The 228624-nt window shown below is 60.1% G+C and carries 213 protein-coding genes, 2 tRNA genes and 7 pseudogenes (1 of these 222 only partly in view); 109 read left to right on the top strand and 113 right to left on the bottom strand.

The window, feature by feature from the left end; all coding sequences use genetic code 11:
• From JFT58_RS09615 to JFT58_RS09580, 8 genes are all read left to right on the top strand, one after another.
• Positions 1-493, top strand: partial view of an SPOR domain-containing protein gene (locus tag JFT58_RS09615; protein WP_003187899.1) — the 3' portion only. 209 nt of this gene lie to the left of the window's left edge; the window shows 493 of its 702 coding nt (coding positions 210-702); the start codon falls outside the window, past its left edge; it ends in the stop codon at positions 491-493.
• A 219-nt stretch (positions 494-712) separates the two neighbouring features.
• Positions 713-1243: an ATP-dependent protease subunit HslV gene (gene hslV, locus JFT58_RS09610; protein ID WP_003171209.1), complete on the top strand. Its 531-nt coding sequence runs from the start codon at positions 713-715 to the stop codon at positions 1241-1243.
• A gap of 37 nt (positions 1244-1280) precedes the next feature.
• A complete protein-coding gene (hslU, locus tag JFT58_RS09605; RefSeq protein WP_044270712.1) occupies positions 1281-2618 on the top strand; it encodes an ATP-dependent protease ATPase subunit HslU in 1338 nt (445 codons plus the stop codon).
• 150 nt (positions 2619-2768) lie between these two features.
• Positions 2769-3146 (top strand): gamma-butyrobetaine hydroxylase-like domain-containing protein, encoded by a 378-nt coding sequence (locus JFT58_RS09600; RefSeq protein ID WP_054896199.1) that lies wholly within the window; start codon positions 2769-2771, stop codon positions 3144-3146.
• 249 nt (positions 3147-3395) lie between these two features.
• A complete protein-coding gene (gene phaC / locus JFT58_RS09595) occupies positions 3396-5075 on the top strand; it encodes a class II poly(R)-hydroxyalkanoic acid synthase (RefSeq protein ID WP_054896198.1) in 1680 nt (559 codons plus the stop codon).
• A 165-nt stretch (positions 5076-5240) separates the two neighbouring features.
• A complete protein-coding gene (phaZ, locus tag JFT58_RS09590) occupies positions 5241-6086 on the top strand; it encodes a poly(3-hydroxyalkanoate) depolymerase (protein WP_019820034.1) in 846 nt (281 codons plus the stop codon).
• A gap of 90 nt (positions 6087-6176) precedes the next feature.
• Positions 6177-7859, top strand: a complete 1683-nt coding sequence (gene phaC / locus JFT58_RS09585) for a class II poly(R)-hydroxyalkanoic acid synthase (RefSeq protein ID WP_054896197.1) — start codon at positions 6177-6179, stop codon at positions 7857-7859.
• 28 nt (positions 7860-7887) lie between these two features.
• A complete protein-coding gene (locus JFT58_RS09580) occupies positions 7888-8508 on the top strand; it encodes a TetR/AcrR family transcriptional regulator (protein WP_054919462.1) in 621 nt (206 codons plus the stop codon).
• 186 nt (positions 8509-8694) lie between these two features.
• On the opposite strand, the gene JFT58_RS09575 is transcribed toward JFT58_RS09580, so the two are convergent.
• The 3 genes from JFT58_RS09575 to JFT58_RS09565 all read right to left on the bottom strand — a co-directional run bounded on the left by JFT58_RS09575 (position 8695) and on the right by JFT58_RS09565 (position 10445).
• Positions 8695-9630, bottom strand: coding sequence for a phasin family protein (locus tag JFT58_RS09575; RefSeq protein WP_054897527.1), 936 nt, complete (start codon positions 9628-9630; stop codon positions 8695-8697).
• A 12-nt stretch (positions 9631-9642) separates the two neighbouring features.
• Positions 9643-10065: a phasin family protein gene (locus JFT58_RS09570; protein WP_034125563.1), complete on the bottom strand. Its 423-nt coding sequence runs from the start codon at positions 10063-10065 to the stop codon at positions 9643-9645.
• Between the two features lie 104 nt (positions 10066-10169).
• Entirely contained in the window at positions 10170-10445 is a 276-nt protein-coding gene (locus JFT58_RS09565) for a polyhydroxyalkanoic acid system family protein (protein ID WP_034125562.1), read from the bottom strand.
• A 145-nt stretch (positions 10446-10590) separates the two neighbouring features.
• On the opposite strand from JFT58_RS09565, the gene ubiE reads away from it, so the two are divergent.
• The 12 genes and pseudogenes from ubiE to JFT58_RS09510 all read left to right on the top strand — a co-directional run bounded on the left by ubiE (position 10591) and on the right by JFT58_RS09510 (position 20752).
• Positions 10591-11361 carry a bifunctional demethylmenaquinone methyltransferase/2-methoxy-6-polyprenyl-1,4-benzoquinol methylase UbiE gene (gene ubiE / locus JFT58_RS09560; RefSeq protein WP_003171186.1) on the top strand — a complete coding sequence of 257 codons (771 nt, stop codon included), beginning with the start codon at positions 10591-10593 and terminating at the stop codon, positions 11359-11361.
• Positions 11361-11984, top strand: a complete 624-nt coding sequence (locus JFT58_RS09555) for a ubiquinone biosynthesis accessory factor UbiJ (RefSeq protein ID WP_054897528.1) — start codon at positions 11361-11363, stop codon at positions 11982-11984. The genes ubiE and JFT58_RS09555 overlap by 1 nt, the downstream gene beginning before the upstream one ends.
• The gene (gene ubiB / locus JFT58_RS09550) at positions 11981-13585 is read left to right on the top strand and encodes a ubiquinone biosynthesis regulatory protein kinase UbiB (protein ID WP_019820016.1); all 1605 of its coding nucleotides are present in this window, start codon (positions 11981-11983) and stop codon (positions 13583-13585) included. Before JFT58_RS09555 ends, ubiB begins: the two co-directional genes overlap by 4 nt.
• A gap of 41 nt (positions 13586-13626) precedes the next feature.
• Complete coding sequence (gene hisI, locus JFT58_RS09545) at positions 13627-14019, top strand: phosphoribosyl-AMP cyclohydrolase (protein WP_003187884.1); 393 nt, start codon at positions 13627-13629, stop codon at positions 14017-14019.
• A gap of 2 nt (positions 14020-14021) precedes the next feature.
• Positions 14022-14354, top strand: a complete 333-nt coding sequence (locus tag JFT58_RS09540; protein WP_003187881.1) for a phosphoribosyl-ATP diphosphatase — start codon at positions 14022-14024, stop codon at positions 14352-14354.
• A gap of 26 nt (positions 14355-14380) precedes the next feature.
• Positions 14381-14659: a twin-arginine translocase TatA/TatE family subunit gene (locus JFT58_RS09535; RefSeq protein WP_003187877.1), complete on the top strand. Its 279-nt coding sequence runs from the start codon at positions 14381-14383 to the stop codon at positions 14657-14659.
• Positions 14660-14669: 10 nt separating this feature from the next.
• Complete coding sequence (tatB, locus tag JFT58_RS09530; RefSeq protein WP_054897529.1) at positions 14670-15077, top strand: Sec-independent protein translocase protein TatB; 408 nt, start codon at positions 14670-14672, stop codon at positions 15075-15077.
• Positions 15074-15865, top strand: coding sequence for a twin-arginine translocase subunit TatC (gene tatC / locus JFT58_RS09525; protein ID WP_034125559.1), 792 nt, complete (start codon positions 15074-15076; stop codon positions 15863-15865). Before tatB ends, tatC begins: the two co-directional genes overlap by 4 nt.
• Positions 15862-16569: a 16S rRNA (uracil(1498)-N(3))-methyltransferase gene (locus JFT58_RS09520; protein WP_054897530.1), complete on the top strand. Its 708-nt coding sequence runs from the start codon at positions 15862-15864 to the stop codon at positions 16567-16569. The genes tatC and JFT58_RS09520 overlap by 4 nt, the downstream gene beginning before the upstream one ends.
• Positions 16570-16792: 223 nt before the next feature.
• Positions 16793-17851 (top strand): annotated as a pseudogene (locus tag JFT58_RS30740) (methyl-accepting chemotaxis protein); the annotation flags it as partial.
• Complete coding sequence (locus JFT58_RS30735) at positions 17837-18709, top strand: methyl-accepting chemotaxis protein (RefSeq protein ID WP_370694792.1); 873 nt, start codon at positions 17837-17839, stop codon at positions 18707-18709. The pseudogene JFT58_RS30740 and the gene JFT58_RS30735, both read left to right, overlap by 15 nt.
• A 135-nt stretch (positions 18710-18844) precedes the next feature.
• Positions 18845-20752 carry a methyl-accepting chemotaxis protein gene (locus tag JFT58_RS09510; RefSeq protein ID WP_054897531.1) on the top strand — a complete coding sequence of 636 codons (1908 nt, stop codon included), beginning with the start codon at positions 18845-18847 and terminating at the stop codon, positions 20750-20752.
• A 109-nt stretch (positions 20753-20861) separates the two neighbouring features.
• On the opposite strand, the gene JFT58_RS09505 is transcribed toward JFT58_RS09510, so the two are convergent.
• The 21 genes and pseudogenes from JFT58_RS09505 to hutC form a co-directional block, all read right to left on the bottom strand.
• Complete coding sequence (locus JFT58_RS09505; protein WP_034125863.1) at positions 20862-21596, bottom strand: amino acid ABC transporter ATP-binding protein; 735 nt, start codon at positions 21594-21596, stop codon at positions 20862-20864.
• On the bottom strand, positions 21589-22548 hold the full coding sequence (locus tag JFT58_RS09500) for an amino acid ABC transporter permease (protein WP_054897532.1): 960 nt from the start codon (positions 22546-22548) through the stop codon (positions 21589-21591). Before JFT58_RS09500 ends, JFT58_RS09505 begins: the two co-directional genes overlap by 8 nt.
• A 130-nt stretch (positions 22549-22678) precedes the next feature.
• Positions 22679-23476 (bottom strand): transporter substrate-binding domain-containing protein, encoded by a 798-nt coding sequence (locus JFT58_RS09495; RefSeq protein ID WP_032901820.1) that lies wholly within the window; start codon positions 23474-23476, stop codon positions 22679-22681.
• 219 nt (positions 23477-23695) lie between these two features.
• Complete coding sequence (locus JFT58_RS09490; protein WP_034125555.1) at positions 23696-24496, bottom strand: transporter substrate-binding domain-containing protein; 801 nt, start codon at positions 24494-24496, stop codon at positions 23696-23698.
• 179 nt (positions 24497-24675) lie between these two features.
• A pseudogene (gene mdoH, locus JFT58_RS09485) lies at positions 24676-27254 on the bottom strand (glucans biosynthesis glucosyltransferase MdoH); the annotation flags it as partial.
• On the bottom strand, positions 27247-28983 hold the full coding sequence (locus JFT58_RS09480; protein WP_034125862.1) for a glucan biosynthesis protein G: 1737 nt from the start codon (positions 28981-28983) through the stop codon (positions 27247-27249). The gene JFT58_RS09480 and the pseudogene mdoH, both read right to left, overlap by 8 nt.
• 267 nt (positions 28984-29250) lie before the next feature.
• Complete coding sequence (dtd, locus tag JFT58_RS09475) at positions 29251-29688, bottom strand: D-aminoacyl-tRNA deacylase (protein WP_034125553.1); 438 nt, start codon at positions 29686-29688, stop codon at positions 29251-29253.
• Positions 29685-30656, bottom strand: a complete 972-nt coding sequence (gene pip / locus JFT58_RS09470; RefSeq protein WP_034125552.1) for a prolyl aminopeptidase — start codon at positions 30654-30656, stop codon at positions 29685-29687. The genes dtd and pip overlap by 4 nt, the downstream gene beginning before the upstream one ends.
• Before the next feature lie 103 nt (positions 30657-30759).
• A pseudogene (locus JFT58_RS09465) lies at positions 30760-30879 on the bottom strand (alpha/beta hydrolase); the annotation flags it as partial.
• A gap of 138 nt (positions 30880-31017) precedes the next feature.
• Positions 31018-31818, bottom strand: a complete 801-nt coding sequence (gene hutG / locus JFT58_RS09460) for an N-formylglutamate deformylase (protein WP_198834372.1) — start codon at positions 31816-31818, stop codon at positions 31018-31020.
• Positions 31819-31830: 12 nt separating this feature from the next.
• Positions 31831-33036 (bottom strand): imidazolonepropionase, encoded by a 1206-nt coding sequence (gene hutI, locus JFT58_RS09455; RefSeq protein WP_054897535.1) that lies wholly within the window; start codon positions 33034-33036, stop codon positions 31831-31833.
• A gap of 15 nt (positions 33037-33051) precedes the next feature.
• Complete coding sequence (locus JFT58_RS09450) at positions 33052-34461, bottom strand: amino acid permease (RefSeq protein ID WP_034125549.1); 1410 nt, start codon at positions 34459-34461, stop codon at positions 33052-33054.
• 164 nt (positions 34462-34625) lie between these two features.
• Positions 34626-36164: a histidine ammonia-lyase gene (hutH, locus tag JFT58_RS09445; RefSeq protein WP_089042090.1), complete on the bottom strand. Its 1539-nt coding sequence runs from the start codon at positions 36162-36164 to the stop codon at positions 34626-34628.
• A 26-nt stretch (positions 36165-36190) separates the two neighbouring features.
• Positions 36191-37699 (bottom strand): histidine ammonia-lyase, encoded by a 1509-nt coding sequence (gene hutH, locus JFT58_RS09440; protein ID WP_054897558.1) that lies wholly within the window; start codon positions 37697-37699, stop codon positions 36191-36193.
• 148 nt (positions 37700-37847) lie between these two features.
• The gene (locus tag JFT58_RS09435; protein ID WP_054897536.1) at positions 37848-38672 is read right to left on the bottom strand and encodes a quaternary amine ABC transporter ATP-binding protein; all 825 of its coding nucleotides are present in this window, start codon (positions 38670-38672) and stop codon (positions 37848-37850) included.
• On the bottom strand, positions 38669-39520 hold the full coding sequence (locus tag JFT58_RS09430; protein ID WP_003187838.1) for an ABC transporter permease: 852 nt from the start codon (positions 39518-39520) through the stop codon (positions 38669-38671). Before JFT58_RS09430 ends, JFT58_RS09435 begins: the two co-directional genes overlap by 4 nt.
• Before the next feature lie 71 nt (positions 39521-39591).
• Positions 39592-40557, bottom strand: coding sequence for an ABC transporter substrate-binding protein (locus JFT58_RS09425; RefSeq protein ID WP_054897537.1), 966 nt, complete (start codon positions 40555-40557; stop codon positions 39592-39594).
• A 69-nt stretch (positions 40558-40626) separates the two neighbouring features.
• Positions 40627-42072 (bottom strand): purine-cytosine permease family protein, encoded by a 1446-nt coding sequence (locus JFT58_RS09420; protein WP_034125547.1) that lies wholly within the window; start codon positions 42070-42072, stop codon positions 40627-40629.
• A 177-nt stretch (positions 42073-42249) separates the two neighbouring features.
• Positions 42250-43920, bottom strand: coding sequence for a urocanate hydratase (gene hutU / locus JFT58_RS09415; RefSeq protein ID WP_054897538.1), 1671 nt, complete (start codon positions 43918-43920; stop codon positions 42250-42252).
• Positions 43921-44308: 388 nt separating this feature from the next.
• The gene (locus JFT58_RS09410) at positions 44309-44869 is read right to left on the bottom strand and encodes a HutD/Ves family protein (protein ID WP_054897539.1); all 561 of its coding nucleotides are present in this window, start codon (positions 44867-44869) and stop codon (positions 44309-44311) included.
• Entirely contained in the window at positions 44866-45576 is a 711-nt protein-coding gene (hutC, locus tag JFT58_RS09405; RefSeq protein ID WP_230182974.1) for a histidine utilization repressor, read from the bottom strand. Before hutC ends, JFT58_RS09410 begins: the two co-directional genes overlap by 4 nt.
• A 147-nt stretch (positions 45577-45723) precedes the next feature.
• On the opposite strand from hutC, the gene JFT58_RS09400 reads away from it, so the two are divergent.
• Positions 45724-47088 (top strand): formimidoylglutamate deiminase, encoded by a 1365-nt coding sequence (locus JFT58_RS09400; protein ID WP_054897540.1) that lies wholly within the window; start codon positions 45724-45726, stop codon positions 47086-47088.
• Positions 47089-47213: 125 nt separating this feature from the next.
• On the opposite strand, the gene JFT58_RS09395 is transcribed toward JFT58_RS09400, so the two are convergent.
• The 4 genes from JFT58_RS09395 to JFT58_RS09380 form a co-directional block, all read right to left on the bottom strand.
• Complete coding sequence (locus JFT58_RS09395) at positions 47214-47783, bottom strand: lipocalin family protein (RefSeq protein ID WP_034117302.1); 570 nt, start codon at positions 47781-47783, stop codon at positions 47214-47216.
• Between the two features lie 30 nt (positions 47784-47813).
• A complete protein-coding gene (locus tag JFT58_RS09390) occupies positions 47814-48068 on the bottom strand; it encodes a hypothetical protein (RefSeq protein ID WP_003187823.1) in 255 nt (84 codons plus the stop codon).
• A 176-nt stretch (positions 48069-48244) separates the two neighbouring features.
• Positions 48245-49255: a class 1 fructose-bisphosphatase gene (locus tag JFT58_RS09385; RefSeq protein WP_003187818.1), complete on the bottom strand. Its 1011-nt coding sequence runs from the start codon at positions 49253-49255 to the stop codon at positions 48245-48247.
• A gap of 229 nt (positions 49256-49484) precedes the next feature.
• The gene (locus JFT58_RS09380; RefSeq protein ID WP_034125542.1) at positions 49485-51935 is read right to left on the bottom strand and encodes a glycogen/starch/alpha-glucan phosphorylase; all 2451 of its coding nucleotides are present in this window, start codon (positions 51933-51935) and stop codon (positions 49485-49487) included.
• 237 nt (positions 51936-52172) lie between these two features.
• Here JFT58_RS09380 and JFT58_RS09375 point away from each other — a divergent pair, with 237 nt between their 5' ends.
• Positions 52173-52607: a YkgJ family cysteine cluster protein gene (locus tag JFT58_RS09375; RefSeq protein WP_054897541.1), complete on the top strand. Its 435-nt coding sequence runs from the start codon at positions 52173-52175 to the stop codon at positions 52605-52607.
• Positions 52608-52804: 197 nt separating this feature from the next.
• Here JFT58_RS09375 and typA read toward each other — a convergent pair whose 3' ends face one another.
• Together typA and thiI are read right to left on the bottom strand one after the other, a co-directional pair.
• Positions 52805-54625 (bottom strand): translational GTPase TypA, encoded by a 1821-nt coding sequence (typA, locus tag JFT58_RS09370; protein WP_014716526.1) that lies wholly within the window; start codon positions 54623-54625, stop codon positions 52805-52807.
• Between the two features lie 139 nt (positions 54626-54764).
• Positions 54765-56219, bottom strand: coding sequence for a tRNA uracil 4-sulfurtransferase ThiI (gene thiI / locus JFT58_RS09365; protein WP_054897542.1), 1455 nt, complete (start codon positions 56217-56219; stop codon positions 54765-54767).
• Between the two features lie 335 nt (positions 56220-56554).
• Here thiI and glnA point away from each other — a divergent pair, with 335 nt between their 5' ends.
• From glnA to ntrC, 4 genes are all read left to right on the top strand, one after another.
• A complete protein-coding gene (gene glnA / locus JFT58_RS09360; RefSeq protein WP_003187811.1) occupies positions 56555-57961 on the top strand; it encodes a type I glutamate--ammonia ligase in 1407 nt (468 codons plus the stop codon).
• 199 nt (positions 57962-58160) lie between these two features.
• The gene (locus JFT58_RS09355; RefSeq protein WP_054897543.1) at positions 58161-58697 is read left to right on the top strand and encodes a chorismate mutase; all 537 of its coding nucleotides are present in this window, start codon (positions 58161-58163) and stop codon (positions 58695-58697) included.
• A 362-nt stretch (positions 58698-59059) separates the two neighbouring features.
• Positions 59060-60145 (top strand): nitrogen regulation protein NR(II), encoded by a 1086-nt coding sequence (gene glnL / locus JFT58_RS09350; RefSeq protein ID WP_014716523.1) that lies wholly within the window; start codon positions 59060-59062, stop codon positions 60143-60145.
• On the top strand, positions 60142-61578 hold the full coding sequence (ntrC, locus tag JFT58_RS09345; protein ID WP_003187806.1) for a nitrogen regulation protein NR(I): 1437 nt from the start codon (positions 60142-60144) through the stop codon (positions 61576-61578). Before glnL ends, ntrC begins: the two co-directional genes overlap by 4 nt.
• Positions 61579-62023: 445 nt before the next feature.
• Here ntrC and JFT58_RS09340 read toward each other — a convergent pair whose 3' ends face one another.
• The gene (locus tag JFT58_RS09340) at positions 62024-62464 is read right to left on the bottom strand and encodes a hypothetical protein (protein ID WP_054897544.1); all 441 of its coding nucleotides are present in this window, start codon (positions 62462-62464) and stop codon (positions 62024-62026) included.
• On the opposite strand from JFT58_RS09340, the gene JFT58_RS09335 reads away from it, so the two are divergent.
• Positions 62463-62918, top strand: a complete 456-nt coding sequence (locus JFT58_RS09335) for a tRNA (cytidine(34)-2'-O)-methyltransferase (protein WP_054897545.1) — start codon at positions 62463-62465, stop codon at positions 62916-62918. The genes JFT58_RS09340 and JFT58_RS09335 overlap by 2 nt on opposite strands.
• A gap of 159 nt (positions 62919-63077) precedes the next feature.
• Here JFT58_RS09335 and secB read toward each other — a convergent pair whose 3' ends face one another.
• The 3 genes from secB to JFT58_RS09320 are packed head-to-tail and all read right to left on the bottom strand — an operon-like array spanning position 63078 to position 64268.
• Entirely contained in the window at positions 63078-63557 is a 480-nt protein-coding gene (gene secB / locus JFT58_RS09330) for a protein-export chaperone SecB (protein ID WP_054897546.1), read from the bottom strand.
• 41 nt (positions 63558-63598) lie between these two features.
• A complete protein-coding gene (gene grxC, locus JFT58_RS09325; protein ID WP_003171118.1) occupies positions 63599-63853 on the bottom strand; it encodes a glutaredoxin 3 in 255 nt (84 codons plus the stop codon).
• Between the two features lies 1 nt (position 63854).
• A complete protein-coding gene (locus JFT58_RS09320) occupies positions 63855-64268 on the bottom strand; it encodes a rhodanese-like domain-containing protein (protein WP_032901811.1) in 414 nt (137 codons plus the stop codon).
• 151 nt (positions 64269-64419) lie between these two features.
• Between JFT58_RS09320 and gpmI the strand changes: the two genes are divergently transcribed.
• The 4 genes from gpmI to JFT58_RS09300 all read left to right on the top strand — a co-directional run bounded on the left by gpmI (position 64420) and on the right by JFT58_RS09300 (position 69620).
• A complete protein-coding gene (gene gpmI, locus JFT58_RS09315; RefSeq protein ID WP_054897547.1) occupies positions 64420-65946 on the top strand; it encodes a 2,3-bisphosphoglycerate-independent phosphoglycerate mutase in 1527 nt (508 codons plus the stop codon).
• 258 nt (positions 65947-66204) lie between these two features.
• Positions 66205-67500 carry a murein hydrolase activator EnvC family protein gene (locus JFT58_RS09310; RefSeq protein ID WP_003187792.1) on the top strand — a complete coding sequence of 432 codons (1296 nt, stop codon included), beginning with the start codon at positions 66205-66207 and terminating at the stop codon, positions 67498-67500.
• 30 nt (positions 67501-67530) lie between these two features.
• Positions 67531-68844 (top strand): S41 family peptidase, encoded by a 1314-nt coding sequence (locus JFT58_RS09305; RefSeq protein ID WP_034125537.1) that lies wholly within the window; start codon positions 67531-67533, stop codon positions 68842-68844.
• A gap of 2 nt (positions 68845-68846) precedes the next feature.
• Positions 68847-69620: a divergent polysaccharide deacetylase family protein gene (locus tag JFT58_RS09300; protein WP_054897548.1), complete on the top strand. Its 774-nt coding sequence runs from the start codon at positions 68847-68849 to the stop codon at positions 69618-69620.
• 110 nt (positions 69621-69730) lie between these two features.
• On the opposite strand, the gene JFT58_RS09295 is transcribed toward JFT58_RS09300, so the two are convergent.
• The 7 genes and pseudogenes from JFT58_RS09295 to JFT58_RS09265 form a co-directional block, all read right to left on the bottom strand.
• Positions 69731-70486 carry a substrate-binding periplasmic protein gene (locus tag JFT58_RS09295; protein WP_054897549.1) on the bottom strand — a complete coding sequence of 252 codons (756 nt, stop codon included), beginning with the start codon at positions 70484-70486 and terminating at the stop codon, positions 69731-69733.
• A gap of 66 nt (positions 70487-70552) precedes the next feature.
• Positions 70553-71323 carry an imidazole glycerol phosphate synthase subunit HisF gene (gene hisF, locus JFT58_RS09290; RefSeq protein ID WP_003187786.1) on the bottom strand — a complete coding sequence of 257 codons (771 nt, stop codon included), beginning with the start codon at positions 71321-71323 and terminating at the stop codon, positions 70553-70555.
• 9 nt (positions 71324-71332) lie between these two features.
• Positions 71333-72070, bottom strand: a complete 738-nt coding sequence (hisA, locus tag JFT58_RS09285; RefSeq protein ID WP_054897550.1) for a 1-(5-phosphoribosyl)-5-[(5-phosphoribosylamino)methylideneamino]imidazole-4-carboxamide isomerase — start codon at positions 72068-72070, stop codon at positions 71333-71335.
• Positions 72071-72109: 39 nt separating this feature from the next.
• Positions 72110-72367 carry a DUF2164 domain-containing protein gene (locus tag JFT58_RS09280; RefSeq protein WP_032894032.1) on the bottom strand — a complete coding sequence of 86 codons (258 nt, stop codon included), beginning with the start codon at positions 72365-72367 and terminating at the stop codon, positions 72110-72112.
• Entirely contained in the window at positions 72368-73006 is a 639-nt protein-coding gene (hisH, locus tag JFT58_RS09275) for an imidazole glycerol phosphate synthase subunit HisH (protein WP_054897551.1), read from the bottom strand.
• Positions 73006-73602: an imidazoleglycerol-phosphate dehydratase HisB gene (gene hisB / locus JFT58_RS09270; RefSeq protein ID WP_003187781.1), complete on the bottom strand. Its 597-nt coding sequence runs from the start codon at positions 73600-73602 to the stop codon at positions 73006-73008. The genes hisH and hisB overlap by 1 nt, the downstream gene beginning before the upstream one ends.
• A 276-nt stretch (positions 73603-73878) precedes the next feature.
• Positions 73879-75540, bottom strand: a pseudogene (locus JFT58_RS09265) (OFA family MFS transporter).
• Positions 75541-75866: 326 nt separating this feature from the next.
• Between JFT58_RS09265 and JFT58_RS09260 the strand changes: the two are divergent.
• From JFT58_RS09260 to JFT58_RS09240, 5 genes are all read left to right on the top strand, one after another.
• Complete coding sequence (locus JFT58_RS09260) at positions 75867-78083, top strand: AsmA family protein (RefSeq protein WP_054897553.1); 2217 nt, start codon at positions 75867-75869, stop codon at positions 78081-78083.
• Entirely contained in the window at positions 78080-79147 is a 1068-nt protein-coding gene (gene mutY / locus JFT58_RS09255) for an A/G-specific adenine glycosylase (protein ID WP_198834371.1), read from the top strand. The genes JFT58_RS09260 and mutY overlap by 4 nt, the downstream gene beginning before the upstream one ends.
• Positions 79144-79416 carry an oxidative damage protection protein gene (locus tag JFT58_RS09250; protein WP_034125530.1) on the top strand — a complete coding sequence of 91 codons (273 nt, stop codon included), beginning with the start codon at positions 79144-79146 and terminating at the stop codon, positions 79414-79416. The genes mutY and JFT58_RS09250 overlap by 4 nt, the downstream gene beginning before the upstream one ends.
• Before the next feature lie 103 nt (positions 79417-79519).
• Positions 79520-79595: transfer RNA gene (locus JFT58_RS09245), tRNA-Phe, on the top strand.
• Between the two features lie 172 nt (positions 79596-79767).
• Positions 79768-80439, top strand: coding sequence for a hypothetical protein (locus tag JFT58_RS09240; RefSeq protein WP_198834370.1), 672 nt, complete (start codon positions 79768-79770; stop codon positions 80437-80439).
• Positions 80440-80475: 36 nt separating this feature from the next.
• Here JFT58_RS09240 and JFT58_RS09235 read toward each other — a convergent pair whose 3' ends face one another.
• Together JFT58_RS09235 and JFT58_RS09230 are read right to left on the bottom strand one after the other, a co-directional pair.
• The gene (locus tag JFT58_RS09235) at positions 80476-82083 is read right to left on the bottom strand and encodes an ArnT family glycosyltransferase (RefSeq protein WP_054897555.1); all 1608 of its coding nucleotides are present in this window, start codon (positions 82081-82083) and stop codon (positions 80476-80478) included.
• An 87-nt stretch (positions 82084-82170) separates the two neighbouring features.
• Positions 82171-83136: an arsenic resistance protein gene (locus tag JFT58_RS09230; RefSeq protein ID WP_054897556.1), complete on the bottom strand. Its 966-nt coding sequence runs from the start codon at positions 83134-83136 to the stop codon at positions 82171-82173.
• A gap of 158 nt (positions 83137-83294) precedes the next feature.
• Here JFT58_RS09230 and JFT58_RS09225 point away from each other — a divergent pair, with 158 nt between their 5' ends.
• Positions 83295-83708: a hypothetical protein gene (locus tag JFT58_RS09225; RefSeq protein WP_034125526.1), complete on the top strand. Its 414-nt coding sequence runs from the start codon at positions 83295-83297 to the stop codon at positions 83706-83708.
• 242 nt (positions 83709-83950) lie between these two features.
• On the opposite strand, the gene gabP is transcribed toward JFT58_RS09225, so the two are convergent.
• Entirely contained in the window at positions 83951-85342 is a 1392-nt protein-coding gene (gabP, locus tag JFT58_RS09220) for a GABA permease (RefSeq protein ID WP_054899112.1), read from the bottom strand.
• A 555-nt stretch (positions 85343-85897) separates the two neighbouring features.
• Here gabP and JFT58_RS09215 point away from each other — a divergent pair.
• The 5 genes from JFT58_RS09215 (at position 85898) to JFT58_RS09195 (ending at position 90103) form a co-directional block, all read left to right on the top strand.
• Positions 85898-86671 (top strand): ABC transporter ATP-binding protein, encoded by a 774-nt coding sequence (locus JFT58_RS09215; protein WP_010213906.1) that lies wholly within the window; start codon positions 85898-85900, stop codon positions 86669-86671.
• Between the two features lie 13 nt (positions 86672-86684).
• Entirely contained in the window at positions 86685-87437 is a 753-nt protein-coding gene (locus tag JFT58_RS09210; protein WP_014716503.1) for an ABC transporter substrate-binding protein, read from the top strand.
• A 74-nt stretch (positions 87438-87511) separates the two neighbouring features.
• Entirely contained in the window at positions 87512-88207 is a 696-nt protein-coding gene (locus JFT58_RS09205; protein WP_005783890.1) for an ABC transporter permease, read from the top strand.
• 38 nt (positions 88208-88245) lie between these two features.
• Positions 88246-88935 (top strand): ABC transporter permease, encoded by a 690-nt coding sequence (locus JFT58_RS09200; protein ID WP_198834376.1) that lies wholly within the window; start codon positions 88246-88248, stop codon positions 88933-88935.
• A complete protein-coding gene (locus JFT58_RS09195) occupies positions 88916-90103 on the top strand; it encodes a methyltransferase (RefSeq protein WP_054896621.1) in 1188 nt (395 codons plus the stop codon). Before JFT58_RS09200 ends, JFT58_RS09195 begins: the two co-directional genes overlap by 20 nt.
• Before the next feature lie 241 nt (positions 90104-90344).
• Here the strand turns inward: JFT58_RS09195 and bcsQ are convergent, their stop codons facing one another.
• Complete coding sequence (gene bcsQ / locus JFT58_RS09190; RefSeq protein ID WP_054896622.1) at positions 90345-91241, bottom strand: cellulose biosynthesis protein BcsQ; 897 nt, start codon at positions 91239-91241, stop codon at positions 90345-90347.
• Positions 91242-91570: 329 nt separating this feature from the next.
• Here bcsQ and JFT58_RS09185 point away from each other — a divergent pair.
• The 3 genes from JFT58_RS09185 (at position 91571) to JFT58_RS09175 (ending at position 93216) form a co-directional block, all read left to right on the top strand.
• A tRNA-Thr gene (locus JFT58_RS09185) sits at positions 91571-91646 on the top strand.
• 93 nt (positions 91647-91739) lie between these two features.
• Positions 91740-92306, top strand: coding sequence for a hypothetical protein (locus JFT58_RS09180; RefSeq protein WP_181124585.1), 567 nt, complete (start codon positions 91740-91742; stop codon positions 92304-92306).
• Between the two features lie 550 nt (positions 92307-92856).
• Positions 92857-93216 carry a hypothetical protein gene (locus JFT58_RS09175; RefSeq protein ID WP_060765827.1) on the top strand — a complete coding sequence of 120 codons (360 nt, stop codon included), beginning with the start codon at positions 92857-92859 and terminating at the stop codon, positions 93214-93216.
• A gap of 1013 nt (positions 93217-94229) precedes the next feature.
• On the opposite strand, the gene JFT58_RS09170 is transcribed toward JFT58_RS09175, so the two are convergent.
• From JFT58_RS09170 to JFT58_RS09055, 25 genes are all read right to left on the bottom strand, one after another.
• Positions 94230-95324 carry a glycosyltransferase gene (locus tag JFT58_RS09170; RefSeq protein ID WP_181124583.1) on the bottom strand — a complete coding sequence of 365 codons (1095 nt, stop codon included), beginning with the start codon at positions 95322-95324 and terminating at the stop codon, positions 94230-94232.
• A 484-nt stretch (positions 95325-95808) separates the two neighbouring features.
• Positions 95809-96780: a hypothetical protein gene (locus tag JFT58_RS09165; protein WP_060765825.1), complete on the bottom strand. Its 972-nt coding sequence runs from the start codon at positions 96778-96780 to the stop codon at positions 95809-95811.
• Entirely contained in the window at positions 96753-97457 is a 705-nt protein-coding gene (locus tag JFT58_RS09160; RefSeq protein WP_181124581.1) for a hypothetical protein, read from the bottom strand. The genes JFT58_RS09165 and JFT58_RS09160 overlap by 28 nt, the downstream gene beginning before the upstream one ends.
• A complete protein-coding gene (locus tag JFT58_RS09155) occupies positions 97454-98005 on the bottom strand; it encodes a baseplate complex protein (RefSeq protein WP_057976298.1) in 552 nt (183 codons plus the stop codon). Before JFT58_RS09155 ends, JFT58_RS09160 begins: the two co-directional genes overlap by 4 nt.
• A complete protein-coding gene (locus JFT58_RS09150; protein ID WP_181124579.1) occupies positions 98002-98925 on the bottom strand; it encodes a hypothetical protein in 924 nt (307 codons plus the stop codon). The genes JFT58_RS09155 and JFT58_RS09150 overlap by 4 nt, the downstream gene beginning before the upstream one ends.
• Positions 98922-99359, bottom strand: a complete 438-nt coding sequence (locus JFT58_RS09145) for a phage tail assembly chaperone (RefSeq protein WP_181124577.1) — start codon at positions 99357-99359, stop codon at positions 98922-98924. Before JFT58_RS09145 ends, JFT58_RS09150 begins: the two co-directional genes overlap by 4 nt.
• 9 nt (positions 99360-99368) lie before the next feature.
• Positions 99369-101582: a phage tail protein gene (locus JFT58_RS09140; RefSeq protein ID WP_181124575.1), complete on the bottom strand. Its 2214-nt coding sequence runs from the start codon at positions 101580-101582 to the stop codon at positions 99369-99371.
• Between the two features lie 9 nt (positions 101583-101591).
• Positions 101592-102116: a phage tail protein gene (locus JFT58_RS09135; RefSeq protein WP_181124573.1), complete on the bottom strand. Its 525-nt coding sequence runs from the start codon at positions 102114-102116 to the stop codon at positions 101592-101594.
• A complete protein-coding gene (locus JFT58_RS09130) occupies positions 102113-103285 on the bottom strand; it encodes a baseplate J/gp47 family protein (protein WP_181124570.1) in 1173 nt (390 codons plus the stop codon). The genes JFT58_RS09135 and JFT58_RS09130 overlap by 4 nt, the downstream gene beginning before the upstream one ends.
• Positions 103282-103599, bottom strand: a complete 318-nt coding sequence (locus JFT58_RS09125) for a DUF2590 family protein (RefSeq protein ID WP_057976310.1) — start codon at positions 103597-103599, stop codon at positions 103282-103284. Before JFT58_RS09125 ends, JFT58_RS09130 begins: the two co-directional genes overlap by 4 nt.
• Entirely contained in the window at positions 103596-105824 is a 2229-nt protein-coding gene (locus JFT58_RS09120; protein WP_181124568.1) for a phage tail tape measure protein, read from the bottom strand. Before JFT58_RS09120 ends, JFT58_RS09125 begins: the two co-directional genes overlap by 4 nt.
• A gap of 6 nt (positions 105825-105830) precedes the next feature.
• A complete protein-coding gene (locus tag JFT58_RS30730; protein WP_032872601.1) occupies positions 105831-105974 on the bottom strand; it encodes a DUF6890 family protein in 144 nt (47 codons plus the stop codon).
• Between the two features lie 20 nt (positions 105975-105994).
• On the bottom strand, positions 105995-106282 hold the full coding sequence (locus JFT58_RS09115; RefSeq protein ID WP_181124566.1) for a putative phage tail assembly chaperone: 288 nt from the start codon (positions 106280-106282) through the stop codon (positions 105995-105997).
• Positions 106283-106315: 33 nt separating this feature from the next.
• On the bottom strand, positions 106316-106768 hold the full coding sequence (locus JFT58_RS09110; protein WP_181124564.1) for a lysis protein: 453 nt from the start codon (positions 106766-106768) through the stop codon (positions 106316-106318).
• On the bottom strand, positions 106768-107301 hold the full coding sequence (locus tag JFT58_RS09105) for a lysozyme (RefSeq protein ID WP_181124562.1): 534 nt from the start codon (positions 107299-107301) through the stop codon (positions 106768-106770). Before JFT58_RS09105 ends, JFT58_RS09110 begins: the two co-directional genes overlap by 1 nt.
• Positions 107298-107504 carry a hypothetical protein gene (locus JFT58_RS09100; protein ID WP_057701077.1) on the bottom strand — a complete coding sequence of 69 codons (207 nt, stop codon included), beginning with the start codon at positions 107502-107504 and terminating at the stop codon, positions 107298-107300. The genes JFT58_RS09105 and JFT58_RS09100 overlap by 4 nt, the downstream gene beginning before the upstream one ends.
• A complete protein-coding gene (locus JFT58_RS09095; RefSeq protein WP_003235240.1) occupies positions 107501-107719 on the bottom strand; it encodes a TraR/DksA family transcriptional regulator in 219 nt (72 codons plus the stop codon). The genes JFT58_RS09100 and JFT58_RS09095 overlap by 4 nt, the downstream gene beginning before the upstream one ends.
• Complete coding sequence (locus JFT58_RS09090; protein WP_181124560.1) at positions 107719-108168, bottom strand: phage protein; 450 nt, start codon at positions 108166-108168, stop codon at positions 107719-107721. The genes JFT58_RS09095 and JFT58_RS09090 overlap by 1 nt, the downstream gene beginning before the upstream one ends.
• A gap of 5 nt (positions 108169-108173) precedes the next feature.
• Entirely contained in the window at positions 108174-109289 is a 1116-nt protein-coding gene (locus tag JFT58_RS09085) for a DUF2586 domain-containing protein (protein WP_181124558.1), read from the bottom strand.
• A gap of 11 nt (positions 109290-109300) precedes the next feature.
• A complete protein-coding gene (locus JFT58_RS09080) occupies positions 109301-109981 on the bottom strand; it encodes a virion morphogenesis protein (protein ID WP_181124556.1) in 681 nt (226 codons plus the stop codon).
• The gene (locus tag JFT58_RS09075) at positions 109971-110420 is read right to left on the bottom strand and encodes a phage tail protein (RefSeq protein WP_043047329.1); all 450 of its coding nucleotides are present in this window, start codon (positions 110418-110420) and stop codon (positions 109971-109973) included. The genes JFT58_RS09080 and JFT58_RS09075 overlap by 11 nt, the downstream gene beginning before the upstream one ends.
• Positions 110417-110887 (bottom strand): head completion/stabilization protein, encoded by a 471-nt coding sequence (locus JFT58_RS09070; RefSeq protein WP_096144520.1) that lies wholly within the window; start codon positions 110885-110887, stop codon positions 110417-110419. Before JFT58_RS09070 ends, JFT58_RS09075 begins: the two co-directional genes overlap by 4 nt.
• A gap of 97 nt (positions 110888-110984) precedes the next feature.
• Positions 110985-111713, bottom strand: coding sequence for a phage terminase small subunit (gpM, locus tag JFT58_RS09065; protein WP_181124553.1), 729 nt, complete (start codon positions 111711-111713; stop codon positions 110985-110987).
• The gene (locus tag JFT58_RS09060) at positions 111710-112732 is read right to left on the bottom strand and encodes a phage major capsid protein, P2 family (protein WP_032879148.1); all 1023 of its coding nucleotides are present in this window, start codon (positions 112730-112732) and stop codon (positions 111710-111712) included. The genes gpM and JFT58_RS09060 overlap by 4 nt, the downstream gene beginning before the upstream one ends.
• A 1-nt stretch (position 112733) precedes the next feature.
• The gene (locus JFT58_RS09055; protein ID WP_181124552.1) at positions 112734-113654 is read right to left on the bottom strand and encodes a GPO family capsid scaffolding protein; all 921 of its coding nucleotides are present in this window, start codon (positions 113652-113654) and stop codon (positions 112734-112736) included.
• Between the two features lie 161 nt (positions 113655-113815).
• Between JFT58_RS09055 and JFT58_RS09050 the strand changes: the two genes are divergently transcribed.
• The 3 genes from JFT58_RS09050 (at position 113816) to JFT58_RS09040 (ending at position 116980) form a co-directional block, all read left to right on the top strand.
• The gene (locus JFT58_RS09050) at positions 113816-115867 is read left to right on the top strand and encodes a terminase large subunit domain-containing protein (protein ID WP_181124549.1); all 2052 of its coding nucleotides are present in this window, start codon (positions 113816-113818) and stop codon (positions 115865-115867) included.
• The gene (locus JFT58_RS09045; RefSeq protein ID WP_233095394.1) at positions 115806-116648 is read left to right on the top strand and encodes a phage portal protein; all 843 of its coding nucleotides are present in this window, start codon (positions 115806-115808) and stop codon (positions 116646-116648) included. Before JFT58_RS09050 ends, JFT58_RS09045 begins: the two co-directional genes overlap by 62 nt.
• Before the next feature lie 74 nt (positions 116649-116722).
• A complete protein-coding gene (locus tag JFT58_RS09040) occupies positions 116723-116980 on the top strand; it encodes an ogr/Delta-like zinc finger family protein (RefSeq protein WP_043047335.1) in 258 nt (85 codons plus the stop codon).
• 38 nt (positions 116981-117018) lie between these two features.
• Here JFT58_RS09040 and JFT58_RS09035 read toward each other — a convergent pair whose 3' ends face one another.
• On the bottom strand, positions 117019-117204 hold the full coding sequence (locus tag JFT58_RS09035; protein ID WP_060765806.1) for a hypothetical protein: 186 nt from the start codon (positions 117202-117204) through the stop codon (positions 117019-117021).
• A 75-nt stretch (positions 117205-117279) separates the two neighbouring features.
• Positions 117280-117630: a helix-turn-helix domain-containing protein gene (locus JFT58_RS09030; protein WP_181124547.1), complete on the bottom strand. Its 351-nt coding sequence runs from the start codon at positions 117628-117630 to the stop codon at positions 117280-117282.
• Between the two features lie 84 nt (positions 117631-117714).
• On the opposite strand from JFT58_RS09030, the gene JFT58_RS09025 reads away from it, so the two are divergent.
• The 10 genes from JFT58_RS09025 to JFT58_RS08980 all read left to right on the top strand — a co-directional run bounded on the left by JFT58_RS09025 (position 117715) and on the right by JFT58_RS08980 (position 124143).
• A complete protein-coding gene (locus JFT58_RS09025) occupies positions 117715-117927 on the top strand; it encodes a hypothetical protein (protein WP_060765804.1) in 213 nt (70 codons plus the stop codon).
• Positions 117928-117956: 29 nt separating this feature from the next.
• Entirely contained in the window at positions 117957-118436 is a 480-nt protein-coding gene (locus tag JFT58_RS09020) for a YmfL family putative regulatory protein (RefSeq protein ID WP_274126280.1), read from the top strand.
• Positions 118433-118798 carry a hypothetical protein gene (locus tag JFT58_RS09015; RefSeq protein WP_060765802.1) on the top strand — a complete coding sequence of 122 codons (366 nt, stop codon included), beginning with the start codon at positions 118433-118435 and terminating at the stop codon, positions 118796-118798. Before JFT58_RS09020 ends, JFT58_RS09015 begins: the two co-directional genes overlap by 4 nt.
• Positions 118799-118872: 74 nt before the next feature.
• A complete protein-coding gene (locus JFT58_RS09010; protein ID WP_043047341.1) occupies positions 118873-119106 on the top strand; it encodes a hypothetical protein in 234 nt (77 codons plus the stop codon).
• Entirely contained in the window at positions 119106-121817 is a 2712-nt protein-coding gene (locus tag JFT58_RS09005) for a DUF927 domain-containing protein (protein WP_060765801.1), read from the top strand. The genes JFT58_RS09010 and JFT58_RS09005 overlap by 1 nt, the downstream gene beginning before the upstream one ends.
• Before the next feature lie 5 nt (positions 121818-121822).
• Positions 121823-122113, top strand: a complete 291-nt coding sequence (locus JFT58_RS09000; RefSeq protein ID WP_060765800.1) for a hypothetical protein — start codon at positions 121823-121825, stop codon at positions 122111-122113.
• A 95-nt stretch (positions 122114-122208) separates the two neighbouring features.
• Positions 122209-122451, top strand: coding sequence for a hypothetical protein (locus JFT58_RS08995; protein WP_060765799.1), 243 nt, complete (start codon positions 122209-122211; stop codon positions 122449-122451).
• 90 nt (positions 122452-122541) lie between these two features.
• The gene (locus tag JFT58_RS08990; protein ID WP_019360433.1) at positions 122542-122754 is read left to right on the top strand and encodes a hypothetical protein; all 213 of its coding nucleotides are present in this window, start codon (positions 122542-122544) and stop codon (positions 122752-122754) included.
• On the top strand, positions 122751-123899 hold the full coding sequence (locus JFT58_RS08985; RefSeq protein ID WP_060765798.1) for a site-specific integrase: 1149 nt from the start codon (positions 122751-122753) through the stop codon (positions 123897-123899). The genes JFT58_RS08990 and JFT58_RS08985 overlap by 4 nt, the downstream gene beginning before the upstream one ends.
• Positions 123900-123918: 19 nt before the next feature.
• The gene (locus JFT58_RS08980; protein WP_060765797.1) at positions 123919-124143 is read left to right on the top strand and encodes a hypothetical protein; all 225 of its coding nucleotides are present in this window, start codon (positions 123919-123921) and stop codon (positions 124141-124143) included.
• A gap of 826 nt (positions 124144-124969) precedes the next feature.
• On the opposite strand, the gene JFT58_RS08975 is transcribed toward JFT58_RS08980, so the two are convergent.
• The 3 genes from JFT58_RS08975 to JFT58_RS08965 form a co-directional block, all read right to left on the bottom strand.
• Entirely contained in the window at positions 124970-126772 is a 1803-nt protein-coding gene (locus JFT58_RS08975) for a B12-binding domain-containing radical SAM protein (protein ID WP_054896633.1), read from the bottom strand.
• Position 126773: 1 nt separating this feature from the next.
• Positions 126774-127712 carry an aromatic amino acid exporter YddG gene (gene yddG, locus JFT58_RS08970; protein ID WP_034125522.1) on the bottom strand — a complete coding sequence of 313 codons (939 nt, stop codon included), beginning with the start codon at positions 127710-127712 and terminating at the stop codon, positions 126774-126776.
• Positions 127713-127816: 104 nt separating this feature from the next.
• A complete protein-coding gene (locus tag JFT58_RS08965) occupies positions 127817-128593 on the bottom strand; it encodes a helix-turn-helix domain-containing protein (protein WP_054896634.1) in 777 nt (258 codons plus the stop codon).
• 303 nt (positions 128594-128896) lie between these two features.
• Between JFT58_RS08965 and JFT58_RS08960 the strand changes: the two genes are divergently transcribed.
• From JFT58_RS08960 to JFT58_RS08950, 3 genes are read left to right on the top strand one after another with little or no spacing between them, the layout of a single operon-like run.
• Positions 128897-130240: a CHASE2 domain-containing protein gene (locus JFT58_RS08960; RefSeq protein WP_054896635.1), complete on the top strand. Its 1344-nt coding sequence runs from the start codon at positions 128897-128899 to the stop codon at positions 130238-130240.
• A gap of 37 nt (positions 130241-130277) precedes the next feature.
• Positions 130278-130643 carry a hypothetical protein gene (locus JFT58_RS08955; RefSeq protein WP_014716500.1) on the top strand — a complete coding sequence of 122 codons (366 nt, stop codon included), beginning with the start codon at positions 130278-130280 and terminating at the stop codon, positions 130641-130643.
• Between the two features lie 13 nt (positions 130644-130656).
• Complete coding sequence (locus JFT58_RS08950; protein WP_054896636.1) at positions 130657-132234, top strand: M48 family metallopeptidase; 1578 nt, start codon at positions 130657-130659, stop codon at positions 132232-132234.
• 81 nt (positions 132235-132315) lie between these two features.
• On the opposite strand, the gene JFT58_RS08945 is transcribed toward JFT58_RS08950, so the two are convergent.
• Positions 132316-133602 carry an OprD family porin gene (locus tag JFT58_RS08945; protein WP_034125518.1) on the bottom strand — a complete coding sequence of 429 codons (1287 nt, stop codon included), beginning with the start codon at positions 133600-133602 and terminating at the stop codon, positions 132316-132318.
• Positions 133603-134009: 407 nt separating this feature from the next.
• Between JFT58_RS08945 and JFT58_RS08940 the strand changes: the two genes are divergently transcribed.
• Positions 134010-136085, top strand: a complete 2076-nt coding sequence (locus tag JFT58_RS08940; RefSeq protein ID WP_054896637.1) for a TonB-dependent receptor — start codon at positions 134010-134012, stop codon at positions 136083-136085.
• A gap of 184 nt (positions 136086-136269) precedes the next feature.
• Here JFT58_RS08940 and JFT58_RS08935 read toward each other — a convergent pair whose 3' ends face one another.
• The 3 genes from JFT58_RS08935 to JFT58_RS08925 form a co-directional block, all read right to left on the bottom strand.
• Positions 136270-136485, bottom strand: a complete 216-nt coding sequence (locus JFT58_RS08935) for a hypothetical protein (RefSeq protein ID WP_054896638.1) — start codon at positions 136483-136485, stop codon at positions 136270-136272.
• A 235-nt stretch (positions 136486-136720) separates the two neighbouring features.
• Positions 136721-137827: an agmatine deiminase gene (gene aguA / locus JFT58_RS08930; protein ID WP_054896639.1), complete on the bottom strand. Its 1107-nt coding sequence runs from the start codon at positions 137825-137827 to the stop codon at positions 136721-136723.
• A 121-nt stretch (positions 137828-137948) separates the two neighbouring features.
• Positions 137949-140858, bottom strand: a complete 2910-nt coding sequence (locus tag JFT58_RS08925) for an aminotransferase (protein WP_054896640.1) — start codon at positions 140856-140858, stop codon at positions 137949-137951.
• 153 nt (positions 140859-141011) lie between these two features.
• On the opposite strand from JFT58_RS08925, the gene rfbB reads away from it, so the two are divergent.
• The 7 genes from rfbB to JFT58_RS08890 are packed head-to-tail and all read left to right on the top strand — an operon-like array spanning position 141012 to position 148081.
• Positions 141012-142094 (top strand): dTDP-glucose 4,6-dehydratase, encoded by a 1083-nt coding sequence (gene rfbB / locus JFT58_RS08920; protein WP_054896641.1) that lies wholly within the window; start codon positions 141012-141014, stop codon positions 142092-142094.
• On the top strand, positions 142091-142966 hold the full coding sequence (gene rfbA, locus JFT58_RS08915; RefSeq protein ID WP_003187717.1) for a glucose-1-phosphate thymidylyltransferase RfbA: 876 nt from the start codon (positions 142091-142093) through the stop codon (positions 142964-142966). Before rfbB ends, rfbA begins: the two co-directional genes overlap by 4 nt.
• On the top strand, positions 142963-143508 hold the full coding sequence (gene rfbC, locus JFT58_RS08910) for a dTDP-4-dehydrorhamnose 3,5-epimerase (protein ID WP_047712353.1): 546 nt from the start codon (positions 142963-142965) through the stop codon (positions 143506-143508). Before rfbA ends, rfbC begins: the two co-directional genes overlap by 4 nt.
• Positions 143505-144374, top strand: coding sequence for a dTDP-4-dehydrorhamnose reductase (gene rfbD, locus JFT58_RS08905; RefSeq protein WP_054896642.1), 870 nt, complete (start codon positions 143505-143507; stop codon positions 144372-144374). Before rfbC ends, rfbD begins: the two co-directional genes overlap by 4 nt.
• 34 nt (positions 144375-144408) lie before the next feature.
• Complete coding sequence (locus JFT58_RS08900; protein WP_034125510.1) at positions 144409-146217, top strand: sensor histidine kinase; 1809 nt, start codon at positions 144409-144411, stop codon at positions 146215-146217.
• On the top strand, positions 146214-147599 hold the full coding sequence (locus JFT58_RS08895; protein ID WP_054896643.1) for a sigma-54-dependent transcriptional regulator: 1386 nt from the start codon (positions 146214-146216) through the stop codon (positions 147597-147599). The genes JFT58_RS08900 and JFT58_RS08895 overlap by 4 nt, the downstream gene beginning before the upstream one ends.
• A 26-nt stretch (positions 147600-147625) precedes the next feature.
• Positions 147626-148081 carry a thioesterase domain-containing protein gene (locus JFT58_RS08890; protein ID WP_034125508.1) on the top strand — a complete coding sequence of 152 codons (456 nt, stop codon included), beginning with the start codon at positions 147626-147628 and terminating at the stop codon, positions 148079-148081.
• 127 nt (positions 148082-148208) lie between these two features.
• Here the strand turns inward: JFT58_RS08890 and cysQ are convergent, their stop codons facing one another.
• The gene (cysQ, locus tag JFT58_RS08885; protein WP_034125507.1) at positions 148209-149045 is read right to left on the bottom strand and encodes a 3'(2'),5'-bisphosphate nucleotidase CysQ; all 837 of its coding nucleotides are present in this window, start codon (positions 149043-149045) and stop codon (positions 148209-148211) included.
• On the bottom strand, positions 149042-149608 hold the full coding sequence (gene nudE, locus JFT58_RS08880; RefSeq protein ID WP_014716485.1) for an ADP compounds hydrolase NudE: 567 nt from the start codon (positions 149606-149608) through the stop codon (positions 149042-149044). Before nudE ends, cysQ begins: the two co-directional genes overlap by 4 nt.
• An 87-nt stretch (positions 149609-149695) precedes the next feature.
• Here nudE and yrfG point away from each other — a divergent pair, with 87 nt between their 5' ends.
• On the top strand, positions 149696-150358 hold the full coding sequence (gene yrfG / locus JFT58_RS08875; protein WP_054896644.1) for a GMP/IMP nucleotidase: 663 nt from the start codon (positions 149696-149698) through the stop codon (positions 150356-150358).
• 46 nt (positions 150359-150404) lie between these two features.
• Here the strand turns inward: yrfG and lysM are convergent, their stop codons facing one another.
• A complete protein-coding gene (gene lysM / locus JFT58_RS08870) occupies positions 150405-150845 on the bottom strand; it encodes a peptidoglycan-binding protein LysM (protein ID WP_032894105.1) in 441 nt (146 codons plus the stop codon).
• A 242-nt stretch (positions 150846-151087) separates the two neighbouring features.
• Here lysM and fdhD point away from each other — a divergent pair, with 242 nt between their 5' ends.
• From fdhD to JFT58_RS08855, 3 genes are all read left to right on the top strand, one after another.
• Entirely contained in the window at positions 151088-151927 is an 840-nt protein-coding gene (fdhD, locus tag JFT58_RS08865; RefSeq protein WP_003187702.1) for a formate dehydrogenase accessory sulfurtransferase FdhD, read from the top strand.
• Positions 151924-154272, top strand: coding sequence for an FdhF/YdeP family oxidoreductase (locus JFT58_RS08860; RefSeq protein ID WP_014716483.1), 2349 nt, complete (start codon positions 151924-151926; stop codon positions 154270-154272). The genes fdhD and JFT58_RS08860 overlap by 4 nt, the downstream gene beginning before the upstream one ends.
• Positions 154273-154621: 349 nt before the next feature.
• Positions 154622-155104, top strand: a complete 483-nt coding sequence (locus JFT58_RS08855; protein ID WP_034125502.1) for a glycine zipper domain-containing protein — start codon at positions 154622-154624, stop codon at positions 155102-155104.
• Positions 155105-155250: 146 nt separating this feature from the next.
• On the opposite strand, the gene JFT58_RS08850 is transcribed toward JFT58_RS08855, so the two are convergent.
• The 3 genes from JFT58_RS08850 to JFT58_RS08840 form a co-directional block, all read right to left on the bottom strand.
• On the bottom strand, positions 155251-155682 hold the full coding sequence (locus JFT58_RS08850; RefSeq protein WP_054896645.1) for an acyl-CoA thioesterase: 432 nt from the start codon (positions 155680-155682) through the stop codon (positions 155251-155253).
• 12 nt (positions 155683-155694) lie between these two features.
• Entirely contained in the window at positions 155695-157632 is a 1938-nt protein-coding gene (locus JFT58_RS08845) for a RecQ family ATP-dependent DNA helicase (RefSeq protein WP_054896646.1), read from the bottom strand.
• Between the two features lie 224 nt (positions 157633-157856).
• A complete protein-coding gene (locus JFT58_RS08840) occupies positions 157857-159032 on the bottom strand; it encodes a tetratricopeptide repeat protein (protein WP_054896647.1) in 1176 nt (391 codons plus the stop codon).
• Positions 159033-159207: 175 nt separating this feature from the next.
• Between JFT58_RS08840 and JFT58_RS08835 the strand changes: the two genes are divergently transcribed.
• The 6 genes and pseudogenes from JFT58_RS08835 to JFT58_RS08815 all read left to right on the top strand — a co-directional run bounded on the left by JFT58_RS08835 (position 159208) and on the right by JFT58_RS08815 (position 162251).
• Positions 159208-159378 carry a YhfG family protein gene (locus JFT58_RS08835; RefSeq protein WP_087149535.1) on the top strand — a complete coding sequence of 57 codons (171 nt, stop codon included), beginning with the start codon at positions 159208-159210 and terminating at the stop codon, positions 159376-159378.
• Positions 159378-159569 (top strand): annotated as a pseudogene (locus JFT58_RS30220) (cell filamentation protein Fic); the annotation flags it as partial. The gene JFT58_RS08835 and the pseudogene JFT58_RS30220, both read left to right, overlap by 1 nt.
• Positions 159544-159792, top strand: a pseudogene (locus JFT58_RS30215) (hypothetical protein). The pseudogenes JFT58_RS30220 and JFT58_RS30215, both read left to right, overlap by 26 nt.
• Before the next feature lie 289 nt (positions 159793-160081).
• On the top strand, positions 160082-160558 hold the full coding sequence (locus JFT58_RS08825; RefSeq protein WP_054896649.1) for a hypothetical protein: 477 nt from the start codon (positions 160082-160084) through the stop codon (positions 160556-160558).
• A gap of 281 nt (positions 160559-160839) precedes the next feature.
• Positions 160840-161196, top strand: a complete 357-nt coding sequence (locus JFT58_RS08820; protein ID WP_034125858.1) for a DUF1493 family protein — start codon at positions 160840-160842, stop codon at positions 161194-161196.
• A gap of 191 nt (positions 161197-161387) precedes the next feature.
• Positions 161388-162251, top strand: coding sequence for a DMT family transporter (locus tag JFT58_RS08815; RefSeq protein WP_229999887.1), 864 nt, complete (start codon positions 161388-161390; stop codon positions 162249-162251).
• Between the two features lie 50 nt (positions 162252-162301).
• On the opposite strand, the gene JFT58_RS08810 is transcribed toward JFT58_RS08815, so the two are convergent.
• Together JFT58_RS08810 and hslO are read right to left on the bottom strand one after the other, a co-directional pair.
• Positions 162302-163843, bottom strand: coding sequence for a phosphoenolpyruvate carboxykinase (locus JFT58_RS08810; protein ID WP_005783824.1), 1542 nt, complete (start codon positions 163841-163843; stop codon positions 162302-162304).
• A 179-nt stretch (positions 163844-164022) separates the two neighbouring features.
• Complete coding sequence (hslO, locus tag JFT58_RS08805; RefSeq protein WP_054920269.1) at positions 164023-164925, bottom strand: Hsp33 family molecular chaperone HslO; 903 nt, start codon at positions 164923-164925, stop codon at positions 164023-164025.
• 124 nt (positions 164926-165049) lie between these two features.
• Here hslO and JFT58_RS08800 point away from each other — a divergent pair, with 124 nt between their 5' ends.
• Positions 165050-165853, top strand: a complete 804-nt coding sequence (locus tag JFT58_RS08800; protein WP_034125497.1) for a phosphatase PAP2 family protein — start codon at positions 165050-165052, stop codon at positions 165851-165853.
• Between the two features lie 136 nt (positions 165854-165989).
• Here JFT58_RS08800 and JFT58_RS08795 read toward each other — a convergent pair whose 3' ends face one another.
• Entirely contained in the window at positions 165990-166397 is a 408-nt protein-coding gene (locus tag JFT58_RS08795) for an RNA-binding S4 domain-containing protein (protein ID WP_003236026.1), read from the bottom strand.
• Between the two features lie 116 nt (positions 166398-166513).
• Here JFT58_RS08795 and rimA point away from each other — a divergent pair, with 116 nt between their 5' ends.
• From rimA to rimK, 3 genes are read left to right on the top strand one after another with little or no spacing between them, the layout of a single operon-like run.
• Positions 166514-167293 (top strand): S6 modification regulatory phosphodiesterase RimA, encoded by a 780-nt coding sequence (gene rimA / locus JFT58_RS08790; RefSeq protein WP_054896652.1) that lies wholly within the window; start codon positions 166514-166516, stop codon positions 167291-167293.
• A 13-nt stretch (positions 167294-167306) separates the two neighbouring features.
• Positions 167307-167789, top strand: coding sequence for a retropepsin-like aspartic endopeptidase RimB (rimB, locus tag JFT58_RS08785; RefSeq protein ID WP_003187676.1), 483 nt, complete (start codon positions 167307-167309; stop codon positions 167787-167789).
• Entirely contained in the window at positions 167786-168691 is a 906-nt protein-coding gene (rimK, locus tag JFT58_RS08780; protein WP_003187674.1) for a 30S ribosomal protein S6--L-glutamate ligase, read from the top strand. The genes rimB and rimK overlap by 4 nt, the downstream gene beginning before the upstream one ends.
• Before the next feature lie 140 nt (positions 168692-168831).
• Here rimK and JFT58_RS08775 read toward each other — a convergent pair whose 3' ends face one another.
• Both JFT58_RS08775 and ompR read right to left on the bottom strand, forming a co-directional pair.
• Positions 168832-170145, bottom strand: coding sequence for an ATP-binding protein (locus JFT58_RS08775; RefSeq protein WP_003187671.1), 1314 nt, complete (start codon positions 170143-170145; stop codon positions 168832-168834).
• 117 nt (positions 170146-170262) lie between these two features.
• Complete coding sequence (gene ompR, locus JFT58_RS08770) at positions 170263-171003, bottom strand: osmolarity response regulator transcription factor OmpR (protein ID WP_003187669.1); 741 nt, start codon at positions 171001-171003, stop codon at positions 170263-170265.
• 357 nt (positions 171004-171360) lie between these two features.
• Between ompR and JFT58_RS08765 the strand changes: the two genes are divergently transcribed.
• The 7 genes from JFT58_RS08765 to tauD all read left to right on the top strand — a co-directional run bounded on the left by JFT58_RS08765 (position 171361) and on the right by tauD (position 179569).
• A complete protein-coding gene (locus tag JFT58_RS08765; protein WP_054896653.1) occupies positions 171361-173685 on the top strand; it encodes a Tex family protein in 2325 nt (774 codons plus the stop codon).
• Positions 173685-174068, top strand: coding sequence for a PaaI family thioesterase (locus JFT58_RS08760; protein WP_052199927.1), 384 nt, complete (start codon positions 173685-173687; stop codon positions 174066-174068). The genes JFT58_RS08765 and JFT58_RS08760 overlap by 1 nt, the downstream gene beginning before the upstream one ends.
• Before the next feature lie 214 nt (positions 174069-174282).
• Positions 174283-175866 (top strand): glutamate--cysteine ligase, encoded by a 1584-nt coding sequence (gene gshA / locus JFT58_RS08755; protein WP_054896654.1) that lies wholly within the window; start codon positions 174283-174285, stop codon positions 175864-175866.
• Between the two features lie 244 nt (positions 175867-176110).
• Positions 176111-177088 carry a taurine ABC transporter substrate-binding protein gene (gene tauA / locus JFT58_RS08750; RefSeq protein WP_034125493.1) on the top strand — a complete coding sequence of 326 codons (978 nt, stop codon included), beginning with the start codon at positions 176111-176113 and terminating at the stop codon, positions 177086-177088.
• 17 nt (positions 177089-177105) lie between these two features.
• On the top strand, positions 177106-177885 hold the full coding sequence (gene tauB, locus JFT58_RS08745) for a taurine ABC transporter ATP-binding subunit (protein ID WP_054896655.1): 780 nt from the start codon (positions 177106-177108) through the stop codon (positions 177883-177885).
• Positions 177882-178718 carry a taurine ABC transporter permease TauC gene (tauC, locus tag JFT58_RS08740; protein ID WP_054896656.1) on the top strand — a complete coding sequence of 279 codons (837 nt, stop codon included), beginning with the start codon at positions 177882-177884 and terminating at the stop codon, positions 178716-178718. The genes tauB and tauC overlap by 4 nt, the downstream gene beginning before the upstream one ends.
• 14 nt (positions 178719-178732) lie before the next feature.
• Positions 178733-179569, top strand: coding sequence for a taurine dioxygenase (gene tauD, locus JFT58_RS08735; RefSeq protein WP_054896657.1), 837 nt, complete (start codon positions 178733-178735; stop codon positions 179567-179569).
• A 140-nt stretch (positions 179570-179709) separates the two neighbouring features.
• Here the strand turns inward: tauD and mgrA are convergent, their stop codons facing one another.
• From mgrA to epsC, 3 genes are all read right to left on the bottom strand, one after another.
• Positions 179710-180747: an L-glyceraldehyde 3-phosphate reductase gene (gene mgrA / locus JFT58_RS08730; protein WP_034125489.1), complete on the bottom strand. Its 1038-nt coding sequence runs from the start codon at positions 180745-180747 to the stop codon at positions 179710-179712.
• Between the two features lie 127 nt (positions 180748-180874).
• Positions 180875-182836, bottom strand: coding sequence for a choline transporter BetT (gene betT / locus JFT58_RS08725; RefSeq protein ID WP_167514232.1), 1962 nt, complete (start codon positions 182834-182836; stop codon positions 180875-180877).
• A gap of 399 nt (positions 182837-183235) precedes the next feature.
• Positions 183236-184162 (bottom strand): serine O-acetyltransferase EpsC, encoded by a 927-nt coding sequence (gene epsC, locus JFT58_RS08720; RefSeq protein WP_014716464.1) that lies wholly within the window; start codon positions 184160-184162, stop codon positions 183236-183238.
• A gap of 166 nt (positions 184163-184328) precedes the next feature.
• Here epsC and JFT58_RS08715 point away from each other — a divergent pair, with 166 nt between their 5' ends.
• From JFT58_RS08715 to JFT58_RS08665, 11 genes are all read left to right on the top strand, one after another.
• Entirely contained in the window at positions 184329-185324 is a 996-nt protein-coding gene (locus tag JFT58_RS08715) for a D-cysteine desulfhydrase (RefSeq protein ID WP_034125487.1), read from the top strand.
• A gap of 189 nt (positions 185325-185513) precedes the next feature.
• Positions 185514-186308, top strand: coding sequence for a cystine ABC transporter substrate-binding protein (tcyJ, locus tag JFT58_RS08710; protein ID WP_014716462.1), 795 nt, complete (start codon positions 185514-185516; stop codon positions 186306-186308).
• Positions 186308-186973 carry a cystine ABC transporter permease gene (gene tcyL, locus JFT58_RS08705; RefSeq protein ID WP_054896659.1) on the top strand — a complete coding sequence of 222 codons (666 nt, stop codon included), beginning with the start codon at positions 186308-186310 and terminating at the stop codon, positions 186971-186973. Before tcyJ ends, tcyL begins: the two co-directional genes overlap by 1 nt.
• A 3-nt stretch (positions 186974-186976) precedes the next feature.
• Positions 186977-187723, top strand: a complete 747-nt coding sequence (tcyN, locus tag JFT58_RS08700) for an L-cystine ABC transporter ATP-binding protein TcyN (protein ID WP_054896660.1) — start codon at positions 186977-186979, stop codon at positions 187721-187723.
• Between the two features lie 371 nt (positions 187724-188094).
• On the top strand, positions 188095-188883 hold the full coding sequence (locus JFT58_RS08695; protein WP_054896661.1) for a hypothetical protein: 789 nt from the start codon (positions 188095-188097) through the stop codon (positions 188881-188883).
• Between the two features lie 185 nt (positions 188884-189068).
• Positions 189069-190310 (top strand): SfnB family sulfur acquisition oxidoreductase, encoded by a 1242-nt coding sequence (locus JFT58_RS08690; protein WP_054896662.1) that lies wholly within the window; start codon positions 189069-189071, stop codon positions 190308-190310.
• A gap of 40 nt (positions 190311-190350) precedes the next feature.
• Positions 190351-191544 carry an SfnB family sulfur acquisition oxidoreductase gene (locus JFT58_RS08685; RefSeq protein ID WP_054896663.1) on the top strand — a complete coding sequence of 398 codons (1194 nt, stop codon included), beginning with the start codon at positions 190351-190353 and terminating at the stop codon, positions 191542-191544.
• Entirely contained in the window at positions 191544-192902 is a 1359-nt protein-coding gene (locus tag JFT58_RS08680) for an LLM class flavin-dependent oxidoreductase (protein ID WP_054896664.1), read from the top strand. The genes JFT58_RS08685 and JFT58_RS08680 overlap by 1 nt, the downstream gene beginning before the upstream one ends.
• A gap of 138 nt (positions 192903-193040) precedes the next feature.
• Positions 193041-193856, top strand: a complete 816-nt coding sequence (locus tag JFT58_RS08675; RefSeq protein ID WP_054896665.1) for a MetQ/NlpA family ABC transporter substrate-binding protein — start codon at positions 193041-193043, stop codon at positions 193854-193856.
• Entirely contained in the window at positions 193853-194968 is a 1116-nt protein-coding gene (locus JFT58_RS08670) for a methionine ABC transporter ATP-binding protein (protein WP_054896666.1), read from the top strand. Before JFT58_RS08675 ends, JFT58_RS08670 begins: the two co-directional genes overlap by 4 nt.
• Positions 194958-195602: a methionine ABC transporter permease gene (locus JFT58_RS08665; RefSeq protein WP_003187635.1), complete on the top strand. Its 645-nt coding sequence runs from the start codon at positions 194958-194960 to the stop codon at positions 195600-195602. The genes JFT58_RS08670 and JFT58_RS08665 overlap by 11 nt, the downstream gene beginning before the upstream one ends.
• A gap of 2 nt (positions 195603-195604) precedes the next feature.
• On the opposite strand, the gene JFT58_RS08660 is transcribed toward JFT58_RS08665, so the two are convergent.
• Entirely contained in the window at positions 195605-196708 is a 1104-nt protein-coding gene (locus JFT58_RS08660; protein ID WP_054896667.1) for a hypothetical protein, read from the bottom strand.
• Positions 196709-196884: 176 nt separating this feature from the next.
• Here JFT58_RS08660 and JFT58_RS08655 point away from each other — a divergent pair, with 176 nt between their 5' ends.
• Positions 196885-197511: a class I SAM-dependent methyltransferase gene (locus JFT58_RS08655; protein ID WP_054896668.1), complete on the top strand. Its 627-nt coding sequence runs from the start codon at positions 196885-196887 to the stop codon at positions 197509-197511.
• A 108-nt stretch (positions 197512-197619) separates the two neighbouring features.
• Here JFT58_RS08655 and JFT58_RS08650 read toward each other — a convergent pair whose 3' ends face one another.
• The 4 genes from JFT58_RS08650 to JFT58_RS08635 all read right to left on the bottom strand — a co-directional run bounded on the left by JFT58_RS08650 (position 197620) and on the right by JFT58_RS08635 (position 205239).
• A complete protein-coding gene (locus JFT58_RS08650; protein WP_054896669.1) occupies positions 197620-199809 on the bottom strand; it encodes a glycoside hydrolase in 2190 nt (729 codons plus the stop codon).
• Between the two features lie 218 nt (positions 199810-200027).
• Positions 200028-203093 (bottom strand): efflux RND transporter permease subunit, encoded by a 3066-nt coding sequence (locus JFT58_RS08645; RefSeq protein WP_032894148.1) that lies wholly within the window; start codon positions 203091-203093, stop codon positions 200028-200030.
• Complete coding sequence (locus JFT58_RS08640; RefSeq protein WP_060765832.1) at positions 203090-204160, bottom strand: efflux RND transporter periplasmic adaptor subunit; 1071 nt, start codon at positions 204158-204160, stop codon at positions 203090-203092. The genes JFT58_RS08645 and JFT58_RS08640 overlap by 4 nt, the downstream gene beginning before the upstream one ends.
• Positions 204157-205239: an efflux RND transporter periplasmic adaptor subunit gene (locus tag JFT58_RS08635; RefSeq protein WP_020302227.1), complete on the bottom strand. Its 1083-nt coding sequence runs from the start codon at positions 205237-205239 to the stop codon at positions 204157-204159. The genes JFT58_RS08640 and JFT58_RS08635 overlap by 4 nt, the downstream gene beginning before the upstream one ends.
• 121 nt (positions 205240-205360) lie before the next feature.
• On the opposite strand from JFT58_RS08635, the gene JFT58_RS08630 reads away from it, so the two are divergent.
• Complete coding sequence (locus JFT58_RS08630; protein ID WP_054896671.1) at positions 205361-206524, top strand: AAA family ATPase; 1164 nt, start codon at positions 205361-205363, stop codon at positions 206522-206524.
• A gap of 112 nt (positions 206525-206636) precedes the next feature.
• Here the strand turns inward: JFT58_RS08630 and JFT58_RS08625 are convergent, their stop codons facing one another.
• The 12 genes from JFT58_RS08625 to JFT58_RS08570 form a co-directional block, all read right to left on the bottom strand.
• Positions 206637-207485 (bottom strand): transporter substrate-binding domain-containing protein, encoded by an 849-nt coding sequence (locus JFT58_RS08625; RefSeq protein ID WP_054896672.1) that lies wholly within the window; start codon positions 207483-207485, stop codon positions 206637-206639.
• Positions 207482-208258 (bottom strand): amino acid ABC transporter ATP-binding protein, encoded by a 777-nt coding sequence (locus JFT58_RS08620; protein WP_034125472.1) that lies wholly within the window; start codon positions 208256-208258, stop codon positions 207482-207484. Before JFT58_RS08620 ends, JFT58_RS08625 begins: the two co-directional genes overlap by 4 nt.
• Entirely contained in the window at positions 208255-208914 is a 660-nt protein-coding gene (locus JFT58_RS08615; protein WP_034125471.1) for an amino acid ABC transporter permease, read from the bottom strand. The genes JFT58_RS08620 and JFT58_RS08615 overlap by 4 nt, the downstream gene beginning before the upstream one ends.
• Entirely contained in the window at positions 208895-209560 is a 666-nt protein-coding gene (locus JFT58_RS08610) for an amino acid ABC transporter permease (protein ID WP_003187615.1), read from the bottom strand. The genes JFT58_RS08615 and JFT58_RS08610 overlap by 20 nt, the downstream gene beginning before the upstream one ends.
• 363 nt (positions 209561-209923) lie before the next feature.
• On the bottom strand, positions 209924-210706 hold the full coding sequence (locus tag JFT58_RS08605; protein WP_034125470.1) for a MetQ/NlpA family ABC transporter substrate-binding protein: 783 nt from the start codon (positions 210704-210706) through the stop codon (positions 209924-209926).
• 106 nt (positions 210707-210812) lie between these two features.
• Positions 210813-211739, bottom strand: a complete 927-nt coding sequence (locus tag JFT58_RS08600; protein ID WP_198834369.1) for a sigma 54-interacting transcriptional regulator — start codon at positions 211737-211739, stop codon at positions 210813-210815.
• Positions 211740-211785: 46 nt separating this feature from the next.
• Positions 211786-212367, bottom strand: a complete 582-nt coding sequence (locus JFT58_RS08595) for an alpha/beta hydrolase (protein WP_034134614.1) — start codon at positions 212365-212367, stop codon at positions 211786-211788.
• Positions 212368-212558: 191 nt separating this feature from the next.
• Complete coding sequence (locus tag JFT58_RS08590; RefSeq protein WP_125919838.1) at positions 212559-215489, bottom strand: glycosyltransferase family 32 protein; 2931 nt, start codon at positions 215487-215489, stop codon at positions 212559-212561.
• Positions 215490-215675: 186 nt separating this feature from the next.
• Complete coding sequence (locus JFT58_RS08585; RefSeq protein WP_034125467.1) at positions 215676-216077, bottom strand: ExbD/TolR family protein; 402 nt, start codon at positions 216075-216077, stop codon at positions 215676-215678.
• 1 nt (position 216078) lies between these two features.
• Complete coding sequence (locus JFT58_RS08580) at positions 216079-216801, bottom strand: MotA/TolQ/ExbB proton channel family protein (RefSeq protein WP_087149534.1); 723 nt, start codon at positions 216799-216801, stop codon at positions 216079-216081.
• 25 nt (positions 216802-216826) lie between these two features.
• Positions 216827-217639, bottom strand: a complete 813-nt coding sequence (locus tag JFT58_RS08575; protein ID WP_054896675.1) for an energy transducer TonB — start codon at positions 217637-217639, stop codon at positions 216827-216829.
• 235 nt (positions 217640-217874) lie between these two features.
• Entirely contained in the window at positions 217875-218726 is an 852-nt protein-coding gene (locus tag JFT58_RS08570; protein WP_005783745.1) for a LysR family transcriptional regulator, read from the bottom strand.
• A 105-nt stretch (positions 218727-218831) separates the two neighbouring features.
• Between JFT58_RS08570 and JFT58_RS08565 the strand changes: the two genes are divergently transcribed.
• Complete coding sequence (locus JFT58_RS08565; RefSeq protein ID WP_054896676.1) at positions 218832-219293, top strand: nucleoside deaminase; 462 nt, start codon at positions 218832-218834, stop codon at positions 219291-219293.
• On the top strand, positions 219280-220467 hold the full coding sequence (locus JFT58_RS08560) for a CynX/NimT family MFS transporter (RefSeq protein ID WP_054896677.1): 1188 nt from the start codon (positions 219280-219282) through the stop codon (positions 220465-220467). Before JFT58_RS08565 ends, JFT58_RS08560 begins: the two co-directional genes overlap by 14 nt.
• Here JFT58_RS08560 and JFT58_RS08555 read toward each other — a convergent pair.
• Positions 220438-222753 (bottom strand): TonB-dependent receptor, encoded by a 2316-nt coding sequence (locus JFT58_RS08555; protein WP_054896678.1) that lies wholly within the window; start codon positions 222751-222753, stop codon positions 220438-220440. The two genes, JFT58_RS08560 and JFT58_RS08555, sit on opposite strands and share 30 nt — an antisense overlap.
• Positions 222754-222908: 155 nt before the next feature.
• Between JFT58_RS08555 and JFT58_RS08550 the strand changes: the two genes are divergently transcribed.
• From JFT58_RS08550 to JFT58_RS08540, 3 genes are all read left to right on the top strand, one after another.
• A complete protein-coding gene (locus JFT58_RS08550) occupies positions 222909-223853 on the top strand; it encodes a LysR family transcriptional regulator (protein WP_054896679.1) in 945 nt (314 codons plus the stop codon).
• Positions 223854-223961: 108 nt separating this feature from the next.
• The gene (locus JFT58_RS08545; protein ID WP_054896680.1) at positions 223962-224423 is read left to right on the top strand and encodes an HIT family protein; all 462 of its coding nucleotides are present in this window, start codon (positions 223962-223964) and stop codon (positions 224421-224423) included.
• Between the two features lie 242 nt (positions 224424-224665).
• Positions 224666-226273: an alkaline phosphatase family protein gene (locus JFT58_RS08540; protein WP_054896681.1), complete on the top strand. Its 1608-nt coding sequence runs from the start codon at positions 224666-224668 to the stop codon at positions 226271-226273.
• Positions 226274-226398: 125 nt separating this feature from the next.
• On the opposite strand, the gene JFT58_RS08535 is transcribed toward JFT58_RS08540, so the two are convergent.
• Entirely contained in the window at positions 226399-227304 is a 906-nt protein-coding gene (locus JFT58_RS08535) for a TauD/TfdA dioxygenase family protein (protein WP_054896682.1), read from the bottom strand.
• A 184-nt stretch (positions 227305-227488) separates the two neighbouring features.
• Between JFT58_RS08535 and JFT58_RS08530 the strand changes: the two genes are divergently transcribed.
• Entirely contained in the window at positions 227489-228409 is a 921-nt protein-coding gene (locus JFT58_RS08530; protein ID WP_054896683.1) for a LysR family transcriptional regulator, read from the top strand.
• A 103-nt stretch (positions 228410-228512) separates the two neighbouring features.
• On the opposite strand, the pseudogene JFT58_RS08525 reads toward JFT58_RS08530, so the two are convergent.
• Positions 228513-228624 (bottom strand): annotated as a pseudogene (locus JFT58_RS08525) (ABC transporter substrate-binding protein); the annotation flags it as partial.

Below are 228624 nucleotides of genomic sequence, written 5' to 3'. Positions count from 1 at the left end.
CAACAAGACCGCGCCGAGCCCGACCGCACCGGTAAAGCCCAAGTACGACTTCTACACGCTGCTGCCGGAATCGGAAGTGATCGTGCCGCCTGACGCCGTGCCGGAAAAAACCCTGCCGACGCCACAAGTGCCGACCACGCCGGTAACCCCAGCGGAAGCGGCAAAAATCGACACGGCGCGCGCCCAGGCCGCGCTGGCCGGTATCACGCCGCCGCCAGCACCGCCAGTGGCAGCCACCAAGGCTGCGCCGGTGACCAAGTTCTTCCTGCAAGCGGGCTCGTTCCCGAAACAGGCGGATGCGGACCGTGTACGCGCACAGATCATTCTGTTGGGCCAATCGGTATCGGTTGAGTCCGGCACGGTGAAGGACGCGACCTGGTATCGCGTATTGGTGGGGCCGTTCAGCAACCGCGAACAGCTGACCGTGGCGCAAAAGCAATTGGCCGGCGCCGGGTTTAGCAACCTGTTGTTACAACAACGCCAGAGCCGCTGACTCATACTCACTGATCGTTCCCACGCTCCGCGTGGGAACGTGTCCCTTGACGCTCTGCGTCACAGAGCAGGCGCAGAGCGTCAAGGCGGCATTACCACGCGGAGCGTGGGAACGATCACCACTCGTCTGCCCTGCCTTCCTACGGTTGAAATCCCCCTCGCCACCCCCATATGAGTTTCCATCAGGGCATTTTCGCCCCGCTGCGTGGAGACTCTCCCCTTGACCACCATCGTTTCAGTACGTCGCCACGGCAAAGTTGTCATGGGCGGCGACGGCCAGGTTTCCCTGGGCAACACCGTGATGAAAGGCAACGCCAAGAAAGTGCGCCGCCTGTACCACGGCCAGGTGCTTGCCGGCTTCGCAGGCGCAACCGCCGACGCCTTTACCCTGTTCGAGCGTTTCGAAGGCCAGCTTGAGAAACACCAGGGCCACCTGGTGCGCGCCGCTGTGGAACTTGCCAAAGAATGGCGCACCGACCGCTCCCTCAGCCGCCTGGAGGCCATGCTCGCGGTTGCGAACAAAGACGCTTCCCTGATCATCACCGGCAACGGCGACGTGGTTGAACCCGAGCATGGCCTGATCGCCATGGGTTCAGGTGGCGGCTACGCCCAGGCTGCGGCCAGCGCGCTGCTGAAGAAAACCGACCTGTCGGCCCGTGAAATCGTCGAGACCGCCCTGGGTATCGCTGGCGATATCTGCGTGTTCACCAACCACAATCAGACCATTGAGGAGCAGGACCTCGCCGAATAAGCCCTGGGCTTATTCAGGCTTGAGGCCGCCAAAAACTATGTCCATGACTCCCCGCGAAATCGTCCATGAACTCAACCGCCATATCATCGGCCAGGACGATGCCAAGCGCGCCGTTGCCATTGCGCTGCGTAACCGCTGGCGCCGGATGCAACTGCCGGAAGAACTGCGCGTTGAAGTAACGCCCAAGAACATCCTGATGATCGGCCCTACCGGCGTCGGCAAAACCGAGATCGCCCGTCGCCTGGCCAAATTGGCCAATGCACCGTTCATCAAGGTCGAAGCGACCAAATTCACCGAAGTCGGTTATGTGGGCCGCGATGTCGAGTCGATCATTCGCGACCTGGCTGACGCCGCCCTGAAGATGCTGCGCGAACAGGAAGTGACCAAGGTCAGCCATCGCGCGGAAGACGCCGCTGAAGAGCGCATCCTCGACGCCCTACTGCCACCGGCACGCATGGGTTTCAACGAAGACGCCGCACCTTCGTCGGATTCCAACACCCGTCAGCTGTTCCGCAAGCGCCTGCGTGAAGGCCAGTTGGATGACAAGGAAATCGAGATCGAAGTGGCCGAAGTGTCCGGCGTGGATATCTCTGCCCCGCCTGGCATGGAAGAAATGACCAGCCAGTTGCAAAACCTGTTCGCCAACATGGGCAAGGGCAAGAAGAAAAGCCGCAAGCTCAAGGTCAAGGATGCGCTCAAGCTGGTGCGCGACGAAGAAGCCGGGCGCCTGGTCAATGAGGAAGAACTCAAGGCCAAGGCCCTGGAAGCGGTCGAGCAACATGGCATTGTGTTTATCGATGAGATCGACAAGGTGGCCAAGCGTGGCAACTCCGGCGGCGTGGATGTCTCCCGCGAAGGCGTGCAGCGCGATCTGCTGCCGCTGATCGAAGGGTGCACGGTCAACACCAAGCTGGGCATGGTCAAGACTGACCACATCCTGTTTATCGCCTCCGGTGCCTTCCACCTGAGCAAGCCGAGCGACCTGGTGCCCGAGCTGCAAGGCCGCCTGCCGATTCGGGTGGAGCTCAAGGCACTGACGCCGGGCGACTTCGAGCGCATCCTCAGCGAACCGCATGCCTCGCTCACCGAGCAGTACCGCGAGCTGCTGAAAACCGAAGGGCTGGGTATCGAATTCCAGGCTGACGGTATCAAGCGTCTGGCGGAGATCGCCTGGCAGGTCAACGAGAAGACCGAGAACATCGGTGCCCGTCGCCTGCATACCTTGCTTGAGCGCCTGCTTGAGGAAGTGTCTTTCAGCGCCGGCGACATGGCCGGTGCGCAGAATGGCGAAGCGATCAAGATCGATGCTGACTACGTCAACAGCCACTTGGGCGAATTGGCGCAGAACGAAGACTTGTCTCGTTATATCCTGTAAGCCTTAACGCGAAACCGCTTCGCTTAAATGTGGGAGCGGGCTTGCTCGCGAAAGCGGTATATCAGTACCAGATATGCTGGCTGACACACCGCTTTCGCGAGCAAGCTCGCTCCCACAGGGTTGAAGCCGGTTCCTTCAGGATTATCTCCAATGGCCAAGTTTCCGACTGCTGTAAACCTGCATAAAACCTCCAATACACTCGGCCTGACCTACGGGCCAGACGAAACCTACCAGTTGCCCGCCGAATTCCTGCGGGTGCACTCCCCTTCCGCCGAGGTCCAGGGCCACGGCAAACCCATCCTGCAATTCGGCAAGCTCAACGTCCGGTTGATCAAGCTGGAACCCGCCGGCCAGTACGCACTGAAATTGACCTTCGACGACGGTCATGACAGCGGACTGTTCACCTGGGACTATCTCTATCAGCTGGCCGTACGTCAGGACGCTCTATGGGCCGACTACCTGGACGAGCTCAAAGCCGCTGGAAAAACCCGCGATCCGAGTGAGTCGGTCGTGCGGCTGATGCTCTAGCACAGGGATCTTGCTGTTTAGAGCGCATTTTCTAATTTCATCTGCTTGAATGCCCTGTCGCGTGGCCAACGATTGGCCCGCTTGCGAAAAAAAATAAACTCGGGTAACCAATGGAGCTGGCAAGTTCCCTGCATTTGACGATGCGGTATCAACGGTCACCCGAGTCGCAGTACCAGGCTGGTGTCGTGTATCGAAATTGGGTGCGCAGCAATCGCCGGTACTCGTCTTTCGGACAATGGAGCGTCGTAGATGAGTAACAAGAATAACGATGACTTGAAACGCCAGGCCTCGGAAAACACCCTGGGGTTGAACCCGATCATCGCGTTACGCAAAAAGGATTTATTGGCCTCGGCCAAGATGGTGCTGACCCAAGCCATCAAGCAACCGTTGCACAGCGTCAAGCACGTCGCCCACTTTGGCGTTGAATTGAAGAATGTGATGTTCGGCAAATCCGCGCTGGTGCCCGAGGGCGACGACCGTCGCTTCAACGACCCGGCCTGGAGCCAGAACCCGCTCTACAAACGTTATTTGCAGACTTACCTGGCGTGGCGCAAGGAGCTTCACGACTGGATCGACGACAGCAACCTGTCGGCACAAGACATCAGCCGCGGCCACTTCGTGATCAACCTGATGACCGAAGCCATGGCCCCCACCAACAGCGCGGCCAACCCGGCGGCGGTCAAACGCTTCTTTGAAACCGGCGGCAAAAGCCTGCTCGACGGCCTTTCCCACCTGGCCAAGGACATGGTGCACAACGGCGGTATGCCCAGCCAGGTCAACATGGGCGCCTTTGAAGTCGGCAAGACCCTGGGCACCAGCGAAGGCGCGGTGGTGTTTCGCAACGATGTACTGGAGCTGATCCAATACAAGCCCATCACCGAACAGGTACACGAACGCCCGCTGCTGGTGGTACCGCCGCAGATCAACAAATTCTATGTCTTCGACCTGTGCCCGGATAAGAGCCTGGCGCGTTTTTGCCTGCGCAATGGCCAGCAGACCTTTATCGTCAGTTGGCGCAACCCCACCAAGGCCCAACGCGAATGGGGCCTGTCGACTTATATCGAGGCGCTCAAGGAAGCAGTGGATGTGGTCACGGCGATTACGGGCAGCAAGGATGTGAATATGCTCGGTGCCTGCTCCGGCGGTATCACCTGCACCGCACTGTTGGGCCACTACGCGGCGCTGGGCGAGAAGAAGGTCAACGCCCTGACGCTGCTAGTGAGCGTGCTGGATACCACCCTGGACACCCAGGTGGCGCTGTTTGTGGATGAACAGACCCTGGAAGCGGCCAAGCGCCACTCCTATCAGGCCGGCGTGCTGGAAGGCCGCGACATGGCCAAGGTATTTGCCTGGATGCGCCCCAACGATCTGATCTGGAACTATTGGGTCAACAACTACCTGCTGGGCAACGAGCCGCCGGTGTTCGACATCCTGTTCTGGAACAACGACACCACACGCTTGCCGGCCGCGTTCCATGGCGACCTGATCGAACTGTTCAAGAACAACCCACTGGTACGCGCCAACGCCCTGGAAGTGTGCGGCACGCCCATCGACCTCAAGCAGGTCACCGCCGATATCTACTCCCTGGCCGGCACCAACGACCACATCACGCCGTGGCAGTCCTGCTACAAGTCAGCGCAGTTGTTCGGCGGCAAGGTCGAGTTTGTGCTGTCCAGCAGCGGGCATATCCAGAGCATCCTCAACCCGCCGGGCAACCCCAAGGCACGCTACCAGACCAGCGAGGGCCTGGCCGGCAGTGCGTTGGAATGGCAGGAGAATGCTACCAAGCACACCGATTCGTGGTGGCTGCACTGGCAGGTTTGGCAGGCGGAGCGGGCGGGAAAACTGAAAAAAGCCCCGACGACATTAGGCAATAAAACCTATGCAGCCGCTGAAGCGGCGCCGGGTACCTATGTACATGAACGCTAGGCATTCTTGTGATTGAAATGAGATCAGATGTGGGAGCTGGCTTGCCTGCGATAGCGATGGGCCTGCTCACTAATCGCGGCCTGAAAGAATGCCATCGCAGGCAAGCCAGCTCCCACACTGACCGAGTTCCTACAGACCAATAGCACCACTTCACAGGGCTTGAGCATGGCGCAACCGTTCATCTTCCGTACCATCGACCTGGATGGCCAGACCATCCGCACGGCGGTACGCCCGGGCAAGCCGCACTTGACCCCGCTGCTGATCTTCAACGGCATCGGCGCCAACCTTGAGCTGGTGTTTCCGTTCGTCCAGGCCCTGGACCCGGACCTGGAAGTGATCGCCTTCGACGTGCCCGGCGTGGGCGGCTCCTCGACGCCGAACCGACCCTATCGCTTCCCCGGTCTGGCCAAACTCACCGCGCGTATGCTCGATTACCTCGACTATGGCCAAGTGAACGCCGTGGGCGTGTCCTGGGGCGGAGCGCTGGCCCAGCAATTTGCGTATGACTACCCCGAGCGCTGCAAGAAATTGATCCTCGCGGCCACCGCGGCCGGGGCCTTCATGGTGCCGGGCAAACCGAAGGTCTTGTGGCTGATGGCAAGCCCCAGGCGTTATATCCAGCCGTCCCACGTGGTGCGCATTGCACCGATGATTTATGGCGGTTCGTTCCGCCGTGATTCCAAACTGGCCGCAGAGCATGCGAGCAAAGTGCGCTCGGCCGGCAAGCTGGGTTACTACTGGCAGTTGTTTGCCGGGCTGGGCTGGACCAGCATTCATTGGTTGCACAAGATCCGCCAGCCCACCCTGGTGCTGGCCGGGGACGATGACCCGCTGATCCCGCTGGTCAACATGCGCATGCTCGCCTGGCGCATCCCCAATGCACAGTTGCACATCATCGATGACGGCCACCTGTTCCTGATCACCCGGGCCGAAGCCGTGGCACCGATCATCATGAAGTTTCTGGAGGAGGAGCGCCTGCGCGCCGTGATACATCCGCGACCGGCGGTGTGAAGGAACACACCACCGCGCAACTTGCCAGGAACCGACTATGGTTCTGGATTGGCGTGCCTGCTTGATGTCTTGACGAAGGAGTGTTGGCTCATGCGAGAAAGACCCGTGACGAACCCGGCGCCCACCCCCGCTGCGTTCATCAACGCGCAAAATGCGATCACCGGCCTGCGCGGCCGGGACTTGCTGTCGACCCTGCGTACCGTCGCCGCGCACGGCCTGCGCAACCCGGTGCACACCGCCCGCCACGCCCTGGCCCTGGGCGGCCAGTTGGGCCGCGTGCTGCTGGGTGAGACCGTGCACGAACCCAACCCCAGGGACCATCGCTTCAGCGACCCCACCTGGAAGCTCAACCCGCTGTACCGGCGCAGCTTGCAAGCCTATCTGAGCTGGCAAAAACAGACACGGCTGTGGATCGACGACAGCACCCTCAGTGACGATGATCGCGCCCGCGCGCAGTTTGCCTTCGCCCTGCTCAACGATGCTGTCTCCCCTTCCAACACCCTGCTCAACCCGCTGGCGATCAAGGAGCTGCTCAACTCCGGCGGCAACAGCGTGGTGCGCGGCGTGAGCAACTTGTTCGAAGACCTGCTGCACAACAACGGTTTGCCGCGCCAGGTCAGCAAGCACGCCTTTGAAGTGGGCAAGACCGTGGCGACCACGCCCGGTTCGGTGGTGTTTCGCAACGAACTGCTGGAGCTGATCCAGTACAAGCCCATGAGCGAAAAACAATACGCCAAGCCGCTGCTGGTAGTGCCGCCGCAAATCAACAAGTACTACATCTTCGACCTGAGCCCGGCCAACAGCTTTGTGCAATACGCACTGAAAAACGGCCTGCAGACCTTTATGGTCAGCTGGCGCAACCCGGACGTGCGGCATCGCGAATGGGGCCTGTCCACCTACGTGGCGGCGCTGGAAGAAGCGCTCAACGTATGCCGGGCCATCACTGGCGCCCGCGAGGTCAACCTGATGGGCGCCTGCGCCGGCGGCCTGACCATCGCCGCGCTGCAAGGCCACCTGCAAGCCAAGCGCCAGTTGCGGCGCATCTCCAGCGCCAGTTACCTGGTAAGCCTGCTGGACAGCCAGATCGACAGCCCCGCAACATTGTTCGCTGATGAACAAACCCTGGAAGCCGCCAAGCGCCGCTCCTACCAGCAAGGCGTGCTGGATGGCCGCGACATGGCCAAGATATTTGCCTGGATGCGCCCCAACGACCTGATCTGGAATTACTGGATCAATAATTACCTGCTGGGCAAGGAACCGCCGGCGTTCGACATCCTGTACTGGAACAACGACAACACGCGTCTGCCCGCCGCCCTGCACGGCGACCTGCTGGACTTCTTCAAGCACAACCCCCTGAGCCATCCCGGTGGGCTGGAGGTATGCGGCACGCCCATCGACTTGCGCAAGGTCTCGGTGGACAGCTTCAGCGTGGCCGGCATCAATGACCACATCACGCCGTGGGACGCGGTGTACCGCTCCACGCAACTGCTGGGCGGCGAGCGACGCTTTGTGCTCTCCAACAGCGGGCATATCCAGAGCATCCTCAACCCACCGGGCAACCCCAAGGCCAACTACGTCGAGAACCTCAAGCTGAGCAGCGACCCGCGCGCCTGGTATTACGACGCCCAGCACGTCGAAGGCAGTTGGTGGCCACAATGGCTGGAGTGGGTACAAAAACGCTCCGGCGTACAACGCGAAACCCTCACCGCCCTGGGCAACCAGAATTACCCACCGATGGAAGCGGCGCCGGGTACTTACGTGCGTGTGCGCTGAGCTCAGCAATCAACTTTAAGAAGACTGGATGAAGACCCGCGACCGTATCCTTGAATGCGCCCTGCAGTTGTTCAACCACAAGGGCGAACCGAACGTATCGACCATGGAGGTGGCCAATGAAATGGGGATCAGCCCCGGCAACCTCTACTATCACTTCCATGGCAAGGAGCCGTTGGTGCTGGGGCTGTTCGAGCGTTTTCAGTGTGAGCTGGCGCCACTGCTGGACCCGCCTGCCGATGCGCAACTGGAAGCTGAGGACTACTGGCTGTTTTTGCACCTGATTGTCGAGCGCATGGCCCACTACCGGTTCCTGTTCCAGGACTTGTCGAACCTGGCGGGGCGCTTGCCCAAGCTGGCCAAGGGGATCCGTCACCTGCTCACGGCGCTCAAGCGCACCTTGGCGTCATTGCTTGCGCGGCTGAAGGCGGCAGGGCAACTGGTCAGCGATACCCAGGCGTTGGGGCAACTGGTGGAGCAGATCACCCTGACATTGCTGTTTTCGTTGGATTACCAACGGATTCTGGACCGTGAAGGTGAGGTACGGGTGGTGGTGTACCAGATCATGATGCTGGTGGCGCCGCATCTGCTGCCAACGGCGCGGCAGGCGACCGAGCGGTTCGCCTTGAAGTACCTGGATGACACCGATTAAACATGTAGGAGCGAGCTTGCTCGCGAAAAACGTCAACGATAACGAGTGCCTCCTGAATAAACACGGCGTCTTTGAGTTTTTCGCGAGCAAGCTCGCTCCTACAAAATGGGGAATGCGGCGTTTTTGAGGCTTGCATAAAAAACGCCCAATCTTCGCAGACCGGGCGTTTTATGTGTCCCGTAAAAATCAGGACTGACTGGATGGCGTCGGGGTAACCGGCGTTGCAGTCGGGGTAGCAGCCGCATGCGTCGGCGCGGACACCGAATTGGCGGTAGAAGCAGCCGGTGCTGGTGCCGTGGCTGGCTTGGCCGCCGCGGCAGGCTTTGCGGCTGCCGGTTTTTTCGCTACCGCAGGCTTTTTGGCCGCTGCAGGCTTGGCAGCGGGTTTCGCAGCGGCGGGCTTGGCAGCAGGTTTAGCGGCAGCGGTTTTAGCCGCAGGTTTGGCAGCCGGTTTAGCCGCAGGTTTCGCGGCGGCTTTAGCGGCCACTGGCTTAGCGGCAGGCTTGGTAGCCGGTTTGGCGGCAGCAGTTTTAGCCGCAGGCTTGGCAGCAGGTTTCGCCGCGGCTTTGGCCGGCGCTTTGACAGCGGGTTTGGCAGCTGGCTTGGCGGCGGCTTTAACCAGAGGCTTGGCGGCAGTTTTGGCGGTGGGTTTTGCAGCGGCGGTTTTAGCCGCAGGTTTGGCCGCCGGTTTTGCTGCAGGCTTGGCCGCGGCGGTCTTGGCGGGAGCCGCTTTGGCGCCGGTGAGTTTTTCGATTTGCTTGGTCAAGGTATCAACCTTGCTATGCAGCGCCTTCAACTCAGCCTTGCTCGGTACGCCCAGTCGCGAAATAGCACTGTTGAGGCGCTTGTCGAACGTTTCTTCCAACTTGCCCCAGGTATCCGAAATACTCGATTTGGCGGAACCCGCACTCGCCTTGGCAGCGTCGACTTTTTTACCGACCGTGCTCTTGGTCAACTTCTCGGCCTTCTCGCCGTCTTTGACCAAGGTCTCGAAGAGTTTGCTGCCGTCACTGTCGATCTTCGAGTACACGCCTAAACCAGCGAGCCAGATTTTGCGGGAATATTCTTCAACTTTCCCGACCCACGAGCTGCCTTCTTTCTGAGTAGTCTTTTTAACAGCCATCCCGATGTCTCCTTAGTGTTTACGCGCGACACGTTCGAGCAATGCCGTCAGCTCTTCGAGCTTAGCAGAGAGTGTCTCCACGTCATGTTTAGACGCAATGCCGATCCGATTCAAGGCACTGCCGACACGAGTATCAAAAGCTTTTTCAACTTTATCCAGTTGAACTTCGACCAGGCCTTTGACGCCGGAGACGTTACTCTTTACTTGGTCAATCTGACTGTTGGCGGCATCAAGTTGTTCAACTACAACTTTTTTACCTTTACTTTCAACACGTTGACCGCTTCTAACGAGTTCCTTGAAGTACTCGCCGCCTTCGCTGCCGACCTTGGCATAGGCGCCAAGACCCGCCAGCCAAATCTTGCGGGCGTAGCTTTTAACCTCACTCAGGGGGGTGGTCTGAACGTCGATTTTTTTCTTCAAAATAACTTTGGCCATGGTGCACCTCACACAGAATTGGGTGGCGGACGGCCCGCAAGAGTTGAGGGCTTGGGCACAAAGTAAGGTTTAAAATTAGAATCGGCACCCTAAGCACAGCCGTATCAAGCCAGGGCCTTATCCAGGGCCTTTTCGATTTCGGACTTGATCGTGCCACTCATGGCCGACATCAGCAGGCCAAGTTCCACATCAATGCGCAGCGAATCATCGGCCACCAATACCGTGCCTTTAACCCCGGAGCGCTTGAGCTTCAGGGTGTCGCCAGCCCACGAAGACTCCACCCCATATTTATCCTCGAGTTTGCGCGCCAATTGCTCCGCCTTGGCCCGCGCCTGTTCTTTTCCCAGGGTATGTTCACGCTCAACGGTAATACGGGCCATTGCAATGACTCCTCTTTATAACGACTCAGAACACCCGCCATGCGGCAAAAGGTCTCGATGAGCGTCTATCTTACCTGCAGCCTTGCCAAGACAAAGCAGGCCTTGGGGATTATCATGTCCCGCATTCTCTTTTGGTGACAGCGATATGACTGATCAGCGCAAAGGCAGCGATGCCGAACCCACCACTCACTTCGGCTTCAAGAACGTCCCGGAAAGCCAAAAGGCGGAAAAAGTCGCTGAGGTGTTCCACTCCGTGGCAGCCAAGTACGACCTGATGAACGACGTGCTCTCCGGCGGCATGCACCGCCTGTGGAAGCGCTTCACCATCGAGTTGTCGGGCGTACGCACCGGCAACCGGGTGCTGGACATCGCCGGTGGCACAGGCGACCTGGCGGCCAAGTTCTCCAAGCTGGTTGGCCCCACCGGCCAGGTGGTATTGGCCGATATCAACGGCTCGATGCTCAAGGTTGGCCGCGACCGACTGCTCGACAAAGGCGTGGCCGGCAATATCGAGTTCGTCCAGGCCGATGCCGAGAAGCTGCCGTTCCCCGACAACCATTTCGACTGCGTGACCATCGCGTTCGGCCTGCGTAACGTGACTCACAAGGAAGACGCGATCCGCTCGATGCTGCGCGTACTCAAGCCGGGTGGCCGCCTGCTGGTGCTGGAATTCTCCAAGCCGACCAACGCGCTGATGTCCAAGGTCTACGACACCTATTCGTTCGCCTTCATGCCACTGATGGGCAAGCTGATCACCAACGACGCCGAGAGCTACCGCTACCTGGCCGAGTCGATCCGCATGCACCCGGATCAGGAAACCCTGAAGTCGATGATGGTGGAGGCCGGTTTCGACCGCGTGACCTACCACAACATGACGTCCGGCATCGTCGCCCTGCACCGCGGCATCAAGCCCTGATGCTGCTGCAAGGTCTTCTCGCCAGCGTTGAGCACGGTCTCAACCGTGTACTGCGCCTGGACAGCACCGCCCTGGCGCGGCTCGCGCACCTGACCGGCAAAGTCATTGCCGTTGATTGCCGCAGCCCCGCCGTGCAGCTGTTTATCCTGCCCAGCGATGAAGGCCTGCTGCTCGCCACCCAATGGGCCGCTGAAGCCGACTGCACCTTGCGTGCGCCGGCCTCCAGCCTGTTGCACCTGGCGCTGAGCCGCAACAAGACTGCCATTCTCCACAGCCCCGAGGTGGAGCTGGAAGGCGACAGTGCGGTGCTGATGGACCTGGCCGCCGTACTGCAAGACCTGGAGCTGGACTGGGAATATGAACTGTCGCGCTGGATCGGCCCCATCGCCACCCAGTTGATCAGCGGGCACCTGCGCAGCCGCTCGCGCTGGTACCAGCAAGGGTTCGCCAGCCTCAACCAGAACCTTGCCGAATACCTGAGCGAAGAATCGCGCACCCTGGTCGGGCAACGGGAAGCGCAAGCGCGCTTTCGCGAGCTCGACAAGGCCAAAATCGACCTGGAACGCCTCGAGGCCCGCTTCGAGCGCTTGAGCCGTTCCCTTGATCCAAGCGATAACGCATGAAGTTGCTCGCCGTCCGCCGTTTGTTTCGTATCCAGCGCGTCGTAATCCGCTACCGTCTTGATGACCTGCTGTTTGCCCTGCCCTTGCCGTGGTTCCTGCTGGCGGTGCGTTATGTGCTGCCGTGGCGCTGGTTGCCCCGCAAGCCATCGCCGTTGAGCCGTGGCGCCAGCCTGCGCTTGGCGTTGCAGGATTTGGGGCCTATCTTCATCAAGTTCGGGCAGATCCTCTCCACCCGCCGCGACCTGTTGCCCGAAGACATCGCCGACGAGCTGATGCTGCTGCAGGACCGCGTGCCGCCGTTCGATTCGCAGCAGTCGATGGCGCTGATCGAAGAACAGCTGGGCCAGAAGATCAGCGAGGTGTTCAGCCGCTTCGACGTCGAGCCCCTGGCCTCGGCCTCGGTCGCGCAGGTTCACGCCGCGCAGCTCAAGACCGGCGAAGAAGTGGTGGTGAAAGTCATTCGCCCAGGCCTCAAGCCGATCATCGGCCAGGACCTGGCATGGCTGTTTATCCTCGCCCGCGCCGCCGAACGCTTCTCCGCCGATGCGCGCCTGCTGCACCCGGTGGACGTGGTCGCCGACTACGAAAAAACCATCTACGACGAACTCGACCTGCTGCGCGAAGCGGCCAATGCCAGCCAATTGCGACGCAACTTCGAAGGCTCGCAACTGCTGTATGTGCCGCAGGTGTATTGGGACTGGTGCCGGCCAAAAGTGCTGGTGATGGAGCGCATCTACGGCGTGCAGGTTACCGACCTCGCGACCCTGGCCGACCAGCGCACCGACATGAAGATGTTGGCAGAACGCGGTGTGGAGATTTTCTTCACCCAAGTGTTCCGCGACAGTTTCTTCCACGCCGACATGCACCCGGGCAACATCTTCGTCAGCACCGTCAACCCGTGGAGCCCGCAGTACATCGCCATCGACTGCGGTATCGTCGGCAGCCTCACCCCGGAAGACCAGGATTACCTGGCGCGCAACCTGTTTGCCTTCTTCAAGCGCGACTATCGCCGTGTGGCGCAGTTGCACATTGATTCGGGTTGGGTGCCAGCGGAAACCAAACTCAACGAATTCGAAGCGGCGATCCGCACCGTGTGCGAGCCGATCTTCGAAAAACCGTTAAAGGATATTTCGTTCGGCCAAGTGCTGATGCGCCTGTTCCAGACCGCGCGGCGCTTCAATATGGAAGTGCAGCCGCAACTGGTGCTGTTGCAGAAGACCCTGCTGAACATCGAAGGCCTGGGCCGCCAGCTCTACCCGGACCTCGACTTGTGGAACACTGCGCAACCCTTCCTGGAACGCTGGATGCGCGAGCGCATGAGCCCGAAAACCATGCTAGGCAACCTGCACAGCCAGTTCGAGCAACTGCCGCACCTGGCCAACATGACCCGCGACCTGCTGGAGCGCATGTCCCAGCCCCATGCCAAGGACCCTGAGCCACCGTGGCGCAAGCGCAAGGACGACTGGTTCCTGCGCCTGCTCGGCGCCGCGCACCTGGTGGGCGGCGTGATGCTGGCGATTGGTGGGCCATTGAACCAACTAGGCCACTGGCCAGCGGGCATCATGGTCGCCGTGGGCGTTTATCTGATCGTGCGTCGATAGCCCATCCGGTTATACACTGTCGCAAATTGCCGGAGCCGAACATGAAAGACTGGCTGGATGAGATCAAATGGGACAGTGACGGCCTGGTGCCGGCCATTGCCCAGGACTACAAGACCGGGCGCGTGCTGATGATGGCCTGGATGAACCGCGAGGCCCTGAGCCTCACCGCCGCCGAGCAGCGCGCCATCTACTGGTCACGTTCGCGTGGCAAACTGTGGCGCAAGGGCGAAGAATCCGGGCACGTGCAGACCCTGCACGAGCTGCGCCTGGACTGCGATGCCGACGTGGTAATCCTCAAGGTCGAGCAGATCGGCGGCATTGCCTGCCACACTGGCCGCCACAGTTGCTTCTATCGCGTGTTCGAGAATGGCGAATGGAAGGTTGTGGAGCCGGTGCTCAAAGACCCGCACGCCATCTACCCAGCAGGGCACTGAACATGAGCGATACCCTGAACCGTGTGGCCCAGGTGCTGGAAGACCGCAAAGGCGCGGATGCCGACAGCTCCTACGTCGCCAGCCTGTACCACAAGGGCCTGAACAAGATTCTGGAAAAACTCGGCGAAGAATCCGTCGAGACCATCATTGCGGCCAAGGACGCGCAAATCAGCGGTGATTACAGCGATGTAATCTATGAGACCGCAGACTTGTGGTTCCATAGCCTGGTGATGCTCGCCCAACTGGGGCAGCACCCACAGGCCGTGCTGGATGAACTGGACCGTCGCTTCGGCTTGTCCGGGCACGCCGAGAAGGCCTCGCGCCCGTCCGCTTGAATAACTGAGACTTGAGGATTTGAAGCATGGGCATTTTTGACTGGAAACACTGGATCGTCATTCTGGTGGTAGTGGTATTGGTGTTCGGCACCAAGAAGCTCAAGAACCTGGGCACCGATGTGGGCGAGTCGATCAAGGGCTTTCGCAAAGCCATGAACGATGATGAAAAGCCGGCCGAGCCAAGCGCCAATCCGGTGCCACCGGCCCAGCCTGTTCACCCGCAGGCCACCCAGCCGATCACCGAGCGCCGTACCTTCGACGTGCAGGCTGAAAAGGTCCAAGAGCCGACCCGCAAAGACTCGTGAGCACTGACTAATGTTTGGTATCAGCTTCTCTGAACTGCTGCTCGTCGGCCTGGTGGCCCTGCTGGTACTGGGGCCGGAACGCCTGCCCGGTGCCGCACGCACCGCCGGCTTGTGGATCGGGCGCCTCAAGCGCAGTTTCAACGCGATCAAACAGGAAGTTGAACGGGAAATCGGTGCCGACGAAATCCGTCGGCAATTGCACAACGAGCACATCCTCTCGTTGGAGCAGGAAGCCCGCAAGATTCTTTCCCCGGTGCAAGAGCCGGCCAAGCCGGTAACGCCGGTGGCCGAGCACAGCATCGCGCCAGCCCCTGTGGCCGACGCCACACCGGCAGCGCCCGCCCCACCGACGCCTGCGCCGACGCCCGTCGCGTCGCCCGCGCCCCATGACCCTACATTGCCGCCGCGAGCCCCATGAGCGCTGATAAACCGGAAAACGACCAGCACATGCCGCTGGTCTCGCACCTCACCGAGTTGCGAACCCGCCTGCTGCGTTGCGTGGCGGCGATCTTCATCATCTTTGCCGGGCTGTTCGCCTTTACCCAGCAGATCTACACCTTCGTCTCGACGCCCCTGCGCCAGTACCTGCCGGCCGGCGCGACGATGATCGCCACCGATGTGTCGTCGCCGTTCCTGACCCCCTTGAAGCTGACCATGATGGTCTCGCTGTTCCTGGCGATCCCGGTGATCCTGCATCAGATCTGGGGCTTTATCGCGCCGGGCCTGTACAAGCACGAGAAGCGCATCGCTGTGCCATTGTTGGTGTCGAGCATCCTGCTCTTCTACACCGGCATGGCCTTCGCCTACTTCCTGGTGTTCCCGCTGATCTTCAAGTTCTTCGCCGCCGCCACCCCGGCCGGCGTGGAGATGATGACCGATATCACCAGCTACCTCGATTTCGTGATGACGCTGTTCTTCGCCTTTGGCGTGGCATTCGAAATTCCGGTAGCGGTAGTGTTGCTGGTGTGGATCGGCGTGGTCGACGTCAAGTACCTGAAAAAGATCCGCCCGTACGTGATCATCGGCTGCTTCGTGGTCGGCATGATCCTCACGCCACCGGACATCTTCTCCCAGACCTTGCTGGCCGTGCCGATGTGGATGCTGTTCGAGGTGGGCATCCTGTTCAGCGGCCTGATCAGCAAGCGTGGCGAACACCCGGATGACGCGCCTGCCGACGACGACCAACCGCCAGCGACCCAGCCGTGAACCTGCTGCTGCTCGAAGAGGCCGACTTTATCGCGGCCGACCGCGTAGTGCTGCGTGATCGTCGCCTGGTGCATATGCAGGAGGTTCACCGCGCCGCCGTCGGTGACACCCTGCGTGTGGGCCGCATTGGCGGGCTGATGGGCAATGCCCAACTGCTGCGCCTGGAAGCCACTGAAGCCGAACTGCAAGTGAGCTTCGACCAACCGCCACCGAGCAAACTACCCCTGACCTTGCTGCTGGCCCTGCCCCGCCCGAAGATGCTGCGCCGGGTGCTGCAAACCGTGGCGGCCATGGGCGTGCCCAAGGTGGTACTGGTCAACAGCTACCGCGTGGAAAAAAGCTTCTGGCAAACCCCGTTCCTGGAGCCGGAAGCGGTGCGCGAGCAACTGATTCTCGGCCTGGAACAAGCGCGGGACACGGTGCTGCCCGAGATCATTATCGAGAAACGCTTCAAGCCGTTTGTGGAAGATCGTCTGCCGGCCATGGCGGCTGGCACCTTGGGCCTGATCGGCCATCCGGGCGATTACCCGGCCTGCCCCCGAGCCCTCGAGGAACCGGTGACCCTCGCGATCGGCCCGGAAGGCGGCTGGATTCCCTATGAAGTGGACCTGCTGGCCAAGGCTGGTTTACAGCCGGTGCAACTGGGTGCACGTATTTTACGCGTCGAAACCGCCGTAACGGCCCTGCTCGCCCGCCTGTTCTAACCCCCGACTGATCGTTCCCATGCTCTGCGTGGGAATGCCGCTCAGGACGCTCTGCGTCCACCCTTGTGACGCAGAGCGTCACGCCATTCATTCCCACGCAGAGCGTGGGAACGATCACCAGAGCGTGGGAATGATCGCCAGAGCGTGGGAACGATCAAGTATCCCCGTGCGTTGCCGATAGCCTTTGAATAAGTCCAAGCCTTGTTCCAGGGGAGTTCGCAGCATGTATCGTTGGTTAGCCGAGAAGTTGGGGAATGTAAGCGTCAACCGCAAGCTGAGCGTGGGCTTTGGCCTGGTGTTGCTCCTGACGCTGTTGATCACCTTTACCGGCTGGACCGGCCTGGGGGATGTGATCAGTCGCGGCGACAAGTTGGGCTTCATTTCCAGCCTCAATGGCCTGACCAAAGACCTGCGCCTGGCACGCCTGGACTTCGATATGCGCCGTGGCGAGCAAGGCACGGACAAGGTCGACGGTCTGCTCGCCCACCTCGACAGCGGCCTGAAGACCGCCGCCGAGCTGATCGAGCAACCTGACGACAAAGCCCTGGTCGAGCAACAGCAGGAAGCCTTGAACCAATACAAAAAGGCCTTCGCCGCCATGGTCCAGGCGGGCCTCAAACGTGAGGGCGCCCGCAGCAAGCTCGGAGACACCGCCGACAATGCCGTCGCCAAGATCAACGAAATCGAAAAAGCCCTGCTGCAAGGTGACAGCGTCGCCCAGTTCAACAGCGTGGTCGAGCAGAGCAAGCTGATCCAGCAATCGCGCTTCCAGGTACGCGGCTACACCTACAGCGGCAAGGTCGAAGCCGAGCAACCGGCCCTGGATGCCATCGACAACGCCCTGAAAAAAATCACCGAACTGCAAGGCCAGTTGCCTGCGCAATACCAGGCCAACCTGCAAGAAGCCGGGGCTTCACTGCAAGCCTACCGCGCCGCCGTCAGCCAGTATCGCGATTCCCAGGTCGCCAGCGCAGCAGCGCTGAAAACCATGATCGCCCAGGGCGACATCCTGCTGGGCCACAGTGAAAAACTCACCGTCTCCCAGACCGCCGTGCGTGACGCAGATGCCGCGCAGGCCAAATACCTGTTGCTGCTTGCCACCGTACTGGCGCTGATCGTCGGCGTCTTCGCGGCCTGGGCCATCACCCGCCAGATCGTCATCCCCCTGAACCAGACCCTCGAAGTCGCCGAGCGTGTGGCCTCCGGCGATCTGAGCCACAACCTGGAATCGGGCCGCCAGGACGAACTGGGCCAATTGCAGCGTGCCATGCAAAGCATGACCGTGGGCCTGCGCGAGTTGATCGGCGGGATCAGCGACGGGGTCACCCAGATCGCCAGCGCCGCTGAGCAGTTGTCAGCCGTGACCGAACAAACCAGCGCCGGGGTCAACAGCCAGAAGGTCGAGACCGACCAGGTGGCCACCGCCATGAACGAGATGGCGGCCACCGTGCAGGAAGTGGCGCGCAACGCCGAAGAGGCCTCGGAAGCCGCCGTGGCTGCCGACCAGCAAGCCCGTGAAGGCGATCAGGTGGTGGGTGAAGCCATCGCCCAGATCGAGCGCCTGGCCACCGAAGTGGGTAATTCCACGGTGGCCATGGGTGAACTCAAGCGCGAAAGCGACAAGATCGGCAGTGTGCTCGACGTGATCAAATCCGTGGCCCAGCAAACCAACCTGCTGGCCCTTAACGCCGCCATTGAGGCGGCGCGTGCCGGTGAGGCCGGGCGCGGCTTTGCCGTAGTGGCCGACGAGGTGCGCAGCCTGGCCCAGCGCACGCAGAAGTCCACTGAAGAGATCGAAGAGCTGATCGTCGGCCTGCAAAGTGGCACCCAGCAGGTGGCAACCATCATGGACAACAGCCGCGGGCTGACCGAGAGCAGTGTTGAGCTGACGCGCCGGGCCGGCCACGCGCTGGGCAATATCACCCGTACCGTCTCGACCATCCAGGCCATGAACTCACAGATCGCCACCGCCGCCGAGCAACAAAGCGCCGTGGCTGAAGAGATCAACCGCAGCGTGCTGAATGTGCGCGACATCTCCGAGCAAACCTCGTCGGCCAGCGAAGAAACTGCGTCCTCCAGTGCCGAACTGGCGCGCCTGGGGATCTACCTGCAGACCCTCGTCGGGCGCTTCCGAGTCTGAATTACCCTACACGGCGGCTTACCAAAGCCGCCGCAACTTGTGAAATCTCCTACACAGTTATCAGCCCTCCACGGTCCCGAATCGAATTAGCGTTTCATGTGTCGCGAAACGCTTTCTCTGATTCGGAGGTTCACCATGTTTCTTCGGCTGACCCGCGTGCTGGTCAATGCCAGCGTCCGCCTCAAGCTAGCCCTGGGTTTTGGCCAAGTGCTGATCCTCAGTTTCCTGATCGCAGCCACCGGCTGGCAAGCCTTGAGCGCCGTGCTTTACCGATCCGACAGCCTGACGGTCCTGGGCCATCTGGCTGTCGAAGCCGAGGCCATGCGCGCCGACCGCATCGTGTACCGCACGCTGATGGACAGCAACAGCCTGGACAAGATGAACCAAAGGATTGAACAGATCGACCAGTATCTGACCGGCCTTTCGAGCCGCTTGCGAGCCGCCACCGACCGACAATGGCTGGAAGAAGCGGCTCTGTTGGTGTCGGGCTCGAAAGCCGCGCTCGTACAGTTGCCACCGTTGCTGGCCGCGCGCGAGCAGATCCGTCCAGCGCTCAAGAAGTCCGCCCTGCAGGCCAGTGACACCCTCGCTCAACTGGCCAGTGACTTGCCCGATCAAAATGACGAGAAGGCCCTCGACGCCATCGAGAACCTGCGCCAGGCCATGGAGCAAGCCGAAGATCGAGCGCAGAGCCCCGCCTGGGCGGCCGTTACCTTAAAGGCCTACGCCAATGCGTTCGACCAGTCGCTTGATGAACTGCAGGCCGCGCTGGCTTCCGTCACCGCGCTCCCGGTGGACTCGACGCTGCTCAAGACCGATTTGGCCAACTACCGTGAACAACTGCTAAAGCTCGAGCAAGCCCAGCTCGATACCGAAACCGTGCAAAACAGCCTCGAACAGCAACTCAACGAGCTGCGGGACAAGAGCAATCTGCTGAGCCAGAGCCAGAACGCCAGGCGCAACAACGAGGCGGACCAAACCCGTGCGTTGCTGATCAGCGTGACAGTGGCCGCCCTGGCACTGGGCACGCTGGCCGCCTGGTGGATCGCCCGGCAGATTGCGGCGCCACTGCGAGAAATTCTCGGCGCCGCCCACCGTGTTGCCGAGGGCGACCTCAGCCATGACATGGCGGTCGACCGTCGCGACGAACTCGGCCAGTTGCAGCAAAGCATCGGGCAAATGACCCGCAGCCTGCGTAGCCTGATCAGCAGTATCGGTGACAGCGCCCGGCAGATCGCCGGAGCGGCCACGCAGTTATCCACCGTCACCGAGCAGACCCGCAGCGGGCTCAACGAGCAGAAAGATGAAACCGACCAGGTGGCGACGGCAATGAATGAAATGCTCGCCACTGCCCAGGAAGTGGCGCGCCACGCCGAACGCGCCTCGGTGGCGGCCCAAGAAGCCGACCATCAGGCCGGCGCCGGTGAGCAGGTGGTCACCCAGGCCGTGGAGCAGATTGGCAACCTGGCCAGTGAAATGGCGCTGTCAGGCCGTGCGATGCTCGCGCTGCAACAGGAGAGCCAGAAGATCGCCAGTGTGCTGGACGTGATCAAGTCTGTTTCTCAGCAGACCAACCTGCTGGCCCTGAACGCCGCCATTGAAGCGGCACGTGCGGGCACTGCCGGCCAAGGCTTTGCGGTGGTCGCCGACGAAGTGCGCAGCCTGGCCCAACGCACTCAGGAATCGGCCGAGGAGATCGAAGGGCTGATCCTCGGCCTGCACAATGGCACTCAGCAGGTGGCAGACATCATGGACAGCAGCCGCAACCTGACCGACAACAGCGTCGCCCTGACCCGCGACGCCGGCGACGCTCTGAGCGCCATTGCCCGCACGGTGTCGATCATCCAGGAAATGAACCCGCAGATCGCCGCCGCAGCGGAACAGCAAAGCGCTGTGGCCGAGGAGATCAACCGCAGTGTGTTGAAGGTGCGGGACGTGTCGGAACAAACCGCCGCCGCCAGCGAGGAAACGGCGGCCGCGAGTGTTCAGTTGACAAGATTGAGCCTGGACTTGCAGACGCTGGTCGACAAATTCAAGCTTTGACCTGTGGCGAGGGAGCTTGCTCCCGCTGGGCTGCACAGCGGCCCCAAAATCTTGGGAGCGCTTCGCACTCCAGCGCGAGCAAGCTCGCTCGCCACAGAGGCAAATATTTCTACAGGACTTGGCGCAGGAAGGCCTGGGCACGCGGGTCTTTTGGCGCATTGAAGAACTCGGCCGGGGCGGCGTCTTCCAGCAGTTTGCCGTGATCGAAAAACAACACCCGGTCTGCCACTTCCCGGGCAAAGCCCATCTCGTGGGTGACGCACACCATGGTCATGCCTTCCAGGGCCAGGGTCTTCATCACGTCGAGCACTTCACCGACCATTTCCGGGTCGAGGGCCGAGGTGGGCTCGTCAAACAGCATCACCTTGGGCTCCATGGCCAGGGCTCGGGCAATGGCGACTCGCTGCTGCTGGCCGCCAGACAGGCGCGATGGAAACTCGTGGGCCTTCTGCGCAATACCGACCTTTTCCAACAGCGCCAGGGCCTTGGCCTCGCGCTCTTGCTTGCCGCGCTTGCGCACGACCTTTTGCGCCAGGCACAGGTTTTCCAGCACGGTCATGTGGGGGAACAGGTTGAAGTGCTGGAACACCATGCCGACTTCACGGCGGTAGGCATTCACGTCGGTCTTAGGGTCGGCCAGTTGCAGGCCGTCGATGCTCACCGAACCCGAATCGAACGCCTCCAACCCATTCAGGCAGCGCAAGAAGGTGGACTTGCCGGACCCCGAAGGACCGATCACCACCAGCACCTCGCCCTTGGCCACTTGGGTGGTGACGTGATCCACCGCGCGCACCAGTTGCCCACGGGTATCGAAGACTTTTACCAGATCGCGTACTTCAATCACTTTGGGCAAGCCTCCGCTCAAGCCGGCTGGCCATCTTCGACAGCGGCAGGTTGATCAGCAGGTACAAGCCCGCCACACAAAACAGGATTTCAAACGGCGAGAAGGAGGTGGTGATCACTTCGCGGCCGCTCTTGAGCAACTCGGTAATCGCGATCACCGACACCAGGGACGTGTCCTTGACCAGGCTGATAAATTGCCCGGCCAGGGGCGGCAGCACACGCTTGAAGGCCTGCGGCAGTACCACGTGGCGCATCGACTGGCTGGCGCTCAAGCCCAGGGAACGCGCCGCTTCATCCTGGCCACGGGTGATGGACTGCACGCCGGCGCGCACGATTTCGGCCACGTAGGCACCCGTGAACAACGACAGCGCGGCAATCCCGGCAAACTCCCGGGACAGGTTGAGCACCGTGCCGATAAAGAAATAGAAAATGAAGATCTGCACCAGCAGCGGCGTGCCCCGCACCAGCTCGACATAGATTGTCGACAGATCGCGCAAGGTGGGATTTTTCGACAGCCTGCACAGCCCGGTCGCCAAGCCAATCGCCAAACCCAGGATGCCGGACACCACCGACAGCCACAGCGTGGTCCACAAGCCCCACATCAATGGTCCCAATGCCCATTGCCGGGTCACGCCGACCACATCGCCTTCAGCCACATCGTCGCCGCGCGCCACTTGCAGACTGTTATCGGCGACTGTGAGCTTTTGCTCGACTCCGGCGTCGTTGCGCAGGGTGACTTCGGCCGTATCGCCTTTGCGCACCAACTCGACCACGGTGGAAATATCCGCGGCGCGCTGGGAGGTCTCGGCTTGATAGGCGAAGTATTGGGGGACGCGGTTCCAGCGCCATTCGTAGGACATCAACGACGTGGCGTAGTACAAGGCACCCGCCAGGCCGACCAGCACCACCACCGTCAGCAGGTGCCAGGGCCATTGGGCTTTTTTATGTTTCATTTCACTTTCCGCATAGGTGTCGCCTGATAGGCCGCCATCGCGGGCAAGCCCGCTCCCACAGATTGATGTGTGAATACAGTCAAATGTGGGAGCTGGCTTGCCTGCGATGCAGGCAACTCGGTGTCAGGCCTTATTCCATGTCCTTGAGCCACTCGGAGCTCTTGAACCACTTGTCATGGATGCGATCGTAGGTGCCGTCGTTACGGATCTGGTGCAGGAAGTTGTTGATGAAGTTGATGCTGTCGTAATCGCCTTTCTTCAAACCGAACGCCAGGGGTTCAAAGGTGAAGGGTTCTTCCAGGAACACCAGCTTGCCGTTACCGACCTTCTTTTCGGCCACCACGTTGTACGGTGCGTCGTAGACGAACGCATCAGCCTTGCCGTTGACCACGTCGAGCACGCCTTCCTGCTCGTTGTCGTAGCCGTGGTACTTGGCCTTGGAGATCAGCTTCTTGGCAACCATCTCACCGGTGGTGCCGAGCTTGGAGGTCAGGCGGTATTTCTCGTCGTTCAGGTCTTTGTAGGACTTGATGGTGCCTTCCAATTCCTTGCGGATCAGCAACGTCTGGCCGACCACGATGAAGGGTTCGCTGAAATTCAGGCGCAGGTTGCGTTCCTGGGTCAGGGTCATGCCGCTGCCGATCATATCGAACTTGCCGGTCAGGAAGGCCGGGATGATGCCGTCGTAACCGGTGGACACCAGCTCCAGCTTGACGCCCATGGACTTGGCCATAGCCTTGAGGATGTCGACTTCGAAACCGATGATTTCACCGCGCTTGTCGGTCATTTCGAACGGCATGTAGGTGGGGTCCATGCCAACTTTCAACGTGCCGCGCTTGACCGCCTCATCAATGGCGCCGGCCTGGGCCGCAGTGGCAGCGACCAGCGCGGTGACGCCGAGCATCAGCATCGAAAGATACTTTTTCATCATCAAGACCCCTGAACGATTCTTATAAGGTTGGCGCACAAGAGGGCTGCGCCATTTCGGGGTGCGATCCTAACCCACTCGTTGTCCGCCACAAAGGTTTCACCGGTAAATGTTATCGGCGTGTGTCGGAAAACCCTGACAGCGACCCGGCCAAACACAGGCGCAGACGCTTCAGCGCGGCCTCTCGATCAGGGATTGATGTGTAAGCAGTTATGACGATCAGTCGATCTCGGCTATCCAGGCCGTATCCCTGAACCACTTGTCATGCAGGCGATCGTAGGTGCCGTCCTGGGCGATCTGGTTGAGAAAATGGTTGATCCAATTGAGGCTGTCGTAATCCCCTTTTTTCAGGCCGAACGCCAAGGGCTCAAAGGTGAAGGGTTGCTCAAGTGCCAACAATGTACTGTTCTGTGGCCGACTCATCGCGATCAGGTTGTAGGGCGCATCATGGATAAAAGCATCGGCCTTGCCTTCAACGACCTGCCGCACGCCTTCTTCCGGGTTGGGCACACTGCTGAGCCGCGCAGATACAAGAAAGCGCTGTGCTGCGGCTTCACCGGTGGTGCCTTGGGTGGTAACCACGCGGTAACTGGCGTCGTCCAGTTCTTCAATACTGGAGACCTTCCCCGCCATGCGTGGGTGCAGCAGCACCGTCTGGCCCACCACGACAAATGAATCACTGAAGTTGAGTTTGAGGTTGCGCTCTTGAGTGACCGTCATGCCGCTGCCAATCAGATCAAACTTGTTCGTCGTCAGCCCCGGCAACAGATCCGTGTAAGGCACTGCCACCAATTCAAGCTCTACGCCAAGTGCGCGGCTCATGGTATGGAGCAAGTCAATTTCAAAGCCGACGATGCGCCCCTGCTTATCGAGCATTTCGAAAGGGACGTTATTGGGGGTTGTACCGACCTTAAGCACGCCCCGGCGCACAGCGTTGTCCAGCGCGCCCGCGTAAAGCAAGCCTGCGTGCCCCCCCAGGAAAAAGCCCATCAGCAATGCCAAACAATACCTTTTGATCATGAATGCCCCCGTGGCGAGTCCAATTTGGGGGGCGATCCTAACCCAGCCGCGGGCACGGCAATACGCCTCGAGCAAAGGTCTTTTGTTTCGAAATAACAAGGAGTTAGCGATAAAAAGGAAGAAGCGAAAAACGCTGTAGGACCAACGTTTGAAACACCCCCGAAGTGAGCCTTCGGGGGTGCCTGAATCAAGCCGGTTGGGCCTGGGACGACTGTGGTTGCAGGGGCAGCAACGGCGCGTGCGGATCGGCCTTGATCGAGGCACGCCAAGCGCCTAGCCACTCGGCGTGGCCTTCGCTCCACACCTGCTCATGCAGGCGAGCCAGGGCCACCGGGTCGCTGAGCAAGGCCAGGCGTTCGCTGTTGTTGAGGCCGGCCGGGCCGACTTTCAACGCGTGGCGAACCCGTTCCATGCGCAGGTATTCGATGGGCTCGGCCTCACGGTGCCGCGAGGTCGCCAAGGCGCAGGCCAGGGCGTTCTGCTGCGGGTCTACCACCGAACGCACAAAGCCGTCGTTGAGGGCGTGCCAACGGTTTTCGTGGGTGTACTTCTCGGTCGAGAGCAAGGCTTGCGGCGGGTTGTATTCCTCAGGGATCAGGAACAGGCTCTCGTCGCGGGACTTGAGGCCCAGCTTGACCCGGCTGGAAATCACCGACACCGGGATCGACAGCATCAGCGAACCGACGATCGGCACCAACCACCACAGGAAGCTCGGGTTCAGCCACACCACCAGCAGGGCCCACAGGAAGCCCAGCAGGGTTTGCGGACCATGACGCTTGACCGCTTCGCTCCATGGCGTGGAGTCATCGTCACGTTGCGGCGAGTTCCAGGTTGCGGCCCAGCCTAGGAAGGCGGCGAGGACGAAACGGGTGTGGAAGATCATCCGCACCGGCGCCAGCAGCATGGAGAACAACATCTCCAGCAGCATCGACAGGGTCACCTTGAACTTGCCACCGAACTCTTTGGCGCCCTTGGCCCAGATCAAGATGATGCTGAGCAGTTTAGGCAGGAACAACAGCACGATGGTGGTGGAGAACAGCGCCACCGCCTTGTCCGGGTGCCATTGTGGCCACAGCGGGTACAACTGGCGCGGCGCCATGAAGTATTGCGGTTCCATCAGGGTGTTCACCGCCAGCAAGGCCGTGGACAACACCAGGAAGAAGAACCACAACGGCGCCGACAGGTAGGACATCACGCCGGTGAGGAACACCGCACGGTGCACCGGGTGCATGCCTTTGACCAGGAACAGGCGGAAGTTCATCAGGTTACCGTGGCACCAGCGACGGTCACGCTTGAGTTCGTCCAGCAGGTTCGGCGGCAGTTCTTCGTAGCTGCCCGGCAGGTCGTAGGCAATCCACACGCCCCAGCCGGCACGGCGCATCAGCGCGGCTTCAACGAAGTCGTGGGAGAGGATCGCACCGGCAAACGCGCCTTTACCGGGCAGCGGCGCCAGGGCGCAGTGCTCGATAAACGGCTTCATACGGATAATGGCGTTGTGGCCCCAGTAGTGGGATTCACCCAACTGCCAGAAGTGCAGGCCGGCGGTAAACAACGGGCCATAGACGCGAGTGGCGAACTGCTGCATACGCGCATACAGGGTGTCCATGCCCGACGCACGCGGCGCGGTCTGGATAATCCCGGCATCCGGCGTGGCTTCCATCAGGCGCACCAGGCTGGTCAGGCACTCGCCGCTCATCACAGAGTCAGCGTCAAGAACGACCATGTACTTGTAGTCACCGCCCCAACGACGGCAGAAGTCGTCGAGGTTGCCGCTCTTGCGCTTTACGCGACGGCGACGACGGCGATAGAAGATCTTGCCGAAACCACCCGCTTCGCGGCATACGTCGAGCCAGGCTTGCTGTTCGGCGATGCAGATGTCGGCGTCGTTACTGTCGCTGAGCACGAAGAAATCGAAGCGGTCCAGGTCACCGGTTGCGGCCACCGATTCGAACGTCGCACGCAAACCGGCGAATACACGCGGCACGTCTTCGTTACAGATCGGCATCACCAGGGCGGTGCGCGCATCCTTTGGAATCGGCTCGTCACCGGCACTTTTACCGGAGATACGGTATTTATCGTGACCGGTCAGCAGCTCCAGGAAGCCCATGAGCGCAGTCCAGAAACCGGCCGACACCCAGCAGAACAGAATCCCGAACATGATCAGGATGCTGGTTTGCAGCGCGTAAGGCAGTACCTGGGTAGCGGTTTGCAGCAGGGTCTGGTTGCGGATCTCGTCGAAGTCGACCAGCGACCAGCCTTGGTACGGCATGATGCCTTTCATGTACCAGCCGGCCACGATGGTCTGGCCCAGCATCAGCACCAACAGGATGTAACGACGGATCGAGCCCACGGTACGCCAGCGCGCAGCCGGCAGTACCCGCTCGTCTTTCGGTGGCTTGGGCGGGTTGGTGCGCCCGGTCATCCGGCGCCAACCGCGCACCAGGATGTTGGTGCGCCAAGGCTCGGGCACCACTTTGGTCCGACGGATCGGCGGCGTGGCCTTGAGGCACACACGACCGCTGGCATCGAGCGCCAGCATCTCGGCGTCTTGTAGCTCTTCGGCGCTGTTGAGGGTCAAGCGACGGCCAACCGACGCTTGGGCAGCGTCGGTCGGTGCGTCGAAGGTCTTGGACGACAGACGTTCGTGCAGCTCGCTGAAGGACTTGCAGCCCGCCAGCTCGGCGCGCTGCTCAGCCGTCATGGGTAGATGCGCCAGGTACTCGGACAGAGTCTCTGGCTTGACTTGAGAATTACTCATCGGCAGGCAACTGATAGCTCCAGGTTTCGGTCAGGACTTGCTCGGTCTTGATCGGCTCCGGCGTGGCTGGGGCAGCCTCAGGCTGTTTGGCTTCCTTGTCCTTGGCGTCTTTCTTGGCCTGTTTCTCATGCTGCTTGGCCAAGACTTTATCGGCCTTGAGCACATGGTTGGAAACCGACTCAGCCTCAGGCTGCACGATATCCTGCACCAGTGCCGCACGCATTTCGGTCGGCTTGCTTGCGTCCTTGATCTTCATACGCAGGGTCAGGCGCCAGCCTTTGGTGTGTTCGTTGTAGCGCACGCTGTTTTCAACCAGTTCAGCGTTATCACCCACACTCACCTGGCTACGCACCGGGGCGTCCGGCAGCAGTTTCTTCAGGGACGGGCCCTCGAAGTCCACCAGGTAGGCCACGCTGCCATCCGGCTGACGGATCAGGTTCGATTGCTTCACATCACCCGTGGAGCGCAGGGTCTGCTTGACCCAGGCACTGTCCGGCGAATGGAAGGCCGCGTCGTCCAGTGTCCAGTGCAGGCGGTAGGCCACGTCCAGCGGCTTGCCGACTTCCGGCAGTTCGGCCGGGCTCCAGAACGCCACGATGTTGTCGTTGGTTTCATCGGCGGTCGGGATCTCGACCAGGTCGACAGAGCCTTTGCCCCAGTCACCTTCAGGCTCGATCCAGGCGCTTGGGCGCTTGTCGTAGTTGTCGTCCAGGTCTTCGTAGTGGCTGAAGTTGCGGCCACGTTGCAGCAGGCCGAACCCACGCGGGTTCTCGACGCTGAAGTTGCTGACCGACAGGTGTTTAGGGTTGTTCAGCGGACGCCAGATCCACTCGCCATTGCCGGCGTGAATCGACAGGCCGCTGGAATCGTGGAGCTCGCGGCGGTAGTTGAGGACCTTGGACGGCTGGTTGGCGCCGAACAGGAACATCGAGGTCAACGGCGCAACGCCCAGCTTGCTGACCTTGTCACGCAGGAACATCTGGGATTTGACGTCCACTACGGTGTCGGTGCCAGGACGCAGGATCAGGCGATAAGCGCCAGTGGCGCGTGGCGAATCCAGCAGCGCGAAAATCACCAGGTGCTTGTCACCCGGCTTTGGACGCTCGATCCAGAACTCGGTGAAACGCGGGAATTCTTCGCCAGACGGCAACGCGGTGTCGATCGCCATGCCACGGGCAGACAAGCCGTACACCTGATCCTTGCCCACGACGCGGAAATAGCTGGCGCCGAGCATGGTCATGATTTCGTCTTGCTTGTCGGCCTTGTTGATCGGGAAAAGCACACGGAAACCGGCGTAACCCAGCTGTTCGGTGGCTTTAGGATCAAATTTCACGTCGCCGAAATCGAAACGCGTCGGGTCGTACTTGATTTCATGCACGCTGTCGGCGGTGACTTCGTTGATTTTCACCGGGGTGTCGAAATGCATCCCCTGGTGATAGAAGGACAGCTTGAACGGGGTGTTCTGATCGGCCCACTCGGCTTTTTCATTGCGGAAACGAATCTTCTGGTAGTCAGCGAATTTCATTTCGCGGAATTCGTTCGGCAAATTGCTGCGCGGAGCTTCGTATTTCTGCCCAGCCAGCTCTTTTGCCTTGGCCGACACATCATCCAGACTGAACGCCCACAGTTGACCCGCGCCGAACAGGCAAAACAGGGCAGAGCCCGTCACCAGTGCGTTTCGTAACCGTTTGGCAGACAATTTTGGTGCATTACAGGGACTAACAATCACGAGCAACCCTCGCCGAAAACAGATCAAAAAACCAACGGCCAGCTATCTATATGCCAGGTTGGCGAGCAATGTTCCGACTCCTCTGGGGCGAAATGATTCCCCATGCGGTTGTCGGACAAGGCTCTACCTAAGTCAAAAATGGACCAAACAACGCTGATCCCCGTAGCGCGCGATTATCTAGTAGCCCGCGAGACAACGCATCAGGGACAGTGAAGTATTTGTAGCGAAACCCTGCGTTTTTAGGCATTAACGTCGTTTTTCATACATTCATGTCTGTAAGAGGAAGGTCACAGGGCCATCATTGACCAAGTGCACCTGCATATCCGCGCCAAAACGCCCCGACGCCACCTTGCCATGCAATTGTTGCGCTTGTAACAACAAGTGCTCAAAAAGCGCCGCTCCCAGGGCCGGAGGAGCCGCTGTGGAGAAGCTGGGCCGTAGCCCGCTTTTGGTATCCGCCGCCAGGGTGAACTGCGACACCAGCAGCAAACCGCCGCCGATGTCCTTGAGGGACAGGTTCATCTTGCCCTCCTCGTCACTGAACACCCGATAGTTAAGCAGCTTGTGCAGCAGTTTGTCGGCGCTTTCGGGCGTATCTGAAGGCTCGACGGCCACCAGCACCAGCAAACCCTGGTCAATCGAGCCTATCACCTCCCCTGCGACCTCAACCCGGGCGCCACGCACCCGCTGCAACAAGCCCTTCATGCTTCTTCAGGCGGCAGGTCGAGCAGGCGCCGGGCCATTTCGCCGGTCGCACGCACCAGTGCGTCGGTGATGCCCGGCTCGGACGCCGCGTGCCCTGCTTCGCGGATCACCTGCAACTCGCTGTTGGGCCAGGCCTGATGCAGCTCCCAAGCGTTATCCAGCGTGCAGATCATATCGTAGCGGCCATGGATGATGACGCCAGGCAGATGGGCGATCTTGTGCATATCGCGAATCAGCTGGTTGGGTTCCAGGAAGGAGTTGTTGGTGAAGTAATGGCATTCGATACGTGCGATGGACAAGGCGCGCTGCGGCTCGGAAAACCGTTCCACATGCTGCGGGCTCGGGCACAGGCCCAACATACGGCCTTCCCAGCCCGACCAGGCTTTGGCCGCATGCATCTGGGCGATCTGGTCGTTGCCGGTCAGGCGCTTGTGGTAAGCGGCAATCATATCGTGGCGCTCTTCCACCGGGATGGGTGCCACATAGTCCTGCCAGTAGTCCGGGAACAGGCGGCTCGCGCCCTCCTGGTAGAACCAGCGAATATCCTGCGGGCGGGCGAGGAAGATGCCGCGCACGATCAGGCCATGCACGCGCTCGGGGTGGGTTTGCGCGTAGGCCAGGGCCAGGGTCGAACCCCAGGAACCGCCGAACAGCACCCATTTGTCGATGCCCAGGTGCTCGCGGATGCGCTCAAGGTCGGCGACCAGATCCCAGGTGGTGTTGTTCTCGAGACTGGCCCTTGGCGTAGAGCGGCCGCAGCCACGCTGGTCGAAGGTGACAATATGGTAGAGGTTCGGGTCGAAATAGCAGCGGCTCTGGGCGTCGCAACCGGAGCCGGGGCCTCCATGGATGAACACGACAGGCAAGCCTTCGGGGGAGCCACTTTCATCGACGTACAGGGTGTGGGTGTCATCGACAGCCAGATCGTGCCGGGCGTAGGGTTTGATCTGCGGGTACCAAGTCTGCATTGCGTGCTCCGTAGGGTGTCGGGTTCATCCCTGGGGGGACGTCTATTATTTTGCCGTCTGGCATCATAAACCCGAATTGTGCAATGAGCATGTCCTTGAGCACTTAGACCTGTGTCAGCAGTTCGCGCCTCAGGTAACCAAGCAGATAGTCATACAGCCGATCCACCTCCGGCACCTGGCCGCGTGCCCGCAAACAACCGTGGGCCAGCCCTTTGCCGGGATGGCGGTGTGTCAGTTGATAAAAGTGTTGCTGAACCACCGTTATCGCAGGCAAGCCAGCTCCCACATTTCGAGCGCATTCTCATGATAGAGCGCGGTCAAGCGGGCTTGCTCGCGAAAGCTATTGCAGCAGCACCAACAATTACCGGTAGTGCTTCTGCCCCCAAGCCAACAGCCCTTCCAGCAACTGCCTCAACACCACCTGCGTCGGCTCGGCCAAATCATGGCGATAACGGAACGGCTCGAACTCCTCCATATAGGTGCTCTGGCACAACTCCAGCTGCACCGCATGAATATCCTGCGCCGGGTTGCCGTAGTGACGGGTGATATGGCCGCCCTTGAAGCGCCCGTTCAGCACATGGGTATATTGCGGATGCTGAGCGCAGATGGCTTCCAACTGGCTTGCCAGCTGCGGGTCGCATGCAGCGCCGTTGAAGGTGCCCAGATTGAAGTCCGGCAATTTGCCGTCGAACAGGTGCGGGATCAACGAGCGGATCGAGTGCGCATCGAACAGCAACGCATAACCGAACTCGGCCTTGAGGCGTGCCAGTTCTTCTTGCAGTTGGCGGTGGTACGGCCCCCAGATTTTTTGCAGGTAGCTGGCCCGCTCTTCGTCGGAGGGCGTTTGCCCTTCACGGAACAACGGCACGCCATCGAACAGCGTCTCTGGGTACAGGCCGGTAGTAGCACCGGCATACAGCGGCGCGTTGTCGGAGTGCCGGTTGAGGTCGATGACAAACCGCGAGTACTCCGCCGCCAGGGTGCTGGCGCCCAGCTCTTCGGCAAAGTCATACAACAGCGGGATATGCCAATCGGTATCCGGCAGGCTTTGCGCCTCGGGGATCAACCCGGCCTCGACCGCAGGGGTGAGCCGCAGGCCGGCGTGGGGCATGCTGATCAGCAGCGGCACGCGGCCTTGTTTGAATGTCAGAACCTTATCCACAACTGCATCCTCTCAAACAGTGACGTCGACGCCGTGGCGCACGACGCGTTTATCCAGTTCGCCACCCAGCCAGTAGGCCAGGTCGGCGGGGCGATCGATCTGCCAGGCGACAAAATCCGCGACCTTGCCCACTTCCAGGGAACCATGGGTATCGCCCAGGCCCAACGCGGTGGCCGCGTGTTGCGTGGCGCCGGCCAGGGCTTCTTCCGGGGTCATGCGGAACAGGGTGCAGGCCATGTTCAGCATCAGCCGCACCGACAGCGCCGGTGAAGTGCCGGGGTTGAGGTCGCTGGCGATGGCGATCTTCACGCCGTGTTTGCGCAGGGCGTCCATGGGCGGCAACTGGGTTTCACGCAGGAAGTAGAACGCGCCCGGCAATAGCACGGCGACGGTACCGGCCGCAGCCATGGCGATGGCGTCTTCTTCAGTCATGAATTCCAGGTGGTCGGCCGACAACGCGTGGTAGCGCGCCGCCAGGCTTGAGCCATGCAACGACGAGAGTTGCTCGGCGTGCAGCTTCACCGGCAAGCCAAGTTGCTGGGCGACCTTGAATACCCGCTCAACCTGCTCGGGGGAAAATGCCAGGTATTCACAGAAGGCATCGACCGCATCCACCAACCCCTCGACGGCCAGGGCAGGCAGCATCTGGCTGCAGATGTGCTCGATGTAATCGTCGGCGCGGTCCTTGTACTCCGGCGGTAACGCGTGGGCGGCCAGGCACGTGGCGCGCACGCTGACCGGCAGCGCTTCACCCAGGCGCCGGACCACGCGCAACATCTTGCGTTCGTTGGCCAGGTCCAGGCCGTAGCCGGACTTGATTTCCACCGTGGTCACGCCGTCACGCAGCAAACTGCGCAGGCGCTTTTCAGCGCTCAAGAACAGCTCATCTTCGCTCGCCGCACGGGTTGCGCGCACAGTGCTGGCAATGCCGCCGCCCTTGGCCGCGATCTCGGCGTAGCTGACACCTTCGAGGCGCTGCTCGAATTCGCCGCTGCGATTGCCACCGAACACCGTATGGGTGTGGCAATCGATCAGCCCGGGGGTGACCCACGCGCCTTGCAGGTCATGCACCTGGGCGTAATCTGCGGTTGGCGCCTGGCTGCGGGGGCCGACCCACTCGATGAGCGAGCCGGCAGTCACCATGGCGGCATCCTCGATGATCGAGTATTTGCCGTTGGCCATGGTTGCGACGTGGCAGTGTTGCCAAAGCGTTTTCATCAACGCCTCCCTAAGTTATCGATGAGACAAAACCGGGTCGTAATCGACCTTGGCCGTTTGCCCGGCGGCAGGCTTGACCCACAGCCAGTAGGCGATGATCAGCAGCACGATCCACACGGCGCCTACCATCAACGCCGCCTGGGTATCCGGGAAGTAACCGAGTACACCAAACACAAACAGCATGAACACAATGGCCGCCGCCGGCGCATAAGGCCAGAACGGCACCGGGAATTTCAGTTCGGCGATCTGCGCCTTGGTCATCGAGCGGCGCATGGCGACCTGGGTAAACAGGATCATCAGCCATACCCACACGGTGGCGAAGGTGGCAATCGAGGCGATCAGCAGGAACACGTTTTCCGGGATCAGGTAGTTGAGTACCACACCGCCGAGCAAGGCGGCGCCCATGACCACCACGGTCATCCATGGCACGCCTTGTTTGGACAATTGCGCGAAGCCCTTGGGCGCCTGCCCTTGTTGAGCCAGGCCGTACATCATGCGCCCGGCGCCGAAAATGTCGCTGTTGATCGCCGACACCGCCGCCGAGATCACCACGATGTTGAGGATGGTCGCCGCCGAGCCAATCCCCAGGTTGCTGAAGATCTGCACGAACGGGCTGCCCTGGCTGCCGATCTGCGGCCACGGGTAGATGGCCATCAACACGAACAGGGTGAGCACGTAGAACAGCAGGATACGCAGCGGCACAGCGTTGATCGCCTTGGGGATCACCCGCTGTGGGTCCTTGGCTTCACCGGCGGTGATGCCGATGATTTCGATGCCACCAAAGGCAAACATCACCACCGCAAACGAGGCGATCAGCCCACCGATGCCGTTGGGCATGAAGCCGCCGTGGGCCCACAGATTGCTCAAGCCACTGGCCTGGGTTTCGCCTGCCGAGTGAATACCAAACAGCATGATGCCAAAACCGCCGAGGATCATCGCCACAATGGCACCGACCTTGAGCAACGACAGCCAGAACTCCATCTCGCCAAAGACTTTGACGTTGCACAGGTTCAGGCCGCCGATCAGGAATACGATGCCCAGCACCCAGACCCAACGGGCCACTTCGGGAAACCAGAAGCCCATGTAGATGCCGAACGCGGTGACGTCGGCGAGGCAGACGATGATCATTTCAAAGGCGTAGGTCCAGCCGAGGATAAACCCGGCCATGGGCCCCAGGTAGGTGCTGGCGTAGTGGCCGAAGGAGCCAGACACCGGGTTGTGCACGGCCATCTCACCGAGGGCGCGCATCACCATGAATACAGCAGCGCCGCCGATCAGGTAGGCCAGCAGCACGGCAGGACCGGCCATCTGGATGGCGGAGGCAGAGCCATAGAACAGCCCGGTGCCGATCGCGGAACCGAGGGCCATGAAGCGAATATGTCGGGCGTTGAGCCCGCGTTTCAAACCTTTTTCTGGCTGGTGCATTTCTCGTCCCTAATTATTCTTATGAGGAGAAGATCGTTCCCACGCTCGGCGTGGGAACTCCGACCTGGACGCTCCGCGTCCGCTTTTAGAGCGGTGACGCAGAGCGTCACAGGATGCATTCCCACGCGGAGCGTGGGAATGATCAGGCACAGACCGAGTCCCGGTCAGAGGCTTGGCAGCAACTTGGCCGGCACCAGCTCATTCAGGCAGCGGCTGGCGAGCAGTTCGCTGGCGGCGTTGATGTCCGGGGCGAAGAAGCGGTCCTTGTCATAGAACGCCACCTTGTCGCGCAGGATGCCACGGGCTTTTTCCAGCTTGGGCGAGGTCTTCAGGCCGTCGCGCAGGTCCAGGCCCTGGCACGCCGCGAGCCATTCCACCGCGAGGATGCCCCGGGTGTTCTCGGCCATTTCCCACAAACGCTTGCCCGCAGCCGGGGCCATGGACACGTGGTCTTCCTGGTTGGCCGAAGTCGGCAAGCTGTCGACGCTATGGGGATGGGCCAGCGCCTTGTTCTCGCTGGCGAGTGCGGCAGCGGTCACCTGGGCGATCATGAAGCCGGAGTTCACCCCGCCATTGCCCACCAGAAACGGCGGCAGTTGCGACATATGCTTGTCCATCATCAACGAGATCCGACGCTCGCTCAGGGAGCCGATTTCGGCAATGGCCAGCGCCATGTTGTCGGCGGCCATGGCCACGGGTTCAGCGTGGAAGTTGCCACCGGAAATCACATCGCCTTCGGCGGCAAAGACCAGCGGGTTATCCGACACTGCGTTGGCCTCTACCACCAGCACCTCGGCGGCCTGGCGCAATTGAGTCAGGCACGCGCCCATGACCTGTGGCTGGCAACGCAGGGAATACGGGTCTTGAACCTTGTCGCAGTTCTGGTGCGATTGGGACACCTGGCTGCTCTCACCGAGCAGGTCACGATAGGCCGCTGCCGAGTCGATCTGGCCACGCTGGCCACGCGCCGCATGAATACGCGCATCGAACGGCGAACGCGAACCCAGTACCGCTTCCACAGTGAGGCCGCCGCAAGCGAGGGCAGCGGCGAACAGGTCTTCGCCTTCGAACAGGCCACGCAGGGCATAGGCCGTGGACACCTGGGTGCCGTTGAGCAGCGCCAGGCCTTCTTTGGCGGCCAGGGTCAGCGGCGTGAGGCCGGCGATTTTCAGTGCCTCGGTGGCTTCCAGCCATTCGCCCTTGTAACGCGCCTTGCCTTCGCCAAGCAGTACCAGGGACATGTGCGCCAGCGGCGCCAGGTCACCGGAAGCACCCACTGACCCCTTGAGCGGAATGTGCGGGTACACCTCGGCGTTGATCAGCGCGATCAGCGCGTCGATCACCTGGCGACGAATCCCGGAGAAGCCACGGCTCAGGCTGTTGACCTTGAGCACCATGACCAGTCGCACCAGTGCATCGCTGATCGGCTCACCGACGCCGGCGGCGTGGGACAGCACCAGGGAACGCTGGAGGTTTTCCAGGTCTTCGCTGGCGATGCGGGTCGATGCCAACAGGCCAAAACCGGTGTTGATGCCGTAGGCGGTGCGGTTCTCGGCGAGAATCTGCTCCACGCAGGCAACGCTGGCTTCGATCTGGGCCGAGGCGCTGTCATCCAGGCTGAGGGTTACTGGCTGCTGGTAGATGGCACGCAGTTGGGCGAGGCTCAGTTGGCCTGGAATCAGGTTTAGCGCAGTCACATTCATACTCCTTGTGAATTGTTCTTAGGTGTTCAGTGCAAATTCGGTAAAGCAGTGTCTTTAAGCAATTGGGCAGCGGCGGCAATATCCGGCGCCAGCCAGCGGTCCTGTTCATACGCAGGGACCACTTCGCGCAGCAAACGCCAGGCGCGGTCGGTACCGGCGCCGAAGCGCTGGTCCTTGAGAAACTCGAAAGCCTGGGCCGCCAGCAGGTACTCGATGGCAAGAATCTGGGTGACGTTGGCCAGCACCTGGTGCAACTTGAGCGCGGCGTTGGTGCCCATGCTCAAGTGGTCTTCCTGCAGGCCCGAGGTGACGAAGTTGTCGAGCACCGCCGGTTGCGCCAGCTGACGGTTTTGCCCGCACAGGGACGCGGCGACGTACTGCACGATCATCATTCCGGAGTTGACGCCCGGGTTGCTCACCAGGAAGGCTGGCAGGCCGCTGACATGCGGGTTGACCAGGCGATCCAGGCGACGCTCGGCCACCGAACCGATCTCGGCCATGGCGATGGCGAGCATGTCGGCCGCCAACGCGACGGACTGCCCGTGAGGGTTGGCCTGGGACACCACGCGGTAATTATCCGGCGTGCCCAGCACCAGCGGGTTGTCGGTGGCGCTGTTGAGTTCGGTCTCGATCTGGCGCGTGGCGTGTTCTACCTGGTCGCGGGCCGCGCCGTGAATCTGCGGAATCGAGCGAATGCTCAAGGCGTCCTGGGTGCGAATACCTTTGCTGCTGGCAATCACCTCACTGCCGTCGAGCAGGGCACGCAGGTTGATACCTACGTGCTGCATGCCCGGGTGCGGCTTGAGGGCGATGATGGCTTCGTCAAAGGCGTCAATCTGGCCGCGCTGGGCTTCGAAGCTCATGGCACCGATCACGTCGGCCCACTGCAGCAAGTGATGCGCGTCGGCCAGGGCCAGGCAGCTCAGGCCGGTCATGCACGGCGTGCCATTGACCAGGCACAGGCCGTCTTTGGCGCCGAGCACCACCGGCTGCAAGCCTTCAGCCTGCAACGCGTGTTGCGCCGTGACGATCTGGCCGCGATAACTCACATTACCAACGCCCAGCAGGGCCACGCCGATATGGGCCATGTGGGTCAGATACCCCACCGAGCCTTGGGACGGTACTTGCGGGGTGATGCCGTGGTTGAGCAGCGCCAGCAGCGCGTGCACCACCTGCGGATGCAGGCCGGATTTGCCGTGGCTGTAGTTGATGATCGCCGCGCAGATGATCGCACGGGTCTGCTCGTCGCTGAGCACCGGGCCGACGCCGCAGGCGTGGCTCAACAGCGTATTGCGCGACAGTTGGCTCAGTTGCTCGGTCTTGAGCGAGACGTTGCACAGCGCGCCCAGGCCGGTGTTGACACCATAGGCACGCTCGCCGCTGGTGACGATGCGCTGCACGATGGCCTGGGCATTGTCGACACGCGCCCAGGCGTGGCCCGACAGTTCGAGCATGGCGCCGTGGCGGGCGACGGCGGTGACGTCCTGCCAGCGCATGGGGGTGTCGGCGATGATGATTTTGGTTGCCTGGGACATCTTCATACCTTCTTCAATTCTTAGGCAGCATTGATCGTTCCCACGCTCTGCGTGGGTACGCCGCCTGGGACGCTCTGCGTCCCCCCAAGTGACGCGGAGCGTCACGAAATGCGTTCCCACGCGGAGCGTGAGAACGTTCAAGCCCGGATCAGACCACCGCCGCCCGCCGCTGAACAAAGCGGTCCACATACTCATCCGCCGGCGAGTGCAGAATCTCTCGCGGCGTGCCGACCTGGATCAGCTTGCCGTCCTTGAGGATCGCAATGCGGTTGCCGATGCGCACGGCCTCGTCGAGATCGTGGGTGATAAACACGATGGTCTTGTGCAGGGTCTTTTGCAGCTCGAGCAATTGGTCCTGCATCTCGGCGCGGATCAACGGGTCGAGGGCGCTGAAGGCTTCGTCCATCAGGATGATGTCGGTGTCGGCCGCCAAGGCGCGGGCCAGGCCCACGCGCTGGCGCATGCCACCGGACAGCTGGTGCGGGTATTTGTTTTCGTAGCCTTTGAGGCCCACGGTTTCGATCCAGTGCAACGCACGTTCGGCGCAGACCTGCTTGGTTTCGCCACGCACTTTCAGGCCGTAGGCAACGTTGTCGAGCACGCTCTTGTGCGGCAGCAGGCCGAAGCTCTGGAACACCATGCTGATCTTGTGCCGACGGAATTGGCGCAGGGCTGCCATGTCCAGTTGCAGGATGTCTTCGCCATCCACCAGGATCGCGCCGCTGGTGGGGTCGATCAGGCGGTTGAAGTGGCGCACCAGGGTGGATTTGCCCGAACCCGACAAGCCCATGATCACAAAGATCTCACCGGTGCCGATGCTCAGGGACAGGTCATTGACGCCGACCACGCAACCGGTCTCGGCCAGTACCTGGTCTTTGGTCTTGCCCTGGCCGACCATGGCCAGCGCATCCTGGGCGCGTGCGCCGAAAATCTTGAAGACGTTTTTGACTTCGATTTTGCTGACAGTCGTCATTTGCTCGCCTCATGCCGTGGGCGGCCATAAGCCTGGGTAATGCGGTCGATGACCACTGCGAGAATCACGATCGCCAGCCCGGCTTCAAGGCCGCGGCCGACGTTGAGGGTCTGGATGCCGACGAGTACGTCTTCACCCAAGCCACGGGCACCGATCATCGAGGCGATCACCACCATCGACAGCGCCATCATGGTGGTCTGGTTGATCCCGGCCATGATGCTTGGCAGCGCCAGCGGCAATTGCACGCCGAACAGTTGCTGCCAGCGGTTGGCGCCGAAGGCGTTGATGGCTTCCATGACCTCGCCATCGACCTGGCGAATACCCAGGTCTGTCAGGCGAATCAGCGGCGGCGCGGCGTAGATCACCGTAGCGAAAATCGCCGGGACCTTGCCCAGGCCGAACAGCATCAGCACCGGGATCAGATACACGAAGCTGGGCATGGTTTGCATGATGTCCAGCAGCGGCATCAGCACCGAACGCAGGCGATTACTGCGCGCCGACAAGATACCCAGGGGGATGCCGATCAACACCGAAATCACCGTGGCCACCATCATCAATGCCAGGGTTTGCATCAGCTTGTCCCACAGGCCAACGGCGCCCACCAGGAACAGCAAACCGACGATCACCGCCGTGGTCACCACCTTGCGTGTGGCGTGCCAGGCGATGCCCCCGACGATGGCCAGCATCAGCCACCAGGGCGCTGCGCGCAGCAGGCCTTCCAGGTTGACGATGGCCCACAGCAGCGTATCGGAGATGTGCCGGAACACATCGCCGTAGTTGGTGACCAGTGCGTCCACCCAACCGTTGACCCAGTCGGCGATGGAAAAGGTAAAGCTCTCAGGAAACATATCGTGCTCTCGATCCAGTGGGTTGTGGCCAGCCGCCCGGCCACCCTTGAGGGTAGCCGTGCACACTTGACCTACAAGGCCGCGTCGATTTTCTTGGCTGCGTCTTCGCTCACCCAGGCGTGCCAGACTTCAGGATGTTCCTTGAGGAATATTTTCGCCAGTTTCGGCGACTCGATCCGCTCCTTGGCCATGCGGCCCAGGTTCTGGTTCAGCAGGTCGATGGGCAGGTTGACCTTTTCCAGCACGGCCACCAGTTCCGGGGCTTGCTCGTGGAAAGACTTGGAGAGGCCGACCTTGATGCTCACGGTTTTGTCCACGCCGGGCTTTTCTTCCAGCTTGACCAGATCGACCTGGCCCATCAGCGGTGTCGGTGACCAGTAGTAGAACAGGATCGGCTCGCCGCGCTTGTAGCTCGACAGTACCGCCGCATCCAGCGCCGGGCCGGTGCCCGGGCGGAAGTTGGTATAGGTGCTTTCCAGGCCGTAGCTCTTGAGCATTTCGCTGTTGTCCAGCTCGCAGGTCCAGCCGGCCGGGCAGTTGTAGAAACGGCCCTTGGACGGCTCTTCCTGGTCCTTGAACACCGAGGCGTACTTGGCCAGGTCGGCGATGTTTTTCAGGTCCGGCGCCTTGGCTTCCAGCTTGCGCTTGGCGTCGCCTTCGATCACATAGCGCGGCACGTACCAGCCTTCGACCGCGCCGACCACCGGAGCCCCGACGCCGACGACTTTGCCGGCCTTCTCGGCTTTGTTCCAGACCTCGCTGCGGCCTACCCACTCCTCGGCGAAAACTTGAATATCGTTGCTGCCCAGGGCGTTTTCCATGGTGATGGAATTGCCCGGCAAGCTGTCGGTTTTGCAGTCGTAGCCTTTTTCGAGCACGGTTTGCAGGATGTCGGTGAGCAACATGCCGCTTTCCCAATTCAGGCCGGCGAATTTCACCGGTTTACCCGACTCGCACCAACCGGCCGCCTGGGCGCCGGCACTTGCCAGCACGCCGGCCGCGAACAAAGTAGCCAGCAAGGTCTTATTCATAGTCATTGTTGTGACGCTCCCAATCTTGAAATGGATTACGGCAGTCAGTAGGCGTCCTGCCCTGTCCACGTCCCATCAGGCTTGTGCAGCCAGCTCGTTTGTTATGGGTGAAGCGCCCTGCTCTTTTGGCAGGATCAGGTGATCGGGTACCGTGCCGTGCCATTTTTTCGCACACACGTAATACAGGGCCGCCGGCAGTACCAGGCCGATGATCCAGGAGATATCCACATCACCCAGCGCGGCCACCAGGGGACCGGTGTAGAACTTGGTGGAGATGAACGGCAACTGCACCAGTACGCCGAACACATAGACGCTGATGCCCAGCAGGTTCCAGCGGCCGTAGCGACCGTTCGGGTCGGCCAGCGCCGGCACGTCATAACGCTCGCGGGTGATGCAGTAGTAATCCACCAGGTTGATCGCGCTCCAGGGCGTAAAGAACGCCAACAGGAACAGGATGAACGACTTGAATGCACCGAGGAACGAATGTTGGCCGAGCAACGCGATCAGCGTGGCCGTGCCGACGATCATCAACACGAACACCAGACGCTGCAGACGCGTGACCTCCAGACGCCCACGAAAGCCGCTGATGATAGTGGCGATGCACATGAAGCTGCCGTAGGAATTGAGCGTCGAGATGGTGACCTTGCCGAACGCGATGCTGAAATACAGCAACGCAGCGGTGGCCCCCGTGCCGCTCAAGCCAACGATGTACGCCACCTCGTGACCGGCAAACTGCCCGTTGGACATGGCCGCGGCAAACACGCCGAGGACCATCGCCACTTGGGCCCCGATGACTGAGCCTGCGCCAGCAGCGAGAAAGGTTTTAACCGATGACGTGTGGCTCGGCAGGTAACGCGAGTAATCCGCCACGTAAGGGCCGAACGCAATCTGCCAAGAGGCCGCCAGCGACACGGCCAGCAGGAAACTGCTCCAGCTGAAGTGGCGGATCTGCAGGAGCGCGCCAACGTCGGTCTGGCTCATCAGGCGGCTGAACAGGTACACAAAGGCAACCACGCCAATCAGGCTGGCAACCCGGCCGATGAAGTGGATCACTCGGTAACCCAGCACCGTGACCAGCACGATGACACTGGCGAAGATCAGGATGCCGACGCTGTCGCTGACCCCGAACAACTGGCCCAGCGCCTGGCCCGACAACACGGTACCGGTGGCGGTGAAACCCAAGTACATCAAGCACACCAGCACAATCGGAATGGCCGCCCCATACACGCCGAACTGCACCCGGCTGGAAATCATCTGCGGCAGGCCAAGCTTGGGCCCTTGCGCCGCATGCAGCGCCATGACGCCACCGCCGATCAATTGACCGATGAGCAAGCCGATCAACGACCAGAACACATCACCGCCCAGCACCACGGCCAACGCCCCGGTAACAATCGCAGTGATCTGCAGGTTGGCACCCATCCACAGGGTGAATTGACTGAATAGACGACCATGTCTTTCCGCTTCCGGGATGTAGTCGATCGAACGTTTCTCGATCAACGGGGTGGTGTCGTTTGCAGCCATGTTGTTCAACCTCTGATGGATTGTTTTGTATGCATCTTGCTCTTCTGTGGGCGCTGGCTTGCTGTGGCGAGGGAGCTTGCTCCCGTTCGACAGCGAAGCTGGAGCCGGCTTTTTGGGGCTGCTTCGCACCCCAGCGCAAGCAAGCTTGCTCGCCACACAAGCCCACCCCACATTGAGTTACTTGATCATCGGCAGGTTCAGGCCTTGTTCCTTGGCGCAGTCGACAGCGATCTGGTAACCCGCATCCGCATGACGCATCACCCCGGTCGCCGGGTCGTTGTGCAGCACGCGGGCAATCCGCTCGGCCGCTTCGTCAGTACCGTCGCAGACAATCACCATCCCCGAGTGCTGGGAGAAGCCCATGCCCACGCCGCCACCGTGGTGCAGCGAGACCCAGGTGGCGCCGCTCGCGGTGTTGAGCAAGGCGTTGAGCAGTGGCCAGTCGGACACAGCGTCGGAGCCGTCCTGCATGGCTTCGGTTTCGCGGTTCGGGCTGGCGACCGAGCCGGAGTCCAGGTGATCACGGCCGATCACGACCGGCGCGGACAGCTCGCCGCTGCGCACCATTTCGTTGAACGCCAGGCCCAACTTGGCACGCTGGCCCAGGCCGACCCAGCAGATACGTGCCGGCAGGCCCTGGAAGCTGATGCGCTCGCGGGCCATGTCCAGCCAGTTGTGCAGGTGGGCATCGTCCGGGATCAGTTCTTTGACTTTGGCGTCGGTCTTGTAGATGTCTTGCGGGTCGCCGGACAGCGCCGCCCAACGGAACGGGCCGATGCCACGGCAGAACAGTGGGCGGATGTAAGCCGGTACGAAACCTGGGAAGTCGAACGCGTTTTCCACGCCCTCTTCCTGGGCCATCTGGCGGATGTTGTTGCCGTAGTCGAAGGTCGGGATGCCTTGCTTCTGGAATTCGAGCATGGCTTTGACGTGGACGGCCATCGACTGCTTGGCGGCCTTGATCACGGCGGCCGGCTCGGTCTTGGCGCGAGCGCGGTATTCGTCCCAGGTCCAGCCGGCCGGCAGGTAGCCGTTGAGTGGGTCGTGGGCGCTGGTCTGGTCGGTGACCATGTCCGGGCGCACGCCGCGCTTGACCAGTTCCGGCAGGATCTCTGCGGCGTTGCCCAGCAGGGCGATGGAGATGGCCTTGCCTTCCTTGGTGTACTTGGCGATACGCGCCAGGGCGTCGTCGAGGTCGGTGGCCTGCTCGTCGACGTAGCGGCTGCTCAGGCGGAAGTCGATGCTGACTTGCTGGCACTCGATGTTCAGCGAGCAGGCGCCGGCCAGGGTCGCGGCCAGTGGCTGCGCGCCGCCCATGCCGCCGAGGCCGGCGGTGAGCACCCAGCGACCGGTCAGGTCGCTGTTGTAATGCTGGCGGCCGGCTTCCACGAAGGTTTCGTAGGTGCCTTGAACGATGCCCTGGCTGCCGATGTAGATCCAGCTGCCGGCGGTCATCTGGCCGTACATGGCCAGGCCCTTGGCATCCAGTTCGTTGAAATGCTCCCAACTGGCCCAGTGCGGTACCAGGTTGGAGTTGGCAATCAACACGCGCGGGGCGTTGCTGTGGGTCTTGAACACGCCGACCGGCTTACCGGATTGCACCAGCAGGGTTTCGTCGTCGTTCAGATTGGTGAGGCTCTCGACGATCTGGTCGTAGCACTCCCAGTTGCGCGCCGCACGGCCGATACCGCCGTACACCACCAATTCTTTGGGATTCTCGGCCACTTGCGGGTCGAGGTTGTTCATCAGCATGCGCAGCGGCGCTTCGGTCAGCCAGCTTTTGGCGGTGAGCTTGTTACCGCGGGCGGCGCGGATTTCGACGTCACGGTATTTTGTAGGCTTGGTCACAGCTAGGACTCCTCGGCGATCGATGCGCGAACATGGATGGTGCGAAGTCTTACGCACACATCTTTACTTGTATGTACAAGCATATGCAATCGAGCGGCCAACTTTTGAAATGAGCCTTACAGATTTTTTCCAAGGCGCGCGTAAGCTTTGATAATCAAGGCTTGGAGGCTTGATGAAATTTCTTACGGAGGCGTTTTACCGCAAAGAGGATTTGTCACGACAGCGTGGCTTTGCGTCACGCTGGGGCGTTCGGTAACAAATTGGTGCGCGGTCTTGGGAACAGCGCACAAACAAATGTGGGAGCTGGCTTGCCTGCGATAGCGGTGTGTCAATCAGCACATCCTAGGCTGATACACCGCTATCGCAGGCAAGCCCGCTCCCACAGTTTTTAACCGCGTGCGGTCAGTTCGATGATGCAGCAGCGGCCTGTGACCGATATTTCCAGCAGTTCAGTGTTACCGTCCACTTGCAGGCAATCGTGGTGGCCGAGCTTCTCGCCCAGCACCTTCACTTCGTCCGCCACGCTGAAAACCAGCACCGTCTGCGCAGTACTGAAAAACTGCTGCACGCCATCCATCCACTGCAAGCGTGCATGGTAACGCTCGGGCGAATAGATCAGATTGAAGTCGCGAATCGGCCCGGTGATCAAACGGCATGACACCTGGCTTTCGCCCTTGAACGCGAACGGCTGCAACGGTAACAACCCGCGCTGCTCCTCACCGTCTACGGTCAGCACCATGCCGGCGCCTTTGATCACCGTAATCACGCGCTGGTAACCGGCGAAGGTGGAAAACCCACCCGACTCGGCGATATCGGCAATCGACAAACGCCAGCCAAAGCCCTCCAGGCCGGTGCCGGCGTCGCGACTGATTTCTTCGGTACTGCCGCCGCCGTTCTTCCACGGCATGCGCACGTAGTCGGCGGCGCGCCAGACGTTGATCTCACTCATTTACTGAAGCGTCCTTCGAGGCTGTGACGGGAACCGGGGTGGATCAACCGCGCCGCAGTCACCGGCTGGCGACCCGACCAGGTGCGTCGGCGAATCAACAGGCACGGCTCGCTCGGCTCGATCTGCAACAACTTGCACTCGGCGGCATCGGCGAGAATCGCCTCAACCACATGCTCACCCTCAGTCAACGGCGCGACCTGGTTCAAATAGGCATACGGGGTTTGCTGGGTGAAGTCCTGCTGCAGGTATTCCGGCGCGACCAGAGCGTTGACGAAACGGTCTTCGATTTGCACAGGAATGTCGTTCTCGTAATGCACGATCAACGAGTGGAACACCCGCCCGCCTTCGCGCATTTCCAAGGCGACGGCGCGCTCGGAACCAGCAGCTTCTTCGCCCAGGGTGATGACCTGGCAAGTGTGCCGATGCCCGCGGGAGGCGATTTCATCGGCGATGTTGTGCACTTCAAACAGGGCCGACTGGCTTTTCGGCTCGGCAACAAACGTACCCACACCCTGCATACGCACCAACAAGCCTTCGGCGGTCAGCTCGCGCAGGGCACGGTTGATGGTCATGCGGCTGAAGCCCAACTCGCTGACCAGCTCGCTTTCCGACGGCACGCGGTAATGGGGCGGCCAGTTGCCGTTGAGGATCTGCTGGCTGATCATCTGTTTGACGCGGGCATACAAGGGCGCCGGACTTTCGTCCATGTGGGCAGCCAGCGAAGAGTTGGCGGGCGGAGTCGGCACAGGGAATCCTTGCAGGGGAAAAAGATGCATAGATTGCCGGAGTTTACCGAGCAGGCAAACGTCTGTATATGTATATACAAATAAACACACGACCGGGGTGCCTTGATCATGTCCGCTTTCTTTGCCGAACGCGCACTGCTGCCTAATGGATGGGCCAATGATGTACGTCTTGAAGTCGGCGCCGATGGCCTGCTGACAAAGGTTGAGCCCAATGCCAGTGCAGAAGGCGCGGAACGGCTCAGGGGCCCGGTGTTGGCGGGCATGCCGAACCTGCACTCCCATGCCTTCCAACGCGCCATGGCGGGCTTGGCCGAAGTGGCCGGCAACCCCAACGACAGTTTCTGGACCTGGCGCGACTTGATGTACCGCATGGTCGGCAAGATCAACCCCGAGCAGTTACAGGTCATCGCCCGTCAGCTGTATATCGAAATGCTCAAGGCCGGCTACACCTCGGTGGCCGAGTTTCATTACGTGCACCACGATGTCAGCGGCCAGCCCTATGCCGACCGTACGGAGCTGTCCCGCCAGATCAGCCAGGCGGCCGCCAGCAGCGGGATCGGCCTGACCTTGCTGCCGGTGCTCTACACCCACGCGGGTTTTGGTGGCCAAGCGCCGAATGAAGGCCAGCGACGGTTTATCAACAGCACGGAACACTACCTGGACCTGCAAGCACGCCTGCAGCCCATTCTGGCGGCACAACCGGCGCAGCAACTGGGCCTGTGCTTCCACTCCCTGCGCGCCGTAACCCCCGAACAAATCCATACCGTGCTGGGCGCCAGTGACAAAAACTGCCCCGTGCATATCCACATCGCCGAACAGCAAAAAGAAGTCGACGACTGCCTGGCCTGGAGCGGCAAGCGCCCGTTGCAGTGGCTGTATGACAATGTCGAGGTGGATGATCGCTGGTGCCTGGTGCATGCCACCCATGCCGATGCCGACGAAGTCACGCGCATGGCCAACAGCCGAGCGATTGCCGGTTTGTGCCTGACCACCGAAGCCAACCTGGGCGATGGGATTTTTCCGGCGGTGGACTTCCTCGCTCAGGGCGGCCGCATGGGCATCGGTTCCGACAGCCATGTGTCACTGAGCGTGGTGGAAGAACTGCGTTGGCTGGAATACGGCCAGCGCCTGCGCGATCAACGGCGCAACCGCCTGTATCGCAGCGATCAGCCGATGGTGGGTCGCACGCTGTTCGATGCTGCGCTGGACGGTGGCGCACAAGCGCTGGGCCAGCCGATTGGTCGACTGCAAGTGGGCAAGCGTGCGGACTGGATAGTGCTGGACGGTAGCGACCCGTACTTGGCGACGGCCAGTGAGGATGGGATTCTCAACCGCTGGCTTTTTGCCGGTGGTGATCGGCAAGTGCGCGATGTACTGGTCAATGGCAAATGGGTGGTGCGAGATGGGCATCATGCTGGCGAAGAAGACAGCAGCCGGGCATTCACCCAGGTCCTGAAGGACTTGCTGAACTGACGACCAACCCATAACAACTGCGGGAGCTGGCTTGCCTGCGATACAGACACCTCGGTGCTTCAGTTACACCGGGTTGATGCTATCGCAGGCAAGCCAGCTCCCACATTTGATTGAGGGGCCGCAAATTACTGAGACGTCTTCGCCATCTGCTTATCCGACGTGCGCCAGATCAACCGCGTGGTGTCATAGCCTTGCTGTCGCGCCCTGCTCAGCAGGTCTTCGCGGGTATCGGCACTCACCGTCGGCGTGCGCGACAGGATCCACATATAGCGACGGCTCGGGCTGCCGACGATGGCGGTCTTGTAGTCATCGCTGACATACAGCACCCAGTAGTCGCCCTTGGCAACGCCCGGCAACAGCGATGTAAACCAGTTATTGAATTCCACCCACAGTTTGTCGGTCTTGCCTGGCACCTGCGGCGTTGCCGTGCCTTTGGCCTCTTGCCACTTCCACTCAGGCGTCAGGCAGCGGTTGAAAACCGACATGTCACCATCAGGCAGCAAGGTGTAGCGGGCTTCGGATTGCGCACAGTTGCGCTGGAAGTACATCGGCAACCGGGCCAACTCATACCAGGTGCCCTGGTAACGCTTGAGGTTGACGTTGCTCGCAGTCTTGGGTTGCAGATCATCGCCAGAATGGCTGGCGCAGCCCGCCAAAAACAGGCTGGCGCAAAGGAACAAAACAAAACGCATCATTCTTCTTCTCCCGCAGGCTCGCGCCCCGGTTTACTTCAGGCCTTGCCCGGAAAACATCAGAACTTTGTCACCGGCGTACTGCACGCTGATAAAGCTGTTTTTATCGCCCCAGGTGCAGCTGGACATGCCCAGTGCGCCGGAACAATCGGTTGGCTTGCCCAGCAACGACTCCACCTCGGCCTTGGCCATGCCGGCCGAGAGCTTTTGGTAGTTTTCTTGGGTGACCTTGCTGCAAGCGGCTAAGAGCACGCAAAAAGCCAGCAGGGCGAGACGGCGTATAGACATGGAAAAGCTCCTGGAGAGACAAAGCAGCTGGGGTATCTGCCAGAAGCTTAGAAGGGAAAAGGGGTGTCTGGTTCCCGACGAGCGAAAACAAAAAAGCCCCGAAAACGCTGAAACGTTTCGGGGCTTCTTTAACGGTGATCCATCTCACAATACAGCGGCTCACCGCTCGTTACGGCTTACTTCTTGTGATAGGCCGTCACGCGCTCAACTTCTTCCTTCGAACCCAGGAATACCGCCACACGCTGGTGCAGGCCTTCAGGCTGAATGTCGAGGATGCGCTGGTGGCCGTCGGTGGACGCACCGCCTGCCTGTTCAACCAAAAACGACATCGGGTTGGCTTCGTACATCAGGCGCAGCTTGCCTGGCTTGGACGGCTCGCGGCTGTCGCGTGGGTACATGAACAGCCCACCACGGGTCAGGATGCGGTGTACGTCGGCAACCATCGCGGCCACCCAGCGCATGTTGAAGTTCTTCTTCAGCGGGCCTTCTTCGCCTTCCATCAGCTCGTTGACGTAGCGCTTCACCGGTTCTTCCCAGTGGCGCTGGTTGGACATGTTGATGGCAAATTCCTGGGTAGAAGCAGGAATCGAAATGTCTTCGTGGGTCAGCACGAAGCTGCCCATTTCACGGTCCAGGGTGAAGCCCTTGACGCCGTCGCCCAGGGTCAGCACCAGCATGGTCTGTGGGCCGTAGATCGCATAGCCGGCAGCAACCTGCTCGGTGCCTGGCTGCAGGAAGGCCTTTTCGTTCAGGGCTTCGTTCTGGCTCAGGTATTCGTTGGGGCAACGCAGTACCGAGAAGATGGTGCCGACCGGTGCGTTGATGTCGATGTTGGACGAACCGTCCAGTGGGTCGAATACCAGCAGGTATGCGCCTTTCGGGTATTTGCCTGGGATCTGGTAGGCATTGTCCATTTCTTCGGACGCCATGCCGGCCAGGTGGCCGCCCCATTCGTTGGCTTCGAGCAGGATTTCGTTGGACAGAACGTCCAGTTTCTTCTGCACTTCGCCCTGCACGTTTTCAGTGCCCATGCTGCCCAGGACACCGCCCAGTGCGCCTTTGGAAACGGCGTGGCTGATTTCCTTGCAAGCACGCGCCACCACTTCGATAAGGAAGCGCAGATCGGCAGGCGTGTTGTTGCTGCGGGTCTGCTCGATCAAATAGCGACTCAAGGTAACGCGGGACATGGACGGCTCCGGAGAATGGGGGGCTAAAAACCCGCGCAGTTTAGCGCGAGTCGGGGCTGATTTCCTCTAATCAGAGGATTTAACGCCAATAGAGTTCACGACCCAACGCAATAGCCCTCTGTAGGAGCGAGCTTGCTCGCGAAAAACTCACACGCGCCGCGTTCATTCAGCAAGCACGCGTTATCGTTGGAGCTCTTCGCGAGCAAGCTCGCTCCTACAGGGGTATCAGTTAGTCGAGGGCTTTCCAGATCTCGGTGGCGTACTCGCGGATGGTGCGGTCAGAGCTGAACCACCCCATGCGCGCCGTGTTGAGCACCGCCGAGCGCCACCAGGCCTTGGAGTCGTGCCAATGCGCCTCGACCCGCGCCTGCGCGTCCCAGTAGGCGTCAAAGTCGGCACACACCAGGAAGCGATCGTAGTCGATCAGCCCATCGATCAGGCCCACATAGCGGCCCGGGTCATCCGGCGAAAATACCCCACCACGGATCGCTTGCAGCACGTCGTTCAAGCGATGGGACGCGGCGATGTCCGGCCCGGCGCTGAACTCGCCGGCGTGCTTGCGGGCTTCTACCTGCTGGGCGCTGAGGCCAAAGATAAACATGTGCTCGGCGCCGACCCGCTCGTGCATCTCCACGTTGGCGCCGTCCATGGTGCCAATGGTCAGCGCGCCGTTGAGGCCGAACTTCATGTTGCTGGTACCCGACGCCTCAAAGCCGGCCGTGGAAATCTGCTCCGACAAATCCGCTGCCGGAATGATGCTTTCCGCCAGGCTGACGTTGTAGTTGGGCAGGAACACCACCTTGAGCAGGCCGCGTACGGTCGGGTCGTTGTTGACGGTGCGGGCGATGTCGTTGGTCAGCTTGATGATCAGCTTGGCCTGGTGATAACTGGCCGCTGCCTTACCCGCGAAGATCTTCACCCGCGGCACCCAATCGATGCCCGGCTCGGCACGGATCGCCTGGTACAGCGCCACAGTGTGCAGCAGGTTGAGCAGTTGGCGCTTGTATTCATGGATGCGCTTGACCTGCACGTCGAACATCGCCGCCGGGTTGATCGCAATGCCCAGGCGCTCATGGATGATCTGCGCCAGTGCGCGCTTGCTGTGCAGGCGCTGTTCAGCGAACGCTTTGCGGAAGGCCGGTTTCTCGGCAAAGGGTTCCAACTCGATAAGACGCTGCTCGGGCTGGTCCAGAATATCCGGGCCCAGGGCTTCCACCAGCATATCGGTCAACTTGGGGTTGGCCTGGTACAACCAGCGACGGAAGGTAATGCCGTTGGTTTTGTTGTTGATGCGCTCGGGGTAGAGCTTGTGCAGTTCGGAGAACACCGTGCTGCGCATTAGCTGGGTATGCAAACCGGACACGCCGTTGACGCTATGGGAGCCCAGGAATGCCAGGTTGCCCATGCGCACGCGGCGGCCGTTGTCTTCTTCGATCAGCGACACAGCGCGCAAGACATCAAAGTCGTGGATGCCTTTGGCACGCAGCGAGTCGATGTGCTGGGCGTTGATCAGGTAGATGATCTGCATGTGCCGCGGCAGCATGCGCTCCATCAAACCGACAGGCCAGGTTTCCAGTGCCTCGGGCAGCAAGGTGTGGTTGGTGTACGAAAGGGTCTCGACGGTGACATCCCACGCGGCTTCCCACGGTACATCGTGCAGGTCGACCAGTTGGCGCATCAACTCGGCCACGGCGATGGACGGGTGGGTGTCGTTGAGCTGGATGGCGGCGTGCTCGCCCAGGCTGAGCACCGAACCGTGCATGTTCTTGTGGCGGCGCAGCAAATCCTGCAGGGACGCGGAGACGAAGAAATATTCCTGGCGCAGGCGCAGCTCCTGCCCTGCTTCGGTGCTGTCGGCCGGGTAAAGCACTCGGGAGATGCTTTCGGCACGGGCCACCTCGGCGACGGCGCCCAAGTGGTCACCGGCGTTGAAGCGCTCCAGATGCAGGTCTTCTACAGCCCGCGCACGCCATAGGCGCAGGGTGTTGACGCTGGCGCCGCGCCAACCGACGACCGGCGTGTCATAGGCAACAGCACGTACGGTTTCGTTGGGCGACCATACCTGGATCATCTTGCCGGAGGCGTCCGCAACGGTTTCGACGCTGCCGCCAAAGCCAATCGGGTAAATCACTTCGGCGCGCTCGAATTCCCAAGGGTTACCGAAATCCAGCCAGCGTTCGGTCTGTTCCTGCTGCCAACCGTCGACAATGGCCTGGCGGAACAGGCCGTGTTCATAACGAATGCCATAGCCGTGGCCAGCAATGCCGAGGGTCGACATGCTTTCCATAAAGCACGCCGCCAGCCGGCCCAGGCCACCGTTGCCGAGCGCCGCGTCGGGCTCCAGCAGGCGGATGCGCTCCAGATCCACGCCCAGCTCCGACAGCGCTTCGCGCGCGATCTCCAGCACACCCAGGTTGCTCAGGCTGTCGTAGAGCAAGCGGCCGATGAGAAATTCCAGGGACAGGTAATAAACACGCTTCTGGCCTTTGCGATAAATACGCCGCGTGTGGTCCATCCAGTGGTCGACCATCTGGTCGCGGGCGGCCAGGGCAATGGCTTCGAACCAGTCATGGTCGAAGGCGTGATCCGGGTCCTTGCCCACCGCGTAGGTGAGTTTGGTCAAGACAGCATCGCGGAATGCGGCTACCTCTGCTTCTCGTGCAAGCGGTTCCTGAGACATCGGTGCGACCTCGGGCGAGATTGAAGGAGTTGCTAGAGCCTAGTCGGTCTGACAGACGGTAGACGTGCTGGTTCGGCAGTTTTTTAACTCATTGGCCTATGGCTGAATTTGATGCAGGGGTCGTGCCCGATCAGGCACTGGCTAAACCTTTGAGCTGAAAGCTGCAAAATATTGTTCAAAAAACCACCAATCCCGGTATGATCGCGCGCCCGGATAACGCCCCACCTTGGAACCTTGATGAAGCCTCAACTGATCGCCGCCGCGGAACTCGACCGTCTAGAGACCTGGCAGAAATACTCCGCCCATATGTGCGGCGGCTGCGTGTCCAGCTGCTGCACGCTGCCGGTGGAGGTGAAGATCAAGGACCTGATCCGCATTGGCATCGTCGATGAGTTCGAGCGCGGCGAGCCGCCGAAGAACATCGCCAAGCGTTTGCAGAAAGAAGGCATCGTCGAGCGGTACAACAACAAGTCCGAAATTTTTACCCTGCAGCGCATGAGCAACAACGACTGCCTGTACCTGGATCGTAAGACGCGCTTTTGCACTATTTATGACAAGCGCCCGGATACGTGCCGCAACCACCCGAAAATCGGGCCGCGGCCGGGGTACTGTGCCTACAAGCCCAAGGAAGTGGTGCGCGAGACGAACTTCAAGACCCTCGACAAGTTCTAAGTTTTTGATCGTTCCCACGCTCCGCGTGGGAATGCAGCTGTGGACGCTCTGCGTCCGCTCTTGAAAGCAGGACGCGGAGCCTCCCAAGCGGCGTTCCCACGCGGAGCGTGGGAACGATCACAACACACAAACTGCAGGCATAAAAAAACGCCCCCGGCCTTTCGACCGGGGGCGTTTTTCATTCAGCCTGAGTTAACTCAGTTCTTGGCTTTCTTGGCAGCGCGGGTACGCTCGCCTTCGTCCAGGATCTTCTTACGCAGGCGGATCGACTTAGGCGTGACTTCGCACAGCTCGTCGTCCTGGATGAATTCCAGGGCCTGTTCCAGGGTGAAGCGAACAGGTGGAACCAGAGCGATGGTTTCGTCTTTGCCCGAAGCACGCATGTTGTCGAGCTTCTTGCCTTTGGTTGGGTTCACGCCCATGTCGTTGTCGCGGCTGTTCAGACCAACGATCTGGCCGTTGTAGATCTCTTGACCGTGTTCAACGAACAGCTTGCCACGCGCCTGGAGGGTTTCCAGGGAGTAGGTCAGCGCCTTGCCGGTTTCTACCGATACCAGAACACCGTTCTGACGGCCGGACATGTCGCCGGACTTCATGGTGTCGTAGCGATCGAAGATCGAGGTCAGGATGCCAGCACCGTTGGTCAGGGTCAGGAACTGGTTACGGAAACCGATCAGACCACGAGCAGGGATGTTGTATTCCAGACGCACACGGCCTTTGCCATCCGGCACCATGTTGGTCAGGTCGCCCTTACGCAGGCCCATCTCTTCCATGACCTTGCCCTGGGACTCTTCCGGGGTGTCGATGGTGACGTTTTCGAACGGTTCCTGCTTCACGCCGTCAACCTGACGGATGATCACTTCCGGACGACCAACACCCATTTCGAAGCCTTCGCGACGCATGGTTTCGATCAGTACCGAGAGGTGCAGCTCACCACGGCCGGAGACCTTGAACTTGTCAGCCGAGTCGCCTTCTTCAACGCGCAGAGCAACGTTGTACAGCAGCTCCTTGTCCAGACGCTCCTTGATGTTACGGGAGGTCACGAACTTGCCTTCTTTACCGCAGAAAGGCGAGTCGTTTACCTGGAAGGTCATGGAAACGGTTGGCTCGTCAACGGTCAGAGGCTTCATCGCCTCGACGTTGTCCGGCTGGCACAGGGTGTCGGAGATGAACAGCGAGTCCATACCGCTCACGCATACGATGTCGCCAGCGAAAGCTTCTTCAACGTCGATGCGGTGCAGGCCGTGGTGACCCATCAGCTTCAGGATACGACCGTTACGCTTCTTGCCGTCAGCGCCGATAGCGACAACCGGGGTGTTCGGCTTGACGCTACCACGAGCGATACGGCCAACGCCGATAACACCCAGGAAGCTGTTGTAGTCCAGTGCCGAGATTTGCATCTGGAACGGGCCTTCACGGTCGACTTTCGGTGCTGGTACGTTGTCGACGATCGACTGGTACAGCGGAGTCATGTCTTCAGCCATGTCGGTGTGGTCAAGACCAGCAATACCGTTCAGGGCCGAAGCGTAGATGACTTGGAAGTCCAGCTGTTCTTCGGTGGCACCCAGGTTGTCGAACAGATCGAAGATCTGGTCCAGAACCCAGTCCGGACGCGCGCCTGGACGGTCAACCTTGTTGATGCACACGATCGGACGCAGGCCGGCTTCGAAAGCCTTCTTGGTCACGAAACGGGTTTGCGGCATAGGGCCGTCTTGAGCGTCAACCAGCAGCAGAACGGAGTCAACCATCGACATTACGCGTTCTACTTCGCCGCCGAAGTCGGCGTGGCCCGGGGTGTCCACGATGTTGATGTGGTAGCCGTTCCAGTTGATAGCAGTGTTTTTTGCCAGGATGGTAATACCGCGCTCTTTTTCCTGGTCGTTGGAGTCCATCACGCGCTCGTCGTTGAGCTCGTTGCGCTCCAGGGTGCCGGATTGACGCAGGAGTTTGTCTACCAGGGTGGTTTTACCATGGTCAACGTGAGCAATGATGGCGATGTTACGTAGATTTTCGATCACTTGTGTATCTCGATCAGAGGATTCGGTGTGCTGACAGGTCGTGGCAGCGATTAACAGTAGAGTCAGGCCTTGCCGTTACAGCTTGACGGCAGAGTCGGGGGGCCGGTGACGCAGGCCACAGGCAAACAGCCCCGGGCTCTTAGCTCGGTCGATAAACGCGCACATTGGCATGCCCCTCACTGAGCAAATGGTGGGCATGCAGGCGACTCATCACGCCTTTGTCGCAATACAGCAGGTACTGACGGCTGTCATCCAGTTCCTTGAAACGCGCGTTCAATGCATAGAACGGCAGCGTTTGTACGTCGATGCCAGGAATCTCCAGCGGCTCGTCGTCGGCGGCATCCGGGTGACGGATGTCGACGACGATCTGGCCGGCCAGGGCTTCGCTGACTTCTTCGATCTGCACATCCTGGCCCAATTCGTCGATCACTCGATCGATTGGCACCAGCTTGGCGTTCTCGAGCGCACGCTCCAGAATTGCCATGTCGAATTCTTTTTCTTCATGCTCCACGCGGTGACGCTTGGCGTGGGTCTTGGGGTTCACCGAAATGACCCCGCAGTATTCAGGCATATGCTTGGCAAAGTCGGCGGTGCCGATTTGCTCTGCCAGGTCGATGATGTCCTGCTTGTGGCTGGCGATCAGCGGGCGTAGCACCAGCTTCTCGGTCACGCAGTCAATGATCGACAAGTTAGGCAGCGTCTGGCTGGAAACCTGGGAAATCGCTTCGCCGGTCACCAGGGCGTCGATCTGCAATTGATCGGCGATTCTGGACGCAGCGCGCAACATCATACGCTTCAATACTACGCCCATATGACTGTTATCGACTTTGCCGAGAATTTCGCCCAGCACTTCCTCGAACGGTACGCTTACAAATAGCACGCGTTGGGAGCTGCCGTATTTCTTCCAGATAAAGTGCGCAACTTCCATCACGCCCAATTCATGTGCACGCCCGCCCAGGTTGAAGAAGCAGAAGTGGCTCATCAGGCCGCGACGCATGATCTGGTAGGCCGCAACCGTGGAATCGAAACCGCCGGACATCAATACCAGGGTCTGTTCCAGGGCACCCAGCGGGTAGCCGCCGATGCTGTTGTGCTGGCTGTGGATCACAAACAACCGTTGGTCGCGAATTTCCATGCGCACTTCAATTTGTGGCGCTTTGAGGGAAATTCCAGCGGCGCCGCACTCACGACGCAGCTTGCTGCCGACGTATTTCTCGACATCCATGGAGCTGAACGGGTGCTTGCCGGCACGCTTGCAACGCACCGAAAAAATCTTGCCTTCAAGCGCGCTGCCGTAGTGCTGCTTGCACTTTTCGGTGATGTCGTCGAAGTCGCCCAGCGGGTACTCATCCACCTGCAGGAAATGCGCGATGCCCGGCATGCAGCTCAGGCGCTCGGTCATGTCCTTCAAGGCTTTGGCGTCGGTAATGCGGGTTTCCAGCTCGAGGTTGTCCCACACGCCGTTCACCACCACAGCCGGGTCCAGGTCACGGAGCACGGCACGGATGTTCTTGGCCAACTGACGGATGAAACGCGTCCGTACCGGTCGGCTTTTGATGGTGATCTCGGGGAAGACTTTAACGATTAATTTCATGGAAACAGCGCGCGCCGGGCCTGCTGAAAAAGGGGGGCGCGGATTATAGCGGAAATCGCTCAAGGTTTAACCAGTTAATATGCATTGCATACGCAATGCACCAAAACGGGTCATTTGCACAAATAAACGCTACATTGCAGTGCGCGATTTATGCCGTTTTTGCCGATTGCACCGTTATAGGGGCCATTTTGAGGCAAAACGGCCATGTTGGCGCACTGGCATGCAATTTGCTCTCTTGTGAGGCAGGTTGCCTTGGCGGAGTATCCGCGCCGGCATCACCCAAATTCTAAGGGCTAACTCCACTACCCCAAGCCCGAAGCCACCCGGAGGACACCATGTCGAAGTCGGTTCAACTCATCAAAGATCATGACGTTAAATGGATTGATCTGCGCTTCACGGACACAAAAGGCACTCAGCACCACGTGACCATGCCGGCTCGCGATGCGCTGGAAGATGACTTCTTCGAAGTCGGCAAGATGTTCGACGGTTCCTCCATCGCAGGCTGGAAAGGCATCGAAGCCTCCGACATGATCCTGCTGCCAGACGACAGCACCGCCGTACTCGACCCATTCACCGAAGAGCCGACCCTGATTCTGGTGTGCGACATCATCGAGCCTTCGACCATGCAAGGCTATGACCGCGACCCACGCGCCATCGCCCACCGTGCCGAGGAATACCTGAAGTCCACCGGTATCGGCGACACCGCATTCTTCGGCCCTGAGCCAGAGTTCTTCATCTTCGACTCGGTGAAGTTCAAATCCGACATCTCCGGCTCCATGTTCAAGATTTTCTCCGAGCAAGGCTCGTGGATGTCCGACCAGGACGTGGAAGGCGGCAACAAAGGCCACCGTCCAGGCGTGAAAGGCGGTTACTTCCCAGTACCACCGTTCGACTTCGACCATGAAATCCGTACTTCCATGTGCAACGCACTGGAAGAAATGGGCCAGACCGTTGAAGTTCACCACCACGAAGTGGCGACTGCCGGCCAGAACGAAATCGGCGTGAAATTCAACACGCTGGTGAAGAAGGCTGACGAAGTTCAAACCCTGAAATACTGCGTGCACAACGTTGCCGATGCCTATGGCCGCACCGCTACCTTCATGCCTAAGCCGCTGTACGGCGATAACGGCTCGGGCATGCACGTTCACGTATCGATTTCCAAAGACGGCAAGAACACCTTCGCCGGCGAAGGCTATGCCGGCCTGTCCGACACCGCTCTGTACTTCATCGGCGGCATCATCAAGCACGGCAAGGCCCTGAACGGCTTCACCAACCCGTCGACCAACTCCTACAAGCGTCTGGTCCCAGGTTTTGAAGCGCCGGTGATGCTGGCCTACTCGGCACGCAACCGCTCCGCCTCGATCCGTATTCCTTACGTCAACAGCCCTAAAGGCCGTCGTATCGAAGCGCGCTTCCCAGACCCGGCTGCCAACCCCTACCTGGCCTTCGCCGCTTTGATGATGGCCGGCCTGGACGGTATCCAGAACAAGATCCACCCTGGCGACGCCGCCGACAAAAACTTGTACGACCTGCCGCCTGAAGAGGCCAAAGAGATCCCACAAGTGTGCGGCAGCCTGAAAGAAGCCCTGGAAGAGCTGGACAAGGGCCGTGCGTTCCTGACCAAAGGCGGCGTTTTCAGCGACGACTTCATCGACGCTTACATCGCCCTGAAAAGCGAAGAAGAAATCAAAGTACGCACCTTCGTACACCCACTGGAATACGAGCTGTACTACAGCTGCTAATCCGGTAGCGCTGCTTGAGGTAGCGTGATGAGAAAGACCTCCTTCGGGAGGTCTTTTTTTTTGCCTGAGATTATTTACGTCCCCCTCCTGTAGGAGCAAGCTTGCTCGCGAAAAACGCAAAGACACCGCATTTTTTCAACATTGGCGCGTTATCGTTAGCGACCTTCGCGAGCAAGCTCGCTCCTACAGAGGATCGCCCTTGAAACATCGACTTGTATTTGCCCTGCTGTTCATCAGTGCCAGTGCGAGCGCAGCGCCGCCTACGCTGGAACCCCTGCTCAACAGCATCGCCGAACGCCTGGAGATTGCCGACCAGGTAGCACTGAGCAAGTGGGACAGCCACAAGCCCGTGGAGGACAAGAGGCGCGAGCAAGAGGTGATCGCCAGCGTCACTGCCCAGGCACCTGGCTACAAGCTGGACCCGGCCGCTGCCGAGCAGTTTTTCGCCGCACAGATCGAAGCCAATAAACTGGTGCAATACACCCACCTGTCCGATTGGCAGTTCCAGGGCAAAGCGCCCGACGACCCGCGCCCGGACCTGGTCCAGCAGATCCGCCCTCGACTGGACGAGCTGCAAAAAAGGCTGCTGCAGCAGCTGGCCGACTTCACCCCCCTGCGCACAGACCCCAAATGCCCCCAATGGCTGGCCGAGGCCGTGCACGAACCGCTGAATGATCCGCTGCGCCAACTGGCGATGATCCGCGCCACCGCCGAGCTTTGCATCTATAAAGATTAAAAGGACTGCAAATCCAATTAAAAATGTGGGAGCTGGCTTGCCTGCGATAGCGGTGTTGAATGCACCACCGCTATCGCAGGCAAGCCAGCTCCACACTGACTGCGATTCGCCTTAAATCTTCAGTTGCTGAACAACCTTCACAAAACCGCACTATATTGGTGCGATAGCCTGCACCCTTCTCAATTGCCCAGCCCATTTTGGTTCGAAACTTCCCGTTGAGGCTGGCAGAACGCCACAGTTTCGCGCCTGAAACCCTTATTTCAGGGCATTAGCGCTTCTTTTCGGAGCCTTGGTTTGGTTTTTGCATTTTCCTTGTATCAGCGTGTGCCTCAAGCCCGCGCCTTGCTCCAAAAGAGGTCCCGATGACCATCAGCGATGCACTGCACCGTTTGTTACTCGACAACCTGACCACCGCGACCATCCTGCTCAATGCCGACCTGCGCCTTGAGTACATGAACCCGGCGGCGGAGATGCTCCTGGCCATCAGCGGCCAGCGCAGCCATGGGCAGTTCATCAGCGAATTGTTCACCGAGTCGGCCGAAGCCTTGAGCTCGTTGCGCCAGGCCGTGGAGCAGGCACACCCGTTCACCAAGCGCGAAGCGATGCTCACCGCGCTCACCGGGCAAACGTTGACCGTCGACTACGCCGTGACCCCGATCCTGAGCAATGGCGCGACCCTGCTGCTGCTCGAAGTCCACCCCCGCGACCGCCTGCTGCGCATCACCAAGGAGGAAGCGCAGCTGTCCAAGCAGGAAACCAGCAAGATGCTGGTGCGCGGCCTCGCCCATGAGATCAAAAACCCGCTGGGCGGTATTCGCGGCGCGGCACAGTTGTTGTCCCGCGAGCTGCCGGACGAGCACCTCAAGGACTACACCAACGTCATCATCGAAGAAGCCGACCGCCTGCGTAACCTGGTGGACCGCATGCTCGGCTCCAACAAGCTGCCGTCCCTGGCAATGACCAACGTGCATGAGGTGCTGGAGCGGGTCTGCCAATTGGTCGAGGCCGAAAGCCAAGGCTGCATCACCTTGGTGCGCGACTACGACCCAAGTATTCCCGACGTGTTGATCGACCGCGAACAGATGATCCAGGCGGTGCTCAACATCGTGCGCAACGCCATGCAGGCCATCAGCAGCCAGAATGAGCTACGCCTGGGCCGCATCAGCCTGCGCACCCGCGCCCTGCGCCAGTTCACCATCGGCCATGTGCGCCACCGCCTGGTGACCAAGGTGGAGATCATCGACAACGGCCCCGGCATTCCTGCGGAGCTGCAGGAAACCATCTTCTTTCCCATGGTCAGCGGCCGCCCGGACGGTACCGGGCTGGGCCTGGCCATCACCCAGAACATCATCAGCCAGCACCAGGGCCTGATCGAATGTGAGAGCCACCCTGGCCACACCACGTTCTCGATCTTCCTGCCATTGGAACAAGGAGCCCCCACGACATGAGCCGTAGTGAAACTGTCTGGATCGTCGATGACGACCGTTCTATCCGCTGGGTCCTCGAGAAAGCCTTGCAACAAGAAGGCATGACCACCCAGAGCTTCGACAGCGCCGATGGGGTGATGAGCCGCCTGGCACGTCAGCAGCCGGACGTGATCATTTCCGATATCCGCATGCCTGGCGCCAGTGGCCTGGACTTGCTGGCGCGCATTCGCGAGCAGCACCCGCGCCTGCCGGTGATCATCATGACCGCCCACTCGGACCTGGACAGCGCTGTCGCGTCCTACCAGGGCGGCGCCTTTGAATACCTGCCCAAGCCATTCGATGTGGATGAAGCGGTGGCGCTGGTCAAGCGCGCCAACCAGCACGCCCAGGAACAACAGAACCAGGAAGCGCCGCCGACCCTGACCCGCACCCCGGAAATCATCGGGGAAGCGCCAGCGATGCAGGAAGTGTTTCGCGCCATCGGGCGCTTGAGCCACTCCAACATCACTGTGCTGATCAACGGCGAATCGGGGACCGGTAAAGAACTGGTGGCCCACGCCCTGCACCGCCACAGTCCACGGGCGGCGTCGCCGTTTATCGCGCTGAACATGGCGGCGATCCCCAAGGATTTGATGGAGTCCGAGCTGTTCGGCCATGAGAAAGGCGCGTTCACCGGCGCAGCCAACCTGCGTCGCGGGCGCTTTGAACAGGCGGACGGCGGCACGCTGTTCCTCGATGAGATCGGCGACATGCCGGCCGATACTCAGACTCGCTTGCTGCGCGTGCTGGCTGACGGCGAGTTCTACCGTGTGGGCGGGCATACGCCGGTGAAGGTGGATGTGCGCATCATCGCGGCCACCCACCAGAACCTGGAAACACTGGTGCATGCGGGTAAATTCCGTGAGGACTTGTTTCACCGCCTCAACGTGATCCGCATCCACATCCCGCGCATGTCGGACCGCCGCGAAGATATCCCTACCCTCGCCCGCCATTTCCTCAGCCGCGCTGCCCTGGAGCTGGCCGTCGAGCCCAAGCTGCTCAAAAGCGAGACCGAGGAATACCTCAAGAATCTGCCGTGGCCCGGCAACGTGCGCCAGCTGGAGAACACCTGCCGCTGGATCACCGTAATGGCCTCCGGGCGCGAAGTGCACATCAGCGACCTGCCGCCGGAGCTGCTGAGCCTGCCTCAGGACTCGGCTCCCGTGACCAACTGGGAACAGGCGCTGCGCCAATGGGCCGACCAGGCCCTGGCACGCGGCCAGTCGAACCTGCTGGACAGCGCCGTGCCGGCGTTCGAGCGGATCATGATCGAGACTGCCCTGAAGCACACTGCCGGCCGTCGTCGCGATGCGGCCGTGCTGCTGGGTTGGGGGCGCAATACCCTGACGCGCAAGATCAAGGAATTGGGGATGAAGGTGGATGGTGGGGATGATGATGAGGGTGATGAGGCCTGAACCCCAAGACCGCTGAAGGCCCAGTGTGGGAGCCGGGCTTGCCCGCGATGACGGTGTGTCAGCCACCCTGTATAGGGCTGACACGCCGTCATCGCAGGCAAGCCAGCTCCCACATTGGTTTTGTGCAATGCCTGCAGACTGTGCACCGCTTCAATGCACGATGAACCGGCATTGAGCACAGACCAGAAAACTCACATATCGCTTTCGCTACAAATTTCTTGGTAGCAGAAACAAACAAAGCCCCGTATTCCGGGGCTTTGCGCTTTTTGGCATTTTTTTCCAGCAGCAATTGCAAGTTTTGGCACGCCCCCTGCAATAACCCCAGTACTACCCAGTTTCGGGGACCTTGGTACAGGCAGGCCGAGAATCCCCTCTTTAACACCGAAGCCTTAGGCTTCACCCCGTTTTGGGAGCCCTGGTACAGGCAGGCCGGGAACTCCCTCTTTTATTGCTCTTGGAGATGGATCTCCAGCCGCCAGCGGCCATCGACCTCTGCACCGCTCCACTCCCCACGCAACGGCCGAGCCGCCACCAGGTTCAGCAGCAGGCCGGCGTCGGTCTTGCGTATGCGCCAATTCACGTCCTTGCCGTTGACCTTGAGCTGCCCGTTGGCAGCCTTGCCCTGGGCGTCAAACAGCAGCGCCACGGTGCCGTCGATATGCTCGCCGTGCAGCTTGGGTTCGTCGTTGAACCACACCACCAAACCATCCGCCGCAGGTTCTACCTGTTGCAGCTCAAGCGGCTCGGGGGTGGTCAAGCGACCGATCATCAAGCCAATCATCAAGCCGACAATCGCCAATGAGCCCAACACCCTCGGCAATAGCTTCGGTCTCGGGTCGTCTTCGGGGGTAGAATGCAGCGCATCTTTGCCTTCGGAGCCGTGCATGTTTCACGTCATCCTTTTTCAACCAGAAATTCCGCCGAATACCGGCAACGTTATCAGGCTGTGCGCCAACAGTGGCTGCCACCTGCATTTGATCGAGCCGTTGGGCTTTGACATGGACGACAAGCGCCTGCGCCGTGCCGGGCTGGACTACCACGAGTACGCCACCCTCAAGCGCCATGCCGACCTCGCCGGTTGCCTGGAGAGCCTGGGCCACCCACGGCTGTTCGCGTTCACCACCAAGGGCTCGCGGCCGTTTCATGATGCCAGCTTTGCCGAGGGCGACGCGTTCCTGTTCGGCCCGGAGAGCCGAGGCCTGCCGGCCGAGGTGCTTGACGCATTGCCCGATGGCCATCGCCTGCGCTTGCCGATGCGTGAAGGCTGCCGCAGCCTGAACCTGTCGAACACCGTAGCCGTTGCCGTCTATGAAGGCTGGCGCCAACTGGGCTTTAAATAACACCGCATAACAAATGTGGGAGCGGGCTTGTGTGGGAGCCGGGCTTGCCCGCGATGCAGGCACCTCGGTGTGTCAGTCACACCGCAGTGATGCTATCGCAGGCAAGCCAGCTCCCACACAAGCCCGCTCCCACATTTTAGAACGGCATCGCTCAGCAAATTACTGAACGGTTGGCGCGCCTTCCTGTTGCATGCGGTGCAGCTCTTGGGCGTACAGGGCATCGAAGTTCACCGGAGCCAGCATCAGGGCCGGGAACGAACCACGGGTGACCAGGCTGTCCAGGGTCTCACGGGCATACGGGAACAGGATGTTCGGGCAGAACGCACCCAGGGTGTGGCTCATGGACGCTTCGTCCAGGCCCTGGATCAGGAAGATACCGGCCTGTTGCACTTCAGCGATGAAAGCGACTTCTTCACCATTCTTGACGGTGACCGACAGGGTCAGCACGACTTCGTGGAAGTCACCTTCCAGGGATTTCTGACGGGTGTTCAGGTCCAGCGCAACGCTTGGGGTCCACTCCTGACGGAAGATGGCCGGGCTTTTCGGCGCTTCGAAGGACAGGTCACGCACGTAGATCCGCTGCAGCGAGAACTGTGGGCCTTGAGCTTCTGCTGCTTCGGTGTTCTGTTGATCAGTCATCGCAGATCCTTCTTTATCTTGGGTTCTTGAGGGTTTAGGCGTCAGGCGGACAGCAGCGCATCAAGTTTACCGGCGCGCTCCAGAGCGAACAGGTCGTCGCAACCACCGATATGCCGGGTGCCGATCCAGATCTGCGGGACCGACGTGCGGCCAGCCTTCTGGGCCATTTCGGCGCGCACCTGGGGCTTGCCATCGACCTTGATCTCTTCAAAGGCAACACCCTTTTTCTCAAGCAAGGCCTTGGCCCGCATGCAGTAAGGGCACCAATCGCTGGAATACACGACAACCTGGCTCATATCACTTCACCAACGGCAGGTTATCGCCACGCCAACTGCTGATACCACCCGACAGCTTGGCGGCGGTGAAGCCGGACTTGAGCATCTCACGGGCGTGGGTGCCGGAGTGCTGGCCCTGGGCATCGACCAGGATGATGGTCTTGGCCTTGTGCTTTTCCAGTTCGCCCAGACGCGCAATCAGCTTGTCCTGGGGAATGTTCAGGGCGCCAACGATATGGCCGGCGGCATAATCCTTGGCCGGGCGAATATCGACGACGACGGCCTCATCCTTGTTGACCAGCGCGGTCAGCTCCGACGTGCTCAGGCTGCGACCACCGCGGCTCAGTTCGTGAGCGATCAGCAGCGCCAGCAGGATGACGAAGGCGCCCACAAGCAGGTAGTGGGCAGTGGCAAATGCAATCAGGTGATCAACCATCAAGGAGGTTCCAGGGCGTTAAAATGGCGGTAAGTATACACAGCCGCCAGGGGGGGCCAACCCCCGTAAAGCGGTGACGTGGTTGGAACTTCGCTTTAAACTGCCACTCCCTTTTCAATTGTCTTCCTTTATTAGCGCCGCGAGAGGATCTATGACTACCACGCCTAAACCTTTGGTCCTGATAATTCTCGATGGCTTCGGACACAGTGAAAGCCACCACGACAACGCGGTGTACTCGGCCAACAAGCCGGTACTGGACCGCCTGACCGCCACCGTGCCCAACGGCCTGATCTCAGGTTCCGGCATGGACGTGGGCCTGCCGGACGGCCAGATGGGCAACTCGGAAGTCGGCCACATGAACCTAGGTGCCGGACGAGTGGTGTACCAGGACTTCACTCGTGTCACCAAGGCGATCCGCGATGGCGAGTTCTTCGAGAACCCGACCATCTGCGCGGCGGTCGATAAAGCCGTTGCCGCCGGCAAGGCCGTGCACTTCATGGGCCTGTTGTCGGACGGCGGCGTACACAGCCATCAGGATCACTTGGTCGCCATGGCCGAACTGGCGTTCAAGCGCGGCGCTGACAAAATCTATCTGCACGCCTTCCTCGACGGCCGCGACACGCCACCTAAAAGCGCGCAATCCTCCATCGAACTGCTGGATACCACCTTCGCCGCCCTGGGCAAGGGCCGTATCGCCAGCCTGGTGGGCCGTTACTTCGCCATGGACCGCGACAACCGCTGGGACCGTGTCGCCCAGGCCTACAACCTGATCGTCGACGGCCAGGCCGAATTCAACGCGGCCACCGCCCAGGAAGGTCTGGAAGCGGCCTACGCCCGCGGTGAAAGCGATGAATTCGTCAAAGCCACCACCATCGGCGAGCCGGTGAAAGTCGAAGACGGCGACGCCGTGGTGTTCATGAACTTCCGCGCCGACCGCGCCCGTGAACTGAGCCATGTGTTCGTCGATGAAGGCTTCAAGGACTTCGAACGCGCGCGCCAGCCGAAGGTCGAGTTCGTCATGCTCACCCAATACGCCGCCAACATCCCGGCCCCGTCGGCGTTCGCCCCGGGCAGCCTGGAGAACGTGCTGGGCGACTACCTGGCCAAGAACGGCAAGACCCAACTGCGCATCGCCGAAACCGAGAAATACGCCCACGTGACGTTCTTCTTCTCCGGTGGCCGCGAGGAGCCGTTCCCCGGCGAAGAGCGCATCCTGATCCCGTCGCCAAAAGTCGCTACCTACGACTTGCAGCCGGAAATGAGCGCACCGGAAGTCACCGACAAGATCGTCGACGCCATTGATCACCAGCGTTATGACGTGATCGTCGTCAACTACGCCAACGGCGACATGGTTGGCCACAGCGGCAACCTGGAAGCGGCGGTCAAGGCCGTGGAATGCCTGGATAAATGTGTTGGCCGCATCGTCGACGCGCTGGAAAAAGTCGGCGGCGAAGCGCTGATCACCGCCGACCACGGCAACTGCGAACAGATGTCCGACGAATCCACCGGCCAGGCGCACACCGCGCACACCACCGAACCGGTACCGTTCATCTATGTCGGCAAACGTGACCTGAAAGTGCGTGAAGGTGGCGTGCTGGCGGATGTGGCGCCGACCATGCTCAAGCTGATGGGGCTGGAGCAGCCGAAGGAGATGACCGGGACCTCGATCCTGGTCTGATCCAAAGTACGCCACAAAACAGTGTGGGAGCGGGCTTGCCCGCGATAGCGGCTAATCAGTCGACATCTATGTCGCTGACCCACCGCAATCGCGGGCAAGCCCGCTCCCACATTGGTTTGCGGCGCTTTGAGAGATATCTTTTTGCCATACCAGCACCACTCGGCACCTATCTTGCCCACCAGCCCCAATTGGGCGTTTTTTTTGCAGCGCTTGGCGGGCATACTAGGCCGTCCTTTTCCCCTGGTGTCGCCCGCCTCTATGCTTCGCGCCTTGATAACCCTTGCTCTTGTCTGCCTGCTCCAACCGGCGTTTGCCGATGAGCGCGCACAAACCCAACAACAGTTGGACGCTACGCGTCAGGACATTACCGAGCTGAAAAAGCTGCTCGGCAAGCTCCAGGAAGAAAAATCCGGGGTGCAGAAAGACCTGCGCGGCACGGAAACCGAAATGGGCAAGCTGGAGAAGCAGGTCCAGGAGCTACAAAAAGAACTAAAGAAGAGCGAGTCGGAACTGGAGCGACTCGACGCTGAGAAAAAAAAACTCCAGAGCGCACGCGTTGAACAGCAACGCCTGATCGCGATCCAGGCCCGTGCCGCGTACCAGAGCGGCCGCCAGGAGTACCTCAAGCTGCTGCTCAACCAGCAGAACCCGGAAAAATTCGCCCGTACCCTCACCTATTACGACTACCTGAGCCAGGCGCGCCTGGCGCAATTGAAGGGGTTTAACGAAACCCTGCGCCAATTGGCCAATGTCGAACAGGAAATCGCCGACCAGCAATCGCAGCTGCTCGACCAGAAAACTGCCCTCGACACCCAGCGCGACCAGCTCGATAAAGTACGCAAGGAACGCCAGCAGGCCCTGGCCAAGCTCAACAGCGACGTAAAAGCCCGCGACGCCAAGTTGCAGGCCCGCGAGCAAGACCAGGCCGACCTGGCCAAAGTCCTCAAGACCATTGAAGAAACCCTGGCCCGCCAGGCACGCGAGGCCGAAGAAGCGCGGCAAAAAGCGCTGATCGCCCAGCAGGAAGCCGAAAAAAAGCGTCAGCGTGAGGCCGAACTGGCTGCCACCACCGACGCTCCGGCCCCGCGCAAACCGGCGCGTGCAGCGCCTGGCCCGTTGGTTTCCAGCAGCGGCGAGTCGTTCGGCGGCCCTTTTGCTTCAGCACGAGGCAAACTTCCATGGCCGGTTGATGGTCGATTACTGGCACGCTTTGGGGAAACCCGTGGCGATGACACCCGCGCCAAGTGGGATGGCGTGATGATCAGCGCCTCTGCCGGCAGCCAGGTCCACGCGGTGCACGGTGGGCGCGTGGTGTTCGCCGATTGGTTGCGGGGCGCCGGCTTGCTGGTGATTCTTGACCACGGTAATGGCTATTTGAGCCTTTACGGCCACAATCAGACACTACTCAAGTCGGCAGGTGATGTTGTAAAAGCCGGTGAATCCATCTCCACTGTCGGTAACAGTGGCGGCCAGGACACCCCGGCGCTGTACTTCGCTATTCGTCAGCAGGGCCGCCCGAGCGACCCTGCACAATGGTGCCGGTCCCAAGGATAGGGTCGCATCTACATTAGGAGTTCGTTCGACATGCTGCATTTGTCCCGCCTCACTTCGCTGGCCCTGACGATCGCCCTGGTGATCGGCGCGCCTCTGGCTTTTGCCGACCAGGCCGCACCGGCTGCACCTGCCATGGCTGCGACGACCAAGGCGCCATTGCCGCTGGACGAGCTGCGCACCTTTGCCGAGGTCATGGACCGGATCAAGGCAGCGTATGTCGAACCCGTAGACGACAAGGCCCTGCTGGAAAATGCCATCAAGGGCATGCTCAGCAACCTCGACCCGCACTCCGCTTACCTGGGCCCGGAAGATTTCGCCGAGCTGCAGGAAAGCACCAGCGGTGAGTTCGGCGGCCTGGGCATCGAAGTGGGCTCCGAAGACGGCCAGATAAAAGTGGTCTCGCCTATCGACGACACCCCGGCGTCCAAGGCCGGCATCCAGGCCGGCGACCTGATCGTGAAGATCAACGGCCAGCCGACCCGTGGCCAGACCATGACCGAAGCCGTCGACAAGATGCGCGGCAAGCTCGGCCAGAAGATCACCCTGACCCTGGTACGCGACGGCGGCAACCCGTTTGACGTGACCCTGGCCCGTGCGACCATCACGGTCAAGAGCGTGAAAAGCCAGCTGCTGGAGTCGGGCTACGGCTATATCCGTATCACCCAGTTCCAGGTCAAGACCGGCGACGAAGTGGCCAAGGCACTGGCCAAGCTGCGCAAAGACAACGGCAAGAAGCTCAACGGCATCGTGCTTGACCTGCGCAACAACCCAGGCGGCGTGTTGCAGTCGGCGGTCGAGGTGGTCGACCACTTCGTCACCAAGGGCCTGATCGTCTACACCAAGGGCCGTATCGCCAACTCCGAGTTGCGCTTCTCGGCCACCGGCAACGACCTCAGCGAGAACGTGCCACTGGCGGTATTGATCAACGGCGGCAGCGCCTCGGCCTCGGAAATCGTCGCCGGCGCCCTGCAAGACCTCAAGCGCGGTGTGCTGATGGGCACCACCAGCTTCGGCAAAGGCTCGGTGCAGACCGTATTGCCGCTGAACAACGACCGTGCACTGAAGATCACCACGGCGCTGTATTACACGCCGAACGGCCGCTCGATCCAGGCCCAGGGCATTGTGCCGGACATCGAAGTACGCCGCGCCAAGATCACCAACGAGATCGATGGCGAATACTACAAAGAGGCCGACCTGCAAGGCCATCTGGGCAATGGCAACGGCGGTGCCGACCAGCCAACCGGCAGCCGCGCCAAGGCCAAGCCGATGCCGCAGGACGATGACTACCAACTGGCCCAGGCGCTCAGCCTGCTCAAGGGCTTGAGCATCACCCGCAGCCGTTGATCATGCGTCTTGCCCTGATCTTCGCTGTGCTGTGCAGCCTGGCGGGGGTCGCTCAAGCGGCCACTGCCAGCGAACCGCACAAAGCCTACCTGACGCTTATCATCGACGACCTGGGGCAAAACCTGCCTCGGGATCGTCGCGTGCTTGCGCTACCCGGCCCGGTGACCGCCGCCATCATGCCGGACACGCCCCACGCCGCCGAATTTGCCCGTGAGGCCCACAAGGCTGGCAAGATCGTGATCCTGCACATGCCCATGGACCCGGCCACCGGCCCATTCGCCTGGCACCCGGAGCTGTCCATCGAAGAACTGGGCAAACGCCTGGACGCGGCATTTGAAGCCGTGCCCTACACCGCCGGCATCAACAACCACATGGGCAGCCGCATGACCGCACAACCGGCAGCGATGGCCTGGCTGATGGGTGAGTTGCAACGGCGTCACAAGTTCTTCGTCGACAGCCGCACCAGTGCGCAAACCGTCGCCGCCGCCGAGGCGCAGAAGATCGGTTTGGCCCATGTGTCGCGGGATGTATTTCTCGATGACGAACGCACCGAGGCGGCGATTACCACGCAACTGCAGACCGCGATCAAACTGGCGCATAAACAGGGTTCGGCAGTCATGATCGGGCATCCTTACCCACAGACGCTGGCGGTGCTGGAGCGCGAGTTGCCCAAGCTTAAGGCGCAGGGCGTGGAGTGGATCGATATCAAGTTGATGATCAGCGTGCGCAGTAATCGGGCGATGAGTGCCCACGGCAAAAACGGCATCTATCGCTGACAATCACTGTGGCGAGGGAGCTTGCTCCCGCTGGAGTGCGAAGCGCTCCCACGATTTCAGGGCCGCTATGCAGCCCAGCGGGAGCAAGCTCCCTCGCCACAACAGCTCACTTACAGATATTGCGCCATGATTTCGTCTATACGGCCGCTGTTGCGTAACTCATCCAATGCGGCCTGGAGCCTGGCCACCAGCTCATCCGGCACGTCTTTGTTCAACGCCAGGTAAAGCTGCGCACTGTTGAAGCGCAATACCGTCTTGAGCCCGTTCACCCCCACCTGCCGCGCCAGGTAACGCCCAGCGGGGTCGCCTGTGGCCCACAGGTCGATCTGGCCTTCCATAAGCTTTTGCGCATTATCCTGGTCACGCAGGGCGACTATCGGCTTGAGCCCCTGCTTGTCCAGGCTTTCGGCAATGGCATCGCCTTTGTAGGCGCCAATCTTGTAGCGGCGCGCTTGCTCCAGATTTTCCAACTCGATCTTGCTGTCTGCCTTGGCCAGCAACACCCAATCGTCCGGGCCGATAGGGCCGACCCATTTGAACAAGGCTTCACGATCTGGCAACCGCGCCATTACAAACACGCCGTAACCTGGCTGTTCCAGGGCGAGCTTGTAGATTCGCTCCCAAGGAAAACGCAGAGTGAGGTTGTAGGAAATGCCAGCGCGCTTGAAGGTTTCGCGCACGATGTCCACGGCAATGCCTTCGATGTTCTCGTCCTTGGCGAAGTTCTTGCCGTTTTTCGCCATGTTGTAGGGCGGGAAATTTTCCGTCAGCAACACCAGGGAGGCGTCAGACGGTTGTTCGGCGTGTGCCGTAGCCACCATGAACATGGAGGAACTGGCGAGGGCGAGCAGCAGGTGTTTGAACATGAAGGCTACCGGAATCCATGGCAAGCGCAGAGAGTGCCGCGAGCCTGCCATGGTGTCCAGCAGCGTTTAGCGCACGACGATACCGCGCGCTGCCATGTAGGCCTTGGCCTCGGGCACGGTGTATTCGCCAAAGTGGAAAATACTCGCCGCCAGCACCGCGCTGGCATGGCCTTCGAGCACGCCATCGGCCAGGTGTTGCAGGTTGCCAACCCCACCCGAAGCGATCACCGGGATGCCCAGTGCATCGCTGATGGCGCGGGTGACGCCCAGGTCGAAGCCGTTTTTCATGCCGTCCTGGTCCATGCTGGTCAGCAGGATTTCACCGGCGCCCAGGCCTTCCATCTTCATCGCCCACTCCACCGCGTCCAGCCCGGTAGGCTTGCGCCCGCCGTGGGTGAAGATCTCCCAGCGCGGGGTTTCGCCCGGGCCGGAGACCTTCTTGGCGTCGATAGCCACCACGATGCATTGCGAACCGAAGTGCTGCGCGGCTTCGCCGACAAACTCGGGGTTGAACACCGCAGCGGTGTTGATCGAGACCTTGTCCGCACCGGCATTGAGCAGGTTGCGGATGTCTTGCACTGTGCGCACGCCGCCACCCACGGTCAGCGGGATAAACACCTGGCTGGCCATGCGCTCGACGGTATGCAGCGTGGTATCGCGGCCATCGACGCTGGCGGTGATGTCGAGAAAGGTAATCTCGTCGGCACCTTGCTCATCGTAGCGACGGGCAATTTCCACCGGGTCGCCGGCGTCACGGATGTTCTCGAACTTGACGCCCTTGACCACGCGACCGTTGTCGACGTCCAGGCAAGGGATGATGCGTTTGGCCAGCGCCATGGTCAGTCCTCAGCCGTTGTAGGCGTCGCAGTAAGCCTGGGCTTCGGCGACGTCCAGAGTGCCTTCATAGATCGCACGGCCGGTGATGGCGCCGATGATCCCAGGCGCCTTGGCGTCCAGCAGCGACTTGATGTCGCCCAGGTTGTGGATGCCGCCGGAAGCGATCACCGGAATCTTGGTGGCCGCTGCCAGGGCTGCGGTGAAAGGTACGTTGCAGCCCTGCATCATGCCGTCTTTGGCGATGTCGGTATAAACGATGGCGGACACGCCATCGGCTTCGAACTGCTTGGCCAGGTCGATCACTTGCACGGTGCTGATTTCAGCCCAGCCGTCGGTGGCGACGAAGCCGTCCTTGGCATCCAGGCCGACGATCACCTTGCCAGGGAACGCGCGGCAGGCTTCGGCGACGAAGGCTGGGTCTTTCAAGGCCTTGGTGCCGATGATCACGTAGCTCACGCCCGCTTTCACGTAGTGCTCGATGGTTTCCAGGGAGCGGATACCGCCGCCGATCTGGATCGGCAGGGTCGGGTAGCGCTTGGCGATGGCGGTGACCACCTCGCCATTGACCGGCTGGCCTTCGAAGGCGCCGTTCAGGTCCACCAGATGCAGACGACGGCAGCCCCCTTCTACCCATTTGGCAGCCATGCTCACCGGGTCATCGGAGAACACGGTGGAATCTTCCATGCGGCCTTGGCGCAGGCGGACACAAGCGCCGTCCTTGAGATCGATAGCGGGGATAATCAGCATCTGGCAAACCTTATTCGATATTCAGCAATGCTTGGGAAATCAGGGTTTCTCAAGCGACCACAAGTCGCTTTCGATGCTTTCGAACCTTTCTTTAAGGAGCGTCTGCGTGTCGAAAATCGCCCTGTTGTAATAATGCGGCGCCACTTCGGTGGTGAACAGCTCAAGAATTTCGGCGACCTCGAACGAGCCCAGCTTGAGCTCGAAGCGGTCTTCCATGAACCGCTTGATCTTGTCGGTAGCCTCACGCTCCTGCTCGGGCGCGAGGTTCAAGATCGGCGGCTTCGGCTTCCTGGCCATTTACCAGCGACCATCCCACGCGGCGAAATTCTGCAGCAATTGCAGGCCATGGGTATGGCTTTTCTCCGGGTGAAACTGCACGGCAAAGCGCGAACCATCGGCCAGTGCGGCGGCAAAATCGACGCCGTAATGCCCGCCACCCACCACCTGGCGCGGGTTACCGGCGGCGATGTAGTAGCTGTGCACGAAGTAGAAACGCGCCATGTCCGGGATGTCGTGCCACAGCGGGTGGTCGACGGTGCGGCGCACTTCGTTCCAGCCCATGTGCGGGACTTTGAGGTGCTCGCCATCTTCATGCAGGTCTTTGCCGAAGAACTTCACCTGCCCTGGAAACAGGCCAATGCAGTCGACACCGCCGTTCTCTTCACTGCTGTCGAGCAAGGCTTGCATGCCCACGCAGATACCGAGGAAGGGGCGGTCCTGGCTGACTTCGCGCACCAGGCTATCAAAGCCCAGGCGACGGATCTCGGCCATGCAATCGCGAATCGCGCCGACGCCGGGGAACACCACACGGTCGGCTTCGCGAATCACGTTGGCATCGCTGGTGATCAGCACCTTGCCGGCGCCTACATGCTCAAGGGCCTTGGCCACCGAGTGCAGGTTACCCATGCCGTAATCGATAACCGCGACCGTCTGCATTACAGGACGCCCTTGGTCGACGGCATTTGCCCGCCCATGCGCTCATCGACTTCCACGGCCATGCGCAGTGCGCGGCCGAAAGCCTTGAACACGGTTTCGATCTGGTGGTGAGTGTTGGTGCCGCGCAGGTTGTCGATGTGCAGGCTGACCAGTGCGTGGTTGACAAAGCCCTGGAAGAATTCCTGGAACAGGTCGACGTCAAAGCCACGGCCCACGTTAGCGCGGGTGTACGGCACGTGCATCTGCAAACCCGGGCGACCGGAGAAGTCGATGACCACACGGGACAGCGCTTCATCCAACGGGACATAGGCATGGCCGTAGCGACGGATGCCTTTTTTGTCGCCGATGGCCTTGGCAAACGCCTGGCCGAGGGTGATGCCCACGTCTTCCACCATGTGGTGGTCGTCGATATGCAGGTCGCCTTTGCCGACGATATCCAGGTCGATCAGCCCGTGACGGGCGATCTGGTCCAGCATGTGCTCAAGAAAAGGTACACCGATATCAAATCGGGCCTTTCCGGTGCCATCCAGGTTGATCGAGGCTTTGATCTGGGTTTCCAGAGTGTCGCGCTCGACAGATGCCTTACGTTCGGCCATCACCAGCTCCGCAAAATCATTGGGCGAAAAAGGCAGCCATTATAGGGGCGCAGGCGCTAAACAGAAACAACGAAGGGGATAAGACTGACGAGTTGGAGCGAGGAATGTCGGGGATAGACATGTGCATACATGTGAGCATGGGCTTATGTGGGAGCTGGCTTGCCTGCGATACAGGCACCTCGGTGTACCAGTTGCCCCGCAGTGATGCTATCGCAGGCAAGCCAGCTCCCACACAAGCCCGGCCCCACAGGAGCCGGGCCCACCCTTATTGCGGTGTCAGTGGAACAGTACCGCCGTCTTCTGCAGGGTCACCCACACACCCCACGCCAACGGAATACCCACTACCAGCCACGCAGCAATCGCCAGCGGCTTGCTGGCGGCGGAGGCCTTCCATTCCAGCACAGTGCTCGCATCAGCACCTTTGTCATGGCCCAGCGCCTGTTCGGCGGCAAGTTCCGCGTCGGTCATGAAGTACTTGTCGGCCACCGGGCGCACCAGCAGGTTGCAGATGAAGCCCAGCACCAGCAGGCCGGCGAGGATGTACAAGGTGATGTCGTAGGCCGCGGCGCGTTCAACGCCGATGCTCAACTGGTATTCACGCAGGTAGTTCACCAGCACCGGGCCCAATACGCCCGCAGCGGCCCAGGCGGTCAACAGGCGACCGTGGATCGCGCCAACCATCTGAGTGCCGAACAAGTCCGCCAGGTAGGCCGGAACCGTGGCAAAACCACCGCCGTACATCGACAGAATGATGCAGAACGCGGCCACGAACAGCGCCACGTTACCCAGGTGCCCCAGGTTCGGGATCAGCGCGTACAGGGCAAAGCCCAGGGCGAAGAACACAAAATAGGTGTTTTTACGCCCCAGGTAGTCGGAGAACGACGCCCAGAAGAACCGGCCACCGATGTTGAACAGGCTCAACAGGCCGGTAAAACCAGCGGCAATGGCTGCAATGGAGGCCAACTGGCCCGCATCCAATTGACCAAATGGCACATCAACACCCAGCAACTTGCCGCCGAACACTTCCTGCAGCAGTGGCGAAGCCATGCCCAGGATGCCGATACCGGCCGACACGTTCAGGCACAGCACCAGCCATACCAGGCGGAACTGCGGGGTTTTCCACGCGACATTCACATGCACATGGCGGTGAGTGATCATCGCATTGCTGGCTTTTTTCGCCGGAGCAGTCCAACCCTCAGGCTTCCAGCCGGTTGGCGGCACGCGATACAGCAGTGCGCCACCGATCATGAACACGAAGTAAATCGCCGCCATGACCACAAAGCTCTGCCATACACCGACGCTGGTCGGTGAAGAGAAATGGCCCATCAGCGCCGCGGCCAAAGGTGCACCCACCATCGCGCCGCCGCCAAAGCCCATGATCGCCATGCCGGTCGCCATGCCGCGTTTGTCCGGGAACCACTTGATCAAGGTCGAAACGGGCGAGATATAGCCCAGGCCCAGGCCAATACCGCCAATGACCCCGGAGCCGATCCACATCAGCCAGATCTGGTGGGTATAGATACCCAAGGCGGAGATCAGCAGGCCACCACACCAGCACAGCGCCGAGACAACACCAGCCTTACGCGGCCCGGCGTGTTCCAGCCAGCCGCCCCAGATTGCTGCGGAGCAGCCCAGGAAGATGAAGAACAGGGTATAGATCCAGCCCAGCATGGAGATGGGCCAGTCGCATTGGGACGAAAAGACTTGGGCGATAAAGCTCATGTCCGGCGCGCAGGCCACAGGTGCGGTGATGCCCAGCGCCTTGGACAAGGGCAGCCAGAACACCGAGAAGCCGTAGGCCATGCCGATGCACAAGTGGATGGCCAGTGCGGCCGGTGGAACCAGTCAGCGGTTGAAGCCCGGCTTGGCGATGATGCGCTCCTTGGACAGGAACGCAGGCTGTGCGGCGGCATTGCCGGCCACAGTGCTAGTGCTCATTGGTGTTTCCCCCAGTTATTGGTATGCGTCCGTCAGGCGCTCTCTCCCTCGGCCTTGCACGCAAAGCGTGGCCGTTTTGTTGAGTGAAGCTCCCTTTTAGGCGCGACGTTAAGTCGCAGAAGGCGGACGAACGTGCAGAGATTAGCACCAGTGGATGATGGAAAAATCAAACTGCCACTACCTTTTTTCGATTATCTGTATTTTCTTGACGTCAAAATCCCATTTCCGCACCGGTGGATACAATGTAACGATCCGTGAACTGACGCCGGCCTTCGGGCGTTATACTCTGCGGCTAAATTTTGAAATCGACATACAAGGACTCGCCCATGAAAGCGTTCGGCAAAATCCTGGGTCTGGTACTTCTCGGGCTGTTGCTGATCATTGTGGCGCTCGGCTTTGCCCTGACCCACCTTTTCGATCCCAACGACTACAAAGAAGAAATTCGCCAGATAGCCCGCGACAAGGCCCACATCGAGCTGACGCTCAATGGCGATATCGGCTGGAGCCTGTTCCCCTGGCTGGGCCTGGAGCTTCATGAAGCCAGCGTCGCAACCCTGACCGCACCGACTCAACCGTTTGCCGACTTGCAGATGCTCGGCCTCTCGGTGCGCGTACTGCCACTGCTGCGCCGCGAAGTACAAATGAGCGATGTGCGTGTCGAGGGCTTGAACCTGCGCCTGAACCGCGACAAACAAGGTCACGGCAACTGGGAAGACATCGGCAAGAACCTGCCCGACGAAACCGCCGGTGCCCCCGCTCCCGCGCCGGTCGAACCGGTGGCTGAAACCAAGCCGGAAAAACCGCCGCAGCCGATCCGCCTGGACATCGACAGCCTGACCATCAACAACGCCCGCGTCGAATACACCGATGAACAGACCGGCAAGCAATTGAGTGCCGAAAGTATCCAGTTGAGTGCCGGTGCCATCCACGAAGGCGCCAGCATCCCGCTGAAACTCACGGCGTTCCTGGGCAGCAACCAGCCGCTGATGCGGGTCAAGACTGAGCTGAACGGCAACTTGCGCATCCAGCGCGCGCTCAAGCGTTATCAGTTCGAAGACATGCGCTTGAGTGGCGAAGCCACCGGTGAGCCGTTGCAAGGCAAGACCGTGAGCTTCTCCACCCAGGGCCAACTGCTGGTGGACTTGGCGGCCAACGTCGCCGAATGGACCAACCTGAAACTGGCGGCCAACCAACTGCGCGCCTTGGGCGAACTAAAGGCCAATGACCTGGACAAAACCCCGCAGATCAGCGGCGCCCTGTCGGTTGCCCAGTTTGACCTGGCCAAGTTTCTTGAGAGCGTCGGCCACCCACTGCCTGCCATGGCCCCAGGCAGCCTGAGCAAGGTCGAACTGGTGAGCCGCCTCAAGGGCACGCCCACCAGCGTCGCCCTGGAAAACTTGAACCTGAAGCTCGATGCCAGCACCTTCACCGGCCGCGTCGCTGTGGATGACTTCGCCAAGCAGTCACTGCGTGTGCAGCTCAAGGGCGATACCTTCAATGCCGACAATTACCTGCCGGCCAAATCCGAAGCCGCCAAAGGCGCAACCGCCGCGCGCCAGGCCGAAGTACAGAGCAGCGAAGCCGGCGCCATGGCCGCAGGCGGCAACACGCCATTGCCGGAGGCGCCGACCAAAGGTGCCTGGAGCAACGACAAACTGCTACCGCTGACGCGCCTGCGCAGCCTGGACGTGAATGCAGACCTGGCCTTTGGCGAACTGACCCTGAGCCAGTTGCCCATTCAGAACGCGGTGCTCAAAGCCTCTGGCATTGACGGGCAGCTCAAGCTCGACACCCTCAGCGGCGGTCTCTACAACGGCACATTCCAGGCCAACGGCACACTCGACGTACGCCAGGACACGCCAGTGCTGGCCCTGCAAAGCCACATCAAGCAGGTGCCCGTTGAGCGCATCCTGCAGGCCCAAGGGAAAAACCCGCCGGTCAAAGGCCAGCTCACCCTCGACAGTAACCTCAACGGCCGTGGCAATAGCCAGAAGGCCTTGATCGACAGCCTCAACGGCACCACCAGCATCGTGATCAACAACGGTGTGCTGCTCAATGCCAACATCGAGCAGCAACTGTGCACCGGCATCGCCCTGCTCAACCGCAAGACCCTGAGCGCCACACCAGGCGGCAAGGACACGCCCTTCCAGGAACTGCGCGGCAACCTCACGCTCCGTAACGGCGTGGCCAGCAACCCCGACCTGAAAGTACGCATTCCTGGCCTGACGCTCAACGGCAACGGTGATGTGGATTTACGCGTGCTGGGCATGGACTACCGCGTCGGCATCATCGTCGAAGGCGACAAGCGCGACGTGCCGGACCCAGCCTGCCAGGTCGGCGCCAACTTCCAAGGCATTGAGGTGCCACTGCGCTGCCGAGGCCCGCTTGAGCTCGGCGCCAAGGCCTGCCGCCTGGACAAGGACGGCCTGGGCCAGGTCGCCCTCAAGGCTGCCGGCAACCGCCTCAACGAGAAGCTGGAAGAGAAACTCGACAAGGTTAACCCCAAGCTCAAAGACGCATTGAAAGGCCTGTTCAACCGATGAGAACCGAGCAGTTTTCACAAGCGGTGCTGGACTGGTACGACCGCCATGGCCGCCACGACCTGCCTTGGCAACAGGGCATCACCCCTTACCGGGTGTGGGTGTCGGAGATCATGCTGCAACAGACCCAGGTCAGCACCGTGCTCAACTACTTCGACCGGTTCATGGCGTCCCTGCCGACGGTCGAAGCCCTGGCCGCCGCGCCGGAAGATGAAGTGCTGCACCTGTGGACGGGTCTGGGCTACTACACACGGGCGCGCAACCTGCAGAAGACCGCCAGGATCGTGGTGGCCGAACACGGCGGCGAATTCCCCCGCGACGTGGAAAAGCTCACCGAGCTGCCGGGCATCGGCCTGTCCACCGCTGGCGCGATTGCCAGCCTGAGCATGGGCCTGCGCGCGCCGATCCTCGACGGCAACGTCAAACGCGTGCTGGCGCGCTTTACCGCGCAAGAGGGTTACCCGGGCGAGCCCAAGGTCGCCAAACACCTGTGGGCCACCGCAGAGCGCTTCACACCCTTTGAGCGCGTCAACGCCTACACCCAGGCCATGATGGACATGGGCGCCACCCTGTGCACCCGCAGCAAACCCAGCTGCCTGCTGTGCCCGCTGGAAAAAGGCTGCGAAGCCCACATGCTGGGCCTGGAAACACGCTACCCGATCCCGAAGCCGCGCAAGACCATCCCGCAAAAGCGCACGCTGATGCCGATGCTGGCCAACGCAGAGGGCGCGATCCTGCTTTACCGTCGCCCGTCTACGGGCTTGTGGGGCGGCTTGTGGAGCTTGCCGGAGCTGGACGACCTGCAAGACCTGGATCACCTCGCCAACCAGCACGCGCTGGCGCTGGGCAAGCATCAGGAACTGCCCGGGCTGGTCCACACTTTCAGCCACTTCCAACTGGCCATCGAACCCTGGCTGGTCCAGGTCGAGGAAACCGCCCATCACGTGGCCGAGGCCGACTGGCTCTGGTATAACCTCGCCACCCCGCCGCGCCTGGGCCTTGCCGCCCCGGTGAAAAAACTGCTGAAGCGCGCGGCCGACGTATTGAACGCAGGAGTTTCGTCATGACCCGCACCATCATGTGCCGCAAGTACAAAGAAGAACTGCCAGCCCTGGAGCGCCCTCCGTACCCAGGTGCCAAGGGCCAGGACATCTACGAGCACGTCTCCGCCAAAGCCTGGGGCGACTGGTTGAAACACCAGACCCTGCTGATCAACGAAAAACGCCTGAACATGATGAACGCCGAAGACCGTAAATACCTGGCCGGCGAAATGGACAAGTTCTTTTCCGGCGAGGAATACGCCAAGGCCGACGGCTACGTGCCGCCTGCTCAATAATTGATCAAAAACCAGGGTCTGCACGTAAGCGACGGTAATAATTAAATATTTTTTGAAAACTTGCTTGACGACCCCCTGAAAAACCCGTTTAATGCGCCCCGTTGCCCAGATAGCTCAGTCGGTAGAGCAGGGGATTGAAAATCCCCGTGTCGGCGGTTCGATTCCGTCTCTGGGCACCAAAATACCGAGAAACCCCAAGGAACAATGCGTTCCTTGGGGTTTTTTATTGCCTGCGATTTAATGCGACTCACGCATTTACGGACACGATGTCGCAGCAGGACGATTGAGGGTTATTTTTGGCTGGACTCAATCGTTCAGCCTTTACCCAAATCTCAGTTGTAAGGTTTTTTCATGACCCGCTTCTTGCTTTGCACCCTGTTACTACTGACCGCCCTGCTCAGTGGGTGTGCCACGCAGCTGGACGTAGCGATCAACGCGACGCCTGATCCCGACTATCACTTCGACCGGCAGGCAACCGTGCTGGTGACCTCCACTGGCGGAAGTGATGAAAACTCACTCAATGCTCGCTACTACCTGCGTGACATGGTCCGCGCCATGCAGGACCAGGGCTTTCGCAATGTCTTCACCGACACCACCCTGCCCAAGAACCACGCGCCGATCAAAATGACCGTCACCCTGGACGTCGACAGCAAGCAGGTGACGTATCGCTATACCGCCACCGAATACGGGCAGGTGGCAAAAAGCACCACCACTCAATGCAAGAAGAACAAGAAAAAGACCGACCAACTGACCTGCACCAGCACTCCAAACACCTCCTACGGCCCGGTAGGGACCTCGGAGCGCACCGGCTACACCACGCTCACCACCTTCCGGGTCACCGCTCGTGATGAAGTGAGCAGGCGCGCTGTCTACCTGCTAAGGGCGTCGCCCTATAACGACGACTGCCAAGCCGCCAAGGTCGAAGCCTTCCTGGTGCAGCAGGGTTTGCAGAACCTGAATTTCCAGGACCGCGTGCAGCGCAATTACACGGTCACGATGCCTGAAAGCTTCCGCTGCAAATAATCATCTGCTCGACAGGCCCTTGGCTCAAGGGCCTCCTTACTTGAGCAAGAACACCATCAACGGGTTGTCATTCAAGCGCCCTTGATAGCTCGGCGCCAGGTGCTCCACCGGCGACCCCTTCAACAGCGCGGTCTCCTTGCGCGACACGATCACCCAGGAGGGCCGGGGCAGCGCCGCCAACTTCTCAAGCTCGTGACGCCCGACAAACAGCGGCTGTTCATCGTGATCCAGGTTCATCATGTAGCGCACCGCCCAGGTATCCCGGGCCAGATCGACAAACACCAAGGGACCTGGCTGCGTCTGGCGCAACGCCTCCACCTGGCTGACAAACCGCCGGGTGTCGAATTGCAGGTCCTTGGCCGGCTCTATCACTGTCACAAGCAACAGCCATTGCGCCACCAGCGCGATCAGACTGAGCCACACCAACCGCCATGCTCGCTGCCAGGCCATCAACGCTGCGGCTTGCAGCACCACCAACACGCCGATCATCAACGGCAAGGAAATCTCCGGCCAGTAGCCCTGTTTATGCCAGGCGTGTCGACACACAAACAACACAACCACGCACAACGCCGGCAGCGCCGCGACGAGCCATTCATAGCAACGGCGCACACCCACCAGCCAGCCTTGCGCGTGAAGCAGCCCATAGGCAGCGACAGCCGCAAACATCGGCACCATCGGCAGAATGTAATAAGCGCGCTTGAAATGCGGTACCGACAGGCCGAGCAGAATCATCAAGCCGCAACCCCCGAACCGCACCAGCAATTGCAGGTGCTCATTGCCCCAACGCTCGGGCCAGCGATGGCGCAACGCAAACAGGGTCGCAAACGCCAGCGGCACCACCGGGAAGTAGCGGTACAAGCTCAGTTGGAAGTAAAAGTAAAACGGCTCACCCGACTCATCCAGACGCCCACCGACTTGCATCTTGAAGACTTCATCGGCAAACGCAGCGCCACCACTGAACCGCGCAAGCTTCATCAGCAGCCACCAGCACGCTGCGAGCAACACCAGGCCGGCAACGCCGTGGATCAGCACCTGCCGGACACGCTCTCCCGGCTTGCCCAATGCCCAATACACACACACCACCCCGCAGACTTCAATCAACCCCAGCGGCCCACGTATGGCAAAACCCAGGATGAACAGCGGGAACACCGCCAGTTGCCTCAGCCGTGACCCGAGGCGTTCGCCGGTGTGCAGCAGATAGAAACTGCCCACGCATAACAACGCGACCATCTGATCCAGGCACACCGAGCGCGACTTTTCGAGTAACTGGGCGGTGAGCAGCGTGAGCAGCACCGTCAGCAGCGACCAGGCACGGCTGTAGGGTGCCAGCAGGCGATACATCAGCGCGATCACCCCCGCCGACGCGAGCGCTGTGGGCAGCACATTCGCCAAGTGGTTCGGCGCGTCAAACAAGCGCGCGAATAGATAACTGAAGAAGGTCGCGGTGCCGGGGTAATCCGCATAGGGCTGGCCGTAGGTGGTGGGGAAAAGACTCGCGCCATGGCGATACATTTCCTGCATGAACAGCGCCCAACGCCCGTCAAAACCCTGGGGCTGCTGATCCCAGATACCTACTGTGAACAACAAGAGAGCGACCAGGAAAATACCCAGTGACTCCAGGCGAAAACGGTTGCGGTGATCCATCGGTTGACCTGTCAGGTGGGAAGCGCTGGCGTATGGTGCCGAACGCGCCCCTGAATGGCGCCTGAACAGACCTGAACATTCACGTGGTTACCGACTGGTGGGCCACACCACTGCCGGGATCAGGCGAACGTAGGCCAACTCGGCAACCAGCTCGATCAGGGTCTGCAGGATCACCACCGTTGCGGCCAAACCGCGCACATCCTCCGGCAGGGCCAGCGCCAATGGCAAAACCACCAGCGAATTACGCGTCGACGCACTGAACGTCACCGCCCGCGCCGTCACCGCTGGCAGTGCGAACAGCCGCGCAGCCCCAATGCCCATCAACGGTGCCAACAGTACAAATGCCACGTAGATTGGAATGACCGGCAACAACAAGTTGATATCTCGCACCACCGCAGTGATGTGCGAAGCGAGCACGACAAACAACACCAGCGCCATCGCCGGCACCGGCAACCACGCCCAGGCGCTGCTCCAAAGACCGATAGCGCTCGAACGCCGCGCAAGCGCGCTGGTGAGGACAGCCAGAAGCATCGGCACCACAATCAACCCCACGAACGCCTCTACAAATGGCCCCGCCGCTACCACCACGCTGGATTGCTCGCCCAACATCAGCCCCAGGTATACCGGCAACAGCAGCAGTTGCAGCAACAGCAACAGCGGGGTTGCCGCCAGCATCGAACGCGAATCGCCCTTGCCGATATGGGTAAACACCACCACGTAGTCGATACAGGGCGTCAGCAACACCAGCAGAGCGCCCACCAGCAACGCCGGACGCTCCACCAGGCCGCGGGTCAACCCCCACACCAGCAAAGGCACCAGAATGAAATTGGCCAGCAGCAAGGCCGCCATGAATCGCTTGTTGCCCAAGCCTTGGCGCAGCTCAAGAAAGGGTATCTGCAAAAACATCGCATACATCAGCACGGCGACGGCAGGTGTCACCCAAAGGCTGAAGCCCTGCGCCGACAAGGGCCAGAACAGGCCAAACGTGACGGCCACAAAGACGGCAACAAAGTAGATCGGGACCTGATGGTGTTCCAGGGTGTCACGGGTCATGGGCGGGCTCTGGTGGGTCAATAGACTGTCAGCCTAAGTACCCGCGCAGATAAGGTCGAGCACTACAGTAATCATTGCCGCCCGAGAAACCCTTGGGATTTACCCCAACCTGCGCTTCAATACACCCTCCAGACCAGACCCCCAAGGACGTTGAGCCCATGGCCTCGCCAAACAAGCAGCAAAAACGCGCCCACCGGGCAAAAGCCAAGGCCAAGCAAAACCGCACCCAGCGCGCCGTGGCGCACAAGCCGGATGCTTTTGCTGGCGACGACAGCCGCATCGACCTTGAGTCGGTGGATTTGACTGAACTGTTCGTCGAAATGCGTGCCGCTGGCGAGATCAGCCAGCAGGCGCTGTGTGCGGTGTTCCTGGCGCACCCGTTGCTGGCGTTGGTGCTGGAGCAGGAAGGCGAAGAAGAAGCGACCGACTTTATCCTGGCGGCGCTGATCGAGTATCGGCAGTGGGCGACGGACAGCGATGACGAAGCCGCGGCGTTAGCGTGGATTGAGTCGCCGCAGTTCCAGGCCGATTACGTGGCGGCGTCCCAGGCGCTGGCCAACGCCCCCGACTGACACAAAATAAAAAGTGTGGGAGCGGGCTTGCCCTAATGCCAGTCAGTTAAGAGCTCAAGCAGACAACCAGTGACTTGTGGCGAGGGAGCTTGCTCCCGCTGGACTGCGTAGCAGTCCCATTTTTGGGGCCGCTTCGCGCCCCAGCGGGAGCAAGCTCCCTCGCCACAGTTACCGATTCTGTCTTAACTGACTGGCAAGCCCGGCTCCCACATTGTTGCGCGGTGCATTACCACCGTCTCTCGTCAGCTAAGCGCCGCAGCCCCCACTCTTTGGGCCTTGCGACGGCTCGCCACCACCAACCCCGCCAATACCACCAGCAAGCTCAGAACCCCGGTGGCGATGATCTCGACCCGGTGTGCTTCCTGGAACAACATGATGGTCAACGTACCGACGATGAACACCATCACCGCGTACGTCAGGCCTGGGAACAGCCACATCTTGAAGACGATCTTCTCGCCCGCTGCCGCACGCTTCTGGCGCATGCGCAGTTGCGACACCGCAATCACCAGGTACACCAGCAACGCAATGGCGCCGGAGCTGGCCAGCAGGAATTCGAACACCGCCGCCGGAGCGACGTAGTTGGCGAATACCGCCAGGAACGCGGCGCCGGTAGACAGCAACACCGCCCAGTAAGGCGTGCCGCTCTTGTTGGTGCGCTTGGCCACGGCCGGTGCGTCACCGCGACGGCCCAGGGAGAACAGCATGCGCGACGCGGTGTACAGCGCCGAGTTGAGGCAGCTGGTCACGGCAACCAGCACCACCAGGTCGACAATCAGCTTGGCGTTCGGAATGCCCATGCGCTCCAGCACGGTCTGGTAGGAGCCTACGGCAGCCAGGGTCGGATCGTTCCAAGGCACCAGGGACACCACGATGAAGATCGACAACAGGTAGAACAAACCAATCCGCCAGATCACCGAGTTGGTGGCCTTGGTGATTTGCTGGCCCGGGTTCTTCGATTCGGCTGCGGCGATGGTGACAATCTCGGTGCCCATGAACGAGAACATGGTGGTCAGGATCGCCGCCAATACGGCACCCATGCCGTTGGGCATGAACCCTTGGGTATCGAACAGGTGCGAAACACCGCTGACCTGGCTGGTGGGCAAGAAGCCGAAGATCGCGGCCAGGCCGAGGATCACAAAGCCCACGATCGCTACGACCTTGATCAGCGCAAACCAGAACTCGAACTCGCCGTAGTTCTTCACGCTGAACAAGTTGGTTGCGGTGAGCAGCAAGGTAATGACCAGGGTGAACACCCAGATCGCCACGTCGGGGAACCAGGCGTGCAGGATGGTCGCCGCCGCGTTGGCTTCCAGCGGAATCACCAGCACCCAGAACCACCAGTAGAGCCAGCCAATGGTGAAACCGGCCCAGTGGCCGATTGCCCGGTCGGCATAGGTAGAGAACGAACCGGTATCCGGTGACGCAACGGCCATCTCGGCCAGCATGCGCATCACCAGGACTACCAGCGTACCGGCGGCTGCATAGGCCAACAGCACAGCCGGGCCGGCAGCAGCGATCGCATGGCCGGAGCCGACAAACAAACCGGCGCCGATGACACCGGCAATCGACAGCATGGTGACGTGACGCGGTTTGAGCCCCTGTTCGAGGTCATTGGAGCTTTGCGTACTACTCATTGACACACCTTTGCGAGGAATTGCGAAAACGGTTCGCCCGGCTTGCAGCCTTTCTCGTGAAAAGAATCCAACAGGGCGTTCTTTATTTTTTACGCAAGATTTGCGCCAAAATATTTCAGAACCACAGTTGGCGGGGGCTGTAGGACAATTCACTACTCATCGCAAGTCATTGAGAACAATGGCATTCCGCTATAGCGTTACCGTGCGACTCACATTCGTGGCATTGCGACGCACCAAAAACACACACAAAAAGTACGTGACGCCCCATAACCGGGCTGATATGGACCGTTTGCCCGGTTAACCCTTCCAACACCCGGCCAAAGCTGGCACCATCGCGCCCTTTTTTACGCGAAGCCTGTGGATCTTTCCGGGTCAAACGTCTGTAGGTTGTTGATGGCGCGACACACTGCTGCGCCGATGCGACACCCTGCCGCAGACCACCGGTTAACCGTCCGCAGCGCTGTTGGCTGTCATCCAAACGCTATGCTAGCTTGGCGCCTCGCCAGGAAGGCGGCCCAACAGCGAAGATCGCAACGAACACAATGAGGACCGCACATGGCCGAGGCCACGCCCGCGCTTGAAATCCGCAACTTGCATAAACGCTATGGTGAGCTTGAGGTACTCAAAGGTATCTCGCTGACCGCTCGCGACGGCGATGTGATCTCGATCCTGGGTTCCTCCGGTTCCGGCAAGTCCACCTTCCTGCGCTGCATCAACCTGCTGGAAAACCCGCACCAGGGCCAGATCCTGGTGGCCGGCGAAGAACTCAAGCTAAAGGCCGCGAAAAACGGCGAACTGATGGCCGCCGACGGCAAGCAGATCAACCGCTTGCGCAGCGAAATCGGGTTTGTGTTTCAAAACTTTAACCTGTGGCCGCACATGAGCATCCTCGACAACATCATCGAGGCTCCTCGGCGCGTGCTCGGCCAGAGCAAGGCCGAAGCGATAGAAGTGGCCGAGGCCCTGCTGGCCAAGGTTGGTATCGCCGACAAGCGCCACGCCTACCCTGCGCAACTCTCTGGTGGCCAACAACAACGCGCGGCGATTGCGCGTACCCTGGCGATGCAGCCTAAAGTCATCCTGTTCGACGAACCGACGTCGGCGCTTGACCCGGAAATGGTCCAGGAAGTACTTAATGTGATCCGCGCGCTGGCCGAAGAAGGCCGCACCATGCTGCTGGTCACCCACGAAATGGGCTTCGCCCGTCAGGTATCCAGCGAAGTGGTGTTTTTGCACCAGGGCCTGGTCGAAGAGCAAGGATCGCCACAGCAGGTATTTGAAAACCCGCTTTCGGCGCGCTGCAAACAATTCATGTCCAGCAACCGCTAACGGAGCAACATGCATGCAGACCTATAAGAAATTCCTTCTGGCCGCGGCCGTCTCGATGGCGTTCAGCGCCACGGCCATGGCAGAAACCTTGAAGATGGGGATCGAAGCGGCCTACCCGCCGTTCAACAATAAAGACGCCAGCGGCAACGTTGTCGGCTTCGACAAGGACATCGGCGACGCCCTGTGCGCCAAGATGAAAGTCGAGAAGTGCGAAGTGTATGTGTCCGACTGGGACGGCATCATCCCTGCCTTGAACGCCAAGAAGTTCGACTTCCTGGTGTCCTCGCTGTCGATCACCGACGAGCGCAAGCAGGCGGTTGACTTCACCGACCCGTACTACTCCAACAAGCTGCAGTTCATTGCGCCCAAAGCCACTGCGGACTTCAAGACCGACGCCACTTACCTCAAAGGCAAGGTGATCGGTGCACAGCGCGCAACGCTGGCCGGTACCTACCTGGAAGACAAGCTGCCGGACACCGAAGCCAAGCTCTACGACACGCAGGAAAACGCCTACCTCGACCTGACCTCCGGTCGCCTCGACGGCATCCTGGCTGACAAGTACGTGCAGTACGAATGGCTCAAGAGCAAAGACGGTTCGGCCTATGAATTCAAAGGCGACCCGGTGGTAGAAAGCGACAAGATTGGTATCGCCGTACGCAAGGGCGACCCGCTGCGCGAGCGCCTGAACAAAGCCCTGGCAGAGATCAAGGCAGACGGCACCTACAAGAAGATCAACGACAAGTACTTCCCGTTCAGCATCGAATGATCTGAACGGCCTGCCCGGCGCGCTCCTGCGAGCGCGCTGGCTTTTAGCAATGCCTGCCGCGATATGAAAACACCATGAATTTCGATCTCTACGGATTCGGCCCGGCCCTTGCCGCCGGCGCGCTGATGACCGTCAAACTGGCGCTCACGGCCCTGTGCCTGGGGCTGGTGCTCGGCCTTGCCGGCGCCTTGGCCAAGACCTCCCCGTACAAGCCACTGCAATGGCTGGGCGGTGCGTATTCGACCATCGTTCGCGGTATTCCCGAATTACTGTGGGTGCTGCTGATTTACTTTGGCACCGTCAACCTGATGCGTGCGCTCGGTGAGTTCTTCGGCAACCCCGACCTGTCGCTGAGTGCCTTCGCCGCCGGCGTCATCGCCCTGGGCCTGTGCTTCGGCGCCTATGCAACGGAAGTGTTCCGCGGCGCGATCCTCGCCATTCCCAAGGGCCACCGCGAAGCCGGTGTGGCGTTGGGGCTGTCGAAGTTTCGGATTTTCACCCGGCTGATCATGCCGCAGATGTGGCGCATCGCCCTGCCGGGCCTGGGTAACCTGTTCATGATCCTGATGAAAGACACCGCGCTGGTGTCGGTGATCGGCCTGGAAGAAATCATGCGCCACGCGCAGATCGGCGTGACCGTGACCAAGCAACCCTTCACCTTCTTCATGGTCGCCGCCTTCATGTACCTGGGCCTGACAGTACTGGCGATGACCAGCATGCACTTCCTGGAAAAACGCGCCGCCCGCGGCTTTGCAAGGAGCACCCAATGAGCGGCGACTACAGCTGGCTATCGCACTTTGACCTGGGCCTGAACTGGGCCGTGATCATCAAGTGGCTGCCGAAGTTGGCCCAGGGCGCAACCCTGACCCTGGAGCTGGTGGCAATCGCCGTGATCGCCGGCCTGCTGCTGGCGATCCCTCTGGGCATCGCCCGCTCTTCGCGCCGCTGGTACGTGAGCGCCCTGCCCTACGGCTACATTTTCTTCTTCCGTGGCACGCCGCTGCTGGTGCAGTTGTTCCTGGTGTATTACGGCCTGGCGCAGTTCGACGCCGTGCGCAACAGCTTCATGTGGCCGTACCTGCGAGACCCGTTCTGGTGCGCCACCGCCACCATGACCCTGCACACCGCCGCCTACATTGCCGAGATCCTGCGCGGTGCGATCCAGGCCATTCCGCCGGGCGAGATCGAAGCGGCGCGGGCCCTGGGCATGTCCAAGCCCAAGACGCTGTTCTACATCATCCTGCCACGCGCCTCGCGCATCGGCCTGCCGGCCTACAGCAACGAAGTGATCCTGATGCTCAAGGCCAGCGCCTTGGCCAGTACCGTGACCCTGCTGGAACTGACCGGCATGGCGCGCACCATCATTGCCCGCACTTACCTGCCGGTGGAGATTTTCTTCGCCGCAGGGTTGTTCTACCAGCTGATGGCCTACGTGCTGGTGCGCGGCTTCAAACTGCTGGAAAAATGGCTGCGCGTCGATGCATGCCAAGGACGTTGAGGCACGCTTCCAGGCACTGGATGCGTTCCTGACCGAACACCAAGGGCTGTGGCGACCACGGCCCTTTACTCAGTTGCAGTTGCCCTGGGAAACCGAGCATCCCGAGTTATCCCAGTGGCTGCGTCGGCGTTCGCTGGCCGAAGCTGAAGCCAGTCACAACCAACCCCACGACCTGCCCGCGCCCACACCTTTTCCACAGCTGGCCGCTCACGCGCTGCGCCTCGCTACTGTGGATAAGTTACCCACGCACACCCTTGAGCCCGCTCGCCATCGTTTGAATGTCGACGTGCCAGGGCGCAAATGGCAACAGATCGAAGCCTTCGGCGCCGCGCTGACCTTTACCCAAACGCCTGCCCACTGGCTGGACTGGTGCGCCGGCAAAGGCCACCTAGGCCGCCGCCTGCTGCAACCCGGCCAACGGTTGACTTGCCTGGAATATGACCCCGCCCTGATCGCCTCCGGCCAAGCCTTGAGTGATCGCCACGACCTGCCCGCAATCCATCATCTGCAAGACGTGATGGCGGATGTCGCGATCCAGCCCGAACACACGCCGGTCGCCCTGCATGCCTGCGGCGACCTGCATGTGCGCCTGCTGCAACTGGCCAGCGCCGCCGGCTGCAAACAACTGGCCCTGGCGCCCTGCTGCTACAACCGCATCACCGCCGACCGTTATCAAGCCCTCTCCGCCGCCGGGCGTGCCTCCTTGCTGCAACTGTCGATTGAGGACCTGGGCCTGCCACTGAGCGAAACCGTCACCGCCGGCAACCGTGTACGCCAACAACGGGACACATCCATGGCCCGCCGCCTGGGCTTTGACCAACTGCAACGGCAACTGCGTGGCTGCGACGACTACCTGCCAACACCTTCCCTGCCCGCCAGTTGGCTGGATAAACCCTTTGCCGACTATTGCCAGGAACTGGCAAGCCTCAAGGGCTTATCCACAGGCGAGCAGAACTGGCCAGCCCTGGAAGCCCACGGCTGGCAACGCCTGGCAGAGGTGCGCAACCTTGAGTTAGTGAGAGGCTTGTTTCGACGCCCATTGGAACTGTGGTTGGTATTGGACCGGGCACTGTTCATGGTGGAACAGGGCTACAACGTCGAGGTCGGCAGCTTCTGCGAACCATCGTTGACCCCTCGCAACCTGATGGTGCTGGCCGAGCGCGAATAAAGGGCAAAAAATCCTACAAACGCCCTGTGGATAACTCTGTTGATGAATACTTTGCAGAGGCCCTAGATATCGGCACTTCACACCCAAAGCTGGCCTGGTTATTTTTTGTTCACAAAATAAAGTGCACACAAAACAGGCAGTTGCCGCGTGCTGAGAACTGCTGCACAAAATGGCTGTTTCGTGACACCCGTTACCAACCGATTGTGCATAAGCATCTGGCGCCACGCGAATAACGGGCGCTTTATGCGGTCTGTTTTGGCGCCTTCAGCCACAGGCAAACCTCGTTGATATCATCACTGGCCAGCCGTTTCGCCACGTTATCCAGTGGGTCGGATGAGTAGGCCAACGCCTCATTGATGGCCATATCGCGATGAACTTCCAACGGCTCTTTGCCCAAGCGATGCTTGAACGCCTCGACCATGTCCAGGCTGAAGGGGTTGCTCTCATCCACCTGGTTAATCACCACCTGCACAACCGGCGGGCGCTCGCCCTCAAGGTGCGGAGCGAGCAGCAGGTCCAGATGATCCAGGGTCCCAAGGCAAGCAGCGTCCGCCTGCACGATGACCAGCACCACATCGGCAACGCTCAACGCTTGATGGAAATAGACGTTATTACCCGCGGGCGTATCGATGATCACCGTGTGCCGCTCGCTGAGCCCCAGGCATCCAAGACGCTGCGCCAGCCAACCGGGCTCCTGCTTGAGCCAGCGCTCGAGGCTTTCCTGCTGCTGGATATCGATATCGCCGAAGGTCATCACCTGGCAACCGGCAAAGCCCAACTGCTGCAAGGGCGCCCATTGCCCATGCTCCAGACTGGTGCGGCCGATGCCGGGCAAGGTGGAACTGACCCCAAAGTGATGATGCAAGGCATTCTGCGGGTCCAGGTCCAGCGCCACCACCGACTCACCCAGGCGCTGCAACCCACTGCTCAAGGCCGTGACCAGAGTGCTGCGGCCCACACCGCCATTGATAGACACCAACGCCACTATTTTAGGGCGCAGCTCCGGGGCATTGAGGGGCTGTTGGTAAATACTTTCGTCAGGAACACTGCCGAAAAAGTGCATTCTTGCATTGATGCCGTCGGCATCATGGGTAACGTCTTTGCCAAACAACGCCAGAATTTCTTTGCTTAGGCTCATAGCCTGCTCCTCACGACGCAGCTTAAAGACGTGAAGGTCAGCAAGTGCGGGCACTTGCCGCAGGTCTTTTTATAGGCGCCCTTATTGGGGGCATTCTGTGACAAAGGGTTTGAAGTGTCATTATTTTGCTGTTTTTATGCTCGGCTTTTTAGATGGACGGTAGACAGTCAATTTAATGGCTTTTTCAGCGTGTGTTTTTCCACAGGCTTGCAACCTGTGAAAACGTGCCCAAGACAGCCTGATCGCAAGAAACCTCCGACTTTGCAAAAATAGTCAGAATTCAGGGGTTTACAGAACCTTTCCAATCGCTATAATCGTCGCCCTAACACGCCGGTATAGCTCAGTTGGTAGAGCAACTGACTTGTAATCAGTAGGTCCCGGGTTCGACTCCTGGTGCCGGCACCATTTAAAAACAAAGGCTTGCAGCGATGCAGGCCTTTGTTTTTTGTGTCACACGTAACAACCCACGTAACAAGAGCCTGCTTTTGGAGTGTGACCATGGATTGGATGCAGTTTGTTTCGGCGATGGCGTCAGCACTCGCATGGCCTGCCGCAGTTGTAACAGTCGTATGCCTGCTAAAAAATCCCATCCTGGGACTCATTCCCAAAATCCCTAGCTTCAAATACGGCGAGCTTCATGTCGATCTCACCGAGGAGTTGAAGGCAGTTCAGGAAAGTCTCCCGAGCAAGCCTCAAGAACCTCCTGGTGATGAAAAAGCCCCCCTCCCAACGCCTGTTGCTCTCCAACTAGCCGCCTTGTCGCCACGAGGAGCCATCCTGCACTCATGGCTTGAAGTAGAGGCGGCTGTCGACCAATTGGCTAACAAAGCGGGCATTGAGTTTCCGGCGAAGGCCAGTCCCGTGGTGAAAATGCGAGCGCTGCACGATGAGCGAGTGATAGACGCCCTTATCTACGCAACCTTTTTGCAACTGTCCAAAGTCCGAAACGACGCCGTGCACCTGACTGATCGGGAGACGACGTACCAGGACGCCACGATGATGTGGGGGTCATGCTCTTGGCTGATAGAGCGACTCAATGCGGCGTTGCCCACAGACGACGACTGACGCCGTTCTACCTATTACCGATGATCAGGCACAGCTTGCTAGTGACCGCTACGAGCTATTGAAGGCGGAATGAGACGGGCAGTCTGAGAGTCCCGATTTTTCGAGCCAGCAATGAGTGTTCGCGCATCAGCCCCCGCCCCTTATGCGAAGCGCAAAAAAATTAGGGTTGACCCCTTAAAAGCCTGTCAGATTTGTCAGATTTATATTTCTCTGTTCTGTAACCCTTGTATTTCAAGCCTTTCAGCGTTTTGCATCACTGTCAGAAAGCTGTCAGCGACCTGTCAAAACCTGACAAAACAGTAGTGTCAGTTTTACTGTTTTTAAGTGACTGTTTTATAAGGGTTTTTTATTTATGAGGGAGAAACTGACACAAACATCCAACCCCGCTGTCAGAGCTGAACCCCAGTAAACACGGGGCCTGCAGGGCACTCGCTGACAGATATCCATGATCTGACAGGGATTTGGGGGTCAACCTAAATAAACAATAATGCGGACGCCTCGAAGCTAATGCCCAGAATGCTCAGCCGCGCACTGATCAAAGGAAGCAAGCATGCGTAAGCCAGCGTCCCAAGCAGCTGAACCCATCATCGAAATAAAGAAGAACAGTTCGACCTGGGAGGTTCATTGGGATTACCAGGAAGCCCCTGAAAGCTCCGTACTGTTCAAACGGCAGGAATACCTGGGCGGCTACATCGACGGTTCCATGGATATGTTGGGCATCCTCCCCGCCAACGTCCTCTGCGCCAGCAGCGTCACCGGCTCGGTTAAAAGGTTGACCGAGGAGCAGGCGACAAAGCTGCGTGACGCGCTGGAACGCCTGCTGATTCCTGTTGTGAAGAATGAGTTCACGCGCCTGCAGAAGCTGAATGAGCTGCCCCACCTTCGCTTGGCCGCCTCCGAATCGGTGTGAAACTCCCTGTAATGGAGCGCATCGGCTACAGCCCACAGTATTCGGGGGCTCCAGAGCAAAAAGGCGTTTCGGCCATTGGTCAGCGAGGCGTCTTCAAAAGAGCCCATCCGAGAATGAAAACCTACGAATTACGGTGTTTTTCATTTTTTCGCCCAATGGGGCCGGGGACTTCAGCTTTCCGCTGTTGAAGTACACCCATCGCACTGTTGTGCAGCCGCGCTGCATTTCTCTTCAAAACTTTGCAATCTGTGAAATTGCCGATCGCCTGCAGAGCCCCAAGGCCCGCTTGGGCTGCAGCTTCGTTTGCACTACTTCCGACTTTGCACAAAAAAAGGACACAAACCCCGTCGGCGGGAGGGGGATAAGTGCTTTTTCATAAGTTTTTTTCTTGTTGCGATGTATTTTCCGGCGGCCGCCTGTATAGCCGAAAACTTCGCACTGCCCGGGCACCAGATGTAAGGTTCAACCTCGACGATCAGCAGCTCATGGGCAAAAACATGAAAAGCGAGCCTGCACTCTCTAAAATTGAAGTCATCAAAGTAGGCAAGTGTTCCAGAGGCGGCTGGGACTAGCAGGAAAGTCCCGAATGCAGCGTGGGGCATTGTATGAGCGAATGTTCAACTGTAGCGGCTTGCGTTGAATAACGCAGGCTCGCATTCAGTGACACTTATGGATCACTAATTGCTAAAAGTTAAAGCCGTGGAGTTAGATTAATTGCAAGTGGACTTACATTTGACGGTGGGAGCTAGCGCAAACATGAGCTGCAATTACGCTGAGCTTGCGGCTATGGATAGATGCAAATTATGTGATCTGTAAAGCGGGATAAGTGCGAGTCCGCTTTTTTTCAAGTTCGAGCCGTTACAGATATGGCGAGTTACCAATATCGAAGTTATAGTAAAAATGACCTGCAAAGCAGGTCTATTTGGTTTTTCGCAAAAGCAACATGGCTACTTGCTGCGGTGTAATTCGATGACCAATCTAAGCGGCCTTAGCAGAACACATCGCGTTTTTTTCTATCCGACATCCTTGGTGTAAATTTTAAGCCAGCGATCTACGACGCTATCTAGCCCAAACTTTTCGATAATGTGCTGTCTAGATTTACTGCCATATTCGCTCGCTGCAGCATCAGACAAATCAACCGATTGTTGCATGCTATCAGCCAGCGCGACGCTATCCCGAGGGGAAATCAGAAAACCATTGCCACCCATGACTTCTGCCACTCCGCCACAGTTCGTAGAGATGGTAATGCGTTCTGCGGCCATTGCCTCAGCAACCACTAGGCCAAAACCCTCCCAAGCCGAAGAGAGCACAAAAATATCCGACGCCGAAAGCAATTCAGGCACATCTTTTCGAATTCCCAACAGGCTAACCTTATCCTGTAAACCGAGATTCTTGATTTGCTGTTCAATTTGAGGGCGAAGCTCGCCATCTCCTACAATCAAAAGATGGCAAGATGATTGGCCGCGGCTAAATTTTGAAAAGGCATCAAGTAGATTAGGGTAGTCCTTTTGCTCGTGAAAACGCCCAATAGCGATAAAGACTTTACTCTGCTGAATATCTAGTTCAGACCGGAGTTGCTGCCTAGCGACTGGATTGAAGCTGAGCCTTTGTGTATCAATGCCATTATGCGTAGACAACATGTGGCCCACAGGTGCGGCCTTCTTGTGCTCAAAAGCTTCGACAGCCTCCTGACTGACATTAGTGAACTCGTCACCAAGTGAGTGTGTTACTCGATAAGCCAACATGCGTAGTTTGCCACCCTCATTTGTATTATGCGCAGTACATATCAAACGGGGAACTCTACAGATCAATCTTGCAAGCCGTGACAGAATGTTGGCGTGAAACATATGGCTGTGAACCACGTCTGGCTTGAACTGATTTATTATTTTTGCAAGATTGACATACGCCTTAGCCATACTAAAAGCTGACTTTTCCCCCTCCAGCCAAAAAACTTTAACCTTCTCAGAACGCGGCAGAACAATTGCGGGCTTCAAAATGTAAGCAATAGTTACATTGTGCCCGCGGGCAGCAAATTGATCTGCCAAGCTCACAGTTTGAGTTTCAGCGCCGCCCATGCCGAGGCCGGTGATAACAAGAAGAATGTTCATTGATAGTCAACTAAGTTGGTTTAAGTAAGTGTGTGCAAATTTAACTGGAGGATCAGCTCGCTTCAGCAAAAATTTTTTCAGCGGCGCCCATTTCCTGCTTTTCTGATGCTGCTTAGGAGCCTCGTTACCTAGCAGGTCAAACGATGCCACATTTTCGCATCGTACAGTACCGAATTTGTTAGTAGCAGATCCTTAACTGTGACAGATGCTCCATGGAAGAAATGTCATCGGGTTTTTACGCTTGAGCTCCAAGGCGAGGTCAAGATGTGGAGTAGCGACGGTATTCAAAGCGTTCAATGTCGCCGTGGACACACTGCAGAGCTTGGAGCACCGCTGACGGAAGACGGAAGACGGAAGACGGAAGGTGCAGCGTGGGCGCTCCTGGGTGCTTAACACAATGAGCCTAGCCGTGTGTTGGCGGCTCTTGGGTAGCGCTAGGGCTTGACTGTTTTATGTTTAGAGGGAGCCGATAGGCGACATCTTTTTACAACGTGATCGGCTTTAACTTTCCGGCCAATAAGGTGGCCGTCCCCGCGTTGGTTATGAACTCAGCCGCGTTTCCTGGTACCGGCGTCGGTCCATGGGTGTGACTGGCCAGCTGGGTGTTCATCTGTTGCACCAGGTCGAGCAAATCACACACCACCTGGAAGATGTTCACGCTATCAGAACCGACATGATTTTTCGGCGCAATCAATTGCTGGCTGGCCGCCGCCACGCTCTTACGCAGACCCTCTATCCTTTCCTGCATGTCACCACCCACGGTGGCGTTGTGCTTCTGCCCTATTACCAGGTTCAAGTCCCGCCCAGTTGCCTGGTGAAGATCATTCACCGCCGCCAGGCTCGCGGATCCACCCGACAGGAGCTTGAGCGCGCCCAGCGCCTCGATCGTCTTGATTCCACCCACTGACTCAGTTGAATGGTCATCCACCGTCCTAGTGTGATTCTGGAAACGCTCAGTGTTACCCAGGGCGTCCACTTCGCGCTCGATCGACTTGTCCCGAATCTTGCCGTCAGTCTGACGCAGCCAGTTGCCGTCGGCGTCCACACGCTGCTGACTGGCTTCGCTGTGCTGCCACACCTGATCCCCCTTTGGGACGCTGGGCATACTCAGGCCGTGGGGCAAAATTGTCTGGATATAGGGCTTGTGCGGCAAACCGTAGGCAAAGCAAACCACAACTTGGGTGCCCTCCTCGGGAAACGCATAGATGCCCATCTCTTCGCCACCGGTGGGCAGTGGGAGTGGCACGCCGGCCAGGATCGGCAGCTTGGTGTCTGGCTCGCCGTCCGGCCCCATGACCTCGATATCGACCGCATAGCGCGGCCGGAAGTCGTCACAGATACCGGCGCCGGCCGGGGCGTCGGCCACGGCGACAACCCGGGCAAAGCGTGGCAGGTGATAACCGCCGGTCAGTTCGGGAAATTGTCGTTCTACGCTGCGGCGGATTGCGTCGTCCATCGGATAGCCATCTGGTTGTCGATGAGCGCCACACTGGTGATGCGCTCGCCGTTGTTGATTGTTGCACCTGGTCGCAACCCGGGAAGGGCTGCAATCATCGCGCTTTGATTGCCCTGGTAGTCATTGAATAGTTCCACCGGCAGCTGCAGCGGCGAACGAACGCCAAAGAAGCTGTCGGCCCAACTGCCCACGAACACTTCCCCGTCACCCTGCTGCTGCCAGATGAAGTCGGGGATGTTGAAAACCCGGGCCAGGCTGTCCATGGCTTGGTAACCAGCGGCAAGGCTGTAGAAGAAAGGTGCCTTGACGCCGGCATATGGCCGATCCGGGACGCGAAAGCGTAGGCCGGTGTGCTGGCCGATCTCGACCAGGACGGCGCGCAGGTCGACGTGTCGCAGGTTCAGCGGCAGCGGGTTGGCCAGGATCGCGGCCAGCTCGCGGCAGAACAGCACCTGTTGGGTGCTGCTGGCCGTGGTGGAGCGTTCGACGTAGCCAATGAAGTGTCGCTGCAGCGTGTTGCCGTTGTAGCCGATATCGAGCGTCACCAACCCCTTGACCGGCGCCGAGGCTTGAATGGTGAACGTCGCTCGGCCGGGGCTTTTCGCGTCCAGTCGCACTTCGTTTTTGACCAGGACGTAGGGCACGCCATTGATGGCCAACTCCTTGTGCAGCTTCATGTGTTAGCCCCGCCCAGCCAGCCGTCCACCTTTTTCAGCGTGGCTTCAAAGCCGGTCAGTTCCTCCGGCCCGCTGCTGGAATCGCCACCGGTACCGCCGCTGCCACCCACTGCCCCGCCGGGGCCAGATTGTGCGGTCACCGCGTTACCCGATCGCCGCCCTTCGACTTTCTCCGGGTTCGACAGTTTTTCAGTCAGGGTGAACTGAATCAGCCAGCCGCGCAGGTTGTCATCTTCCCGGGCGCTCACGCCTTCGGTGAACGTCACCTGGCGCATACCGAACGCGGCGGCGGTGTCGTTGACGATGCGGTACGTCTTGAGCTGACCACCGCCTTCGGTCGCTTCCACCAGGCGCATCAGATCGCGCAGTTGCACCTGGTCAACGAAGGGAATCATCAGGTTGACGGTCAGGGTCTTGGGCTTGAAGCCCTTGTGCCCCTTGTCCGTGTTGCTGGTCTGGCCTGACAAATCGTCACTCTCGATGCGCAGATTGCCGGTGACCTTGAGATTCTTCCCGCGAACCTCTTGCCCATCCAGTAGCAGCGTCATAGGCCCACCAACTCGCGAACGAAGCTCAGTCCCTTTTCCGATCCCACCAGGAGCGCGCCGGCACAGAGCACCCATTCATGCCCCGGGGCGTCACCGTCCAGCAACGCCTGGCGCAGCTCGGTGGCGTTGCCTGGTCCGATCAGGCGCGCGCGCATACTACTGTCAGGGTTGCCGCCTGCGAGCGAGGCTTTAAGGTCGGCCAGCTGCTGGTCCCGGCCCTGCTGTTGAGCCGCTTTGCGGTTTGCCAACGCGGCAAGGTCGGCCATGGGTGAGCTATCGGCCGCGTAGCTCTCCAGGACGGCGAGCTGGCCAGACATGGATTGTTGCGCGGCCTTGACCACGGTGCAGCGTTCAAGGGGCAGCGCCTGCCAACGCGGCAGCGTGCCGGCGGCGGGGATCTCCCATTTTTCCGTCTCCAGCTTCGACAGGTGCCGTGCACGGCGCTCGGCTCGCACCAGGTCAGGCATGGGCAACAGCGCATTGAAGCGCGCCAGGCTCTCGGCCAACTGATCAAAGCGTGTGGCCAGGAACATCAGGCACAGGGCGAAATGGGGACCATCCGGCCGGCCGGAGTCGCTCACGTCCACCAGTTTGCCGGCCAGCTGCTGCAGTAGGTTCGGTGCCGACAGAAACCGCTGGTAGCCGCGGCCCTGGCCGATTCCACTTTGAAATGGTGTCACCACCAAGCACGCCGGGGCCTCGCCCATCTGATCCGCCAATGCCCCGCGGCCGGTAACGATCGCGCCCTGGGCGGCGTCACCCACCTGCCCCGGGTTGGTGCTGGTCTTTCCGTTCAGATCCGCCAAGCGCTTGGCGGTACTGACCTGCTCGGTGCTGGCCAGCTCCTTGGCCGCTGACAGTTGCCCCATCCATTGGGTAGCCTGAGCCGGCCAGCGCATTGCGACGGGCGCCCAGGTCATGGGTTCAATACCAACTGAGACTCAAGCCAAACAGGCTCAGCGGGTCGATGCGAAACCTTGGGAAAGAGCTCCGACTCGGGCCAATCCCGCAATGCCCGTCGATAAACCAATAACTCGGCGAACTGCTCATCAGTCAGAACGGAGGGAACGTTCATCTCCCGATCGTCACGGTGACGCGTTACCAGCCATTCGTTGAGAGACAGCTGTGTATCCCGCCACCGGCGTTCCATCGTCGCCAGAGCATTGGAATCCTGCTCAACCTTGATCAAGCAAGGCTTATTTTTCGCATTGAGCGACAACTGCAGGCCGTGCGACGGGCCGGAAACCAACTGTTCGTGAAGCTCATCCGAAATCTCGAAAGCATCAGTGGGTATCGAGAGGCTGAATTCGGTGTCGTAAAAGCCCATTGTTGAAGCGCTGAATAACTTGCTCATGATCGTTCCTCAGAACCCTACGGCAAACCAGCTATAGCCGCTGTCTTGGCCGATGTTGGTGATGTTGTAGTCTTGTCGGTAGGCCGTAAACCCGGTCACGCTCTTGCTCACGATCTGATAACCGGAGTCAGCGTTTGCACCACCGCTCGCGTTGTTGGTAGTAGGGAGAACGCCAAAACACACGACGTTGAACGCCACGCGGAAACTCACTGATTGAGCGACAGCAGGGTGCGCAGCGACCGTCCCCCATTGAAGAACCACACCTGTGTCAGCGCAGCGCCAAAAACCGATATCGCCCAGGCTCGCTGTATTTTTCGGGCCGTTACCGCTGTGCCACAGGGGCCTCCCGTTCCATAGCAGTTCTCCGGCGGCGTTCATGCTCAGGCCACCGGAGGCGACCGAACGCCAATGAAAAGAGATTCGCGGCGCGTATTGAGCGGCGACGCTACCGCTGCCGATGGCTTCCGCTTCGCGGATCTCAAGCGCGCCACGATCAAAGCCGTCCCCTGATTGCGGGGCGTAAAGCTGGGGCCGCTTATTGGTTAACCCCGTCGGAATGGCGTTGGTAATGCCATAGCCTTCAAGTGTCGTAGCCGCATCAGCTTTAGTGTTTGGGTCGAAATTCCCGTTGTGCCAGACAGAGCGCGTAGGCGTCCAATCCCCTGTCTTGTTCACCGAGCGAACCAGCAATTTGACGTCATCAGTCCCTTGCTGCAGGCCGATCTGGCCTGAATAAGAGGAAAAGCCGTAGGGAATATTGATCAGGCCGACGTACTCACTAAAGGTTGTATAGCCAGCCCCAAAGTAGTGAAAACCGCCAGGAAGGTCTTTATGGTCGATGGCAGATGAAGGCGATGTAGTGCCCGCCAGCCCGTAGTCCCCGGCATGTATTGCGTCGGTGATGCCGTACCCGTTGAGCGTATTAGGCTTACCGCTGGTGATCTTGCTCCAGTCCAAACCAGGGATATCCTGGGCCGAAAGCGCCTGGGCTCCGACTACGATGCCTTTCGCATTCACCTGAACTTTAGGGTACGTGCCAGCCTTGACCCCACTGTCTGCAAGTGTCAGCGGGATGGTGGCGTTGTCACCACCATCAAACTGCGCCTCGCCCGTGCCCGCTCCGCTGATTGATAGCGTTCTGGGGGTTTCCAGCCGTTTCGCCTTTCCGGCTGGCGTGTCTCCCGAGATGATTTTATCTATCGCCTGCTGCAGCAGGCGGCGCACAGAGTTGACCGCTTTGGTCGTGGCGATGATCAAGCTGTTATCTGTCGCGTAATCATCGCTGATGGCGTTAGGAACGTTGCTTAGCCCTACGTCACCTTTAGTTGTTGCTCGGGCGCGCAACTGCGGGTAGTCCCCGGTGCGAGCGGCGAAATGACTGATGAGCGGGCTGTTTATTGGCTCTGCAGCACGATAGTCGCTGATCTGTGAAGGCGTCAGGTCCGCCAGCGCAATGCAGTAATGGCGGGTGCCAGAGCTATCAGTGTAATCAGCCTGATTTGCCTCGTATCCCAACGTCCAGCTGGCCACCACGTCACTCAATTCACGGCGCAGCGATACGATCAAATAAACTGCGCTCGGCAACCTGGGCACCGCGACTGGGAAGAACTCAGGTAAAACCAGGCGAATCCCTTCGACATAGGCCATTCCAGGCTTAAGTCGGTAATCACTGCCGACTTTCTCCACCTGAAAAGCGCTGCCAAAAAAACAAGCTCGTCCGTAGATATCGCGATTGCTCAAGCGTTCGCGTTCATCGATACCGTGGAGGCGCACAGTGAAATCATGCTGCCATGTGCTTGCGTCGACGGTGATGCCTGTTAGCGCCTGCGCACCGTCGAACACCACCAGGAAGTTGCGCGTGACGTTGTTGCCCACTTGCTGCGGCGGTATGTTCTTGCGCTTTTGCTGTACAGGCACATACGCCACTGCCAACAACACATTTTCAGCGGTTTCCAGGCCGATCCAGTTCCAGTCAAAGTCTCCAATATCACTGCCCATCATCAGGCTGTAGACGACTTGGCTAGGGTTCACGAACCCTTTTTGCGTGACGTCATAACTCGCGACCAAGTGCGCCGCCGGCTTCGGCGCCGCACGATCAACCGGGCCGTTGGGGTTCAGCCCTGGCACATTGGCCAGAACAAAACGGGACACGATCAGGGGTTGTTGTGCGCCTTGTTTTTGCGCGATCAGGCTTTCACCTGCAAGGGTAATGCTGGCTCCCACGGGAGGCTCCTACAGGCTGGCAACCAGTGTTTGCTGGTCGTCGTTGAAGTCCACCGCGACAATGCGCAGTGATACGGGGGTGATGGTCACGAAGTCATAACGCCGGCACGTGCGGCCGTACTGCTGGATCAGAACCCGCATCAGCTCAGGGTTTTGCGACAGCTGCGAGTCGGACAGGCGCAGCAGCACCACGTCCCAGTCTCGATCGGGCATACGCTCGTCGATCTCGACGTAGCCAACGCCCAGGCGCTGCAGGATGCGCTTGAGGCCCGCTGTGCTGCCGGCATCGACGGCGTTTATAAAGGCGAACTTGACGCGTAAGCGGTACAGGCTTTCGGGTTCGTCCTTGAAGCGGCTGATATCTCGCTGCCAGGCCAGCAGATCGAGGACGGTCAAATGGCAGGTGTCTGCATCCATCTGCAGCAAGGGCCATTGCAACCAGCCCTCGACCTTTTCCCACCAGGTCTGGCTGGCCGACTTGAGCTTGGCCAACTGCGGGCCGTCAAGCCAGAACGGCAAGTTCAGCTTGATCATGCGAACACCACCTGCAGCGATTGAATCCGGGGGATGCTCAACTCCGACACGATGTCAGCGTTATCAAAGTGCAGCGACTCAATGCCGGCGAACTGCTGGTGAAGTTCTTCGCCCAGGCGGCTGAATGAAAACCGCGACTGCGGATAGGTCAGCGTCGGCTGATAGTCACCGGTGCCGCTCTCGCGGAAGGCGGCGCGGATAAACTGATCGACGTCGGCCTGCAGCTTGGCGCGCTGTTCGGCGCCCAATAATGCGCGTGGCCACAAGGTCAGACGCAGCGCGTGCTGGGTTTCAGGCATGACCATCACCAGCAGATCGTCGCCGTGGCCATGGTTGCCCTGGTCGCGGATATGCGCGTTGATTTGCTCCAGGTAAGTCGCCGCCGGCACGTCCGCTTCAAACAGCACATAGGCGTTGGCGCTGCCTGGTCCCCGGGGTGCGCCGTGCAGGAAGTACACGCCATCCGGCCGCACGCCCGGAAAATCCGAAATCATCGCCCGATAGACCGCATCGGTGTGCCACTGGTTGACCGCCGAGAACTGGTTACGCACGCGCAAACGCAGCTGATCGTCCGGCTCAGGATCTGCACCTGGTGCAATCAGCCAACCATCCGCGTTCACCACCTGGACAATGCCGGCAATCGGTACCGGCAGGATCGCGTAATAACCCGGGGCCAGGTTGTACCCGCTGCCCACCTCCTGGGCTTCTACTGGGACTTCCAGCTGCATCAGTCCATCGGTAAAGGTTGCGGCCTGGGTGGTCACCAGTTGATAGATATGGCCGTTGATAGCTGCAGACTGCACCAGGATGCCAGCGGGCAGTTCCAGCGCACCGCCGGCAACATCGCGAATAAACAGCAACACGCCTTTGGCTTTGGTCGCGCCCTTGCGCTCAACGTTGACCGCCCAGGCCAGCATGTCCAGCCACTTGTCGCGGGCAGTTTTCACAAAGAAGTTAGGCAGCACGGTGTCGCTGATAAAGCTGATCAGCCACATGACCGGCTTGGTCACCAGTGCCGTGATTACCCGCCAGAACGGCGAATAGGCGCTGGTGTTACTCATCTTGCTGCCCTGGGCGGCCACTTCCTTTTCCCAGGCTTGGCGTAGTCCTTCCTCGGTGGTCGGAATGCCGGCGTCTATCAGCGCCTGTTTGAAATCGACGTCGCTCACAGGGTCACCTCAATGTCACCGAATTTCAGCGTTTTGGCCGTGACAAGGTACTGTCCGGACTGCACCTGGTTAATCAACGCAGTGCCCGGTACCAGGCGTGCGTCGGCCTCCACCAGCAGCTCCAACTGCTGGATGCAGTCGCGCTGACGCAACTTGCTGCGCTCGGCTACCAGGGTGACCAGCAAGCCGCTCTCGCGGATCATGTGCGCAATGTCCTGGGCGATGCTGGCGCGGTCCTCGATCAGTAGCGGCTGACGGGATGGATCCAGCGCCAGATCGTTGTCGACGATCAACAGGTCGATGTATTCGCTCATCCCCCCACCGCCATGGCTAACATGCCTTCCAGCTCCAGCGGGTTCATTTGCTTACCGGTGTGAATGTTCACGTTCTCCACGTGGGTGCCCTTGTTTTGGGTTTGGTTGTTGTTCTGGATGCTCGCCAGCAAGCCGCCCCGGGGCACTGCGTCGGGCCGCTTCGGTGACAGGCTGGCCACGGCGCCATTGATGCGCTGCTGGCTCTGTTCGGCCCTCTCTGTAGGCGCCGGAGCCAACACCAGAGCCGGCGGTTGACGTGGTGGCTCCAGTGCAGCGAGTGGCTGCGCGATCGGCGCCGGGGTTTTCGGTACCGGAGCCAGGACCAGGGCCGGCGCTTGGGCCTGGGGCTGCAGGGCGTTTAGGGTTGGCATGGCTGACGCCGGCATTTTCGGTGTGTTGGCCATCATCAGCGGGACCTGGATCGGCTGCTGTGGAGCGCTCACCAGTTGCGGCAGCAACGGCGCCTCAACACTGGGTGCGCTGATACCTGGCAGCTCAGGCGCTGCCGGCATGTCACCAAACGCCGCCTCGATGTTTACTCCGGGGATCTTGTTCAACATCTCGATCAAGCCGTTGATGGCCTGTTTAAAGATGCTGACGATGCCGTCCCAGGCGGCGCTGGCCATGCTCGACCAGCCGCCCATCGAATCGAACCAGTCCGACAATGCAGTCAGTTGGCCGCTGACCCAATTGAACGCCTCGCTGTTGAGTAGCGCGCTGGTCCACTGGTCCCAATAAATGATCGCCGCCGCCACGGCCGCGACCAGGGCAACGATGCCGATCACGATCCAGGTCACCGGGTTGGCCAGCAACGCGGTATTGACCAACCAGATCGCGCCCTGCCACAGCAACATTGCGCCCTTGACCAGGCCCATCCAGGCGACCATCAGCACCAGACCGGCCACGAAGCCGATCACCATAACGGTGTGGTACAGGAACATAGCGATACTGCGCAGGCCGGCCATGGTCAGGACTTTCCACACCGTGACCAAGCCCAGCCAGACCATCTTCGACATGCCCACGGTCAAGGTGAGCAGGGACATGGCCGCAATGATCCCGAACACCACCAACGTAGCGATGCCGATCACGCGGGTGATGTTGGGGAACAACTGGGTCCAGCGGGTCAGCGTGCTGGCAATGCCCACCAAGCGATCCATCAGCGGCGCCAGGATCGGGATCAATGACTGGCCGAAGGCGATGCGCAGCGCCTGCACAGCGGCGCCGAACTGTTGCCACGGGTCCACCATGGCCTTGGCCATGCGCTCGGCGTTTTCCAGGCCGCGTACATTGCCCAGTTGTTCCATGCCGTTTTTCAATCGGCCGGTGTCGCCCATCAGGGTGGTGATCAGGCGGGCCGCTTCACCACCAAAGGCGTCGCGCAGCTGCTTGCCGTTGGCCTCGATCGACAGATCCCCAAACTTGCCTTTGAGCTTGTCCAGGATGTTCATCATCGGCAGCAACTTGCCCTGCTGGTCCACAAAGGACATTCCGAGCTTTTCCGATGCGCCGCTGACGTTCTCAAAGAATGACTTGTAGAGGCCACCGGCCTCCCCGCCGTCCATGGTGCCGCCCAAGGTGCCCAGCACCGCCATTTGCTCGGCCAGGCTCACACCTGCGGTGCTGGCCAGGCCACCGGCGCTTTTGAATGCCTCGCCGATCTGCTCGCCACTGGTGCGGAACAGTTGCACGGCGGTGGCAGTTTGGCCGGCCAGCGTTTCAACCCACTGGCCCTTGCCCATGGCGTCGGCCTGGCCCTTGAATAGGTTGTACATGGTGCCGACGTAGGTGCCCATGGTGTCTGCGTCGGCCTTGGTGGCCTTGGCCAGCACGTCGCTGGCGTTGGTGAACGTCGCCAACTGATTGCCCACCAGCCCTTTGATCGCACCTTCAATGTGGTATGCCGAGGCGACAAAATCCCGGGCGTTCTCGCCATAAGCGACAGAGAACTCTAGGGATTTGCGGTTCAGAGCATTCAACGCATCTTCGGCCACGCCCAGCGATCGGACTTCGCCCAGGGCGCGGTTCATCTCCAGAGCTGGTTCCAGGGACTGGGTGATGGCCACACCGGCGCCCACCATCCCAGCCAGGCCAAGGCCCATCTGGGTGATGTTCTTCTGGCCCTGTTGGGCCAGGTCAGAAAAACTTGTCTTCACCTTGCCCATGGGGGCGGTGACCTTATCGGTCAGGCTCAAAATGAAGGCCAGGCGGGCGCTACGGTCTGTCATCGATGTTTATCCGTTGAGTGCGTGGGCGATACCGTTGGCGATGGCAATTTCCATCCGCCGCCAGTGCTCGTCCTCCAGCCATTTGGCCGTGCCCATCACCTCGGCGGTGGGCTCGGCCCCAGGTAGCCAGCGGCTGGCCAAGGCCACCAGTTGGCCAAGGCCGTTTTCCGTCAGGCGCTCAGCGTGGTCGAGTGCTTTTTTACGATGATTTCAACGTCCGGCCCGTACTCTTCCAGGAGCGCGCCGGCCAGTTGCATGACCAGTACCGGGTTGCCCAACTGGGCCTTGAGACTTGCGCGTTCTTCCTGCTTGACGGTGGTCACCAGCAGGTTGTTGGCCGGCGAAACCTTGTTGGTCTGGGTCACGGCGTTGAAGTACTTGGTCACGTCCTGCGGGGTCAGTGCGAAGGTGAATTCCTTGTCGCCGACTTCCAGAGTGATATCGCGTGTATCGGTCATGGTGTAACTCCATTCAGGTTTAAAAGTGGTGAGTCAGCGCAGGCAAACCCGGCGCACGTGGTCCTGCAGGCCCAGGATCATTTGCCGACTGAGGGCAAGCTGATCTCTGAGGGTGAAATAATCCTGTCGAGCGTCTGCAGTGAGTTCGGGGGTGTTTGCATCAGCCACGCCGCTGGTGCTGGCCGTTGGGTTGGCTGGGGCGCTGCAGGTGGCGTTGAGGCGCAACCTGTTAATGCCAGCGTCAACAGCGCGACGTAGGCCGTCGTTTTCGGTGCGTTCATCGTTGAGTTCCTGCGTTCGTTGAAGGTCGATGGCGTCACGTTCGGCCAGCATCTCGCCGCTGATACGAGCCGCCTCTCGCAAGCCGCTGGCTTCGAATAGCGCGGCGTCACGCTCGCTACGGGCGGTGTCGCGCAGGCCTTCCAGCAGACCGAAGCCGAACCAGGCCACCAGGCACAGCACCAGGATGAAAGTACCTTCGCGCATCACAGGCCCGCCTCACACAAAGCCACTTCCGCCAAACGACGCGCGTGCAGCCCCGGCATAAACACCTTCTTGCCCTGGGCGGTAGTAACGAAGGCCCACACCGGGGTTTTGCCATCAGGCGCCCAGGCCAGGGCCTGGCAGCCCTCTTTGATGTGGCCCGCATTGATCAAACCCACGGCGCGACTGGCGCAGGTGCTGGGGTTGCCGAAGTTATGGCCATGGCTGCTCAGGGCGTCGAACGTGTTCTGGTCCACGTCCTGGTTGGTGATGCAGTCGGCCAGCTGCAGTTGGCCTTTGCTGATCACCAACTGCTCTACCTCGTCGCACCGGGCGTCCGACCAGTAGTCACCCACAACGACTGGGTAGGGGCTCGTATGGCGGGTGATGCCTTTGCACACAGTGGGCAGGCCACGGGCCAACTTGTCGGCGTAGACCGTGTTCTGGCCGTTGCCTTCCCAAGTGCCCAGGAACACCACCAGCGTGGAGCTGCAAAGCGCAATGGCACCGGCGGCGATCTTGCCGCGCAGGCTCATAGCTTCACCTTCCAGTCGCGCAACATCTGGCGATATTTGGGAACCAACAGCAGGATCTGCAGCACCATGTAAACAGCAGTGAGCATGTAGGCGACAGCCGACCAGTCGACGGCCCCTGTCGCTCCAGTGGCAGCTACACCGATCGCAGGTGACGCCTTCGCCAGTGCGATTGCGGTGTCCTGGGCCGCCTGATTCGTGCTCATCTCTGCACTCCTTTTTCGAAAAAAGACTGGCACGGGACGCAACGGGTCTTGCCGCCGAGCGCCTGGCGCGCTGCAGGAATCTCGTTGTCACAGTCCTGGCAGTGAGTAAGACTTGGGCCCGCTGACTCACGCCGGGCCTGGGCCAACTGGGCGTTGATAGCCTGGTCCCGCTGACGTTGTTCCAGGGCTTGGGCGCGATCGAACGGGCAGACCATCAGCTAATGCCCTCAATCTCAGTGGCATCCAGGTACGGCACGCCATTGATACGGATAAAGTCCGGGCTGGTGACCTCAAACGGCACCTTGTGCTTGGTCTTTTCTCCGCCCTTGGGATCGATGTTCAACAGGCTGGAAACCTTCAACTTGCAGCCGAACGCCTCAATGCGCAGCTCGTCGTCGCCGGCCTTGGCGAAGAACACCACGTCGAACGCCTCCAGTTTGCGAAAGCTGCCTGCAGTACGTGCTGCCTCAACGACCAGCCCGAAGTTGGTCGAGTCCAGTTCCATCTCACCAGCCGCCGCTACGTCGCCGTCGACGTAGCCGTCAGGCACGCCACGGGTTTGCGCGGTCTTGCTATTGTCGGTGATATCCAGGGTGCAGCTCTCGACGTGGACCTGCATATCGCCCAGGTTCACGTCAAAGTTCTTGCCGCCAATACGTGACATGGGGGTTACTCCGAATCGTCGGTGGAAAGGTCCAGGGCGATGTTCGCCGTGAGGTCTTTCGGGCAGTTGTGGGGCTTGAGCTTGATGTACACCTCAACGGCGGTTTTGCTCGTCCAGGTCAGCACGATGTCGCCGTCCTTGGGCGTTTGGATCTCGCCCGGGAACACCTGGCCGGCGAACTTAGTCGACTTGGCCATCTTGCGCAGGGGTGCCATCAGCGCGTTGACGTTCACGGCCATGCTGTTGGCGGTGCTGTTCAAGCGGCGATCGGCCACGCGGCGGATCAACAGGGGGCGGATCTGGCGAGCGGCCTTGTCAGCCAGACGCAGGTATTCGATCACCAGGTAATCGCTGCCAGGCGTATCCAGCATGTTGCCGTCACCCCAGTACACGCCCGGGTAGTCGGGATAGGTCTGGGCGACCGAGAAGCGCGCCTTATCCAGCTCGGCACGAATCGCGGACGGTAGCGGGATGCCTTCGCCGTCGACCGGCACCGCACCCAAGCCCAACACCGCACCGGTGGCCACGCGCATTGGACTGTCAGCGATGCTGACGGCGGCATTGGCCAGGCGACCGGCCAACACGCCCAGGTCATTGCCGTGGAGCTGCGGAACCACCAACACACGCGGCGCGGCCACGTCGGCGGTGATTTCCTTCTGCTCTAACAGGTACTGCGCCCAGGTCAGCGGTGCGACGATGCCGGCAGACGCGGCCATGACGAATACGCGCCGGCCGTAGGTGTTGTTTAGGGAAATAGCCGCGTCATGCATGGCCGACAGTTCGTCGCCCTTGGATACCGGCTTGGTGATCGCCACGGCTTCGACGGAAAAGCCCTGTTGCTGCGCGGTTTCCAGGGCGATTTTCCAGTCACCGTCAGCACTGATCGGCGCCGCCAGGCAGGCCCAGCGATCGCCGCCGTTCAAGCGGGCAGCAGTGATCTGGGTTTTCAAGTCGCTGGCCGGTACGCCCAGCTGCGAATCCAGGTCGCTGTCGGTGTTGAGGGCGATCAATTTGCCGGTGTTTTTCGGGCCGGGACCGATGAACAGAAAATAGCGCTCGATCTCAGTCACGGCGCCTTGGCCCAGATTGAGATTGTTAACGCTGACCTTGCCAAGTGCCATGGTGTGCCTCGTTAGCGGGGTGAATTAAGGATTTGTTGGAACACCTGGTTAACCAGGTCGCGGGTTTCGCTCCCGCTCTCCACACCGAGGAACTGGCGTTTTGGCAGGGTGATGTCCCAGCTTTGCGCGCCCGTTGTTTCGGTTCGTTCGTCGTTCAAGATGCGGATCAGCAAGCCGGCCTTGGCGTAGTTCACATGCTCTTGAATCCAGGCCACTGACGGCCTGGCCAGCGCCTTTTTGCCTTTCTGGCGGACACGGAAGCCCAGCCGGCGCAGACGCTTGGCCTGTTTGTCGGTGCAGGCGATGCCTGGGGGGACTTTGTTCCAGCGCCGCATCTGCGCGGCGGTGCGGCGCTCGCTGACACCGTTGTGCTGCTGCGCGGCGACCCACCGGGTCAGGGCGTTTTTCCAGCCAAGTTCGGCTTCGTCGGAGCTGACACGGGTCACCTGCAGCAGCTTGGCCAGGCCGGCTTCCATCTTCTTTTTGCCCTTTGCACTGCCCTTGCGCTCAGCGAATGGGGTGCCGTCGGTGTTCTTCTGCTCTCGAACCCGCTTACGGCTCATCGTCCGTGCGCGTGTAGTCACTCTGTTGAGCAATCGCCGGCGCAGTTGGGGCGGCAGTTCAAGCAACGCCAACTGGGCGTCGACATCGAGCAAGCCCCTGACATCGAGGGCGAGCGGATTAGCGGCCATCGCTGCCCACCTCGCCTTGCTCAGCTACCCACAAATCGAAGGGGACGAACGCCCAGGTTTTGCCGAACGCCTCGATCTCGCCGGTAGGATCTTCGGCCAGGTATTGCGGCTCGATGAATTCAAGCGACAGCTCCACGTCGAAGCTGTCCTGGTCAAGTGGTTCAACGGTGAACATCGGGGCCGGCAGCTCGTGGCGGTCGCGGTTGCTGTCGTGGGTTTCCAGCCAACTACCGACCAGGGCCATCAGCCTGGAAGGATTGCCAGTGAAGCTCTCCAGCGAGAACACAGCGCGGTAGCGCATGTCAGCCATGTGCAAGCCGTCGCGGTCGGGCTTCCAGATCAGCTCAAGGCTGACCTGCTCCGTCCAGCTGTCGAATAGCTCAGGCGCCACCAGGTTACGGGCCATCAGGTAGGCGGTTAGCGCCTGCAGCTGGATCATTGCAACGACGCCGTAATGCGGCCGCGGCCTTGCAGCGCACGCACGGCCTGCTGGCTGAAAGCCAGGAAGGTTTCGGCACGCTCTGGCGCTTCTTTGCCGGTGTTTTCCGCGCTTTCGCGGCGGGTCACGGTGGCAAACTGGGGCAGTGAATTGCCCTTGGCACGGCTGTAGACAGCGCGTTTATAGAGCGTGACCTTATAGGCGTAAGCCCATTCTGCCGGGGTGGCCACACCGGCCGCTGCCTGCAGGTTCGATACCCCTGCCGCCTGCAGCTTCGCTTTCACGCGGGCCAGGTCGGTGTTCACTTCGAACATGGCGCTTTTGAGTGTGTCGACCAGCAGCTCTACCAGGTACTCCGCCGGCACGCGTTGTTCTTTCTGAAACTCGGTCACAGAAAGGTCCGGCCAGAAGCCGTCATTTTCGATCGTCAGTTCCACAAAGGTGGTGGGTTTCCCGGAAAAGCTCATTGCTGGCCGCTCAAATAGGGCGGGGAGCCTGTTTTCAGTGGGACGGTCCATAAATGGGCGGCTCACTTCCACAGGTCCCCGCTGGGGGGGTAGTCGGTTATTCGGAGGCCGGGTTAGCAGCCGCTTGTTTTTCCAAGGCCCTGCGGACCTTCTTGATGCGGGTGTCGTTGCCGGCTTTCGCGTACAGCTCGGTGGAGCGCTCCAAATGCTTGAGCGCGGTTGCCCACTGCTCAGCCTCCATAGCGCGCATGCCGATCAGCTTGTGGTAGTTGCTCGGGATCTGCTCAGGCAGGTCCCATTCGCCGTCAACGCGGGGCAACAGCTCGGATAGGTAAGGCTCAGGGCTGCGGCCCGAGTTGTATTCGTCATAGGCCCAGTCGGCTACCGCATCAGCAACAAAGGTCTGGATGTCGCGGCGCTTGAATCGCTCCGGCATCTTCTGGCCTTGCTCCATCAGGAAGTCAGCCAGCTCCAGCGCGTCTTCGAACTGGGCGGTGTCGAACAGCCACACCATCACCTGCACCGCAACGCGGTTAGGGAAGTTCAGCCCCGACTCGCAGTAGCGTTGGACGTATTCCTGGTACTTGGGCAGCAGCTCGTCGCGCTTGAGCAATTGGCGTCCCGCCAACGCCCCTTTCATCGCGCTCAGGCGCTCCAGATCCTGGTCCAATGCTGCTTCCTGCAGCAGCAGGTGCTTGCGCGCATTGGCGGGACTGCTCAGTGCATCGGCCGGCGTATAGGCCAAGCTTGCAGCAGCGGACATTGCCGCTACTGCAGTGCTGCCCAAGGCCAGGGTGCGACGCTTGTGCGCCAGGGCCAGACTCACGCCGCCACCAATTCAACGTTTTCAGTGAACGCGATCTTTTCCAGCTGCTCGATCACGTAGCCTTCGTTGCGGCTGTTGTAGTCCTCGACGCGGGAGCGCTTCGGGTTCTCGATCGTCTGCTTACGCCAGCTGGTGTCCTGGTAGTAGATCGACAGGTTGTCCCAACTGGTGACCAGCACTGCGTTGACCGGGAAGTTCGGCACGCTGAAAGCTGGCAGGCCACCATAAGTCGCAATCACCTGGGCGTTTTCGATGCGCTCTTTTTCGGTCGGCGTGTCGCCTTGCTTGGTGTACAGCTTGGCCTTGTCGGACGCGAGCAAGTCGGTACCGATGATCGCGACCAGGTCGCCGTCTTCGCGCAGGATCTCGTCCACCATCTGCTTGGTGTCGTGCACCAGGGCGTCAAGGTTGGCGTAGTCACCACCGGCGCCCAGTGTGACCTTACCGGCAGTCTTACCCTCTTTGAGCACCTGCTGTGGGGCTTGCTCGCGAAGTTGCTGCAGCCAGCCTTTGTTCACGTCCTGCAGCTTGGGGAATTTCTCCAAATCAGTATCAACAGCGGCGTGAGTGCCATGGAAGCCGATAACGATCCGATCTTGTGCGATACGCTTCTGCACTGCGGCGGAATAGCGCTCTTTGAAGTCGGGAAACTTCGCCCAGGCGTCGATTTTGGCGTACGGAAGACCAACGTCTGACTGGGTATCAGCCAGTTCGTATTGGGTGTTATCCAGCGCCGATGCGTCCTTGGCTTCGCGGTCGGTGGTCTTGGTATTGGTGCGGCCAGTGACCGGGCCATTCACACCGATAAAGACTTTTTCGCCCTTGATCTCACTTACCGGGACGACGTTGATACGTTCCAGGAAGTCGGCTTTCGCGGTGATTGCGTCGTTCAGCTCCTGGGCAATCGTCGGTTCCACGCTGAACATGCGGCTCGATCGCTCGACGCCGTACGCTTCGGCCATCGCTTCTTGCAGCTCGGCATACTGTTTGGCGCCACGGGCGCTTAATGGCTGGGCCATGTCAGAGCACCTTACGTCGTGGGGCGGCTACTGGACCGGGGTTGCGTGGCAACTGGCGACCGGCCGAGGTGTTCTGCAGGGCGCTGAACTGCTTCTGCAGCGCATCCAGCTTGGCAAGTACGGACTGATTGCCCTTGCCCTTGCGGCGGAATTCGCGCTCTTCTTCGGCGGTGGCGACGATCTCGTCCACTGCTGTGCTTACATCGTCGATCAAGTCTGAATCTGGCGCGGGGGCATCTTCGGCGGCGGGTTCGATGACGGCTTGAAGGCCGGCAGCGACAACCAGCAGTTGCGCCACCAGGGCCGTCAAAGCCGTTGCTGTAGCTTCATCCATTGGGGGTTTGCTCTCTGTTTGGGGTGGAGTGGTTTCGGCGGGCAACACGTCAGCGGCGAACCGCTTGAAAAAGCTTGTCAGGGCGTTGATCAGTCCGGTTTCGGCGGTGGGTTGGCTGTCGTCCTGCAAGCGGCCGAGTTCGACCGAGGCGGCGTAATAGGAGGCGCGGTTGTTCTTGTGGGAAAAGTAGAGTTCCTGAGTGCCGACGCTGGCCGGCTGGTCAGTAACGCCCATGCCTGTCAGGTAGGCTTTACCTTTTCCACGGAAGTCCGGCGTGATCTCGATGCTGGTGAACAGCTTCTGGCCCTGGTCATTCAGGTACAGCAGGCGGTCGTTGGGCTTCAACTGCGCTTCCAACGCTACTTCGCCCGGTTCCAGGTCTTCGGCTTCTTCCACCAGTCGCACCGCGTAGACGGTGCCGTGGGAGCCTGGCCAGCGTTCGTGGTCGCACCAAATCACCGCCGTGTAGAACGATGGCTTGTAGGTTTCAGCGATATCGCGCAGTTCCTGGGGAAGGATCACGCGCCCATCAACGGTGGCTCCGCTGGTGGCGACACGTTTCCAGAACGAAACAAGGGAACGGGGCATGGGTTTGACTGCGCTCAATCACTGAATGAGCCGCCACGATAGGGAGCCGCCAAGCCCCAAACAAACGGTTCAAATGCGCGTTTCTCCTATATCCGCGATATAGGTGGATCACGGAATTTAACCCCGCGTTTCAAGCGTTTTCGCCGCATAGACTGCGGCCCATGTACTACTCGACCGAAGTTAAAGAAGCCGCCAAACGCCTGTTTCTACGCCGCTGTAAGGCCAAGGAAATTCAGGCGCAGCTCAACCTGCCCAATATCCGCATCGTCTACTACTGGATACGCCAGGGCGGTTGGGAGGACATGCTGTCGGACGAAGAACCGCTGACCGCCGTCGGCCGGCGAATCACCCTGCTCCTGGACAAAGCCAGCAGTCTGACCAAAGACGAACTCAACGAGCTGGACCGGCTGACCACGGTGCGCGAGCGCCTGTTAAAGCAAGCGGTCAAGCCGTCGCCGGCACCGGTCGGGGAATCAGGCAGCGAACCGCAGGAACGCCGCCAGGGCGCGCGTGGCGAACGTTCGGTCCGTGGCGATAGCGGCGGGAAGAAACGCGAGAAAAAAGCCAAGAACGACATCAGCGGGCTGACCGAAGTCGACTTCCTGGATAAGTTCATCAGCAAGATGTACCGCTATCAGCAGGAGCTGTTCGCGGCCAAGCAAAACCCACTGACGTGCCGAATCCGCAACATCCTAAAAAGCCGCCAGGTGGGCCTAACCTACTACTTCGCCGGCGAAGCGTTCATGGATGCGGTGCTGACTGGCGACAACCAGGTGTTCCTGTCGGCCAGCCGCTCGCAGTCGGAGATTTTCCGCAGCTACATCATCCAGTTTGCCAAACAGTGGTTCGACATCGAGCTGACCGGCAACCCGATCACGCTCAGCAACGGCGCCGAGTTGCGCTTTCTCAGCACAAACAGCAGCACCGCCCAGGGCTACCATGGCCACGTCTACGTCGATGAGTATTTCTGGATACGTGACTTCGACAAACTCAGCACCGTGGCCAGCGCCATGGGCACCCACAAGAAATGGCGAAAAACCTATTTCTCGACGCCCAGCGCGGTGTCGCACCAGGCGTACCCGTTCTGGTCGGGTGAGGAATTCCGCAACAGCAAACGCGGCAAGAAAGCCGGCGGGACTTGGCCCACCGAGGCGTCCTACACCCAGGGCGCGCTATGCCCCGATGGGCAATGGCGCAAGACCATTACCCTGGACGACGCCATCGCCGGCGGCTGCGATCTGTTCGACCTGGAACAGCTGCAGCTGGAGTACGACGAAGACAAATTTCAACAGCTGTTCTACTGCAAGTTCATCGACAGCAGCCAGAGTGCGTTCGGCCTCAAGGATCTGGAGCGCTGCTATTCCGACCTGTCGTTGTGGGAGGACTACGACCCGGAACTGGATCGGCCGTTCGGCAACAGCCCGGTATGGCTTGGCTACGATCCAAGCCGGACCCGCGACGATGCCACCTGCGTGGTGGTCGCCCCGCCACTGGAACCCGGGGCGAAATTCCGCATCCTGGAAAAACACAGCTGGCGAGGCCATTCGTTCACCTACCAAGCCGCCCAGGTCAAAAAGCTTACAGAGCGTTTCAACGTGCAACACATCGGGATCGACATCACTGGTGTGGGCTACGGCGTGTTCGACCTGGTGCGCGACTTCTACGCGAAGGCCACACCGATCCACTACAGCCTTGAGACTAAAAACACCCTGGTGCTCAAGGCCCAGGACACGATCCAGGGCAGTCGCATCGAGTGGGATGCCGGCTGGACCGATATCGCCCAGGCATTCCTGACCATCAAGCGCGGCACCACCACCAGCGGCCAGGTTACCTACAGCGCTTCGCGCACCGATGCCACCGGCCACGCCGATATCGCCTGGGCGGTTATGCACGCCCTGGCCAACGAACCCCTCAATACCAACAAGCGGCGCCGTAGCCGCTACGTCACGAGCGGAAACAATGCCCAAGTCACGACGCAGAAAGCCCCAAGCCAGCCAGCAGGTACAACAGCCACAGCCCATGCGGGCGTTCACCTTCGGGGAACCGGAACAGGTGCTGTCCGGCAACATCGGCGAGTACCTGGGGGTGTTTCTCAGCGACGACGGCGAAATCTACAAACCGCCGGTTTCGCGGGCGGGCCTGGCCAAGCTACTGCGCGCCAACGCGCACCACGGCGCCATCCCCAAGTTCAAGCGCAACCTGCTGTTGCGTGAATTCATCCCGTCCGAGGGCTGCAGCACGCAGACCATGGGCCGGGCGAGCCTGGATTACATGGTGTTTGGCGAAGCGTATTTCTATCGCGATACCAACGCCTTTGGCGAAGTGCTGGAGATGCAGCACCTGCCTGCTATCAACATGCGGGTGAAGGTCGACGGCGGGTTCAGGATGCTGCTGCCAGACAGCAAGTACATGGACTTCCACCAGGACGAAATCGAACACGTCCTGGACTACGACGTGGAACAGAACATCTACGGCGTGCCCGACTACCTGGGCGGTCTGCAGGCGCTGTTGCTCAACGAGGCAGCGACTCTGTTCCGCCGGCGCTACTACAGCAACGGCGCGCACGCGGGTTACATCTTCTACACCAACGACCCGGACCTGACCGAAGAAGACGAAGAGAACCTGCGCGCCCAAATCAGCGCCAGCAAGGGTGTGGGTAACTTCCGCTCGATGTTCGTCAACATCCCCAACGGCAAGGAAAACGCCATCCAGATCATCCCCGTGGGGGACTTCCAGGCCAAGGACGAACTGGAAAAGGTGAAGAACATCACGCGCAATGACGTGATCGCGGCGTGGCGTATGAACCCTGCCCTGGCCGGAATCATCCCGGAAAACAGCGGCGGGTTTGGGGACATTGAGAAGATCGATCGTGTGTACACCAGCAACGAGATTCGACCGATTTGTCAGCTGTTCAATCAGCTGAACAACACGCTTCGCCATGACAGGCGTATCGACTGGAAAAAGATCGATAAAGCAGGCGAAACCACTACCTGATACTTCAAAAAAAGTGAAATATCCTGCGTCACATGCGAACATAGTGGTAATTCGCTGCACCCTGGGGAGGGAACATGAGAGTGACATGTAAGTGCGGGCATAAAGGTCGGATCGCATCGCGTGAGGTGCTATCCACTGACTTCGCGAAACTTTACTGCCAATGCCTCGACGCAAAGTGCGGGCATAGCTGGGTGGCAAACCTCACGTTTTCTCACACGCTCAGCCCGTCGGCGCAGACATTCGACCGGCTGCTGATTGATCGACTGCGAGACATGCCTAGGGCGCAGCAGCGCGAGCTATTTGAAAAGCTTGGATCGCAAGCGGTCGCATGATGTTTACCGCCGACAGCAACATGTCGGCGGCTCAAAAATCAATCTTCGTCGGACTGGTCCGGGTTGCTCAGCAGCGCTTCGATCAGTCGGCGCAGCTGCTCCTGGTCACGCTGACTCAACTGGCGATAGAACCCAATCAGGCGACGTTCAATATGCGAAAGCTCATACCGCGCAGATGCAGCCATTTCAACGTAACCGACATCGACGTTTGTGCGATCCAACATGCTTACCACTCCATAAAATCATTTGCTGACGCACTGATATGGGGGCGAGCTGGTGTGATGGCAGAAACACTTCGTTCAGGTCGAGCCTTTGACAGCGTCGTCCGCCATGGCCTTAACAAAACGCCGGATGGCTCGTTGATCGTCCGGCGGGATGCTGCGGTATTGCTGGACGATGCTGTCCTCAGCCTCGGACAACGCCTCGGCCTTCAAAGTGGTACGCGTCCCGCTCACGATGTAAAGCACATCAAATCCCAAGGCACTTGCAGCGATGCTCAGATAGGACGCCGGGGGATCGCTAGCACCGGATTCGTAATTTCCCTGAGTTCGTTTCGAGACACCAAGATGTTCCGCAAGTTGATCTTGCGTCAGCCCAGCCTGGGCGCGTTGTTGGCGCAGCCTTGCGCCAATCTCTTCGGAGAGTGTCAATATTTTTCCATCCGCATATTTACATTGGCAGGTTTTTGCCACATCCTGCGGTCGTCATCACACGAAAACGCAAGGAATTGCACTATGCCCAACTCAACCATCACCGAGCAAGCCCGCCAGCAAGCGCGTGCGTCCTTGGAGAAGCGTGGCCAGACCGCGAAAAATTTTGCATCTCTACACAACCTCAACCCCAGCACCGTCTATGCGGTGCTGAATGGCCAAAGCCAGTGTCGCCGTGGGGAGGCACATCGCGCAGCCGTCCTCCTGGGGATCAAAGACGGTGTGATTGCACAGTAATGGCCAAGGCTCTGAGGGAACAGCAGAAGATGAAAAATCAGGTTCTAAAGACTCGTCGCGAAGTGGTCAGTGCAATTATTTGCACCTTCGAAGGTGGCCGCGAATGCGCCGCCGCTCGGATCGGTTTACCGCTCAAGAAGTTTGATAACCACGCCTATGAGAACAACAACTGCCGCCCGTTGACGGATGCGCAGATTTTCCAGCTGGAGCAAGTGACCGGTACCCAGCACCTCCCCAACTATGTGGCGGCGATGTACGGCGGCATGTTCGTGCCGGTGATCCATCCAGAAAACCTGGACAACGTGGAGATGTACACACGGGCTATGCAGAGTTCAGCCAAGCAGGGAACAGTCGACCAGATCATTGCCCAGGCACTTGATGACGGAGTGATCACTGACGTTGAAGCCGAGTTGATCCAGAACGCCCACACCTTGCACATGGCTGCACGCACCGCCGAAGTGTATGCCGCGATCGATCTTTACCGCGCTAAATCGGGGAAAGCCAAATGACCACTCAAATCAATGCCCTGGATTATCAGGAATGCATGCAAAACGCCGCACTGGCTTTCCTTGAGCGCCATCAAGCCGAACACCTGGGCGAGCTGTCGGCGCTTCTTAACCGCACCATCAACCACTTGGTGAGCAGCTTCGACGTGGCGGAATCGGTTGCAACCAAACTGACCTCCCTTGCCCATATCGAACTAATGGAAATCGCTTTCCGTCAGCGCCTCATCCTGGACCACAGCACTGACACCGTCGTGGTGATCCGCGATCCCGTTAAAGGGCATTGCTGGTCCGTGCCTGTCAGCCTGATCTATCAACGTGTCCTGAACACCCCGGACAACGTGCGTCTGCGCTCCACGCACTCGTAACCCCAAATCCAACAAAACGCCGGCCCCACGTCCCGTGGGTTTGGGTGAGCTGCGCCCGAAATCGAGGTTTCACGATGGTAAACGCCGTAATTGTCACCACTCAACTGCCACCGGCCGAGGCCGAAGCGTTGCTGGCCGCACTGCGTGAACAGTATCGCTTGAGCCTCAATGAACATTGGTACGCCGACCAATTCCGCTTTGTTGCGGACGGTCTTCGCCACGGCGCAATTCTCGCCCACGTCCCGGTAATGGCCGCGCAAAAGCGCCTGATGGCCGCGCTCTCTCACAGCTTAAAAGCAGCGAAATAATGTCAATGATGAACGAAGATATCCGCACCCAACTACTTCAACGCCTGGAAGATGACTTCGGCCTGAAGCTTCGTGTGGGCACGAATTACATGCGGGGCGGGGTTTGCCCCGCCTGTAACAAAAAAGAGCTGTATGCCCGCCACGACAAGCCCTGGCAGATCCGCTGCGGCCGGCCGGAGCGCTGCGGCCATATCCAGCACGTAAAAGAAATCTATGAGGACCTGTTTGAGGATTGGAGCAAGCGAGCGCCGGCAACAGACAACGATCCGACCGTAACAGCCCGTGCGTATCTGGAATTTGCTCGTGGTTTGAACACCGGGAATATGACTGGTTGGTTCACCCAGGAGAACTACGTCAATCACGAAACGAACGAGTCTAGTGCCACGATTCGATTCCCCCTGCCGAACGGTGGCTACTGGGAACGCCTGATCGATCGCCCTTCCCGCTTCGGCAAGATGAAAGCCCGTTTCAAGCCCAAATATAGCGCTCAGGGTGAATGGTGGTGCCCGCCGAGCGTAGACCTGGCCAGCGCTAAAGAGCTATGGATTGTTGAAGGTATCTTCGACGCCACCGCCTTGGTGCAAAACGATGTCGACGCGGTGTCGGCCATGTCGAGTGTGAACTTTCCGGTAGAAGCGTTGAAACGTCTGGTCGAGCAGCGCCCGGGCAACCTGCCCACCTTGGTCTGGGGCCTGGACAACGAACCGACTGCTCGCGGCTACCTGCTGCGCTGGGTCAAACAAGCTAGGGAAATGGGTTTCAGCTGTAAGGCAGCGCTGATTCCCCAGCGGGATAGGAAAGTCGACTGGAACGACCTGCACCAGCGCTGGCAGTTCGAGGAAGAAGGTAAAGCGCGCAATGACAAGCGCAAGCGTGACCTGGACGCTGCGCGCCACGAGGGCGACTTGTTGCTGGCCCCCTCGCCGAAAGAAAAGGCGCTGCTGATGTACACCTGGGAGGAAGGTTTCCCAGAGTTCGCTTTTGACTTCGGCAACCAAACCTACTGGGCCAAGTTCGATCTTTCGAAGCTTGAGGAAGAACAAAAGGCATTGGCAACCAGCGAAGACCACGAAGACCAACAGCTCAACGACAAGGCTGCACGCCGCAAAGTGCTGCAGAACGTCTGCAGCTTAAAGCTTCTGGCCAACTGCCGTTTTGAGGCGCTGTACAAGCAGGTGAATGACGTCACAAACGAGGCGTGGTTTTATTTCCAGGTGTTGGGGATCCACGACGACCATGGCGAGAATTACACGTTCACGCCAAAGCAAATCTCCTCGAGCAGCGAGTTTAAGACTCGCTTGATGTATTCGGGCGCGACCTGGCTGGGCACGCAAAAGCACCTGGACCAGATCATTATCCGTCAAACCGAACGCCTGAAAACCGTCGAGACCATCGACTTCCTGGGCTACAGCCGCGATCACAAGGCATACATCTTTAACGACATCGCTATCCATGGCGGGTCTATTTACAAGGCCAACGACGAGGACTATTTCGAGTTCGGAAAGCAGCGGGTCAAATGCCTGATGAAGTCGGTAAAAATCAAAATGGCATTGGACAGTAAGGGCTATCGCGAAGACTGGCTGCCGAACCTTTGGACCGTCTTCGGCGAGAATGGCGTTCTTGCCCTCACCTATTGGTTTGGCTCGCTGTTCGCCGAGCAGATCCGGGCCGAACATGAGAGCTTTCCGTTCCTGGAAATGTCGGGCGAACCCGATTCGGGCAAAACCACACTGATCAAGTTTATCTGGAAGCTGTTCGGACGGACCTATGAGGGCTTCGACCCGGCTAAAAGTTCGTTCTCAGGTTTGAGCCGAGCAATGGGCCAGGTGGCCAACCTGCCGTTGGTGCTTCTTGAGGCCGACCGAAACACCAACGAGGACAATACCAAGGCTTTCGAATGGGACCAGTTCAAGGACTTCTACGGCGGCGGCACCCTGCGCACCCGAGGCGTCAAGTCCAACAGCAACGACACCTACGAGCCACCGTTTCGCGCTTCCATCGTAATCGCTCAGAACGCCATCGTTACCGGCCACGAAGCGATCATCAGCCGCATCGTCCGGTTACCGTTTCTCAAACCGGTGATCACCGATAAGAGCCGCAAGGCTGCTGACGCAATCGTCCAAACCGAACTGGAGCACGTCAGCCACTTCATGGTGAAGGCAATGCGCGCCGAGCCACTGGTGCTCAAGCGCTTCGCGGAACTGTACCCCCAATACCGCGCCGAGCTATGGGCCACCCGTAACCTGGCATCCGATCGGGTCATCAAGAACCACAGCATGATGCTGGCCCTGCTGGACTGCCTGCAGCTCGTCATCGCTATCCCGGATCAAATGGTCCAGGCCTGCCGCAAATACCTTCTGAAAGCGGCCAACGAGCGCCAGGCGGCGATCAGCACCGATCCGAAGGAAGTGAATGAGTTCTGGCAGGTGTTTGATTACCTGGAATCGCTGCCCTCGGCCCCGATGGTCAACCACAGCAAAAAGCCAGGCTTGATCGCCATCAATCTTAACCAGTTCGCCGAGGTCGCCCTGGAGCACCGCCAGCGCATTCCGGACCTGGCAGTGCTGCGCCGACTGCTCAAAGACTGTCGCGCTCACCATTGCTTAGACACTCAGAAACGCGTGGAAAGTGCGATCCGTGCACGTCAGCAGGATATGGCTCCGACTACTCACATCCCGTCGACCATGCGTTGCTTCATCTTCCGGGAGTGACCGCCATGCACATCCAATTGATTGTTGAGCGGGAACAGGACAACGCAGTCGAGGAGATCCGCCGGATCAACGCGGTAATGGTTCGACTGGGCTACGAGGGTAGCGCCGTGTTTGCCGAAGCCTACGGCGCTGACGGCCTCGTCCAGATCCTTGAGGTTCGGGCCACCGGTGGCCAGAGCGAGATTTTCGTTATGGATTGCTCCCGCGAACAAGTGCAGGCCGTGCTGGAGTGGCAGTCCTGCAACGACGAAGGAGAGTTTGAAGACCTGGTTATTCACCTGGTGCGAAAGGCATAAGCCTAATCACCGAACTAGACACCGGCTACGCCGGCAAATGAAGGGTACCGAGGAGTTACAGCTCCCCGGTACCAACCACCACTGAGGGCAACACCATGCAAGCAAAGCACCAAAGCAGCAGCGACCCGAAGGCTACCACAGTGCCGGCAGAAGGACCCCAGGCGGCGCGCCACCTGATGGCCATTCGCATCGTCGGTACCGCGCTTTTCGATTACCAGGTCAACAAGACGCCCGACGCCCGAATCCGCCTCGAGGCGTTCACCACCATGGCGCACCTGCAAGGTGATCTCACTGCAAGTGAAAGGGCATTTGTGTCCCAGCTACTGGCCAATCAATAGTTCCAGCAGTTTGCCCACCAACTTCTAATAATCATGCCCCGGCTGCAGCGCTAGACTGCCCGGGGTGCTCAAGCTCACAGAGGGTTAGCAATGAACTCCCGATCGGACAACGTCCTGGTATTCACCGATCTGCAGCGAATCACTGGCTACCAACGCCGGTCTGATGTTGAACGGTCTCTGGTAGACCAGGGCGTTCGCCTGTTTCGTGGCCGCACCGGGCCATGGACGACGCTGGACCTTATCAACCAAGCCGCAGGCATGAAGCCCGCCGCTGCAGAGCGATACGACGCCGACATCCTATGAGGAAAGCAAGGAAGCGGAAGCATAATCCGCACATTCCCGCTCACATTGACCAGGCCGCTCTCCCAGCGGCCGTTTACTTTGACCAGCGAAATGAAGGGGTTTGGTACACCCTTCACCGTGACGAAACGGGCACACAGCGCCGGCGCAACATTGCGCCGGCGACCGTTTCACTGGCAGAGCTGCACCAGATCATGCACGAGGCTTCCAACGTTGACCGGGGAACGCTCCGCTACGTTTGCGCACAGTTCCACGACAGCGATCGGTACAAGAAGCTCAGTTCAAAAACCCACGACGACTACTGCTATTCCCGCGATGTTCTACTGAACATTCCCACCAAGCTGGGTAAACCGCTGGGGGATCTGGCCGTTCGGAAATTCACTTCTGCCCTGGTGCAACGAATTGTTGACCGACTGGCGGATGAAGGCACGCCATCAAAAGCCGCTCACGCTCTGCGCTATCTGCGCCGTGTACTGCAGTGGGGCCGCAATCGCGGCTTCCTGGAAGTGAACCCAGCCCTGGGCATTGAAGCGCCCGTGGAGCGCAAACAGCGCCGCCTGCCGAATCACCTAGTCATGGATGCTCTCATCGACCGGGCAATTGCCAGAGGTTTGCTGCAGCGCAACGAGAAAGGCGGCTGTCCCGAATACCTTGGCTACGTCATGGAGCTGGCCTACCTTTGCAGGTTGCGCGGCATCGAGGTCGTGACGCTCACTGATGAAAACGAGCTGGAAAGCGGAATACTGACCAACCGCCGCAAAGGTAGCCGGGACAACATCGTTCGTTGGACGCCTCGTCTACGCAAAGCCTGGGACAACGCTAAAGCCTATCGGGCCAAGGTATGGGCCAAGCGCAAAACGGCAATACCGATCATGCCGTCACGCAGGAACATCATTGTGGCCAGCCACGGTGGACCGCTTCGTAAAACCAGCCTGGACACTGCATGGCAGCGTTTCATCACCTTGGCTCTGCAAGATGAGATCATATCGCCCGATCAACGCTTCGCACTGCACGACCTGAAACGGCGGGGCATCACCGACACCGTCGGAAACCGGGCTGACAAGCAAGAGGCCAGCGGCCATCGAGATCCGAAAATGATGGATGTCTACGACCTAAGCCTCCCCATCGTTTCCCCATCAGCCGACTGAGCAAGTCAAAGGAATCAACATGAGCTTTTTAGAGTTATGCCTCAACGGCGAAGCACGGAACTGTGATGTCGATACGTTCATTGCGCAGTGGCACTCTGGACTGGCCGGGACGGGTCTGGAACTCCATGAGCACCTGGGTTTCACCTGGGAGGAATATCAGGTGTGGGTTACAACGCCGTCAGCGCTGGAATCTATCCTGAATGCCCGTAGGTCCTTGACTGCAGAAACCCTCTCTTCGAATTGACAGGACGTCCGGCTTCAATCAGGTCCTGTATATCGAGCAAAACCCACGTAACAAGCGTTCTAGAGCCCCCGCCGCACGGGGGCTTTAGCGTGTCCGCACGTAACAAGGAATTCCGTAAGTCATTGATTTGTATGTTTTGAGCACCTAGCTTGTAATCAGTAGGTCCCGGGTTCGACTCCTGGTGCCGGCACCATACAAGGTTCCAGAGAAGGCTTTCAAAATCTCTGGAACCCCCGAAAAACCCGCCTTCTGGCGGGTTTTTTCGTTTTGGCGTTCCGTCGGATTCCGCCAAATCTTATGGATACCAGCCGAAAACCACCTCGATTTTCCCGGGCAATCGTCCGCCCTGCCCGCCCATCCTTCATCAGCAGGCCTGCACACAAATCAGCGACGAACTGGGGCATGGTCGTCTCGACGTGGTATCGGCTTATAACGATGATCGAGCACGAGCAAAACATTCGACATGGAGCTGTTCCTGGCGGATCTTCTCACCGGCTAGCATGCCATTCGCGAACGTCACCTACGCCAAGCAAAGACCATTCAAGCGGAGATCTCTAATCGCTTGCACAAAGATAATCCATGGACCTGGCAGCGAAAGCATCTCGCATGGTTTCTAAACCGTCACGTGAACCAGCACGCTGAATCGACGCGCTATTACTGGCTACTGACCGCGCATTTGCTCACTCTTCGCTTAGGAAAATTCAACCTATAGATGAAGGTCAAAAACCGGTCAGAAGCAGGCTGATGGTGTAAGTGGCTCAATTGACATGTGAGGTTGTTTGGCTACTCGCTCGAAGTCATTGAACGAGTAGGGCTGCGTAAAAAATCAGACATCCACTGGCCACGTTCCGCGCCGCACCATTTCCCGCACCCGATCAGCACCATTGGCGCGTACCAGCAATTCCATACGGGCTTTTTCGATGTCCTCGGCACTCCATTGCTCGGTGGCCATGGTGGCTTTTTCGTGAGACCAGCCATTGTCGTAGTGACGGACCACATACTGCTGTTGGTATGCCCACATCTCGGTGCCCGGAATCGGGGTCACGATAAACGGGTTGGCGTAGGCCATGCCTGCGCCCATCAGGCTGACGGCATAGTCAATGGTATTACCGATTTGCCCCAGGCTTTCGATGAACGGCTGTTCGGCAGCCGAGGCCGGCGGGTTGACGAAGCCGAGCATGAAGCCGCCCGTCACCTGAATTCCGCACTCGGTAAACATCTGGATGATCTCAAAGGTTGCCTGCTGAATCGCGTTGAAACGCGACTTGTTGGAGTTCACCAGGCTCTCTTCGTTGGCGCTCTCCACCGCAAGGTAAATGTTGTAGCAACCGTTGTCGGCGATTGAACGGATAAACGTCTTCGCCGTGAGACCGCCGCGAATGGCAGCGATGACGTTGCGGTAGTGCGGGCTTTTGAGTTCCTGCTCATCAAGTTCCGCCAGAAATCGCTCGCCCTTGTGCAGCAGCACCAGATTGAACAGGCTCAGCCCACCTTCCTCGACCCACGGCAAATGGTGTTTCTTCAACAGCTTGCCGACCTCCATAGCGTACAGCGGGTCATGCATCAAGTGATCGTCTTCGATCAACACTTCGGTCACGCCTTGTTTGACCAAATCCGCCAGATGCAGGTCGAACCAGTCCAGCCCCAATGCCCGCCAGGGGCCGTTGATTTTGGGGATATAGCAGAAGTTGCAATTGACGTTGCAGCCTATGGTGGAAAAGATCTGCGCCCAGGCGCCGGTCTTGCGCACCCGCGCACCGGAGGAATGATAGGGCTGCAAGTAGTTGTTCATGTTCAGGAAGCTGAAATCCGGCAACGGCATGACGCCCAGCCGCTCATCCAGATCCTGCCGGGCCGGGACAATGCTCAAGTAGCTGGATTTGCGAGTCGGTCGAACTAGTTGGCCACTGTAGCTGCGATAGGCAATGCCCGGCACCGCGTCGACATTGCCGCCTTCATGGGTGACCGCGTCGAGCAGCAGCGTGAAGGCGCGATCCGCTTCGTTGATCAGGGTGAAATCGAAAGGCGAGTCCAGCAAGGCATTCTGCCAGTCACCGCTGGAATGGGCACCGCCCGTCACCAGCAGCAAATTTGGATCGATGGATTTCACCAGGTCGGCCAGCGCCCGGGCGTTGCCCCATTGCACGGTGTAGTTGCACTGGATGCCGACAACGTCCGGTTGTGCATCTTCGATGATCTTGCGCATTTGCACATCGGTGAGGCCATAGCGGACCAAATGGCCCTGATCGACGTTCACCAGAGTGTTTTCCTGGGACCAGCCGGCGAATGGCGCGTCGACGATCTGCATGTCGTAGCCGGCGCGCTTGGCCACCGTGGCGATGCGCAACAGGCCAATGGGCGTGCCGGCGCGTTTCATTACTTCGAACGTGTCGATGCCGATGTCGGCAAATGCGCTGCCCAGCGGTACCGGCTCAATCAGCCGCGTGTAAGGCGGCACGAACAGCAACACACGTGGCGCTTCGCCATTTGCGCGGCGGCGAATGCCGCTGCGGCTGGACTTCAATGACGGTAGTCCCAGATGCTGGAGCGCAGGACGAGTGGGCGCCACGCTGAATCGTGGCAGGTCGCGTTCAATTCTTGTGGCGCCTTCAGAGGCAATCAGGTCCATCTCAAAGCTCCTTTACAACAGTGATGTCGGCGTTGGGCTGGCCTGTTTTCGAGGTGGCGATAACGGCGCCGACGATAATCAGCAGTGTGGGAATAATCAGGATCGGGCTGGCATGGCTTTGCCCTATGGCCACCAGCAGCAGGGTCGAGATCAGGGGGGCCAGATAGGAGAGAGCGCCGAGCATCGCCAGGCTGCCGTGCTTGGTGGCGTGGTCCCAGGCGAAAAACGCCAGGCCCACCGGCCCCAGGCCAAGGCCGACGATGGCCGCCCATTGCCCGGCGCTTGGAATGACCGCGGTTTCAAACGCCAGATGGCAGACCAGGCCGGCCACTGCGACGAGGCCACAGATGCCACCAATGATGCTGCTTGGCACGTCACTGAAACGGCGGTTGATCACCGAATAGGACGACCAGACCAGCGCGCAGGCGAAGGCGGCCAGGTAGCCGGCTACCGGCATGGCGGCGGCTTCATCCGAGGCGCGCTGTTGCATGATGAACGCCGTACCGGCCAACCCCAGCAGCGCGCCGAGTAACTGGCGTTTGCGCAGCCGTTCCCCCGCGCTGAAGGCCGAGAGCAGCACAATCAACAGTGGCCACAGGTAGGCAATCAGGCTCGCCTCGGCAACCGGGGCAGCCTTGAGGGCGAAAAAATACAGCGCGTGGTAGGCGAATATCCCTAGAAAACCGACCGCCCATACCGACCAGGGCTGACGCCAGCTGCGAAACCCCGCCATGCCGTTGCGGCCAAGGATGCACAGGCTCGCTACAAACGCGACGGCAAAACTCAGGGTCAGCAGTTGGAAGGGTGGAATGCCTTCGGTGAGGCTGGTCAGCAACGCCAGGCATGACCACAGGAACACCGCGATCACGCCGATGGCGGTGGCCGAGGCTGCGGCTCTGACAGACACCTGTGTTTTGGCAATGCGCGTCACTTCGGTCATCTACGCCCCGTCTGATTTATCCTTGTCGGTGGGGCAATCATAGAAAGGTCCGGCCGGGCGGGTATTGATGAGCACTGCTGAAGATTTGTTCAGGCCTGCCGGATTCACCTTACCCGCGAACTTCGTCGCACCGTGGCCGGCGTCAGGTCGCGGTTCTTTTTCAGGGCGTGGGTGAGTGCACTTTGATCGGCATAACCGACGCGGTGGGCGATCTCGGTGATCGACAGCGCGGTTTCGCACAGCAAGTCGATGGCACGGTTGAGACGCAAGGTGGCGATATGCGCAAAAGGCGTGCTATTCAAATGGCGAGCGAACAGCACGTAGAGTTGCCGCTCGCTGGTGCCTGCCACCCGTGCAATCTCGGTGGCGCTAAGCCGGCTGTCCAGATGGCTTTCGATGTAAGCGAGTGCCCGTGCCAGGGTGAACTGACCATGCTCAGGGATGATTCCGGGCGGCAGCGTCAGCGAAGACAGCAGCAAAGTACTCCAGGACTCCGCCACCTGAGGTGAACTGGTCAGCAAGGGCGCGCTGCGGCTGGCGTATTCGAGTAAATGGCGGATTTCCGGGCCTACTGGGAAAAAGCGTTTGTCGGCCTGGAGTCTGGTCGACAGGTCGAGATTCTTGGGTCCGCCGAACGTCGTGGCCGGCACGTCGAGTACCAGAAAGATATTGGCCTTTTGCGCCAGAAACGCATGGCGAGCACCGGCAGGAATTACCACGCCCTGACTCCAGTCGACCTTGCCGGCCCGACCGTCGACTTCGATGTCCATGGAGCCGGACTGCGGCAGCACGAGCTGATGAAAGTCGTGATCGTGCAATTCGACTTGGCCCGAATACGAACGAAGGGCCAGTGAAACCGCTGGGTTATCGTGACTGCCCATAGCGCCTCTCCGTTGGCTCAGGTTCACATCATGCCTGAGTCAGAGAACCCGGTGCCACTCCCGCGAGCGCTCAGGGGAGATGCGACGAGTCATCGGCAAGAACTCGTGCGGGACGCGGGCTGATTTCATCGCGGGCAAGCCCGGCGCCCACAGCGCAAAGCCCTGGCCAGGATAGGCCAGGGCTTTTTACGAATGACGACCCATGCGCCCATAGCGATATGGCACTTAGCCACTTTTCCAATTGACACCCCCTCCCCACTCCGTTAAAAACCCCGCCTTGCTTGCGTTTTTATCGAGACATGGATGTTGTCCAAACCCCCGCTGTTCAAATACCGCCGCTATTGGCTGGCGGTCATCATCGTGTTGCTGGCGATTCTTGATCCTTTCGGCCTGGCCAGTTCCAGCGACAAGGCGTCGGCGCAGTGGCTCAATCGTATGTTCGCCAGTCACTACCCGAGCCTTGGGCAGCAGCGGGTGGCGGTGGTGTTGATCGATGATGCCTACCTGATGCGCAATAACAGTTCGTGGCCCATGCCCTATGGCGAGCAGAGCAAGTTGTTCAAGCGCTTGCTGGCGTACAAGCCCCAGGCGGTGTTTGTGGATTTGCTTTATAGCCACGACCACTCGTTTGGCGACCCGACGCGGGGCAGCCAGTTGCTGGCGAATGTGTTTGAGCGTTATCAACGCCAACGCATCCCATTGTGGCTGGCCAATACTGGGTTGACTCGCGCAGAGGCGGGCCAGGCGAATACGCTGGCGCCGTTCATGCAGGTGAGCCAGCCGGCGCTGGTTGTATGGGAAGGGGTGGATGACAAGTATCCACTGGCGATGCGCACACATGCAGGGCTGATGGAAACTCCCGCCCTGTCGCTGTATCGAGTGTTCTGTGCCACGCAGCACTGCAAGCAGCCGCCGGTGGATGTGCAAGCCGCTGCGCAGCGCCAGCCCATCGCGGTGCAGTGGGGGCTGAAGCTGGCGCCCGAGCAGGCACGTATTGCCGATATCCGCCACTGCGCGCCGGCACGGCACTTTTTGCTGGATGGGGTGGCGCAGTTATTTCAGGCGGTGTTCTGGAAGCTCGACGACTCGGCCCAGGCGCGCTGCCCTTATACGCTGACGTTGTCGGCCAGTGACCTGGAGGTCAGCGACCCCGACGACCAGGCATTGGTCGCCGAGTTACTGCGCGACCGCCTGGTGTTGGTGGGCGCCAATATTGCTTCCACCGGGGACTTGGTGGAGTCGCCGGTACACGGCCAACTCCCTGGCGTTTACCTGCACGCCATGGCGCTGGACAACCTGATCAATGCGGGCATGGACTACGACCATGAACCGGCCAATTTCCCCCACCTGCCGTTCAATTGGCTGGACCTGCTGGAGCTCGGGCTGCTGGCGTTGATCGCCGTGCTCAAGGCGCTGCACGCACGTCGCCTGGCGGGCCATCGCACCTGGAGCCGGTGGCGGCGCCAGGAAATCTGGTTCTTTACCTCGCCGTGCCCGTCGTGGCTGTTGGTGATGTCGATGTTGGCGGGGGTCAGTGTGTTGCTGAGCCTCAATGACATCACCCCGGTCAACGTACTGGGCATTGTGTTGCTGTCGTTGGTGCTGTTCAGCGAGCGGATCGAAGCCTTCTTCGACCGCGATCGCTGAGTGCACCGCTCTGCTATCTGACTCAAGGAAACCAAGGATGAACAGAAGCCTCATCGTCTTGCTCGCCGCCCTCTTCACCCAGGGCGCCTGGGCAGAAACCCACAGTATCAAGGCGTTCCTCGCCGACCCGGTGACAGTGCTGGACGAGCAGGGCAAGCAACAACGTGAGCTGGCGAAAAAGGACGCGCCCACCCAGCCCCTGCCGGTATTGCAGTACAACCAGGCGCTGGACCTGGTGCAGGTAGAACTGGCAGGCCAGAAGGTGTGGCTGGACACCATGGATTTGCGCATCGAGCCCCCGCTGAACGTCGTCGACCTGCCCTGCCAGGGCCTGACCAAAAGCCAGGCCAAGGACAGCCGCAACAACTCCACCATCGGTTTTGGTGCCGGCTGCAATCAATAAAAGGAGCGTTGCGGTGAAGGGATATCTAGTAGCAGCCAGCCTGTTGGCCAGTTCGGTGCTCAGTGGTTGCGCCACCTTGAAAGGCGCAGACCAGGCGTTTATGAACCTGGTGGGGCCCTCGACCCAGTCCCGGGTTCAGGGCCATTACGTGGATAACAGCGACGTACGCCAGTATTACAAGCTCGACCCACAGCGCCAGAGCCAGCAGCGTTTGAGCTACGACGGGCGTGCGGTACCGGCCGCTGAAGCGCGCCAGCAGAACCTGGTGGATATCCCGATGCTGCAAGGCTACTTGCAGGGCATCGTCACGCGCTTGTCCAAGGGCTGGCCGGGGGAGTTGCCGCCGCTGCAGGTGAAGATCACCGACAGCTATGGCTTCGGGCCGTCGGCAGACCCCTACGGCAACCTGTTCGTGCCGCTGGGCATGCTGGACAACGTCGCCAGCGAAGACGAAATCGCCGCGATGCTGGGCCATGAAATGAGCCACGTATTGCTGCATCACCATGACCGCATGGCCGCTTTCCAGCAGCAGAAAGACATGTTCACCACCGTGGCCTCCACGGTCGCCTTGGCCACCATGGCTGCCGATACGGGCGTGGACCGCAGCTCCGGTACGATGAAACTGTTCAGTAAAGACCCAGCCGGCACCCAGAAGACCATCGGCAACACCGTGCTGTATACCGCCCTGGCCAATACCTTTTCCGATCAGGTATGGAGCACCGCCTGGGGCCGCAGCCAGGAAGACCAGGCCGACTTGCTGGGCACCGACTTGATGATCCGTGCCGGTTACGCGCCGCGAGCCGCCACCCATAGTCTGGAGCGCCTCAACGACTTCCAGGGCAAGCAGAAGCCCTTGCTCACGGGGTTCCTCACGGCGCGCAAGAATGCCATGCAGGATTCGCTGCAGCAGTTCAATCTCGACCAGTTCACCAAAGAGCTGGACGTGCTGGTCAAGGATGGCTTGACCACCGGCATCACCGCGACCAGCCAATACTTCAACCGCTCACATATGTCGGCCATGGACCGCGACACCGAGCTGCGCCAGTACTTGCAACGCGAGTATCGCCAGGAACGCCGCGCCCGGGTCAACCCGCAAAGCTGGTCGAAAATGAAGAATACGCCCCAGGTGGCGAAGGCTTTGCAGGGCTATAAAGACGCGTACTTCGCAATTGATGCCCTGGAAAAAAACAAGGTGCCGCAGGCTGACGCTTTCATCCGCAAGGCCCTGGCCTCGCCGGTAAAAGACCAGCCGAGCATTCGGCGCACCGCCTATACCGTGCGCCTGGCCCAGGGCAAAAACAGCGAAGCGGTGAAAGAGTTGCAGGCGATCAAGGACTGGTCCCTGGCAGGACCTTCCACCTATGACTTGATGATCAGCTACCACCTCAAGCGCGGTGACGGGCAATCGGCCCTGGCGATGATCGACAAGGCGGAACGCAACCTGGGCTCGGAGGAACTGTTTATTACCGAGAAGCTGTTGGCCAACCAGCAACTGCAGAATGCGCAGCAGGTGCAAAGCGTGCTGCGCAAATGCGAGCAGTACCCGACGCGCAAAGAGAACTGCAAAAAGCTCGCACCGGTCAAAGCCTGACGCCCCCGCGAGCGGACAATAAAAAACCCCGAACCAGTCGGGGTTTTTTATCGCCTGGCATCAGGCACGACATTTGATCAATTAGAAAACGTTGATCGGGTAGTCGGCGAACAGACGGATTTCGTTACCGCCTACGTTGTAGTTGCTGGCGTTGTTGGAAACGCGCAACCACGAGGCACGGGCACGCAGGCTCAGGTCTTTGGCTGGGCCGCTCTGTACCACGTACTTGAACTGGTTCCAGATTTCACGCTCGGTGCCATCGCCACGGCCAGTGCCGTCGTCGATGTTGGTGCCGCGCACGTAGGCAATGTTGTAGGTCAGGCCCGGTACGCCGAAGGTGGCGAAGTCGATGCCATAACCTGCTTGCCAGGAGCGCTCGTCCTTGCCGTTGAAGTCGGACCAGTAGGAGTTGGCCAGCAGGATGGTATTGCCGCCGTCGCCAATGCCGCCAGCGTTGCGGTAGCCACCGTACAGGTAGCCGGTGTCACCGGTGCTGCGCTGGTGAGCGAGGGTGAAGCTGTGCGCGCCAACGGCCCAGGTAGCGCCCAGGCTCCAGATCTTGTTGTCGCGAGCGTCCGCATCACCTTGGTTTTCCAGGGCGAAGCTGCGGTCCAGCTTGGTTTTGTAACCGTTGAAGTCAAACGTCAGCGACTGTTGTTCTGGCAGGGCCAGCACGTAGTTGACGTTGACGTATTGCTTCTTCAGCACGTCCTGCATGTCGGAGGCGTACAAAGCAGCCGACAGGCTTTCGGTGAATTTGTAGCTACCACCGATGTAGTTGATGCTCTTCAAACGGCCGCTGTCGCTGCCCTCGGCGCTCTTGCGAGCTTCCTTGGTGAAGTGACCAGCATCCAGTTGCAGGCCGGCGATCTCTTTGGAAACGATCGAGGTGCCCTCGTAGGTTTCCGACAGCAGACGCGAGTTGTCGTATTGCAGGACCGGCACGGCCGGCATCTGCTGACCGTATTTGATCACGGTGTTGGAGATACGCGCCTTGACGGCTGCGCCGCCTTTGGCCAGGTCGTTGGCGGCTTCTCCGCTGTCACCTTGCTTGAAGAAGTCGATACCGCCAGCGCCGCTGCGACCTTTACCACCATCCAGGCGGATAGCGTATTGGCCAATCACATCCACACCCACACCGACGGTGCCTTGGGTGAAGCCGGACTCGAACTTGCCGATGAAGCCTTGGCCCCATTCAGCTTTGTCCTGCTTGCCGTTTTTGTAGTCACGGCTGATGTAGGCGTTACGTGCTGCGATGTTCAGGTGGCTGTCTTCAACGAAACCCTTGGATTGCTCCTGGTCGTTTGCCATTGCTGTCGATGCGCTCAAAATCCCCAGAGCGATCAGACTCATCCGTTGCTTCAACATTTTCTTATATTCCTTATTACGGGTTGAGTACGCGCTGTGACACCAGGCTCCTGTTGCTTTTCTGGTGTCGACCTTGCCAGCAAAAAGAAGGCCCGCGGACGACTGAACTGCCGCGGGCCTTTTTTATTGGATTTAGTCATGGTGGTTAGCCACAGGCGTTGGGCGCAATCCTATGCGGGCGTTGAACTATGTGTCAATTTCGTGAATCGTCTGTATTTAGGCGATATTCGTCTAAGCGGCGGGCTAAAGCGGCGGGATGAAAGCGTTGAAAACACCTTGATCAGCCTTTGGAAACACATTAAGTAACAAATCCGCATGCAATGCGTTAGGGAATAGATAACGCGCGCAAATGCAAAGCATTACCATTCGCGCACAATTTTCCTGCCACGTCATTTGGATACACTCTCATGCCTGCCCCTCGCCTGACGCCCCTCTCCCTTGGGCTCTCTGTCCTGCTGTCTGCTGGTTTTGCCGGTGCGGCCACGGTCTTGCCCGAAACCTCGATCAGCGTGGAAGCAGACGAAGACGACCCACGGGTCAAAGAGACCAGCACCGCCACACGCACCGCGACGGCTGTTCGCTACGTGCCCCAGGCGATCGACTCAGTCAAAACCGAAAGCCTGCGCTCCTATGGCACCAACGAGCTGGGCCAGGCATTGAGCGGTATCCCCAACGTCAGCAGCGGCGCCGATACACGCTTCGACAGCGTGCGCATACGTGGTTTCGACGCCAGCAATGACTTCTATCTGGATGGCATTCGCGACGACAGCCAGTACGTACGTGACCTGCATAACATCGAGCGTATCGAAGTGCTCAAGGGACCGGCCGCCGTGCTTTACGGGCGAGGCGGCCAGGGCGGGATCGTCAACCGGGTGAGCAAACTGCCAAGCCCAGGGCAAAAGTCCAGCATCGAAGCCCAAGGCGGCAGCAACGATTTGCGCAGCCTGTATGCCGACCTGAGTACCGACCCCACCGATAACATCAGCCTGCGCCTGAACATGGGCAACCAGGACAACAACAGCTTTCGCGATGGCGTCAGCGGCAACCGCCAGTTGTTCGCGCCGTCGATGAGCTGGCAGCTCACTCCAGAGCTGAACTGGCTGGTGCAATACGAATACAGCCGCTACAACCGCACCCCAGACCGTGGCATTCCTGGTGTCAACGGGCGCCCGGCGGATGTGAGCCGCAGCACCACTTACTTTGATCACGGCGATTACATCGACGATAAGTCCCAGTCCCTGCGTTCCAGACTCGCCTACGAGCTCAACGCCGACTGGCAACTGCGCCACACCCTCGGCGTGTTCAAGCTCGACAGCGATTTCGACAATACCTACCAGACCGGCTATGACCCGAAAACCAACACCGTCAGCCGCCAACACTGGCAGCAGGACCTGACCACCCGCAACGTGTTCAACAACGTGGAGCTGGAGGGCGGTTTCGACACCTTTGGCCTGGAACACCGCCTGCTCACCGGTATTGAGCTGGGCAGCCAGCGCCGTGATCCGAAGCTGTACTCCGCTCGCGATGGCAAGACGGTGCCGAGCCTGGACCTCAACCAACCCAATCGCCGCCTGAGCCACACCGGGAGCATGCGACTGTCGAGTAACAACCACACCGAAGTCGAAAGCCGCGCCCTCTACATACAGGACCAACTGCGCCTGAATGACCAGTGGCAACTGCTGGGCGGGCTGCGTTACGACCGCTTCGAAGTGGACACCACCAACAAGCTGCTCGACATCCAACAGAACGTGAAAAGCCACAGCACCAGCCCGCGCGTCGGCCTGGTGTGGACGCCCCTGGAGCACCACTCGTTCTACGCCTCGTGGAGCAAGACTTTCACCCCAGCAGGCGGCGGCCTGATCGGCATCACGCCGAACGCCACCGGCAACGTCAACGACCTGAGCCCGGAGTTGACCAAGCAAAAAGAAATCGGCGTGAAGAGCGACTGGTTCGATGAGCGCCTGAGCACCACCCTGGCTGTGTACGAGCTGGAACTCTACAACCGCCGCACCAGCGACCCGCTGGACCGTACCATTACCCTGCTCACCGGCGAACAGCGCTCACGCGGCGTGGAGCTGACCGCCACCGGCAAGATCGTCGACAACTGGTATGTGCGCGGCGGCGTAGGCCTGCAAGATGCCAAGGTCGAGAAGGACAACAACGGGTTTGAGGGCAAACGGATCAGCGACGTGGCCAAGCGCAACGCCAGCCTGTTCATCACCTGGAAGCCGGAGATGGGCTGGTACGCGGAAACCGGTTTGACCCTGGTGGGCGATCGTTACGCCGACAACCTCAACACCGTGGTGTTGCCTGGTTATGGTCGCTGGGACGCGCTGGCCGGGTTCCGTCAGAAAGAATGGGACGTGCGGGCAGCATTGAACAATATCGCTGATAAAAACTACTACGCCTCGGCGACCAGTGCGGCGCAGATTCAACCAGGCGAGCCGCGAAGCCTGGTGGTCACCGGTACCTACAGCTTCTGACACGCCTCATGGGAACCAAAGCCTGCTCCCACACTGGTTAGGCATTGCCCACAACATCAGCGCCTGGCACAGATCCCTGTGGGAGCGGGCTTGCCCGCGAAAGCGGTGTGCCAGTCACTGAATGTTTAACTGAACCACCGCCATCGCAGGCAAGCCAGCTCCCACAGTTGGTTTCAGGTGTTCTTTAGTTGCTCATTACCTCGCACAACGCCTGCACTTCATCCTCCGTGAACAACCCCAACGGGTAGCGCTCACTCATCACACTGCGCAAGTCAGACGCTTGTCTGGCCTGTCGCGAGCCGTTCGCCTTCAACCAAAGGGCCAACGCATGGATGGCGTCTGCGTCGACCCGCAAAGGGTGGAACGTACGCGTGTTCATCAGGTGGACATCGGCATTCATTTCAGCGCTCTCTCCTGCTGCGTGAGCGGCTAACTTACTCAAGGTTTGTGACAGAACTGCACGGTCATCCCCCTTGGGCCACTGTAACCACAGCGATACAAGAGCTATGCCAATGTGCCCTGTTCACCGGCATGCAGACATGAAAAAGCCCGCGACCGGGCTGGGTCGCGGGCTTGTGGGGAACACTGCAAACGCGCGTTGCTCGTACGCCATCAAGGCGCTGTTACAACTGCACTCACTTTCGCTGCGGAGCTGGCTGCTGTTGGGTCAGGCAATGGATATTGCCCCCGCCCAGTAACAATTCGCGGCCCGGCACCATCACCACTTCATGTTGTGGGAACAGGTTCTGCAGGATTTGCTTGGCCTGATCGTCCAACGGGTCATCGAAACTCGGCGCGATGATGCCGCCATTGACGATCAGGAAGTTGACGTAGGAACCGGCCAACCGCACGGTCGGATTACGCTCCTGGCTACCGTCAACCAGGTCTACCCCGGCGCATTCCTCCTCAGTGGCATACAGCGGACCCGGGATCGGCATTTTATGCACGATGAACGAGCGGCCCTGGGCATCGGTGCTGCGTTGCAGCACGTCCATGGCTGCGTGGCAGCGTGGGTAGTTCGGGTCTTGCGGGTCATCGGTCCAGGCCAACAGCACTTCGCCCGGGCGCACGTAGCAGCAGAAGTTATCCACATGGCCGTCGGTTTCGTCGTTGAACAGGCCATCCGGCAACCAGATGATCTTGTCTACCGCCAGGTTATCGCTGAGCACCGCCTCAATGGCCGCACGATCAAGGTGCGGGTTGCGGTTGCGGTTCAACAGGCATTCTTCGGTGGTGATCAGGGTGCCTTCGCCGTCGACATGAATCGAACCGCCTTCAAGCACAAAGCCTTCAGTGCGGTAACGCGGTGCGCGCTCCATCTCGAGGATCTTGCCTCCCACCTGGGAATCGCGGTTCCACGGTGCATACAGGCCGCCGTCAAAACCACCCCAGGCGTTGAAGTCCCAGTTCACACCCCGTACTTCTCCACTGCCGTTGATCACGAAAGTGGGGCCGGTGTCGCGAACCCAGGCGTCGTCATTGGACATTTCCACCAGGCGGATATTGGGTACGTCCAGGCGGGCACGGGCGTTTTCGTACTGGCTGGCGGAGACCGCGACGGTCACCGGCTCAAAACGTGCGATGGCCTTGGCCACCGTCACATGGGCCGCCTGAGCAGGCTTACCGCCCAGGCGCCAGTTGTCTGGGCGCTCGGGCCAGATCATCCAGGTCTGGGTCTGGGGCGCCCATTCGGCAGGCATGTGAAAGCCATCGGCGCGAGGTGTGCTGTGCAAGGTGGTCATGGCGATCAGGGCTCCGAATGGGGTCAAGGGCAACTTTATAATGGATAAAAATCGGCTTTAACAGACTAAAAACATGATAGATGCTCGGGTCTGCAAAAAATAGCCGATAACAATCGATAAATCACAGTTGCTCATCCAGCACTTTCGACAGCATGTCCACAAAGAAGTCCACACTGCGTCTGGACGTCACCATCGGCGGCTTGATTTTGAGGATATTCAGATAATCACCGGTAGGCTGCATGAAAATCCCCAGTTCCCGCAGCCGGTCACACAACAAGGCGGTTTCTGCAGTCGCAGGTTCGAGGGTCTGGCGATCGCGCACCAGTTCAAGGCCCAGATAGAAGCCCGAACCGTGCACGGCACCGACGAGCGGATGGCGATCGATCAATTCCTCCAACCGTGCCTTGAAATGCCCACCTACCAGTTGGGCGTTTTCCCACAGCTTTTCCTCTTCCATCACATCCAGCACCGCCATGCCGATCCGGCAACTGACCGGACTGCCTCCTGATGAGGAGAAGAAGTAACCCTCGGCTTCCAGCGCCTCGGCAATTTCTCGGCGGGTGATCACTGCACCCAACGGCTGGCCGTTGCCCATGCCTTTGGCCATGGTGATGATGTCAGGCACCACACCTTGCTGTTCAAACCCCCAGAAGAAATGCCCCATGCGGCCGTAACCCACCTGCACTTCATCGGCGATGCACACGCCTCCCTGGGCACGGACCAGGCCATACACCTGTTGCAGGTAACCCGGTGGCAGGGAGATGCCGCCGGCATTGCCGTACACCGGCTCACAGATAAACCCGGCCAATTGACGCTGGCTCGCGGCGATTTTCGCCAGGTTATGCTCCACGCTTCGTACATAGTCCGGCGCGCTGTCCGGCCCGCGGAATTCACCGCGGTAGGTATTGGGCGCGGTCACCGGGTGTACCCAATCCGGGCGGCTGCTCAAGGCCTGGGGGTTATCGGCAATCGACGTGGACACGGCATCCGCCGCCACCGACCAGCCGTGATAGGCCTCCAGCACACTGAGCATGTCGCGCCCGCCGCTGTAGGCCCAGGCCAAACGAATCGCCAGGTCATTGGCCTCGGTGCCGCTGTTGACCAGGAACACCCGGTCCATGCCCTCCGGCGCCAACGCCAGCAGGCGCTCGGAGAACTCGGCAACCGCCGCGTAGTGAAACCGCGAGTTGGTGTTGAGCAACGACCACTGCCGAGCCGCCACTTCAGCCATGCGCGGGTGGCCATGGCCCAGCACGGCCACGTTGTTGAGCATGTCGAGGTACGATCGGCCCTGCATATCGATCAGGTGGTTACGCCAGCCGCGCTCGATACGCGGTGGGTCGGCGTAGTAGTGCTTCTGGGAGCGGGCAAAGCTGGCATCACGCCGGGCCAGCAGGGCTTCTGGGTCCAGTTCCGGCTCCGCATCACAGGCCAGGCCCAATAGAGCTGCGGGTGACGGGCACAACGCCTGCCACACCAACGCCCGGGAAGGTGTGCAGAACAGCGGTGGCTCAAGGTCGGCGCGGCACAACTGCACAGTCAACGGCGCATGAACCTCGCCCAGCACCTGCCCTTTGACCAAGGTTGCGCCCGGCTTGAGTGATGTGCGCACGCCCCACAAGCGCAGGCTCAGGCCGCTGTCGTGCAAACACAGCAAGCCGTCGGTACCTTCGCGCAGCATTCCCGCAAAGGGTGCTTCCAGCACCGTGCCGTGGGGCAGATGTAGTTCGACATGCAGGGGGAAGGTCTCGGGCTCTAGCGCACTGTCGGGGCGGGTGCGCGACAAGCGGTATTGCCCATAACGACTGGCCGCCAGCCCATGCACCGTCGCTGCTTGATCCAGCAAGCGCCGATCGATGCCGGGAGTCTCCCAATTGCCAGCCTCGAAATGCGGGCTGAGTACGCCCAGGTCGATCAGCGCAAACTCGCGGCCCACCAAGCCTGGCAATAAAGGCGCGAAGTCTTGGTTGGCGACGGGCGGTAATGTTTTGCCGACGCTGCGCAGAATAGCCGCTTGCATGAGTTCGAAGGGCACCGACGTGGCGATATGGAAGATTTCCCACTCGTGTTCGGCGTTTTTCTTTAGATAAACGTTGTCCGGGTCCAGGCGTTGCTGCTGCTCACTGCTGAGCACCAACACCGCCGCGCGAGCGACGATCAACGGCCACAACACCTCCAGCTCTTCGCGCTGCAACGGCGTGACCGCGTGGCAGGCCTGGATCGCCGGCAAGAGAGCAAACGGATCACCGTCGGCATGGTGCAACAGCGCCGCGCAGGTCACCGAGAGATCGGCAATTCGCCAGGTGTGCACCAGATCGCCGAAATCGATCACGCCTTGTATGCGCCAGTGCCGCTGGGCATCACGCTGCCACATCACGTTGTCGTCGGTGATGTCCATGTGCACCGCTTGCCAAGGCAGGTGTGCCGCCAACGGCTGGACATGCGCCTCGACCTGCCTGGCCACTTGCTCCAAAGCAGCACGCTGCGGCAGGTCGGGCAAGGTTGCCAGCAGGTGGGTGATCAATGCTTGCGCGTGGCGCGGGTCCCATTGCAGGGTGCGCGCAAGGCCTGGGTGCTCGAAATCCGCCAGCGCGAGGCTCATCTGCCCGCACAGCTCACCAAAGCCTTCGATCACGGTGCGGCTCAGGTGGGGTAAATGCGTCAGGGGCTGGCCGTCGATGTAGTCCAGTAGCCGCAGGTGCAGGGTTTGGTCATCGACGTTGACCGTCAGCAACTCCTCACCCGCCAAGGTCTGGATGACCTTGGGAACACGCAGGCCGGCATGCGCGCCCAGGCTGTTGAGCGCTGCGTGTTGGGCTTGAAGTTCAACCGCGGCGTAGTCACCCCGGCAGATTTTCAAAACGAAGCGGCCCCGTGTGCTGTCAATTCGATAGTTGAGGTCTTGCTGACTGCCCAACGAGTGTAATTTGCCCGCCATACCATAGTGCCGCTCGAGCAGGCATGCTGCTTGCTCGGGGGTTACTTGTGGGCAAGGCAAGCTGGCACGGTGGGTCAACGTGGCTAACGACATTGTGACGACCTTTGTTTTTTCAGGCGTCTATATCGCCATTGTTCAGGGGCACAAGGCAACCCCCCAGTAATACAGCGCTTGCACCACCCGGCTCGCACCACTCAAGCTATGCTTCATCCGCATAATGTCTATCTAAGGAAAGGGCCCTCCGATATGCGCATTCTCGTTACTGGCGGCGCTGGCTTTATCGGCTCAGCCCTGATCCGCCACCTGATCCAGCACACCGAGCACGAGGTGCTCAACCTGGACAAGCTGACTTACGCCGGCAACCTCGAGTCGCTGACCAGCATCGCGTCCAACAGCCGCTATGAGTTTGTCCAGGCCGATATCATCGACCAGGCCACCGTCAGCGCCTTGCTCGCACGCTTCGAACCCGATGCGATCATGCACTTGGCGGCCGAGTCCCATGTCGACCGCTCCATTGACGGCCCGTCGGATTTTATCCAGACCAACATCGTTGGCACCTACAGCCTGCTGGAAGCCACGCGAGCCTATTGGCAGAAGCTGGCAGAGCCGGCAAAAAGCGCATTCCGTTTCCACCACATCTCCACTGATGAGGTGTATGGCGACCTGCACGGCGTGGACGACCTCTTCACCGAGACCACGCCTTACGCACCGAGCTCGCCGTATTCCGCGAGCAAGGCAGCGTCCGACCACCTGGTACGCGCCTGGCAGCGCACCTATGGCCTGCCGGTGCTGTTGACCAACTGCTCGAACAATTACGGGCCGTTCCATTTCCCCGAAAAATTGATCCCGCTGGTGATTCTCAACGCCCTGGCGGGCAAGCCACTGCCGGTGTATGGCGATGGTCTGCAGGTGCGTGACTGGCTGTTCGTCGAGGATCATGCCCGTGCGCTGCTCACAGTGGTCACCACTGGGGTTGTGGGCGAAACCTACAATATCGGCGGCCACAACGAACAGAAGAACATCGACGTGGTACGTGGCATCTGCGCCCTGCTGGAAGAACTGGCGCCGCAACGCCCAGCCGGTGTGGAGAAATTCACTGACCTGATCACCTTCGTCAAGGATCGCCCAGGCCACGACCAACGCTACGCCATCGACGCCAGCAAGATCGAACGCGAACTGGGCTGGGTCCCGGAAGAAACCTTCGAGACCGGCCTGCGCAAAACCGTACAGTGGTACCTCGATAATCTGGAATGGTGCAGCAGGGTCCAGGACGGCAGTTATCAGGGAGAACGATTGGGCAACACCGACTTGAAGGATCTAATCGCATGATGAAGGGAATTGTATTGGCTGGCGGCTCCGGCACTCGCCTACACCCCATTACGTTGGGAGTGTCCAAACAGCTGTTGCCGGTGTATGACAAGCCGATGATCTACTACCCGATATCCGTGCTGATGCTCGCAGGCATCAAGGACATTCTGGTGATCTCCACTCCGGTAGACCTACCGCAGTACCGAAACCTGCTGGGAGACGGCAGCCAGTTTGGCGTGCGTTTCACGTATGCCGAACAGCCTTCCCCGGACGGGCTGGCTCAAGCATTTATCATTGGCGAAGAGTTCATCGGTGATGACGCGGTGTGCCTGATTCTGGGGGACAACATCTTCCACGGCCAGCATTTTGGCGATCAGTTACGCACCGCAGCCGAGCGCTCCTCGGGCGCTACTGTTTTCGGCTATTGGGTGAAAGACCCGGAGCGCTTCGGTGTGATTGATTTCGATAAAGAGGGCCGCGCCCTTTCCATCGAAGAAAAACCGGCAAAGCCCAAGTCACCGTATGCCGTGACCGGCCTGTACTTCTACGACAACGACGTGATCAAGATCGCCAAGGCGGTCAAGCCTTCGCCACGCGGCGAGCTGGAGATCACCGACGTCAACAATGCCTACCTTCAGCGTGGCGATCTTCACGTTGAACGCTTCGGCCGTGGGTTCGCCTGGCTCGACACCGGCACCCATGACAGCCTGCTGGAAGCCTCGACCTACGTTCAGACCATCGAGCACCGCCAGGGCTTGAAAGTGGCATGCCTGGAAGAGATCGCCTATGAAAATGGCTGGATCGATCGTGATTATCTGCTGGAGCGCGCCAAGTACTTTGGCAAGACCGGCTACGGCCAATACCTCTACTCGCTTGCCGGAGAGACCCAGTGAATGTAGTTGAAACCACACTACCCGGCGTACTGATCCTCGAGCCAAAGGTATTCGGCGACGAACGCGGTTTCTTCTACGAAAGCTTCAATGCGCGCGCCTTTGAAGCAGCCACCGGGCTCAAGCGTAATTTCGTACAGGACAATCACTCACGCTCGCAAAAAGGCGTGCTGCGAGGTTTGCACTATCAGCTTGAACACACTCAAGGCAAGCTGGTACGTGTTACCTACGGTGAAGTGTTGGACGTAGCGGTCGACATCCGTCGCAGCTCACCCAACTTTGGCCAGTGGGTGGGTGTCCGCTTGTCGGCACAGAACCATCGCCAACTCTGGGTGCCGGAAGGCTTCGCCCATGGTTTCGTGGTGTTGAGTGAGTACGCAGAGTTCCTGTACAAAACCACCGACTACTACCAGCCAAGCGCCGAGCGCAGCATTCTCTGGAATGACCCGACGCTGGCCATCGACTGGGAGCTGGCCGAACCGCCGCAACTCTCCGCCAAGGATCAGGTCGGCAAACTGCTGATGGAAGCTGACTTGTTCCCATGAAAATCCTCATCACCGGCCAACACGGCCAAGTCTCCCAGGAGCTGCAACAGCGGCTCAAGGGCCTGGGCGAACTCCTCATCCTGGGCCGCGACCAGCTTGACCTGGCAGACGCAGACCTTATCCGCCAGCAAGTACGCACCCATCGCCCTGACCTGATCATCAACGCGGCGGCCCACACCGCTGTCGATCTGGCCGAGAGCGAGCCGGACGCTGCGTTCGCCATCAATGCCATCGCCCCCGGCATCCTCGCCGAAGAGGCCAAGGCGTTGGGCATCCCGCTGATTCACTACTCGACCGACTACGTGTTCGACGGCACCAAACCTGCCCCGTACACCGAAAGCGACACGCCAAACCCATTGGGTGTCTACGGCCAGAGCAAGCTGGCGGGCGAGCAGGCGATTGCGGCTGCAGGCGGCGAGTACCTGATCTTGCGCACCAGTTGGGTCTATTCCAGCCACGGCAAGAACTTCCTGCTGACCATGCAGCGCCTCCTGCAGGAAAAACCGCAGATGCGCATCGTGGCCGACCAGATCGGTGCACCGACCTGGGCCGGGACTATCGCCAACAGCACCCGCGTGCTGATCGAGCAGTGGCAGGCCGGTAAGGCAGGGGATTGGGGTGTTTACCACCTCACTGCCCAGGGTGAGACTTCATGGTTCGGCTTTGCCCAAACCATTGGCGAGCAACTGCGCGCCGAGGGCAAGGCCTGCGCCGAGCTGGAGCCGATCCCTTCCAGCGCCTACCCGACCCCCGCCAAGCGCCCGCTGAACTCGCGCCTGGACTGCACCCGCCTGCAACAGCAATGGCACGTCAGCCAGCCCCAGTGGCAAGACGCATTGCACGAGTGTCTTGCACAGCAGCACTAGGCATAATGCGCCTGTACCCACAGGCGCGACTTCCATGACCCCACCCCTTCCGCGAAGACCCCGCTGGCGCAGCCTCGCCCTGCTGGCTCTGTGCCTGGCACCGCTGTTGTGGCCGCTGGAGCATTTGGCCGAGCGCTATTACCGCAGCGAGCTGGCCGGGCAAAACCGCCAGACCCTCGACCTCTACGTCGCCAACTTGCTGGGCACCCTGCACCGCTACGAAATACTGCCGCAGATCCTCGGGGACTTACCGGCCCTGCGCACTGCATTGGGCGCGCCCCACGTCAGCACCCACCTGGTCAATGCCAACCAGTTGCTCAAGGACGTCGCCGCCCAGGCCGGGGTAGAGGTGATGTATCTGATGGACACCACCGGCAAAACCCTCGCCGCGTCCAACTGGGACAAACAAGACAGCTTTGTGGGGCGCAACTTTTCCTTCCGTCCGTATTTCAGCGAAGCCATGGCCGGGCGCCTCGGCCGGTTCTTCGGCCTGGGCACTACCTCGGCCAAGCGCGGCTACTTCTTCGCCGCCGCGGTGCGTGACGGCGATACCATCATCGGCGTGCTGGTGGTGAAGGTCGACCTGGACCACACCGAAAGCCTGTGGGGCAATACCCCGGAACAATTGCTGGTCACCGACCACAACGGCGTGGTGATCCTCACTTCGCGCCCGCAATGGCGATTCCGCGCCACGCGGCCACTGACCGCCGAAGAACGCCAGGCCATCATTGCTATCCAGCCCTACCCCACCCGCGACCCGCAGCCGTTGAGCCTCAGCAGCAGCGCTTGGCTGCGCCAGTCCACGGCTATCGCCGAGACCGGCTGGAACGTGGAAATCCTCGCGCCGCGCTCGCTGATCAACCGTCCGGTGCGCACGGTCGTCGCCGTGGGCGGTGCCACGTTGTTGGTGCTGATGCTGTTGCTGGGGTTGCTGATGCAGCGCCGCCGGCACTATCTGGAACGCATCGCCTTCGAAGCCAAGGCCCGCCGCGAGTTGGAAATGCGCGTGGCCGAGCGTACCAGCGACCTGGAGGGCCTTAACCGGCGCCTTAAACAGGAAGTGCTGGAGCGCGAGCATGCCCAGCAAGAACTGGTGCGCGCCCAGGATGATCTGGTCCAGGCCGGTAAACTCTCGGCGCTGGGCACCATGTCGGCGAGTATCAGCCATGAATTGAATCAGCCACTGGCGGCGATTCGCAGCTATGCCGAAAACGCCGAGATCCTGCTCGACCATGAGCGCACCAACGATGCCCGCGGCAACCTCAAGCTGATCAGTGAATTGACCGGGCGTATGGCCTCGATCATCGCCCACTTGCGCGCCTTCGCCCGCCGTGACCGTCACGCGCCGGAGAGCGTGGCCCTGCAACCGGCACTGGATGACGCCCTGGCATTACTGGCCAAGCGTCGGCGTTCGATGGAGGTGGAGTTGATTCGCGACTTGCCAGAGGCGACCTTGTGGGTGCAGGCCGGTGAAACCCGTCTGCGCCAGGTGCTGGGTAACTTGCTGGCCAATGCTCTGGACGCCCTCACCGAAAAAGGCCCGCCACGCAGACTCTGGCTGAGTGCCGAAACCACGCCCCAAGGCGTCAACCTGTACATTCGCGACAATGGCCCGGGCTTTTGCATGGAAGCCCTGGGCCGCGCCAGCGAGCCGTTCTACACCACCAAGACGCGCACCCAGGGCCTGGGCCTGGGCCTGGCGATCTGCGACACCCTGATGCGCGCCTTCGGCGGCGAACTGTTGTTCGCCAACCACAAGGAGGGCGGCGCGCTGTTAACCTTGAAATTGCGCGCCGGCTCGCCGGGCGTCAGTCTGCAACCGTCCGAGGACCGCAGTGTATGAGTATCGACAACTCGATTCAGGTGGTATTGATCGACGACGATCCACACCTGCGTCAGGCCCTGTGCCAGACCCTGGACCTGGCCGGCCTGAAAGTCCTGCCCCTGGGAGAAGCCAACGGGCTCACCGCACGCCTGTCCCGCGACTGGCCGGGCGTGGTAGTCAGCGACATTCGCATGCCCGGCATGGACGGCCTGGAACTGCTGGCTGAACTGCACGGCCAGGACCCCGACCTGCCGGTGCTGCTGATCACCGGCCACGGCGACGTACCGCTGGCGGTGCAAGCCATGCGTGCCGGCGCCTATGACTTCCTGGAAAAACCCTTCGCCAGCGACGCGCTGCTCGACAGCGTGCGCCGTGCCCTGGCCCTGCGCCGGCTGGTGCTGGACAACCGCAGCCTGCGCCTGGCTCTCAGCGACCGCCAGCAACTCAGTACGCGCCTGGTAGGGCACTCGCCACAGATGTTGCGCCTGCGCGAGCAAATCGGTGCACTGGCCGCGACCAAGGCCGATGTGCTGATCCTCGGCGAAACCGGAGCAGGCAAGGAGGTCGTCGCCCGCGCCCTGCACGACCTCTCAAGCCGACGCAGCGGCCCGTTTGTGGCGATCAACGCCGGGGCGCTGGCGGAATCGGTGGTGGAAAGCGAACTGTTCGGCCATGAACCCGGCGCGTTTACCGGCGCGCAAAAGCGCCGCATCGGCAAGTTCGAGTTTGCCAATGGCGGCACGCTGTTTCTGGATGAAATTGAAAGCATGAGCCTGGATGTACAGGTCAAGTTGCTGCGCCTTTTACAGGAGCGCGTCGTGGAACGCCTGGGTGGCAATCAGTTGATCCCGCTGGATATCCGCATTATCGCCGCCACCAAGGAAGACCTGCGCCAGGCCGCCGACCAGGGCCGCTTCCGTGCCGACTTGTATTACCGCCTCAATGTGGCGCCGCTGCGCATCCCCCCGCTACGAGAACGGGGCGAAGATGCGCTGATGCTGTTCCAGCACTTCGCCGACGAGGCCAGCAGCCGCCACGGCCTGCCCTTGCACGAACTGCAACCGGGCCAGCGCGCGCTGTTGCTGCGCCACAGCTGGCCAGGCAATGTGCGGGAACTGCAAAACGCCGCGGAGCGTTTCGCCCTCGGCCTGGAGTTGGCCCTGGATAACACCCAGGATCACCCCGCGGCCGGTGTGCTGACCTCCACACCCGGAGGCCTGAGCGAGCAAGTCGAACAGTTCGAAAAAAGCCTGATCGCCGCCGAACTGACCCGCCCCCACAGCTCTGTGCGCAGCCTCGCCGAAGCCCTGGGCGTACCGCGCAAAACCTTGCACGACAAACTGCGCAAACACGGCCTGAGCTTCGCCGACAGTGCCGGCCAGAGCGCCGATGACGAATGACATCGTCCACCTACAAAGAGGCCGCCATGAGCCGTGATAGCCGTTACCTGGAATCCATCCTCCACCACGACATCCCACTCACCCGGGAAATGGGCCTCAGGGTGCTCGACTGGCAACACGACCAACTGCAACTGCACCTGCCCTTGCAAGCCAATATCAACCACAAGAGCACCATGTTCGGCGGCAGCCTCTACTGCGGCGCGGTGCTGGCGGGTTGGGGTTGGCTGCACCTGAAGCTGCGTGAAGCCGGGATTGAAGACGGGCACATCGTGATTCAGGAAGGTCAGATCAGCTACCCGCTGCCGGTGACCCAGGACGCGACAGCCATTTGCGCGGCGCCGGATGAAAAGATTTGGAAGCGCTTCGTGGCGACCTATCAGCGCTATGGGCGGGCGCGGTTGGCGCTGGAGACGTGGATTGTGAATGAGGGCAGTGCAGAGCGTGCCGTCGTCTTTACCGGCCAATACGTCCTGCATCGCTAGCAGCCATGACAAAAAACAACTGTGGGAGCGGGCTTGCCTGCGATAGCGGTGGATCAGCCAATACCTGTATGACTGACACTCCGCCATCGCGGGAAAGCCCGCTCCCACATTTTGCTCTGCAGTGGCCTTAAGATCTGGCCAGGGTCAACAGCCGCTCACGCCACGCCGCCTTGGCCGGCAACGCCAGAAAGAACGGGTTCAGCAACGACTCCCGCGCCGGGTAACTGAACGGCTTGCCATTCAACTCCAATACTTCACCCCCAGCTCCTTCCAATACACCCTGGGCCGCTGCGGTATCCCACTGCGAGGTCGGCGCCAGGCGCGGATAACAATCGGCACTGCCCTCGGCTAATAAGCAAAACTTCAAGGAGCTGCCGATATTCGCCAGTTTCAACTCGCCCAAGCCTTCACTGAGGCCATTGAGCAGGCGCTCCTGCTCAGGGCTGGTATGACGACGGCTGGCCACCACCGTAAAGGCCTCACCCGAGGCCGGGGCCTGGCGTACTTGAATCTGCTTGGGCGCTGCATTGACGTCCGACCGCCAAGCCCCCAGGCCCGCGCCGCCGAAGTAGCAACGGCCAGTGGTCGGTATCGACACCACGCCGAACACCACGCGGCCCTGTTCGATCAATGCAATATTGACGGTGAACTCTTCACTGCCAGAAATGAATTCCTTGGTGCCATCCAGAGGGTCTACCAACCACCAGCGCTGCCAGCCGGCACGCACGCTCTGATCGATATCGGCGTCCTCTTCAGACAGCACTGGAATGCTTGGGTCCAGCGCGGTGAGGCCTGCGAGAATGAGATGATGGGCAGCCAGGTCGGCAGCCGTCACGGGAGAATCATCCGCCTTGGACGTCACGGCTACCTCGGCACGCCAGTACGGCAGGATGGCTTCACCCGCCTGCCGAGCCAGTTCAATGACCGGTGCGATAAACGGGTGGCCTAAAAACAGTTCGCTCATGCGGTGAACGCTCCACGCTGGGTCAACAGGTCTCTCACCAGATACAGCGCAGCCAGGGCGCGACCTTCGCTGAACTGCTCGTTTTGCGCCAGCGCCGACAGCTCACGCAGGTTGACCCGGTCTACCCGCATTGGTTCGGGCTCATCACCTTCAAGACGCTCTTCGTAGAGATCGGTAGCCAACACCACCTGGATCTTCTGGCTCATATAGCCGGGCGACAATGACAGCTCGGTGATGTGCTCCAACTGCCGTGCACCGTAGCCGGCCTCTTCCTTGAGTTCGCGGTCTGCCGCTGCAAGCACGTCTTCGCCGGGCTCGATCAGGCCTTTGGGCAACGACAATTCATATTCGTCAGTGCCGCCGCAGTATTCTTCCACCAGCACTGCATGATCTTCATCGATCATCGCCACAATCATCACGGCGCCATAGCCCGTGCCACGCCCGACAAGACGCTCATAGGTCCGCTCAACGCCATTGGAAAAGCGCAATTGCACTTCCTCCACGCGGAACAAACGGCTACTGGCGACTATTTCGCGGGCGAGGACAGTGGGTTTCTGGCGCATAAACGGCTCCTTGGCGTGATCGGGTTACTATACCGTGGCTTTTCCGATTGTCTGTGTCGGATATTTTTACTTACATGAGACCCCACCATGCCCTCTCTGCCCTGGCACGCCATCGACACCGTCCTGCTGGACATGGACGGCACCCTGCTCGACCTGCATTACGACAACCACTTCTGGATGGAACACCTGCCGCAACGCTATGCCGAACTGCACGGCGTAAGCCGAGCCATGGCCGAGATGGAGTTGCAGCCACTGTTCGAGCGTAACGCCGGACAGTTGCAATGGTATTGCCTGGATTTCTGGAGCGCCGAGCTCAAGATCCCGGTGCGCGAGCTCAAATTGGAAACCGCCCACCTGATTGCCCTGCGTCCGGATGCCGATACCTTCCTGGCGGCGATCAAACAGGCCGGCAAGCGCGTGATCATGATCACCAACGCTCATCGTGATTCGCTGTCATTGAAGTTGGAGCGCATTGAACTGGCGCCGTATTTCGAGCGATTGATCAGCTCTCACGACTACGGTTTCCCCAAGGAAAACCCGCAATTCTGGGAGGCCTTACAAGCGGATATCCACTTTGACCCGGCCCGTAGCCTGTTTATAGATGACACTTTGCCAATCCTGCGCAGTGCCCGGGATTTCGGCGTGGGACATTTACTGGCAGTGAAAGAACCTGATAGCAAAAAAGGCTCAAAGGACACCGCAGAATTTGCGGCCGTCGGGGATTATCGAGAACTCATCGCCGGGCTTTGATCAAGTGTGGGAGGGAGCAAGCCCCTCCCACATTTTGTTCTGCGTATTACTCAGGGATGCGCAGTGTCTGGCCCGGGTAGATCTTGTCCGGGTGCGACAACAGTGGCTTGTTAGCCTCGAAAATCTTGTTGTACTTATTCGCGTCGCCATAGACCGTTTTAGAGATTGCGCTGAGAGTGTCACCGCTTTTCACAACAACAAAGCGTGAAGCCACCACGACTGGACCACTGACAGTAATCTGGTCATCCACACTTGCCACGCCGGCAATGTTACCCAGCGCCAACAGGATCTTCTCTTTCTCTTCCTGCGTGGCCACTTCACCGGTCACCGTGACCTTGTCGCCATCCACCGTGGTCTGCACGTTTGGATTACCCAGGCCCACCTTGCTCACATGCTCCTTCAACTGCTCACTGGCGTTCGCATTACCCGGCGTCAACAGGTCGACAATCTTTTCGCCGGCTTCTTTGATAAAGCTAAAAATACTCATGGTGCGCTCTCCTTGGGATTTAATTTCCAGATGCCCAAGACTAGACCAGTCCTGCCGACTTGGGTTCCAGACTGGCTAAAGACTCAAAAGTATCCAACTCACCCCTGCTTGGAATAAGCCCGACGAAAACGCGGGTGAACCTTGATCGACGCCCTCTATCAATAGATCAATACTGGCGATTAGACGTGACCCTTTGTCGCGCCTAGTCTAAACACTGATCAATCCGCCGGTGGTACTGCCCCATGAACGCCAAGCGCCCTCACTGCGCGGCGCCCGCTCTCGAATCGACCGCGCCCGTCGCCAGCCAGAGCTATCACTATTGCAATCTTGAACACACTGAAGTCGCCAGCACTGCGCTGGCCGAAGAAGTGGCGTTGGCGATTGCCTACAACGATATCAGCCAGGCGGTGATGCTGGTGACGCCTACGGACCTGGAAGACTTCATTGTAGGCTTCAGCCTCGGCAGCGGCATTATCACCGACGTTAACGACATTTATGACCTGAAAATCAGCGGGTCAGGCGCAGCCCAGTACGCCCAGGTACAGGTTTCCAGCCGTGCGTTCTGGAACCTCAAGCAGCAACGCCGCCAATTGGCGGGCACCAGCGGCTGCGGCCTGTGTGGCGTGGAAGCGGTAGAGCAAGCATTGCCCGACCTCCAGGTACTGCCCGGCGCGCCCTTGCCGCCGGCGCAGTGGCTCGACGGCCTGCGCCAGCGTATCAGCGCATTCCAACCCCTGGGCCAGCACAGCGGCGCCGTGCATGCGGCGGTTTTTATGAACAGCCAGGGGGAATTGCTGATGGGTCGCGAAGACATCGGCCGGCATAACGCCCTGGATAAATTGATTGGCGCGTTGATCCGCCAAAAGATTCCGACCGACGGCGGCCTGGCGATTGTTACCAGCCGCTGCAGCCTCGAATTGATTCAGAAAGTCTTGCGCGCGGGCATCCAGACCCTGGTCAGCCTGTCGTCGCCCACCGGCCTGGCCCTGCAATGGGCACGCCGGCACAACCTCAACCTCATCCACCTGCCGCAAAAAAGCGCGCCACGGGTCTATAGCCCTGCGATGGAGCACCAGCCATGAGCCTTCACCACCAAGCCGACCAGACCCCAACCCCACGCTACAAGCCCTATAAAGGCCCAGCCGGTGGCTGGGGCGCCCTGATCAGTGTGGCGCAAGCCTGGCTGACCAGTGACAACGCCCTCAAAAACCTGCGCATGATGCTCAAGACCAATCAGAACGGCGGCTTCGACTGCCCGGGCTGCGCCTGGGGCGACTCGCCGGAAAGCGGCATGGTCAAGTTCTGCGAAAACGGCGCCAAGGCGGTCAACTGGGAAGCCACCAAGCGCCGCGTCGATGCGGCCTTCTTCGCCAAGCACAGCGTCACGGCGTTGCTGGAGCAAAGCGACTACTGGCTGGAGTACCAGGGCCGCCTGACGGAGCCAATGCGCTATGACGCCGAGACCGATCGCTACCTGCCCATCAGTTGGGATGCCGCGTTCGACCTGATCGGCAAGCACCTCAACGCGCTGCCCAGCCCGAACATGGCCGAGTTCTACACCTCGGGCCGCGCCAGCAACGAAGCCGCCTACCTGTACCAGTTGTTCGTACGCGCCTTTGGCACCAACAACTTCCCGGACTGCTCGAACATGTGCCACGAAGCCAGCGGCGTAGCCCTGGCGCAGAGTGTCGGCGTGGGCAAAGGTACCGTAACCTTTGATGACTTCGAACATGCCGATGCCATTTTCGTCTGGGGCCAGAACCCCGGCACCAACCACCCACGCATGCTTGAGCCGCTGCGCGAAGCGGTGAAACGCGGCGCTCAGGTGGTGTGTATCAACCCGCTGAAAGAGCGCGGCCTGGAGCGCTTCCAGCACCCGCAACATCCGCTGGAAATGCTCACCAACGGCGACAAGCCGACCAACACCGCCTACTTCCGCCCGGCGCTGGGTGGCGATATGGCTATCTTGCGTGGCATGGCCAAGTTCTTGCTGCTGTGGGAACGCCAAGCCCTGGCCGAAGGCAAGGAAGCGGTGTTCGACCACGACTTCCTCAATGAGCACACTGCCAACGTCCTGGAATACCTGGGTCAGATCGACGACACCTCGTGGGAGGAGATCGTCGAGCAGTCCGGCCTGACCCTGGTGGAGATCGAGCAAGCGGCACGCATGTACGCCAAAGGCAAGAATGTAATCATGTGCTGGGCGATGGGGATTACCCAGCACCGCCACTCGGTGCCGACTATCCAGGAAATCGCCAACCTGATGCTGCTGCGCGGCAATATCGGCCGCCCAGGTGCCGGGCTGTGCCCGGTGCGTGGCCACAGTAACGTACAGGGCGACCGCACCATGGGCATCAACGAACGCCCACCGGTGGCGTTTCTGGACGCGCTGGAGCGTCGTTTCCAGTTCCAGGTGCCTCGCGACAATGGCCATAACGTGGTGGAAGCGATTCACGCCATGCTTGAAGGCCGCTCCAAAGTCTTTATCGGCCTGGGCGGCAACTTTGCCCAAGCCACGCCAGACAGCACGCGTACCTTTGAAGCGCTGCGAAATTGCGACCTGACCGTGCAGATCAGCACCAAGCTCAACCGCAGCCACCTGATGCACGGTAAAGATGCGTTGATCCTGCCGTGCCTGGGCCGCACCGACATAGACATCCAGGCCGACGGCCCGCAAGCGGTGACGGTGGAAGACTCGTTCAGCATGGTCCACGGCTCCAACGGCCAACTGCAACCGCTGTCGAAACTGATGAAGTCCGAGCCGGCGATCCTGGCGGGCATTGCTGCCGCCACCCTGGGCAGCAAGCCCGTGGATTGGAACTGGCTTGTGGCCGACTACGGGCGCATCCGCGACCTGATCGCCGACACCATCCCAGGCTTCAAGGACTTCAACGAGAAAATCAAACATCCAGGCGGCTTCTATCTGGGCAACTCCGCCGGCGCACGCCGCTGGAACACTCCATCAGGTCGCGCCAACTTCCGCCCGAACATCTTGCCCAAAGACCTGATCCACGAACGCACCCACGCCACGGGCCGAGTGCCGGACCTGATCATGCAGTCGATGCGCTCCCATGATCAGTACAACACCACCATCTATGGCCTGGACGACCGTTATCGCGGAGTCAAAGGCCAACGTGACGTGCTGTTCGTCAACGAAGCCGACATCATCCGCCTGGGCTTCAAGCCGGGGCAGAAGGCAGACATCGTGTCGCTGTGGGAAGACGGTCGTGAGCGCCGCGTGAAGGGCTTTACGCTGCTGGCATTTGATATTCCGGCGGGGCAGGCGGCGGCTTACTACCCCGAAGTGAACCCGTTGGTGCCGTTGGAAAGCACTGGCGACGGTAGCCATACGCCAACGTCCAAGTTTGTTGCGATTCGCTTGGAAGCGGCGAGTGACAGTGGGTTGATCATGGCGCGCTCGGCCTGACTCGATCCGAGATATGTGTTGCTTGAACTAACGCTTTCGCGGGCAAGCCCGCTCCCACACTGGGATGGGTTCAACATTGAGACTGTGTGGACCGATCTGATGTGGGAGCGGGCTTGCCCGCGAAGAGACCAGCACAAGCACCGCACATTCTGCAGGCACAAAAAAAGGCCGCTTTTGCATAAAAACGGCCGTTCCGAAGTAGCTAAAGACCCGTAAAAACGACTTAAGTTCCCCATACAAAACAGCAACTTAGCAAATTGTATACAACCTCTGCCGCCGGTCGGATTTCGATTGTCAGCGCCTCGATACAACCTCAGGATCGCGCCGTCATCCCTTGAGGTTTCCCTGAATGAAGTTCTCCTCGATTCTCTTGTTGTCCCTTGGCCTGGTCAGTGGCGCAGCCATGGCAGGCGGCACCACCGAAGCCGGTGTAGGCGGCGCATTGGGTGGGGTACTAGGTTCTGTTGTCGGCCAGCAGTTGGGCGGCAACACCGGTTCGACCATTGGCGCGGCCCTGGGCGGCGCAGGCGGTAGTGCAGTCGGCGCCGACAAACGTAGCCGTGGCGAAGCCGCCATTGGTGGCGCACTGGGCGCAGCCGGCGGTAACGTCGTAGGGCGCAGCGTTGGCGGCAGCACCGGTGCACTGATCGGCTCCGCAGCCGGCGGTGGCGCGGGCGGCGCGCTAGGCAACTACATGGGTAACGAAAGTGATCGCGACAGCCGCCATTACCGCGATCGCGACCGTGATGATCGTCGCTACTACCGCGATGGCCACCCAGGTCGCGGCCATGCCTATGGGCATCGCAAGAACAAGCATCGTTATCGCGACTGATAAACCCGCGCTCTGACGAACACATCCGATGTGGGAGCCGGGCTTGCCCGCGATAGCAGTGAATCAGGTTTAGACGTACTGCCTGATACTGCGCCATCGCGGGCAAGCCCGGCTCCCACATTTGGTCTGTATTGCTTGTAGGTGCGTCAAACCAGCAGCCGCTGCATCGCTTCGCGCAACATTCCCGGAATCGGCACTGGCTGGTTCGAGGCTCGGTCCACAAACACATGGACAAAGCGCCCCGCCGCACGCGCCTCCTCCTCGCCCGCCTTGAATACCGCCAGCTCATACTGCACCGAGCTATTGCCCAGCTTGCCCACCCGCAGACCGACCTCAATGCACTCGGGAAAAGCGATCGAGGCGAAGTAATCGCAGGCCGAACTCACCACAAACCCCACCACTTCACCGTCATGAATATCCAACCCGCCCTGTTCGATCAGGTAGGTATTAACGGCTGTATCGAAGAAGCTGTAGTAAGTGACGTTATTCACATGGCCGTAGGCATCGTTGTCGTGCCAACGCGTGGTGATCGGTTGGAAGTGGCGGTAATCGTCGCGCACAGGCGTTGAGTCAGGCATCGGCAAGTCTCATCAAAGTTGATCCAATTGAGCATGGGCCCAGTCGCGCACCTCGGCGTAGGGGTAGTCTTCCAGCGCAGCAAAACCGGGAATGCCTCGCGCCTTCAACTTGGTAAACAACGGTACGCTGATACCGCCAAGGAAACGCGTCAAACGCTCCGCATTCGGCAAGTGCCCCGTGTGCTCATGATGCCTGTGGATAAAATCACCGCACAGCCCCATGAAGTTTTTATCCACAAGCGGCGGCAAGCTCGGCGGCGCCGGCAGATGGGCGACCTGGCCGTGGCATACCGAACAATGCCCGCAACGCCGGGGCGCATTATCATCACCAAAGTAGTGCGCCAGACGTTGCCCCAGGCAGTGGTCGGTGGCGAACAGGTCGAGCATGGCGTGAATCCGCGCGACCTCCGTCACCTCATGCTGCTTGAAGCCTGTGTATAACTCGGCGCTTAACGCGTGGGGGTCGAAATGGGTGTCGAGCAAACTGTAGACCTCAGTCATCTGCTTGCTTTCGAGCTCGATCAGGCCCTGCTCCTGAAAATAATCCAGTGCCTTCACCACCCGACTACGCTCGGCATTGTGCTGTTGATAAAGCGCATCGAAATCGACCGTCGCCCAGGTTTTAGCGCGCTTGCACACCTGGATGATCGCCGCGACAAACTGCTGCCGCTCGCCGGAAAAACGCGCCAGCAAGGCTTCGGGTTCGATCAGGTATTTGAAACGGTATTCCGCATAAAACGCATAGCGCGGCGCGATCACGCCCTTGAGCTCCAACTGCACCAGGAGCGTCTTGAGCGGCAACTCGCGAATATTGCTGTGGTCCGACAGCGACCTGAGCAGGAACTCCCACTGCCCTTCACTACGCGCGGCCTGCAATTCCTCCAGTACGCGCAAAATGCCGTCCTGCTCCGGCGTATCACCGTACACGAAGTTTTCCAGCACATTGAGGCTGTCGCGGTTGGCCAACACCAGGCAATCCGACGGCTGCCCGTCACGCCCTGCGCGGCCGATTTCCTGGCTGTAGTTCTCGATTGACTTGGGCAGGTCGAAGTGCACGACATTGCGGATGTCACTCTTGTCGATGCCCATGCCAAACGCGATAGTTGCGACAATGCAATTGGAACGCCCGCCCATGAAACGCTGCTGGATACCTTCGCGTTTTTCATGGGGCAGCCCCGCGTGATAAGCCTCGGCCTGAATACCGTGGCGGTTCAGATGCTCGGAAATCTGTTCGGCGGTTTTCTGCAAGGTGACGTAGACAATACTCGGCTGGTTGGCCCGCGCTTTCATCCATTCCAGCAGCCTGCGGCGTTTGTCGTGGCCGCTGACCGGTTCCACCAGCAGGTTGAGGTTGGGGCGATAGAAGCCCGTGGTCACTACATCTTCGGCAGCAATGGCGAACTTGGCCTGCATGTCGGCGATCACCTGGGGCGTGGCCGTGGCCGTCAGCAACAGCGCCTGAGGGATGTTGAACTGGCGCTGGTAGTCCGGCAGCTTCAAATAATCCGGGCGGAAGTTGTGGCCCCATTCGGAGATACAGTGCGCCTCGTCTACCACCAGCAACGAGATCTGCACGCTGTTCAGGAAATTACGGAAACGCTCGTTCTTCAAACGCTCCACGGAAATCATCAGAATCTTGAGCTCGCCCGATCGCGCACGGGCCATTACATCATTGGCCTCATCACGGCTCTGGGCCGAGTCGATACTGCCCGCCGAAATGCCATGGCGCTGCAGGAAACCCAACTGGTCCTGCATCAACGCCAGCAACGGCGACACCACCAGCGTCAGGTGCGGCAGCAACACGGCCGACAGCTGGTAACACAAGGATTTGCCCGACCCCGTAGGGAAAATGGCGGCGGCAGATCGCCCAGCCAGCACGGCGCTGACCGTCTCTTCCTGGCCCAAGCGAAAGTGTGGGTAACCAAAGACCTGCTGGAGGGTGTCGTGCATAAGGCTGTCACTCCATTGACCGCTGAGTTGGCTCAAAAACATAGCCCGGGATTCTCAGCGAATCGAGAAAGGTCGCGAGGAAAAAAGAGACAGGATGATACACAGAGGGAAGGATGGCTCAGGGCCGAAGTGGGACTTTTCCGAGAAAGTAACAAGACGCAGCAGATACAAATGTGGGAGCTGGCTAGCCCTCTCCCACATTTCAAAACCGTGCTACTGCTGAATCAGCGGTTTTGCACCCGCTCGATCGCCGTGTCATACACCGGGTTGGCCTTTTGCTCCTTGGCCAACTGGTAATGACGCAGCGCATCCGGGAACTGCCCGGCCGCTTCATAGATGCGTGCAATGTTGTAGTAGGCACCGGCACGCACAGTCGCGGCATTGGTACCGGTGGCCAGGGCGATAGCCTTGCGGTTGGCCCAGATCGACTCCGCGGTATTGCCGGCTTTCTGATACGCCAGGCCAAGGTTGCCGTAAGCCTTGCCGAAGCTGTTATCCAGCTCGATGGCTTGACGGAAGAAGTCGATGGCCTGGTCCAGGTTACCGGCCTGGTAGGCCGCTTCGCCCTTGAGGTTCAGCTTCTTCGCATCGGCCTGTACCGACGAGCTCACTGTCACGGCGGTGACGGCCACGCTGTCGTCCAGCAAAGGCTTGACCTCGTTGAGTACATCTTCGGCGCCAACTCTCACGCCGGTGAAGGTGTTGATGTCCTGGAAGTCGCCACTGCCGGTCATGCGGAACACGGTCCACAGGTTGCCCGTGCGGTTCTGCGGCACATAGTAAGTGCGCACCAGGGATTGCCCCATGTACACGAACACCTTGGCCTCACTGTTGGACAATTCGCTGGAAGTGGGAGAGCCGCTGTTGGAATAGTCGTGCACGGCATAGACGTAGCTTTCGCCGTAATGCTTTTTCTGCAGGGTGATGGTCTCCGGGCCAAAGCTATCGGTGTCATCCACGTCCAGTTCGGCGTCGGTGCCCTTTTTATTGTTGAAGAAGATGTTATTGCCAGGGAAGATCATATGGGAGTCGAGGTCGCGCGGAGCCTTGCCCCAGGTCAACACCACACGCAGGCCGTCGAGATTTTCCATCACCGGGCTGATGGCATAGGTCATGCCTTTGCACGGGCACTTCACCACCAGGTTGGAATAGCCAGGCTTCTTGATGATCAGCAGGTTGCTGGCATCGTCAGCCGCTTCACTGGTCAGCGTTACCTGGCCTTGCGCGTTGGTACGGCCCACCACGTTCTGCGCGCCATTACGTTGCAGCAGCACTTCGGCATCGGCGATTTTCTGGTCCTTGACCACCGCGCTGAGCACTTCAATCGGCAACTGCTCGGCCTGGGCAGAAAACGCCACCGCACACAAAGATATCGCCGAGGCGACACGAAGCAAACCCATGCTTAACTCCCTTTAAGTAGTGGGCGGAATCGCCCTGCAAGATTTTGCGGTGAAACATACGCTGAAATGAGCTCGCTGGCAGATTTTTTATACAAGTTGTGACGGGCGTTTTATCCCGCCTACCGAGCTACGCATTGCGCTACAATCAAGCCTTGCTTTCCAAGAGGACGCAGCGATGAGCGAACTGACGTTTGAGCAAAAACAGGATCACTATCACAAGATCCGGCGTTCCAATTACTTGGCCAGTCTGCGCCTGGAAGGGTTCGATACCCAACCGACCGACGTCGACAAACCCCTGCCGACACGCGAAGCCGTCCTTGCCAAGTACCGCAACACCTCTAGCTGATGCTCGACAAATACGGGGTGGGCCAGGCCCCATACTGCTACCCCGGTAGCAGCACTCTGCGCAACCGCCTCCATTTGCTCGATGAGGCACGCCTGCACCAGGCCGAGCGGGAATTATCCGAAATCGCCGTAGGCAACCTTCCACTCTTTCCGCCGCCCTACGACCTTGATCGCCTGTCACCCGCTTCTCATCGACACTCAAGCATCAGCCAAAGACATCCAATCCGCCGCCCACCAGCGTATCCGCGCCGCCAGCGACTGATTGGAAACTTTCTCTTGCCTGACCTTCGAACACGCTGACCTCAAAGACATTTCCCACATCATTAATGCGCTGTACCTGCTCGTTCAGGACGGCTGTGATTTGTTGGAAGCCGCGCAACACGTTCAGCTGCAACCTGAACAAGCGCAAGTCTAAGCAACACCTGTGTAGGAGCGAGCTTGCTCGTGAAAATCGCCAACGATGACGCGGTAAATCAGAAAAAACGCGGCGCCCTTGAGTTTTTCGCGAGCAAGCTCGCTCCTACAACTGATCAGCTTTACCCATCACATCGTTGCAAGCCATAAATGCCGGAGGCTTTTGTAAGATACTGCCAAACGTCACGCCATCCGTTTCCCAAACTGCTTCAAATACCCGTTCAACCCTCTATACCAGTTACGCGTAGCCGACTGAACATAACCTCCTATCAACTGTCTCGGAAAAAACCGTGAACATCGAAAGGACTCAATATATCGGCCACTATGGCATCACTTTCACGGTAATTCGACTCACCGTGATGCCAAGCAATCGACAAGAGCTAGCCACACTTTGCTTGCTGGAAGCAAAAGCTTCAGCGATAGAGGTCCGCTTGCGGCTTCAGAAGTTGTACGAAAGGATGCTCGCCCGAGATCTACCCTGCGTCATGACAGTGGCCGTCTCAAAGCCACTGACCAGGAAGCACGCAGATAGCTTGAACAATCGGAACAACCTCATAAAAGAAATCATTTCTGGCGCAGTTGCAGCCCCTGTCGGGATCATATCCAGCAAAGCAGAATCGATAGTCGAGAACGCTATCAGCGATTTGATTTCTCGCAGGATCCGCAACTTTCACAGCGCAGACATCGTCATCGGCCTGGATGCTCAGGTCAGCGGTGGCATAGGCCCGCAGCGCTCAAGTGTCTCAATGCATGTGCACTCCAGATGAACTTTAGTCAATGGCTTTACCTACAAACAGCGCTATTGTTCGCTCTCCATCTGCTGCTGTATTACAAAATCACTGACGGCACGTTAAGAACGCGTTTCGCCGTTACCTTCATCGTAACGGGACTGCTTCTGTTGTTCTGGCTACCCTACATCGCCATTGTCCTGAACATTCAACTTCTTCCCCTGGCCTTGTTCTTGATAGGCTTGGTTCTCTTCATCACGCGAAACAAATACCGCCTGCAACGTGACAGGCCCCCTCACCCACTCCTGCGTGCCCCCACCATGAACCTGGCCCCCAACTTCCCAGAAGACCCTGCCATGCAGCAACTTGTGCAATTGCTGCATGAAGAAATCGGCTTGCCAACACACAAGACCATTGGCTTGCACACCTCACTGAACTTCGACCTCGGGTGCGATGGTGCTGAGGCCAAGCAATTCATGGAGGCGCTGGAGCAGGATTTTGGTGTCGACCTGAGCGACTACGACGCTTATCGTTACTTCCAGCCGCCGGTGTTCGACGTGTTCCTGAAGCGTCGCGCCAAAGGCCGTGGTGACAAGATTCCGCTGACCATCGGCATGCTCTACCTGGCGATCAAGACCCACCGCTGGGACACGCAGACGCTGGAAAACCTGAGCTGAATCCAATGAAGGATTTTTTGTAGGAGCGAGCTTGCTCGCGAAAAACTCACAGGCGCCGCGTTCATTCAGCAAGCACGCGTTATCGTTGACGTTTTTCGCGAGCAAGCTCGCTCCTACAGTATTAGGGCAAGCCTGCTCCCACACTGGATCTGCGCTAATCTGGCGAGCCGTATAAATAACAAGGACCTTACATGGACGTAACAATGGGCCTGCTGGCCGCCCTGCTCTGGGGCGGCACGGACTTTCTGGTGGGCCTCAACGCCCGAGCCGTTGGCGTAAAACGCGCGGTGTATTTCGGCCAAGCCCTCGGTTTTTTGATCATGACCCTCCTGCTGGTCATTTTCCCAGCCTTCCTTTTCAAATCCCTTGATGCACCGTTAAGCGTTTGGCTCCTGGGCGTCGCCGCCGCTCTGCTGACGGTGTCCGGCGCCCTTGCGCTGTCCAAAGCCTTTGCCTTGGGCAAAGCGGCCATCGTCGCGCCATTGGTGACGTCCTATGGGGTCGTGACCACCTTGCTGTCCTGGGCCAGCGGTGAACACATCAGCCTGATACAACTGGGCTGCATCGCCCTGTGCGTGATCGGCGTTGTGCTGTCCAGCATTCACAAGGACAACGGTACGCCTCACAACAACCCGCGCCTGTCCATTGCCTACGCCATGTCCGCCGCAACCCTGTACGGCACCAGTTTCTGGCTGCAAGGTCGCTACACACTGCCAGCGCTGGGGCCAATCACCATGTTGTGGCTGGGTTACCTGGTGGGCTTGTGCGTGCTGGTGGTGATGGTGCTGAAGATCAAGGATGGCTTGAAGATCCCGCCGCTGAAAAATTGCGCGACGTTGACCGGTGCGAGCTTGATGAACCTCGGCGGGTTCTCGGCATTTTCGTGGGGCGCGATGGCCGGCTCGGTGTCGGTGGTGACGGTGATCAGTACGCTCTCTGGAGGGATCGCGGCGATCCTGGGGTTTGTATTTTTCAAGGAGCGTTTGTCAGCGGTGCAGGTCGCAGGCGTTGTACTGGTGCTGGTCGGTGCAGTGGTACTGCACATCGCCGACTAATCGCCCATAAAAAAGCCGCCTAAGAGGCGGCTTTTTTACAACGGCGAATCTTACAACTTAGGACCCGCCGCCTTGATCGCATCGCTGACTTCAAACTTCTTGAAGTTTTCGATGAACAGGCCAGCCAGCGCTTTCGCTGCTTCGTCGTAGGCAGCCTTGTCAGCCCAGGTGTTGCGTGGGTTCAACAGGCCGGTTTCAACGCCCGGTACGGCCAATGGCACGTCGAGGTTGATGGTGTCCAGGTGTTCGGTTTGCGCACCGATCAACGCACCGCTCTGGATCGCTGCAATCACGCCGCGAGTGGTCGGGATGTTGAAGCGTTTGCCGACGCCGTAGCCGCCGCCGGTCCAGCCGGTGTTGACCAGGTAGACCTTGGAGCCGAAACCACGGATACGCTTGATCAGAAGCTCTGCGTATTCGCCAGCCGGGCGTGGGAAGAACGGCGCGCCGAAGCAGGTGGAGAAGGTCGACTTGATGCCGCTGCCCGAACCCATTTCGGTCGAGCCCACCAGAGCGGTGTAGCCGGACAGGAAGTGGTAGGCCGCTTGTTCTTCGCTGAGGATCGACACAGGCGGCAGTACGCCGGTCAGGTCGCAGGTCAGGAAGATCACCGCGTTTGGCTCGCCGCCCAGGTTCTTCTCGGAACGCTTGGCAACGTGCTCCAGCGGGTAGGCGGCACGGCTGTTCTGGGTCAGGCTGACGTCGGCGTAGTCGGCGTGCTTGGCCTCGTCGATCACGACGTTTTCCAGCACAGCGCCGTGCTTGATAGCTTTCCAGATAACCGGCTCGTTCTTCTCGGACAGGTCGATGCACTTGGCATAGCAACCGCCTTCGATATTGAACACCACGCCTTCGCCCCAGCCGTGCTCGTCGTCACCGATCAGGTAACGGCTTTCGTCGGCGGACAGGGTGGTCTTGCCAGTGCCGGACAGGCCGAAGAACAGGGTCACATCGCCTGCTTCGCCAATGTTGGCGGCGCAGTGCATCGGCAGCACGTCGGCAGCCGGCAGCAGGAAGTTCTGCACCGAGAACATGGCTTTTTTCATTTCACCGGCGTAACGCATGCCGGCAATCAGTACTTTTTTCTGTGCGAAGTTGAGGATCACGCAACCGTCGGAGTTGGTGCCGTCACGCTCTGGCACGCACTCGAAGTTGGCCACGTTGAGCACTTGCCACTCTTCACGACCGGCCGGGTTGTACTGGGCCGGGTTGATGAACAGGCAACGACCGAACAGGTTCTGCCAGGCAGTCTGGGTGGTCATTTTCACGGCCAGGTAGTGGTCTTCTGCAGCCCCTACGTGAACATGGGAAACGAAATGCTCTTGCGCGTTATTGAACGCCTCGACGCGAGCCCACAGGGCATCGAACTTGTCGGCCGGGAACTTGCGGTTGATCGGGCCCCAGGCGATGGCGTCCTGGGTGGAAGGCTCTTCAACGATGAAACGGTCAACCGGCGAACGACCGGTGCGGTGACCGGTTTCTACGACCAGCGCGCCAGTATCGGCAAGCACGCCTTCACCGCGCTGCAGGGCTTCTTTGACCAGATCGTCAACACTCAGATCGGTGTATACGGCGTTATTGGCTTGCGTCATGAGGTTCCCCGTCGGCCTATGGCCGAGTGCTCCAAACGTTTTGTAGTAGAAAGTTGCGCACTACTACCGCGAAAAAAGTGGGCCGGATTATGCCAGAAAAGCCCAAAAAGAGTAGGGCCCTCCCGTCAGAACACCTCTAATCCGGCGTTTGTCAGGTGATTTACCTGTGCTTAAACGTTTTAGTGGCGGGTGTCGGAAGGGGTGTCGCTGCCTGCGCCGGCGAACAATTGCGCTACATCAGCCGCGTCGAACAGGTAGCGCTGGTTGCAGAACTGGCAGTCGATCTCGATATGGCCGCCATGTTCCACCACCAGATTTTGCGCATCTTCCAGGCCCAGGCTGACCAGCGCGTTACCGGAACGCTCGCGCGAGCAACTGCAGTGAAAATGCAGGCCCTGTGCGTCGAACAGGCGCACGGCCTCTTCGTGGTAGAGGCGGTGCAGGATGGTTTCGTTGTCCAGGCCCAGCAGTTCTTCGGCCTTCAAGGTGTCGGCCAAGGCGATGATATGCCGCCAGCTTTCGGCACGATCATCCTCATCCTTGATGCGATCGGCCGGCAGTTGTTGCACCAGCAAACCACGGGCGCGCTTGCCGTCGGCGTTAAGCCAGAACTTGGTGCCCACTTGCTGGGACATAACGAAGTAGTTGGTGAAGCATTCCGACAGGGTCTGGCCGTCGAGGTCGACAATACCCTGGTACCGCTGGCCTTCAGTCGGGTCGACAGTCAGTGCCAGGACGCCGTTGGGCATCAGGTCGGCCAAGGTGGCATCTGCGGCAATCTGGTCAGCCTCGTAACGGGCCAGGCCACGGATCTCGCGCTCGCTCGAGCACTCGATCATCAACATGGGCACTGGCCCTTCGGAACGAGCCTGCAAGATCAGCAAACCGTCGAACTTCATGGTGCCCACCAGCAGCGCCGCGGCGGCCATCAACTCGCCGAGCAATTGCGCGACCGGCTCCGGATAGGCGTGTTTGGCAAGGACTTCGGCATAGCTGAGCTCCAACGAAACCATCTCGCCGCGGGCATCGCTTTCATCGAAGATGAAGCGTTGGGTGAAGTCGGTATCCGGTAGATCAGTCATAGGTCTGGGTATCTGAAGTGATGACAAAATGATTACAAGGTTTATAAAATTAAACGCTTTAGCACCATCTTGGTGCGACTTCTCCTGAATTCAAGGAGCTGAATAGAGCGATGAGGGACAGTTTATGAACAATCCGGGTTTGTTCCAAGCCAACTGGAACCTCCGGCGATGGGCTCTTTGCAATCTACTCGCTATCGGACTGCTGTGTTTTTGGCTGTGGCCCACGGGCCAGATGCTCTGTGTGATTTTCGACGAGTGGCTGTTTCATCTGCTCAATGGCCCATTGGCCACGAACTCGACCTGGCTACATGTGTGGGCCGTGGCCAGCCTGCGGCCGTTTGATGCAGTGGTCGGCGTGATTTTGCTGGCGCTGTTGATCCGCGGCGACTGGGTGTTCAAGGCCGTACAGGTGCGCCAGGCGTTTTTTGGCTTCCTCGGCATTCTGCTGCTATTGCTTTTTATCCGCATGCTGTTCTCCAAACTCGCGGCGCACATGGGCTGGCAGCACAGTAGCCCGTCGATGGTCATCAGCGGCGCGATTCAAATGAGCGACTTTTTCCCAGGGCTGGAGAAAACCTGGGAATTGAAGGACCGCTCGAGCCAGAGCTTCCCCGGCGACCATGCTTCGGTGCTATTGATCTGGGCGATGTTCATGAGCGTGTTCGCCCGGCGCATCGGCCAGGTGCTGGTGATCTGGGGCCTGGCGCTGCTGTTCATGATGCCGCGGCTGGTAGCCGGCGCGCACTGGGGCCAGGACGATTATATCGGTGGCGTACTGCTGGCGCTGTTGGCGCTGGGGTGGGGGTATTACACGCCGTTTGCGGCGAAGGTGTCGGGCGCTTTGTTGCGAATGACGGCGCCGCTTTTCGGGCTACTGAGCAAGTTGCCCGTTATTGGGCGGTTGAGTGTCATGCGCACAACTCCGTAACCCCCCAGGGCTAAAAGTGGGAGCGGGCTTGCTCGCGAACGCGGGGTGTCAATCAATGCATCTGTGCCTGACCCACCGTATTCGCGGGCAAGCCCGCTTCCACATTTGATCGAGTTTGCATGGGCGACTCGTGCAATCAATCGTCATTGCCGCTGCCGCGAAACTTGAACAGATCGCGGCGCTGCTTCTTGCTCGGCTTGCCGTCAGTGGTCAGGCCTGAAGCCCCTGCCTTGCGCATGGCCGCAGCGTTTTCGCGCTTGGCGATGCTGGCTTCGGTCTCGGCATACAGTGCCTGCGCTTCAGGCGCGCCCCGGCGGACGATGGAAAGCGCCTGTACTACGATGGTTTTTTCATCAAAGCCTGTACGAATCTGAAACTCGTCGCCGACGCGCGGCTCCTTTCCCGGCTTGCAGCGCTCGCCGCGATGATGCACCTTGCCGCTCTCGATAGCGGCCTTGGCCAGAGCGCGGGTCTTGTAGAACCGCGCTGCCCACAACCACTTGTCCAGCCGGACCTTCTCTTCCTCTTCCTGCTTTTGAGCCACTTGAATTCCTCGCTCTGAAAAATGTCGCAACTTTACCGTTGAAACCCTTCGACGCATAAACCCCAAGGCTCACCTAAGATACGCCAGGTAGCACCCTGTTTTCGCGAGGATACGCCGTGACCGACTTTCCCCTCTCACTCACCTCGCCCAACCAGCGGTGCGTGGGTTGCCAGCAAAGCGAGCCTCTGGGGTTCGATTTCGCGTTCGCCTACCAGCCTATCGTAGACCTGCGTGACCATTCGATCTTCGCCAACGAAGCCTTGGTGCGCGGTCCCCAGGGAGAAGGCGCGCTGTCGGTGCTGGCTCAGGTCAACGAAACCAATCGCTACCGCTTCGACCAGCGCTGCCGGACCAAGGCCATCGCCGGTGCCGCAGCCCTGGGCATGCAGACTCACCTTTCCATCAACTTCATGCCCAATGCTGTATATCGTCCGGAACTGTGTATCCGCAGCACTCTGGAGGCCGCCCGGGCGCACAATTTCCCGCTGGACCGGCTGATTTTCGAGACCCTGGAAAGCGAGCACGTAGATAACTATCGCCATTTGACGAATATTCTGCGTGAATACCGCGAATTCGGCTTCAAGACCGCCATCGACGATTTCGGCGCGGGCTATTCGGGGCTGAACCTGCTGGCCGATTTCCAACCTGACTTGATCAAGCTCGACATGGCGCTGATTCGCGATGTCGACCAGGATCGTGTCCGTCAGGTGATCGTCCGGGGGATTGTCACAATCTGTGAGCAGTTGGGGGTTACTGTCATCGCCGAGGGCATCGAAAGTGCCGGCGAGCGCGACTTCCTGTCCGACTGCGGAATATTTCTGATGCAGGGCTTCTGGTTCGCCAAGCCTGCATTCAAAGCGTTGGCTGAGGTATCTCCTCAAGCCTGGGCGAATTGACCGGTTAACCATATTGAAGACATTTGACCATTTGACCGTTGTGGGTCTGCGTGAGTGGGTGGCACTTCCCGACTTGGGAGTGGCGGGCCTGCGGGCGAAGATCGACACCGGTGCCAGTACCTCAAGCCTGCACGCCACCGATATCGAGCCCTTTGAGCGCGACGGTGAAAAGTGGGTGCGTTTTACCGCGCACCTGGGCAGCGTGGTGCAACTACGTCACCGCCGCTGTGAAGCGCCCCTGGTGACGATGAAAACCATCAAGAGCTCCAACGGCCATGCACAGGTGCGCTACGTGATCAGCACTACCCTGGCCCTGGGTGATCGGGTATGGCGGGTGGAGTTCACCCTCGCCTGTCGCAAAGCCATGCGTTACCGCCTGCTGCTGGGCTCCAAGGCGCTGATTGACGGCCAGTTGGTGGTCAATCCAGGCCTCAAGTACGTTCAAGACAAGCCGGTGTTCCCGGTCTCCACTATTTCTGCCCCAGGTGCTGCATGAAGATTGCTGTGCTGTCGCGAAACCCGCGTCTGTATTCCACCCGTCGCCTGGTCGAGGCCGGCACTGAACGTGGCCATGAAATGGTGGTGATCGACACGTTGCGTGCCTACATGAACATTGCCAGCCACAAGCCGCAGATCCACTACCGGGGCAAACCCCTGGAAGGCTTTGATGCGGTAATCCCGCGTATCGGCGCTTCGGTGACGTTCTATGGCTGCGCGGTATTGCGCCAGTTTGAAATGATGGGGGTGTTTCCGCTGAATGAATCCGTGGCCATTGCGCGCTCGCGGGACAAGCTGCGCTCCCTGCAACTGCTGTCGCGCCGGGGTATCGGTTTGCCGGTCACCGGTTTTGCCCACTCTCCGGACGACATTCCCGACCTGATCGAGATGGTCAATGGCGCACCGCTGGTGATCAAGGTACTGGAAGGCACCCAGGGCATCGGGGTGGTGCTGTGTGAAACAGCAACGGCGGCGGAGTCGGTGATTGAGGCGTTCATGGGCCTCAAGCAGAACATCATGGTGCAGGAGTACATCAAGGAAGCGGGCGGCGCGGACATTCGCTGCTTCGTGGTGGGCGACAAGGTGATCGCAGCCATGAAGCGCCAGGCCAAGCCCGGTGAGTTCCGCTCCAACCTGCACCGTGGCGGCAGCGCCAGCCTGATCAAGATCACCCCGGAAGAGCGCATGACCGCGCTACGGGCGGCCAAGGTGATGGGGCTGAGCGTGGCGGGTGTGGACATCCTGCGCTCCAACCATGGCCCCCTGGTGATGGAAGTAAACTCATCGCCTGGCCTGGAAGGGATCGAAACCACCACCGGTAAGGATGTGGCGGGGATCATCATTCAGCATCTGGAAAAGAATGGCGGGCCGAATATGACTCGGACCAAGGGAAAGGGCTGAATACCCACACCTGCCACACGCCGCAAACCACTGTGGGAGCTGGCTTGCCTACGATGACGCCGGTACATTCAACATCGTCGTTGAATGAACTACCGCTATCGCAGGCAAGCCAGCTCCCACATTTGCATTCATATTGCTTGTTAGACAGCGTCTCGAGGCAGCATCAACCCCAGCGGCAGCCGCACCCGCGCTTCCAACCCGCCGCCTTCACGGTTGCGCAACTCGACATTGCCGCCATGCATCGACGCAATCCGCCGCACAATCGCCAACCCCAACCCGGTGCCCTTGCCTCCTCGGGCGCGGTCACCACGGGTGAAGGGGTTGAAGATACCCTCCAGCTCAGCCGGGTCGATTCCTGTGCCACGGTCCATCACGCTCAGCACCACGTAAGGCGCGGCACTGTCGCCAGAAACGTACGCCGCCACTTCCACATCGGAACCGGCATGGTGCAAGGCGTTGCCAATCAAGTTGTTCAGCAGGCGCTTCATCGACACCCGGCGTAATGCGAACGGCTGGATCGGCTCCAGGCGCGTGCGCACCTGCTCACCATTCTGGTTATAGGGCGCAACCACCTCACGCACGAGGTCGGTGAGGTCGACCTCCTCGACCACTTCATCCCGCCCGTCACGGATGAACGCCAGGAACTGGTCCAGAATAGCGTCCATGTCCTCGATGTCGCGCACCATGTCATCGGTGAGGTCGGTATGGTCCCCCATCAACTCCAGGGACAACCGTAATCGCGTCAGTGGCGTGCGCAAGTCATGGGACACCCCCGCCAGCATCAACTCGCGTTCGCGCCCGGCCTGTTCGACATCTTCTGCCATCTGGTTGAAGGCGCCGTACACCTCGGTCATCTCACTGGGCGTGTCGCTGACCGGCAAGCGCACACTGCGCCCCTGGCCCAGTTGGCGAGCGGCAAACACCAGGCGCTTGAGGGGTTGGTTGAGCTGGCGGACGAAAATCCACGCGGACGCCGTTGAAAGCAAGCCAATGGCCAGGAACCAGCCCAACACGTTCCAGATTTTTTGCCCCCTCAGCGGGTGCGGATAAAGCGGAACCTTGATCCAGGCATCCCCCAGGCTTGGCGCTCGCACCCACAGCGCAGGCGAAACATGCATACGCAGCCGCACCTCGGTGTCGGCACCCAACTCGGCCTGCATCTGGCGCTGGTAGATCTCGCTGTAAGGCCAATGCTGCTCGCCTTCAGGCACACCAGCGCCGTCAACCCGCGTCAGCGTCGACGCCTTGGCTACTTTTTCGCGGTTCTCAGGGTCTACCGCCCAATAGCCACGCAACGTCAGGGCGACACCATGGCTGTACTGCCGGTCCACCAGCACGTCTTCGTTCATCAACAGATAAACCAGCGTGAGCGCCTTGGAAAACAGAACGACAATAAGCACCAGCCAGAGGGTGCGGGAGAAGAAACTTTGTGGGAACCACAGCGGGGTTTTCATAGATGAAAGCTGCACACCTTGCAGGAACGAGCGGCGCTCGCAGAATTGCAGACGCCGGGCATCCCGTCGCCCCTCATGGAGTCAAACGCCAGGATACCCGCCCCTGCAAATCATCGGTCACTTGGTTGCGGTGCCATCCGGCACAAACACATAACCCACACCCCACACCGTCTGGATATACCGCGGCTTGGACGGGTCTGGCTCGATCATCCGGCGCAATCGGGAAATCTGCACGTCGATGGAGCGCTCGAGGGCGTCCCATTCCCGGCCACGGGCCAGGTTCATCAGCTTGTCACGGGTCAGCGGCTGGCGAGCGTTCATCACCAGGGCCTTGAGCACTGCGAATTCGCCGGTGGTGAGCATGTGCACTTCTTCACCGCGCTTGAGCTCACGGGTGGCCAGCGACAATTCGTAATCGCCAAAGGTGACGCTTTCGTCTTCGCTGCCCGGTGCACCCGGTACCGCCGGTGCCTGGCGACGCAACACGGCCTTGACCCGCGCCATCAGCTCATCGGGGTTGAACGGCTTGGCCAGATAGTCATCAGCGCCCAGCTCCAGCCCCTTGATGCGGCTCAGTTCATCGCCCTTGGCGGTGAGCATGATGATCGGGATCTGATTGTTCGCACCGCGCAGGCGCTTGCAGGCGGTGAGGCCGTCTTCACCGGGCAACATCAGGTCGAGTACGACCAGGTTGAAAACTTCACGCCCTAACAGACGATCCATCTGTTCGGTGTTCGGCACCGCGCGGGCACGATAGCCCTTGGAGTTGAAAAAACGCTCCAGCAGGCTGCTCAGCCCCGGATCGTCATCAACGATGAGAATTTTTTCGCCTTCAGCAGTTTGTGCGGTGCTGCTCATTGGATGCTCCTCTTATCTCGGCGCGCATTATGGCGTAGCTGCCGTTATACGCACCGTGTGCATTGTTAGCAGATTTTTCATCTACTGCCAGCGAACCCGCGCCCTACAAGCTGCGGCGCAGTAGCCCCCAAGGGCGGAACGCTGGTTATAATGCGGCGCCTCCGTGCAGGGCAACGTCAGATCGTTACCGTTTGCTGCCGGGCTTTTTTTACCCGCTTGTCGTGACTTTTTCGATTTCGAGGGTCAATAGCCAGCCTCTTGACCCAGGCAGCGGCGCCAGTCGGGCCGCTCAACCAGCCTCGCCGAGCCTTGTTTTTACGGGCCGGCGCGCTGATTTTAAGAATTTCAGGTGGTTTTATGGACAGCATCAACAGCCGCATCGCCGAGGAACTCGGCGTACGCCCACAACAGGTCGAAGCGGCCGTCGCTCTACTGGATGAAGGCTCCACGGTGCCCTTCATCGCCCGTTACCGAAAAGAAGTAACCGGCAGCCTCGACGACACCCAACTGCGGCACCTGGAAGAGCGCCTGCGCTACCTGCGAGAACTCGACGAACGGCGTATCAGCATCCTCGCCAGCATCGAGGAACAGGGCAAGTTGACCCCGCAACTGGAACGCGACATCAAACTCGCGGACACCAAGACCCGCCTCGAAGACCTTTACCTGCCGTACAAACAGAAACGTCGTACAAAGGGCCAGATCGCCCTGGAAGCCGGCCTGGGTGATTTGGCCGATGGCTTGTTCAACGACCCATCGTTGACCCCGGAAACCGAAGCCGCGCGCTTCATCGACGCGGAAAAAGGCGTCGCCGACGTCAAGGCCGCCCTCGAAGGCGCCAAGTACATCCTGATGGAGCGCTTCGCCGAAAACGCCAGCCTCCTGGAAAAACTGCGTACCTACCTCAAGCAGGAAGCCATCCTCAGCGCCCGCGTCATCGCCGGCAAAGAGGAAGAAGGCGCCAAGTTCCGCGACTACTTCGAACACGACGAGCCGCTCAAAAGCATGCCGTCCCACCGCGCCCTGGCGATTTTCCGCGGCCGTAACGAAGGCATTCTCAGCTCCGCGCTGAAAGTCGGTGACGAGCTGCCGGGCACCATGCACCCGTGCGAAGGCATGATCGGTCAACAATTCGGCATCCAGAACCAGAACCGCCCCGCAGACAAGTGGCTGGGCGAAGTGGTGCGCTGGACCTGGAAGGTCAAGCTCTACACCCACCTGGAAACCGACCTGCTGGGCGAATTGCGCGACGGCGCCGAAACCGAAGCGATCAACGTGTTCGCCCATAACCTGCACGACCTGCTGTTGGCCGCACCGGCTGGCCCGCGTGCCACCCTGGGCCTCGACCCGGGCCTGCGCACCGGTTGCAAGGTCGCGGTGGTCGACGCCACCGGCAAGTTGCTGGACCACGCTACCGTGTACCCACACGTACCGCACAACAAGTGGGACCAGACCCTGGCGATCCTGGCCGCCTTGTGCGCCAAGCACGCGGTGGACCTGATCGCCATCGGCAACGGCACCGCCAGCCGCGAAACCGACAAGCTGGCCGCCGAGCTGATCAAAAAATACCCAGCCATGAAGATGACCAAGGTCATGGTCTCCGAAGCAGGCGCTTCGGTGTACTCGGCGTCGGAGCTGGCCTCCAAGGAATTCCCGGACCTCGACGTGTCGATCCGTGGCGCAGTGTCCATCGCTCGTCGCCTGCAAGACCCGCTGGCCGAACTGGTGAAGATCGACCCTAAATCCATCGGCGTCGGCCAGTACCAGCACGACGTGTCGCAACTGAAGCTGGCACGCGGCCTGGATGCGGTGGTGGAAGACTGCGTAAACGCCGTGGGCGTAGACGTGAACACCGCTTCGGTGGCACTGCTGGCGCGAATCTCGGGCCTTAACGCGACCCTGGCGCAGAACATCGTCAGCCATCGCGACGAAAATGGCGCGTTCAAAACCCGTGCTGCGCTGAAAAAAGTCGCACGCCTGGGTGAAAAAACCTTTGAACAAGCGGCCGGCTTCCTGCGCGTCATGAACGGCGATAACCCCCTGGACGCCTCGGCAGTTCACCCGGAGGCCTACCCGCTGGTGCAACGCATTGCCGCCGAAACCGACCGCGATATCCGTTCGTTGATTGGTGATGCCGCGTTCCTCAAGCGCCTGGACCCGAAGAAGTACACCGACGAAACCTTCGGTGTGCCGACCATCACCGATATCCTGCAAGAACTGGAGAAACCGGGTCGCGACCCGCGCCCGGAGTTCAAGACCGCCGAGTTCCAGGACGGTGTCGAAGACCTCAAGGACCTGCAACCGGGCATGATCCTAGAAGGCGTGGTGACCAACGTGACCAACTTCGGCGCGTTCGTGGACATCGGCGTGCATCAGGACGGTTTGGTGCATATCTCCGCGCTTTCGGAGAAGTTCATCAAGGACCCACGTGAAGCGGTGAAAGCCGGTGACGTGGTCAAGGTCAAGGTCATGGAAGTCGACATCCCACGCAAACGCGTCGGCCTGTCGATGCGCATGAGCGATACCCCCGGCGAGAAAATCGATGGTGCCCGTGGCGCTCGCCCCGGTTCGGCGCCGCGCCAGTCGCAGAACAACGCCCCGCGCAAGGAAACCACCACCGCCGCGCCAAGCAACAACGCCATGGCGTCGCTGTTTGCCAACGCTAAACAGTTGAAGAAGCGCTGATGGAAATTCCGGCCGGTTTGACCCAGAGCGCATTCAGCGAACTGATCGGCTGCCGCCTGCAACGCCTGGAAGAGGGCGTTGCCGAGGTGGCCCTGACCCTGGAGCCGCACCTGCGCAACCGCGCGGGCAAGCTCCATGGCGGGGCGATTTTCAGCCTGGTGGATATAACCATGGGCCTGGCCTGTTCCAGCGCCCATGGTTTCGACCAGCAGAGCGCCACCATCGAATGCAAGATCAACTATATTCGCGCTGTGGAAGACGGTGAGGTGCTGTGCACCAGCCGGGTGATCCACGCCGGTCGCCGCACCCTGGTGGTCGAGGCCGACGTGTATCAGAGCGAAAGACTTGTCGCAAAAGCACAGGGCACGTTCGCTGTCCTATAGCTCCCCACCCCCGATTTGAGTTAATTTCGGCGCTGCGATAACAGCGTCGGAATTTTCTCGCTGCGCTGTAGCCCAATTCATGGAGTGAAGTCGGCAGATTCAGAGCGGGTCAAATCGACTCAAAACCAGGCGATCACGCCAGTTTCAACTTCACCCTTGTAGACCGTCCTGCCCACCCCCATATTGGGGCGACTGACGCGTGAAGGAATCCAACTTGAGCGAACTTCTCAACCGCCGCCTGGCCCTGCTCGGCAAGCGCGAACACCTCTCCCTGCTAGAGCAATGCTTGCACGGCATCGAGCGCGAATGCCTGCGCGTCACCAACGAAGGTCGACTGGCGCAAACGCCGCACCCCGAAGCCCTGGGCGCCGCGCTGACCAATGAACAGATCACCACCGACTACTCGGAATCGCTGCTGGAGTTCATCACCCCTGCCCTGCCGAACCCGGCCGATACTCTGAGCAGCCTGGACAAGATCCATCGCTTTGCCTACACCAAGCTGGGCAGCGAATACCTGTGGAGCCCCTCGATGCCGTGCCCGTTGCCGGCCGAGGAAGATATTCCGATTGCCTACTACGGCACCTCCAACATCGGCCAGCTCAAGTACGTGTACCGCAAGGGCCTGGCCCTGCGTTACGGCAAGACCATGCAGTGCATCGCCGGCATCCACTACAATTTTTCCCTGCCGGAAGCGTTGTGGCCGTTGCTCAAGGAAACAGAAGGGTTTGTCGGCACCGACCGTGACTATCAATCCACGGCCTACATCGCGCTGATCCGTAATTTCCGTCGTTACAGCTGGCTGTTGATGTACCTGTTCGGTGCCTCGCCAGCCCTGGATGCCGGCTTCCTGCGCGGACGCTCGCATCAGCTTGAAGTCCTCGACGCCGACACGCTGTACCTGCCCTACGCCACCAGCCTGCGCATGAGCGACCTGGGGTACCAGAGCAACGCCCAGGCCGGCCTGACGCCGTGCTACAACGATTTGGCCAGCTACACCGACAGCCTGCGCGAAGCGGTGGCAACACCCTACGCGCCCTATGTAGAAGTCGGCACGCACAAGGATGGCGAGTGGGTGCAGCTCAATACCAACATCCTGCAGATCGAAAACGAGTACTACTCCAACATCCGTCCCAAGCGCGTGACCTACACCGGCGAGCGGCCGATCCAGGCGTTGATGGCGCGCGGCATCCAGTACATCGAAGTACGCTGCCTGGACATCAACCCGTTCCTGCCGATGGGTATCGACCTGCCAGAGTCGCGGTTCCTCGACGCATTCCTGCTGTACTGCGCGCTGAACGACAGCCCACTGTTCGCCAACAACGAGTGCGGCAACGCCACCTCCAACTTCCTCAGCGTGGTCAAGGAAGGCCGCCGTCCGGGCCTGCAATTGCAGCGTGACGGCCAGCCGGTGGACATGAAGGAGTGGGCGGCCGAGTTGCTGGAGAAGATTGCCCCGCTGGCCGCCCTGCTCGATCAGAGCCATGACATCACCGAGCACAGCGAGGCATTGGACGCCCAGTTGGCCAAGGTCAAGGACCCATCCCTGACGCCGTCGGCTCAGGTATTGGCAGCCATGGCTGAGCGCAAGGAAAGCTTTGCGCAGTTCTCCCTGCATCAAAGCGAAGTCCATGCCGAATACTTCCGCAAAGAACCTTTGGCGCCTGAGGAACAAGCGCACTTTGAAGAACTGGCCCGTGCGTCGCTGGCGCAACAGGCAGAGCTGGAGCAGAACGAAGTAGGCGATTTCGATGTGTTTGTCGGTTCGTACCAGGCAAGCATCCTCGCCATCAGCAACTAACCTAAGGCTCGCTCCCCCTGTGGGAGCTGGCTTGCCTGCGATAGCGGTGGGTCAGCAACCCACCTGTTGACTGATACACCGCTATCGCAGGCAAGCCAGCTCCCACATTATTCTGCCAGCCTGAAAACAGGCTTCGCCATTTACTCTCATAAGCTAATTCGAAAAAGTTATTTATTTTCGAATTCTTAGATCATTTAGTCTCCTCTCACGCCGACCCTCGGCCGCCTGATTGAGGAGCTTCCCTTTGAAACTGCTGACCCCTCTGCGCCTGTTGGCCGCATTGTCCCTGGCCGGTGCCAGCCTGTTTGCCCAGGCGGCGGACGTGACCATTGCGTATCAGACCACCGTGGACCCGGCCAAAGTCGCCCAAGCCGACGGCGCCTATGAAAAAGCCACCAACGCCAAGATCGACTGGCGCAAATTCGACAATGGCGCCGACATCATCGCCGCCATCGCGTCCGGCGACGTGCAGATCGGCTACCTCGGTTCCAGCCCGCTCACCGCCGCGATAACCCGTAAAGTCCCGGTGCAAACCTTCCTCGTCGCCACCCAGATCGGCGGCGCCGAAGCCCTGGTGGCGCGTAACGGTTCGGGGATCAACAGCCCTCAGGACCTGGTCGGCAAAAAAATCGCCGTGCCCTTCGTTTCCACCGGCCACTACAGCCTGCTCGCCGCCCTTAAACACTGGAACATCGACCCGGCCAAAGTCACCATTCTCAACCTCGCCCCGCCGGCCATCATTGCCGCCTGGAAGCGCGGTGATATCGACGCCACCTATGTCTGGGACCCAGCCCTGGGCGTGGCCAAGGAAACCGGCAAGGTGCTGATCACCTCCGGGGAGCTGGCCAAGTTCGGCGCGCCGACGTTCGATGCCTGGATCGTGCGCAAGGACTTCGCCGAGAAGCACCCAGAGATCGTCACCGCCTTCGCCAAGGTCACTCTGGATGCCTACGCCGCCTACCGCAAAGACCCACAAGCCTGGCTCGCCGATTCCGGCAACGTCGACAAACTGGTGAAACTCTCCGGCGCCAAGGCCAGCGACATCCCCTTGCTGCTGCAAGGCAACGTCTACCCGTTGGCCGCCGACCAAGTCACCCTGCTGGGCGCACCGACCACCAAGGCCGTCACCGACACCGCTGCGTTCCTCAAGGAGCAAGGCAAGGTCGAGGCCGTGCTGCCCGACTACGCCCCTTATGTCAGCGCCAAGTTCATTACCAACTGACCCAGGAGTTCACTGCGATGGCCTTGCTACAACTGGAGCGCATCAGCGCACAGTACCCAGGCGCCCCGGAACCGGTACTGTCCGATATTTCACTGGAGCTTGGGCCCCAGCAATTGCTGGTCGCCCTGGGCCCGTCCGGCAGCGGCAAGACCTCGTTGTTGAACCTGATTGCCGGCTTCGTCGAACCGTCTGCCGGGCGTATCACCCTCGATGGCGTGCCGGTCAAAGGCCCCAGCGCCGAGCGCGGCGTGGTGTTCCAGGACGATGCCCTGCTGCCCTGGCAGGACGTGCTGGCCAATGTGGCTTTCGGCCTGGAACTGGCCGGCGTGCCCAAGGCGCAGCGCGACGTGCGGGCGCGTGAAATGCTCGCGCTGGTGGACCTGGCCGGTTTCGACAACCGCCGCATCTGGCAACTCTCCGGTGGCCAGAAGCAACGCGTCGGCCTGGCGCGTGCGCTGGCGGCCGACCCGCGTGTACTGCTGATGGACGAACCCTTCGGCGCCCTGGATGCCTTCACCCGTGAACAGATGCAGGAGTTGCTGCTGCAAGTGTGGCGGCGCACGGCCAAGCCGGTATTCCTGATTACCCACGACATCGAAGAAGCGGTGTTTCTGGCCACCGACTTGATCTTGCTGGCGCCCAACCCCGGCCAGATCGTCGAACGCTTGCAGCTGGATTTCGGCCAACGTTACGCCGCCGGCGAATCAGCCCGCGCAATCAAGTCCGACCCGCGCTTTATCGAAACCCGTGAACATGTGCTGGGCAAAGTGTTCTCCCAACGGCAGGTGTACGCATGAGCAGCTACGAACTTCCCGCCACGGCCACCGAGCCTGCGACACATCCCGTGATCCCGCTGCGCCGTCGCCTGAGCACGCGCTGGATCAGCCTGCTGACCCTGGCGGCCTTGCTGGCCCTGTGGTGGGCGGTGACCGCCACCGGTTTGATCGAACCTTTGTTCCTGCCGCCACCGTCCGCCGTGTTGCAAAAAGGCTGGCTGCTGGCAACCACCGGCTACATGGATTCCACTTTGTGGCAGCACCTGGGCGCGAGCCTCAGTCGCATCGGCCTGGGCCTGGGCTTTGCAGTACTGACCGCCGTGCCGGTGGGGATCGCCATCGGTGCCAACCGTATCGCCCGTGGCATTCTCGATCCGCTGATCGAGTTCTACCGGCCGATTCCGCCCCTGGCCTACCTGCCGTTGATCGTGATCTGGTGCGGCATTGGCGAGCTGTCCAAGGTGCTGCTGATCTACCTCGCTATCTTCGCCCCGATTGCCATCGCCACCGCCACTGGGGTGCGCACCGTCGACCCGGCCAAATTGCGCGCGGCGCAGTCATTGGGCGCCACCCGCGCGCAACTGATTCGCCATGTGATCCTGCCCAGCGCCCTGCCCGATATCCTCACCGGTGTGCGCATCGGCCTGGGCGTGGGCTGGTCGACCTTGGTGGCGGCCGAGTTGATTGCCGCCACCAGCGGCCTGGGGTTCATGGTGCAGTCGGCGGCGCAGTTTCTGGTCACTGATGTGGTGGTGCTGGGCATCCTGGTCATCGCCCTGATCGCCTTCGCCATGGAAATGGGCCTGCGCGCCCTGCAGCGTAAATTAGTGCCCTGGCATGGCCAGGCACACTGAGTGAAGAACCCACAATGAGCAGCCTGACCGTTACCCCATTAAGCTCCGCCCTGGGCGCCCAGATCGGCGGCGTCGATATCACCCAGCCGCTGAATCCCGAACAGCGCGACGCCATTGAACAGGCGTTGCTCGACTATTCGGTGCTGTTCTTCCGTTACCAGCCGATCACCCCTGCGCAACAGGCACGGTTCGCGGCAAACTTTGGCGACCTGCACATCCACCCGATCTACCCCAACGTGCCGGAACAGCCCGAAGTGCTGATCCTCGACACCGCCGTCACGGATGTGCGTGATAACGCGGTGTGGCATACCGACGTGACGTTCCTGCCCACGCCTGCTCTGGGCGCAGTGCTCAGCGCCAAGCTGTTGCCCGCGTTCGGCGGCGATACATTGTGGGCCAGTGGGATTGCGGCTTATGAAGCACTGTCTGAACCGCTAAAGCGCTTGCTCGATGGCCTCACCGCCACACACGACTTCACCAAGTCGTTCCCGCTGGAGCGCTTTGGCAACACCGCCGAGGACCTGGTGCGCTGGGAGGCAACCCGCAAGAAAAACCCGCCGCTATCGCACCCAGTCGTGCGCACGCATCCGGTGAGTGGACGTAAATCGCTGTTCGTCAGCGACGGCTTCACCACCCGAATAAATGAACTGGAACCGGCCGAAAGCGAGGCCATTCTCAAGCTGCTGTTCGCCCACGCCACCCGCCCGGAATTCACCATCCGCTGGCGCTGGCAGGAAAATGATGTGGCGTTCTGGGATAACCGCGTCACCCAGCATTACGCTGTGGATGACTACCGGCCGCAGCGGCGGGTGATGCACCGGGCGACGATTCTTGGGGATGTGCCGTTCTGACGCTTGGCGACAGATCGTTCCCACGCTCTGCGTGGGAACGCCTCCTGTGACGCTCTGCGTCACGACTTTAAAGCGGACGCCGAGCGTCCGGGGCAGCATTCCCACGCAGAGCGTGGGAACGATCACCCAGTGGTATAAGGTTATTCAGCGGTGGATGGCTTTTCCCACAGGTTGATCCCACCTTCCTGCGCAAACCGATCAATCTCCGCCAGTTCTTCTGCACTGAAGCTCAAGTTCTTCAACGCCCCGACGTTCTCGATAATCTGCTCCGGCCGGCTTGCGCCGATCAGCGCACTGGTTACCCGTGGATCACGTAACGTCCACGCCAGCGCCAACTGGGCCAGGCTCTGGCCACGGCGCTTGGCGATTTCGTTCAGGCCGCGTACATGGGCGATGTTGGCTTCGGACAGGTGCTGGGCCTGCAACGAGCCACCACCCGGACGATTGACCCGCGCATCGGCCGGTACCCCGTTGAGGTATTTATCGGTCAACAAACCCTGGGCCAGCGGCGTGAAGGCGATCACCCCGGCGCCGAGTTCTTCAGTGGTGTCCAGCAGGTCTTTTTCCACCCAACGGTTGAGCAGGTTGTAGGCCGGCTGGTGGATCAACAACGGCACTTTCCACTCGTTGAGCAACGCTGCGATTTCGCGGGTTTTAACCCCGGAGTAAGACGAGATACCGATGTACAACGCCTTGCCTTGCTGCACGGCGGTGGCCAGGGCGCTGGCGGTCTCTTCCAGGGGCGTGTCGGGGTCGAAACGGTGCGAGTAGAAAATATCCACATAATCGACGCCAAGGCGTTGCAGGCTCTGGTCCAGGCTCGCCAATACGTATTTACGCGAACCGCCACCCTGGCCGTAAGGACCGGGCCACATGTCCCAACCGGCTTTGCTGGAAATGATCAATTCGTCGCGGTAGTGCTTGAAGTCTTCACGCAGCAACCGGCCGAAGTTGATCTCGGCGCTGCCGTAAGGCGGGCCGTAGTTGTTGGCCAGGTCGAAGTGGTTGATACCCAGGTCGAACGCCGTGCGCAGCAATGCGCGCTGGGTGTCGATCGGGGTGCTGTCACCAAAGTTGTGCCACAACCCCAGGGACAGGGCTGGTAGCACCAATCCACTGCGGCCTACGCGGCGATAAGGAATAGATTCATAGCGGTTTTCGGCAGCAATGTACGTCATCGAATCCTCTCTTGATCTAGGGCAAATAAGGCCCGGGAATAGGCATATTCCCGGGCCTTTTAAGCAGCTGAATCGCTTAAGTCTGCCTCTTCCTTTTACAGCAAAGACCTACTTGAGAGGAACGCTATCAGCGCACCATGTGCAAGAACTGCAGATGGCGCTCGTACTGGTCGAGGATGTCATTGATGATCTGCTCCTTGGTGTAGCCCACCAGGTCATAGTCCTGGCTGCCCTCACTCAAGTGCACTTCGGCCCGATAGTAGCGGCGGTTGTTGATCTCTTTCTTGCCAATGCCGCCCAAGGCGAACGACGGTGTGAAATAGCCACGCATCTGCACCTGGTAGATGAACGGACGTTCTTCGCCATGGCCGATTTCGAGGCTGACGCTGTCGTTGGACGGGTCGGGCTGGGTCACCACCGTAAGGCCCTTCTCGACAAACACTGCGGTCACTTCTTCAATCGCCGGGCGCACCGTGGTGTCGAGGAAACGGTATACCTCATCGCGGGATGGGAAATGCACCGCCTGGCTCAAACGCTGGCGCCAGCCGCCTCGGCCTTTGCGCGAAGCGGAGATCGGTGCCAGGGAATGCAACTGCGCGATCTGCTTTTGCGACTCCAGGTAGAACGCCTTGTGCAGCCCCCACATCATCAGCAGCAGGATCAGCGAGAAGGGCAGCGAGGTCAGTACCACCGCAGACTTGAGCGAGTCGATACTGCCGGCGAACAGCAAGGCACTGGTGACCAGGGCGGTCATCGCGCCCCAGAACACACGCAGCCACTTCGGCCCGTCTTCATCCGCGTTGCCGCCTTTGGACGAGAGGGTGGACAGCACCACAGTGCCGGAGTCAGCCGAGGTCACGAAGAACACAAAGCTGATGAACACCGTGACCGCGATCACCGTCTTGCTCCACGGGTAGGTTTCCAGCAGCAGGTAGAGGCTCATCGATGGGTCATCTATCGCCGACTGGCCCAGTGCAGCCATGCCATGGTTGAGCACCTGGTCGATGGCGCTGTTACCGAAGATCGACATCCACGCCAGGGTGAAGCCCAGTGGAATCAGCAGCACGCCAAACACGAACTCGCGGATGGTACGACCACGGGAAATGCGCGCGATAAACAGGCCCACGAACGGCGACCATGCGATCCACCAGGCCCAGTAGAACACCGTCCAGCCGCCCAGCCAGTCGCTCGGCTTGTTGTAGGCGTACACATCAAAACTCTTGGTGGGCAGCGCCCCCAGATAGTCACCGATGTTCTGGATCAAGGTGTTGAGCAGGTGCTGGGTAGGCCCGGCGAACAACACGAACAGCAGCAGCGCACAGGCCAGCAGCATGTTGATGTCGGACATCACCCGCACGCCCTTGTCGACGCCGGCCACGGCCACGATGATCGCCGCGCCCATCATCAGGGTGATCAGGCCCACCTGGATCCACTGGGTATGGGCAATGCCAAACAGGTAGTCCAGGCCAGAGTTGAGGTGCAGTACGCCAAAGCCCATGTCGGCGCCCAGGCCGAACACCGTGGCAATGATGCCAAAGCCATCCACGGCGTAACCGATAGGGCCATTGATGCGCTTGCCGATCAGCGGGTACAGCGCCGAGCGCAACGCCAGCGGCAGGTTATGCCGGTAGGCGAAATACGCCAGGGCCATGCCGACAAACGCGAACACGCCCCAGCCATGCAGGCCCCAGTGCAGGAACAACACCTGCATGGCCTGGCGCGCCGCATCGGCGTTCATTGCTTCGCCCTGGGGCGGCTGCACCAAGTGCGTCAACGGCTCCGAGACGCAAAAGAAAAACAGCGTGATGCTGATCCCGGCGGCGAACAACATGCCGGCCCAGGACAGGTAACTGAATTCGGGCTCGTCGTGGTCGGCACCGAGTTTTATCTTGCCGTAGCCCGATAGCGCGGTGACCACCACGAAGACCAGATACAGCGTCATCGCCAGCATGTAGTACCAGCCGACCGTGTTGGCCGCCCAGTTTTGCGCCGCCAGCAGCCAGGCACCGGCCTGTTGCGGGATAGCGATGACCGTGATGCCGAACAGCAGGATGACGGTGGCGGCAAAGTAGAAAACGGGCGCATTCATGCGCACCATGCCGCTGGAAGGGGTGGACGATGCACTCATGAACGATGCACCTCAAGGTTGCGGGATATGGCTGTAAAAAACGGACTCAGCAAAGGTAAGCCTCCTGTTGTGAGCGGGCAGCGAACCACCGGTTTAACTTGAACGAACGTTCAAGTTAAACATGAATAGGCGGTCTTGGACTAATCGCAGGGCTGAGTGGTAGGTGTTTCCTACACTAGCTCAGGGATTGGTATGACGCGTGGAGGAGACGAATCGTTCAGCAACCCGACGGTGAAATACATACGAAATGTGGGAGCTGGCTTGCCTGCGATAGCGCTGGGTCAGCCACCCATCTGTTGACTGATACACCGCTATCGCAGGCAAGCCAGCTCCCACACTGACCGGCGTTTGACTCAGGTATTACTTCTGCGCCCCATCATCATGCTGCAAGTTCGCCTGGGTGATATTCGCCCCGGCCGGCACGCTGCGGGTCAGCCACACATTGCCGCCGATGGTCGAACCCTGGCCAATGGTGATCCGCCCCAGGATCGTCGCCCCGGCGTAAATCACCACATCATCTTCAACAATAGGGTGACGCGGGTGGCCTTTCTGCAATTGCCCATCTTCATCCGCCGGAAAGCGTTTGGCGCCCAATGTCACGGCCTGGTAGATGCGCACGCGCTCGCCGATGATCGCGGTCTCGCCAATCACCACGCCTGTGCCGTGGTCGATAAAGAAACTCGGGCCGATCTGTGCGCCGGGGTGGATATCAATACCGGTGGCCGAGTGGGCGATTTCCGCACTGATCCGCGCCAGCAGCGGCAGGCCGGCGCGGTACAGGTGGTGGGCCAGGCGATGATGGATCACCGCCAGGATGCCCGGGTAGCACAACAGCACCTCATCCACACTGCGTGCGGCCGGGTCGCCGTGGTAGGCGGCCAGTACGTCGGTGTCCAGCAGGCTGCGCAAGGATGGCAACGCCAGCGCGAAATCCTGGATCAGGCGAATGGCGTGGGCGTTGACTTCGCTGTCGTCCTCACCGCTCTGGCGCGCGGCATAGCGCAACTCCAGGCGCGCCTGGGCGAGCAAGGCGTTGAGCGCGACGTCGAGGGTATGGCCCACGTAGAAGTCTTCGCTTTCTTCGCGCAGGTCCGCCGGGCCCAGGCGCATCGGAAACAGGGCGCCGCACAAGGCCTCAAGAATCTGCGCCACCGCCTCGCGGGACGGCAACTCGCGGCCACCATGCTCGCCACTCAAGCGCCCATTGCGCGTTCGCCACTGGTCGCGGGCGCCGCGCAGTTGGCTGACGATGGTCTGCAATTGCCAATGACTGGAACGCTCACTCACGGTATTCACTCCTGACAAAATGGCCATCACTTTACGGTATGCACCTAGGCAGCTCTTAAGAACCAATGGTGTGGAGCTAAGAACCTTTAGTCATAAGCGATTGGCGGTTGCCCGATGAAAAGTGCCTACCTATAGTCCCCCCATCACTCAGCCACCGTGCGTAACCATGATCAAACAACAGCTCGACCGTTTTAACCGTCTGGAACTACTGGGCAGTGCCACGGCCCTGGAAAAACTCGAGCGGCTGTCGGCTTGGCTGGGCAGGGACATCTACGTCAAACGTGATGACACCACGCCGCTGGCCATGGGCGGCAACAAGCTGCGCAAACTCGAATACCTGGCCGCCGACGCCATCGCCCAGGGCGCCGACACCCTGGTCACCGCCGGCGCGATCCAGTCCAACCATGTGCGCCAGACCGCCGCGCTCGCCGCCAGGCTTGGCCTGGGCTGTGTTGCCCTGCTGGAAAACCCTACCGGCACCGACGACCCCAACTACCTGGGCAACGGCAATCGCCTGCTGCTGGAGCTGTTCGACGCCAAAGTGGAGCTGGTGGAAAACCTCGACAACGCCGACGACCAACTCAACGCCCTCGCCGACCGCCTGCGCAGTAACGGCAAGAAGCCGTACCTGGTGCCTATTGGCGGTTCCAATGCACTCGGCGCGCTGGGCTACGTGCGCGCCGGGCTGGAGTTGGCCGCGCAAATTGAAGACAGCGGCATTCAATTCGCCGCCGTGGTGCTCGCCTCTGGCAGTGCGGGTACCCACAGCGGCCTGGCCCTGGCCTTGAGCGAAGCACTGCCGCAGCTGCCAGTGATCGGCATCACGGTGTCGCGCTCCGAGCAAGCGCAATTCCCGAAAGTGCAGGGCCTGGCCGAACGCACTGCCGAGTTGCTCGGTGTGGCTATCCCCGACGCCTTCAAGGTCACCCTGTGGGACGAGTATTTCGGGCCGCGGTATGGCGAGCCAAACGCTGGCACCCTCTCGGCGATCAAACTTTTGGCCAGCCAGGAAGGTCTGTTGCTGGACCCGGTGTATACCGGCAAGGCCATGGCCGGTTTGCTCGACGGCATCGGGCGCCAGCGCTTTGAAGAGGGGCCGATCATTTTCCTGCATACCGGTGGCGCGCCGGCATTGTTTGCCTATGACTCAGTATTCAACTGATTGAATACTGTCGATGTGGGAGCTGTACATATTTCTAAAAAGAATATGAAATGGTATTTTTATTATTTTCAAGACTTAAAAACCCACCTTATCATCGCGCCGAAGGCGAAGACGCGCTTCGCGCTTTAGGGCAGGATACGACTACCGCGTCACCTGCTTCGCTCACCATAAAAAACACAGGGGCTCTCCATGACTATTTCTGCATTTCGTCGCACGCTGTTGGTTGGCACTTTGGGCCTCGCGCTTGGCGCTGGCTGGTTGGGCCAGGCGGTTGCCGGCGAGCAATTGAACACCATCAAGAAGGCCGGCGAGATCAAGATCGGCCTGGAAGGCACCTACCCGCCGTTCAGCTTTGTCGATGAAAGCGGCAAGCTCAGCGGTTTCGAAGTGGAACTGTCCGAGGCGCTGGCCAAGGAGCTGGGTGTCAAGGTCAAGCTGCAAGCCACCCCTTGGGACGGCATCCTCGCCGCGCTGGAATCCAAGCGCCTGGACGCGGTGGTCAACCAGGTGACCATCTCCGAAGAGCGCAAGAAAAAGTACGATTTCTCCAAGCCTTACACCGTGTCCGGCATCCAGGCGCTGGTGCTGAAAAAGAACGTCGACTCGATCAAGAAAGCCGACGACCTGGCCGGCAAGAAAGTCGGTGTGGGCCTGGGCACCAACTACGAACAATGGCTCAAGGACAACCAACCAAAAGCCATTATCAAGACCTACAACGACGACCCGACCAAGTTCCAGGACCTGCGCATCGGCCGTATCGACGCCATCCTGATCGACCGCCTGGCCGCCCTGGAATACGCCAAGAAAGCCCCCGACACCGCCGCTGCCGGCGACGCCTTCTCCCGTCAGGAATCCGGTATCGCCCTGCGCAAAGGTGAGCCCGAGCTGCTCGATGCGGTGAACAAGGCTCTGGACAAACTGCGCGCCGACGGCACGTTGAAGACGCTGTCCGAGAAGTACTTCAACGCTGACGTCACGCAATAATGGAAGCAGGTTTCCAACTCGCGCTGGAATCCGCGCCCTTTCTGCTCAAGGGCGCGTACTACACGGTAATCCTCAGCCTGGGCGGGATGTTTTTCGGCCTGCTGCTGGGCTTCGGCCTGGCCTTGATGCGCCTCTCGCGCTTCAAGCTCTTGAGCTGGACCGCCCGGGTCTACGTGTCGTTCTTTCGCGGCACGCCGTTGCTGGTGCAGCTGTTCCTGATCTACTACGGCTTGCCACAAGTGGGCATCGAACTGGACCCGATCCCGGCCGCCATGATCGGCTTTTCGCTGAACATGGCTGCCTATGCGTGTGAAATCCTGCGGGCCGCCATCGCCTCCATCGAGCGTGGCCAGTGGGAAGCGGCTGCCAGTATCGGTATGACCCGTGCGCAGACGTTGCGCAGGGCCATCCTGCCCCAGGCGATGCGCACGGCGTTGCCGCCTTTGGGTAACAGCTTTATTTCACTGGTCAAGGACACGGCGCTGGCCGCCACCATCCAGGTGCCCGAGCTGTTCCGCCAGGCCCAACTGGTGTCGGCACGTACCTTCGAAATTTTCACCATGTATCTGTCCGCGGCCCTGATCTACTGGATCCTGGCGAGCATCCTGGCGCATTTGCAAAATCGTCTGGAAGACCGGGTCAACCGGCATGACCTGGAGTCTTGAAGCATGATCGTGGTTGAAAAATTGACCAAGCAATTCAACGGCCAGGTGGTGCTCAACGGCATCGACCTGGAGGTCAAGGAAGGCGAAGTGGTCGCGATCATCGGCCCCAGCGGTTCGGGCAAGACCACCTTCCTGCGCTGCCTGAACTTCCTCGAAGAACCCACCAGCGGCCGTATCAAGGTGGGTGACATCGAGATCGACAGCAGCAGGCCGCTCAACCAGCAACAGGGCCTGGTGCGGCGCCTGCGCCAGCATGTGGGCTTTGTGTTCCAGAACTTCAACCTGTTCCCCCACCGCACCGCGCTGGAAAACGTCATCGAAGGCCCCATCGTGGTCAAGAGGATGCCACGGGAAGCGGCGGCCGAACTGGGGCGCAAGCTGTTGGCCAGGGTCGGCCTGGCGGGCAAGGAAGCGTCGTACCCGCGGCGCCTGTCCGGCGGCCAGCAACAGCGTGTGGCGATTGCTCGCGCATTGGCCATGGAGCCGGAGGTGATCCTGTTCGACGAACCCACCTCGGCCCTCGACCCGGAACTGGTGGGCGAAGTCCTGGCGACCATTCGCAGCCTGGCCGAAGAAAACCGCACCATGGTCATCGTCACCCACGAGATGAGCTTTGCCCGTGATGTGGCCAACCGGGTGATCTTTTTCGACAAGGGCGTGATCGTCGAACAGGGCGAAGCCAAGGCGCTGTTTGCCAACCCCAGGGAAGAACGTACCAAGCAGTTCCTGAGCAAATTCCTCGCCCACTGACGCCTCCCAGTGTAGGAGCGAGCTTGCTCGCGAAGAACGTTAACGATAACGCGGTGAATCAGATTGACCGAGTTGCCTGGGCGTTCTTCGCGAGCAAGCTCGCTCCTACAACGGGTTGCAGGTTGAGCGTGTAAAAGCCCCCGTCGCAAGCGCCTTAAAATCCCCCTCCCCGTCAGACCCGTCTGAATCTCGCCAAACCCGCCGTTTAGCCCTTTGCCTCCATTGACGCTCCTTGGCCAACCCTCTTATCTAGCGCCTTGAGGATTGGATCCTATCCCGGCTACTGACTGAATCGTGCCTTTCGAACCCCCTTGCGCCTGTGCGTCCAGGTTTCGGAACGATTGCTGCTGGCTGCATCAAGGAGATTACTTATGACACACACTCAAACCCCGGCCACGCTCAGTGCCCCAAGGCTTCCCCAGGCTATTGGAAACGGCATCAGCGCCCTGGCCTCCGCCCACTTGCAGGTCGATATTTCACCCTACCCGAGCATGGAAGAAGGCGACCTGATCGAACTGTTCTGGAACAACTGCTTCGCCGCCTCGCGCAAGGTGACGGCCTGCAGGATCGGCACGTGTACCCACTTATGCGTACCGCAGAGCTTTGTGCAGGACGGACCGGCACGCGTCCATTACCAGGTCTTGCAGATCGGCCATGGCCCGATGCGCTCGGCGGTGACGCTGGTGCGGGTCAAGACCAGCTATCCGGGCGGTCAGCCTTCGCCGCGCCTGAACCCTGAAGGCGACACTGAAAACCAGAATCTGGCGCCCGTGAACTTGCCCGAGACGATTCGCCGCCACGGCGTCAACAGCAGCCAGGTAAGGCGCGGCATTCCGCTGACCATCGAGCCTTACCTGAACATGAGCACGGGCGATGCCATTACGTTGCGCTGGGGCGATGTACGCTTGGACCTGCCCCGCATCCAAGCCAACAGCGTCGGCCTGGCGGTGCAGGTGTGGGTGCCGCCCCACGTGATTGTCGAAGCCGGCGACGACTGCCGGTTGGAAGTCACCTACTGCATTCTCGACCGCGTGGGTAACAACTCCCGCTGGGCGCCCGCCCGCACGCTGCGCATCGCCGCCTGCACACCGCCCCGCCCTGCCTCGCCCGCACCGGGATATCAACCGCGTCGCTTCGGTTCACCCTGTGAACCGGGGTGACAGCCCTTCTATGCATATTTCTAAAAGTTAGTTTATTTAAATAATTAACACGCTTAGGGTATATGCACCGGACCACCGGACATTCCTGATTTTTCTGTTTATTTCATTGAATGCGAGGTCGGTATGGTCAGAATTACCCCGGTGCGCAACGCCAGGGCATTGCGTGCAGCCAAGGAGCGGCGCTGATGTCTAACTTGGCTCTAACATCCCCCCAGAGCGATCTGGACGTAGCCCCCCTGCTGTTGCCCGCCACGGTGCTGCGCAACGACGCCCAGGCGCTGAGCGCCGCCCACGAGCTGGCCCAGGCTGCACGCCTGCACGCCGCCCAGCGCGACCAGCAACGCAAACTGCCCTGGGCGCAGCTCGAACAGTTCACCCGCAGCGGCTTGGGCAGTATTTCCATTCCCCGTGAATACGGCGGCCCACAGGTGTCGTTTGTGACCCTGGCCGAAGTCTTCGCGATCATCAGCGCAGCCGACCCGGCACTCGGGCAGATCCCGCAGAACCATTTCGGCATCTTGTACGTATTGCAGGGCACCGCGAACGAGCGTCAGAAAAAGCAGCTGTTCCAGAGCGTGCTCGACGGCTGGCGCATCGGCAACGGCGGCCCGGAACGCGGCACCAAAAATACCCTGGAGCTCAAGGCACGCATTACGGCCGAAGGTGATGGGTACGTGGTCAGCGGCCAGAAGTTCTACTCCACCGGCGCACTGTTTGCTCACTGGGTCGCCATAAAAGCGTTGAACGATGACGGCAAGCAAGTCATGGCCTTCGTGCGGCGCGGCAGCGAGGGGCTGCGCATCGTCGATGACTGGTCGGGCTTTGGCCAACGCACCACCGCCAGCGGTACCGTCTTGCTTGATCGCGTGGCCGTGGAGCCGGGCCTGGTCATCGACAACTGGCGCCTGGGCGAAAGCCCGAATATTCAGGGGGCCGTGTCGCAACTGATCCAGGCCGCCATCGACGCTGGCATCGCCCGAGGCGCCCTCGACGATGCCATTGCCTTCGTGCGTGAACGCTCACGCCCGTGGATCGACGCCAAGGTCGAACGGGCCAGCGACGACCTGTATGTGATCGCTGATATCGGCAAGCTGAAGATCGAACTGCACGCCGCCGAAGCCCTGCTGCGCAAGGCCGGCCAGGTGCTTGACCAGGTCAGCGCCGCACCGATCACCGCGCAGTCCGCCGCCCACGCCTCGATTGCCGTGGCCGAGGCCAAGGTGCTGACCACCGAAGTGGCGTTACAAGTCACCGAGAAGCTCTTTGAACTGGCCGGCAGCCGCGCCACCCTGGCCGAATTCAACCTTGACCGTCACTGGCGCAACGCCCGGGTGCACACCCTGCACGACCCGGTGCGCTGGAAGTACCACGCCATCGGCGCCTATCGGCTCAACGGCACCTTGCCGGCTCGTCATTCGTGGATTTAACCAACCAGAACACTTTTTCCACGAGCTTCTGGAGAAACTCATGACCCTTTCTCACTCCGTCGCGGTCATCACCAGCGACGAACAAGCGCTTATTGTCGCCAGCGATCTTGCTGAAGACTTGCGCCGCGACAGCGCCCAGCGCGACCGCGAACGCCGCCTGCCATTGCCTGAACTGGACGTGTTTTCCCGCTCTGGCCTGTGGGGCATCAGCGTGCCCAAGGCCTACGGCGGCGCGGGCGTGTCCAACGTCACCCTGGCCAAGGTCATCGCATTGATCGCCCAGGCCGATGGCTCGTTGGGCCAGATTCCGCAAAACCATTTCTATGCCCTCGAAGTACTGCGCGTGAACGGCAGCCCCGAACAGCAGCAACGCCTGTACGCCGAGGTGTTGGCCGGCCAACGCTTTGGCAACGCCTTGGCGGAGCTGGGCACCAAGACCGCCCACGACCGCATTACCAGCCTCACCCGCGACGGCGACGGTTTTCGCATCAACGGGCGCAAGTTCTACGCCACCGGCGCGATCTACGCCCAGCGCGTCCCCACTTCGGTGGTGGATGCAAATGGCGTGCAGCAACTGGCCTTCGTACCGCGTGACAGCGAGGGACTGACGGTGATCGACGACTGGAGCGGCTTCGGCCAGCGCACTACCGGCAGCGGCTCGGTAGTGTTCGACAACGTGTGGGTCGCGGCGCAAGACGTGGTGCCGTTCCAGAGCGCTTTCGAACGCCCGACCACCGTCGGCCCGCTGGCGCAGATCCTCCACGCAGCCATCGACACCGGCATCGCCCGCGCGGCCTTTGAGGACGCCTTGCATTTTGTGCGCACCAAGACCCGCCCATGGATCGACGCCGGCAACGACAAGGCCACCGAAGACCCGCTGACACTCAAGAGCTTCGGCCACCTGAGCAGCCGGCTGCACGCCGCCGAAGCCTTGCTGGAACGCTCGGGTGAATTCCTCGACCGCGCCCAGGCCGACAGCAATGCCCAGACCGTCGCCGCAGCCTCCATCGCCGTTGCCGAAGTACGCGCTCTGAGCACCGAGATCTCCCTGGCGGCCGGCAGCACCCTGTTCGAACTGGCTGGCAGCCAGGCGACCCTGGCCGAACACGGCCTGGACCGCCACTGGCGCAACGCCCGGGTGCACACCCTGCACGACCCGGTGCGCTGGAAATACCATGCGGTTGGCAACTACTACCTCAACGATGAAAACCCGCCGCTGCGGGGGACCATCTGATGAGCAAAAAAAAGATCCTGCTCAATGCTTTCAACATGAACTGCATCGGGCACATCAATCACGGTTTGTGGGCTCATCCACGAGACAACTCGACCGAGTACAAGACCCTCGAATACTGGACTGAACTGGCGAAGATCCTTGAACGCGGGTTGTTCGACGGTTTGTTCATCGCTGATATCGTCGGCGTGTATGACGTCTATCAGGACTCCATTGACGTGCCCCTCAAGGAGTCGATCCAGCTACCGGTCAACGACCCGCTGCTGCTGGTGTCGGCCATGGCCGCCGTCACCCAGCACCTTGGCTTCGGCCTTACCGCCAACCTCACCTATGAGCCGCCGTACCTGTTCGCACGGCGCATGTCGACGCTGGATCACCTGAGCCGTGGCCGGGTGGGTTGGAACATTGTCACCGGCTACCTCGACAGCGCCGCCAAGGCCATGGGCCTTACCGAACAGGTCGAGCATGACCGGCGCTACGACCAGGCCGATGAATACCTGCAGGTGTTGTACAAGCTCTGGGAAGGCAGCTGGGAAGACGACGCGGTGCGCAACGATCGCCAAGCGCGGGTGTATGCGCAACCGGGCAAGGTGCACAAGGTAGAGCACCACGGCGAGTTCTATCAGGTGGAGGGTTACCACCTGTGCGAGCCCTCGCCGCAGCGCACGCCGGTGCTGTTCCAGGCCGGCAGTTCCGAGCGCGGCTTGCTGTTCGCCGGGCGGCATGCCGAGTGCGTGTTTATCAGCGGGCAGAACAAGGCCGCGACCAAGCGCCAGGTGGACAAGGTGCGCGCCAGCGCAGTGGAGGCTGGGCGCAACCCGGACGACATCAAGGTGTTCATGGGCCTGAACGTCATCGTTGGCGCCACTGAAGCTTTGGCCTGGAACAAGCACGCCGAGTACCTCAGCTACGCCAGCGCGGAAGCCGGCGTGGCGCACTTCTCGGCCTCGACCGGGATTGATTTTGCCCAGTACGCGTTGGACGAACCGATCCAGTATGTCAAAAGCAACGCGATCCAGTCGGCCACCCAGAACCTGCAGAACAACGACTGGACCCGGCGCAAATTGCTTGAACAGCACGCCTTGGGCGGGCGCTATATCACCCTGGTGGGCTCGCCTGAACAGGTGGCCGATGAGCTGGAATCCTGGATCAGTGAAACCGGGCTGGATGGTTTCAACCTGACGCGCATTGTGACGCCGGAGAGCTATGTGGATTTCATTGAGCTGGTGATACCGGAGCTACAACGACGGGGCTCGTACAAGACGGAATATGCGCAGGGAACGCTGCGGGAAAAAGTCTTCCACGACACGGCTCGCTTACCCAACCAACACACCGGCTCTACCTACCGCCACATTGTTTGATCGTTCCCACGCTCCGCGTGGGAATGCCTCTTGGACGCTCTGCGTTCGCTTGTGGGACGCGGAGCGTCCCTGGCGGCATTACCACGCGGAGCGTGGGAACGATCTCGCTACCTAAGACCTTATGACTGGAAAACCACTATGAAAAAGACATTCCTAAACCACCCAGTCAAAGCACTGGCCCTGGCCTTCGGCTTATTCAGCTCGGCGGTATTTGCCGCCGACGCCCCGCTGAAAATCGGCACCACCGCTGCCTTCGCCATTCCGCTGGAAGCCGCCGTAGAAGAGGCCGGCAAGCAGGGCCTGAAGGTCGAACTGGTGGAGTTCACCGACTGGATCGCGCCCAACGTCAGCCTCGCCGCCGGCGATATCGACGTGAACTACTTCCAGCACATTCCCTTCCTGGAAAACGCCAAGGCCGCCGCCGGGTTTGACCTGGTGCCGTATGCGCCAGGCATCATCAATAACGTCGGGCTGTATTCGAAAAAGTACAAAAACTTCAACGAGCTGCCCGCAGGCGCCAGCGTGGCGATTGCCAACGACCCGATCAACAGTGGTCGCGGCCTGCAACTGCTGGCCAAGGCCGGGCTGATCACCCTCAAGCCGGGTGTGGGCTACAAGGCCACCGAAGAAGACATCGTCGCCAACCCGAAAAACATCAAGATCCTGCAAGTGGAAGCGGTACAACTGGTGCGCGCCTATGACGACGCCGATCTGGTGCAGGGCTACCCGGCGTACATCCGCCTGTCCAAGACCTTCGATGCCGAGTCGGCACTGTTGTTCGACGGCCTCGATCATCCGGAATACGTGATTCAGTTCGTCATCCAGCCCAAGAGCAAAACCGACCCACGGGTGATCAAGTTCGTCGATATCTACCAACACTCGCCAGTGGTGCGTGCGGCCTTGGACAAGTCCCTCGGCAAGCTCTACCAGGTCGGTTGGGAAGCTAAACCATGAGTGCCGCCAACGCCCGATTGCACGATCTGGCCCCTGCGCCCAGCCACGCCGAACAGACTGAACTGCACCCGGACTTGAACCGCGCCCATGTGCGGTTCATCAACCTGGGCAAAACCTATGACGGCACGGTGCATGCGCTGCAAGGCATTGACCTGGCGATCCAGCGTGGCGAAGTGTTCGGCATCATCGGCCGCAGCGGCGCCGGCAAGTCATCGCTGATCCGCACCATCAACCGCCTGGAACAACCCAGCAGCGGACGGGTGCTGATCGACCAGGTGGACATCGGCAGCTTCGATGAAGACCACCTGGTGGCGCTGCGGCGACGCATCGGCATGATCTTCCAGCACTTCAACCTGATGTCGGCCAAGACCGTGTGGCAGAACGTCGAGTTGCCGCTCAAGGTCGCCGGTGTACCCCAGGCACAACGCGCACGAAAGGTGCATGAACTGCTGGAGCTGGTAGGCCTGCAAGACAAACACAAGGCGTACCCGGCGCAGCTGTCCGGCGGGCAGAAACAGCGCGTCGGCATCGCCCGCGCGCTGGTGCACGACCCCGAGATTCTGCTGTGCGACGAAGCCACCTCGGCCCTCGACCCGGAAACCACCCAGTCGATCCTTGGCCTGCTGCGCGAGATCAACCAGCGCCTGGGCCTGACCATCGTGCTGATCACCCATGAGATGGCGGTGATCCGCGACATCTGCGACCGCGTGGTGGTGCTGGAGCACGGGCGTATCGTCGAGCAGGGCCCGGTGTGGCAGGTGTTTGGCGATCCGCAACATGAGGTCAGCAAGACCCTGCTCGCACCGCTGCAACACGGCTTGCCGCCAGAGTTGCAAAGCCGCCTGCAACCCACGCCCGCCTCGGCCGACGCCGCACTGGTGCTGCGCCTGCAGTTCGCCGGCAGCGACACCCTGGAGCCAGACCTCGCGGCACTGTTCAGTGCCCTCGGCGGCCGTGTGCGTTTACTGCAAGGCGGCGTGGAACGCATCCAGGGGCATGCCTTGGGGCAACTGCTGCTGGCGGTGAATGGATCGCCGCACAACGCCGAAGAACTGCGCAAACGCGCGGCCAATTGGGCACAACAGGTGGAGGTGCTGGGCTATGTGGTTTGATCGTTTAGTGCAGGGCGCCATCGACACCTTGTTGATGGTGGGGGTGTCATCGCTGATCGCGCTGCTGGTGGGCATTCCGCTGGCGGTCTTCCTGGTCACCAGCGACAAGGGCGGCATCTACCAGGCACCGGCCCTTAACCGCGTGCTGGGAGCGTTCGTGAATCTGTTCCGCTCCATTCCGTTTCTGATCCTGATGGTGGCGCTCATCCCGTTCACGCGCCTGATCGTCGGCACCACCTATGGCGTCTGGGCGGCAGTGGTACCGCTAACCATCGCCGCCACACCGTTCTTTGCACGCATCGCCGAAGTCAGCCTGCGCGAGGTCGACCATGGCCTGATCGAAGCCGCGCAGGCCATGGGTTGCCGCCGCTGGCACATCATCTGGCATGTGCTGTTGCCAGAGGCGTTACCCGGCATCGTCGGCGGCTTCACCATCACCCTGGTGACCATGATCAACTCATCGGCCATGGCCGGGGCGATCGGCGCCGGTGGCCTGGGCGATATTGCCTACCGCTATGGCTACCAGCGCTTCGATACGCAGATCATGCTCACGGTGATTGTGCTGCTGGTGGTGCTGGTAGCGGTGATCCAGCTGAGCGGGGACCGATTGGCGCGGGTATTGAACAAGCGCTGACGTCACGGGCACTCATCCAATTGGGCAACGCTGGCACGGGGCACGAAGGTGATGGTTTTTTCCTTGGCCTGCCAGGGCCGCACGATGTAGCTGCCATCCGAGTCGGCCATCACTCGCAGTTTTACGCTGCGCTTGGGGTTGTCGGCGTCTACCAGCGCGCCGGGGACCTTGGCCTCTGCCGCCCAGGTCATCAAGGTACAAACACGCCCTCCCGAGGCGGAGCCTTGCAGCGGCAGGCCACCCAACTTGGCCCCGCTCGCCGGGATCAGCCCGAGTAAAACGATGAGCGCAAAGGCCACCAATGAGGCGAACGCCACCGGGTTTTTCTGGACGCGCATGCGCACCACCAAGCAGGCGGCGCTCCCCTGGATCAGGAACAGCACGGCCATTTCGGCGGCCATGAACGGCGCAAAGAACACGGCGCTGTCGGAGTACTCGCTGAAGGCGCGGGAGACCGGCACCGTCACCATCAGAATGACCACCATTTGAACGACCCCGGCGCCAGCACTGGCCAGCCAGAACTCGCCGGACAACTCACGCAGGGCAACATCGGCGGGGCGCGCACGAATGATGATGCCGACATAGGCCACTACCGCCGCCATGATCGCCACGATCCAACTGAGCGTCAGCAAAAGCCCACTTTCGGCGTTCACGGACAGGTATACGGCGGACATCCAGAACACAAACATCACCAACAGGCTGGCCGCCCAATGTCCCAGTAACCTCCTGTGCTGGGCCGTCTCTTGCGGCGACTGCGGGCTGAGATTGAGTTGATCACTCAGGCGCACACCGGTGCCGTTCAGGCGCGTGAATAAGATGAACGTGGGCACCAGGATCGATGCACCCATCATGCCGATCACAAATACCAACATGGCGAACATCGCTGGCAATGCGGTGAACGCCGACGCCGACAAGATACTCAGCGGCACCTTTTCCATCTGGATGTACTGGTACAGGTACAGGCCTGCCACCGAGAGAATCCCCACCGTCAGCGGCCAGGCACGCTCATTGAGCCAGAACAGCCCATTGCTCAATCTCGTGGCGTATTGGTCGACCTTGTTCGGTGCGGTGTCGTTGCCAACGGGTGAACATTTTTCCTCTTCCATGGATGTGTAGCCCTCTGCAAATGAGGGCCGAATCTTACCCACAATTTCCCGTGGCGGTCTGTCGGATGCGCGCACTGCGACCGCCGTGAAGCGCCCTACAGCGGATACACGGTTTTCAACTGATGAATGGGCCGGGGTATAGTCCCCCTACCTCAGCCGCAGCCGTGCGCCATGCCATGAAACTTGCTCCCGACGACCTCAACCAGATCACCTCCACCACCCTGGGCCACTACAACAAGGTGGCCGAAGACTTCCGTGAAGGCACCCGCGATCACGATGTGAGCCAGAACATCGACGCGCTGTTGCGGCATATCCAGGGCACGCCGCCGTTCACCGTGCTGGATTTCGGCTGTGGGCCAGGGCGGGATTTGCAGACGTTTACGCGCATGGGGCATATCGCCGTGGGCCTGGATGGCTCCGAGCGTTTTGCGCAGATGGCCCGCGAAGACAGTGGCTGTGAGGTGTTGCAGCAGGACTTTCTCAAGCTGGACCTGCCCGCCGAACGCTTCGATGGGGTGTTTGCCAATGCGGTGCTGTTTCATATTCCCAAGCAGGAGTTGCCCCGAGTGCTCAAAGAGCTGCACGGCGCGTTGAAGCCTGGGGGCGTGCTGTTCAGCTCCAACCCTCGGGGTGAGAACCAAGAGGGCTGGAGTGGGCCGCGGTATGGCTCTTATCACGACCTGCAGGCGTGGCAGGCCTTGCTGAACGCGGCAGGGTTTGAAGAGCTGGAGCATTACTACCGGCCGGCCGGGTTGCCGCGGGAACAGCAGCCTTGGTTGGCGAGTGTGTGGCGTAAACTTTAGTACTGCATCGCCTGTACCTGCCTCATCGCAGGCAAGCCAGCTCCCACCTTTGGAATGCATTCCCCTGTGGGAGCGGGCTTGCCCGCGATGGCGCCGTAACGGGCAGCGTTATTTCACCTGATACACCACCGGCTCCTCCCCCTCCACAAGCACCGTCACACTGCGCCCGGCATACCCCTGTTTTTCCACCGCCGAGAAATTCGCCACCAGCCGCGTCCCATCGGCGAAGGTGGTTTGCTGCAGCTGTTTGTCCACCGTCAGCCAACGGAAACCAGTCATTTCCTGGGTCGCCAAGCGCTGGTGCAACGGCCGGAAGAAGCGGTCCTGGCGCTGAATAATCGGCAGCCGCGCCTTGAGCGTCGCAGCACTGAGGTGGTACAGCGGCGGCACGTTGTAGAGCAGTTGGGTCAGTTCATTGTCGCCCTGCACATTGCTCAGTTTGAGGCTGTCGAACAGCCAATGATGGGTGGTGATCACCGAGCCGTGGAACACCGCCTGATACAACGGCAGGCGCATCGTCGGTTCGAAATACAGCGTGCGAAACGGCTCCTTCAACGGCACCGATTTGAAGAACACCGCCGGTTGCTCCGTGGGGTACCAGTTGCCTACGAAGTACGGCGACTGCGGGTCATGGGTCATCTCGCGGTCACCCCAGCCGATCACCGGGGTCTGCATGCCGTGGGCAAACAGGATGCCCTGGGCGGTGATCGCGTTACCGTCTTCGGAGCCTGTGACCAGCTTCGGCACGGTGTTGATCCAGCGGGAGGCGTCGATATTGCCTTCGGCGTTTTGTGCCTGGGTCATGCTGGCGTTGCTGCGATAGCTGTCGAACAGCATGCTGGTGGCGTAAGCATCGAGAAACCAGGCATTGAAGCCAGCCTTGGCGTGTACCGCCTTCACCCGCGCCTCCAGCAGCGGCCGGACACACCGCGGGTCGGTGTAATGGCCGGACTTCTGGAAACCGGTTTTCAGCTTGCCGTCTTTCAACACGATCGCGCAGTCGCGATAGGCCTTGGCGCCCAAGTGGGCAGTGGTCCAATCGGGGTTTTCGGTGGCGGACAGGGCCGTTTCATAGGAGTCGTAAGGCGCCATCAGAAAACCGGCTTCCACCCCCGCGCGAATCGCTTCGGGATGCCAGAGGCCACCCTCCCAACCTTCCCCCAAGGTCAGCAGAAGACGCTGCAGCCCGGCGTCGCGCAGGGTTTGAATCGTGCTACTGCCCCAGGTTTGCGGGCTGTCACTCAAGGCCCCCGCAAAGTCCACGGCCAGTTCACTGCGCAGCTCACCATAGCGGGCGGCAAGGCGGGTCATGTCGGGCTCTTCCACCTGCCAGGCCTGCCGGGCCTTGGTGTTGATCGCCGCGTTGAGACCGCGCAGCAGCACGGTTTGCTCATAGCGATTCAAGGGAGTGGACTGCGCCAGCAGCTGTGCGCTCTCTTTGTCCATCAGCGTCTTGAGTTCATGGCTGCGCAGCCGTTTGATCAATGTTGGCCAATCACGCACATCGCCCAGAGCCAGCAGGCCGTTGTCCCAGAGGTACACATGGCTGGCGCCCAGCAGCTTCTGGGCTTCGGGTGTTTGCCGCAGCTTGTCCGCCAACGGTTCATAGCGGCCCTGCTCCACCAGCCACTGGCGGTAGCGCTTGGCGCCAGCCAATGGGTCGGCATCGCCCAGGTACAGCCGCAGCGTCATCGGCGCATCAGGCGCCAGCGAGGTGAATTCATGGGCCGCGGAGAGGGCCAGGCCGTTGCCGTCGGCTTGCCATTGCAGGCGGTTGTTGTAGGGGTTGGTCAACAGCCAGTTCAACGTGAAGCCACCGTGATCCACGCCCCACAGCGGCAGGCTCAGGTCCTGGGTGGTATTGAACTCACCCCGCTCCAGCAGAAACGTCTTCCAGATGGCATTGCCGGCAGGCACGTAATGCCCCTCGGCCAAGGGCCAGATCAACCCTCGCCCCACGGCCTCGGCAGGCTGGCGCAGCAGGGCCAGTTCACCGGGCTCGCGGGCGTTGATGGTCAGGGCCAGGTCACGCTGTTGCAGGCGGGCGCTCAGGCGATAGGCGCCGTTGTCCCATTGCCAAGTGGCTTGGTCAGGCGTGTTCTGCAATTGGCTGACGGCATGCGCGGCCACACCGCTGGATGCCTGCACCGAAGCCTGGCCTGCGGGTGTCACGCGCAGCGCCAGGGTGGCGGGGTCGAGTTCGACGCGCCAAAAGGCGTTTTCCAGTACGGTGGCGGCGAAGGCAGGCGGTGCAAGGAGCAACGCGCAAAACAGCAAGGTGAAACGCAGGCACTGCATGAGGACCGACCTGGGTTTGGAATGAGGACCAGAGGGTACAACATGCAAGGGTCCGCCAGGACGACGTCGGGATTTTTCAGAAGCTTCACACAGCCTCAGTCAGTTAAGGCTCTTTTGTAGGAGCGAGCTTGCTCGCGAAAAACTCACAGGCGCCGCGTTTACTCAGGAAGCACGCGTTATCGTTGACGTTTTTCGCGAGCAAGCTCGCTCCTACAGAATTAATCCTGTTGTGGCTGATGTTCCTGTTTCGGCTCGCGGATCTTGTACCAGGCCACATACAGCGCCGGCAGAAACAGCAACGTCAGCAACGTCGCAATGATGATCCCGCCAATCATCGCGTAGGCCATCGGCCCCCAGAACACCTCTCGTGCAATCGGTATCATGCCCAGGCTCGCCGCCGCAGCCGTCAGCAGAATCGGTCGACGCCGGTGTTCGGTGGCTTCCACCACCGCATCCCACGGCGTGTAGCCGGCCTCTTCGTACTCGTGGATCTGTGTGACCAGAATCACCGAGTTGCGGATGATGATGCCGATCAGCGCCAGGATCCCCAGGATCGCCACAAAGCCCATGGGCGTTCCCGTGGGGATCAACGCCAGCACCACGCCGATCAGCCCCAGTGGCGCGACGCTGGCTACCAGGAACATCTTCTGCACGCTGTGCAACTGGATCATCAGGAAGGTGGCCATCAGGAACAGCATCAACGGCACTACCTTGGCGATAGGTCCCTGAGCCTTGCCACTTTCTTCCACAGTGCCACCGGTGGCGACTTTATAGCCCACCGGCAAGCCTTCGCTGAATTTCTCGATGGTCGGCGCCAATTGCTTGACCAGGTCGGTCGGCTGCATCTCATCGCGCACCGCGGCCTTGATGGTAATCGTCGGCTTGCGGTCACGACGCCAGACCAGCGGCTGCTCCAGCTCGTAACGCACGGTGGCGAACGCCAGCAGTGGAATCGAGGTGCCGTTGGGCGTGACGATCTGCAGGTTCTGCAAGGTTTCCGGCGTACCGCGCTCGGCATCCTCGGCGCGGCCGACCACGTTGATCAGGTAGATATCGTCGTGCACCTGGGTCACCGCCGCGCCGCTGACCACGCTGTTCATCAACTGCGCCACGTCTTCCGACGAAAGCCCCAGTTGCCGCGCCTTGTCTTGGGCGATGTCGACGCGCAGCACTTTGCCCGGCTCGTTCCAGTCGTAGATGATCTCGCCCAGGTGGGTGTTCTGATCCAGCAAGGTCGCCAGTTCAATGGCGTGTTTGCGCACCTGGTCGATGTCTTTGCCGGACACGCGGTACTGGATCGGCCGCCCTACCGGCGGGCCCATTTCCAGCGGCTGCACGTAGCTGCCGATACCGACAAAATCATCGCGCAAGCGTTGTTGCAGGCGGGCGATCAGGGCGCCACGCTCTTCCAGGCCCTTGCTCACAATCACCAGTTGCGCGTAGTAGGGGTTTTCCAACTGCTGGTCCAGCGGCAGGTAGAAACGGATCGCGCCCTGGCCGATGTAGGTGCTCCAACGGGCGATATCGGGGTCGTCCTTGATGATCGCTTCGAGGCGGTCTACCGCCTTGCGCGTCTCGTTGATCGAGGCGTTTTGCGGCAGGTTCAGGTCGACGAGAATTTCCGGACGGTCCGACGACGGGAAGAACTGGTTCTGCACAAATTGCATGGAAAACACCGAGGCCACGAACAGCGCCACGGTGATACCAATCGCCCACCAACGGTTGCGCATGGCCCACAGCATGCCGCCATTGAAGGCACGGCCAATGCGCCCCGGCTCGGCGTTGTGCGGTTTCACATTGGCGCTGAGGATATGCACGCCGATCACCGGCGCAAACAGCACCGCCACCACCCACGACACCAGCATCGCCACGGCAATCACCGCGAACAAGGTAAAGGTGTACTCGCCCGCCGAACTGGCGTTGAGGCCAATCGGCACGAAGCCGGCCACGGTCACCAGCGTGCCTGTGAGCATCGGGAAGGCCGTGGAGGTATAGGCGTATGTCGCCGCCTGTTCCTTGGTTTCGCCTTTTTCCAGGCGCGTGATCATCATCTCCACGGTGATCATCGCGTCATCCACCAGAAGGCCGAGGGCGATGATCAATGCGCCCAGCGACACGCGCTGCATGGTGATGCCGCTGTATTCCATGAACACGAACACCAGCGCCAGCACCAACGGAATCGAGCACGCCACTACCAACCCGGCGCGCATGCCGAGGCTGATAAAGCTCACCACCAGCACGATGATCACCGCCTCGAACAACGCGCTGGTAAACCCGCCGACGGCTTCTTCCACCACTTCGGCCTGGTCGGACACCTTGTGCACGCCGACGCCCACCGGCAGGTCGGCGGTCAGCTCGTCCATGCGCCCGTGCAGGGCCTTGCCGAACGACTGGATATTGCCGCCCTTCTGCATGGCGATGGCCAAGCCAATCGCTGGCTTGCCGTTGAAGCGAAACATCGGCCGCGCCGGGTCCACATAGCCACGGCTGATGTCGGCAATATCCGCCAGCCGGTAGAAACGGTCATTGAGGCGCAGGTTGACGTTGGCCAGGTCTTTCTCCGAGGCGAACTGCCCGGAGGTGCGCACCGAAATCCGCTCCGGCCCAGCCTCGATCACCCCGGCCGGCGTTACCGCATTCTGCGATTGCAGGCTTTGCACGACCTGGCGCTGATCAATCCCCAGGGCCGCGAGTTTGCGCGTGGAGAAATTCAGGTAGATCACTTCGTCCTGCTGGCCGATCATTTCGACCTTGCCCAGCCCCGGTACCGAACGGATTTCGGCGCGCACCTGCTCCACGTAATCACGCAGCTGACGCATCGACAGGCCATCGCCGGTAAAGGCATACACCGAGCCGAACACGTCACCGAATTCATCGTTGAACGACGGCCCCTGCAAACCCTGGGGGAAGGTGCCGCGGATGTCGTCGATCTTCTTGCGAACCTGGTACCAGATCTCCGGGATGGCCTTGGCACTGGTGGTGTCCTTGAGGAACACGAACACTGTGGACTCGCCGGGCCGGGTGTAACTTTTCACGTAGTCGAGGGAGTCGAGTTCCTCGAGTTTTTTCTCGATGCGGTCGGTGACCTGCTTGAGGGTTTCTTCCTGGGTCGCGCCCGGCCAGCGGGTCTGGATCACCATGGTCTTGATGGTGAACGACGGGTCTTCTTCACGGCCCAGGTTCATGTACGAGAACACGCCCATCAGCAGCGCGACGAACATCAGGTACCAGACGAAGGACTGATGCTTGAGGGCCCAGTCGGATAAGTTGAAGCTCCCTTTCATCGCGGGCTGTCCTCGTCGATTTTGACTTTTTGCCCGGATTTCAGGCTGTTCACGCCGGCGGTGACAATGCGCTCGCCGGGTTTGACGCTGCCATTGAGCAAGGCGCTGTGAGCATCACGGCTGATAACCGTGACCTCGCGGGGTTGCACGGTTTGGCTCTGCGTGTCGAGCAGCCAGATACGGGTCTTGCCGTCGACTTCCTGCAAGGCGCTCAGGGGCAGTTCGATACGCGGGGCGATGGCGGTGCTCAAAGTCACGCTGATTGCCGTGCCCAGGCGGAACGCCGGCGGGGTTTCGGCCAGGCTCAGGCGTGCGCGACGGGTGCGCGTGGCGCTTTGGGCCTGAGGCTCGATCTCACGCACCACGGCAGTGGTGTGCACGCTGGGGTCCAGTTGACCAGCGACCAGGAACACCACATCGGCAGGCAAGCGTTCAGCCAGGCCGGCGGGCAGGTCGATCACCGCTTCCTTGATGTCCGGACGGGCCAGGGTCACTACCTGCTGGCCGGCGCTGACCACCTGGCCGGCTTCGGCATTCCAGGCGGTGACGATACCGGCATGGTCGGTACGCAGTTCGGCGTAGTTGAGCTGATCCTTGGCCTGGTTGACCGAAGCACGGGCCTGGTCGAGGGTCGCCTGGGTGGTTTTCAGGTCGGTCTGGGCCACATCCAATTGAGCCTGGGCACCCACACCACGGTTGAACAGTTCCTGTTGCCGCCGAGCGTTGGCCTGGGCGTTGATGAACTGCGCCTGTACGCGCGCCAGGTCGCCCTGGGCAGCGCGCAATTGGTTCTGCTGGTCGGTGGGGTCAAGCACGGCGAGCAAGGCGCCCTTCTCCACTTCGGCGCCGACATCCACAGCGCGACGGGCGATGCGGCCCGGCACACGGAAACCCAGGTTGCTTTCATAGCGGGCCTGGATGGTGCCGGCGAAACGACCGAGGTTTTCCTGATCTTCAGCCTTCACTTCCATGGACAGCACCGGGCGTATGGGTTCGGGCGGCGCCTCTTCCTTGGAGCAGGCCATCAGCAACAGGCTGGCGGCGACAATGAGCGTCAATTGCTTCATGGCTGCGCTCCGGGTTGGGCGATCTCGACGACCATGCCGGGGTGCAGCAATTGCCCACCGGCTATCACGACTTTTTCACCGCCTTTGAGGCCCTCGCCGATGATCACTTTGCCGGTGAGGTAGCGCGCCACGGTGACCTTGTGCAACTGCGCCTTGCCTTCGCCGTCCACCAGCCACACGGCTGGCTCGTTGAGGTCTTTGGTCAGCGCTGACCAAGGCAGCTCGATGCTCGCCTTGGCCGGGCCATTGGCGGTGGCGCTGACCACCGACCCCAGTTCCATGCCCTTGGGCAGGCTTTGCAGGGCGATCTTCACTTGGACGGTGCCGGTATTGGCGGCCACGGCGGGCGTGACTTCACGGACTTTGCCCACGGCCTTGATGCTCGGGTTGTCCAGCAGGCTCACCGTAATCGGCGCGTCGGGCGGCGGCTCCACCAGCAAGGACTCATACACGTTGAACACGGCGTCACGTTCGCCATCGCGGGCGAGGCTGAAGATCGGCACGGTGGCCTGTACCACTTGGCCGACTTCGGCCTGGCGCGCCGTGATGATCCCCGGGGCATCGGCGATCAACGCGGTGTAGCCCAATTGTTCGCGGGCATTGGCCAACTGCGCCTGGGCAGCGGCCAGGGCACTTTGGCTGCTGCGCAGCGCGGCCTGGGCGGCGTCATATTCGCTGCGGCTGGTATAGCCTTTGGGCAAGAGTTTTTCCTGGCGCACAAAGGCGGCGGCGGTCTGCTTGACCCGCGCCTGTTCGGCCACGACCTGGGCCTGGGCCGAATCGACGTTGGTTTGCAGGTCCTTGGGGTCGAGCTTGGCCAGGACTTGCCTGGCTGTGACGCGGTCGCCCACGTCGACCATGCGCTGGATGATCTTGCCGCCCACGCGAAAGGACAGATCGGTTTGCACCCGCGCCTGGATATCACCGGTCAGCGTCACCGCCGCGGCAAAATCCGCCGACTGCACGGTTTGCACGAACACCCGCGAATGCTGCTTGGGCTCGGCTTTGTCCTGGCCACAGCCGCTGAGCAGCGCCAGGAGGCCAAGGCTGAAAATAAATGTCGAGGTGCGACCGCCCATGCAGGCTCCTTTTGCGTGATGCCGACGTTCAAGTGTGTATGCGACTGTGAGCTTAGATCAGGGTTCCTTATCTGCATGGAGGATCCCATACTCCAATGGTTCCCATGCTGACTAAATACACATGCTTAAAACCCTCGCGGTGGCCAATTACCGCTCGATCAACAAATTGGTGGTGCCCCTGGACCGGCTGAACCTGGTGACAGGGCCCAATGGCAGCGGCAAGTCCAACCTGTATCGCGCCCTGCGCCTGCTGGCCGAAACTGCCCAGGGCGGGGTGATCAATGCGCTGGCCCGCGAAGGCGGGCTGGATTCCACATTCTGGGCCGGGCCGGAAACCATCACCCGGCGTATGCGCAGCGGCGAAGTACCGGTGGAGGCCGTGGTCGCCCAAGGCGTCAAACGCTTGCGCCTGGGCTTTGCCGGAGAGGACTTCAGCTACGCCATCTCCCTGGGCATGCCCATCCCGGTTCCCGGCAGCGAGTTCAAACTGGACCCGGAGATTAAAAAGGAATGTATCTGGGCCGGCCCTCTCTACCGTCCGGCCAGCCTCCTGGTTCAGCGCTCGGGACCGATGGTACGCGCCCGTGATGGCCGCGCCTGGGACGTGCTGGCCCAACACACGCCCAACTATCACAGCCTGTTCGATCAGGTCGGCAGCCTGCGCGGTTCGCCGGAAGTGTTGCTGCTGCGCGAAAGCATCCGTGGCTGGCGCTTTTATGATCACTTTCGCAGCGATGTGGATGCGCCGGTACGCCAGCCGCAATTAGGCACGCGCACGCCGGTGCTGCATCACGACGGTCGGGATTTGGCGGCCGCGTTACAGACGATTCGCGAAGTGGGCGATGTCGAGGCGTTGCAGCACGCGGTCAGTGATGCCTTCCCCGGCGCACGGTTGCATATCGAACCGTTGCAGGGCGGACGCTTTGCCATTGAGTTCTATCAGGAAGGCTTACTGCGCCCGTTGTCGGCGGCGGAGCTGTCGGACGGCACCCTGCGCTACCTGCTGCTGATCGCAGCACTGCTGACCCCACGCCCGCCGACCATGATGGTGCTGAACGAACCGGAGACCAGCCTGCATCCCGACCTGTTGCCGGCACTGGCGCGCTTGATTATCCAGGCGTCGAAGCAGTGCCAGGTGTGGGTGGTGTCCCATGCCAGCCGCTTGATTGCAGCGTTGCAGCAGGATGAGGGGTGTAACTCGATTGTGTTGGAGAAGGTGATGGGGGAAACGCGAATTGTAGGGCAGGGCATTTTGGATGCGCCGGCGTGGCATTGGCCGGAGTAGGAGCGAGCTTGCTCGCGAAAAACGTCAACGATAACGCAGCGCTATCTGCTAGCCCGCGTTGCCTGTGCGTTCTTCGCGAGCAAGCTCGCTCCTACAAGGACGGGGTGATCAATCAGCCCTGCCACTTACCGCCTTCGACAATCACACTCTCAGGCTTGGTGTCATCGCTCAGTTCTTTTCGCACATATTGGTCATAAAGCTTGAGCAGAAACTTCTCCTCCCCCAACTTCGCCAGCTCGGCATTCACCCAGTCGCGCAACTCGATATTGCCCTTCTTCACCGCCGGGGCAATCGGCGCTTCATCACCCAGCTTCTCTTCCAGCACGCGGTAACCCGGGTTCTGCTTGGCCCAGCTGAACAGCACCAGGTTGTCCTGGGCATAGGCATCACCACGCCCGGCCGACAGAGCTTGCAGCGACTCGGAGTTCTTCTCGAACTTGAGCAGCTTCCAGTCCGGATGGTTCTTGGTCAGCCAGATATCCGCCGTGGTGCCGGTGGTGACGATGGTCGTGCGGGTTGCCAGGTCAGCCAGGCTTTTGACGGCGCTGTCATTCGGCACCAGAGCCTGCACCGCGACTTTCAGGTTGGGGTTGGTGAAGTCCACCGCGTCCTTGCGTTCAGGCGTCACGGTCATGTTGGCGAGAATCAGGTCGACCTTGTCGCTTTGCAGGAAGGGAATGCGGCTGGCCGGTTCCACGGCGACAAATTCCACCTTGTTTTCGTCGCCCAACAGGTCCTTGGCGAATTGACGGCCGATGTCGGTATCGAAGCCGACATAACGACCCGCTTCGTCCACAAAACCGAATGGCGGCTTGTCGGTAAACACGCCGACAATCAGCTTGTCCCGCGCTTTGATTTTGTCGATGTAGCTCACAGCCGCGGGTTTTACCGGCTCTTCGGCCTTTTTATCGCAGCCGGCCAGCAAGGCGACGGCAAACAGTGGCAGCAGTAACTTTTTCATATCAGCTCCAGTTCCTTGATCTTTTTGGGCAGTGTTGAAACAAAGGAGAACTTCTCCAGGAACTGCTGCGCGCGCGCGGTCTGCGGGTTCGTAAAGAATGCCTCGGGGGTGTTGTGTTCGAGGATGCGACCGGCCTCCATGAACACCACGCGGTCGGCGACGGCGCGGGCGAAGGCCATTTCGTGGGTAACGATCAGCAGGGTCATGCCATCGCGGGCCAGGTCCTGGATCACTTCCAGCACTTCCTTGACCATCTCCGGGTCGAGGGCCGCGGTGACTTCGTCAAACAGCATGACCTGGGGGTTCATGCACAACGAGCGGACGATGGCGATGCGTTGCTGCTGGCCGCCGGAAAGCTGGCGTGGGAAGGCGTCGCGCTTGTCGGCAAGGCCCACGCGCTCCAGCAATTTTTCCGCCTGCTCACGGGCCTCCCGGGGGTCGCGCTTTTGCACTTTGAGCGGGCCGAGCAGGATGTTGTCGAGCACGCTCATGTGCGGGAACAGGTGGTAGCTCTGGAACACCATGCCGATGTCCTGGCGTACCTGGCGCCAGTCGGTGGTTTTATCCAGCAGCTCTTTGCCGGCGAACCGCAGACTGCCGCTGTGTGCCACTTCCAACCCGTTCAAACAACGCAGCAAGGTGCTTTTGCCACAGCCGCTGGGGCCGAGGATCACCACCACTTCGCCGCGCTGCACGCTCAGGTCGATGCCCTTGAGCACCTGCGCCTCGCCGAAGAATTTGTTGAAACCCTGGAACTCGATCAATGCACTCATGCTTGGGCCCAGCGCCGTTCCAGCACCTTGGAGGCGGCCGACAACGGGTAGCAGATAAAGAAGAAAAACAGGAACAGCGCACCGTAGATCAATACCGACTCGTAGGTGCGCTCGATGATTTGCTGGCCGACCTTGATCACATCCACCACGCCGATCAGCACCGCCAGGGAGCTGGTCTTGATGATGCGCGTGTACACATTGATGGTCGGCGGCGTCATGCGCTTGAGGGCCTGGGGCAGCAGTACATAGCCGTACAACTGTGGGCCGGACAGGCCAATCGACAAGCCCGCTTCGCGCTGGCCACGGGGCAGCGAATGCAACGCGCCACGCACCACTTCGCCCACCTCGCTGGCGCCCCACAACGACAGCACCAGCACCGCGCACCAGAAACTGGGGATGCTCAGGCCGAAGAAGATCGGCACGCCAAAAAACAGCAGGTACAACCACACCAGTACCGGAATGGCGCGGAACAGTTCCAGGTAGACCCGCAGCACGCCGTTGATCGCTTTGTTATTCAAAGTGCGCAGCACGCCGTAGAGCACGCCGCCCACCGTACTGAAGGCGATGCTCAAAAACGAAATCGACAGGGTTTGCGCAGCGCCCTTGCCCAGTTGCGGCAACGACACCCACAGCAACTCAAGACCCGAACTGGCCATGCTGGAGCCTCCTTTCCAGGCGGCTGAGCAACAGCGACAACGGCAGGAACAGCAGCACGCAAATCAGCGTCAGCACAGCGAGCATTTCGTAGGTTTTGTAGTAGAGGGCGATGTAGCTCTTGGTGGTGTAGAGAATTTCCGGCACCGCCACGGCGGAAACCACCGTGGTTTCCTTGAGCAGAAAGATGAAATTGGCGAACAGCGCCGGCAGGCTGAGGATGCCGGCCTGGGGCAGGATCACATGGCGCAACAGCTGCCAATCGGACAGGCCAATGGACTTGCCCGACTCGATTTGCGCCAGCGGCACCGCTTCCACACCAGCGCGCAGCACCTCGGTGAGATAGGCGCCGCCCAGAAAGGTCATGGTGATGATCGCCGCCCAGAACCCGGAAATATTGAAACCCAGGGCCGGCAGCGCGAAGTAGACGAAGAACAGTTGGATCAACAGCGGCGTGTTACGTGCCAGCTCCACATAGAGCGCCACCAGGCGCGACAGGTAAGGCGTACGAAACACCAGCAGCGCAGCGTTGATCAGCGCCACCAGCAAGGACGTGGCAATGGCGATCAGGCCGACTTGCAGCGTCACACCCACGGCCTTGAGAAACGCCGGCAGGGTGCTGAGGATAAAAGCGAAATCGAAGGTCATGTGCAGTCCATATCGCCGCATGGGTAATGCCGCGAGCGCAGTCCGTGCCGACGTGGATAACGTCAGCTAGCGCGAACTTTAAAGGTATAAAAATCAAAATTTAAATACCAAAATAGCATATTGATATCACCCAAAAACCTAACCCCTGCGGGAGCTGTCGATCATTCCCACGCTCTGCGTGGGAATGCAGCCCAGGACGCTCTGCGTCCGCTCTAAAGTCGTGACGCAGAGCGTCACAGGAGACGTTCCCACGCGGAGCGTGGGAACGAGCAATCGCACAGTTTTGACTGTATTTCAGATAAAAAAACGCCGACGCTGTAGTAGCCGTCGGCGTTGAAACCTTAAAGGGGGTTTTGGCTTACATCAGAACGCTGGCACCACCGCGCCGTTGTACTTCTTCTCGATGAAAGCTTTGACTTCCGGGCTGGTCAGGGCCTTGGCCAACTTCTGGATAGCATCGCTGTCCTTGTTGTCCGGGCGGGCCACCAGGAAGTTTACGTAAGGTGATTTGGCGTCTTCGATGATCAACGCGTCCTTGGCCGGGTTCAGGCCAGCTTCCAGGGCGTAGTTGGTGTTGATCAGGTCGAGGTCAACCTGGTCCAGCACCCGTGGCAGCAGGGCCGATTCCAGCTCTTTGAACTTCAGGTTCTTCGGGTTGCTGGCGATGTCTTTCGGCGTGGCCAGGGCGTTGGTCGGGTCTTTGAGGGTGATCACACCGGCCTTTTGCAGCAGCAACAGGGCGCGGCCGCTGTTGGAGCCTTCGTTCGGAATCGCCACGGTGGCGCCATCTTTCAGATCTTCGATTTTCTTGATCTTTTTCGAGTAGCCGCCGAAGGGTTCAACGTGCACGCCCACCACGGTAATCAGATTGGTGCCTTTACCCTTGTTGAAGTTTTCCAGGTATGGCAGGGTCTGGAAATAGTTGGCATCCAGGCGTTTCTCAGCGACTTGCACGTTTGGCTGTACGTAGTCGGTAAAGACTTTGATCTGCAGGTCCACACCTTCCTTGGCCAGGGTCGGCTTGATCAGCTCGAGGATTTCGGCGTGGGGAATCGGCGTAGCAGCCACCACCAGTTTCTCGCTGGCCTGGGCAAAGCCAGCAGTCAGGGCAGCCGCCAGAGCGGTAAACAACAGAACCTTTTTCATGCAATGTCCTTCTAACGACCGTTTTTATGTGAGGTGCCAGCGAAGTGCTATCGCGGCGTGGAAAGGACAATACCTAGATTTTTTATTCCCGAACAATATCTTTTATTCACGTTGATATTCCATTTTGCTCATACAGGAATTTACGCACCGATTCCTGCTCGGCCGGGCTGGCGCTGGCCAAAATTCGTCGCACTTGCTCCAGCGGCGAACCCGCCGCTGGCAAGTTCAAATGCTCGGGCAAGATTTCATCGCCGCTGCTCACCAGCAAGGCAAAGTGAATGACGTTTTCCAGTTCGCGGGTGTTACCCGGCCAAGTGTGGTGTTCCAGCACCTGCTGGGCGGCGTCGCTGATCAGTGGCACCGGCAGGTCCAGGCGCTGGCTGTAGATGCCGAGGAAATATTCGGCCAGGGACAAGATATCCCCCACCCGCTCGCGCAACGCCGGCAGGTCCAACCGGCCCTCACTCAAATAATGGAACAGACGCTCGTGAAACTTGCCCACGGCCACGGCCTGGGCCAGGTCGATACTGGTGGCGGCCACCAGGCGCACATCCACCGGGCTGGGCTGTTGGGCACCGACACGGGTGACTTCGTGGTTCTCCAGGGCCGCGAGCAATTTCACCTGGATCGGCAGCGACAAGTCACCAATTTCATCCAGATACAAGGTGCCGCCATTGGCCGAGCCAAACCAGCCCGCGCGGCTACTGGCCGCGCCACTGTGGCTGCCGGCGGCATAGCCAAACAACTCGGCATCGGCATAGGTGGGGCTGATTGCGCCACAATTGACCGAGACAAACAGGCCAGTACGGTCACTGCCACGGTGGATATGCCGTGCCAGCAGTTCTTTACCGCTACCGGTCTCGCCGCGAATCAGCACAGGCAAGGCACGTGGTGCGAGGCTTTCCAGCTCTTCGCGCAGTTGGCGTGAGCGTGGGTCGACAAACACCAGAGCTTTGGCGCGAATACTCAGCGGACTCTTTTCCGCGTCCGGGAAGGTCAGCAATGGCTGGCCGAAGGTTTCATGCAGACTCATGGCAGGCTCCCGCCCCAATCCACACAGGGACGGGGCGTTGAAAATATTAGGCGCTGCGCCGAGCGTGGTGCTCGAGGCGATGTTGCAGGCGATAGAGGTAAGCAAACCCTTGCTCCCAGCGCCGGTGGCCGGACTTCACATTGATATGCCCGGCGCCCGACAAGATGCCGGCTTCGGCGCCCCACTGACGCGCCAGTTCCAGAGCCCTGGGGGCGCTTACGGCACTGTCGTTGTCGGAGCTGACCACCTGGCTGGGAAATGGCAGCAGGTCAGTTGGAATAGGGGCGAAATTGCGCAGTGCAGGGGCACACGCAGGACGCTCGACATCCGCCGGTGCCACCAGCAATGCGCCGCGTACCTGCCGCAAGAACTGCACGGGGGCAGTGGCGGCCCAGTGGGCCACGGTGATGCAACCCAGGCTATGAGCGATCAGGATGACCGGCGTGCTGTCGGCAGCGATGGCCTCGGCCAGTGCGGCGACCCAATCCTCGCGACGCGGCGTCAGCCAATCGGCCTGTTCCACCCGTGCGCTGTTGGGCAAGCTGTTTTGCCAATGGGTTTGCCAATGATCTTCTGGCGATCCTTGCCAGCCCGGCACGATCAGATAACGAATCGACTCGCTGTGCATGGGTGTGCCCTCCTGCAGCGTTTAACGTTGCTGGTCAGTATAGGGTGAGGCTCACGTACCAATAAGGAATAAAAAAGAATTTATTAATAACCAAAAGGAATTTACGCCCTTTTCAGAACTTGCTTTACCAAGCCCTTCATTAAAACCGGCCATTGCGTCCCTGCCACCGCGGCGCAATGACCGGGCCAACCTCAGCGAGAATGATGCATAGAGTGTTCCGAGCCGATAGCAACTCCGAACTTATGGTTCATCGCCATATAATAATCACGCACTTGTGTAAGTTTTTCCGCATACGCTTGCGGAAGTAAAATACGCGCTTCCAACAGTTCCGTCAGTTCCTCAACTTCTGAAAAAAACCCATATTCTTTTTGCGCCAATACATCACCAAACATTCTCGGCCCAGTGATCTCGAAAATTTTCTTTACATACTCGTTATAAATTTGCCGCTCTGCGGCTGTCGAGTTTTCCTTCAGAAAGGGACGATTAGCGTTCAGCCATTCTTCGTTTGCCTTGTATCGCTCATACGCCGTCTCCAGAATCTCGTCAAATACAGGGTTGTCTGGATGACTGGCAAAATTACTGGTGTTGAAGCCATTGAAGTCCGTAGGTTCGTAAGTAACCGGCACGTTCATCAAGATATCATTAGGCGTGGCTTTCAATGTGACCTCGCCCACATTAAAGGTCAGCGCATCATCCGTATCCAGATAGATGCCACCGTACTTTTTCATTAGCACAGCGCGCATGACGTCCGATGACGCCGCTAAATTCTGCCCACGCCCTGAACGGAAAAACTGATACATCTCGCCGTATTGACCTGCATTCAGAGCCTGAAAACTTTCATCGGCCTTTAAATCATGAACTTCAAGCCCACCCACTTTATGATCCAATGCTGAATGTATTTTCTGAAAAGTATCTGCGTTATTGGCATCGACGTGAACAATCGACTTATACCCGGGGCTTTTCCGGGAATTTTCCATAATATTATTGAGTAGATTTTCCGGCATTTCATTGCCGGCCCAAAAATAGTGGATCACTTTCGGCACGTCTGTAGCACCGGACGGCAGTACCGGCATTCTCGGTAGTTTCAGTACTTTGGTTGTCATCGAAGCAGGCGCATTTTTACTGGCCTCAATCGCTTCGGCTTGAGTGCCACCCAGCCACCGTCCTTGACCTTTACGCCAATAAAAGATGTCGTTCACCTGACCATTGGCCTGGAGCCCGCGCCAAAGACCCGCTTCGACGTCATACGTAACTTTGGTACCGTATTGACCGACATAAACCATATAGTCTTTCCCGATCATGCGCCTCACGTCATCCATGGGAACCCTGACCTCCTCAAGGATCACTGGAGGTGAGACGGGCCCCATCGGGTATCCGATATGCCCATTGACACGTTGTGGTGGCCTGAAGAATGGGCGCGCTTGTTCAGTCACTTGGGTGGGTGTGCGGGTTGCAGCATCAACCCCTGCTGCAACGCCACCGCCGGACACCCTCTCTGTCAGCGCTTTCGCCAGTGGTGCCCCGGCGTGAGTGGCCAACGGCGGTACGGCGTTCAACACGCCAAACACAATGCGGTCGGAAGCCGTTGCTTTTCCCTGGACGGCATCATCAATACCGATACCTGTCTGGGCAGCCCCGGCGGCCAGGAAGAAAACATCCAGCCCTATAGCGACTTCGGGCATCACCAGCGCCAGCGGCGTCATGAACATGGCGACCTTGGTAGCCTCTTCCACGACATGCAGCACCTGGTTCTTGGTGTAGTCCCCGTCACTGACAATCGCATTGTCGGCGTCCGAATAGGACCGTGCTTTTTGCCGAACCTTGACCGCTTCGAAAGGATCACCGTGCAACTGCTCAACAGCGATGAAACGATCCGGCACCCAACCGTTGAGGCTCGCAAGGAAAGCATTGCCTGATGCCTGCGCATCGGACCAGTTTCCCATCCCCTGCAGGGTCTGACGTACGCCGTCTGAAAACGTTCTGTCAGCTTGATCCTTGAGGGAAAAGTGCGTCAACAAGGACGCGCGCTTTACGGGGTCCGAGGCTTGCCCGGCCAGCCACGTTGTCATTTGCTGAGGATTATCGAAGCGATGTATTGGCGAGGAGTTGCCAGGGATGTAAAGCAACGTCAACTGGGTTTTCCGATCGGTCACACACATCAAGTCGGTCGACTCAAACCCATTGATGCTCAGCAGGCCGATGTCCAGATCCGGGTCCTTCACGGCAGGCCCTTCAAAATCCTGGACCGTCAGCTTGGACCAATCCTTTTGCGCAACAGGCCCCAACGCTCGCTGGGCGAGTGCCGTCTCGGCAGGGCCAAGGCTCCCTTCCAGGCGCTGCAGATTGATGGCTTTGACAAACGAGATTTTACTCAATGCCGTATAAGATTCGCTGTGCTTGTCCCAAAACCCATCAAGGGTCTTCTTATACAGTTGGGTCCGGTCTGTATCCCAGACTAATGCCTTGAAGTCATCCACCGGTATGGAAACGCGGGTGTCGGCGTTATAGGGGGCATCGCCCGGCGCATTGGGCTCCCGATAAATACCTTGTCGAGTGTTTGCTTCCTGCACCCAACCGTCAATCTGGTTGTAAATATATATCGCTGGCGAAAAGTACTTGCCAATTTTTACAAACCAGCTTTCATCATTCTTAATTGTTACATCTTGCCTGTTTTTCAATGCCGCTTGTGTCAGGGTGATTTTTTCTACCACCTCTTTTTCATCCTCACTGTCATCTTTAAATGTTACTAGATAGGTTTTATCTGGATCAATATCCACACCCCATTGCTGCTTTATCTTTGCAGATAAAATAGTGGAAATTTCTTTTTCGGGCGTTACAAAGTCGGCGGTTTGCTTGCTGATATAAGATTCTAAACGAGCATTTTTTTTGAATGCCGAGTTGCTCCCGCCTCTTGGCGTAGGGCTTGCTTCAGCACCCTGCAGTAAACTCTGTTTTCTCTTATAGTCAGCCAGCGTGGGCAAAATACAGGCTGATGGATGTCTCATGCCGGCCATGCGATCGTTCGAAGATGCCATTACCGCAGGCTTTTCTTCAGGCTTTTCAACCGTTAAATGGGGATTAACGAACGTATTCACGACTTGGACAGGAACGCGTATAGACATGCAATTACTCCATTAATTAAATCACTCTATGCGCCGACCAGAATAAGCATGCAGCCGAAAATTGCACGCTCGGATACATGTAAATTCTTTTCCTGTGCAACATCTGTAAACATGCAATGCTTAGATAAAAAAAGGGCCGCACCCTGCCAAGGAAAGCGGCCCAAAAACTGTCGAGACTTTTTGAAACTAACGTGCAGTGATCACCGACAACTTGGTGATGCCCGCACGCTCAATCGACGCCATGGCTCGTGCCACTTCGCCGTAGTTCACTCCATCGTCAGCCTGCAGTTGCACCCGCACATCGGGGTCCTTGGCCTTCGCCGCCTGCAGGTTGAACTCCAGCAGATCCGGCTGGATTTCGTCCTTGTTGATAAACAATTTGCCGGCGCCGTCGATGCTCACCACCAGCGGGTCCTTTTGCTCAACCGGCGCCACGGCCTGGGTCTTGGGCAGGTTGATCGGGATCGAGTTGGTCAACAGCGGCGCGGTGACGATAAACACCACCAGCAGCACCAGCATCACGTCCACCAGCGGCGTGACGTTGATCTCGCTCAGCACCTCATCACTGTCTTGCGTGGAGAAGGCCATGTCAGGACGCCTCCTTCACTTTCTGCGGGCTACCGGCGCCGGCCTTGGTCAGCGCCGGGTGCAGCAGCACGCGGAACGCGTTTTTCTGCGCCAGGCTGTAGAAGTCGTGGGCAAAGTCATCCAGGTCTGCCGCCGTCAGCTTCAGGCGGCGCAAAAAGTAGTTGTAGACCAGCACCGCAGGCACCGCGACGGCGATCCCCACGCCGGTCGCCACCAGTGCCGCGCCGATGGGCCCGGCCACGGTTTCCAGGCTGGCGGACCCGGCAGCACTGATCCCCTTCAGCGCTTCCATGATCCCCCACACGGTGCCAAACAGGCCGATAAACGGCGAGGTGCTGCCGATACTGGCGACTACAGCCAGACCGGTTTCCAGGGAGCGGCGCTCACGCACAATTTGCTGGCGCAGAGCGCGTTCGAGGCGGTCCTGGTGATTGATCGCCTGGCTCAAATCCGCAGCGTGGGTGGTATCGCCCACCTGGATCGCGGCATAACCGGCCTGGGCTACACGGGCGGCGGCGCCAGGCTGGGTTTCGGCGAGTTCGGCGGCCGAGTCGAGGCTCGATGCCGCCCAGAACTGTTTGTGAAACTTGCGATCCTGGGCCTTGAGGCGACCGAACTGCACGCCCTTGAGCAAGGCCAGGCCCCAAGTGGCGACCGAAAAGGCCACCAGCAGCCAGATCACCGTGCTTTCGATGGATTCAAGTGGAGATGCCAATGCCATGATGTTTTCCCTCTGCGCCGCTGAATAATTAATGAATCTTGAAATCGATGGGCACGCTCACCCAGCCGTTCAGGGCCACATCGCCCTGCTTGGCAGGCACGAAACTCCAGCGCTTCACCGCCGCCAATGCCGCGTCATCCAACTGCTGGCGACCACTGCTTTTTTGCACCTGGATCTCACCCGGTTTACCGCTGGCCAGCACCTGCACCCGCAGCAACACCGTGCCTTCCCAACCGCGACGCTGAGCCAGTGACGGGTATTCCGGCGCCGGGTTTTTCAGGTACGCGGCGTTGGCCGAAGCAGGCGTCACCGGCGCTGGCGCCGCAGGTGCGGGCGGTGCAGGTGGCGCTGGCGTCGGTGGTGCAGGTGGCTGCTCGACGGCCTTGGGGGCCGGCTTGGGCTCAGGTTTAGGCACGGGCTTGGGCTTGGGTTTCGCAATGGGTTTGGGCGGCGCCGGCTTGGCCGCCAACTCATCCACCAGCGGCGGCGGGGGCTCGACCACAGGCGGAGGCGGTGGTGGCGGTACAGGCGGTGGCGGCTCAACCACCGGCGGCGCCGGCTGGGAAAATTCGATGGTCATCGGTGGAATTTCCGGCGGCACAATCGGCAGCACCGGCGTGGGTTTCTGGCTCACCCAATAGATCACTGCACCGTGCAGCGCCAACACCAGCAACCCGAGCAAAACCCCTTCGCGGCGGCTGGAAAAACGCTTCGGGGTTTTCTGCAGGCGCAATTGACCCAACGGCGCGCGATGCGGCCGGCCAAGGTCGACCAACTCACCACTCGGTGCCTGACGCCACTGCGCCTCAGGTGCACTGGCGGCGGTCTGGACTTTGCCCATTGATTCACTCCCTGCGGTTTTGAAAAACCGACGGGCCAGCGTGAAGGCCCGTCGAGGGCTGAATCATCGGTGCCAGACACTTATCTCTTAAAGTAATCTTTAAAGTTATATATAGAACAAAAACGCATAAATAAAACAGCCGATCACACCAAAGCCACGTGGTCCGTGGCCTGGCTTCAAGCCGTTGTTTTTCAATGCCTTTAAGGCATACAAAATATTCGTCAAAGGTATGGGCTCAGTGCGGGTTCCCACTGCACAACGCCAGCAATTCACCCAGCAAACTCTGGCCCGCTGCGCCCAAACCACTGCGGCCATACAGGGCCAACCGCACGCCATGAACAGGTGGCAAGCCACTCTCTGGGCCGAGTATGCGATGGCCCGGTTGCAACACCCGTTCTGGCAATAAACTGATGCCCAAGCCTGCCGCCACCGCCGAGCACACACTGGCCAGGCTGGCGCTGGAATAGCCGATGCGCCAACGCCAGCCGGCCCGTTCCAGATGGTGCAGCATGTCGTTGCGATACAGGCCACCTACGGGGAAAGCCACCAGCGGCAGCGGGTCGCGGCCCAGGGCCGGGGTGCTCAGGCTGTCGACCCAATACAAGGGCTCCGGCCACGACGCCACACAGTCGTCGCTGTCGCCCATCTGCTTGACCAGCAACACATCGAACTCACCGCCCCGGTACTGGCGCTGCAATTCGGGGCCCAGACCGCTGGTGACTTCCAGCCGCACCCGTGGGTACGCCACCACAAACGCCGAAAGCAGCGGCATCAGGCGCTCGGCGGCGAAATCCTCCGGCACGCCGAGGCGCAACACACCGTCGCTTTGCTGGTTGATCAGCACGTCGGCGGCTTCTTCGTGCAACGCGAGAATACGGCGCGCATACGCGAGCAGACGCTCACCCTCGGCGGTGGCCACTACCCGGCGCTGATCGCGGTCCAATAACTGACAGGCCACTGCGTCTTCCAGACGGCGGATCTGCTGGCTGACGGTGGATTGAGTCAAATGCAGGCGCTCGGCCGCCCGGGTGAAATTACCGCAGTCCACCACGGCGACAAAGCTGCGCAACAACACGGGATCGAACAACGTCATCACCATTTCGTTTGCCACTGATTGGCATGTTTATATTTAATTTCAGCATACCTTGCTGGCTGACCATACTTCACCTTTCATCGCACCCCGGGGCCTTGTATGACCAACGATCAACCACACCTGCAACGCGCTATTGCCTTGGCCCGCGCCAACGTCGCCCAAGGTGGCCGCCCCTTCGGCGCGGTGCTGACGCGCAACGATGAGATGTTGGTGGAAGCCGTGAATGAGATCCACCTGACCCAGGACCCCACCGCCCACGCCGAGTTGCTGGCAATTCGCGCAGCGAGCCGGCAGCTGGGTGCACGCCTGGAAGGGTGCGTGATCTACGCCAGCGGCCAGCCTTGCCCGATGTGCCTGAGCGCCATGTACCTGTGCGGCGTCGAGCGCGTAGTGTTTGCCGCCAGCAACGAAATGGCCGAGCCGTTCGGCCTGTCGACCGCAGCCATCAGCCAACAGGTTGGCTTGCCCATCGACGCGCAACGCCTGCCCATTCAGCACCTGCCCGATGCCGCAATGACTGCGCTGTATCACCAGTGGAAAACCCTGCATGAACCTGAATAAATCCCTCGCCGGCTGGGGCCTGCTGGTGGTGCTCGGCCTGAACCTGCGCCCGATCCTCAGTTCCATCAGCCCACTGCTCGGCGAGATTCGCCAGGCCACCGGCCTGAGCTTTCAGAGCAGTGCCCTGCTCACCAGCCTGCCGGTGATCTGCATGGGGTTGGTGGCACTGGTGGGCGTGCGCGTGGAGGCTCGCTTGGGCGAGCGTCGCGGCATCGCCCTGGGCTTGTTGATGATTCTGCTGGCGTGCCTGGCGCGCTGGTTGATAGGCGAAGCCTCGGCACTGCTGGTTACCGCGCTGCTTGGCGGTGCGGGTGTTGCGCTGATCCAGGCGCTGGTGCCGGCAATGATCAAGCGTGAATTCCATCACCGTGTGCCCGTAGCGATGGGGGTGTACTCGGCGTCGCTGATGGCCGGCGGTGGGCTGGCGGCGCTGCTCAGCCCGGTGATAGCCACGCATTTCCAGCAATGGCAGGCAGGCCTGGGTGTGTGGTTATTGCCGGCGCTGGGGGCATTGCTGCTGTGGGCCTGGCTACCGCTGGGCGCCGCGCGCAATCCACTGCAGGCGCCTGCGTTCAAAGGGTTGCGCAACCGCCGCGCCTGGCTGCTGGCGCTGTATTTCGGCCTGGTCAATTGCGGCTACATGAGCATGGTCGCGTGGCTGCCGGCCTACTATCAGCAACTGGGCTGGGGCGTGCTGCCCAGCGGGTCGTTGCTGGCATTCATGACGATTTTTCAGGTGGCGGCCGCCCTGCTGATGCCGGTGCTGGCGCAACGCGGTATCGACCGCCGCCCATTGCTCAGCATCAGCCTGCTGGCGCAAACCATCGGCTACCTCGGCCTGATCATTGCGCCGCAGGAATATCCCCACCTGTGGGTGGCCTTGTGCGGCTTCGGGTTAGGGGCGTGCTTTGCCCTGAGCCTGCTGCTGACCCTCGACCACCATCGCGACCCACGCCAAGCCGGGCAACTGGCGGCGTTCGTGCAAGGCGTAGGCTTTTTGATCAATGCGATTTCGCCGTGGCTGACCGGCTGGCTGCGCGAGCTTACCGGCAACTTTGTCAGTGCATGGGTGGTGCTGACGGTGACGGTGGTGGCGATGCTGCTGGTGACGCGGGTGTTCAGCCCGGCCACCTATCGCACCGACCTAGAAGTCGTAGCGCCCAGTCACGCCTAGGGTGCGCGGCGTGCCCAGCAGGCCCTCGTAACCGCCGTTACCACCGGTCCACAGGGTGGTGTAGTAGGTTTTGTCGAAAGCGTTTTTCAGCCACAGCGACACATCCCACTGCCCCTGGTCATAGTCGCCGCGCAAACCGGTAGACAGGTTGACCACCGCATACGCCGGGATCTGCCCGTAGTCGGAATCTTCCACCGTGCCCACCGCCTTGGAACGGAACGCGTAGCTGGCGGTGACGTAGGGTTCGAAGCCGTTCGCCAGGTTCCACTTGTACTCGCCGTTGGCGTTGGCAATCCACTTGGACGCGCCCACCACCTGGTGGCCGCTCAAGTCGCAGGACGCCTGCGCACCGGGACGCAGGCTGGTTTCCGGCGGGCATGGCGCATCCTTGTAAGACAGGTACGTCACGTCATTGAAGGAGCCGTTGATGTTCAGGGTCAGGCCCTTGATCGGCACCAGGGTGCTTTCCACTTCCACGCCCCGCGAGCGCACCGAGCCGGCGTTGGTCAGGTACTGCACGCGGTTGTCCTGGTCGTAGGCGTTGGTCTGGTAGCCGTTGACCTGGGTCCAGAACAGGTTGGCATTGAGTTGCAGGCGGCGGTCCCACAGCGTGCTCTTGAAGCCCAGCTCGGCGTTGTTGGCGCGCTCGGTGCCGATCAACAACGAGTCGGCTCCGGCTGTCGGCGCAGACCCCACCGCCAGGTTCACACCGCCGGACTTCTCGCCATGGGACAGTGTCGCGTAGCCCAGCAGGTTTTCATTGAAGTGATAACTGAGATTGAGCAGCCCCGACGGCGTGGCGCTGTATTGCGACAGGTCGCCCGAGTCATAGGCCCCGGTACGCCCACGCCGCGCCATGGCGGCGGCCCCGCTGACCGCCGCGCCACCGAAGGGCGCATTGCGCGTGACCCAGGCGCTTTTTTCTTCGTAGGTGCCGCGTACACCGGCGGTGAAATCCAGGCGCTCGGTCAGGTGCCAGGTGCCTTGGGCGAACAGCGCGAAACTGTCGGTGCGGATATGCCCGTTGCCCACACTGCTCACATTGCTCAACGCACCGGCGGGCGTGCCGTTCCAGATATCGGCCTTGGGCCCGTAGTAGGCAAAGGATTTGTTATCCAGGTCGGAGCCGAAGTAGTAGGCGCCGAGCACGTAATCGAAGAAACCACCGCTGGGCGACGCCAAGCGGAATTCCTGGGACCACTGCTTATCTTCCACCGAAACCCCAGCGTTATACGACGCCGGTACGTTGAGGCCATCATCGTTGCGCGGGGTGAAATTCCACCAGCGGTAAGCACTCACCGAGGTCAGGGTGAAGTCGCTGGGCAGCGTCCAATTGGCTTCCAGCGAGGTACCGCCCTGGAACACCGTGACGTGCTGGTCGTTGTCCAGGTTGACCTTGCGATGGGTGCCGTCCACCAGGGTGGCGCCTGCCGCGTTGGCCCGGGATTGATACAGGTTGGTGCCATTGATGGTCGGCCCGGTGCTGTACAGCACGCGGGTGCCGGCGCTGGAGTCTTCTTCGTTGTAGTCGCCGATCCAGCGCAGGTTGAACGCTTCGTTGGGCTTGTACAGCAGTTGCCCGCGAAAGCCCTGGCGTGAACCGCCGTTCAGATCATGGCCATCGTGTTCATTCTTGATGTCGCCGTCGCTGCGGGTGCGATAGGCCGAGAAACGCCCTGCCAGGTCATCGGTCAGGGGGCCGGAAATCGTGCCCTTGGTCTGGAAATAACCGTCCTCGCCCAAGGAGGTTTCGATGCTGCGCTCCGGGGTAAAGCTCGGTGCGCGGGTGCTGATGTTGATGACCCCGGCAGTGGTGTTCTTGCCGAACAACGTGCCCTGGGGGCCGCGCAAAACTTCAAGCTGCTCAATGTCCATCAGGTCGAACACCGCCATGCCCGGGCGCCCGAGGTAGACATTGTCGATATACAGCCCCACGCTGCCTTCCAGGCCATCGCTGGCCGGGTTGTTGCCCAGGCCGCGGATCGACACGCTGGACTGGCGCGCATGCATATAGGCGACGTTGACGCTGGGCACCAGTTGCTGCAAATCCTGGATGCGGTACACCCGCTGGGTTTCCAGGGCCTGGCCGCCGACCACGCTCATGGGCGTCGGCACGGCCTGGGCACTTTCGGTACGCCGCCGGGCAGTGACCGTGACAGTTTCCAGTTGGCCACTGGCGCTTTCGCCCTTGCCGGCAGGCGCGGGTGTTTCAGCGGCCTGGGCCGGCGACCAACTGCTGCTACCGGCCACTAGAACAGCCAGGGGCAAGGACTTGAACAAACTCATAAGCGGCTCCAGAACCCCGGAATACTCGTCGCCTCATATTCCCAAAGGTTATTTATTTATGTTTTTAACAACATTTACTGCATAAGAGATAGCCTTTATAAGGAGTCGACGTAATGCATAGCCAATGCATTTCCCGGATATTTTTGATGTGAAAAATGCATATCGACTTGCGCCAGCTTCGCCACTTCATCGCCCTCGCCGAACAGCGCAGTTTCGTCGCGGCAGCCGCAGCGGTGAACCTGTCGCAGTCGGCGTTCAGCCGTAGCATCCAGGCCCTGGAACACAGCGCCGGCTGCCAACTGGTGGACCGTGGCCGCAAAGACCTGGCCCCCACCAAACAAGGCCTGGTGCTGCTCGAACATGCACGGCGCCTGGTCAGTGGCGCACAACAACTGGCCAACGAAATCAGCCAGTTCAATGGCCTGGAAGCCGGTGAACTGCGCTTCGGTTGCGGCCCCGCGCCGGCAGCTGGGTTAGTACCACGTGCCATCGGCAGCTTTATCGGGCGCTACCCCAAGGCCCGCGTGCAGTTCCAGGTGGATGACTGGCAAAGCCTGGGCAAGCGCCTGCTCAGCGAAGAGTTCGAATTCTTCGTCGCCGACACCCGCCACTTCGAAGCCAACCCCGACTACCACACCCACCGCCTGCGCCCGCGCCGTTGGCACTTCTGCTGCCGCGCCGGGCACCCCCTAGCCGCGCGTAACAGCGTCAGCGCCGCCGAACTGATGAGCTACCCCCTGGCAGTGACCATCCGCCCGCCGAACCTGCGCAAAGTCATCGTCGACCTCAGCGGCCGGCCGGATTACCAGCCCAATGTGGAGTGCGAAAACGGTTACAGCCTGATGGGCGTGGTACTGCGCTCGGACGCCATTGGCATCGTCAGCGCCAACAGTGACGTGCTGCACATGGCCCGCGGTGAACTGGTGTGTTTGCAGATTGAGGGATTGGACGAAAACCTGGAGGAGCGCTACACCCGCTACGGGATCGTCAGCCGTGCAGGGTATCGGTTGTCGCCGCTGGCGCAGGCGATGATTGAGCAGATCAAGGAGATTGATGAGAGAGACGAGGATACTTATGCGTTGGAAAATATTGCGGTCTGACCAAGCGGTGAACAGCGGCCCGCAACGTCAGTGAAGTCATCATTAGATAACAAAGATCACCTACAAGAGGGTCTATAACCTTTTGACCCGCACGAGGAAGCGCATTTGATGGACTGTATCTTTTGCAGCATTGCCCGCGGTACTGCACCCTCCCACCTCCTGTGGGAAGACCAGACCCACATGGCCTTTCTCTCCATATTTCCCAATACGCCGGGGTTCAGTGTGGTTATCCCCAAAACCCATCACGGCAGCTATGCGTTTGCCGAACCGGACACCGTGCTGTGTGACTTGATCATCGCAGCCAAGAAGACGGCGAAGCTTTTGGACAAAGCGCTAAAAGGTGTGGCTAGAACGGGCATGATTCTGGAGGGTTATGGCGTCGATCATCTGCACGCCAAATTATTCCCGATGCATGGGACCGGGGAAGATAGCGCCTTCAAAAAAATCAGTTCGACCCAGGACAAATACTTTGAGCGTTATGAAGGCTATGTCTCCTCCCATGACGCTTCCAGGGCAGATGATAAAGCGCTGGCAGGACTGGCCGCTCACATCAGGTCCTTCGCAGGGTAAGCCTGCTCCCACCATTTGATCGCGGGGAGTCAGGTAGATATGTATCTGCTGTCAGGCCGTCATCGCAGGCAAGCCAGCTCCCACAGGGAAATGCATTTCAACTGTGGGAACTGGCTTGCCTGCGATGACGCCAGCAGCCACACCCATGCACTCAATGCATAGAACCCAGTCCCCAAATGCACTTGCCAGAGCGCCCCTCGAACGGCGAAAAAACCCACCTGTCCTCCGTTCGGTAAATTCCTATGTCTGACCCCAAACCCGTGCGCAACGTGCTCTACATCATGTGCGACCAACTGCGCCGCGACTACCTGTCCTGCTACGGCCATGCCCATTTGCACACGCCGAATATCGACCGCCTGGCCGACGCTGGCGTGCGTTTCAGTCGGGCCTATACACAAGGCACCATCTGCGGCCCGTCGCGCATGTCGGCCTACACCGGGCGCTATGTCAGCAGCCATCAGGTGGCGTGGAACGCAGTGCCGCTGCCGCTCGAGGAGCTGACGATCGGCGACTACCTGCGCCCCCACGGCATCCGCACCGCCCTGGTGGGCAAGACCCACGCCACGCCGAACCTTGAGGCCTTGCAGCGCCTGCAGATAGACCCCGACAGTGCCCAGGCCGAGCCACTCAATGAGGTCGGTTTCGATGCGTATCTGCGTCACGACGGCATCTATCCCGACAGCCCGCTGTTCGAGGATAAGCGCGAATCCGCGCCCTACACCCAATACTTGCGTGATCACGGCTACCACGGCAGCAACCCTTGGCACGAATGGGCCAACGCCGCCGAAGGTGAGAACGGCGAAGTGCTTAGCGGCTGGCATATGCGCAACGCCGGCAAACCCGCACGGGTGGCCGAAGAACATTCGGAGACCGTCTACACCACCGACCGCGCCATCGATTTTATCGACGAACAAGGTGAACAGCCCTGGTGCCTGCACCTGTCGTATATCAAGCCGCACTGGCCCTACATCGCGCCGGCGCCGTATCACGCGCTGTACGGAACCGAGCATGTGCAAGCGCCGATTCAACCTGACCACACCAGCGATCACCCGGTGTACCAGGCATTTCGCCAACACCAGGAGAGCCAGAATTTCTCCCGTGACGAGGTGCGCCTCACGGTGATTCCGACCTACATGGGCCTGATCAAACAGATCGACGATCAACTCGGGCGGCTGTTTGATTTTCTGCAAAGCACTGGCCGTTGGGATGACACGCTGATCGTGTTCACCAGCGACCACGGCGACTTCCTCGGCGATCATTTCCTCGGTGAAAAAGAATTCTTGCTGGAGCCTGCGGTGGGTGTACCGCTGATCGTGCGCGACCCGCGTGCCAGCGCCGATGTCAGCCGCGGCACCGTGGATGAGCGTCTGGTGGAAACCATCGACGCCCTGCCCACCTTCCTCGACGCCCTGGGCTTGCCCGCCGCCGACCATCGCCTGGAAGGCCGCTCATTGATTCCATTGCTGCAGGGCGAACAACCCACTTGGCGCCGCTATGCCATTGCCGAATACGACTACGCCTTCCAGGCCCCGGCTCGCGAGCGTCTGGAGCAACCCATCGACCGTTGCCGCATGACCATGGTGCGCAGCGAGCGCTGGAAGTACCTGGCGTACGACGGCTTTCGCCCGCAACTGTTCGACCTGGAAAACGACCCGCAAGAACTGCACGACCTGGGCAGCGATCCTGCCTATGCCGAGGTGCGCGAGACGCACCTGGGTTATCTGTTCGACTGGTTGCGCGGGTTGAAACGGCGCACCACCATCAGCCACACGGAGGTTGAGGTGCGCGGGCAATGGTTTCGTTATGGTGAGCCAGAGGCAGAGAAAGTGGTGAAGATCGGAGTCTGGTAAACACTACAAATCCAAATGTGGGAGCGGGCTTGCTCGCGAATGCGCAGCGTCAGTCGACGTATTCATCAACTGACCCACTGCATCCGCGAGCAAGCCCGCTCCCATATTTTTTATCCTCACCCGGCTTAAAGACCTTTAGTGGTTTTGCTTGATTGCCCCTGCACCCCCACCGGCACATCCCCCTTGAGCGTAACCCGGCGCACGATGCGCTCCTGGGTGCCGTAGTCGTCCACCGCGTAATGCTGGGTGGCGCGGTTATCCCAGATCGCCACGTCACCGGTGTTCCAGCGCCAGCGCACGGTGTTTTCCAGGCGGGTGACATGGCCTTGCAGCAGGTTGAACAACTGCGCCGACTCTGCCTGGGAGTAGCCTTTCAGGCGTTTGACGAAGTGCCCCAACAGCAGGGTTTTCTCACCGCTGACCGGATGCACGCGCACCACCGGGTGTTCGGTTTCATACACCGTGGAAGTGAATACTTTGCGGTATTCCTCCAGCTTCTCCACCGCCACATCCGGCTTGCGTGCGGCGTAGTCGTATTCGTTGCTGTGCACCGCCCACAGGTGATCAGCCAGTGCGCGCAGTTCCACACTGAGGTCGTTGTAGGCAGCGGCTGTGTTGGCCCATACGGTGTCGCCGCCGGACACAGGCGCCAGCACCGAACGCAGGATCGAGGCCTTAGGGTAGGCATCGACGAACGTCACGTCGGTGTGCCAGGAATTGGCGCGCTGGCCACGGGTGCCATCCAACTCCATCAGGAACCGCGTGCCGTCTCGTACCGGTACGGTGGGGTGGGCGATCGGCTCGCCGAGCAGGTGAGCAAAGGCTTCCTGGCTCTGGTCATCGAGATGGGTCTGTTCGCGGAAGAAGATCACCTTGTACTGCACCAGCGCCTGCTGGATGGCCTCGACGGTGGCGACATCCAGCTCACCGGACAATTTGATGCCACGGATTTCGGCGCCGATCCGCCCGGCTACCGGGTGAATATCAAGTGGTTGGGCGATGGGTTGAACGGCTAATGCGGCGTTGCTCATTGTGATGACCCTCATGTGCCTGCGAAACGGTGGGGGGACGCTTCCAGCAACGCTCTATCCATATGCAATTTAGGTCTAGCAAATGAATGAATGCTTCGTTGACGGAATAAGAGCTTGCATTTAAAACCTGAGCTTGCTCGGTCGCAAATGCCTTCGACCTATTTTTAAAATGCCGGGAAAGCATATGGATCTTCGCCAACTGCGCTACTTCATCGCCCTCAACGAACACCGCAGTTTCGTGCGCGCCGCGGACGCCATGGGCATCACCCAACCAGCGTTCAGCCGCAGCATCCAGGGGCTGGAACAGGAGTTTGGTTGCGTGCTGGTAGACCGTGGCCACAAGGACTTGCGCCCCACGCCGGAAGGCCAGGTGGTGTTGCAGCACGCCCTAAGCCTGGTGCATGGCGCAGCGCTGCTGAGCAGTGAAGTGACGCGCATGACCAAGCTCGACGCCGGCGACCTGCGCTTCGGCTGCGGCCCGGCGCCAGCCGTGAAACTGGTGCCGGATGCGGTGGCGCGGTTTATCAACGCCCACCCGAAAATCCGTACCACGTTTCAGGTGGATAACTGGGAAACCCTCAGCCGCCGCCTGAGCCGTGAAGAGATCGAATTCTTTATCGCCGACATCCGCCAGTTCGAAGCCGACCCGAATTTCCAGACCCGCGCACTCACCCCCAAACGCGGGGTGTTTTTCTGCCGCCCTGGGCATCCCTTGCTGGCCAAGGACAGCCTGTCCACCAACGATATGTTCGACTACCCGCTGGCGGCGCCGCTGATCTCCCAAGGCATTCGCAAACTGCTGGCGAACCTGAGTGGGCGCATGGATTTTTCACCGAGTATCCAGACCGAGCACTTCCCGGCACTGGTGAGCATCGTGCTGCAAACCAATGCCATCGGCGTCGGCACTGAAGAAGCCTTTGCCGAGGACATTGCCAGGGGGGCGCTGGTGCTGCTGCACTGGCGCAACTTGCCGCAGCACATGGATACCCTGAGCGCACGCTGCGGGATCGTCAGCCGCACGGGGTCGCGGTTGTCGCCGGCGGCGAAGGCGATGATCGAGATGTTGGTGGAGGTGGATAGCCAGCAGGTCAGTGTGGCGGTTTGAAGGGCCTCATCGCAGGCAAGCCAGCTCCCACATTGAGCGGTGAACACGTTCAAGTGTGGGAGCTGGCTTGCCTGCGATAGCGATAGCCCAGGCACCGACAAGCTCAGAGCCCCGCCGCCACCAACCCAGGCGCCACCCAATCACTCACCTGAAACGACTTGCGAATCAACTTCTCCCTGGACGCCAGGTCCACCGCATCCTGCAATTTTCCAAGG

Source organism: Pseudomonas sp. MF6767, from assembly GCF_016405475.1.
Classification (GTDB): Bacteria; Pseudomonadota; Gammaproteobacteria; order Pseudomonadales; family Pseudomonadaceae; genus Aquipseudomonas; species Aquipseudomonas paracarnis.
Note: the sequence above shows the minus strand (reverse complement) of the source record. Positions and strands in the feature narration are given on the sequence as shown.

Coding starts and splice junctions, on each gene's coding strand:
- hslU (WP_044270712.1), top strand. CDS start 1,281: ATGTCCATGACTCCCCGCGAAATCGTCCATGAACTCAACCGCCATATC.
- JFT58_RS09600 (WP_054896199.1), top strand. CDS start 2,769: ATGGCCAAGTTTCCGACTGCTGTAAACCTGCATAAAACCTCCAATACA.
- phaC (WP_054896198.1), top strand. CDS start 3,396: ATGAGTAACAAGAATAACGATGACTTGAAACGCCAGGCCTCGGAAAAC.
- phaZ (WP_019820034.1), top strand. CDS start 5,241: ATGGCGCAACCGTTCATCTTCCGTACCATCGACCTGGATGGCCAGACC.
- phaC (WP_054896197.1), top strand. CDS start 6,177: ATGCGAGAAAGACCCGTGACGAACCCGGCGCCCACCCCCGCTGCGTTC.
- JFT58_RS09580 (WP_054919462.1), top strand. CDS start 7,888: ATGAAGACCCGCGACCGTATCCTTGAATGCGCCCTGCAGTTGTTCAAC.
- JFT58_RS09575 (WP_054897527.1), bottom strand. CDS start 9,630: ATGGCTGTTAAAAAGACTACTCAGAAAGAAGGCAGCTCGTGGGTCGGG.
- JFT58_RS09570 (WP_034125563.1), bottom strand. CDS start 10,065: ATGGCCAAAGTTATTTTGAAGAAAAAAATCGACGTTCAGACCACCCCC.
- JFT58_RS09565 (WP_034125562.1), bottom strand. CDS start 10,445: ATGGCCCGTATTACCGTTGAGCGTGAACATACCCTGGGAAAAGAACAG.
- ubiE (WP_003171186.1), top strand. CDS start 10,591: ATGACTGATCAGCGCAAAGGCAGCGATGCCGAACCCACCACTCACTTC.
- JFT58_RS09555 (WP_054897528.1), top strand. CDS start 11,361: ATGCTGCTGCAAGGTCTTCTCGCCAGCGTTGAGCACGGTCTCAACCGT.
- ubiB (WP_019820016.1), top strand. CDS start 11,981: ATGAAGTTGCTCGCCGTCCGCCGTTTGTTTCGTATCCAGCGCGTCGTA.
- hisI (WP_003187884.1), top strand. CDS start 13,627: ATGAAAGACTGGCTGGATGAGATCAAATGGGACAGTGACGGCCTGGTG.
- JFT58_RS09540 (WP_003187881.1), top strand. CDS start 14,022: ATGAGCGATACCCTGAACCGTGTGGCCCAGGTGCTGGAAGACCGCAAA.
- JFT58_RS09535 (WP_003187877.1), top strand. CDS start 14,381: ATGGGCATTTTTGACTGGAAACACTGGATCGTCATTCTGGTGGTAGTG.
- tatB (WP_054897529.1), top strand. CDS start 14,670: ATGTTTGGTATCAGCTTCTCTGAACTGCTGCTCGTCGGCCTGGTGGCC.
- tatC (WP_034125559.1), top strand. CDS start 15,074: ATGAGCGCTGATAAACCGGAAAACGACCAGCACATGCCGCTGGTCTCG.
- JFT58_RS30735 (WP_370694792.1), top strand. CDS start 17,837: ATGCAAAGCATGACCGTGGGCCTGCGCGAGTTGATCGGCGGGATCAGC.
- JFT58_RS09510 (WP_054897531.1), top strand. CDS start 18,845: ATGTTTCTTCGGCTGACCCGCGTGCTGGTCAATGCCAGCGTCCGCCTC.
- JFT58_RS09500 (WP_054897532.1), bottom strand. CDS start 22,548: ATGAAACATAAAAAAGCCCAATGGCCCTGGCACCTGCTGACGGTGGTG.
- JFT58_RS09495 (WP_032901820.1), bottom strand. CDS start 23,476: ATGAAAAAGTATCTTTCGATGCTGATGCTCGGCGTCACCGCGCTGGTC.
- JFT58_RS09490 (WP_034125555.1), bottom strand. CDS start 24,496: ATGATCAAAAGGTATTGTTTGGCATTGCTGATGGGCTTTTTCCTGGGG.
- dtd (WP_034125553.1), bottom strand. CDS start 29,688: ATGAAGGGCTTGTTGCAGCGGGTGCGTGGCGCCCGGGTTGAGGTCGCA.
- pip (WP_034125552.1), bottom strand. CDS start 30,656: ATGCAGACTTGGTACCCGCAGATCAAACCCTACGCCCGGCACGATCTG.
- hutI (WP_054897535.1), bottom strand. CDS start 33,036: ATGAAAACGCTTTGGCAACACTGCCACGTCGCAACCATGGCCAACGGC.
- JFT58_RS09450 (WP_034125549.1), bottom strand. CDS start 34,461: ATGCACCAGCCAGAAAAAGGTTTGAAACGCGGGCTCAACGCCCGACAT.
- hutH (WP_089042090.1), bottom strand. CDS start 36,164: ATGAATGTGACTGCGCTAAACCTGATTCCAGGCCAACTGAGCCTCGCC.
- hutH (WP_054897558.1), bottom strand. CDS start 37,699: ATGTCCCAGGCAACCAAAATCATCATCGCCGACACCCCCATGCGCTGG.
- JFT58_RS09435 (WP_054897536.1), bottom strand. CDS start 38,672: ATGACGACTGTCAGCAAAATCGAAGTCAAAAACGTCTTCAAGATTTTC.
- JFT58_RS09430 (WP_003187838.1), bottom strand. CDS start 39,520: ATGTTTCCTGAGAGCTTTACCTTTTCCATCGCCGACTGGGTCAACGGT.
- JFT58_RS09425 (WP_054897537.1), bottom strand. CDS start 40,557: ATGACTATGAATAAGACCTTGCTGGCTACTTTGTTCGCGGCCGGCGTG.
- JFT58_RS09420 (WP_034125547.1), bottom strand. CDS start 42,072: ATGGCTGCAAACGACACCACCCCGTTGATCGAGAAACGTTCGATCGAC.
- JFT58_RS09410 (WP_054897539.1), bottom strand. CDS start 44,869: ATGAGTGAGATCAACGTCTGGCGCGCCGCCGACTACGTGCGCATGCCG.
- hutC (WP_230182974.1), bottom strand. CDS start 45,576: ATGGACGAAAGTCCGGCGCCCTTGTATGCCCGCGTCAAACAGATGATC.
- JFT58_RS09400 (WP_054897540.1), top strand. CDS start 45,724: ATGTCCGCTTTCTTTGCCGAACGCGCACTGCTGCCTAATGGATGGGCC.
- JFT58_RS09395 (WP_034117302.1), bottom strand. CDS start 47,783: ATGATGCGTTTTGTTTTGTTCCTTTGCGCCAGCCTGTTTTTGGCGGGC.
- JFT58_RS09390 (WP_003187823.1), bottom strand. CDS start 48,068: ATGTCTATACGCCGTCTCGCCCTGCTGGCTTTTTGCGTGCTCTTAGCC.
- JFT58_RS09385 (WP_003187818.1), bottom strand. CDS start 49,255: ATGTCCCGCGTTACCTTGAGTCGCTATTTGATCGAGCAGACCCGCAGC.
- JFT58_RS09380 (WP_034125542.1), bottom strand. CDS start 51,935: ATGTCTCAGGAACCGCTTGCACGAGAAGCAGAGGTAGCCGCATTCCGC.
- JFT58_RS09375 (WP_054897541.1), top strand. CDS start 52,173: ATGAAGCCTCAACTGATCGCCGCCGCGGAACTCGACCGTCTAGAGACC.
- thiI (WP_054897542.1), bottom strand. CDS start 56,219: ATGAAATTAATCGTTAAAGTCTTCCCCGAGATCACCATCAAAAGCCGA.
- glnA (WP_003187811.1), top strand. CDS start 56,555: ATGTCGAAGTCGGTTCAACTCATCAAAGATCATGACGTTAAATGGATT.
- glnL (WP_014716523.1), top strand. CDS start 59,060: ATGACCATCAGCGATGCACTGCACCGTTTGTTACTCGACAACCTGACC.
- ntrC (WP_003187806.1), top strand. CDS start 60,142: ATGAGCCGTAGTGAAACTGTCTGGATCGTCGATGACGACCGTTCTATC.
- JFT58_RS09335 (WP_054897545.1), top strand. CDS start 62,463: ATGTTTCACGTCATCCTTTTTCAACCAGAAATTCCGCCGAATACCGGC.
- JFT58_RS09340 (WP_054897544.1), bottom strand. CDS start 62,464: ATGCACGGCTCCGAAGGCAAAGATGCGCTGCATTCTACCCCCGAAGAC.
- secB (WP_054897546.1), bottom strand. CDS start 63,557: ATGACTGATCAACAGAACACCGAAGCAGCAGAAGCTCAAGGCCCACAG.
- grxC (WP_003171118.1), bottom strand. CDS start 63,853: ATGAGCCAGGTTGTCGTGTATTCCAGCGATTGGTGCCCTTACTGCATG.
- JFT58_RS09320 (WP_032901811.1), bottom strand. CDS start 64,268: ATGGTTGATCACCTGATTGCATTTGCCACTGCCCACTACCTGCTTGTG.
- gpmI (WP_054897547.1), top strand. CDS start 64,420: ATGACTACCACGCCTAAACCTTTGGTCCTGATAATTCTCGATGGCTTC.
- JFT58_RS09310 (WP_003187792.1), top strand. CDS start 66,205: ATGCTTCGCGCCTTGATAACCCTTGCTCTTGTCTGCCTGCTCCAACCG.
- JFT58_RS09305 (WP_034125537.1), top strand. CDS start 67,531: ATGCTGCATTTGTCCCGCCTCACTTCGCTGGCCCTGACGATCGCCCTG.
- JFT58_RS09300 (WP_054897548.1), top strand. CDS start 68,847: ATGCGTCTTGCCCTGATCTTCGCTGTGCTGTGCAGCCTGGCGGGGGTC.
- JFT58_RS09295 (WP_054897549.1), bottom strand. CDS start 70,486: ATGTTCAAACACCTGCTGCTCGCCCTCGCCAGTTCCTCCATGTTCATG.
- hisF (WP_003187786.1), bottom strand. CDS start 71,323: ATGGCGCTGGCCAAACGCATCATCCCTTGCCTGGACGTCGACAACGGT.
- hisA (WP_054897550.1), bottom strand. CDS start 72,070: ATGCTGATTATCCCCGCTATCGATCTCAAGGACGGCGCTTGTGTCCGC.
- JFT58_RS09280 (WP_032894032.1), bottom strand. CDS start 72,367: ATGGCCAGGAAGCCGAAGCCGCCGATCTTGAACCTCGCGCCCGAGCAG.
- hisH (WP_054897551.1), bottom strand. CDS start 73,006: ATGCAGACGGTCGCGGTTATCGATTACGGCATGGGTAACCTGCACTCG.
- hisB (WP_003187781.1), bottom strand. CDS start 73,602: ATGGCCGAACGTAAGGCATCTGTCGAGCGCGACACTCTGGAAACCCAG.
- JFT58_RS09260 (WP_054897553.1), top strand. CDS start 75,867: ATGAAAGCGTTCGGCAAAATCCTGGGTCTGGTACTTCTCGGGCTGTTG.
- mutY (WP_198834371.1), top strand. CDS start 78,080: ATGAGAACCGAGCAGTTTTCACAAGCGGTGCTGGACTGGTACGACCGC.
- JFT58_RS09250 (WP_034125530.1), top strand. CDS start 79,144: ATGACCCGCACCATCATGTGCCGCAAGTACAAAGAAGAACTGCCAGCC.
- JFT58_RS09240 (WP_198834370.1), top strand. CDS start 79,768: ATGACCCGCTTCTTGCTTTGCACCCTGTTACTACTGACCGCCCTGCTC.
- JFT58_RS09235 (WP_054897555.1), bottom strand. CDS start 82,083: ATGGATCACCGCAACCGTTTTCGCCTGGAGTCACTGGGTATTTTCCTG.
- JFT58_RS09230 (WP_054897556.1), bottom strand. CDS start 83,136: ATGACCCGTGACACCCTGGAACACCATCAGGTCCCGATCTACTTTGTT.
- JFT58_RS09225 (WP_034125526.1), top strand. CDS start 83,295: ATGGCCTCGCCAAACAAGCAGCAAAAACGCGCCCACCGGGCAAAAGCC.
- gabP (WP_054899112.1), bottom strand. CDS start 85,342: ATGAGTAGTACGCAAAGCTCCAATGACCTCGAACAGGGGCTCAAACCG.
- JFT58_RS09215 (WP_010213906.1), top strand. CDS start 85,898: ATGGCCGAGGCCACGCCCGCGCTTGAAATCCGCAACTTGCATAAACGC.
- JFT58_RS09210 (WP_014716503.1), top strand. CDS start 86,685: ATGCAGACCTATAAGAAATTCCTTCTGGCCGCGGCCGTCTCGATGGCG.
- JFT58_RS09205 (WP_005783890.1), top strand. CDS start 87,512: ATGAATTTCGATCTCTACGGATTCGGCCCGGCCCTTGCCGCCGGCGCG.
- JFT58_RS09195 (WP_054896621.1), top strand. CDS start 88,916: ATGCATGCCAAGGACGTTGAGGCACGCTTCCAGGCACTGGATGCGTTC.
- bcsQ (WP_054896622.1), bottom strand. CDS start 91,241: ATGAGCCTAAGCAAAGAAATTCTGGCGTTGTTTGGCAAAGACGTTACC.
- JFT58_RS09180 (WP_181124585.1), top strand. CDS start 91,740: ATGGATTGGATGCAGTTTGTTTCGGCGATGGCGTCAGCACTCGCATGG.
- JFT58_RS09175 (WP_060765827.1), top strand. CDS start 92,857: ATGCGTAAGCCAGCGTCCCAAGCAGCTGAACCCATCATCGAAATAAAG.
- JFT58_RS09170 (WP_181124583.1), bottom strand. CDS start 95,324: ATGAACATTCTTCTTGTTATCACCGGCCTCGGCATGGGCGGCGCTGAA.
- JFT58_RS09165 (WP_060765825.1), bottom strand. CDS start 96,780: ATGGACGACGCAATCCGCCGCAGCGTAGAACGACAATTTCCCGAACTG.
- JFT58_RS09160 (WP_181124581.1), bottom strand. CDS start 97,457: ATGAAGCTGCACAAGGAGTTGGCCATCAATGGCGTGCCCTACGTCCTG.
- JFT58_RS09155 (WP_057976298.1), bottom strand. CDS start 98,005: ATGACGCTGCTACTGGATGGGCAAGAGGTTCGCGGGAAGAATCTCAAG.
- JFT58_RS09150 (WP_181124579.1), bottom strand. CDS start 98,925: ATGACCTGGGCGCCCGTCGCAATGCGCTGGCCGGCTCAGGCTACCCAA.
- JFT58_RS09145 (WP_181124577.1), bottom strand. CDS start 99,359: ATGAGCAAGTTATTCAGCGCTTCAACAATGGGCTTTTACGACACCGAA.
- JFT58_RS09135 (WP_181124573.1), bottom strand. CDS start 102,116: ATGATCAAGCTGAACTTGCCGTTCTGGCTTGACGGCCCGCAGTTGGCC.
- JFT58_RS09125 (WP_057976310.1), bottom strand. CDS start 103,599: ATGAGCGAATACATCGACCTGTTGATCGTCGACAACGATCTGGCGCTG.
- JFT58_RS09120 (WP_181124568.1), bottom strand. CDS start 105,824: ATGACAGACCGTAGCGCCCGCCTGGCCTTCATTTTGAGCCTGACCGAT.
- JFT58_RS09115 (WP_181124566.1), bottom strand. CDS start 106,282: ATGACCGATACACGCGATATCACTCTGGAAGTCGGCGACAAGGAATTC.
- JFT58_RS09110 (WP_181124564.1), bottom strand. CDS start 106,768: ATGCGCGAAGGTACTTTCATCCTGGTGCTGTGCCTGGTGGCCTGGTTC.
- JFT58_RS09105 (WP_181124562.1), bottom strand. CDS start 107,301: ATGAGCCTGCGCGGCAAGATCGCCGCCGGTGCCATTGCGCTTTGCAGC.
- JFT58_RS09100 (WP_057701077.1), bottom strand. CDS start 107,504: ATGAGCACGAATCAGGCGGCCCAGGACACCGCAATCGCACTGGCGAAG.
- JFT58_RS09095 (WP_003235240.1), bottom strand. CDS start 107,719: ATGGTCTGCCCGTTCGATCGCGCCCAAGCCCTGGAACAACGTCAGCGG.
- JFT58_RS09090 (WP_181124560.1), bottom strand. CDS start 108,168: ATGTCACGTATTGGCGGCAAGAACTTTGACGTGAACCTGGGCGATATG.
- JFT58_RS09085 (WP_181124558.1), bottom strand. CDS start 109,289: ATGGCACTTGGCAAGGTCAGCGTTAACAATCTCAATCTGGGCCAAGGC.
- JFT58_RS09080 (WP_181124556.1), bottom strand. CDS start 109,981: ATGGCCGCTAATCCGCTCGCCCTCGATGTCAGGGGCTTGCTCGATGTC.
- JFT58_RS09075 (WP_043047329.1), bottom strand. CDS start 110,420: ATGATCCAGCTGCAGGCGCTAACCGCCTACCTGATGGCCCGTAACCTG.
- JFT58_RS09070 (WP_096144520.1), bottom strand. CDS start 110,887: ATGAGCTTTTCCGGGAAACCCACCACCTTTGTGGAACTGACGATCGAA.
- JFT58_RS09060 (WP_032879148.1), bottom strand. CDS start 112,732: ATGGCCCAGCCATTAAGCGCCCGTGGCGCCAAACAGTATGCCGAGCTG.
- JFT58_RS09055 (WP_181124552.1), bottom strand. CDS start 113,654: ATGCCCCGTTCCCTTGTTTCGTTCTGGAAACGTGTCGCCACCAGCGGA.
- JFT58_RS09050 (WP_181124549.1), top strand. CDS start 113,816: ATGTACTACTCGACCGAAGTTAAAGAAGCCGCCAAACGCCTGTTTCTA.
- JFT58_RS09040 (WP_043047335.1), top strand. CDS start 116,723: ATGAGAGTGACATGTAAGTGCGGGCATAAAGGTCGGATCGCATCGCGT.
- JFT58_RS09035 (WP_060765806.1), bottom strand. CDS start 117,204: ATGTTGGATCGCACAAACGTCGATGTCGGTTACGTTGAAATGGCTGCA.
- JFT58_RS09025 (WP_060765804.1), top strand. CDS start 117,715: ATGCCCAACTCAACCATCACCGAGCAAGCCCGCCAGCAAGCGCGTGCG.
- JFT58_RS09020 (WP_274126280.1), top strand. CDS start 117,957: ATGAAAAATCAGGTTCTAAAGACTCGTCGCGAAGTGGTCAGTGCAATT.
- JFT58_RS09015 (WP_060765802.1), top strand. CDS start 118,433: ATGACCACTCAAATCAATGCCCTGGATTATCAGGAATGCATGCAAAAC.
- JFT58_RS09010 (WP_043047341.1), top strand. CDS start 118,873: ATGGTAAACGCCGTAATTGTCACCACTCAACTGCCACCGGCCGAGGCC.
- JFT58_RS09005 (WP_060765801.1), top strand. CDS start 119,106: ATGTCAATGATGAACGAAGATATCCGCACCCAACTACTTCAACGCCTG.
- JFT58_RS09000 (WP_060765800.1), top strand. CDS start 121,823: ATGCACATCCAATTGATTGTTGAGCGGGAACAGGACAACGCAGTCGAG.
- JFT58_RS08995 (WP_060765799.1), top strand. CDS start 122,209: ATGCAAGCAAAGCACCAAAGCAGCAGCGACCCGAAGGCTACCACAGTG.
- JFT58_RS08990 (WP_019360433.1), top strand. CDS start 122,542: ATGAACTCCCGATCGGACAACGTCCTGGTATTCACCGATCTGCAGCGA.
- JFT58_RS08985 (WP_060765798.1), top strand. CDS start 122,751: ATGAGGAAAGCAAGGAAGCGGAAGCATAATCCGCACATTCCCGCTCAC.
- JFT58_RS08980 (WP_060765797.1), top strand. CDS start 123,919: ATGAGCTTTTTAGAGTTATGCCTCAACGGCGAAGCACGGAACTGTGAT.
- JFT58_RS08975 (WP_054896633.1), bottom strand. CDS start 126,772: ATGGACCTGATTGCCTCTGAAGGCGCCACAAGAATTGAACGCGACCTG.
- yddG (WP_034125522.1), bottom strand. CDS start 127,712: ATGACCGAAGTGACGCGCATTGCCAAAACACAGGTGTCTGTCAGAGCC.
- JFT58_RS08965 (WP_054896634.1), bottom strand. CDS start 128,593: ATGGGCAGTCACGATAACCCAGCGGTTTCACTGGCCCTTCGTTCGTAT.
- JFT58_RS08960 (WP_054896635.1), top strand. CDS start 128,897: ATGTTGTCCAAACCCCCGCTGTTCAAATACCGCCGCTATTGGCTGGCG.
- JFT58_RS08955 (WP_014716500.1), top strand. CDS start 130,278: ATGAACAGAAGCCTCATCGTCTTGCTCGCCGCCCTCTTCACCCAGGGC.
- JFT58_RS08945 (WP_034125518.1), bottom strand. CDS start 133,602: ATGTTGAAGCAACGGATGAGTCTGATCGCTCTGGGGATTTTGAGCGCA.
- JFT58_RS08940 (WP_054896637.1), top strand. CDS start 134,010: ATGCCTGCCCCTCGCCTGACGCCCCTCTCCCTTGGGCTCTCTGTCCTG.
- JFT58_RS08935 (WP_054896638.1), bottom strand. CDS start 136,485: ATGAATGCCGATGTCCACCTGATGAACACGCGTACGTTCCACCCTTTG.
- aguA (WP_054896639.1), bottom strand. CDS start 137,827: ATGACCACCTTGCACAGCACACCTCGCGCCGATGGCTTTCACATGCCT.
- JFT58_RS08925 (WP_054896640.1), bottom strand. CDS start 140,858: ATGTCGTTAGCCACGTTGACCCACCGTGCCAGCTTGCCTTGCCCACAA.
- rfbB (WP_054896641.1), top strand. CDS start 141,012: ATGCGCATTCTCGTTACTGGCGGCGCTGGCTTTATCGGCTCAGCCCTG.
- rfbA (WP_003187717.1), top strand. CDS start 142,091: ATGATGAAGGGAATTGTATTGGCTGGCGGCTCCGGCACTCGCCTACAC.
- rfbD (WP_054896642.1), top strand. CDS start 143,505: ATGAAAATCCTCATCACCGGCCAACACGGCCAAGTCTCCCAGGAGCTG.
- JFT58_RS08900 (WP_034125510.1), top strand. CDS start 144,409: ATGACCCCACCCCTTCCGCGAAGACCCCGCTGGCGCAGCCTCGCCCTG.
- JFT58_RS08895 (WP_054896643.1), top strand. CDS start 146,214: ATGAGTATCGACAACTCGATTCAGGTGGTATTGATCGACGACGATCCA.
- JFT58_RS08890 (WP_034125508.1), top strand. CDS start 147,626: ATGAGCCGTGATAGCCGTTACCTGGAATCCATCCTCCACCACGACATC.
- cysQ (WP_034125507.1), bottom strand. CDS start 149,045: ATGAGCGAACTGTTTTTAGGCCACCCGTTTATCGCACCGGTCATTGAA.
- nudE (WP_014716485.1), bottom strand. CDS start 149,608: ATGCGCCAGAAACCCACTGTCCTCGCCCGCGAAATAGTCGCCAGTAGC.
- yrfG (WP_054896644.1), top strand. CDS start 149,696: ATGCCCTCTCTGCCCTGGCACGCCATCGACACCGTCCTGCTGGACATG.
- lysM (WP_032894105.1), bottom strand. CDS start 150,845: ATGAGTATTTTTAGCTTTATCAAAGAAGCCGGCGAAAAGATTGTCGAC.
- fdhD (WP_003187702.1), top strand. CDS start 151,088: ATGAACGCCAAGCGCCCTCACTGCGCGGCGCCCGCTCTCGAATCGACC.
- JFT58_RS08860 (WP_014716483.1), top strand. CDS start 151,924: ATGAGCCTTCACCACCAAGCCGACCAGACCCCAACCCCACGCTACAAG.
- JFT58_RS08855 (WP_034125502.1), top strand. CDS start 154,622: ATGAAGTTCTCCTCGATTCTCTTGTTGTCCCTTGGCCTGGTCAGTGGC.
- JFT58_RS08850 (WP_054896645.1), bottom strand. CDS start 155,682: ATGCCTGACTCAACGCCTGTGCGCGACGATTACCGCCACTTCCAACCG.
- JFT58_RS08845 (WP_054896646.1), bottom strand. CDS start 157,632: ATGCACGACACCCTCCAGCAGGTCTTTGGTTACCCACACTTTCGCTTG.
- JFT58_RS08840 (WP_054896647.1), bottom strand. CDS start 159,032: ATGGGTTTGCTTCGTGTCGCCTCGGCGATATCTTTGTGTGCGGTGGCG.
- JFT58_RS08835 (WP_087149535.1), top strand. CDS start 159,208: ATGAGCGAACTGACGTTTGAGCAAAAACAGGATCACTATCACAAGATC.
- JFT58_RS08820 (WP_034125858.1), top strand. CDS start 160,840: ATGAACCTGGCCCCCAACTTCCCAGAAGACCCTGCCATGCAGCAACTT.
- JFT58_RS08815 (WP_229999887.1), top strand. CDS start 161,388: ATGGACGTAACAATGGGCCTGCTGGCCGCCCTGCTCTGGGGCGGCACG.
- JFT58_RS08810 (WP_005783824.1), bottom strand. CDS start 163,843: ATGACGCAAGCCAATAACGCCGTATACACCGATCTGAGTGTTGACGAT.
- hslO (WP_054920269.1), bottom strand. CDS start 164,925: ATGACTGATCTACCGGATACCGACTTCACCCAACGCTTCATCTTCGAT.
- JFT58_RS08800 (WP_034125497.1), top strand. CDS start 165,050: ATGAACAATCCGGGTTTGTTCCAAGCCAACTGGAACCTCCGGCGATGG.
- rimK (WP_003187674.1), top strand. CDS start 167,786: ATGAAGATTGCTGTGCTGTCGCGAAACCCGCGTCTGTATTCCACCCGT.
- JFT58_RS08775 (WP_003187671.1), bottom strand. CDS start 170,145: ATGAAAACCCCGCTGTGGTTCCCACAAAGTTTCTTCTCCCGCACCCTC.
- ompR (WP_003187669.1), bottom strand. CDS start 171,003: ATGAGCAGCACCGCACAAACTGCTGAAGGCGAAAAAATTCTCATCGTT.
- JFT58_RS08765 (WP_054896653.1), top strand. CDS start 171,361: ATGGACAGCATCAACAGCCGCATCGCCGAGGAACTCGGCGTACGCCCA.
- JFT58_RS08760 (WP_052199927.1), top strand. CDS start 173,685: ATGGAAATTCCGGCCGGTTTGACCCAGAGCGCATTCAGCGAACTGATC.
- tauB (WP_054896655.1), top strand. CDS start 177,106: ATGGCCTTGCTACAACTGGAGCGCATCAGCGCACAGTACCCAGGCGCC.
- tauC (WP_054896656.1), top strand. CDS start 177,882: ATGAGCAGCTACGAACTTCCCGCCACGGCCACCGAGCCTGCGACACAT.
- tauD (WP_054896657.1), top strand. CDS start 178,733: ATGAGCAGCCTGACCGTTACCCCATTAAGCTCCGCCCTGGGCGCCCAG.
- mgrA (WP_034125489.1), bottom strand. CDS start 180,747: ATGACGTACATTGCTGCCGAAAACCGCTATGAATCTATTCCTTATCGC.
- betT (WP_167514232.1), bottom strand. CDS start 182,836: ATGAATGCGCCCGTTTTCTACTTTGCCGCCACCGTCATCCTGCTGTTC.
- JFT58_RS08715 (WP_034125487.1), top strand. CDS start 184,329: ATGATCAAACAACAGCTCGACCGTTTTAACCGTCTGGAACTACTGGGC.
- tcyJ (WP_014716462.1), top strand. CDS start 185,514: ATGACTATTTCTGCATTTCGTCGCACGCTGTTGGTTGGCACTTTGGGC.
- tcyL (WP_054896659.1), top strand. CDS start 186,308: ATGGAAGCAGGTTTCCAACTCGCGCTGGAATCCGCGCCCTTTCTGCTC.
- tcyN (WP_054896660.1), top strand. CDS start 186,977: ATGATCGTGGTTGAAAAATTGACCAAGCAATTCAACGGCCAGGTGGTG.
- JFT58_RS08695 (WP_054896661.1), top strand. CDS start 188,095: ATGACACACACTCAAACCCCGGCCACGCTCAGTGCCCCAAGGCTTCCC.
- JFT58_RS08690 (WP_054896662.1), top strand. CDS start 189,069: ATGTCTAACTTGGCTCTAACATCCCCCCAGAGCGATCTGGACGTAGCC.
- JFT58_RS08685 (WP_054896663.1), top strand. CDS start 190,351: ATGACCCTTTCTCACTCCGTCGCGGTCATCACCAGCGACGAACAAGCG.
- JFT58_RS08680 (WP_054896664.1), top strand. CDS start 191,544: ATGAGCAAAAAAAAGATCCTGCTCAATGCTTTCAACATGAACTGCATC.
- JFT58_RS08675 (WP_054896665.1), top strand. CDS start 193,041: ATGAAAAAGACATTCCTAAACCACCCAGTCAAAGCACTGGCCCTGGCC.
- JFT58_RS08670 (WP_054896666.1), top strand. CDS start 193,853: ATGAGTGCCGCCAACGCCCGATTGCACGATCTGGCCCCTGCGCCCAGC.
- JFT58_RS08665 (WP_003187635.1), top strand. CDS start 194,958: ATGTGGTTTGATCGTTTAGTGCAGGGCGCCATCGACACCTTGTTGATG.
- JFT58_RS08660 (WP_054896667.1), bottom strand. CDS start 196,708: ATGGAAGAGGAAAAATGTTCACCCGTTGGCAACGACACCGCACCGAAC.
- JFT58_RS08655 (WP_054896668.1), top strand. CDS start 196,885: ATGAAACTTGCTCCCGACGACCTCAACCAGATCACCTCCACCACCCTG.
- JFT58_RS08650 (WP_054896669.1), bottom strand. CDS start 199,809: ATGCAGTGCCTGCGTTTCACCTTGCTGTTTTGCGCGTTGCTCCTTGCA.
- JFT58_RS08645 (WP_032894148.1), bottom strand. CDS start 203,093: ATGAAAGGGAGCTTCAACTTATCCGACTGGGCCCTCAAGCATCAGTCC.
- JFT58_RS08640 (WP_060765832.1), bottom strand. CDS start 204,160: ATGAAGCAATTGACGCTCATTGTCGCCGCCAGCCTGTTGCTGATGGCC.
- JFT58_RS08635 (WP_020302227.1), bottom strand. CDS start 205,239: ATGGGCGGTCGCACCTCGACATTTATTTTCAGCCTTGGCCTCCTGGCG.
- JFT58_RS08630 (WP_054896671.1), top strand. CDS start 205,361: ATGCTTAAAACCCTCGCGGTGGCCAATTACCGCTCGATCAACAAATTG.
- JFT58_RS08625 (WP_054896672.1), bottom strand. CDS start 207,485: ATGAAAAAGTTACTGCTGCCACTGTTTGCCGTCGCCTTGCTGGCCGGC.
- JFT58_RS08620 (WP_034125472.1), bottom strand. CDS start 208,258: ATGAGTGCATTGATCGAGTTCCAGGGTTTCAACAAATTCTTCGGCGAG.
- JFT58_RS08615 (WP_034125471.1), bottom strand. CDS start 208,914: ATGGCCAGTTCGGGTCTTGAGTTGCTGTGGGTGTCGTTGCCGCAACTG.
- JFT58_RS08610 (WP_003187615.1), bottom strand. CDS start 209,560: ATGACCTTCGATTTCGCTTTTATCCTCAGCACCCTGCCGGCGTTTCTC.
- JFT58_RS08605 (WP_034125470.1), bottom strand. CDS start 210,706: ATGAAAAAGGTTCTGTTGTTTACCGCTCTGGCGGCTGCCCTGACTGCT.
- JFT58_RS08600 (WP_198834369.1), bottom strand. CDS start 211,739: ATGAGTCTGCATGAAACCTTCGGCCAGCCATTGCTGACCTTCCCGGAC.
- JFT58_RS08595 (WP_034134614.1), bottom strand. CDS start 212,367: ATGCACAGCGAGTCGATTCGTTATCTGATCGTGCCGGGCTGGCAAGGA.
- JFT58_RS08590 (WP_125919838.1), bottom strand. CDS start 215,489: ATGTCTATACGCGTTCCTGTCCAAGTCGTGAATACGTTCGTTAATCCC.
- JFT58_RS08585 (WP_034125467.1), bottom strand. CDS start 216,077: ATGGCCTTCTCCACGCAAGACAGTGATGAGGTGCTGAGCGAGATCAAC.
- JFT58_RS08575 (WP_054896675.1), bottom strand. CDS start 217,639: ATGGGCAAAGTCCAGACCGCCGCCAGTGCACCTGAGGCGCAGTGGCGT.
- JFT58_RS08565 (WP_054896676.1), top strand. CDS start 218,832: ATGACCAACGATCAACCACACCTGCAACGCGCTATTGCCTTGGCCCGC.
- JFT58_RS08560 (WP_054896677.1), top strand. CDS start 219,280: ATGAACCTGAATAAATCCCTCGCCGGCTGGGGCCTGCTGGTGGTGCTC.
- JFT58_RS08555 (WP_054896678.1), bottom strand. CDS start 222,753: ATGAGTTTGTTCAAGTCCTTGCCCCTGGCTGTTCTAGTGGCCGGTAGC.
- JFT58_RS08550 (WP_054896679.1), top strand. CDS start 222,909: ATGCATATCGACTTGCGCCAGCTTCGCCACTTCATCGCCCTCGCCGAA.
- JFT58_RS08545 (WP_054896680.1), top strand. CDS start 223,962: ATGGACTGTATCTTTTGCAGCATTGCCCGCGGTACTGCACCCTCCCAC.
- JFT58_RS08540 (WP_054896681.1), top strand. CDS start 224,666: ATGTCTGACCCCAAACCCGTGCGCAACGTGCTCTACATCATGTGCGAC.
- JFT58_RS08535 (WP_054896682.1), bottom strand. CDS start 227,304: ATGAGCAACGCCGCATTAGCCGTTCAACCCATCGCCCAACCACTTGAT.
- JFT58_RS08530 (WP_054896683.1), top strand. CDS start 227,489: ATGGATCTTCGCCAACTGCGCTACTTCATCGCCCTCAACGAACACCGC.